This window comes from Methylacidimicrobium sp. B4, from assembly GCF_017310545.1.
Classification (GTDB): Bacteria; Verrucomicrobiota; Verrucomicrobiia; order Methylacidiphilales; family Methylacidiphilaceae; genus Methylacidimicrobium.
The window spans coordinates 115343-337771 of record NZ_CP066203.1; the positions used below are offsets into that span (position 1 = coordinate 115343).

General features: G+C 63.7%; 221 protein-coding genes, 6 tRNA genes, 5 pseudogenes and 2 riboswitches (2 of these 234 only partly in view). Of the genes and pseudogenes, 130 read left to right on the forward strand and 102 right to left on the reverse strand.

The annotated features are described in order from the left end of the window. Positions 1–786, reverse strand: partial view of a transposase gene (locus tag MacB4_RS00475; protein ID WP_242529258.1) — the 5' portion only. The gene continues 642 nt to the left of window position 1, outside the view; only the first 786 of its 1428 coding nucleotides appear in the window; it begins with the start codon at positions 784–786; the stop codon falls past the left edge of the window. 22 nt (positions 787–808) lie between these two features. Here MacB4_RS00475 and tnpA point away from each other — a divergent pair, with 22 nt between their 5' ends. From tnpA to MacB4_RS11115, 5 genes are all read left to right on the forward strand, one after another. Further along, entirely contained in the window at positions 809–1222 is a 414-nt protein-coding gene (tnpA, locus tag MacB4_RS00480; RefSeq protein ID WP_206864880.1) for an IS200/IS605 family transposase, read from the forward strand. 232 nt (positions 1223–1454) lie between these two features. Next, positions 1455–2288 carry a type IV toxin-antitoxin system AbiEi family antitoxin gene (locus MacB4_RS00485; protein ID WP_206863954.1) on the forward strand — a complete coding sequence of 278 codons (834 nt, stop codon included), beginning with the start codon at positions 1455–1457 and terminating at the stop codon, positions 2286–2288. A 3-nt stretch (positions 2289–2291) separates the two neighbouring features. Continuing rightward, on the forward strand, positions 2292–3131 hold the full coding sequence (locus tag MacB4_RS00490; RefSeq protein WP_206863955.1) for a nucleotidyl transferase AbiEii/AbiGii toxin family protein: 840 nt from the start codon (positions 2292–2294) through the stop codon (positions 3129–3131). A 567-nt stretch (positions 3132–3698) separates the two neighbouring features. Then, a complete protein-coding gene (locus MacB4_RS11110; protein ID WP_242529389.1) occupies positions 3699–4022 on the forward strand; it encodes a hypothetical protein in 324 nt (107 codons plus the stop codon). Beyond that, positions 3919–4143 carry a transposase gene (locus tag MacB4_RS11115; protein ID WP_242529259.1) on the forward strand — a complete coding sequence of 75 codons (225 nt, stop codon included), beginning with the start codon at positions 3919–3921 and terminating at the stop codon, positions 4141–4143. Before MacB4_RS11110 ends, MacB4_RS11115 begins: the two co-directional genes overlap by 104 nt. An 84-nt stretch (positions 4144–4227) precedes the next feature. On the opposite strand, the gene MacB4_RS00500 is transcribed toward MacB4_RS11115, so the two are convergent. The 5 genes and pseudogenes from MacB4_RS00500 to MacB4_RS00520 all read right to left on the reverse strand — a co-directional run bounded on the left by MacB4_RS00500 (position 4228) and on the right by MacB4_RS00520 (position 7851). After that, entirely contained in the window at positions 4228–4842 is a 615-nt protein-coding gene (locus MacB4_RS00500; RefSeq protein ID WP_206863956.1) for a hypothetical protein, read from the reverse strand. Beyond that, positions 4839–6048: pseudogene (locus MacB4_RS00505) on the reverse strand (ISL3 family transposase). Before MacB4_RS00505 ends, MacB4_RS00500 begins: the two are co-directional and overlap by 4 nt. Positions 6049–6214: 166 nt before the next feature. Continuing rightward, a complete protein-coding gene (locus tag MacB4_RS00510) occupies positions 6215–6400 on the reverse strand; it encodes a type II toxin-antitoxin system YafQ family toxin (protein ID WP_156926801.1) in 186 nt (61 codons plus the stop codon). Continuing rightward, on the reverse strand, positions 6387–6641 hold the full coding sequence (locus MacB4_RS00515; protein ID WP_206863957.1) for a type II toxin-antitoxin system RelB/DinJ family antitoxin: 255 nt from the start codon (positions 6639–6641) through the stop codon (positions 6387–6389). Before MacB4_RS00515 ends, MacB4_RS00510 begins: the two co-directional genes overlap by 14 nt. 44 nt (positions 6642–6685) lie before the next feature. Next, a pseudogene (locus tag MacB4_RS00520) lies at positions 6686–7851 on the reverse strand (IS256 family transposase). 110 nt (positions 7852–7961) lie between these two features. Here MacB4_RS00520 and MacB4_RS00525 point away from each other — a divergent pair. Further along, positions 7962–8846: a prenyltransferase/squalene oxidase repeat-containing protein gene (locus MacB4_RS00525; protein WP_206863958.1), complete on the forward strand. Its 885-nt coding sequence runs from the start codon at positions 7962–7964 to the stop codon at positions 8844–8846. Between the two features lie 32 nt (positions 8847–8878). After that, entirely contained in the window at positions 8879–9112 is a 234-nt protein-coding gene (locus MacB4_RS00530; RefSeq protein WP_206863959.1) for a hypothetical protein, read from the forward strand. Between the two features lie 15 nt (positions 9113–9127). On the opposite strand, the gene MacB4_RS00535 is transcribed toward MacB4_RS00530, so the two are convergent. Together MacB4_RS00535 and MacB4_RS00540 are read right to left on the reverse strand one after the other, a co-directional pair. Continuing rightward, the gene (locus MacB4_RS00535; RefSeq protein WP_206863960.1) at positions 9128–9427 is read right to left on the reverse strand and encodes a hypothetical protein; all 300 of its coding nucleotides are present in this window, start codon (positions 9425–9427) and stop codon (positions 9128–9130) included. A 143-nt stretch (positions 9428–9570) separates the two neighbouring features. Continuing rightward, positions 9571–10737: an IS256 family transposase gene (locus tag MacB4_RS00540; RefSeq protein WP_206863961.1), complete on the reverse strand. Its 1167-nt coding sequence runs from the start codon at positions 10735–10737 to the stop codon at positions 9571–9573. A 567-nt stretch (positions 10738–11304) separates the two neighbouring features. On the opposite strand from MacB4_RS00540, the gene MacB4_RS00545 reads away from it, so the two are divergent. Together MacB4_RS00545 and MacB4_RS00550 are read left to right on the forward strand one after the other, a co-directional pair. After that, complete coding sequence (locus MacB4_RS00545; RefSeq protein ID WP_255551658.1) at positions 11305–11841, forward strand: tetratricopeptide repeat protein; 537 nt, start codon at positions 11305–11307, stop codon at positions 11839–11841. 374 nt (positions 11842–12215) lie between these two features. Further along, on the forward strand, positions 12216–13961 hold the full coding sequence (locus MacB4_RS00550) for an SEL1-like repeat protein (RefSeq protein ID WP_242529260.1): 1746 nt from the start codon (positions 12216–12218) through the stop codon (positions 13959–13961). A 507-nt stretch (positions 13962–14468) separates the two neighbouring features. On the opposite strand, the gene MacB4_RS00555 is transcribed toward MacB4_RS00550, so the two are convergent. Next, a complete protein-coding gene (locus tag MacB4_RS00555) occupies positions 14469–15281 on the reverse strand; it encodes an alpha/beta fold hydrolase (protein WP_206863963.1) in 813 nt (270 codons plus the stop codon). Positions 15282–15385: 104 nt separating this feature from the next. On the opposite strand from MacB4_RS00555, the gene MacB4_RS00560 reads away from it, so the two are divergent. From MacB4_RS00560 to MacB4_RS00570, 3 genes are all read left to right on the forward strand, one after another. Beyond that, a complete protein-coding gene (locus MacB4_RS00560; protein ID WP_206863964.1) occupies positions 15386–18499 on the forward strand; it encodes a DUF748 domain-containing protein in 3114 nt (1037 codons plus the stop codon). A gap of 144 nt (positions 18500–18643) precedes the next feature. Next, positions 18644–19033 (forward strand): hypothetical protein, encoded by a 390-nt coding sequence (locus MacB4_RS00565; protein WP_206863965.1) that lies wholly within the window; start codon positions 18644–18646, stop codon positions 19031–19033. A gap of 592 nt (positions 19034–19625) precedes the next feature. Further along, positions 19626–20465: a methane monooxygenase/ammonia monooxygenase subunit C gene (locus MacB4_RS00570; RefSeq protein ID WP_206863966.1), complete on the forward strand. Its 840-nt coding sequence runs from the start codon at positions 19626–19628 to the stop codon at positions 20463–20465. Positions 20466–20490: 25 nt separating this feature from the next. On the opposite strand, the gene MacB4_RS00575 is transcribed toward MacB4_RS00570, so the two are convergent. The 3 genes from MacB4_RS00575 to MacB4_RS00585 form a co-directional block, all read right to left on the reverse strand. Continuing rightward, on the reverse strand, positions 20491–21528 hold the full coding sequence (locus MacB4_RS00575) for an aminoglycoside phosphotransferase family protein (protein ID WP_206863967.1): 1038 nt from the start codon (positions 21526–21528) through the stop codon (positions 20491–20493). Between the two features lie 3 nt (positions 21529–21531). Beyond that, on the reverse strand, positions 21532–22485 hold the full coding sequence (locus MacB4_RS00580) for a sugar phosphate nucleotidyltransferase (RefSeq protein WP_206863968.1): 954 nt from the start codon (positions 22483–22485) through the stop codon (positions 21532–21534). Between the two features lie 217 nt (positions 22486–22702). Further along, positions 22703–22775, reverse strand: a tRNA-Arg gene (locus tag MacB4_RS00585). A 164-nt stretch (positions 22776–22939) separates the two neighbouring features. Here MacB4_RS00585 and MacB4_RS00590 point away from each other — a divergent pair. Then, positions 22940–24277, forward strand: coding sequence for a hypothetical protein (locus MacB4_RS00590; protein WP_206863969.1), 1338 nt, complete (start codon positions 22940–22942; stop codon positions 24275–24277). 101 nt (positions 24278–24378) lie between these two features. Here the strand turns inward: MacB4_RS00590 and MacB4_RS00595 are convergent, their stop codons facing one another. Beyond that, positions 24379–25110, reverse strand: coding sequence for a methyltransferase domain-containing protein (locus tag MacB4_RS00595; protein WP_206863970.1), 732 nt, complete (start codon positions 25108–25110; stop codon positions 24379–24381). After that, entirely contained in the window at positions 25107–26261 is a 1155-nt protein-coding gene (locus MacB4_RS00600; RefSeq protein WP_206863971.1) for a hypothetical protein, read from the reverse strand. Before MacB4_RS00600 ends, MacB4_RS00595 begins: the two co-directional genes overlap by 4 nt. A gap of 126 nt (positions 26262–26387) precedes the next feature. On the opposite strand from MacB4_RS00600, the gene MacB4_RS00605 reads away from it, so the two are divergent. After that, positions 26388–27458 (forward strand): hypothetical protein, encoded by a 1071-nt coding sequence (locus MacB4_RS00605; RefSeq protein WP_242529261.1) that lies wholly within the window; start codon positions 26388–26390, stop codon positions 27456–27458. A gap of 25 nt (positions 27459–27483) precedes the next feature. Here MacB4_RS00605 and MacB4_RS00610 read toward each other — a convergent pair whose 3' ends face one another. Genes MacB4_RS00610 through MacB4_RS00620 form a run of 3 tightly spaced genes read right to left on the reverse strand, consistent with a single transcriptional unit; the run spans position 27484 to position 29579 of the window. Next, the gene (locus tag MacB4_RS00610; RefSeq protein ID WP_206863972.1) at positions 27484–28032 is read right to left on the reverse strand and encodes a TPM domain-containing protein; all 549 of its coding nucleotides are present in this window, start codon (positions 28030–28032) and stop codon (positions 27484–27486) included. Continuing rightward, positions 28033–28950 carry a YgcG family protein gene (locus MacB4_RS00615; protein ID WP_206863973.1) on the reverse strand — a complete coding sequence of 306 codons (918 nt, stop codon included), beginning with the start codon at positions 28948–28950 and terminating at the stop codon, positions 28033–28035. Beyond that, complete coding sequence (locus MacB4_RS00620; protein WP_206864883.1) at positions 28950–29579, reverse strand: LemA family protein; 630 nt, start codon at positions 29577–29579, stop codon at positions 28950–28952. Before MacB4_RS00620 ends, MacB4_RS00615 begins: the two co-directional genes overlap by 1 nt. A gap of 310 nt (positions 29580–29889) precedes the next feature. Between MacB4_RS00620 and MacB4_RS00625 the strand changes: the two genes are divergently transcribed. Together MacB4_RS00625 and MacB4_RS00630 are read left to right on the forward strand one after the other, a co-directional pair. Then, entirely contained in the window at positions 29890–30957 is a 1068-nt protein-coding gene (locus MacB4_RS00625) for a class 1 fructose-bisphosphatase (RefSeq protein ID WP_206863974.1), read from the forward strand. A gap of 15 nt (positions 30958–30972) precedes the next feature. Beyond that, positions 30973–31848, forward strand: coding sequence for a phosphoribulokinase (locus tag MacB4_RS00630; protein ID WP_206863975.1), 876 nt, complete (start codon positions 30973–30975; stop codon positions 31846–31848). 67 nt (positions 31849–31915) lie between these two features. On the opposite strand, the gene acpA is transcribed toward MacB4_RS00630, so the two are convergent. Beyond that, entirely contained in the window at positions 31916–33316 is a 1401-nt protein-coding gene (acpA, locus tag MacB4_RS00635; RefSeq protein WP_242529262.1) for an acid phosphatase, read from the reverse strand. Positions 33317–33353: 37 nt separating this feature from the next. Next, the gene (locus MacB4_RS00640; RefSeq protein WP_206863976.1) at positions 33354–35678 is read right to left on the reverse strand and encodes a TonB-dependent receptor domain-containing protein; all 2325 of its coding nucleotides are present in this window, start codon (positions 35676–35678) and stop codon (positions 33354–33356) included. A 1210-nt stretch (positions 35679–36888) separates the two neighbouring features. Here MacB4_RS00640 and MacB4_RS00645 point away from each other — a divergent pair. The 9 genes from MacB4_RS00645 to MacB4_RS00685 all read left to right on the forward strand — a co-directional run bounded on the left by MacB4_RS00645 (position 36889) and on the right by MacB4_RS00685 (position 45659). Continuing rightward, a complete protein-coding gene (locus tag MacB4_RS00645) occupies positions 36889–37281 on the forward strand; it encodes a DUF302 domain-containing protein (protein WP_206863977.1) in 393 nt (130 codons plus the stop codon). A gap of 275 nt (positions 37282–37556) precedes the next feature. Continuing rightward, positions 37557–37627: riboswitch (Fluoride riboswitch) on the forward strand. A gap of 117 nt (positions 37628–37744) precedes the next feature. Then, entirely contained in the window at positions 37745–39346 is a 1602-nt protein-coding gene (locus tag MacB4_RS00650; RefSeq protein ID WP_206863978.1) for an MFS transporter, read from the forward strand. Beyond that, positions 39343–40710, forward strand: a complete 1368-nt coding sequence (locus tag MacB4_RS00655) for an HlyD family efflux transporter periplasmic adaptor subunit (RefSeq protein ID WP_242529263.1) — start codon at positions 39343–39345, stop codon at positions 40708–40710. Before MacB4_RS00650 ends, MacB4_RS00655 begins: the two co-directional genes overlap by 4 nt. Positions 40711–40788: 78 nt before the next feature. After that, positions 40789–41208, forward strand: coding sequence for a universal stress protein (locus MacB4_RS00660; RefSeq protein WP_206863979.1), 420 nt, complete (start codon positions 40789–40791; stop codon positions 41206–41208). Between the two features lie 38 nt (positions 41209–41246). Continuing rightward, positions 41247–42767, forward strand: a complete 1521-nt coding sequence (locus MacB4_RS00665) for an efflux transporter outer membrane subunit (RefSeq protein ID WP_206863980.1) — start codon at positions 41247–41249, stop codon at positions 42765–42767. An 89-nt stretch (positions 42768–42856) separates the two neighbouring features. Continuing rightward, positions 42857–42917: riboswitch (Fluoride riboswitch) on the forward strand. A 108-nt stretch (positions 42918–43025) separates the two neighbouring features. Continuing rightward, complete coding sequence (locus tag MacB4_RS00670) at positions 43026–44246, forward strand: cation:proton antiporter (RefSeq protein WP_206863981.1); 1221 nt, start codon at positions 43026–43028, stop codon at positions 44244–44246. Positions 44247–44261: 15 nt separating this feature from the next. After that, complete coding sequence (locus tag MacB4_RS00675) at positions 44262–44681, forward strand: universal stress protein (protein WP_242529364.1); 420 nt, start codon at positions 44262–44264, stop codon at positions 44679–44681. 182 nt (positions 44682–44863) lie between these two features. Continuing rightward, on the forward strand, positions 44864–45061 hold the full coding sequence (locus MacB4_RS00680; protein ID WP_206863983.1) for a hypothetical protein: 198 nt from the start codon (positions 44864–44866) through the stop codon (positions 45059–45061). A gap of 124 nt (positions 45062–45185) precedes the next feature. Then, positions 45186–45659, forward strand: a complete 474-nt coding sequence (locus MacB4_RS00685) for a cupin domain-containing protein (protein ID WP_206863984.1) — start codon at positions 45186–45188, stop codon at positions 45657–45659. Here MacB4_RS00685 and MacB4_RS00690 read toward each other — a convergent pair. After that, complete coding sequence (locus tag MacB4_RS00690) at positions 45641–46573, reverse strand: carbohydrate kinase family protein (protein WP_206863985.1); 933 nt, start codon at positions 46571–46573, stop codon at positions 45641–45643. The two genes, MacB4_RS00685 and MacB4_RS00690, sit on opposite strands and share 19 nt — an antisense overlap. 470 nt (positions 46574–47043) lie before the next feature. Then, positions 47044–47415, reverse strand: a complete 372-nt coding sequence (locus MacB4_RS11120) for a hypothetical protein (protein ID WP_242529264.1) — start codon at positions 47413–47415, stop codon at positions 47044–47046. 373 nt (positions 47416–47788) lie between these two features. On the opposite strand from MacB4_RS11120, the gene MacB4_RS00705 reads away from it, so the two are divergent. Then, a complete protein-coding gene (locus MacB4_RS00705; RefSeq protein ID WP_206863988.1) occupies positions 47789–48247 on the forward strand; it encodes an aminoacyl-tRNA deacylase in 459 nt (152 codons plus the stop codon). A gap of 249 nt (positions 48248–48496) precedes the next feature. Continuing rightward, positions 48497–48709 carry an AbrB/MazE/SpoVT family DNA-binding domain-containing protein gene (locus tag MacB4_RS00710; protein ID WP_206863989.1) on the forward strand — a complete coding sequence of 71 codons (213 nt, stop codon included), beginning with the start codon at positions 48497–48499 and terminating at the stop codon, positions 48707–48709. A gap of 135 nt (positions 48710–48844) precedes the next feature. On the opposite strand, the gene MacB4_RS00715 is transcribed toward MacB4_RS00710, so the two are convergent. Continuing rightward, a complete protein-coding gene (locus MacB4_RS00715) occupies positions 48845–49096 on the reverse strand; it encodes an AbrB/MazE/SpoVT family DNA-binding domain-containing protein (RefSeq protein ID WP_206863990.1) in 252 nt (83 codons plus the stop codon). Positions 49097–49445: 349 nt separating this feature from the next. Between MacB4_RS00715 and MacB4_RS00720 the strand changes: the two genes are divergently transcribed. Genes MacB4_RS00720 through MacB4_RS00730 form a run of 3 tightly spaced genes read left to right on the forward strand, consistent with a single transcriptional unit; the run spans position 49446 to position 51599 of the window. Continuing rightward, positions 49446–50024 (forward strand): TMEM175 family protein, encoded by a 579-nt coding sequence (locus MacB4_RS00720; protein WP_206863991.1) that lies wholly within the window; start codon positions 49446–49448, stop codon positions 50022–50024. Positions 50025–50037: 13 nt separating this feature from the next. Further along, positions 50038–50835, forward strand: coding sequence for a class I SAM-dependent methyltransferase (locus MacB4_RS00725; RefSeq protein ID WP_206863992.1), 798 nt, complete (start codon positions 50038–50040; stop codon positions 50833–50835). A 47-nt stretch (positions 50836–50882) separates the two neighbouring features. Continuing rightward, positions 50883–51599, forward strand: a complete 717-nt coding sequence (locus tag MacB4_RS00730; RefSeq protein WP_206863993.1) for a dienelactone hydrolase family protein — start codon at positions 50883–50885, stop codon at positions 51597–51599. On the opposite strand, the gene MacB4_RS00735 is transcribed toward MacB4_RS00730, so the two are convergent. Both MacB4_RS00735 and MacB4_RS00740 read right to left on the reverse strand, forming a co-directional pair. Continuing rightward, on the reverse strand, positions 51596–54112 hold the full coding sequence (locus tag MacB4_RS00735) for a TonB-dependent siderophore receptor (protein WP_206863994.1): 2517 nt from the start codon (positions 54110–54112) through the stop codon (positions 51596–51598). The genes MacB4_RS00730 and MacB4_RS00735 overlap by 4 nt on opposite strands. Positions 54113–54141: 29 nt before the next feature. Then, entirely contained in the window at positions 54142–55137 is a 996-nt protein-coding gene (locus MacB4_RS00740; RefSeq protein ID WP_206863995.1) for a class I SAM-dependent methyltransferase, read from the reverse strand. A 243-nt stretch (positions 55138–55380) separates the two neighbouring features. On the opposite strand from MacB4_RS00740, the gene MacB4_RS00745 reads away from it, so the two are divergent. Both MacB4_RS00745 and MacB4_RS00750 read left to right on the forward strand, forming a co-directional pair. Beyond that, positions 55381–56367 (forward strand): PDZ domain-containing protein, encoded by a 987-nt coding sequence (locus tag MacB4_RS00745; RefSeq protein WP_206863996.1) that lies wholly within the window; start codon positions 55381–55383, stop codon positions 56365–56367. 253 nt (positions 56368–56620) lie between these two features. Next, positions 56621–57529 carry a hypothetical protein gene (locus MacB4_RS00750; protein WP_206863997.1) on the forward strand — a complete coding sequence of 303 codons (909 nt, stop codon included), beginning with the start codon at positions 56621–56623 and terminating at the stop codon, positions 57527–57529. Positions 57530–57572: 43 nt separating this feature from the next. On the opposite strand, the gene MacB4_RS00755 is transcribed toward MacB4_RS00750, so the two are convergent. After that, positions 57573–57995: a cupin domain-containing protein gene (locus tag MacB4_RS00755; RefSeq protein ID WP_206863998.1), complete on the reverse strand. Its 423-nt coding sequence runs from the start codon at positions 57993–57995 to the stop codon at positions 57573–57575. A gap of 284 nt (positions 57996–58279) precedes the next feature. On the opposite strand from MacB4_RS00755, the gene MacB4_RS00760 reads away from it, so the two are divergent. Further along, entirely contained in the window at positions 58280–59359 is a 1080-nt protein-coding gene (locus tag MacB4_RS00760) for a hypothetical protein (RefSeq protein WP_242529265.1), read from the forward strand. Between the two features lie 26 nt (positions 59360–59385). On the opposite strand, the gene MacB4_RS00765 is transcribed toward MacB4_RS00760, so the two are convergent. From MacB4_RS00765 to MacB4_RS00805, 9 genes are all read right to left on the reverse strand, one after another. Then, positions 59386–59766, reverse strand: a complete 381-nt coding sequence (locus MacB4_RS00765; protein WP_206863999.1) for a hypothetical protein — start codon at positions 59764–59766, stop codon at positions 59386–59388. Between the two features lie 118 nt (positions 59767–59884). Next, positions 59885–60337 carry a glyoxalase/bleomycin resistance/extradiol dioxygenase family protein gene (locus MacB4_RS00770; protein ID WP_206864000.1) on the reverse strand — a complete coding sequence of 151 codons (453 nt, stop codon included), beginning with the start codon at positions 60335–60337 and terminating at the stop codon, positions 59885–59887. Positions 60338–60446: 109 nt separating this feature from the next. Further along, positions 60447–61835, reverse strand: coding sequence for a dihydrolipoyl dehydrogenase (locus tag MacB4_RS00775; protein WP_206864001.1), 1389 nt, complete (start codon positions 61833–61835; stop codon positions 60447–60449). Positions 61836–62201: 366 nt separating this feature from the next. Further along, positions 62202–62278, reverse strand: a tRNA-Met gene (locus tag MacB4_RS00780). Between the two features lie 65 nt (positions 62279–62343). Next, complete coding sequence (trxA, locus tag MacB4_RS00785; protein ID WP_206864002.1) at positions 62344–62670, reverse strand: thioredoxin; 327 nt, start codon at positions 62668–62670, stop codon at positions 62344–62346. 1267 nt (positions 62671–63937) lie between these two features. Continuing rightward, positions 63938–65869 (reverse strand): ATP-dependent zinc metalloprotease FtsH, encoded by a 1932-nt coding sequence (gene ftsH, locus MacB4_RS00790; protein WP_206864003.1) that lies wholly within the window; start codon positions 65867–65869, stop codon positions 63938–63940. Between the two features lie 94 nt (positions 65870–65963). Next, complete coding sequence (locus MacB4_RS11125) at positions 65964–66857, reverse strand: uracil-DNA glycosylase family protein (protein ID WP_206864004.1); 894 nt, start codon at positions 66855–66857, stop codon at positions 65964–65966. After that, the gene (locus MacB4_RS00800) at positions 66841–67827 is read right to left on the reverse strand and encodes an RluA family pseudouridine synthase (protein WP_206864005.1); all 987 of its coding nucleotides are present in this window, start codon (positions 67825–67827) and stop codon (positions 66841–66843) included. Before MacB4_RS00800 ends, MacB4_RS11125 begins: the two co-directional genes overlap by 17 nt. Before the next feature lie 85 nt (positions 67828–67912). Beyond that, a complete protein-coding gene (locus MacB4_RS00805; protein WP_206864006.1) occupies positions 67913–68188 on the reverse strand; it encodes a ferredoxin in 276 nt (91 codons plus the stop codon). Between the two features lie 89 nt (positions 68189–68277). Here MacB4_RS00805 and bioD point away from each other — a divergent pair, with 89 nt between their 5' ends. Then, a complete protein-coding gene (gene bioD, locus MacB4_RS00810) occupies positions 68278–68982 on the forward strand; it encodes a dethiobiotin synthase (protein WP_206864007.1) in 705 nt (234 codons plus the stop codon). A 14-nt stretch (positions 68983–68996) separates the two neighbouring features. On the opposite strand, the gene MacB4_RS00815 is transcribed toward bioD, so the two are convergent. Together MacB4_RS00815 and MacB4_RS00820 are read right to left on the reverse strand one after the other, a co-directional pair. Then, positions 68997–70064, reverse strand: a complete 1068-nt coding sequence (locus MacB4_RS00815) for an N-acetylmuramoyl-L-alanine amidase-like domain-containing protein (protein WP_206864008.1) — start codon at positions 70062–70064, stop codon at positions 68997–68999. A gap of 66 nt (positions 70065–70130) precedes the next feature. After that, a complete protein-coding gene (locus tag MacB4_RS00820) occupies positions 70131–71591 on the reverse strand; it encodes a TonB-dependent receptor (protein ID WP_206864009.1) in 1461 nt (486 codons plus the stop codon). A 116-nt stretch (positions 71592–71707) separates the two neighbouring features. Between MacB4_RS00820 and pdxH the strand changes: the two genes are divergently transcribed. Continuing rightward, positions 71708–72352 (forward strand): pyridoxamine 5'-phosphate oxidase, encoded by a 645-nt coding sequence (pdxH, locus tag MacB4_RS00825; protein WP_206864886.1) that lies wholly within the window; start codon positions 71708–71710, stop codon positions 72350–72352. 96 nt (positions 72353–72448) lie between these two features. Beyond that, positions 72449–72976 carry a cytochrome c gene (locus MacB4_RS00830; protein ID WP_206864010.1) on the forward strand — a complete coding sequence of 176 codons (528 nt, stop codon included), beginning with the start codon at positions 72449–72451 and terminating at the stop codon, positions 72974–72976. 86 nt (positions 72977–73062) lie between these two features. Here MacB4_RS00830 and MacB4_RS00835 read toward each other — a convergent pair whose 3' ends face one another. The 4 genes from MacB4_RS00835 to MacB4_RS00850 form a co-directional block, all read right to left on the reverse strand. Next, a complete protein-coding gene (locus tag MacB4_RS00835) occupies positions 73063–73275 on the reverse strand; it encodes a DUF2905 domain-containing protein (RefSeq protein WP_206864011.1) in 213 nt (70 codons plus the stop codon). A gap of 17 nt (positions 73276–73292) precedes the next feature. Further along, on the reverse strand, positions 73293–76037 hold the full coding sequence (alaS, locus tag MacB4_RS00840; RefSeq protein ID WP_206864012.1) for an alanine--tRNA ligase: 2745 nt from the start codon (positions 76035–76037) through the stop codon (positions 73293–73295). A gap of 7 nt (positions 76038–76044) precedes the next feature. Next, positions 76045–76812: a YebC/PmpR family DNA-binding transcriptional regulator gene (locus MacB4_RS00845; RefSeq protein ID WP_206864013.1), complete on the reverse strand. Its 768-nt coding sequence runs from the start codon at positions 76810–76812 to the stop codon at positions 76045–76047. A gap of 125 nt (positions 76813–76937) precedes the next feature. Then, positions 76938–78083, reverse strand: a complete 1146-nt coding sequence (locus MacB4_RS00850; protein ID WP_206864014.1) for a ribonuclease D — start codon at positions 78081–78083, stop codon at positions 76938–76940. Between the two features lie 102 nt (positions 78084–78185). Here MacB4_RS00850 and moeB point away from each other — a divergent pair, with 102 nt between their 5' ends. The 7 genes from moeB (at position 78186) to MacB4_RS00885 (ending at position 85843) form a co-directional block, all read left to right on the forward strand. Next, on the forward strand, positions 78186–79361 hold the full coding sequence (gene moeB / locus MacB4_RS00855) for a molybdopterin-synthase adenylyltransferase MoeB (RefSeq protein ID WP_206864015.1): 1176 nt from the start codon (positions 78186–78188) through the stop codon (positions 79359–79361). 59 nt (positions 79362–79420) lie between these two features. Continuing rightward, a complete protein-coding gene (clpS, locus tag MacB4_RS00860; protein ID WP_370569376.1) occupies positions 79421–79798 on the forward strand; it encodes an ATP-dependent Clp protease adapter ClpS in 378 nt (125 codons plus the stop codon). After that, entirely contained in the window at positions 79795–80313 is a 519-nt protein-coding gene (locus MacB4_RS00865; RefSeq protein WP_206864016.1) for a DUF2017 family protein, read from the forward strand. Before clpS ends, MacB4_RS00865 begins: the two co-directional genes overlap by 4 nt. A 76-nt stretch (positions 80314–80389) precedes the next feature. Next, positions 80390–81127, forward strand: coding sequence for an alpha/beta hydrolase (locus MacB4_RS00870; RefSeq protein ID WP_206864017.1), 738 nt, complete (start codon positions 80390–80392; stop codon positions 81125–81127). A gap of 264 nt (positions 81128–81391) precedes the next feature. Further along, positions 81392–83014, forward strand: coding sequence for an efflux transporter outer membrane subunit (locus MacB4_RS00875; RefSeq protein WP_206864018.1), 1623 nt, complete (start codon positions 81392–81394; stop codon positions 83012–83014). Beyond that, on the forward strand, positions 83011–84306 hold the full coding sequence (locus MacB4_RS00880; protein ID WP_206864019.1) for an HlyD family secretion protein: 1296 nt from the start codon (positions 83011–83013) through the stop codon (positions 84304–84306). The genes MacB4_RS00875 and MacB4_RS00880 overlap by 4 nt, the downstream gene beginning before the upstream one ends. 13 nt (positions 84307–84319) lie before the next feature. After that, positions 84320–85843: an MFS transporter gene (locus tag MacB4_RS00885; protein WP_206864020.1), complete on the forward strand. Its 1524-nt coding sequence runs from the start codon at positions 84320–84322 to the stop codon at positions 85841–85843. Here the strand turns inward: MacB4_RS00885 and MacB4_RS00890 are convergent. Then, positions 85840–88296, reverse strand: a complete 2457-nt coding sequence (locus MacB4_RS00890) for a glycogen/starch/alpha-glucan phosphorylase (protein WP_206864021.1) — start codon at positions 88294–88296, stop codon at positions 85840–85842. The two genes, MacB4_RS00885 and MacB4_RS00890, sit on opposite strands and share 4 nt — an antisense overlap. 390 nt (positions 88297–88686) lie before the next feature. Here MacB4_RS00890 and MacB4_RS00895 point away from each other — a divergent pair. Together MacB4_RS00895 and MacB4_RS00900 are read left to right on the forward strand one after the other, a co-directional pair. After that, positions 88687–88770, forward strand: a tRNA-Leu gene (locus tag MacB4_RS00895). A gap of 884 nt (positions 88771–89654) precedes the next feature. Further along, on the forward strand, positions 89655–91922 hold the full coding sequence (locus MacB4_RS00900; protein ID WP_242529266.1) for a CDC48 family AAA ATPase: 2268 nt from the start codon (positions 89655–89657) through the stop codon (positions 91920–91922). Between the two features lie 30 nt (positions 91923–91952). Here MacB4_RS00900 and MacB4_RS00905 read toward each other — a convergent pair whose 3' ends face one another. Next, positions 91953–92237, reverse strand: a complete 285-nt coding sequence (locus MacB4_RS00905; protein ID WP_206864022.1) for a hypothetical protein — start codon at positions 92235–92237, stop codon at positions 91953–91955. 70 nt (positions 92238–92307) lie between these two features. Here MacB4_RS00905 and MacB4_RS00910 point away from each other — a divergent pair, with 70 nt between their 5' ends. The 15 genes from MacB4_RS00910 to MacB4_RS00980 all read left to right on the forward strand — a co-directional run bounded on the left by MacB4_RS00910 (position 92308) and on the right by MacB4_RS00980 (position 111848). Continuing rightward, the gene (locus MacB4_RS00910) at positions 92308–92532 is read left to right on the forward strand and encodes a transposase (RefSeq protein ID WP_242529267.1); all 225 of its coding nucleotides are present in this window, start codon (positions 92308–92310) and stop codon (positions 92530–92532) included. A 235-nt stretch (positions 92533–92767) separates the two neighbouring features. Continuing rightward, on the forward strand, positions 92768–95359 hold the full coding sequence (locus MacB4_RS00915) for a site-specific DNA-methyltransferase (protein WP_206864023.1): 2592 nt from the start codon (positions 92768–92770) through the stop codon (positions 95357–95359). A gap of 5 nt (positions 95360–95364) precedes the next feature. Beyond that, positions 95365–96975 (forward strand): hypothetical protein, encoded by a 1611-nt coding sequence (locus MacB4_RS00920; protein WP_206864024.1) that lies wholly within the window; start codon positions 95365–95367, stop codon positions 96973–96975. A 74-nt stretch (positions 96976–97049) separates the two neighbouring features. After that, positions 97050–97856, forward strand: a complete 807-nt coding sequence (locus MacB4_RS00925) for a hypothetical protein (RefSeq protein WP_242529268.1) — start codon at positions 97050–97052, stop codon at positions 97854–97856. Positions 97857–97888: 32 nt separating this feature from the next. Continuing rightward, positions 97889–98746, forward strand: a complete 858-nt coding sequence (locus tag MacB4_RS00930; protein ID WP_206864025.1) for a hypothetical protein — start codon at positions 97889–97891, stop codon at positions 98744–98746. 126 nt (positions 98747–98872) lie between these two features. Continuing rightward, complete coding sequence (locus MacB4_RS11340) at positions 98873–100846, forward strand: FecR domain-containing protein (RefSeq protein ID WP_206864026.1); 1974 nt, start codon at positions 98873–98875, stop codon at positions 100844–100846. Between the two features lie 72 nt (positions 100847–100918). Further along, complete coding sequence (locus MacB4_RS00940; protein ID WP_206864027.1) at positions 100919–103009, forward strand: NAD(+) synthase; 2091 nt, start codon at positions 100919–100921, stop codon at positions 103007–103009. Between the two features lie 151 nt (positions 103010–103160). After that, positions 103161–105926, forward strand: coding sequence for a magnesium-translocating P-type ATPase (gene mgtA, locus MacB4_RS00945; RefSeq protein WP_206864028.1), 2766 nt, complete (start codon positions 103161–103163; stop codon positions 105924–105926). 54 nt (positions 105927–105980) lie between these two features. Then, a complete protein-coding gene (locus MacB4_RS00950; protein WP_206864029.1) occupies positions 105981–106952 on the forward strand; it encodes an SIS domain-containing protein in 972 nt (323 codons plus the stop codon). A 16-nt stretch (positions 106953–106968) separates the two neighbouring features. Next, complete coding sequence (efp, locus tag MacB4_RS00955) at positions 106969–107526, forward strand: elongation factor P (protein WP_206864030.1); 558 nt, start codon at positions 106969–106971, stop codon at positions 107524–107526. 71 nt (positions 107527–107597) lie between these two features. After that, the gene (locus MacB4_RS00960; protein ID WP_206864031.1) at positions 107598–108425 is read left to right on the forward strand and encodes a hypothetical protein; all 828 of its coding nucleotides are present in this window, start codon (positions 107598–107600) and stop codon (positions 108423–108425) included. Between the two features lie 94 nt (positions 108426–108519). After that, complete coding sequence (locus tag MacB4_RS00965) at positions 108520–109491, forward strand: ribose-phosphate pyrophosphokinase (protein ID WP_206864032.1); 972 nt, start codon at positions 108520–108522, stop codon at positions 109489–109491. Continuing rightward, positions 109488–109988 (forward strand): Lrp/AsnC family transcriptional regulator, encoded by a 501-nt coding sequence (locus MacB4_RS00970; RefSeq protein WP_206864033.1) that lies wholly within the window; start codon positions 109488–109490, stop codon positions 109986–109988. The genes MacB4_RS00965 and MacB4_RS00970 overlap by 4 nt, the downstream gene beginning before the upstream one ends. 8 nt (positions 109989–109996) lie before the next feature. Then, positions 109997–111244 carry an aminotransferase class I/II-fold pyridoxal phosphate-dependent enzyme gene (locus MacB4_RS00975; RefSeq protein WP_370569377.1) on the forward strand — a complete coding sequence of 416 codons (1248 nt, stop codon included), beginning with the start codon at positions 109997–109999 and terminating at the stop codon, positions 111242–111244. A gap of 142 nt (positions 111245–111386) precedes the next feature. Continuing rightward, positions 111387–111848: an acetolactate synthase gene (locus MacB4_RS00980; protein ID WP_206864034.1), complete on the forward strand. Its 462-nt coding sequence runs from the start codon at positions 111387–111389 to the stop codon at positions 111846–111848. A 169-nt stretch (positions 111849–112017) separates the two neighbouring features. On the opposite strand, the gene MacB4_RS00985 is transcribed toward MacB4_RS00980, so the two are convergent. After that, complete coding sequence (locus MacB4_RS00985) at positions 112018–113049, reverse strand: metalloregulator ArsR/SmtB family transcription factor (RefSeq protein ID WP_206864035.1); 1032 nt, start codon at positions 113047–113049, stop codon at positions 112018–112020. A gap of 50 nt (positions 113050–113099) precedes the next feature. On the opposite strand from MacB4_RS00985, the gene metK reads away from it, so the two are divergent. Further along, positions 113100–114275: a methionine adenosyltransferase gene (gene metK, locus MacB4_RS00990; RefSeq protein ID WP_242529366.1), complete on the forward strand. Its 1176-nt coding sequence runs from the start codon at positions 113100–113102 to the stop codon at positions 114273–114275. 45 nt (positions 114276–114320) lie between these two features. Beyond that, positions 114321–115667: an adenosylhomocysteinase gene (gene ahcY / locus MacB4_RS00995; protein ID WP_206864037.1), complete on the forward strand. Its 1347-nt coding sequence runs from the start codon at positions 114321–114323 to the stop codon at positions 115665–115667. A 71-nt stretch (positions 115668–115738) separates the two neighbouring features. Here ahcY and MacB4_RS01000 read toward each other — a convergent pair whose 3' ends face one another. The 4 genes from MacB4_RS01000 to MacB4_RS01015 form a co-directional block, all read right to left on the reverse strand. Next, positions 115739–116200: a cytochrome C gene (locus MacB4_RS01000; protein WP_206864038.1), complete on the reverse strand. Its 462-nt coding sequence runs from the start codon at positions 116198–116200 to the stop codon at positions 115739–115741. Next, positions 116197–117507, reverse strand: coding sequence for a molybdopterin-dependent oxidoreductase (locus MacB4_RS01005; RefSeq protein ID WP_206864039.1), 1311 nt, complete (start codon positions 117505–117507; stop codon positions 116197–116199). The genes MacB4_RS01000 and MacB4_RS01005 overlap by 4 nt, the downstream gene beginning before the upstream one ends. Before the next feature lie 557 nt (positions 117508–118064). Continuing rightward, the gene (locus tag MacB4_RS01010) at positions 118065–118613 is read right to left on the reverse strand and encodes an RsmD family RNA methyltransferase (protein WP_206864040.1); all 549 of its coding nucleotides are present in this window, start codon (positions 118611–118613) and stop codon (positions 118065–118067) included. A 28-nt stretch (positions 118614–118641) separates the two neighbouring features. Then, positions 118642–119985: an AsmA-like C-terminal region-containing protein gene (locus tag MacB4_RS01015; RefSeq protein ID WP_206864041.1), complete on the reverse strand. Its 1344-nt coding sequence runs from the start codon at positions 119983–119985 to the stop codon at positions 118642–118644. A 41-nt stretch (positions 119986–120026) separates the two neighbouring features. Between MacB4_RS01015 and MacB4_RS01020 the strand changes: the two genes are divergently transcribed. The 25 genes from MacB4_RS01020 to secY all read left to right on the forward strand — a co-directional run bounded on the left by MacB4_RS01020 (position 120027) and on the right by secY (position 135425). Next, the gene (locus MacB4_RS01020; RefSeq protein WP_206864042.1) at positions 120027–120884 is read left to right on the forward strand and encodes a diacylglycerol kinase family protein; all 858 of its coding nucleotides are present in this window, start codon (positions 120027–120029) and stop codon (positions 120882–120884) included. Positions 120885–121249: 365 nt separating this feature from the next. Next, a complete protein-coding gene (rpsL, locus tag MacB4_RS01025) occupies positions 121250–121672 on the forward strand; it encodes a 30S ribosomal protein S12 (RefSeq protein ID WP_206864043.1) in 423 nt (140 codons plus the stop codon). 17 nt (positions 121673–121689) lie between these two features. Continuing rightward, positions 121690–122154 (forward strand): 30S ribosomal protein S7, encoded by a 465-nt coding sequence (gene rpsG, locus MacB4_RS01030; protein WP_206864044.1) that lies wholly within the window; start codon positions 121690–121692, stop codon positions 122152–122154. A gap of 147 nt (positions 122155–122301) precedes the next feature. Next, a complete protein-coding gene (gene fusA, locus MacB4_RS01035) occupies positions 122302–124470 on the forward strand; it encodes an elongation factor G (protein WP_206864045.1) in 2169 nt (722 codons plus the stop codon). Between the two features lie 14 nt (positions 124471–124484). Continuing rightward, on the forward strand, positions 124485–124793 hold the full coding sequence (gene rpsJ, locus MacB4_RS01040; RefSeq protein WP_206864046.1) for a 30S ribosomal protein S10: 309 nt from the start codon (positions 124485–124487) through the stop codon (positions 124791–124793). 37 nt (positions 124794–124830) lie between these two features. Next, positions 124831–125526 carry a 50S ribosomal protein L3 gene (gene rplC, locus MacB4_RS01045; protein ID WP_370569378.1) on the forward strand — a complete coding sequence of 232 codons (696 nt, stop codon included), beginning with the start codon at positions 124831–124833 and terminating at the stop codon, positions 125524–125526. Positions 125527–125550: 24 nt separating this feature from the next. Further along, positions 125551–126174, forward strand: a complete 624-nt coding sequence (gene rplD, locus MacB4_RS01050) for a 50S ribosomal protein L4 (protein ID WP_206864048.1) — start codon at positions 125551–125553, stop codon at positions 126172–126174. After that, entirely contained in the window at positions 126171–126458 is a 288-nt protein-coding gene (gene rplW / locus MacB4_RS01055) for a 50S ribosomal protein L23 (protein WP_206864049.1), read from the forward strand. The genes rplD and rplW overlap by 4 nt, the downstream gene beginning before the upstream one ends. A gap of 40 nt (positions 126459–126498) precedes the next feature. Next, positions 126499–127347, forward strand: a complete 849-nt coding sequence (gene rplB, locus MacB4_RS01060) for a 50S ribosomal protein L2 (protein ID WP_206864050.1) — start codon at positions 126499–126501, stop codon at positions 127345–127347. Between the two features lie 12 nt (positions 127348–127359). Then, the gene (gene rpsS, locus MacB4_RS01065; protein ID WP_206864051.1) at positions 127360–127641 is read left to right on the forward strand and encodes a 30S ribosomal protein S19; all 282 of its coding nucleotides are present in this window, start codon (positions 127360–127362) and stop codon (positions 127639–127641) included. A gap of 33 nt (positions 127642–127674) precedes the next feature. Then, positions 127675–128016 carry a 50S ribosomal protein L22 gene (gene rplV / locus MacB4_RS01070; protein ID WP_206864052.1) on the forward strand — a complete coding sequence of 114 codons (342 nt, stop codon included), beginning with the start codon at positions 127675–127677 and terminating at the stop codon, positions 128014–128016. Between the two features lie 9 nt (positions 128017–128025). Continuing rightward, entirely contained in the window at positions 128026–128673 is a 648-nt protein-coding gene (rpsC, locus tag MacB4_RS01075) for a 30S ribosomal protein S3 (protein ID WP_206864053.1), read from the forward strand. A 15-nt stretch (positions 128674–128688) separates the two neighbouring features. Next, complete coding sequence (gene rplP, locus MacB4_RS01080; RefSeq protein WP_024807168.1) at positions 128689–129114, forward strand: 50S ribosomal protein L16; 426 nt, start codon at positions 128689–128691, stop codon at positions 129112–129114. After that, positions 129111–129362 (forward strand): 50S ribosomal protein L29, encoded by a 252-nt coding sequence (gene rpmC, locus MacB4_RS01085; RefSeq protein ID WP_206864054.1) that lies wholly within the window; start codon positions 129111–129113, stop codon positions 129360–129362. Before rplP ends, rpmC begins: the two co-directional genes overlap by 4 nt. Further along, complete coding sequence (gene rpsQ, locus MacB4_RS11135) at positions 129359–129742, forward strand: 30S ribosomal protein S17 (RefSeq protein ID WP_242529269.1); 384 nt, start codon at positions 129359–129361, stop codon at positions 129740–129742. Before rpmC ends, rpsQ begins: the two co-directional genes overlap by 4 nt. Then, positions 129739–130104, forward strand: coding sequence for a 50S ribosomal protein L14 (gene rplN, locus MacB4_RS01095; protein WP_206864055.1), 366 nt, complete (start codon positions 129739–129741; stop codon positions 130102–130104). Before rpsQ ends, rplN begins: the two co-directional genes overlap by 4 nt. Beyond that, positions 130101–130427 carry a 50S ribosomal protein L24 gene (rplX, locus tag MacB4_RS01100; protein ID WP_206864056.1) on the forward strand — a complete coding sequence of 109 codons (327 nt, stop codon included), beginning with the start codon at positions 130101–130103 and terminating at the stop codon, positions 130425–130427. Before rplN ends, rplX begins: the two co-directional genes overlap by 4 nt. Further along, positions 130424–131005, forward strand: coding sequence for a 50S ribosomal protein L5 (gene rplE / locus MacB4_RS01105; RefSeq protein ID WP_206864057.1), 582 nt, complete (start codon positions 130424–130426; stop codon positions 131003–131005). Before rplX ends, rplE begins: the two co-directional genes overlap by 4 nt. Before the next feature lie 13 nt (positions 131006–131018). Continuing rightward, positions 131019–131204, forward strand: a complete 186-nt coding sequence (locus MacB4_RS01110) for a type Z 30S ribosomal protein S14 (protein ID WP_206864058.1) — start codon at positions 131019–131021, stop codon at positions 131202–131204. A gap of 14 nt (positions 131205–131218) precedes the next feature. Next, positions 131219–131605, forward strand: a complete 387-nt coding sequence (locus tag MacB4_RS01115) for a 30S ribosomal protein S8 (protein ID WP_206864059.1) — start codon at positions 131219–131221, stop codon at positions 131603–131605. 53 nt (positions 131606–131658) lie between these two features. Next, positions 131659–132201: a 50S ribosomal protein L6 gene (rplF, locus tag MacB4_RS01120; RefSeq protein ID WP_206864060.1), complete on the forward strand. Its 543-nt coding sequence runs from the start codon at positions 131659–131661 to the stop codon at positions 132199–132201. A 52-nt stretch (positions 132202–132253) separates the two neighbouring features. Beyond that, a complete protein-coding gene (rplR, locus tag MacB4_RS01125; protein ID WP_370569379.1) occupies positions 132254–132586 on the forward strand; it encodes a 50S ribosomal protein L18 in 333 nt (110 codons plus the stop codon). Between the two features lie 41 nt (positions 132587–132627). Continuing rightward, positions 132628–133362: a 30S ribosomal protein S5 gene (rpsE, locus tag MacB4_RS01130; protein WP_370569380.1), complete on the forward strand. Its 735-nt coding sequence runs from the start codon at positions 132628–132630 to the stop codon at positions 133360–133362. A gap of 8 nt (positions 133363–133370) precedes the next feature. Then, on the forward strand, positions 133371–133814 hold the full coding sequence (gene rplO, locus MacB4_RS01135; protein WP_206864062.1) for a 50S ribosomal protein L15: 444 nt from the start codon (positions 133371–133373) through the stop codon (positions 133812–133814). A gap of 114 nt (positions 133815–133928) precedes the next feature. Next, positions 133929–135425, forward strand: coding sequence for a preprotein translocase subunit SecY (secY, locus tag MacB4_RS01140; RefSeq protein WP_206864063.1), 1497 nt, complete (start codon positions 133929–133931; stop codon positions 135423–135425). A gap of 50 nt (positions 135426–135475) precedes the next feature. Here secY and lipA read toward each other — a convergent pair whose 3' ends face one another. After that, positions 135476–136348 carry a lipoyl synthase gene (gene lipA / locus MacB4_RS01145; protein ID WP_206864064.1) on the reverse strand — a complete coding sequence of 291 codons (873 nt, stop codon included), beginning with the start codon at positions 136346–136348 and terminating at the stop codon, positions 135476–135478. Positions 136349–136412: 64 nt separating this feature from the next. On the opposite strand from lipA, the gene MacB4_RS01150 reads away from it, so the two are divergent. Continuing rightward, complete coding sequence (locus MacB4_RS01150) at positions 136413–137081, forward strand: phosphopantothenoylcysteine decarboxylase (RefSeq protein WP_206864065.1); 669 nt, start codon at positions 136413–136415, stop codon at positions 137079–137081. Between the two features lie 6 nt (positions 137082–137087). Here MacB4_RS01150 and MacB4_RS01155 read toward each other — a convergent pair whose 3' ends face one another. Then, complete coding sequence (locus MacB4_RS01155) at positions 137088–138548, reverse strand: cellulose synthase family protein (protein ID WP_206864066.1); 1461 nt, start codon at positions 138546–138548, stop codon at positions 137088–137090. Positions 138549–138834: 286 nt separating this feature from the next. On the opposite strand from MacB4_RS01155, the gene MacB4_RS01160 reads away from it, so the two are divergent. From MacB4_RS01160 to pgm, 3 genes are all read left to right on the forward strand, one after another. Next, positions 138835–140511: a Na/Pi cotransporter family protein gene (locus MacB4_RS01160; RefSeq protein WP_206864067.1), complete on the forward strand. Its 1677-nt coding sequence runs from the start codon at positions 138835–138837 to the stop codon at positions 140509–140511. A gap of 108 nt (positions 140512–140619) precedes the next feature. Beyond that, on the forward strand, positions 140620–141474 hold the full coding sequence (purU, locus tag MacB4_RS01165) for a formyltetrahydrofolate deformylase (RefSeq protein ID WP_206864068.1): 855 nt from the start codon (positions 140620–140622) through the stop codon (positions 141472–141474). Positions 141475–141582: 108 nt separating this feature from the next. Beyond that, positions 141583–143226, forward strand: coding sequence for a phosphoglucomutase (alpha-D-glucose-1,6-bisphosphate-dependent) (gene pgm, locus MacB4_RS01170; RefSeq protein ID WP_206864069.1), 1644 nt, complete (start codon positions 141583–141585; stop codon positions 143224–143226). Between the two features lie 10 nt (positions 143227–143236). Here the strand turns inward: pgm and MacB4_RS01175 are convergent, their stop codons facing one another. After that, positions 143237–144832: a DEAD/DEAH box helicase gene (locus tag MacB4_RS01175; protein ID WP_206864070.1), complete on the reverse strand. Its 1596-nt coding sequence runs from the start codon at positions 144830–144832 to the stop codon at positions 143237–143239. Positions 144833–145001: 169 nt separating this feature from the next. Here MacB4_RS01175 and MacB4_RS01180 point away from each other — a divergent pair, with 169 nt between their 5' ends. Further along, positions 145002–146132 carry a DUF763 domain-containing protein gene (locus MacB4_RS01180; RefSeq protein WP_206864071.1) on the forward strand — a complete coding sequence of 377 codons (1131 nt, stop codon included), beginning with the start codon at positions 145002–145004 and terminating at the stop codon, positions 146130–146132. 25 nt (positions 146133–146157) lie between these two features. Here MacB4_RS01180 and MacB4_RS01185 read toward each other — a convergent pair whose 3' ends face one another. Together MacB4_RS01185 and MacB4_RS01190 are read right to left on the reverse strand one after the other, a co-directional pair. Then, the gene (locus tag MacB4_RS01185) at positions 146158–146994 is read right to left on the reverse strand and encodes a hydrogenase expression/formation C-terminal domain-containing protein (RefSeq protein ID WP_206864072.1); all 837 of its coding nucleotides are present in this window, start codon (positions 146992–146994) and stop codon (positions 146158–146160) included. Beyond that, positions 146981–147124, reverse strand: coding sequence for a hypothetical protein (locus MacB4_RS01190; RefSeq protein WP_206864073.1), 144 nt, complete (start codon positions 147122–147124; stop codon positions 146981–146983). The genes MacB4_RS01185 and MacB4_RS01190 overlap by 14 nt, the downstream gene beginning before the upstream one ends. 278 nt (positions 147125–147402) lie before the next feature. Here MacB4_RS01190 and MacB4_RS01195 point away from each other — a divergent pair. The 8 genes and pseudogenes from MacB4_RS01195 to MacB4_RS01230 all read left to right on the forward strand — a co-directional run bounded on the left by MacB4_RS01195 (position 147403) and on the right by MacB4_RS01230 (position 152356). After that, positions 147403–147487 (forward strand) — tRNA-Ser (locus MacB4_RS01195). A gap of 43 nt (positions 147488–147530) precedes the next feature. Next, a complete protein-coding gene (locus MacB4_RS01200; protein WP_206864074.1) occupies positions 147531–147719 on the forward strand; it encodes a DUF1697 domain-containing protein in 189 nt (62 codons plus the stop codon). A 32-nt stretch (positions 147720–147751) separates the two neighbouring features. Next, positions 147752–148180, forward strand: a pseudogene (locus MacB4_RS01205) (hypothetical protein); the annotation flags it as partial. Then, positions 148147–148806: an HNH endonuclease gene (locus tag MacB4_RS11140; protein ID WP_242529270.1), complete on the forward strand. Its 660-nt coding sequence runs from the start codon at positions 148147–148149 to the stop codon at positions 148804–148806. The pseudogene MacB4_RS01205 and the gene MacB4_RS11140, both read left to right, overlap by 34 nt. Before the next feature lie 24 nt (positions 148807–148830). Next, positions 148831–149124: a hypothetical protein gene (locus MacB4_RS01215; protein WP_206864076.1), complete on the forward strand. Its 294-nt coding sequence runs from the start codon at positions 148831–148833 to the stop codon at positions 149122–149124. A gap of 67 nt (positions 149125–149191) precedes the next feature. After that, positions 149192–149262, forward strand: a tRNA-Gly gene (locus MacB4_RS01220). Positions 149263–149943: 681 nt separating this feature from the next. After that, complete coding sequence (locus tag MacB4_RS01225) at positions 149944–151203, forward strand: RNA-guided endonuclease TnpB family protein (protein ID WP_206864893.1); 1260 nt, start codon at positions 149944–149946, stop codon at positions 151201–151203. A gap of 367 nt (positions 151204–151570) precedes the next feature. Beyond that, positions 151571–152356 (forward strand): hypothetical protein, encoded by a 786-nt coding sequence (locus MacB4_RS01230; RefSeq protein WP_242529271.1) that lies wholly within the window; start codon positions 151571–151573, stop codon positions 152354–152356. A gap of 36 nt (positions 152357–152392) precedes the next feature. On the opposite strand, the gene MacB4_RS01235 is transcribed toward MacB4_RS01230, so the two are convergent. Then, entirely contained in the window at positions 152393–153442 is a 1050-nt protein-coding gene (locus tag MacB4_RS01235; protein WP_206864077.1) for a GlxA family transcriptional regulator, read from the reverse strand. Between the two features lie 203 nt (positions 153443–153645). Between MacB4_RS01235 and MacB4_RS01240 the strand changes: the two genes are divergently transcribed. The 5 genes from MacB4_RS01240 to MacB4_RS01260 all read left to right on the forward strand — a co-directional run bounded on the left by MacB4_RS01240 (position 153646) and on the right by MacB4_RS01260 (position 158050). Then, the gene (locus MacB4_RS01240; protein WP_206864078.1) at positions 153646–153957 is read left to right on the forward strand and encodes a hypothetical protein; all 312 of its coding nucleotides are present in this window, start codon (positions 153646–153648) and stop codon (positions 153955–153957) included. A gap of 207 nt (positions 153958–154164) precedes the next feature. Beyond that, entirely contained in the window at positions 154165–155163 is a 999-nt protein-coding gene (locus MacB4_RS01245; protein WP_206864079.1) for an NADP-dependent oxidoreductase, read from the forward strand. Positions 155164–155171: 8 nt separating this feature from the next. Beyond that, positions 155172–156671 carry a glycerol kinase GlpK gene (locus tag MacB4_RS01250; RefSeq protein ID WP_206864080.1) on the forward strand — a complete coding sequence of 500 codons (1500 nt, stop codon included), beginning with the start codon at positions 155172–155174 and terminating at the stop codon, positions 156669–156671. Positions 156672–156818: 147 nt separating this feature from the next. Next, positions 156819–157379 carry an IS607 family transposase gene (locus MacB4_RS01255; protein WP_206864081.1) on the forward strand — a complete coding sequence of 187 codons (561 nt, stop codon included), beginning with the start codon at positions 156819–156821 and terminating at the stop codon, positions 157377–157379. Between the two features lie 68 nt (positions 157380–157447). Further along, positions 157448–158050: a hypothetical protein gene (locus MacB4_RS01260; RefSeq protein ID WP_206864082.1), complete on the forward strand. Its 603-nt coding sequence runs from the start codon at positions 157448–157450 to the stop codon at positions 158048–158050. Positions 158051–158104: 54 nt separating this feature from the next. Here MacB4_RS01260 and MacB4_RS01265 read toward each other — a convergent pair whose 3' ends face one another. The 10 genes and pseudogenes from MacB4_RS01265 to MacB4_RS01310 all read right to left on the reverse strand — a co-directional run bounded on the left by MacB4_RS01265 (position 158105) and on the right by MacB4_RS01310 (position 164185). Continuing rightward, positions 158105–158437 carry a hypothetical protein gene (locus tag MacB4_RS01265; protein ID WP_206864083.1) on the reverse strand — a complete coding sequence of 111 codons (333 nt, stop codon included), beginning with the start codon at positions 158435–158437 and terminating at the stop codon, positions 158105–158107. Positions 158438–158569: 132 nt separating this feature from the next. Then, a complete protein-coding gene (modC, locus tag MacB4_RS01270) occupies positions 158570–159637 on the reverse strand; it encodes a molybdenum ABC transporter ATP-binding protein (RefSeq protein ID WP_206864084.1) in 1068 nt (355 codons plus the stop codon). Position 159638: 1 nt separating this feature from the next. Next, positions 159639–160316 (reverse strand): molybdate ABC transporter permease subunit, encoded by a 678-nt coding sequence (gene modB, locus MacB4_RS01275; protein WP_206864085.1) that lies wholly within the window; start codon positions 160314–160316, stop codon positions 159639–159641. After that, positions 160310–160450, reverse strand: a complete 141-nt coding sequence (locus MacB4_RS01280) for a hypothetical protein (RefSeq protein WP_206864086.1) — start codon at positions 160448–160450, stop codon at positions 160310–160312. Before MacB4_RS01280 ends, modB begins: the two co-directional genes overlap by 7 nt. Positions 160451–160465: 15 nt before the next feature. Beyond that, positions 160466–161236 (reverse strand): molybdate ABC transporter substrate-binding protein, encoded by a 771-nt coding sequence (gene modA, locus MacB4_RS01285; protein WP_206864087.1) that lies wholly within the window; start codon positions 161234–161236, stop codon positions 160466–160468. A gap of 17 nt (positions 161237–161253) precedes the next feature. Continuing rightward, entirely contained in the window at positions 161254–161982 is a 729-nt protein-coding gene (modA, locus tag MacB4_RS01290; protein WP_242529272.1) for a molybdate ABC transporter substrate-binding protein, read from the reverse strand. 449 nt (positions 161983–162431) lie between these two features. Next, positions 162432–163016, reverse strand: a pseudogene (locus tag MacB4_RS01295) (methylated-DNA--[protein]-cysteine S-methyltransferase); the annotation flags it as partial. After that, a complete protein-coding gene (locus MacB4_RS01300) occupies positions 162962–163177 on the reverse strand; it encodes a hypothetical protein (RefSeq protein ID WP_206864090.1) in 216 nt (71 codons plus the stop codon). The pseudogene MacB4_RS01295 and the gene MacB4_RS01300, both read right to left, overlap by 55 nt. Next, on the reverse strand, positions 163149–163661 hold the full coding sequence (locus tag MacB4_RS01305) for a GNAT family N-acetyltransferase (RefSeq protein WP_206864091.1): 513 nt from the start codon (positions 163659–163661) through the stop codon (positions 163149–163151). Before MacB4_RS01305 ends, MacB4_RS01300 begins: the two co-directional genes overlap by 29 nt. Positions 163662–163687: 26 nt before the next feature. Continuing rightward, the gene (locus MacB4_RS01310; protein WP_206864092.1) at positions 163688–164185 is read right to left on the reverse strand and encodes a rhodanese-like domain-containing protein; all 498 of its coding nucleotides are present in this window, start codon (positions 164183–164185) and stop codon (positions 163688–163690) included. Positions 164186–164523: 338 nt separating this feature from the next. Here MacB4_RS01310 and MacB4_RS01315 point away from each other — a divergent pair, with 338 nt between their 5' ends. After that, complete coding sequence (locus MacB4_RS01315; RefSeq protein WP_206864093.1) at positions 164524–165000, forward strand: hypothetical protein; 477 nt, start codon at positions 164524–164526, stop codon at positions 164998–165000. Positions 165001–165005: 5 nt separating this feature from the next. Here the strand turns inward: MacB4_RS01315 and MacB4_RS01320 are convergent, their stop codons facing one another. The 3 genes from MacB4_RS01320 to MacB4_RS01330 form a co-directional block, all read right to left on the reverse strand. Next, positions 165006–165455, reverse strand: a complete 450-nt coding sequence (locus tag MacB4_RS01320; protein WP_206864094.1) for a hypothetical protein — start codon at positions 165453–165455, stop codon at positions 165006–165008. Then, complete coding sequence (locus tag MacB4_RS01325) at positions 165456–165869, reverse strand: VOC family protein (RefSeq protein ID WP_206864095.1); 414 nt, start codon at positions 165867–165869, stop codon at positions 165456–165458. It abuts the gene before it with no gap. Positions 165870–165950: 81 nt separating this feature from the next. Next, positions 165951–167285, reverse strand: a complete 1335-nt coding sequence (locus MacB4_RS01330) for a M20/M25/M40 family metallo-hydrolase (RefSeq protein WP_206864096.1) — start codon at positions 167283–167285, stop codon at positions 165951–165953. Between the two features lie 125 nt (positions 167286–167410). Between MacB4_RS01330 and MacB4_RS01335 the strand changes: the two genes are divergently transcribed. Further along, entirely contained in the window at positions 167411–168103 is a 693-nt protein-coding gene (locus MacB4_RS01335) for a hypothetical protein (protein ID WP_206864097.1), read from the forward strand. A gap of 49 nt (positions 168104–168152) precedes the next feature. On the opposite strand, the gene MacB4_RS01340 is transcribed toward MacB4_RS01335, so the two are convergent. From MacB4_RS01340 to MacB4_RS01350, 3 genes are read right to left on the reverse strand one after another with little or no spacing between them, the layout of a single operon-like run. After that, the gene (locus MacB4_RS01340; RefSeq protein ID WP_206864098.1) at positions 168153–168800 is read right to left on the reverse strand and encodes an HAD family hydrolase; all 648 of its coding nucleotides are present in this window, start codon (positions 168798–168800) and stop codon (positions 168153–168155) included. After that, positions 168797–169318 carry a L,D-transpeptidase gene (locus tag MacB4_RS01345; RefSeq protein WP_206864099.1) on the reverse strand — a complete coding sequence of 174 codons (522 nt, stop codon included), beginning with the start codon at positions 169316–169318 and terminating at the stop codon, positions 168797–168799. Before MacB4_RS01345 ends, MacB4_RS01340 begins: the two co-directional genes overlap by 4 nt. After that, positions 169308–170351: an LOG family protein gene (locus MacB4_RS01350; protein WP_206864100.1), complete on the reverse strand. Its 1044-nt coding sequence runs from the start codon at positions 170349–170351 to the stop codon at positions 169308–169310. The genes MacB4_RS01345 and MacB4_RS01350 overlap by 11 nt, the downstream gene beginning before the upstream one ends. A gap of 30 nt (positions 170352–170381) precedes the next feature. Between MacB4_RS01350 and MacB4_RS01355 the strand changes: the two genes are divergently transcribed. The 5 genes from MacB4_RS01355 (at position 170382) to MacB4_RS01375 (ending at position 175054) form a co-directional block, all read left to right on the forward strand. After that, positions 170382–172208 (forward strand): bifunctional homocysteine S-methyltransferase/methylenetetrahydrofolate reductase, encoded by a 1827-nt coding sequence (locus MacB4_RS01355; RefSeq protein WP_206864101.1) that lies wholly within the window; start codon positions 170382–170384, stop codon positions 172206–172208. Next, positions 172205–172429: a hypothetical protein gene (locus MacB4_RS01360; protein WP_206864102.1), complete on the forward strand. Its 225-nt coding sequence runs from the start codon at positions 172205–172207 to the stop codon at positions 172427–172429. The genes MacB4_RS01355 and MacB4_RS01360 overlap by 4 nt, the downstream gene beginning before the upstream one ends. Continuing rightward, positions 172426–173049 (forward strand): hypothetical protein, encoded by a 624-nt coding sequence (locus MacB4_RS01365; RefSeq protein WP_206864103.1) that lies wholly within the window; start codon positions 172426–172428, stop codon positions 173047–173049. The genes MacB4_RS01360 and MacB4_RS01365 overlap by 4 nt, the downstream gene beginning before the upstream one ends. A 117-nt stretch (positions 173050–173166) precedes the next feature. Beyond that, positions 173167–173688 carry a hypothetical protein gene (locus MacB4_RS01370; protein ID WP_206864104.1) on the forward strand — a complete coding sequence of 174 codons (522 nt, stop codon included), beginning with the start codon at positions 173167–173169 and terminating at the stop codon, positions 173686–173688. Continuing rightward, complete coding sequence (locus MacB4_RS01375; protein ID WP_206864105.1) at positions 173678–175054, forward strand: hypothetical protein; 1377 nt, start codon at positions 173678–173680, stop codon at positions 175052–175054. Before MacB4_RS01370 ends, MacB4_RS01375 begins: the two co-directional genes overlap by 11 nt. On the opposite strand, the gene MacB4_RS01380 is transcribed toward MacB4_RS01375, so the two are convergent. Beyond that, positions 174975–175565 (reverse strand): response regulator transcription factor, encoded by a 591-nt coding sequence (locus tag MacB4_RS01380; protein ID WP_206864106.1) that lies wholly within the window; start codon positions 175563–175565, stop codon positions 174975–174977. The genes MacB4_RS01375 and MacB4_RS01380 overlap by 80 nt on opposite strands. Before the next feature lie 102 nt (positions 175566–175667). On the opposite strand from MacB4_RS01380, the gene MacB4_RS01385 reads away from it, so the two are divergent. Next, on the forward strand, positions 175668–176585 hold the full coding sequence (locus tag MacB4_RS01385) for a hypothetical protein (protein ID WP_242529273.1): 918 nt from the start codon (positions 175668–175670) through the stop codon (positions 176583–176585). Here the strand turns inward: MacB4_RS01385 and MacB4_RS01390 are convergent. From MacB4_RS01390 to putA, 4 genes are all read right to left on the reverse strand, one after another. Beyond that, positions 176582–177691 (reverse strand): lipocalin-like domain-containing protein, encoded by a 1110-nt coding sequence (locus MacB4_RS01390; protein WP_206864107.1) that lies wholly within the window; start codon positions 177689–177691, stop codon positions 176582–176584. The two genes, MacB4_RS01385 and MacB4_RS01390, sit on opposite strands and share 4 nt — an antisense overlap. Positions 177692–177704: 13 nt before the next feature. Beyond that, positions 177705–180251 carry an FtsX-like permease family protein gene (locus tag MacB4_RS01395; protein WP_206864108.1) on the reverse strand — a complete coding sequence of 849 codons (2547 nt, stop codon included), beginning with the start codon at positions 180249–180251 and terminating at the stop codon, positions 177705–177707. A gap of 10 nt (positions 180252–180261) precedes the next feature. Next, the gene (locus MacB4_RS01400; protein ID WP_206864109.1) at positions 180262–180966 is read right to left on the reverse strand and encodes an ABC transporter ATP-binding protein; all 705 of its coding nucleotides are present in this window, start codon (positions 180964–180966) and stop codon (positions 180262–180264) included. 98 nt (positions 180967–181064) lie between these two features. Beyond that, positions 181065–184199, reverse strand: coding sequence for a bifunctional proline dehydrogenase/L-glutamate gamma-semialdehyde dehydrogenase PutA (gene putA, locus MacB4_RS01405; RefSeq protein ID WP_206864110.1), 3135 nt, complete (start codon positions 184197–184199; stop codon positions 181065–181067). 363 nt (positions 184200–184562) lie between these two features. Here putA and MacB4_RS01410 point away from each other — a divergent pair, with 363 nt between their 5' ends. After that, on the forward strand, positions 184563–185129 hold the full coding sequence (locus MacB4_RS01410; RefSeq protein WP_206864896.1) for a DUF488 family protein: 567 nt from the start codon (positions 184563–184565) through the stop codon (positions 185127–185129). A gap of 305 nt (positions 185130–185434) precedes the next feature. Here the strand turns inward: MacB4_RS01410 and MacB4_RS01415 are convergent. After that, positions 185435–185525: transfer RNA gene (locus tag MacB4_RS01415), tRNA-Ser, on the reverse strand. Positions 185526–185660: 135 nt separating this feature from the next. Between MacB4_RS01415 and MacB4_RS01420 the strand changes: the two genes are divergently transcribed. Further along, positions 185661–186608 carry an HlyD family secretion protein gene (locus MacB4_RS01420; RefSeq protein ID WP_206864111.1) on the forward strand — a complete coding sequence of 316 codons (948 nt, stop codon included), beginning with the start codon at positions 185661–185663 and terminating at the stop codon, positions 186606–186608. A gap of 5 nt (positions 186609–186613) precedes the next feature. On the opposite strand, the gene MacB4_RS01425 is transcribed toward MacB4_RS01420, so the two are convergent. The 4 genes from MacB4_RS01425 to MacB4_RS01440 form a co-directional block, all read right to left on the reverse strand. Beyond that, positions 186614–187282 carry a ribulose-phosphate 3-epimerase gene (locus MacB4_RS01425; RefSeq protein ID WP_206864112.1) on the reverse strand — a complete coding sequence of 223 codons (669 nt, stop codon included), beginning with the start codon at positions 187280–187282 and terminating at the stop codon, positions 186614–186616. A 12-nt stretch (positions 187283–187294) separates the two neighbouring features. Next, complete coding sequence (locus MacB4_RS01430; protein ID WP_206864113.1) at positions 187295–187681, reverse strand: VOC family protein; 387 nt, start codon at positions 187679–187681, stop codon at positions 187295–187297. A gap of 112 nt (positions 187682–187793) precedes the next feature. After that, positions 187794–188798 carry a M20/M25/M40 family metallo-hydrolase gene (locus MacB4_RS01435; RefSeq protein ID WP_242529274.1) on the reverse strand — a complete coding sequence of 335 codons (1005 nt, stop codon included), beginning with the start codon at positions 188796–188798 and terminating at the stop codon, positions 187794–187796. A gap of 108 nt (positions 188799–188906) precedes the next feature. Then, the gene (locus MacB4_RS01440) at positions 188907–189503 is read right to left on the reverse strand and encodes a VTT domain-containing protein (protein ID WP_242529275.1); all 597 of its coding nucleotides are present in this window, start codon (positions 189501–189503) and stop codon (positions 188907–188909) included. A gap of 178 nt (positions 189504–189681) precedes the next feature. Between MacB4_RS01440 and MacB4_RS01445 the strand changes: the two genes are divergently transcribed. From MacB4_RS01445 to MacB4_RS01455, 3 genes are all read left to right on the forward strand, one after another. Next, on the forward strand, positions 189682–190155 hold the full coding sequence (locus tag MacB4_RS01445; protein WP_206864116.1) for an Hsp20/alpha crystallin family protein: 474 nt from the start codon (positions 189682–189684) through the stop codon (positions 190153–190155). Positions 190156–190333: 178 nt separating this feature from the next. Then, the gene (locus tag MacB4_RS01450; protein WP_206864117.1) at positions 190334–191242 is read left to right on the forward strand and encodes an outer membrane protein; all 909 of its coding nucleotides are present in this window, start codon (positions 190334–190336) and stop codon (positions 191240–191242) included. After that, positions 191242–191541 carry a hypothetical protein gene (locus MacB4_RS01455; protein WP_206864118.1) on the forward strand — a complete coding sequence of 100 codons (300 nt, stop codon included), beginning with the start codon at positions 191242–191244 and terminating at the stop codon, positions 191539–191541. Before MacB4_RS01450 ends, MacB4_RS01455 begins: the two co-directional genes overlap by 1 nt. On the opposite strand, the gene MacB4_RS01460 is transcribed toward MacB4_RS01455, so the two are convergent. Next, positions 191538–193100, reverse strand: coding sequence for a lipase maturation factor family protein (locus MacB4_RS01460; RefSeq protein ID WP_206864119.1), 1563 nt, complete (start codon positions 193098–193100; stop codon positions 191538–191540). The genes MacB4_RS01455 and MacB4_RS01460 overlap by 4 nt on opposite strands. Beyond that, the gene (locus MacB4_RS01465) at positions 193082–193627 is read right to left on the reverse strand and encodes a peroxiredoxin (protein ID WP_206864120.1); all 546 of its coding nucleotides are present in this window, start codon (positions 193625–193627) and stop codon (positions 193082–193084) included. The genes MacB4_RS01460 and MacB4_RS01465 overlap by 19 nt, the downstream gene beginning before the upstream one ends. A 50-nt stretch (positions 193628–193677) precedes the next feature. Here MacB4_RS01465 and MacB4_RS01470 point away from each other — a divergent pair, with 50 nt between their 5' ends. The 4 genes and pseudogenes from MacB4_RS01470 to MacB4_RS11350 all read left to right on the forward strand — a co-directional run. After that, positions 193678–195111: an FAD-binding oxidoreductase gene (locus tag MacB4_RS01470; protein WP_242529276.1), complete on the forward strand. Its 1434-nt coding sequence runs from the start codon at positions 193678–193680 to the stop codon at positions 195109–195111. Positions 195112–195187: 76 nt separating this feature from the next. Further along, positions 195188–195712 (forward strand): hypothetical protein, encoded by a 525-nt coding sequence (locus MacB4_RS01475; protein WP_206864121.1) that lies wholly within the window; start codon positions 195188–195190, stop codon positions 195710–195712. 72 nt (positions 195713–195784) lie between these two features. After that, positions 195785–196414, forward strand: coding sequence for an IS607 family transposase (locus MacB4_RS01480; RefSeq protein ID WP_206864898.1), 630 nt, complete (start codon positions 195785–195787; stop codon positions 196412–196414). Continuing rightward, positions 196408–196503, forward strand: a pseudogene (locus MacB4_RS11350) (helix-turn-helix domain-containing protein); the annotation flags it as partial. The gene MacB4_RS01480 and the pseudogene MacB4_RS11350, both read left to right, overlap by 7 nt. 16 nt (positions 196504–196519) lie before the next feature. Here the strand turns inward: MacB4_RS11350 and MacB4_RS01490 are convergent. From MacB4_RS01490 to MacB4_RS01510, 5 genes are all read right to left on the reverse strand, one after another. Next, entirely contained in the window at positions 196520–197464 is a 945-nt protein-coding gene (locus MacB4_RS01490; protein ID WP_206864122.1) for a hypothetical protein, read from the reverse strand. A 14-nt stretch (positions 197465–197478) separates the two neighbouring features. Then, a complete protein-coding gene (locus MacB4_RS01495) occupies positions 197479–197946 on the reverse strand; it encodes a hypothetical protein (protein ID WP_206864123.1) in 468 nt (155 codons plus the stop codon). Between the two features lie 95 nt (positions 197947–198041). Continuing rightward, a complete protein-coding gene (locus MacB4_RS01500) occupies positions 198042–198986 on the reverse strand; it encodes a hypothetical protein (RefSeq protein WP_206864124.1) in 945 nt (314 codons plus the stop codon). 14 nt (positions 198987–199000) lie between these two features. Next, positions 199001–200254 (reverse strand): hypothetical protein, encoded by a 1254-nt coding sequence (locus MacB4_RS01505; RefSeq protein WP_206864125.1) that lies wholly within the window; start codon positions 200252–200254, stop codon positions 199001–199003. 727 nt (positions 200255–200981) lie between these two features. Beyond that, positions 200982–201302 (reverse strand): histidine phosphatase family protein, encoded by a 321-nt coding sequence (locus MacB4_RS01510; RefSeq protein WP_206864126.1) that lies wholly within the window; start codon positions 201300–201302, stop codon positions 200982–200984. Between the two features lie 738 nt (positions 201303–202040). Between MacB4_RS01510 and MacB4_RS01515 the strand changes: the two genes are divergently transcribed. The 3 genes from MacB4_RS01515 to MacB4_RS01525 are packed head-to-tail and all read left to right on the forward strand — an operon-like array spanning position 202041 to position 205348. After that, positions 202041–202805: a 16S rRNA (uracil(1498)-N(3))-methyltransferase gene (locus MacB4_RS01515; protein WP_206864127.1), complete on the forward strand. Its 765-nt coding sequence runs from the start codon at positions 202041–202043 to the stop codon at positions 202803–202805. After that, positions 202787–203743, forward strand: a complete 957-nt coding sequence (locus MacB4_RS01520; protein ID WP_206864128.1) for an NAD-dependent epimerase/dehydratase family protein — start codon at positions 202787–202789, stop codon at positions 203741–203743. The genes MacB4_RS01515 and MacB4_RS01520 overlap by 19 nt, the downstream gene beginning before the upstream one ends. Before the next feature lie 39 nt (positions 203744–203782). Further along, positions 203783–205348 (forward strand): AAA family ATPase, encoded by a 1566-nt coding sequence (locus MacB4_RS01525; RefSeq protein ID WP_242529278.1) that lies wholly within the window; start codon positions 203783–203785, stop codon positions 205346–205348. Here the strand turns inward: MacB4_RS01525 and MacB4_RS01530 are convergent. The 4 genes from MacB4_RS01530 to MacB4_RS01545 all read right to left on the reverse strand — a co-directional run bounded on the left by MacB4_RS01530 (position 205318) and on the right by MacB4_RS01545 (position 208357). Next, positions 205318–206493 carry an FIST N-terminal domain-containing protein gene (locus MacB4_RS01530; RefSeq protein WP_206864129.1) on the reverse strand — a complete coding sequence of 392 codons (1176 nt, stop codon included), beginning with the start codon at positions 206491–206493 and terminating at the stop codon, positions 205318–205320. The two genes, MacB4_RS01525 and MacB4_RS01530, sit on opposite strands and share 31 nt — an antisense overlap. A 31-nt stretch (positions 206494–206524) precedes the next feature. Further along, complete coding sequence (locus MacB4_RS01535) at positions 206525–207565, reverse strand: alpha/beta hydrolase (RefSeq protein WP_206864130.1); 1041 nt, start codon at positions 207563–207565, stop codon at positions 206525–206527. A 76-nt stretch (positions 207566–207641) separates the two neighbouring features. Next, positions 207642–207962, reverse strand: coding sequence for an NIPSNAP family protein (locus MacB4_RS01540; protein ID WP_206864131.1), 321 nt, complete (start codon positions 207960–207962; stop codon positions 207642–207644). A gap of 74 nt (positions 207963–208036) precedes the next feature. Continuing rightward, the gene (locus MacB4_RS01545) at positions 208037–208357 is read right to left on the reverse strand and encodes an NIPSNAP family protein (protein WP_206864132.1); all 321 of its coding nucleotides are present in this window, start codon (positions 208355–208357) and stop codon (positions 208037–208039) included. A gap of 111 nt (positions 208358–208468) precedes the next feature. On the opposite strand from MacB4_RS01545, the gene MacB4_RS01550 reads away from it, so the two are divergent. The 4 genes from MacB4_RS01550 (at position 208469) to MacB4_RS01565 (ending at position 211142) form a co-directional block, all read left to right on the forward strand. Continuing rightward, entirely contained in the window at positions 208469–208771 is a 303-nt protein-coding gene (locus MacB4_RS01550) for a hypothetical protein (protein WP_206864133.1), read from the forward strand. A gap of 503 nt (positions 208772–209274) precedes the next feature. After that, on the forward strand, positions 209275–209811 hold the full coding sequence (locus tag MacB4_RS01555) for a hypothetical protein (protein WP_206864134.1): 537 nt from the start codon (positions 209275–209277) through the stop codon (positions 209809–209811). A 37-nt stretch (positions 209812–209848) separates the two neighbouring features. Further along, positions 209849–210364 (forward strand): hypothetical protein, encoded by a 516-nt coding sequence (locus MacB4_RS01560; protein ID WP_206864135.1) that lies wholly within the window; start codon positions 209849–209851, stop codon positions 210362–210364. 130 nt (positions 210365–210494) lie between these two features. Further along, positions 210495–211142 carry a DUF2380 domain-containing protein gene (locus MacB4_RS01565; RefSeq protein ID WP_206864136.1) on the forward strand — a complete coding sequence of 216 codons (648 nt, stop codon included), beginning with the start codon at positions 210495–210497 and terminating at the stop codon, positions 211140–211142. Positions 211143–211280: 138 nt separating this feature from the next. Here MacB4_RS01565 and MacB4_RS01570 read toward each other — a convergent pair whose 3' ends face one another. Both MacB4_RS01570 and MacB4_RS01575 read right to left on the reverse strand, forming a co-directional pair. Further along, on the reverse strand, positions 211281–212192 hold the full coding sequence (locus MacB4_RS01570) for a LysR family transcriptional regulator (RefSeq protein WP_206864137.1): 912 nt from the start codon (positions 212190–212192) through the stop codon (positions 211281–211283). A gap of 137 nt (positions 212193–212329) precedes the next feature. Next, positions 212330–213106 (reverse strand): MBL fold metallo-hydrolase, encoded by a 777-nt coding sequence (locus tag MacB4_RS01575; protein ID WP_206864138.1) that lies wholly within the window; start codon positions 213104–213106, stop codon positions 212330–212332. Positions 213107–213227: 121 nt separating this feature from the next. On the opposite strand from MacB4_RS01575, the gene rpoN reads away from it, so the two are divergent. Beyond that, a complete protein-coding gene (gene rpoN, locus MacB4_RS01580; protein ID WP_206864139.1) occupies positions 213228–214616 on the forward strand; it encodes an RNA polymerase factor sigma-54 in 1389 nt (462 codons plus the stop codon). Positions 214617–214710: 94 nt separating this feature from the next. Here the strand turns inward: rpoN and MacB4_RS01585 are convergent, their stop codons facing one another. The 10 genes from MacB4_RS01585 to MacB4_RS01630 all read right to left on the reverse strand — a co-directional run. Continuing rightward, on the reverse strand, positions 214711–215178 hold the full coding sequence (locus tag MacB4_RS01585) for a hypothetical protein (protein WP_206864140.1): 468 nt from the start codon (positions 215176–215178) through the stop codon (positions 214711–214713). 258 nt (positions 215179–215436) lie between these two features. Then, complete coding sequence (locus MacB4_RS01590) at positions 215437–216645, reverse strand: ISL3 family transposase (protein ID WP_206864141.1); 1209 nt, start codon at positions 216643–216645, stop codon at positions 215437–215439. A gap of 197 nt (positions 216646–216842) precedes the next feature. Beyond that, complete coding sequence (locus MacB4_RS01595) at positions 216843–217316, reverse strand: hypothetical protein (protein WP_206864142.1); 474 nt, start codon at positions 217314–217316, stop codon at positions 216843–216845. Between the two features lie 244 nt (positions 217317–217560). Next, complete coding sequence (locus MacB4_RS01600; RefSeq protein ID WP_206864143.1) at positions 217561–218028, reverse strand: hypothetical protein; 468 nt, start codon at positions 218026–218028, stop codon at positions 217561–217563. A gap of 244 nt (positions 218029–218272) precedes the next feature. Continuing rightward, positions 218273–218740, reverse strand: a complete 468-nt coding sequence (locus tag MacB4_RS01605) for a hypothetical protein (protein WP_206864144.1) — start codon at positions 218738–218740, stop codon at positions 218273–218275. A gap of 244 nt (positions 218741–218984) precedes the next feature. Continuing rightward, positions 218985–219458 carry a hypothetical protein gene (locus MacB4_RS01610; protein ID WP_206864145.1) on the reverse strand — a complete coding sequence of 158 codons (474 nt, stop codon included), beginning with the start codon at positions 219456–219458 and terminating at the stop codon, positions 218985–218987. 244 nt (positions 219459–219702) lie between these two features. Next, positions 219703–220176, reverse strand: coding sequence for a hypothetical protein (locus MacB4_RS01615; protein ID WP_206864146.1), 474 nt, complete (start codon positions 220174–220176; stop codon positions 219703–219705). A 197-nt stretch (positions 220177–220373) separates the two neighbouring features. Next, a complete protein-coding gene (locus MacB4_RS01620) occupies positions 220374–221498 on the reverse strand; it encodes a hypothetical protein (RefSeq protein WP_206864147.1) in 1125 nt (374 codons plus the stop codon). A gap of 57 nt (positions 221499–221555) precedes the next feature. Next, positions 221556–222416 carry a hypothetical protein gene (locus tag MacB4_RS01625; RefSeq protein WP_206864148.1) on the reverse strand — a complete coding sequence of 287 codons (861 nt, stop codon included), beginning with the start codon at positions 222414–222416 and terminating at the stop codon, positions 221556–221558. Continuing rightward, positions 222413–222429: the end of a hypothetical protein gene (locus MacB4_RS01630; RefSeq protein WP_206864149.1), read on the reverse strand. 550 nt of this gene lie beyond the right edge of the window; 17 of the gene's 567 nt are visible here — the last part of the coding sequence; its start codon lies off the right edge, out of view; it ends in the stop codon at positions 222413–222415. Before MacB4_RS01630 ends, MacB4_RS01625 begins: the two co-directional genes overlap by 4 nt.

The following is a 222429-nucleotide window of genomic DNA, read 5'->3' on the forward strand; positions in this document are numbered from 1 at the left end:
GGTCGTGACTTTGTGCAGGTAGTCGCGGCGGGCATTGCCGATGCGGGAATGAATCTTCTGGATTCGGGCCTTGGCCTTCTTCCAGTTGTTGCTGAACTTGACCTTGCGGCTCATGGCCTGCTGCGCCTTGCACAGGGCGGTTTCATGCCGCTTGAAGCTGTTGAGCGGCGCATAGAACGTGCCATCCGAAAGCGTGGCAAACCGTGCCACACCCATGTCGATGCCGACCGCGCCGCCCTTCGGGATGGGTTGCCCGACTTCGCGCTCGGTCTGGATGCTCACGTACCACTTGCCGCAGGACTGGCTGACGGTGACGCTCCTCACTTCTCCCAACACGTCCCGGCTGAGGCGATAGCGCAGCCAGCCGAGCTTGGGCAGGAAGAGGCGGCCATTCGCCTGGTCGAGCTTGATCTGCTTCGGGTCGGGGTAACGGAAGCCATCCGACTGGCCCTTCCTCTTGAAGCGCGGGAAGTCGGCCCGCTTGGCAAAAAAGTTACTGTAGGCCCGCTCCAAGTCCTTGAGCGCCTGTTGCAAGGGATGAACGGGCGCATCGGCCAGCCAAGGCGCGACACGCCCGGAAGGCATGGGATCGCCGTTACGCCATTTCGTAAGTTCCTTGCACAGCCCGGCGTAACTGAGCTTTTTCTCTCCGGCATCGTAACGCGCCATCTGCAAGCTCAACGCCTCGTTGAACACAACCCGGCACGAGCCAGCGAAGCGGCGCATTTGCCTCTCTTGCTGGCCGTCTGGCCGCAGTTGGTACTTGAAGGCTTGAAGTCGTTGCATGCCTCAATCACACTCTTGGTCTATTAGCAATGACAATGATATTCGACACGGGCGGCATTGCGTTTTCAAGATGCACGTTCATTTGGTCTTCGTGGCGAAATACCGCCGCAGAGTGTTCGATGGCGATGCCATCGAGCGGCTTCGCCCCATCTTCGCCAAGACCTGCGCCGATTTCGAGGCACAACTGATTGAGATGGACGGCGAGGACGATCATGTTCACCTGCTTGTGGAGTATCCGCCAAAGGTGGCTGTCTCCAATCTCGTGAACAGCCTTAAGGGCGTTTCCAGCCGCCTGTTGCGCAAGGAACGGCCAGACATCCAGAAATGCTACTGGAGGGGCGTGCTGTGGTCGCCGTCCTACTTTGCCTCTAGTTGCGGCGGTGCGCCGATTTCCATTATCCGCCAGTACATCGAACAGCAACAGACGCCTCACTGAAAACGAGCCGGGCGAGTTTCGGCGAAGCCAAACCCAAGGACGGCTACACCGTCCGCGCTATCCTTCCCCGCCCTGAACGGCGAGGCTTGTCGCGCACCCGGTCAATCCTGGTTCGACGATGATACTGGTGATGCAAAACGTGCCTTCTGCGGGCACGGATAGGCATCAAAAAGCAACTTTTGGCTTGATATGTTCTATTGTATGAGCAGAACGTGCCTTGGTAAGGCACGAAATGCTGACGAACAGTACATCCCTCAAGACCCTGGGCCCCCAGGCGGCCAAGCTGGTGACGACGCTCCACGAGCAGAGCCGTTCCGTCTTCCGCCTCGAGGACGTCCGCGACATCACGGGCCTCTCGGAGACCTCCGCGAGGAGCTTCGTCCGCAAGCTCGTGGACCGGGGCGTGGCGGCCCGCCTGAAGCCCGGTCTCTACGTCCTGGTCCCCTTCGAGTTGGGCAGGGAGTGCCAGTACGCGGGCAACCCGCTCGTCGTCGCCCGCGAGATCATGCATGGCGAGGAGTACTACCTCTCCCACTCCACCGCCATGGAGATCCACGGCATGACGACCCAACCCCAGCTGGTCGTCATCGTCAGCACGCCCGAGCCTCGGCGGCCCGTGACGACGCTGGGCGTGGAGTTCCGGTTCGTCCGCTGCCGGCGCAAGCACCTTTTCGGACTCACCGAACACTGGGTGACCAAGCAGGAGAAGGTGTGCGTGAGCGACCTGGAACGGACAATCATCGACGGGCTCAAACAGCCCCAGCACTGCGGCGGTCTGACCGAGGTCGCCAAGGGCCTCTGGATGCGGCGCCAGGACGTGAACGCCGACCGGCTCGTCGAGTACGCCAAGCGGATCGGGGTCGGAGCGGTCGTGCGCCGGCTGGGGTTCCTGTTGGAGACCTACGAGCTGGCGGCGCCGCCGGACCTCGACCGCCTTCGCGAGGGTCTCACGGCGACCTACGTCCGCCTGGACCCGGTGTTGCCGGCTGAGGGAAAGCGCCTGCGCCGCTGGCGGCTTCAGCTCAACGTCGAACCCGAAGAACTCCGGGCCGTCGCGAGGACTTGACCCATGATTCCCCAGCGGGACCTCTCGCTTCTTTCCAACCGCCTCGTCGAGCGGGGAGGCCGGCGCATCCCGGAGACCGTTCTGGAGCGCGACTACTGCCTCTCGTGGCTCCTGGTGGGATTGTCCCGCAGCCCGCTCCGGGACCGCCTCGCGTTCAAGGGAGGGACCGCGCTCAAGAAGTGCTACTTTGCGGACTACCGGTTCTCCGAGGACCTGGACTTCACGTTGGTGGAAGAGACGCCGTGGGATGAGATCGAACGGTGTCTCGACGCAGCCTTCGAGGAGACGCGGAGGGCTTCCGGCGTGGAGATCCGTCTCGACCGTCTGGACCATCATTCCCACGAGAACAGCCACACGTTCTACCTGGCCTATGAGGGCCCTCTCCCGTCGGCGCGCGGGAAGACCGTCAAGACGGACATTACGATCCGCGAGCGTTTAGTCCTGCCCCTTGAGGACCGCCCGGTGCTGCGCGGCTACGAGGAATACCGCGACTTTCCCGAGGATGCCCGGATCCGCGTCTACTCCCTCGACGAGGTGGCGGTCGAGAAGACGGTCGCACTCTTGGACCGGGCCCGAAACGAGCCGCGTGACCTGTACGACCTCTGGTTCCTCACGGCGGGCGGCCACGTGCACCTCTCCGACCTCACCGATCCCGTGGCTCGTAAACTGGAGTTCCGAGGGCTGACGCTGGCGCAGGTGTGCAAGGAGTTCACCGCCAAGGAGGCGCGCTACAAGAAACTCTGGCAGGTCCGCCTCGCGGCTCAGATGGCCGACCTCCCGGAGTTCGGCGCGGTCTACCGCGAGGTCCGGCGCGCCCTCCGGCAGGGAGGTTTCAGCGGATAGCCAAGTCGCTCGCCGGCAGGGCCGTTAGCCGCCGCAGTCAACCTTCGTGAGAAATGGCGGCTAGCCCAGCGTTGGGTGGCGGGGCGCATCCCGAACCACCTGAACGAGAGCACAAATCGTGGCTTAACCCAATTTTCCGCTCTCAGAACCTGACCAAAAAAGATAGTTGAACGATTTCAGCGGCTTCTGATTCAGTTCGTTTGGAAGGACAAACGGAAAGACGATGGCCTGGACAGAAATTGCTTGGCAACGACTTTGCAGGCCGGGTTGTTCTGCGCAAGCAACATCATCAATGCCGGCTGCTCGCTGAATGGAGTGGGTAAGAGGGGAGCGGATTTCGGTTAAGCGATGGCAAGAAGCGAGATTCTTGCCCTCCGTCTTCGATGGATTTTTGGGGAGAGCGGAAGCCGTCAAGGACACTTCGACCTCGCCGATGCTCCTTGAGCACGGATTGCCCGGGCCGCTTGGTGGATGCTTGCGGGATGGACGCAAACAAGCTTTTCGCTAGGGCGCTGCCACTGGGTCCGGAAGGGAAGGCGAGCCGGAGTGAGCTCTTTGCGAAGGAGCATGCTCAGGAGAACTGGCTTGGGTTTGGAGCAAGGTCATCGGTTCCCCTGTCCGGAATGTCGAAGAGCTTCCCCCGTACACGACACGGTGGAGAAGCTGCGGAGGCAGATGAACTTCGGGCAGTACCGGACCGAGTGGATCGCTCGGGTTCCTGCGATCGACTCTCCGGAGCAGGGAGCTCGGCTGGTGGAGCTTCCTTGGGCCAGGGCGGGAGGCATGTTTGCCCCCTTCCGGAGACTCTCCAAAACCATCCAAGAGCACTTGGGGGGGAATCATCGTCTTCCTCCAGAGCTGGATTCACAACGGAACCATCGAAGCGATTAGCGGCCTGATCCAGCTTGCCGAAAGGATGGCCAGAGGCTTTCGGTGCTTCCGCTACCGGAGCATTGGCGCGTTCCTCAAAGCCGGAAAGTTGCGGCTCGATCTTCCCGCTCTACCCACTTGAAACAGCGAAGAGGCCGAAGCGAACATTCCGTGTCGATGATCCCATGAGAGTACCTCGACCCAAAATAGAGGCCGCACAGTTGTCCTAGATGATATTGAAGTCCTTGGCAGACCATAGAGAAAACGAGCGGTGAATGTACCTATTATCCTGGCAGATGCGTTGCCTGGAAGGATTATCCATGAAGCTGACATCGTCCCTTTTCTTCAACCAGTCCCGTTTGCCCCAGTTGCACCAGGCTAGAACTTGGTGGGTAGCCGTCAAGTAGCGCCGAAGAAGATCTGCACGGACATATAAAAGTCTATATCGATTCCCTGGGCAACCATTCCCTGACTCACGATAGAGAGTGCCGGGTCGTCTTTCATCCATAGTTTCATAAAAATCGATTTCGCGGTTTTTGCTCGCCAGCCCAAGGCGCTGAATCAAGCTGGGAGATGGAAGAGTGAATTCTGAGAACTCATTGAGCGCGGAACCTTCAGCCTGCCAACGAAAGTGAATGAAGGGAAGCTCTATGCGCACGTCTCGGACCGCATCTACGATTTGTTGGCGGTACCAGCCGTTCGGCTGGCAGAGGTCCTGCGCATAGTTTCGACGCCGCCCGGCCTCTCCCGCATAAAGATAATCTTCTTTGGCCGCGTCGGGAATCGCATTATTGTCGGGGTGCTCCCATGCAAGAAACCTTTCGCCTCTTCGCTGTTTCAAGTGGGTAGGGCGGGAAGATCGAGCCGCAACTTTCCGGCTTTGAGGAACGCGGCAATTCTCAGGTAGCGGAAGCTCCGAAAGCCTCTGGCCATCCTTTTGGCCAACTGGATCAGCCCGTTGATCGCTTCGATGGTTCCGTTGGTGATCCGGCTCTGGAGAAAGGCGATGATTCCCCCCAGATGCTCTTTGATGGTTTTGGAGAGTCTTCGGAAGGGGGCAAGCCGACTGCGATCCGCCCACCGGAACCACCAGCGGAGCTCTTGGGGATCCTCCTGGGAGAGGATCTCTTGGAGAGCTTCCCGCAACCCAATGGCTCTTCCCAATCGAGGATAGGCGGCGCAAAGGAAACTCCGCAGACCATTCTGCTCCTCGCTTCGCGTCCATTCGTTGCCTCGGAGCGCCCAGAGGCTTCCTTTTGGCAGCAACCCTTGACGCCCGAACTCCTTGCGCACCTGGTCGACCGCCTCTCCCGCCATCTGCATGACATGAAAATGATCGAAAATCCTCTCCGCCTTCGGAAAAAACTCCCGGGCTCCAGAGATGTAGGAGGGGCTCATATCCATGCAGATCGCTTCGATCTGCCCCGGATCGGCATTATGTTCCTTCATCTCCCTGGCGAAGGCCTCCAGAGCCTCCTTTCCTCTCCCCTCGGCAAGGAAGAGCAGCTTCCGGCTCTCCGCATCGGTAACGACCGTCACGTAACGGTGGCCCCGCTTGCTACTGGTCTCATCCACCAGGATCTTCTTGACCTCGCTCCAATCCTCGCGTCGGTAGGCCTTTTCCACGTAGTGCCCCAAGACCCGCCAGAGCCGGGTATCTTGCTCCTTGAGCATCTCCGCCATCGCGGAAACCGACATCTCCCGGGAAAGCATCCAAATGACCGCCTCCCTCATGAGAGTAAACCCGCTCCCCGCCCTGGCCCAAGGAACCTCCACCAGCCGAACTCCCTGCTCCGGACAGTCGATCCGAGGAACCCGAGCGAGCCACTCGGTCCGGTACGCCCAGAAGTTCCTGTGCCTCCACCGCTTCTCCCCCGTGTCGTGTACGGGGGAAGCTCTTCGACATTCCGGAGAGGCGAACCGATGACCTTGCTCAAAACCCGAGCCAGATCTTCAGAGCATGCTCCTTCGCGGAAAGCTCACTCCGGCTCACCTTCCCTTCCGAACCCAGTGGCAGCGCCGCAGCAAAAAGCTTGTTCGCGTCCATCCCGCAAGCATCAACCAGGCAGCCCGGTCTGGCAATCCGCCGTCAAGGAGGATCGACGAAGTCGAAGTGTCCTTGACGGCTTCCTCTCTCCCCAAAAATCTGTCGAAGACCGATGGCAAGAACCCCGCTTCTTGCCATCCCGTAACGGAAAATCCGCTCCCCCCCGTTACCCACTCAATTCAGCGAGGAGCCCGGAAAGGTCATGGTCCCGATGGCGTGGATCCAATGGCTTGTCACTCGCTAGCGCGGCCAGTATTAGCTTGAGCACGTCGTCAAGCGTTCTGCGGTCTCGCCCCTTGGCCTCCCCCTTGTAATCCCGCTTGAAGGCGGCCGGACGTTCAATCGTCCGCATGCAGGTCAGCCATTAATTCGTCAACAGCGATGAACTTCTTGCCTTTGCCGACCTCCGGCTCGGCGATAGCCTCCCTTGTTGTCGCGTTCGGCACCTTTACCTCAAAGGGCAAGCGGCGTTCCTTGGCAACGCGCAGAAGAAGGACACGCATGGCGTCCGAGATCGATAATCGCATCGCCTTAAGCGCACTGGCCGCGTGCTCCTTGGTGGCGGTGTCGATCCGGGCGCGGAGATTGTGCAACCCCTTTTCTGTAAATTTCGGTGTCGGCGCTCATCCGCGTAGGGCTACGGGTTGAGGGTGAGGTAAACCTTGCTGGTCATCCAGTCGTCGTCGAGTTCGGCAAGGAGAGCCGAGACGAGCCGTAGGCAGGATTCGGGATTGGGGAAGATGCTGGCCACACGGGTGCGGCGTCTCAGTTCCCGGTTGATACGCTCCAAGCCGTTGGTGGTGCGCAGCCGCAGGTGGTGCTCGGGCGGGAAGTCGAAGACCGTCAGACCCTCAGCAATGGCCCCCTCGGCCCAGCGTGCGAGCTTGGGGTGTTCCTTGTGCCAAAGCGCAAGGGTGATCTTCAACAGCCGCTCGGCTTGGGCCCGGTCGGGGGCATTGAAGATGGCGCGCAACTGAGCGGCAACCGTCTTTCTCGCCTCGACGCGGGTGACGAACTGACGAGCGTTTTGTTGCAGGTGGAACTGGCAGCGTTGCCAGGGAACCGCAGGCAACACCGCTCGGCGGGCGGCCTTGAGCCCCGCGTGGTCGTCGGCAACGATGAGCCTCACCCCCTTGAGCCCTCGACGCATGAGGCCCTCCAGACAGTGCCGCCAATTGATCTCGGCTTCCGAAGTGGCCACCTCACAGCCCAGCACCCGGCGCTTGCCCAAAGCCTCGACGCCGACCGCGACCAAGACGGCGCAATCGACGATTCTTCCCTCCAGGCGGACTTTCTCGTAGCGGGCATCGAGAAAGAGGTAGGGCACTTCGCCCAAGGGACGCTCACGCCAGGCGGAAAGCCCCTCATCGAGCTTGGCGGCGGCGCGACTGACCTGGGCCGAAGAAAGCTTGATTTCTGGCCCCAAGAGCCGCTGCAACACATCGATCACGCGCCGGGTCGATACACCCTGGACATACATCTCGGCCAGAGCGAGATGGGCGGCTTGATCGGTGCGCGTGCCCTTTTCCAGAGCGGAGGGATAAAAGTCACCCGAGCGCACTTGCGGTACCTCGAAGGTAATCTCGCCCAGCTTGGTCAGAACCGTCTTGGGTTTGAAGCCGTTGGCATCATCGCGCCGGTTTGCGCTGCGCTCGTAGGGCAGGGCCCCAGAAAGTGCGAACGCTCCATCCTGGCGGCCTCGTTGACGAGGATGCGCAAGGCCTCGCCAGCGCCCTCCAGGCCGTGCTCCAGCAGTACCGCATAGGCTGCCTCCAGTGGATTGGGTTCGATTCGCATTGCCATGAGGGCATACTCCTTTCTCAAAGCCTTGGCACCATGACCGCTGCCCGGCGAGCTTTCAGCCTACTGCTGAAAAGGAATTTACAGAAAGAACGATACGCAACTAGTTGCCGATGAAAACGACTCCACGAATTCCAGCGCACGCGATGCTCGACGTTGATACGGCAATCCGCTACATTCTCAGTCGGGAGTGCAAACAAGGCGGATATTCCTTTTATCGCACTCCGGAATGGGGGGTGGAAGAGCCCAATGCACGCGACACCTTGGCAGCGCTCGATTCCCTGCTCCGTCTCGGCGTCACTCCTCCGCAGCCAGAGCGCACTCTCTCCTGGTTGCAGACCCTGCAATACGAAAACGGCGGATGGGCGACGATTACGATAGCGTGGGCGGCCTGCAGGGCATTGGCTTTGTTCGGCATGCAGCCGAAACACGATCCGTCCGCATGGATCCAGGAGATCTGGGAATCCCGCGTCGCGACCGTGGAGAACGGCGCCGATCGGGACTGGCGCGGGACGATCATCGAACTCTATCAGTTGATGCAGCTGACCCGGCTTCACGCGTCCGATATTTCAAGCAAACTTCATCGCGATCTTGCACGGTTCCTCAATGCCTCCCGAACGCGGGATGGCGTATGGGCAAAGCCCGGAGCCGACCTGGAAACCACCGGTTTCGCCATCGAGACGGCAAGACTCGGAGGACTCGAACTCGCGGATGCCTCCGTCGCCGCCTGGTGGCGCCGGTGCGAGGACCCGATACTTGGGCTGCGGCTTACGCCGTCGGCCGGAATAACGTCCACGGTCGCGCTTTGGGCCGGACTGGAACTCGGTGCCCGGTTGGGTATCGCCGCGCGATACCCGGCGGCCATCGCCACTCAGCTCAGGCTGTTGCAGCATCCCTCCGGCGGATTCAGCTACCGACACAAGGCGCTGCCGACTCTCTGGGATACCTGGTACGGCATAAAGGCCGCGTGCCTGCTCGACGGCGGACCGCCGGATTGAGGCCGCGCGCAACCGGCGAAGGAGCTTGCCACATGATCGACATCGACATTCCCGGCCACGGCGAACTGCACCTCGCGCATCTGGTGTGCGACTACAAAGGAACCGTGGCCGCAGGCGGCCATCTCTTGCCCGGCGTGGAAGAGCGGCTGCGGACACTCGCCGACCGTTTCGACGTTCATGACGTCACCGCAAACACTTTCGGCGAGGCGGGCAGCGCCTTGGCCGGACTACCGCTGCGCTTAGAATTCCGTGAACAGTATACCTAGTCCTCCCTGAAAAATTCACAATCTCCCAAGAGCAGCCCAACTTGCAGACGCTGAGGTTTTTGAGCGGCTCTGCAGTGCCCCGCTGGTGTTCAGCTGGGTGCCGTACCACTTGGAGAGTGCCGTCCAAAGGCGCAAAAAACGCCCCAAGAAGAGCACACCCTTCTTGGCGATCATGTGCAGCAGCCACATGATGTTGTTGCCGGCTGCGCACGGCGCCGGGTGGTCGATGATGGGGTGGGTCGCCTGGCGCCGTTTGAGCAGCTTTCTCTCCTGCTGTGTGATCCGCTTGGCCTTGCCCCGGTGCGCGATGCACACATCGGGGTTGTCCGCATCCGTGCCGCGGTAGCTTCAGGGGTGACTAATTCAGCCAAGCCTCACGCGAAAAGCAAACAGACAGCAAAGCAGATGGTGCAACTCCTTTTCTGTAAATTTCCGCGCAGCAGATCATGATGCCTGGGTTACGGGTTGGGGTTGAGATAGACCTTGCCGGTCATCCACTCGTCGTCGAGTTCGGCCAGCAGGGCGGAAATGAGCCGCAGGCACGATTCGGGATTGGGGAAGATGCTTGCCACCCGGGTGCGGCGTCTGAGTTCCCGGTTGATGCGCTCCAGGCCGTTGGTGGTGCGCAGCCGCACGCGGTGCTCGACAGGGAAGTCGAAGACGGTCAGGCTTTCTGGTATGGCTTCCTCAGCCCACTCCCCGAGCTTGGGATGCTCCGTGCGCCATTGCGCAAGCGCCTCCCGTAACAGCCGCTGGGCCTCGCTTCGATCCGGCGCATTGAAGATCGTGCGCAGCTGCCGGGCAACGGTCTTCTTCGCTTCTTGGCGCGTGACAAACTGACCGGCGTTTTGCTGCAGGTGGAACTGGCAGCGCTGCCAGGGCACGGAAGGCAACACTGCACGGCGCGCGGCCTTCAGTCCCGCGTGGTCGTCGGCAACGATGAGCTTGACCCCCTTCAATCCACGGGCAAGGAGGCTTTCCAGGAAGCGGCACCAGTTGATCTCCGCTTCCGATGTAGCCACCTCGCAGCCCAGCACCCGGCGCTTGCCCGGTGCCTCGATACCCACTGCAATCAGTACCGCGCAATCGACGATCCGTCCTTCCAGGCGCACCTTCTCATAGCGGGCGTCCAGAAAGAGATAAGGCACCTCGCCCAACGGGCGTTCCCGCCAGGCCTTGAGCCCTTCATCGAGTCTGGCGGCAGCGCGACTGACCTGGGCTGAAGAAAGCTTGATCTCCGGCCCCAAGAGCCGCTGCAACACGTCGATCACCCGCCGGGTGGAGACGCCCTGGACGTACATCTCGGCCAAGGCCAGATTCACCGCCTGATCGGTGCGGGTGCCTTTCTCGAGCGCAGAAGGATAGAAGTCGCCAGAACGCACTTGCGGTACCTCGAAGGTGAGCTCGCCCAGCTTGGTCAGCACCGTCTTGGGCTTATAACCGTTGGCCCAGTCGCGCCGGGCTGCGGTGCGCTCGTAGGGCCTGGCGCCGAGAAACTCGACCCGTTCAATTTTGGCCGCTTCATTCACCAAAATGCGCAAGGCTTCGCCTGCGCCATCCAGCCCATGCTCGAGTAGCACCGCATAGGCTGCTTCCAAAGGGTTTGTTTCGACTCGCATTACCATGATCGTTACGCTCCTTTGTCAAAGTCATGGCATCATGATTGCGCTGGGCAAACCAGCCAGCCAGCGGCTGGAAGAGAATTTACAGAAAGGACGATACACAACTGGCGCGGACTAAGTATCGGCGGTGCTCATGTGCCTTGCTGTAGTCACATTGTGACTATCTCGCAAGGCCCAAGATTCACGCCGACAACATCCGGGGGCTGCTGGTGATGACGGCCCTGTACAGCCAACGCGGCATCTCGATCTCCACTGAGTCGATCGGCCCAGAACTAGGGCGTTGCATCTATTCTTGGACGGATGGATAGTTCCTCGGCCACTCGGATCAAGAGCTGCTGGGAATCGCAGGGGCTCTCCCGTTGAGCAGCGCCTCGACAAAGCAATCGCGTGCTGGACCCCAAGGAGACCGTGCCGCCCAGCACATCGGTGAACCGGCATGGGGAAGATTGCCCTGCGCGGATCTGGAGCGGAACCGGTGCTCAACGGTGAGCCCTGAGTAGGTTAAAAACCCCTTGAGAGGTTTGATGAAAAAGTCGTATCTTCGCGCCGCAACGATTGCACGGCAGATACATGAGCAACACTCCGGTTGAGTTCACCAGCTTTGCGGAATTGGAGCAAGCCGCCAAGAATGGGGATGCTAAGGCGCAATTCATGCTAGGTAAGGCCTACTACGAAGGCCAACACGTACCGCAGAAGACTGCGGAAGCTTTCTCCTGGTGGAAAAGGGCTGCCGAGCAGGGCTTGGCCGAGGCGAAATTGGCCCTCGGCGTTGCCTACTACTACGGCTTGGGAGTGCGGCAGAATTGTGACCTGGCGGCGCATTGGTTGCAGGAAGCGGCCGGGCAGGGGATTGCCGAGGCGCAATGCAACCTGGGCATCGTCTATTCCAGAGGTCACGGACTTCCGCAGGATGACACTCAGGCGATGCTTTGGTTTCGCAAAGCGGCCGAGCAAGGGTTTCCCCAGGCGCAACGCATCCTGGGTGATGCCTATCGAGACGGTAGAAGCGTCCCGCAGGATTTTACCCAGGCGGAGTCTTGGTATCGGATAGCGGCCGAGCAGGGGGATGCCGATGCGAAGGAAAGCCTTGCTGCCCTCAAAGGTTGATGAAAATAGACCGAATAGGGCGGTTTTTGCTCAAGTACAACACCCGCAAGCAACTCTCCGAAGTTGGTATGCCATGAGGCCGGTGGGCATCCGGAACCCCAAGCATTTCCTTCGCTCCATAAGCAGTTCCTCGGCCACTCGGATCAAGCGCTGCTGGGAATACGTGGGCCCTCTTCATGGGCAGCGCCTCGGCAAAACAGCGGTATGGCCCGATCCCAAGGAGACCGTGCCGCCCCAGCGCATCGTGAACCGGCATGAGGAAGATTGCCCTGTGCCAGCTCGGAGCTAAACTAAGATTTGAGGGTTAGCTCTCAGGAGATGAGAACCCCTTGGGAGGTCTTGTGAAAAAGCCATCTCTTCTTGCCGCAGCCATCTTGTGCTTAACTTTAGCCAGCCTGCCAGCAGAGGCCAGCAGCTTGGCGGAATTGGTGCAAGCGGCCAAGAAGGGGGATGCCGAGGCGCAGTGCAAGCTGGGCCTTGCCTATTACCAAGGCCAAGGAGTTTCCCGGGATTATGCACAGGCGGTCTATTGGTATCGAAAATCGGCAGAGCAGGGGAATGCCCTGGCGGAATTCAGCCTGGCTGTTGCCTATGAGCGGGGTCGAGGCGTTCCGCAGGATTACGCTCAGGCGGTGTATTGGTATCGGAGAGCCGCCGAGCAGGGGGATGCCGATGCACAATTCAACCTAGGTGTTGCCTATGAGCGGGGTCGAGGCGTTCCGCAGGATTCCACGCAGGCGGTGAATTGGTTTCGGAAAGCAGCCGAGCAGGGGGATGCCAAGGCGCAATGCAATCTGGGCGTTGCCTACCACAAAGGGGAAGGCGTTCCGCAGGATTACGCTCAGGCGGTGTATTGGTCCCGGAAAGCCGCTGAGCAGGGGGATGCCGATGCACAATTCAACCTAGGTGTTGCCTATGAGCGGGGTCGAGGCGTTCCGCAGGATTCCACGCAGGCGGTGAATTGGTTTCGGAAAGCAGCCGAGCAGGGGGATGCCAAGGCGCAATGCAATCTGGGCGTTGCCTACCACAAAGGGGAAGGCGTTCCGCAGGATTACGCTCAGGCGGTGTATTGGTATCGGAGAGCCGCCGAGCAGGGGGATGCCCAGGCGCAATTCAGCCTGGGTGCTGCTTACCGCGAAGGGGAAGGCGTTCCGCAGGATTCTACCCAGGCGGTGAGTTGGTTTCGGAAGGCGGCCGAACAGGGGGACGCCGCCGCGCAATTCAGCCTGGGTGCTGCCTACCACGAAGGGAAGGGCGTTCCGCAGGATTATGCTCAGGCGGTGAATTGGTATCGGAAGGCGGCCGAACAGGGGCTTGCTCAGGCGCAACGCATCCTGGGCGTTGCCTACGACGAAGGGGAAGGCGTTCCGCAGGATTCCACCCAGGCGGTCAGTTGGTTTTACATGGCCGCCGAGCAGGGGGATGCCCAGGCGCAATTTAGCCTGGGCGCTGCTTATGACCGGGGCCGGGGTGTACCGCAGGATTATGCTCAGGCGGTGTATTGGTATCGGAGGGCCGCCGAGCAGGGGGATGCCCAGGCGCAATGCAACCTGGGCGTTGCCTGTGACCAGGGCCGGGGTGTGCCGCAGGATTCTACCCAGGCGGTCAATTGGTTTCGTAAAGCAGCCGAGCAGGGGCTTGCCCAAGCACAATTCAACCTAGCCTTTGCCTACCACAAAGGCCGAGGTGTGCTGCAGGATTCCACGCAGGCAGTGAATTGGTATCGGAAGGCGGCCGAGCAGGGGCTTGCCCAGGCGCAATGCAAGCTGGGCTTTGCCTATTTGCTTGGCCAAGGCGTTCCGCAGGATTCTACCCAGGCGGTCAATTGGTTTTACAAGGCTGCCGAGCAGGGGGATGCCCAGGCGCAATTTAGCCTGGGCGCTGCTTATGACCGGGGCCGGGGTGTACCGCAGGATTATGCTCAGGCGGTGTATTGGTATCGGAGAGCCGCCGAGCAGGGGGATGCTGGGGCACAAACCTCGCTGGGCTTTGCCTACGAGCTTGGCCAAGGCGTTCCGCAGGATTATGCTCAGGCGGTGTATTGGTATCAGAAAGCCGCCGAGCAGGGGGAAGCCGAGGCGAAGAAGCGTCTGGCCGTCCTCGAAGGCGGAGGAAAATAGACCGAATAGGGCGGTTTTTGCTGAAATGCAACGCCCCGAGCCAACTCTCCGAAGCTGGTATGCCATGACGCCGGTGGGCATCCGGAACCCCAAGCACTTCCTTAGCCCCATAAGCAGTTTTTCGGCCACTCGGATCAAGGGCTACTGGGAATGCGTGGGCTCTCCTCATCGGCAGCGCCTCGGCAAAACAGCGATATGGCCCGATCCCAAGGAGACCGTGCCGCCCAGCACATCGGTGAACCGGCATGGGGAAGATTGCCCTGTGCGGATCTGGAGCGGAACCGGTGCTTGAGGGTCGAGCCTCACGAGAAAAAAAGCACCTGGGAGATCTTGTAAAAAAGCCGCATCTTCTCGTCGGAGCGGCTCCACTCTGACCATAGCGAGCACTCCGGTTGGGGCCGCCGGCTCGGCGCGATGGGAGCCATTCGCCCAACGGGAAATGCCCAGGCTCAAGGCAACCTGGGCCTTGCCTGCTCCGAAGGCTCGAAGCGTTCGGCAGGCTTATGCTCAAGCGGTGGATTGGTTCTGATCGAGCCAACGTTCCAGGATGCCCGCGACGCGCTCCGGCTGCTCGAAGGGGGCAAAGTGCCCCGCATCGGGAATCTCGGTATACTCCACGGTTCCCCCGCCCTGGCGAATCTCCGTCGCCAAACGGCGCATGTCGGTGGGTGGGCTGGAGATGTCTTCCCCGCCCGCTAAGACGCAGCAGGGGACGCCGATCGTGCGGGCTGTGGCGACCGAGTCGGGTCGGGCCGCCAGCCCTTCCTGGACGGCGATGAGGGCCTCGGGGGGGACGCTTCGCATCATCTCCCGAGCCGCTTCGACGAGTTGGGGGGACCGCTGGCGGGCCGTGGGGCCGATGAGCGCGTTCAATTGCGCCTCGATGAAGGCCGCCCTCTCCCCCGCCTGGATCTTGGCGATGGTCTCCCGTCGTCGGGAGAGGACCGCGTCGTCATCCGCCTGCGGACGGGAGCAGCAGAAGGCGAGCCCGCGGACGCGACTGGGGATTTGCCGCCAGATCTCAAAAAGAGTGTAGCCGCCGATCGAGCATCCCCCGAAGAAGGCGTTGCCAATGCCCAGGTGGTCCAAGAGTGCGGCGGCATCCTCGGCGAGCCTTTCGACCGTGATCGGCCCAGCACCTGCTTCCGACCGGCCATGGCCGCGCAGATCGGGGAGGATCACGCGGCAACGGGAGGAGAGGATCTGGGCGACCGGCAGCCAGAAGCGGTGGTCGACCGGGGTGGGGTGGAGCAGCATCAGCGCCGGTCCTTCGCCAATGGCGGTGAAAAAGAGTGCCGAACCCTGCGAATGGAAGGTCATCGATGAAGGTCAGGAGCGATTGCTCATGCGTAGTTGGGGTGCTGGCCGATGGTCAATCCGATTCGTCTTCTTTACAGAGAGGTATCCAAACACAATCTTAACACATGAGATCGTGGCCAATGCGATTCCATGCCCTTGCCCGGTACCGTCTCCCCCTGCTGGTCCTGATCGCGGGGATGATCGCGGCACCTCTCCTTCTGGTCTCCGTTCTCTCCCACTTCATTAGCAGCGAAACCCTCCGCGCGTACTTGGAACGGCAGATGAACAGCCGGCTCAAGGAGTACACGGTCCGCGTCGGCCGGGCCTATCTGCATCCTTTTTCCTTTTCTCTCGATGTGGACGAGCTGCTCCTGATGCAGAATAGCCATCCGTATCCCCCAGTCGCCCATCTCCGGCGGATCCATGCGAGCGTCCACTGGTATGAGCTCTGGAGAGGGAAGCTCGTGGCGAATTTCCGTTTCGAGCATCCGGCCATCCACATCGATGTGAACAACATCGAGGAGGAGAGGCGCAGCAAGGTCCCTTTCGGAAAGAAGGGGTGGCAGGATGCGATCCAGTCGATCTATCCCCTCAAGATCAACTTGCTCACGATCCGGGAGGGCGAGATCACCTACGTGAACGTCAAGCCTTACCCGCCACTGCACGCCTATGGGATCAACCTCTCGGCCAGCAACATCCGGAACCTTGAGGATGCGGCCCAGCTCTATCCCTCTCCGGTGCATGGCGAAGGCCTCATCTTCGATCATGGAAAATTCTCCGTGGATGGCCGGGTCAATTTCCTGCAGCAGCCCTTTGCCGGCTTTCAAGGCCGCTTCGCGCTCACGAACATCGACCTGGTCTATTTCAACCCCTTGCTGATCGACCAGAATCTCGTGGTTCGGAAGAACGGCTTCCTCTATGCCAAGGGAACCTGGGAGAACGCGCCCCGGAAGACGAACCTCGACATCGAGGAGCTTCTGCTCCAGCGGATCGGGATCGACTATCTCAACCTGCCCGAAAGGGTCGTCGTGGAGCGGGAGAGGGTCAAACGGGCGATGAGCACGGCTGCCCGATTGCGGAACAAGGCGGAAACCCAGATCCGGGTGCGCAAGGTCGAAATCGAGGATGCTGCCTTCGGATACGAGGACAAGGCCTTCCAGCCGACTGTCCGTCTCTACGTCGAGCATGCGCGCCTCTTGCTCCGCAACCTCAGCAATCAGTATGGAGATCCCCCCGGCTCCTTCGTCTTCGATGGCAAGTTCATGGGTCAGGCCGGGATCTCCGTTCACGGCGACTACGGGTTGGAAAGCAACCGGCTGAAGGGGGAGATCGACCTCCAGAGGGTCTCCTTGTCCCACTTCCTCCCCTACCTGGCAAAGGAGCGGAATCTCCGGATTCACGGAGGAGTTGTCTCCCTTGCCGGGAATCTCGATTCTGCGCCGCGCTCTTCCCTTTTCGACGTCAAGCAGGCAGAGATCGACGACCTCAATGTCGAATATCTCCACCTTCCGGAGACGGCCCAACGGGAGAAGGAGGAGGTCGACCGGGTGCGGCAGAGCTCCAGGAACCTCACCAACAACTCGAAGAAGAAGATCAGGATCGAATCGGCGAATATCCGGGGTGCCCGCTTTGCCTATGAGGACAGGGTAGCCAAGCCGGGCTTCCGCTTCTTCATCGATCAGGCGAATCTTTCCTTGAAAAACGTCAGCAACCAGTTCGCAGACGGTCCCGGCTCCTTCGGGCTCGACGGGAAGCTCATGGGCGAGGCGGGGATCGCGATCCACGGGGACTACTGGATGGAAACGAGCCGTGTGACGGGCGGAATCCGCCTGGAGGGCGTCTCGCTTTCCTATTTCACGCCTTTTTTGGAAAAGGAGCAGAACTTCCAGGTGCGCAGCGGGGTCGTCTCCCTGGCCGGGAAGCTGGACTACTCCCCGCGCTTTTCCGATCTCGACATCCAGCAGGCCGAGATCGCCGGGCTTAAGATCGACTATGTCCACCGGCGGGAAACCGCGAAGGAGGAAAGGGAGAAGGCGGAGAAGGCGCTGAAAAGCTCCAAAAGCCTGGTCAATCATCCCGCGAAGAAGGTGAAGATCGAATCTGCGGAGATCAAGGACGCCTGCTTTGGCTACGAAGACAAGGAGGCGCGTCCGAGCTTCCGGCTCTCCCTTGACCATGCGAGCCTTTCCCTCCGGAACATCAGCAACCAGTTCGCGGACGGCCCCGGTGCCGTCCGGCTGGACGGAACGTTCCTGGGCACCGGAAAGATCAATCTCGAAGGATCGTACCGGCTGGAAAAGAGCCTGCTGCGGTCGAAGTTCGCGCTCGAGGAGATTTCGCTAATCCCCCTGACCCCGCTCCTCGCGCGCGATCCGAATCTCCAGGTGCGGAAAGGGATCGTTTCGGCCAGAGGCAGCCTCGACTGCTCCGCTCGCAAGAGCGACCTGGTGGTCCATCTCGCGGAAATCCAGGGTCTGCGCGTCGACTATGTGCACGCCCCCTCCACGGCCATAAAGGAGAAGGAGAAGTTCCGCAAGGCCGTCCGATCGGCGCAGCGGGAGAGCAACCGCTCGGACCAGAAGCTCAAGATCGATCTCCTGAAGCTGGACGATTGCGTCTTCGCTTACACCAACCGGACGACCGATCCTCCCTACGAGCTCTTCCTTTCCGGCGCGCACGGGGCGCTCGTCAATCTCAGCAACCAGCGGGCCGATGGATTCTCCCACCTCGATCTCCAGGGGCAGTTCATGGGCACTGGAGAAACCGACATCCACGGCACCTTCCTCTCGGAGACGCACCGCCCCGATCTCGATCTGCGGATCGCCATCGAGCGGACGCAGATGGCGGCGATGAGCGATCTTTTCAAGAGCTACGGGAAGTTCGACGTGAAATCGGGCCTCTTCTCCTTCTACTCAGAGCTGAAGATCCGGGGCACGGAAATGGAAGGATATGCCAAGCCATTCTTGAAGGATATGGAGGTTTACGAAAAGGACCCGGCGAAGCGGCGTGATCTCGGCCACTGGATTTACATCCAGGCGGTGAGCGGCGTCAGCAAGGTGTTGAAAAACAGGCACAGGGAGGTAGCCACCAGAACGCGCATCTCTGGATCCTTGTCGAATCCAGAGGTCGATCTCATGGAGGTGATCGGAAACCTGATCCGAAATGCGCTGATCGAAGCGATCGCCCCGGGATTCGAGGGGAGGGAAGGGGGGAGCCGGGTGGCTTCTTCCGGCAGGTAAGGCTCCCTCGCTCGTCAAGGGCGGGCGCGGTTGCCAGAGCCCGCCCGAGCATTCTCCCGACGATCGAATGGGATCACTTCGCGGCCGTGATCCTGTGGATTCCGAGCTTGACCTCCAACGGCTTTCTCTTTTCCATAAGCCAGGATGCAACCCAGGCTCGGCCATGCGATTGCGATCGCGGTGATCTGGCTCTCCCTCTCCGCGTCCGCATGGGCTTCCAAAGCCTACTGGTACGAGATCCGCGTGACCCAGGCTCAGAACAAGGGTCCGGTCGTCAAGCGGATCGGCCCCGAGTACGACGAGGAGGCCGGCATCCCGATCTACCTGCGAGGCACGCCCGCTCGCTACCATATCCTGGGAGCCATCTACATCGACGAGACCCGGCTCATTGATTCGACCTGGCGTCCCGTCGAAAGAGTGGCCGTCAAGCATGGGGCCCGCGGGGTGATTCTCTTCACCAAGCAAGAGAAGAAGCGCTATTCCCGCGTATCGGGAGACCTCTCCGACCAACTCTGGGTCTGGTGCTATCGATAAGGCCCGGCCTTCCCATATTCCCAACAGGAAGGCGATCCGCACCGTGCAGGCTCCTTTTGCAGCTATGCGGGTCCAATTCCTTTTGGCCTTCTTTCCTCCATTCCATAACGGGTGCGCGGGAAACGACCCGGCTTTCCATCGGAGCGGCATGAGGAGATTCGGCGAGGAGCCAAAAGCGAGCGAGCGCGAGGCAGCAAGGTCGATGGAGAACGCAGCAGGAGAAAGCCTTCGACAAATGACAGCTCGGAAGAATGAGGGTATCATTCCATTCTGAGTGCAACGACTGCTCCGAATGCTAACGCTTCTCTCACTTTCTGCACGCCCGCAGATGCGTATCTTGTGAGTTATCGAAAATAGCATCTGTCTCTGTATCACGTACTTGTAGTGTAGCTCCCGCAACGAACGTTCCCGGAGCGGCAAAACTTTCCCGTTGTTCGCTCGCTGCTCGGCCGTTACGGTTACTGTCGAAAACCCGATCGGCGAATGCCGGACGGTCTTTCAGCCGACATCCCGGCAGGATGACGGCTTTGTATGAGAATTCAGGCATGTGAGGAATGAGAACGTGCAGTGAGATGAGGGAGGAATCACCGATATGGAAGAAACTCAAGTAACGACCGCGGCGGTCGCGCGCCCGCCCGCCTCCGCCTTTTCCTGGAAACGTGCGGGGATCGCCATCGGGGCGCTGATCGCCTTTGATCTGTTGATCAATGTCTATGAAAGGCTCTACGCCTTCTCGAAGGGTCTGGATTACTCCTCTCCGGAATATGGCTCCTACTGGATGGCCATGCTCCTCGCGGAGCTGGTCCTCGAGATGATCACCGCGGGGGCGCTCTGGGGCTGGCTCTGGAAGAGCCGGGACCGCGCGCTCGACCGGCTCACCCCGGCAGAGGAGCTCAAGAGGTATTGGGCATTGGGGCTCTTCTTGCTGACCTATGCCTGCGCGGCCTATGCGGGCGGGAGCTACTTCACCGAGCAGGGCGCTGCCTGGCACCAGACGGTGATCCGGGATACCGACTTCACGCCGACGAACATCGTCGCGTTCTACCTCAGCTATCCGATCTACATCCTCTTCGGAGTCGGCTCGCTGATCTACGCCATGACCCGGTTGCCTCAGTTTGCCACGGCAATGTCCTTGCCCTTGACAGTGCTGGTGGGGAGCCCGCTCATGAACTTCCCGAACGTGGCCATGAATGAGTTCGGCCATACCCGCTGGTTCGTGGAGGAGCTCTTCGTGGCCCCGCAGCATTGGGGATTTGTCGTCTTCGGCTGGGGCACGCTGGCGATCCTCGGGACCTGGCTGCAGATCTGCCCGCGGCTCATGGCGCTGATCCAGCATCTCTACTCTGGAAAGCCGCTTCCGAGCGCGGCCGAGACGATGAAGGACCCACAAGGCTCCGTCCATCCCATTGCGCGGGCGGCTCGAACGATCTGATCCGAAAAAGGAGAGAGCGCCACGGTCAAGCGGGGCGAGAAGCCTCTCGTCCCCGCTTCCGCGTCTCCTGCCGCAATGCGGCGAGGGAAAGCTCGACCTGCGCCAAGAGCGGCTCCAGCCCGGGGATTCTCTGGAGCACCTCGGCGAGCAGTCGCAAGGCCACGGGAATGTAGCGGAGAAACTTCTCCTTTTTCTTGACCAGTCCAAGATAGCCATAGGCCCCCAGGGCCTGCATCAGCCGCTGGAGGGCTGCCCAATCGAATGCCTCTCCGAGATCTTCTGGGGGAGTCAGGGAGGCCTCCCGCCACAGAGACCCATAATAGCTCCGGAGCTCCTCTCTCTGCTCCGCGTGGAGAGCGACATAGGGGTCGTAGAGGAGGGAAGCCAAATCGTAGGAAGCCAGCCCGAGGCGCATTCCCTGGAAATCGATGAGATAGGCTTGCCCAGCCCGGATCAAAACGTTCTGCGACTGGAAATCGCGATGGATCAGATGGCGAGGGAACGCAGCGAGGCGCTCGGCGATCCAGGTGAGCCGCGGAAGGGCTGAGAGGCGAGCCAGCGGACTGGCCTCCAGGTGGAGGAAGCGCCCCAGGCAGTTCGCAAAGAAGTAGCCCTGTTCCCAAGCGTAGAGATCCCGGGTGAATGGGGGCTCCGTCCGGAGCCCTCCGAGGCCCCCGTCGCCCCGGGCGTGGAGCGCAAAGATCTCCCGCAAGGCCGAGCGATAAAGGGGGCCCAGCTCCTGCCAAGGCGCGTTGCGATAGCTCCAGAGATCCGCGTCCCCCAGATCCTCGATCCAGAGAAGACCGCGAAGCGGATCCTGCCCGTAAATCCGGGGAGAGCGAACTCCGAGGGAGTGGAGAAAATTCCCCAGGGGACCGTACCGGGCGTTTTCGGGTCGGCTCTCTCCATAGCGGACGAGAATGAGCGACCAGTCCGGCTCCATCCGAATCCGGTAAAAGCTCCGATCCGACCCCCCCTTTTCGAGCTTCGTGATCGAGGTTTGGCCCAGCTCGTACTGCGGAAAGCGGCGGGCGGTTTCCGCCAGAAGCTGATCGAGAAGCATGGGCTAAAGATCTGCGTCCGCCAGGTTCCCCTTGGCAAGACGGGAGTTGCGGATGACGCAGCGTTCGAGCACGCTGCCCGGAGCGACCTCCGCGTCTTCCCAAAGAATTGAGTCGCGCAGGAGCGCCCCGCTCCCGATGCGGCATCGCGGTCCGATCGCCGTCGCTCCTTCGAGGACCGCATCGGGCGCCACCCGAGCTGTCGGGTCGATCCAGCAGAGGGGCTTCCACCCTCCCGGGTTCCGGTGCAATTCACCGTGAGCCGAGAGATAGGCCTCGCGCGTTCCGAGGTCGAACCAGCGCCCTTGGTCGAGGAGGATTCCTCCGATCCTGCCGGATTGGCGAATCACCTCGAGGAGAACGGGAATCAGCGAGACCGGGCCGCCTCGAGGAATCCAGGGGAGAAAGGAGGGGGAGAGGACCGCGATCCCCGTGTAAAGGCAAAGGGGCACATCCTCCCTGCCGCATCGCCCGTGGATGTCGACCACCTTCCGTTTCACTGGATCGTAGCCGACGTGCAGGGCGGGACCGGCGGAACGGAGGACGAGCGTGGCCAGGTCGTCGCCCGCCAGATGCTGCTCGACCGCCTTCTCGATCGGCAGGTCGGTGAGAACGTCTCCGTTATGGATCAGGAAGGGCCGATCGCCAAAGAGCTCGCCTACGTTCCGGACCCCCCCGCCCGTGTCGAGCAAGATGGGCTCATGGCTCCATCGGATGCGTCGTCCCCGGTAGGCTCCCTCGGGGAAGGCCTTCGCGTAGCTCTCGGGCCGGTGATGGGTGTTGACGACGAATCCCCCGATCCCCACCTCGATCAGACGATCGAAGGCGAAGGTGAGCAGCGGCTTGTTTGCGATCGGGATCAGCGGCTTGGGGCGCTCGTCGCTGAGAGGTCGCAGCCGCGTGCCGAGCCCGGCCCCCAGCACGAAGGCATCGGCCGCAAGACGAGGAAACGAGGACATGACAGAGCGCTCACCGGCCCCTTTGGGGGCAGGGCGATCTTCCCGAGATCGCTTGCGGGCAAACCCTACCCGACTGGCCGCGGAGCCTCAATCCGAATCGCCCGGGATCCTATCCCGCACTTGCCATTGCGGCTGCGCGTTCGCGGGAAGGTTCTTGGAGCATGAGCTCCCCGCACTCGGGTGGGGAAGGAAAGTCGCGGCCGGGGCAGCCGGTGATCGCACCCGGCAGGATTCGAACCTGCGACCAACGGATTAGAAATCCGCTGCTCTATCCCCTGAGCTACGGGTGCCGGTGGAGGGGGCCGCTGGCACGGACCTCCGCGCAAGAAGAGAAGGGATTTTTTCGGTCTTGGCAAGAACGGCCACGTTTTTTGTAAAGAAGGAGCAAAAAAGCATCGGGCCGAAGCGGCGGGTTGGCTATGCTTCCCAACGGAAGGCAATCCGACGGAGCCGTATGGGCATCTCCCAAGAGCGCTGGTTGCGATGGCTCCGGATCACGGGCCTGGTTCTCCTTGCCGCTCTCCTGGCTGGGGCGGGGGCGGGTGTTTTCTGGGCAAACCGGTTCGTACGGGGCAGGGGATTCGCCGATTATGCGGCCAAGCTCATGGAGAGGGCGACCGGCTGCCAGGGAACCTTCGAGCCTTTTTCCTTCTCCGGCTTCGGGCTCACGACCAAGGGGTACGAAGGAAAGGGCGGGCCGGGTTCCCGCTTCGCCTCGATCGAGGCCAAGAGCATCGGGATCGGGATCGACCCCTTTTCTCTGCTGCACCTTTCCTTGGAAGTGCGCCGAGTTTCGATCGTGAGGCTCAAGGTGATGGTGCAGAAGGCCTCGAGCCAGGGTGCGGCGACGACGGCCAGCTTGCCGATTCCGGGTGGAGGGGAGGGACGGAGCCCGCTGCCCCGCCGGTTTCGGATTTCCCTGCTCAGCGTTGGATGGTCGGTGGAGCTCGGGGGCGGCGGAATCGTGGAGGGGATTGATCTCCGTGGAGAGGAGAGCGAGGAAGGCTGGGGCCTCCGGGCCCGGGGCGGGCGCGTTCGGGTGTCGGGGCTTCCGGACCTGGCACTTTCGGAAGCGCACGGACTTCTGGAGGGAAAGACGCTTCGCCTGGAAGCGGCGGAGTTGCACCCCAAGAATGCGCCCGCCGCGCTGGTCGCGGGGACGGGAAAGGTGGGGCTCTCCCCTTCGGAGCCGACCGATCTATCCTGGCAGGTCCGGGCTCTGCCCACCCAGATCGTTCTTCCCAGCCCGTGGAAGCAGCGGGTGGGTGGGGAGATTCGCGGCTTTGGCAAGGTCCTGGCCAAAGACGGAGAGGCGTATGAGGTGAAAGGGGATCTCTTCCTCGATCCGGGTTCCCTTCACGACATTCCCTTTCTCTTGGCGCTCGACGCCGTCTTGCGGGTGCGGACGCTGCGGGATTTGCCCTTGAACCGCGCGCAGTGCCATGTCGAGGGGAAGGGCGATTGGATGCGCATTTCCGACATCGACATTCAATCAGGGGATACGATGACAATGAACGGCTGGGCCGAGGTTGAGGGGAAGCGGGTGTCTGGTGCGTTGAACGTAGGGCTCCGCTCCGATCTGGCTCGACTGATTCCCCAGGTCAATGCCGGGCTCTTTCAACTGGGCGCGGGGGGCTATTTCTGGACGACGGTGCGGCTGTCGGGGACCACCGACCACATCCAGGAGGATCTGACGCCCAGGATCGATTGGGCTCTCAGGAAGAGCTTGCCGATGCAGATCGAGCGAAAGGGGCAGCAGCTCCTCCGGGGCGTGGTGCCCAGGGTTCCTTAAGCGGAAGCATCCGGCGCGGCACGCGCCGCTCCAGAGCTTTCGGTCGGCTTCCTTTGCGGCAGGGGAAGGGAAGAAGAGGAAGATCGAACAATCCCGGCGGCCTATGCCTTCTTGCGCCAGAGGGTGGCCTCGGGGAGGCACCACTGGAACTTTCGGGGATGCTCGCGGAGGACGAGCGGCAGATCCCATCGGCGCAAGAGGGTAAAATAGGGTTCGAGAAGAGCGGCGACCCGTTCGGAGCCCGGAAGGAGCCAATGCGGGCGCGGCGTGTATTCCGGGAGCCAGGTGAAGGGAGAGGTGAGGAGGAATTGTCCGCCGGGACGGACGAGGGAAGAGCACCGTCGGAGGAGGGCCGCGGGATCGGGAACCCGATCGAGGAGGTTGGCGGCCAGGAGGAGATCGACGGGATCGCCACAAGGGGCCGAAAGGGCGTCGCCGACCTCAAAGGCGATGCGCTCCGGGCGGACCCCGGGCGGACGGGAGAAGAGCCATTCTTCGGTCCGGTCGCCTTCGAGGGGAACCGCAGAGCGGAGGAAGCCGTCCGTTTGCAGGAGGCGGGCGGCTTGGATGAAGGCTTCGGAGCGGTCGAGCCCGACGACGCGGCGGCAGCGCCGGGAGAGCTCGAAGCAGGACCGCCCGACGGAGCAGCCGAGCTCCAGCGCATGGGGATCGGGGGGAAGTTCTTCCCACCGGAAGCCTTCCCGGACGCAACGGACGGGGAAGTCGGCCAGCACCTGGAAGGCCTCGCTTGGCAACTGCCAGCCCGGCGGGCCGTAGTGGAGGACCAGGTACTGGGCCAGGGCCGGCCCCGTCTCGTAGAAGGCCACGCTCATCCCGTGCGGCCCAGCAGCTCGCGGAAGTAGGGGCCCAGCCGGTACTCCTCGAGGAGGATCTGGGTCTCTCCGTCTCGTTCCATCCGCACCTGGGGAACTTCAATGTCTGGAGTCCTGAAGGGAGCGAAGAGGATGTCGTCGTGGGTCGCATTCCGGGGATGGCGGAAGCCCGAGGGTCCCAACGGGCCCCCGAGGTGGTCGGAGCGTCCGGTTGCGATGTGAAAGGTGCCGAGGATCTTCTCGTCCTGGATGTCGGGTCCCGCGGGCGGAAGCTCCTGGGTGCCGAAGCCGAGCTCCCCCACCTCTCCCGTAGCGGGGTCCTCGGCTAGGCGACGGTTGTAGAGGTCGACCCGGATGGGATCGCCGCGGAGGAGTTGCGCCTCCCGGGCTCGTCCGCCACTGACTTGGACGATCGCCGTGGTCCCATCCTCCCAGCGATGGGGGAACGCACCTTCGGCGCCGGTAGGGACAAAGTAGACCTCCCCCGCCGGCAGGTTGACGATATCGGGCTTCTCCCCACGGCAGAGCCCGTGGCTCTTCTGTGCCTCGACCCCGCGGGTTTCCAGGGCTAGCGAGAGGGGAGCGCCCTCGATCCGGAAGTCGATGCGGATCCGATCGGCGCCCGAGAGACCGGAACGGAGGATCTCCGCCTGTCGGCTCACCTCCTCGTAGTCGACCGAAAGGCCGCTGGCCACAATCGTCCGGTTGAGCCCGTGCAGGGTCGCCCCGCGGAAGCCGAATGCCTTCGCCTTGGCGGTGAGCGGGGCGGTTGCCGAGAAGCGGGAGAAGCAGAGGAAGAGGTCGAAGCGGGGATAGAGGTCTCGGTCGAAGAGGAGCCGATTCCCGAAGGGATCGAAGGCTTCGGAGGGGAGATCCAGGTTGCTTCCGCCAGTCTCCCCATAGGCGAAGAGGTCCCCTCCGACCAGCCCGAGCTCGTCCCGGACGCCCCTCTGGAGCCCTTCGAAAAAGACCTCGTAGGCGAGCCGTTGCACCGAAGCGCTCGGGTCGTTCCGGAAGGCGTAGCCCCGAACCCTGCGAGGGTCCGGAAGGTCGATGAGAAGGGCGATCCGCTCCCCCCGGCGTGGGGCAAAGACGGTCCGAAGGAGGCGCGAGAGGTCGAAGGGGGGGAAAGGCGGCAGATCCGAGTGCATGGCTCCAGTAAAGGACAGCAGCGGGTCTCCCGGCAAGAAGAGGTTTCTCCAGGGAAGAAGGGAGCGGAAGGGAGCGAGAAGCTGGAAGAAGCCGGGCGGAGTGTTAAGATGGGGAGGAGCAGGCCAATGAAAGCGCAGGTGTTTCTTCTGATCCCCTTCGACATGGGGCTCGAGCTCGACTTCCGGGAGCCGGAGACCAAGGGTCTCATGAAGCAGTTCGCCCGGCCGCGGACCGAGCCCGTCTCCTTTCGGGGGACGCCTCTGGCCGAAGGCGATGCGGTGGCCCGGATCTACAACTTCGGGGTGGGCATCCTCCAGCTCTCCTTCTTTGTCCAGGGTGACTTGAATTTCTACGCGAGCCTGGCTTCCCGGATCGACCTGCTCCGGCTCGGGGCGGCTCCGATCGCCGATTGGGCGCGAACGACCGTGGGCGAGGTGCTCGCGGAGGCGAAGCAGTTTGCCACCTACCAGTATGAGTTCCGCCTGGACGAGATCCAGGTGTTCCCGGTCCTCTCCCTGGAGCCGGGAGTGGTCGGCGATGCGGAAGCCTTTCTCCGGGAGAACCTCAAGACCTTGTACGGGATGGTTTCGGGGGAGCCGAGCTATGACATCCTCTCCTCGTTCGTTCTCGACCAGGAGAAGCTGGTCAACTTCGGCTACTACGAGAACGAGCTCATCCTCATCAAGCGGTTTGGAGCCGTTGTCTCTTCCCTGGAGGCGGGAACGATCCTCGATATGATCCGGCTCGCCTATGCGCTCTACTGGAACCTCCGATCATACAACTCCCTCCTCGACCGGGAGATCGGGCGCGCCCGGGCGCTGGTCGCCCATCTCCCCCCTTGGCACAAGTTCTGGGTGATGCCCCGCTGGTATGAGCGCTTCTCGAGCGAGGCGATGGACTTCGTTCGCGACAAGCTGGCGATCGTCGAGTCGATCTATCAGGTGTTCGGCAATGTCCTGCGGATCGACTCGGATTGGCATCTGCGGACGATCCACCGCTATGTGGAGCAGGTCTTCGACATCGGCGATCTTTCGAAGGCGGTCAATGCGAAGCTCGACCGGATCGAGCAGTGCTACAGCTCGGCGCAGGATTTCATCTCCACCAACTTCTTCATCGCCGTGGAGATCCTCCTCATGCTCTCGTTCGCCTGGATGGTTCTCGACACGGCCTTGCTCTTCGTGATCGCTCACAAGTGAGCGAGGCGGTGCCGGAGATCCCGCGTCAGCTTCCCCCTTCACCCTCAGAAACGGGATTGCCCCGGTCGAGGACGGTTGGCGAATCCGGAAGCTCGCTCCTCTTTCCTTCTCGGGCGGGAAAGTGGCGGCTCAGGTGGTTCCCTACCAGCTGAATGGCCTCGAGGCTTCCTTCGAGGAAGCGGCCCTTCCCGAACTCCGCTTGCATGCGGGAGCAGATCGTCTTCCACTCTGCCTCTCCGACGGCCTGGTGGATCGCCCGATCGGCTACGATCTCAATGCTCCGGTCAGGCACCAGGACGTAGAGGAGAACCCCATTGTTCCGTTCCGTGTCCCAGACGCCGAGCTGCGCGAAGAGCTCGCAGGCCCGCTCGCGGGCGGTCATCCCACGGAGAAGCCGGCGCCAATCGAGCGCATGCTCGATCACGAAGCAGATCTCGCCATCATAGCGCCGTTCCGCTTGGGCGATGGCCGCCTCGATGCGCTCAAGCGTCCCCGGGGGGAAAGGCCGGGCGGCAAAGCGTGAGCCCGCGCGCCAGTGGCGGAAGAAACGGCGGGCGGCTTCGGATCCGTTCATCTACCACCTCCCGGAGGCGCCACCGCCTCCGAATTGCCCGCCCTGGCCTCCACGGAAGCCGCCCGAATCACCGCCGAATCCTCCCCAACCACCCCAGCCCGAGAAATTCCGACCCTCGCGCCAGGCGACCGGGCCGCCGCGGCCGGAAAGGAATCCGGCAAGGAAGAGCGCAGCTCCGGCGGCGAGCAGTCCGACGAGGAGTCCGATCCAGAACCCTCCCAGGAGCGCCCATCCCGTCAGGAGCCCGAGGCCGCCCGCAAGTGCAGCACCGAGGAAGGGGCCGAAGAGGCTGCTGACGACCATCACGAGCACAAAGAGCCCGCCGAGAATGGGGCCGCGATCGGCGCCCTCGGCCGATTTGGGTGCTGCCTTGGGAATCGCCTTGAGCGGCGGAAGGGGCTCTCCTGAGATCTTGGCGAGGACGGCGTCAAGCCCGACCGAGATCCCGGAAAAGAAGAGGCCTTTCTTGAAGAAGGGCAGGATCCGGTCCTCGATGATCCGTTTGGCTGCCGCATCGGGGATCACTCCTTCCAATCCATAGCCGACTTCCAGGCGGACCACCCGCTCCTCGGTCACGATCAGGAGGAGAACCCCATCGTCGATTCCCTTGCGGCCGAGCTTCCACTGTTCCACGACCCGGATGCCGTAGCTCTCGGCCGATTCGGGCCGGGTCGTCGGGACGATAAGCACGGCCACCTGGCTCCCCTTCTGCTGAGCGAAAAGGCGCAGCTTCCGGTCGAGGGAGGCTCGCTCCCGGCCGGAGAGGAGGCGGGCCTGGTCGACGACGTAGCTCTGGAACGGGGGAATCGCCGCCGCTTCGGGCTCCTCGGTTTCCACCTGGGCCCACAGCAGGCTGCCGCCCAACCAGAGAAGGGCAAACAGCGGCCAGCGAATCGACCCGAAGGGAAACGCTCTCATCACGGAGAGGAAGCGCCCGGAGAGGGCCCCGGGAAATGGATGGGAGGGGGTTCGGAGATCTGCGCTTCGTTTTCGACCGAGAAGGTCGGCTTGACGGGATAGTGGAAGAGCAGAGCGGTCAGGCTCGTGGGAAAGGTGCGGATCAGCGTGTTATAGGCTTGGACCGCCTGGATGTAGCGGCGGCGCGCCACGGCAATCCGGTTCTCGGTGCCTTCGAGCTGGGCCTGCAGGTCGCGGAAGAGGGTATCGGCCTTCAGCTGCGGATAGTTTTCGGCCACCGCCAGGAGGCGGCCCAAAGCCGAGCCGAGCTCGCCTTGCGCGGCGGCAAAGTGCTGCATCGCCTCCTCGTTTTGCAAGAGCTCCGGCGTTACCGCAAGCGAGCCCACGCGGGAACGAGCCTCGGTGACCCGAGTGAGCACCTCCTTTTCGTGGACGGCGTATCCCTCGACGACCGAAACCAGGTTGGGAACGAGGTCAGCCCTCCGCTTGTACTGGTTGACGACTTCCGCCCAAGCCGCCTTGACCTTCTCGTCCTCCGACTGAACCTGGTTGTATCCGCAGCCGGTCAGGAGGAGGGGAAGGGCAAGAAGAAGCCAGGCGAGCTGGCGAGTCCCGAACGTCGCCCTCATCAAGGAGGCCGCCGCACCGAGCGGAAGCGAAAGCCATTGCCCGAAGTTCATGATGCCGCTAGTCGTAATCCGAGCGGGGGGGGAGAAGCAAGCCATCCGGACGCGCCGCCAGGGGTTGGAGTGGGGTCTCGAGAGCGTCTCGCCCCCGGGCGAGAAAGGCGCTTGTCCAGAGAAGCAAAAGCCTGCTTACTCAGCGCAGAGCGTTTTCTCGGAAAGTGAAGGTAGTAAAGCTTGCGTCTGTGGGGAGAATGCGATTTACGATGGAAACGATTGCCGCCCATCGGGGGCGGCACGGAAGGAAGGAGAAGCGATGCCCTATCATCGGGCCACATTGAGTACGTTCTTAATCGACGAGCGGCGAAGAACACCGAGCTTCGATCCGGAGCTCGCGGGGTTGATCAAGGATGTGGAGGTCGCCTGCAAATATATTGCCTCGGCGGTCTCGCGCGGCAGGCTGGTTGAGGAGAAGGCCAGCACGAAGGTCAATATCCAGGGCGAGGAGCAGAAGCCCCTCGACGTGATCGCCAACGAGATGGTCCTCCAGACCTGCGACTCGACCGAGCAGCTCCTGGGCGTGGTCTCCGAGGAGATGGAGAACCCTTACCCGATCCAAAGGGGCCGCAACGGACGCTATCTGCTGGTCTACGACCCTTTGGACGGCTCGTCCAATCTCGATTTGAATGTGACCGTCGGCTCGATCTTCTCAGTCTTGCGCGCTCCGGAAGGAGCCCAGGAGCTCAAGCCCGAGCATTTCCTGCAACCGGGGATCTCCCAGGTTGCGGCGGGCTTCACTCTCTACGGTCCGAGCGTCATGCTGGTCCTGACCCTGGGACGGGGTGTTCATGGATTTACGCTCGATCGAGAGGTTGGAACCTTCATCCTGACGCATCCCGACATGCGGATTCCGGAGGAGACGCGGGAGTTTGCGATCAATGCCTCCAACGAGCGCTTCTGGGAAGCTCCGGTCCGCCATTACGTGGAGGAGTGCAAGCAAGGCAAGAGCGGACCGCGCGGCGTGGATTTTAACATGCGCTGGATCGCTTCCATGGTGGCCGAGGTCTACCGGATCCTGATTCGTGGCGGGCTCTTCATGTATCCCCGCGACACCAAGGATCCAAGCAAGGGGGGCCGGCTGCGGCTCTTGTACGAGGCCAATCCGATGAGCCTGATCGTCGAGCAGGCCGGAGGGGCTTCGTGGACGGGGCGGGAGAGGATCCTCGAGGTCAAGCCGACCGCGCTCCACCAGCGGATCCCGGTGATTCTGGGATCGCGCAGCGAAGTGGAACGCCTCGTGAGCTACCACCATGCCTACGACCAGGGCGAGGAGCTCTCGTTCAAGTCCCCGCTCTTTGCCAATCGGTCGATCTTTCACAGCTAACCGAGGATTCATCGCATGTCCGCAAAGCATCCTGTCGTCGCCGTCACGGGTTCGTCGGGGGCCGGCACCACGACCGTCAAGACCGCCTTTCAGCACATCTTCCGCCGGGAAGGGATCAACGCCTGGGTGGTCGAGGGGGACGCCTTTCATCGCTACAACCGTGTCGAGATGAAGGCCCGGATGGAGGAGATGGAGAAGAAGGGCAACCGCCATTTCAGCCATTTCGGACCGGAGGCCAACCTCTTCGAAGAGCTGGAAAAGCTCTTTCAGAGCTACGGGGAGACCGGCAGCGGCAAGGTGCGCAGGTACCTGCACAACGAGGAGGAAGCCGCCCCCTACCACCTCGAGCCGGGCACCTTTACGCCGTGGGAGGAGATTCCGGAAGGGACGGATCTCCTCTTTTACGAGGGGCTTCATGGCGCCGTCGTCACCGACAAGGTCGACGTGGCGCGGTATGCCGACCTCCTGATTGGCGTCGTGCCGATCATCAACCTCGAATGGATCCAGAAAATTCACCGGGACAAGAAGGAGAGGGGCTACTCTCAGGAAGCGATCGTCCATACGATCCTTCGGCGCATGCCAGATTACGTCCACTACATCTGCCCGCAGTTCTCTCACACCCATGTCAACTTCCAGCGGGTGCCGACGGTGGATACCTCGAACCCGTTCATTGCGCGGGATATCCCTTCTCCCGATGAGAGCATTCTGGTGATCCGCTTCCGGAATCCGAAGGAGATCGACTTCTCCTATCTCCTTTCGATGCTCCACGGCTCGTTCATGTCCCGACCGAACACGATCGCCTGCCCCGGGGGGAAGATGCCCTTGGCGATGCAGTTGATCTTTACCCCGATGATCTGGAAGCTGATGCACCGCAAGAAGCAGACGCACTAAAGGCGTTCCCGGGGAGGAACGGGCGGAAAACTCGATCCGTCCGGTTGCCGCTGCGGAGCGCGTCGGGCTACCTCTTCGTCCAGTCGAGCGCTTCGGCCAGGTTGGCCGCCGCCGCGTCCCGATCGGAGAGCGGCTTGAGCTGGAAGCGCCATTCGAGCAGGCGAAGGAACGAGAGCGTTTCGTAGGTCTGGTGGTCGACCGCCCCTTTCCGTGCGTAGGGGGAGATCAGGATCGCCGGTACCCGGGGCCCCGGACCCCACCGGTCTCCCGCCGGTGGGGCGACATGGTCCCAGAAGCCGCCATATTCGTCGTAGGTCAGGAGAATCACGCACCGGGACCAGTAGCGGGAGTCCTGGATCGCCCGAATGAGTGAAAGCACGTGGCGCTCTCCCTCTTCCACATTGGAATACCCCGGGTGCTCGTTCTCTTTCCCCAGGGGCTTTACGAAGCAGACCGAGGGAAGGGTGCCCTTTTTTAAATCACCGAGCAGATCGGCTTCGTCCTTGAGATGAAGCTTCCCCTCCGGGCTCTCCGGGCTGTATCGGGCGAAATAGGCGAAAGGCTGATGGTGGAAGCGAAAGGAGGGTGCGGGGTGTCCTGCGACCGCGTCCCGCCACCCCCCCGAATACCAGGCCCAGGAGACACCGGCTTCGGTGAGCCTCTCTCCGATGGTCGGTGCGGTGAGGGGTGGGAGAAGATGGTCCTGGGGGGTCTTGACGCTATGAGGCGCTTGGGCTCCTTGGACCGACCCCACGATATAGCCATCGGGTGTCAGCTTGCCGTCCTTGTGTAGCTCCACCAGGCGGCCCGATCCGTCCAAGACCGGATCGGCGACCCATTCACTGGGAGGGTTGCCGGGCCAGCGGGGCGTCTGGCAGGAGACCAGCCAGATGTGATTGAGAAAGGAGGAGCCGAAGGCGCTCTGGAAGAAATGGTCGAGCACCGTGTACTCCCGGGCGAGGGGAAAGAGGGGGAGCCGGCGGGTCTCATAATAGCCCATGGGAAGCGCTCCGGTGGCTCCCCAGGCGACATACTGGTTGCTTGCTCCTCCCGCGATCTGGAGCTGGCAGGGATAGAACGAATGGGTCGGGTCCGGGGTGAGCTCGCGCAGCGAAACGTAGGAGAGGAGCGGGAAGGGGCGGTTGGGAAGGTTCTGCGGGAATCGCGGGTCGGGATGCTTCTCCTTGTCGTCGCGGACCGGAGGGAGCTGCTTGTAGGGGACCCCCGACCGATCGAGCTGGACCGCCGCCTCCCCAGCCTGGGTGATGCCATCAGCACCGGGAAACCCTCCCAGGAGGTTGTCGAAGCTATGGTTTTCCTGAAAGATGAGGAGGATGTGATCGATCGGTGCCTTGGAGGGAGGCGGCAGGGCGGCCCCGGCGGCCATGCCGTGGAGAAGCGGAAGGGCCATGCCCAGGGCGAGAAGGCCGCGGGAGAAGAAGCGCACACCGAGCTTTGGGGAGATCACGGGTCTATTTCGCTCCTTGCTAGGAATTTCGGCTGCTTTAGAAGCTTGCCCCGATGCTTCCATAGATCGTGAAGGGAGCTCCGGGATAGCCGAGCAGGTAGCCCGCTTGATAGGCGGTGGGGACGTTGGGGTTGCCCGCCGTCCCGTAATAGCCGCCGCTGGTGATATATTCGTAGCCGTTGTAGCGGAGGTCGGTGATGTTCAGGAGGGTGAGGTTGAAGTTGAGCACCCGTTCCCGCTCGAAGAGGCGCATCGGAACGGCCGCGTTGATCGAGGCGTTGAGGGTGTAGTATTGGGGCATCGTCTGGTTGCTGGGCGCCCCTGTGTTGTTATTGAAGACATACTGCTCCCCGTTGAAGATGAACCAGAGGCTTGTGCGGATCGCGACCTTGCCGACCTGCTGGGTCTGGTAGATTCCGCCCGAGAGCATGACGCTCGGCACGTAGGGGACGTGGCGGCCGTCATAGGAAACCTGCTGCGGGGTCCCGGGGCTGACAACGTAGCTTTCATAGACCGCGTTTTCTACGGCACCGTTCACAAAGAGGTGAAAGGTGTCGATCGGGTTATCGTCCAGGAAGAAGTCTGCCCCCTGGTAGATGGAGGTGCCCAGGCCGGTGATCGAATTGCCGACGAAGTTGACCGTGTTGATCGCCTGCTCGGCGAAGCGTAGCCAGAAGTAGTTGGCGCCGAAAAGGAGGTTGTTGAGCCCGGGCAGCTTTTCGAAGTGGGTCTTCGCTCCTGCGATGCCATACTGGGCGAGCGAAAGGCCGTAATAGGAGGCCGGAATCGCCTGAAAGAGTCCCCCTCCGCCTCCGACGGTATCGGTTTCGTAGGTTTCTGAGTAGCTGCCGTAAAGGGCGAGCCAGCGGGTGACCTCCAGGTTGAGCAGGATGGAGGGCTCGATGCCGCCAAGGTTCCGCGTGGCGTTTGGCAACTTGCCCTGATTTTGTCCCGGGTTGAATTGATACGCCAAGGGGAACTGCTCCTGGGCGTTCATCGAGTAGGCGGTGTGGAAGACGTCGTAGCGGATGCTCGGGACGATCTGGAGCGCCTTGATCGGCTCAATCGTGTCCTGGAGATAGACCGCGATATCGGTCTGATCCCAGTAGTCGTTCCGGTATTTGCTGTTCGGAGTGAGCTCTCCGCCTGGAATCGACGTCCCGGGCAGGAAGTAGTTCGGATTGTAGAACGCGTTGCGGCTGTTGTAGGTGGACGAGATGTAGTAGCCGCCGACATCGACCGTGTTGTAGGGAAGGATCTTGGTCAATCCGATCTGGTCGCCAAAGTCCCCTTCGGACGGATTATTGTATTCGTAGGCATTGTTGACATTCTCAAAGAAGTTGTAATAACGACTATGAATACGCTGAGAGGCATTATAGAATAACATGTTGTGGAGCGTGGTCTTCTTGTCGTCGTCGAGATAGATGTTCTGCTTGGCATACGCGATCTGCGTCGACTGGCTGTCGTTTTTGCGCCAGGTATCGTAACCGAGGTTGCTGTAGTAGCCGCTGGTCGCCTGGCTGTAGGGGGTGCCGGGGATCGGCACGCCCGTGGCACTCTGTCCGTTGAGCGTCACGTAGGGGTTGGCGTTAACCGGGAGAATGGTGGGTCGGTAGCCGCCCGCGTCGGCATACCAGGCTCCGAAGCTGATGTCGCCGTGGTCGAAGTTCTTGATGGTCTTTCCGTAGACGGCATACTGGTAGCTGGGGCTGCGGAATCCATCGGGCGACATCCGGAAGTTGTTTCCGTCGCCCACCCCGCCCGAGATCACCGTCGACCAGCCATGGATGTCTCCGGTCCGGTAGTCGGCGGTGAGGAGCTTCTGGTTGAAGCTTCCGTAGGTCATGTTGATATCGGCCCCCGCATGCTCGGTCGGCTGGATCGGCGTGAATTCGACCTGTCCGCCGACGTTGTCATACCAGCGGCCGGCCGCCGTTCCCGGGCCGTAGGTGACCGCGGTGCTCGAGATCATCGCCATGATCGGGACCGACGGCGACTGCCAGAGGCCCGTGGAGACGTTGTTCATCGGCACCCCGTCGAGGGTCATCATGATCGAGGCCCCACCCGTGTACCCCCCGAAGCCGCCCCAGCCGTTCCCGATGCCGTTGATCGAGACGGTGTACTTGGTGGCACCCGTGTTTCCGTAGCCATTGACGTTGACACCCGGAGAGAACTGGAGCACCTGAGCCGCGCCCGCGACCGGCCCGGCGGCGGCGGCCATGTTCTTGTCGATCACCCGGGTCGTCGTCCCTGAGCGGAAGATCTCCTCCTGGGTCGGAGCCTGAGTGGCTCCCGGAACCAGGTCGGTAGGAGGAGAGAGGAGGGGGTTGTCGGGATCGGCCATCACGTTGGTCGTCGGCATCTGGATGGCCCCGTCCTTGCTGCTTGGGATCGTTGCTGCGGGGTCATCCCCGGCGTTGGCGCTCGCCCTAGGCGAGTTGGAGGCGAGGAGGGGTTGGACATCGGCAAGATCGGATCCGGAAGCGCGAGAGCCGTATACGGACGAGGGCCCGGAGGCGGGCTCTTCGGACGAGGCTGCATCCCAGGACGAGGGTCCTCCGGCCAAGGCGCTCGATCCGGAAGCCCCGTCCGCCAGGGGGTCGGCCACTGGTGGGATTTCGGATGCGCAAACCCCGATCTGCGGCAGGCTGACCAGTACGCTAAATAGCAGAAGGCGAGAAATGAGGGAAGAAAGCCGATGTCGAAAACCGACCGGCCGAATCAGTAAGCAACGGCTAAGATATGACATGCTTCTCTCCTCTGCATAGATCTCTACACGGTCCTATCAACCCCGAGCCTCATCGTGGAAATGACTAAAGTGGCCGCGACGATAGCTAGCGAAGTGGATGCGGCCAACAAAAAACTATGTTACAATTAGGTGACAATCATGTGCCAACTAGATGGCAGGTATATTACGCTTGTGCGACAACTATGCGTCATTTGTGTGGCGATTGTGTGTACGAGCTGTTACAGAATTGTGACATGACCTGCCAGAGGTCGTGTGATCACTCGGCACAAGAATGCGGCGACGCCGGAGATCGGCGCAGCGATCCTGGTGGCCTTCGGAAGGCGACCGTCGCTTCCTTCACGCGCTAGCGAAGCCGGCGGTCGTGAAGCTTCCCTCCATCCCCGCTCCGGACGGCGAGGAGCTCACCGATCGCCTCTTTTGCCAAGAAGCGGAGGGTGCTCGATTCGCCCGGCGAAGCATCGATTCCCGTCCGTATCTCTTTGCGAATTGAGCGGGAAAGCGGAGAGATCGGACCTGTCGGACCTGGAATGCTCAAATCCCGGTTCGAGCATGGCGAACGTGCTGGATGGCGTCCCTCACTGCCAGCCAGGACGCTGCACGCTCTGGTTGAAGCCAGCTTCCGACGGGGGAAGAGGCGATTGCGCCGCAAAAGCCAATCGGAAGTCTTGCCAACAGGAAGGGGAATGCGCACGAGGCTCGCCAGGATCGGTCTTGCGCTTGCTTCCGAAAGCGGGGAGGATACTGTCATAACAAGCGGGTCGCGGGGCCGATGGCCCCTCTGGTGAAGTGGGGATCGGCGTGGACCAACACAAGGAGCGATGGGATGAAGAACAGTTATGGCTTCGGCAAGGAAGTGTCTAGCACGTTTGAAGAGACGGTGCCCAAGGTCGTGGAGGCGCTGAGCCGGGAGGGCTTCGGAATCCTGAGCGACATCGATGTGGCCGCCACGTTGAAGAAACGCCTCGGAAAGGAGATGCCGCCCTACCGGATTCTGGGAGCCTGTAATCCCGCCCTGGCGCACCAAGTGCTCGAGATGGAGCCGACCGTGGGGCTGCTCATGCCATGCAATGCGGTCGTCCGGCAAGATAGCGCGGGCAAGGTCCATGTCGAGTTGATGGATCCCGAAGTCATGTCGATGATGTTGCCTCAGCCGGAAGTCAAGCCTCTGGCTGCGGATGCCAAGGCGCGGCTGCAGCGGGTGCTCGACTCCCTCTAGCCTGCGCATTTCCCGCAAAGTTCGCATCGCAGACGGAAGCTTGGAGAACTGCAGGACGGCCTGCGCTTGGAGGCGGGGAGCTTCAGGTAGTTCCAGGCCCGGAGTCGGCGGATCGGGGAAGGCGTCGGCTTTTTGCCCTCGGGAAACCGCTCCTCCTCCGCTGCGGGAATGGGGAGGCTGCTCTGCCGTAACCCTGCGCTCGCAGCGGATTTCCACGCCATTTCGATAAACTTTTGGGAAAGCCTTGACATCGCCCCAGGAGTATCGCTATGTGCGTTCCGCCGGGCGATGGGGCTCGCCCAGATAAGACCGCTCGCAGACCCGAGCTGATAGCTCCTACGTTTGGTTCCAGAAGGCGATAGCCTTTTTGGAGAGGGAACGGGAGCATGGCGGGAAACGATGCGCGGTCGGTAGAGGGGCGGTCGCTCCAACAGGTGGGGCGGGGGAGCCGCGGAGGCTTCCCGTGAGCCCCGCCGATGGCTCCCCGTTCGGGAATCCGCCCGGGCGATTCGGCCGGCTTCACCTCGTGCTCGTCGGTGCCAGCCTCTTTTCCCTGCTCAACACCGGGGCCTTCACCGGGATCATTCCCTATTGCGTGGCCGAGCTGGGCCAGCACCAGAGCCATGGGGCCTGGATGAACGGGGAGTTCTTCGCGGCCCAGGCGCTCGGGATGCTGCTGGCAAATCCGTTGGCGCAGCGGATTGGCACCCTCCGGCTCTTCCTCTGGGCGGGCTGGGCCGCGGCGATGGGGGCCTTTCTCTGCGCTGCAGCACCCGGCTTCGTCCTCTTCCTGCTGGCCAGGATCGTGCTCGGGGCGGGAGGAGGAGTGCTGATCCTTCTCGCTCAGGTGCTCCTCCTGGAAGAGTACCGACCCAGCCTTCGGCCTCTCGCCCCGGTGCTCTGGGCCGTAGTTGCCATCGTCCCCTTTGTGCTCGGCCCGCTCCTCGGTGGCTGGCTCGAGGAGGGTTGGGGGAGGGAAGGGGTCGGCTGGCGTCTCTGGTTCCTGCTCGACGGACTGGTCCTCCTGCTCTGCCCCTTAGGGGCCCGGAAGCTGCTGGCTCCCCGGCCGCCCGATCGCTTGGGAAGCCCGTTCGACTGGGTCGGCTTCGGCCTGCTGGCGATCGCGCTCTTCGCATTTCAGACCGCCATCGACATGGGCGACGACTACGACTGGTACAACTCATCCCTCCTGGATGGCCTGATGGGGCTCGCATTCTTGAGCTTGCTTGCGTTTCTCGGCTGGGAGCTCCATGTCCGGGAGCCGCTGGTGCGCATCACCCTCTTCCTGCGGCCGGCGTTCGCCGTGGGCATGATCTGCCTCTGCGGAGGCTTCCTGCTCTTTTACGGGCTCTGGAGCCTGCTTCTGGTGCGCCTCCAATCGGTGTGGGGGTATAGCGCATGGCTCGGCGGCCTGGTCATGCTCTCTCTTGCGGTGGGGGCCCTCCCGTTCTCGCTCCTGAGCGCCCGCGTCGTTGCCTGGGGCCGGAATCGGCTGCTGCTCTTCGGAAGCCTCTTGCTCTTTGCGGGGTTTGCGCTCTGGACGAGCTACTATGAGATCCACCGCAAACGGAACCTCTGGCTCGAATTCGTGGGGCCGCAACTGATCGAGGGGATCGGCCTGGGGCTTTTCCTGGCGCCGGCGACGAATTTTCTCTGTCGCGGCCTTTCTCCCAAAAACCAGGCGATGGCGATCGAGCTCGCGGGGAGCTTCCGCGTCGCGGCCCAGGGGTGGGCGAGCCTGCTCCTGGGAACGATCCTCTACCGCCAAGCCGCCTTTCACAAGAGGCGGCTGGTCGAGTGGATGCCCTCCTCGCATCCGCTCCTCGACCAACTGCGCGTTCGCCTGCGGGACGAGGGGATCGGGTGGGATCTCGGCCTGCGGCTTCTCGACCGGGAAGCCTTGGCGCACGCTCAGGTCCTCGCGTTCGAGGATCTCTTCCGGGTCGCCGCTTGGGGGTTCTTCATTCTGGCGGTCCTGGCTCTCCTCTGCCCGAGCCCTCCCTCTGCCCAGGGAGCTGGTCTCGGTCCGGATGAGCGCCCGAGGGGTGGGAGGGAAGGCCCGTGAGAAACGAGGAGTGGGAAGGGCGGGTTCCTGAGCCCGAAGCGGATTACAGAGATGGTTCCTCGGAGCCCCGGGATCTGCGCGCCCGGGCTCCGCGGGCGCTGCGGCTGGGGCGGAAAATCTGGGGGCGCCTGGTCCGTTCGCTCGGGGGCGGGAGCAGGGCGGAAGGGGGAGCGCCCTCCTGGAGAGGAGTGGGCCGACGTTTCGCCTTTGGGCTGATTCTCTTCGCCCTGCTCTTCTGGGTGGTTTTCCTCCGGGGCTGGGTCGTGACCAACGACGCCTACGTGACCGGGAACGTGGCCCCCGTGAAGTCCCAGGTTTCCGGCACGGTGGTCGAGGTCTGCGTCGAGAGCACGGAACGGGTGGAAAAAGGGCAGACGCTGGTCCGGCTCGACGGCCTCAAGGCCTGGGTGGCCCTGCGCAAGGCGGAGGCCGACCTCGCGGCTGCGGTGCGCCGGGTCGAGAACCTCTTTAGCCAGGTCAGCCGGTTGCGGCACCGGATCGAGGAGGAGAAGGCGGCGCTGGGTCGCAACCGCTACGACTTGGGTCTCTACCGGGGCGGAACCGCCTCCGGTGTGATCGCCGAGCAGCAGTCGGTCGACGCGCAGTGGAAGGTGCGGGAGTCGGAGCAGACGATCGCGGCGCTCGAAGCGGAGCTGCGCGGGAGCGAGGCGCTCGTCCAGGGGACGACCGTGGAGACTAACCCGATCGTCCTCCAGGCGGCGCAGGCTGTCCGTGACGCCTGGCTCGACTGGTACCGCCGCAATATTCCCTCTCCGGTCGCCGGATACGTGGCGCGGCGGACCGTCCAGCCGGGCGACCAGATCACTCCCGAAAAGCTGCTCATGACCGTCGTGCCGCTCGACTACTTCTGGGTGGTCGCCAACTTCCGGGAAAGGGAGCTCGGGCGGATGCGTCCCGGCCAGCCGGTCGTGCTCAAGTCCGATCTCTACGGGTGGGGCGTGCGGTATCATGGAGTCGTCGAGGGGCTCGAGCCGGGATCGGGCAGCGTCTTTTCCCTGCTCCCGCCCGACAACGCGACCGGCAACTATGTCCATATCGTCGAGCGCGTTCCTGTCCGCATTCGGCTCGATCCGAAGGAGCTCGAGCGCCATCCACTGGTTCTCGGTCTCTCCATGGTGACCTATGTCCGTCTCACCAGCGAAGACCGGTCGATCCGGTCGCCGATCACCCAGATCCCCGTGAAGGCCTGGGAGGCCGACTATCGCTCGCGGATCTATCTTCGGGAGCTCGCCGCGATTCAAGGGAGGATCCGGAAGATCGTTGAGGAAAACCGGAACCGGAGCGGAGACGCTCCGGAGGCTCTGCGGAGCCCGCCCTCGGCCGGAAGGAGGGGTTCGCCGTGAGAAGCGCGGAGGGAGAACGACTGGATTCGGGCTTGTGGAGGCTTCGGTTTCCTCTAGGATGGAAGAGGAGGGGAGCGGATGCCGGGGTTTCAGAAGATCCTCGTCGGTTTCGATGGCTCGAAGGGGGCGGAAGCGGCCTTCGAGCTGGCCCTCGAGATCGCTGGGCGCTTCGGCGCGTCCCTGGAGGTGTTGGCGATCCTTCCCTCGCCGATGACCGATTGGGATCCCGCCTCCCCGGAGGAGCGGGAGCTCCTTCGGGCTCCGCTGGAGCGGTGCGCGGCCCGCGCCCGGGAGAAGAAGGTGCCGTTCACCGAGCGGATCCAGACCGGCGACGCGGCTCGGCGGCTTCTCGAAGCGGCGCGCCACGGGCAATACGATTTGCTGGTGATCGGGCGGCGGAGGCTTGCCCGTGCGGCCTATTGGATCCTCGGTTCGGTCTCGGAGCAGGTGATCCGCCATTCGCCCTGTCCGGTCCTCGTAGTCGAGCCCTCGCCATAGCGGCAAAGCTCTGGTCCCTCCGCTGGCTTCTGGCGGTCTTGCTGCCCTTGCTCTCCGGCTGCCTCACCCCCACCTTCGAGCGGCCCCAAGTGCCGACCGCGCAGCACTACAAGTGGGCTCCGCCGGCCAAGCCCGTGCATGCTCCGCCTGGGCCCACGTGGAAGGTGGCCGAGCCCAGGGAAAACCTGCTCGGGAAGGGGGACTGGTGGAGGATCTACCGGGATGCGGAGCTCGACCAGCTCGAGGCGGCAGCGCTGGCCGCCAACCCGACGCTGGCGGAAGCCTTTGCCCGGATGATGCAGGCGCGCGCCGAGGTCCTGGGAGTGAAGGCGATGTTCTACCCGACGCTCGATTTCACCCCGTGGCTCAAGTCGGTCTCCAATGCGGCGCAAGGCCAGTGGCCGGTCCCGCCCTTCCCCCGTCAGCTCGATCCCTGGGCCGCGGTGGGCGATACGAGCTACGAGTTTTCGCTCTGGCGCCAGCTTCCCCAGCTCCGGGCCGCCAAGGAGCAGGCGAAGGCGGTCCAGGCGGCCTTCGAGGCGATCCGACTCTCGCTGACCTCGGAAGTCGCCCAAAACTACTACCTCTTGCGGCAGATCGACCTGGAGCTTTCGATCCTCGACCACATCATCGCGGTCTTCGAGACCGATCTCCATCTCACGCAGGAACGGACCAGGCTCGGCATCGGCCAGCAGCTCGACGTGCAGCGGGCCCGAAGCCAGCTCGAGCAGGTCCAGGGCGAACGGGAGGGGATCCGGTGGAGCCGGGCCAAGGTCGAGAACGGCTTGGCCGCGCTCACCGGCAGGTCGGCGTCGACCTTCCATCTCCGCCCGCGTCCCCTCGCGGGCGAGCCGCCGGCGGTGCCCGCAGGAGTCCCCTCGGAGCTGCTGGAGAGGAGGCCGGATGTCGCGCGGGCCGAGCGGCTCATGGCGGCCGCCAACGAGCAGGTCGGGGTCGCCCGCGCCGCGTTTTACCCTTCCTTCTATCTCGCCGGATTCGGCGGCTTCCAGAGCCTCTTCTTCAACACCTTGCTGACCCTGCACAATGCATACTGGGCCGCAGGCCCGCTGCTCGACGTGCCGATCTTCGAGGGGGGACGCCTCATCGCCGGCTTGAATGCGGCCAAGGCGAGCTACTGGGTGACGGTCCAGGAGTACCGGAAGGAGGTCCTCGCCGCCTTCCAGGAGGTCGAGGACTATCTCTCCGGGATCCGGATCCTGGCGGAGCAGCAGCGACGCTTCGGCGGCGCGGTGGCGGCCTCGAGCCGGCAAGTCGATATGACGATGGACCGCTATCGGCGGGGGCTGGCCAACTACTTTGAGATCGTCCAGGCCAACAAGGAGTGGCTCACCAGCCAGCGGGACGATGCGCAGACCTTGGGCAAGCGCTTTGTGCTGACCGCGTTGCTCGTCAAGGGGCTCGGAGGCGGATGGGAGGATTCTTCCTTCCGCCCCGCTTCTCCCCAGGCACCGGCGCTCGGCGCTGCGGCCGCCCCGGCCGGCCGTGCGCCGAATCCGACTCCGGCGCCCCCGGCCGGCAACCCCTCGGCCGGGCCCTGAGAGGAAGATGAGCCCGGCTGCCGGGCGCTTGTGCGCCCATGGAGGAGCTTCTCCCATTGACAGCCATCGACTCGTTTCCCCATTATGGTCCATCCCAAGGGGATGGAGTTCCCCAAAACCGCCGCCTCGGCTGATAACTCCTACCGACGAGCATCTGAAAGGAGGAGGCATGGCTTTGCGGGGGTGGGTGGTTTCTTTCACATCGGGCGTAGGGCGAGTGGCGCCAAGGCGGCCTTCCCTTGCTGGGCGAGGTCGGCCGTGACCCAGGTTTGGGCGCTTGCATCTCTCTGGTTTGGCCTGGCTCTGGTTGCGAGCCTTGCCTCGAATTGGCTCCGCATTTCGACGGCACTCTCCGAAATCATCGTCGGGATGATCGCCTCTACGGTCTTCGCGGCCACGATCGGCCCCGATCTGCTCGGGACGAACGAGCCGTGGGTCAAGGTCTTCGCCGGAGTCGGCGCCATCCTGCTCACTTTTCTTGCGGGGGCAGAGCTCGACCCTCAGGTATTCCGACGGAAATGGAAAGAGGCCGTGGCGGTGGGCGCGGCGAGCTTCCTGCTCCCTTCGCTCGGCTGCGCGGCAGCCGCTCACTATCTTCTCGGCTGGAAGGTCATGCCGAGCATCCTGGCCGGCATCGCCCTCGCGGCGACTTCGGTCGCGGTCGTCTATACGGTGATGATGGAGTTTGGGTTCAATCGCACCGAGTTTGGGAAGACGATCCTGGCCGCTTGCTTCGTCACCGATCTCGGTACGGTCGTCACGCTCGGCCTGGTGTTTGCCCCCTTCACCGGGAAGACCCTGATCTTTGCGGTTGCCCTGGTGGCGGTCTTCGTCGGGCTGCCCTGGCTCACCCGGCAGCTCTTCCGGCGATATGGGGAGCGCCCGTCCGAGCTCGAAACGAAGTTCTTGCTTCTCTGCCTGCTCGGAATGGGGGCGCTTGCCACGTGGGCCGGTAGCGAAGCGGTCTTGCCGGCCTATTTGATCGGGATGACGCTCGCCGGAAGCGTTGGACGAGATCATTCCCTCATCCGGCGCCTGCGTACCGTCACGATCGGGCTCCTGACGCCATTTTACTTTACACGGGCGGGCTATCTCGTCTCGATCCCCGCCGTGATTGCCGCGCCAATGGGCGTGCTTTTCTTCTTCCTCGCGGAAACCTTCACCAAGATCGTCAGTGTCTACCCGGTCGCAAAATCGTACGGATCGACTCATAAGGAAGCGATGTACACCACTCTGTTGATGTCCTCGGGCCTCACCTTCGGGACGATCGCCTCGCTCTTCGGCCTCTCGCACGGGATTATCGACAAGAGCCAATATTCAACCCTGGTGGCGGCGATCATCGGGACCGCCATCATTCCCACGGTGATCGCCAATGCCTTCTTCCTTCCGCGCCATCTGCTGCCGAAGGCGGACCCACCGGCTTCGGCCGGCGGGAAGGGGGGAGAGCGGGTGTCGGCCCCGCGCGAGCAACCGGATTAGCCTTTGGAGGTGCTGATGTTCGAGAAGATCCTGGTAGCCAATGACGGATCGGACCCCGCCTTCCGTGCGCTTTCCGCGGCGCTCGCCCTCGCCCGGCAGAACCACTCCGAGCTTCACATGGTCTGCGTGGAGGAGGTTCCCTATCTGCCCGAACTGCTCGAGGAGGTGCGCGAGGCGGCCGGAACCGAGGCGCGCCGCTTGCACCATGTTGTGGAGCGCTCGAAAGCGATGGCTGCGGCAGAGGCAATCCCGCTCGCAACCCACCTGATCCCGGGCCACCCGGTGCGCGACATCGTGAAGCTCGCTGCGGACCTTGGCGCCTCCTTGCTCGTCATTGGGGCGCGAGGCCACTCGGCCTTCTACGAGCGCATGATCGGCAGCCGCGCGGACCGGATCGTGCAGCTCGCACCCTGTCCGGTGCTGATCCTGAAGTAGAGCGCGCCACGACGCCTTCTGTGGCCTGCGCTCGCCGCTGCCGTATCCGCGCGGGCCTGGCTTTTCGGGAATCTCCCGGCGGCACCGGCTCTGGGCGCCATATTTCGAAGCCCGCACAACCGGATCGGACCGTTCATGAAAAATCGGCTGGCCTTGGGGAGCGGGTGGGCTATGCTAGGTGCATGACCATCAAGAAGCTTGCCCTCTGTTGTCTCTTGTTCGCTGCCGGCCTCTCCTATTCGCTGCCCGCCGGGGCCGCGCCCGCCTGCTCGGGCCAGAAGTGCTCGGAGCTCTCGGGCAAAGGCAAGTGTGGCAAGAAGAAGGGCTCCTGCGAGAAGGGGAGCTCGAGCGAGAAGGGGAGCAGCGATCACTCTTCCTAGCCTTCCCTAGGGAGGATCCGCCTTTCTGTCCTCTCCGACGGCTACCGTCCGGAGATGGCTCGCTTTTTGCACGGCTCATCGTCGCGATTCCCGGCATGCGGGCGAGGGCGGGAACGGGGATGTCATGAAGGTGAACCTCGCGGAAGTTCCTTGGGAGGAGCGCCGATCGCCCAAGGGGCGCTATCATCTCTTTCAAAAAGCGATCAGCTTCGCCCTGGGAGGCAAGAAGGATATCGGGACCTGGGCCGGAGGACATCCCTTCGACGCTACCCTGGTTCGAATTCCGGCGGGCGCAGTCGATTGGCCGCTCCATGCTCATGCCGCCCAATGGGAGCTCTACGGGGTCGAAGAAGGCAACGGGTGGGTTCGGATGGGCGAGCGGCGGATCGATGTCGGGCCGGGGGACTGGTTCCTGGCAAAGCCGCAGGAGGCTCACCAGATCGAAAATCCGGGTCCAGGCGATCTTGTGCTGCTCGTGATCGCCAACAACCCCGAGGCGGACGTGGTTTCCTACGCCCAGTCGGGCAAGTTTTTCATCAAACCCGAGCGAAAGATCGTTAGCGAGAGCCCGCTCTCCTACTACGACGGGGAGGAGTAGCCGGAGGAGAGTGCTTGGGGGTGCCGGGCCGCTCGCCCGAGGAGCTCGGCAACCTCGTCGGCCGAGGGCAACCCTTGCCTCGCCCCGAGGCGAGTGCAGGCAAGGGCGCCTGCGGCGGAAGCAAAGCGGAGGAGATCCTCCCAATCCATCCGGCGTGCCACGCCGAGTGCGAAGGCTCCGTGAAAGGCATCGCCCGCTCCGGTGGAATCGACGCAAGGGACGGGATAGGCGGCAAGCCTGCCCCGCTTCCCCTTCGAGGACCAGATGAGCCCCCGTTCTCCGAGTGTCACGACGACGCAGGGGTGGGGCGCAGCAAGCCGACTCAAGGCTTCCTCCGGGTCGGTCGAGCCCGTGGCTTGTGCGGCGAAGCGTTCCGAAGCGACCAGGTAGTCGACAACCTCGGCGAGCGTCCGGGTTCCCTCGTGGAAGGAGCCAGCGTCCAGGACGGTCGGGACGCCACGGCGCCGGGCTTCGTCCGCTATGGGCGGGGAAAGCTGCGGCTCGTGGCCGTCGAAGAGGATGGCCCGCGCCGCAGGCCAGGGCCAATCGGGGAGGGCCGCTTCCAGCTTCGGGGTTGCGGAACTGTGGTTGACCACGGTGCGCGAGCCATCCGGCTTCACCAGGCTGAGCGCGAGGGGGGTGGGGGCATGGCCGCGGACCAGGAGCGAAGTCTCGACGCCCTCTTCCGCCAGCTCCTGAGCGTGGCGCTCGCCAAAAGGGTCGCTGCCGAGATAGCCGAGGAAGGCAGCCGATCCTCCGAGCCGGCGGATCGCGACGGCAGCATTCGCGGCGGGGCCGCCGCCAGCGAGGGCGAGTCGTTCGGAAAAGAGCTTTTCATCGGGACCGGGATGGTGCGAAACGCAGAAGGCGAGGTCATAGCACGCATGGCCCACGCAGAGCACGTCTACTTCCATCCCCGTCTCTTTTACCGCAGCGGAGGACGGAGGTCGATGGTCGGCCGCAGGCCCGGATCGTGCCTTCGGCCCGTGGCGGGAGCGCCTCGCTCCTCGCCTCCGTTCCCTGCCGCGCCTTCTGTCTCATGGGAGACCAGAGAAAGGGAACGGCCAGGCCACGGAAGACCGCCCGCTCACAAGGAGGAAGGTCGTCTGTGCCCGGCGCTCCCAGGACGAAACGATGCTTCCGGCTGGCTGATCTTGCGTGTCGGAGCATGGTTTCCTCGACCGCTGCCAGGAGACGCCCCGGATTTACGGATTCGCTGGGAACCGGAACGAGCCGGTCCTCTCCACGAGCTTCGACAAGGTCGTGCGCACTCCGCTCCTGCGCGGCTTCGCCCGGGATCTGCCCAGGATTGGTCGGGCATGGGCGATGGGAAGGGAAAAGGCGAGACCGGCCGCAATCGGCGTCGGGCGCGTCTCCGTCGAGATCAGCGGCCCTCGGGCTGGATCTCCAGTTGTCTCTCCACGACCGCCCAAGACGTTGTCGCGGAGCGCAGCCTCTCGGGCGTCACTGGCGATGTCCTCTCCCATCCAACGGGCAGGGTGGAAATGGGCGAGGATTGGGCAGTTTCGCGCATTGCCTGGGCCAGAATGGACGATCTCTTGAACGCGCATCCGACGTCAACTCGGCCAATCGTGCAGGAAGCCTCAAGCGCAAGATCCAACCCCCTGACCCGCCTGGCATCCATCGGGAACACGTTGTGCGAGGCCTTGGCCAGAATCCCGTCGATCTCGCCGTTCTCCCCCTCGGATAGAGTCTCGGCGAGCTTTCCAACGTATCCCTTGGGATTGAATGCCATCTGCGTCTCGAGCAATTTGCCTTTGACCGCAGCGATCTGGTTGTCGTTCCACAGGGGCCGAGAAGCAGGCCTCTTCCCTCCAGGTCTTGGCCGTTGCAGCAAAGGGGAGGGAGGCGAGCAGCCTCTTTGCGGTGGGAGCCGCTTGGAGCAGGCCTGGCAAGCTTCCGGCTTCCCACAAGATGCGAATCGGGTGAGGCGAACTTTTCATAGGGCGAGCTTGCGCCTTGCGGACGCATTCCCCTGGCGCTGGCCCGAGGACCGTCAGCGAGGTGCTTGCGAGAGCTACTTTCCGGATTGATCCCGTAGGAAATCGGGAGTTTCCTTGGGACCGAGCGCGATTAGAGGACCAACGGAGAGAAGGACCCGCATGGCGATGGTTCCGAGACTGCAGCACTACTTGGAGGAGAACCGGGTTCCCTACCAGACGAGCCACCACCCGGCGGCTTTCACCTCCCAGGAGGTGGCGGAGGTGAGCCACACCCCAGGGAGACACTTGGCCAAGGTCGTCATGGTGAAGAGTCGTGATGGGCTGGTGATGGCAGTGGTTCCCTCCACCCGCCATGTCAACCTCCGCAAGCTGGAGGTGCTGATGCACCTTCCGGACCTCGCGCTCGCCAAGGAGGAGGAATTTGCCCCGCGTGTCGCCGACTGCCGCCCGGGCACGATGCCGCCCTTTGGTAACCTTTATGGCCTCAAGGTCTACGTGGATAACGAGATCGCCCGGCAGCCCGAGCTGGTCTTTCAGGCCGGGACCCACGAGGATATCGCGAGCCTGGCCTACCTCCACTTTGCGCGGCTGGTGCGGCCGGTAGTGGGAGAGATTTCCGACTAGCGCGGCGGCGGTTTCGGGGGCCTCCGTCTTTGGCGAGGGGATCTCTTCGAAAAAGGGGATGCGGTGGGCTTGGGCCGAGTGGGGATGCGGTCTGGAGCCGCTGCCGACACGAAGGAGCCTTGACTCGCCGCTGGAGATCGGTTTTGTTAAGCCAATATTACGGGCCGCCGGCTCGTCATATCAGGGTAATTGTTTATGTCCATCATGCCTATATCCGGGGGAAATTCTCACTCTGCGAAGACCTCGCCGGTGCCCGACGCCCCTCGGAAGAGAGCCATTTTGAAGAAGACCGAGGCGGAATCGACGGCAACAGAAGCGGGGCCAAGCTTTTGGACGACCCACCTTTCCACGAAGGGGCAGGTCGTGATTCCGGAGCAGATCCGGAAGGACTTCGGCTTACGGCCGGGAGATGAGTTCGTGGTGGTTGCGCTAAACGACTTGGTCTTCTTGAAACGAGTCTAAACGGGCCGACCGTTCGGATCGTTCCGGCGCAGCGGCGCGATCTCCGCGCTGCTGCGCGGGGGGTGCGATCATTCCCTTTTCCGCCGAACCACGGAACCTCTGCCAGGGAGTTTTTTGGCGTTGGGCCAAGCAAGGTCAGCCGGCTGCGGCCGTCTGTTGGGTTCCCGCTGCCAGCAGGTTCGCTAGCTCCCGGAGCTGGGACCACTCACGGCTCGAGGGCGGATGGAGCAGACGGAGGCAAATCGTGTCCTTGTCGGCGAGGACGAGAAATTGATCCCCTCGCTTGAGACCGACCCGTTGGCAAACGGCCTCGGGAATCACAACCTGCCCCTTGATGCTCAAGCGCGTGGTGCCGGAAGTCCGTTGGCGTCGCTTCGTCGAGGGCATCCGCCTCTCCGCTTCTGTGCCGGACCTGACCTTCGCGGGCTTGTTGTGCAACATGGCGGTCATTTCGAGCAACTACTATGCCGACATTGCTTCGTCAATGTCTTTGTCACGCAATTGTAACCAAACCGGGAGCAGGCAAGGTTGCAGAAGCAGTTGTTGCCCGCAAGCTTCGAGGACGGAAACTCCTTCCTCTGGTGCGTGCGGTGCGGGCGGGGCGGGGGAGAACGGGCCAGGAGCGAGCAAATTCTCTCCCTGGATGGGCGCGGAGTCTGGGCGCACCGCACAAGCAGCCCGGGCGACATTGACGAAAGCTCTCACGACCCCTAGCATCCCGAGCGGCAACATTCCCATGGAAAAGGGCCGGCTCGAAGCCTTCAGCGACGGCGTCTTCGCCATCCTCATCACGATCACCGTGCTCGAGCTGAAGGCCCCAGATGGGGTGAGCCTCGCCGCGCTTGCTTCGGTTCTTCCGCTCTTTTTGAACTATCTGCTCAGCTACGTCTACCTCGGGATCTACTGGAACAATCACCACCATCTGCTCAAGGCTTGTGGAAGGATCAACGGAGCGATCATGTGGGCCAATCTCCATCTGCTATTCTGGCTTTCGCTCTTCCCCTTCGTCACCAGCTGGGCCGGAGACCACCATTCGGCGACGCTACCGACGGCCGTCTACGGGGTCATCCTGCTCGCGGCCGCGATCGCCTATTTCGTCCTCCAGCATCTGATCATCCACGAGCAGGGCTGCGATTCGCGGCTGGCCGCCGCGATCGGCCGGGATCAGAAGGGCAGGCTTTCGGTGATCCTCTATGCGTCGGCGATCGGCCTCTCGTTTCTTCAGGCGTCGATCGCGCAAGCGATCTACGCGCTGGTCGCCATGCTCTGGCTCGTTCCCGACCGCCGGCTGGCGCGCGCGCTGGAGCAGGGGTAAGCTGCCCCTCGCTATGACTCAATTGAATCTGGATACCCGGGAGCTGGCAGAGAGCTACGACCGGTTGAGCGATTCGCAATTCCTCTTTGGGAAGCTCTTGATCGAGCGGATGGGGGTGCGAGCGGGAGAACGGGTCCTGGATGTCGGCTGCGGCACGGGCCGTCTTGCGGAATACATCTCCCAGGTCGTCGGGCCCACCGGCACAGTCTTGGGCATCGATCCCCTGCCGCACCGGATCGAGATCGCCCTGCGCCGGGCCAAGCCGGGCCTCGCCTTTGCGCCGGGGGGAAGCGACGACCTCGGCCGCTTCGGGGATGGTGCTTGGGACCAGGTCTGTCTCAATAGCGTCTTCCACTGGATCGAAAGGAAGGCGGTAGCCTTGGAGGAGATCCACCGGATTCTCCGGCCGGGCGGAAAGCTCGGAATCGGCACGGGCGAAAAGGACCAGCCCAACCCTTTTCGGAAGATCGTCGAGGGAGCCATCATTTCGGTGATGGGCACGGTTCCGGAGGGGACTCGGCTCTCCCCCTTTCTGCTTTCGGCGGAAGAATGGCGCAATCTCGTTACGGCGGCAGGGTTTTCGGTGCGCCTTGTGGAGAGCCAGCTGTACACCGACTTTGTCGAGAAGGCCGAGGATCTGATCGATTTTCTGCGCTCGAGCAGCTTCGGCAATTTTCTCGCCGGGGTTCCCGAGGAGCATCAACCGGCAATCCTGGAGCAGATTCGAGAGGGGTTGGAGCGGCTGCGGACCGTCCGCGGGATCGAGCGGAAGTTCCAACGCCTGCTCGTCGTCGCCGAGCGGAAGGCGTGAGCGCCGCCTCCGGAGCCTACATTTTCGCTCAGAGCGAGGAGAAATCAATGCAAAGAGAGGTGCGTTCGCAGTGGATCGATCTGGAATCCGCCGCCGGAAGCCGGTTCTCGGGCTTCCTGGCCCAGCCCTCCGCTCCCGGATCCTATCCGGGAATCCTCGTCTTCATGGAGGCGTTCGGGGTCAACCGACATATTCGGAACGTCGCCGAGCGGCTCGCCCAGCAAGGCTATCGGGCACTCGCCCCGGATCTCTACCACCGGAGCGCCTCTCGCTGGGAGGGGAGCTATGAGGATTTCACGCAGGCGCTCACCCATCTTCGGCAGGTCACGATCGAGGGACTTTCGGCCGACGTGCAAGGCGGCTACCGGTGGCTGAGTACGGGCGGCTGCGGGGCGGCCGTGGGGGCGATTGGCTTCTGCTTCGGGGGCCGGGTGGCCTTCCTCGGCAGTACTGTGGCTCCGCTTCGCGCGGCCGCTTCCTTTTACGGCGGGGGGATCGCACCGGATCTCCTGGATCGAGCGAAGGAGGTGAAGGCCCCGCTTTTGCTCTTCTGGGGAGGACGCGACCAGCACGTGCCGCCGGAAAAGGCGCGGGCGACCGCCGACGCCCTTCGAGCTGCGGGCAAGGCGTTCATCGAGGTGAGCTTTTCGGAGGCGGGCCACGGCTTCTTTTGCGAGGAGCGGGGCAGCTATGACCCCGAAGCGGCGCGGATCTCCTGGCTGCTCGTCCAAGACTTTTTCGGCCACCACCTTCGGCCGAGCTAAAACGAAACCTGGATCATCGCCTGCATCCAGAAGGGCATCTGGAGGGCGGCATATTCGAGGTTGGCGGTGCGCGCGGGGGTAAAGCCGGGCGCTCCCGCAATCCAGTAGCGGTTGTCGGTGAAGTTGTAGAACCAGATCCGCGCCTCCCAGTGCCTGGCGGCGTAAAAGAGGCTCGCGTTCAAGGTATACCAGGCCGGCGCCCGGACGGCGTAGTCATAGGAGAGGAATTGGCCGCCCTGCTCGATCGCCCAAAAGGAGGCGCCGAAGCCCGAGTCGGTCTTGTAGGTGAGCATCAGGTTGCCATACTCCTTGGGAAAGCCGATGAAGGGATAGATGCCCGGGGCGAGGGAGACGATCTGGCTGACGGGCAGGCCGTACTGGGCGGCGACGTTTGCGGGGTAGGGGGTAAAGGTGGTCGGGCCGACGCCGTCGGTGTTCGTCCAGTTCTCATACCCTTGCATGTAGTTGAATCCGAAGTTCGCCCAAAAATGGCGGTCCGGCCGGTAGCTCCCCTGGAGTTGCACCCCTTGGACATCGGCGGAAACGGTCGGGGTTGTGCCCCCCGGAAGGACGAAGGCGGGAATGAATCCAGACTGGGCGTAGGCGGAAAGCCCGAGAAAGAGCGTATCGCGGAGGAGAGAGAGCTTGAGGCCCGTCTCGTAGAGGGTCTGGGTCTGGTGGTAGTAGGTGCTGGTGAACTCCGGGGCGAAGGAGCCGAAGATCGATTGGGCGGTCGTCTGCCCGAAGTAGTAGGTCGCATACCAGGAAAGCCAAGGGAAGATCCGGTAGGTGGGGCTGGCGGTGACCTGCGGCAGAAGGGCGCTTGTCGAGGTCGCGTCGTAGCTCGGGCCGATGAGCTGTGCCGGGGTGCCGGAGGGCGGTTGGGCGTTCACGAAGTAGGCATCGACACGGGCGCCGAGGAAGAGGCTCGCCTTTTCTCCGAAGTGGAGGATGTCCTGGACGAAGGGGGAGATCTCCCAGAAGTTGCATTGGGTCGAGGCGAAGTTGTCGACGTTGTAATACTCTCCCGGATAGCCCGGAATCGGAATGTCCGTAAGAAACGGATTGGCATAGGCGGGGCTGGTCGCGAGCGCATAGGGGACGATCGTGGAGGCGGAGGCGGGCGTAATCGGCTTGCTCATATCGGCCTGGTTGCTCGTCGGATGCCAGCTCCCCGAATACTCCTCGTCGCTCAGGAAGCGGAAGGCGAGGCCGCTATCGATGCTCTGCCAAAAGCTTTTGCTCTGCTTCTCCGGCTCCCAGCGGATTTCGAGCCGATCGGCGACATCGACCCCGTAGGGCAGGACGACCCAGGTCGGATCCGGGATCGGCTGGGCGGCATTCGCCTGGAAATACTCGAAGAGCGTGTTGTTGACGAGGGTGAGCTCGTCGCTCAGTCGGATCGTGGCGATCGCCTGGCTCACCGCGTAGAGCTGATGCGAGGAGTCGAGCGGGGTATTGAAGAGGTTGGCCCGGCCACTGATCGGGACTTGGGGTCCCCAGTCGATCGCATATCCGGAGCCCGGCGGCGGCGTCCCTTGACCCGGATGGAACTGGCCGAAGGGCTGTGCCGCGGTAGCCGGCGGGGTGTAATACCCGATCCAGGAGCCGCTCTGGTAGAGTCCGGAGTCGATGAGGGACTGAGTCGGTCGGGTGACGCCGGCGTACGGCAGAAAGGAGTTCTGATTGAACTCCCCATTCCAGTCGACGCGAACCTCCTCCGTGGGCTTCCAAGAAAGGGCGAGATAGGCGCACTCCCGATTCAGGTAGGAGCCATCATAGTAGTTGTAGGGCGCGTAGCCCTCCTGCCCGAAGTAGTCGAGCCGGTAGGCGAGCTTCTTTTCCTTGCCGATCGGGCCGCCGATGTCGATGTTCCACAGGTTGGTGTCATACATGCCCAAGGTGTAGTAGGCGTTCCCCCGGAAGCGGTCGAAGAAGGGCTGCTTGGTTACCTCGTCGACATATCCCCCAGCGAACTCCTGAGGCCCATAGACGATGCTCACCGGCCCCGTGAGGACATCGAGCGAATCGTCCGCGTTGAAGTTGAGCAGGGGGCCCCAGTTTCCGCCGCTGGAGAAGCCGACGAGCATCCCGTTCCGGAAGGCGGTCGCGGGAAGCCCGCGGACGACGGGCTCGCTCACGACGTTCCCGGTCGCTTGGGTCGGATTGACCGAGGGGCTGAAGGCGACCAGGTCGTTGACCTGCTGGGCCATCACCGTATCGAGCTCTTCCCGGGAGACGGGCAGGACATCGCGGGGGGTATCCAGGACCGACAAGTCGGGTCCGTAGACCGAGGTGACTTCCTGGGCGGGAGGAGTCGGCCGCTCCTCTTCGGCGGTCACAACGATCTCGGGAAGCTGAGGGGAAGCAGCGGCCGCCGGAGGTGCGCTCGGCTCCGCCTTGACGCTTGCAAGAGGGTCCGGCGGATCGGTCCTTTGGGATTCCTGGGCCCTCACAGAGGCCAGGAGGGCGAGGCAAGCGAAACAGGCGGCGGAGTACTTTCTAGCCCTCATTCCCGATCGACATGCCTGGGAAGGGTAGCTCACTGGCCCGCTTGGCCGCTAACGGGGGCTTGCCAATTTTTAGCGGGCGCTTGCCTTCTTTTCAGGTGATGGGAAGGGCCGCTTGTTGGTCGGCTCGCTTCCCGCTCCGCCACGAGCAGAAGGGTTTCGCCCGAAATCCGGATGTCGGAACCGGAGCGCGCCACCAGCCGTTCGATGATGCGGCGCTCGATCCGTTGCCGCTGCCCCGGCGAGACGCCCGAGAGAAACCTCCCCGCGCTGCTGGCCCGCCAAAAGTCGAGCAGCTCCGCGGGCGTCTTGGCTCGATCCTCCGACTCGACGACCTTCACCTTGAGAACCCGGAATCCATTCTGCCGGAGCATTTCCTTGAGCTGCGCGAGGCCGAGGGGTGCTGTGGCGAGGAAGAGCGCGGGGGGAAGCGTTCCCAGAACCTCCTTTGCCGATCGCTCGATGATCTCGTCGATCTCCGAAGGTCGGCTGGTATCCTCGAAGCTGATCCCAAGCTTGCCCCCGGGCTTGAGGATCCGGCGGATCTCTCGGAGGGCTTGCCGCCGGTCATCGATCCAGTGGAGGACGTAATTGAGATAAACGACATCGAATGAGCCGGAAGGGAAAGCGGGAAGATCGCGAGAGCCGGCAACGGCAAAGGCGAGTCCCCTCCTCGCCCTCCGCTCGGCAAGCGCGATTCGGTAGGGGGAGGGATCGATCCCCAGGACCTTTCCTTTGGGTCCAGCGATTCGGGAGGCCCAGGAGGCGATCTGTCCCGTACCGCATCCCAGGTCGAGGACCGAGCTTCCCGGGGAGATGCCGAGAAGGGAGAGGAGCTCCCTGCCGATCTCGTACTGAGCGGCGCTCTTCCGGTCGTACTCCTCGGCGAGGCGGGGGGAGTCGAAGAGCGCCGGCCTGCCGAACCCGATAGCGGTCGCGAGCAGGAGAAGGGAGAGGGAAATGGCTGGAGGAGAGTGGCACCATCGAAAGAGGAGATTCTCCGGATCGATCTTCCCCTGCGCACGCATCGATTCGCGATCAAGTCTCCTCTTGGGAACTTGCGCAAGAAGATCTTTGGGCTAGCTGGGAGACGTGCCGGAAAAGGCGGCAACTACCCTTCGATCTCCCAGGAGACGAAAACGGCCTTCCTCGCCGGGGAAGCGGAGGTACCGAAGGCCGCTTCTCTCTTTTTTCGCAACAAATCGCGGTTGCGGAAGTTTACTCTCAGGGTGAGAAGTGTCGCTCGGGCAGGAGGATCTTCCTTTCGAGGAATGGGTCTCCGCGGAGAAGGCGAGCGTCCTTCTGCGGCCCCCGATCCCCCGGGGTCAGCCGATCCTCCGCATCGCTCTGGATGGGCCTGGGCCGGCTGGAGAGTTGTCATTGCTGCTCTTCTGTCCGTCGTCTGTGCTCTCCCCCTGTATGGGCAGGAGGCAAAGCCGCTGGCCACGACCCCGCCAATCGCGGAAGCCTTTCCGCTGGTCCAGCAAGGTACGGAGGTCCATGCCGGCTGTCCCCTGGCGCTCAACGAATACGTGATTCTTTCGCCCCGGGAGGTTCTCCGCTGCTTTTACGTGAAAGCCCAGCGCCCAGCGGCAAGCGCGGAGAAAGGGGAATCCTCGGAGGGAGGCGCCCCTTCGGGCAGGCACCATGGAGGAGGGATGGGTGGCATGGGCGGGATGGGAGGAGGCGGGATGGGCATGGGGGGAGGCGGCATGAGGGGCAGGCATGGCGGAATGAGCGGCGGGGGAGGCGGAACTGAGGGAAGGGGTGGCCAAGAGGCGAACCGGAAGGCTCTTTGGACTTCGGTCGATGCATTTCGGGAGGCGCTCGCGGGCCTGGACGGATCCGACGTGCGGCTGGTCTTTGCCCCGCCTCCCGCGGCCCCCTCCGCCCAGACAGCCAAACCGGACGGGGCCGAACACCCCAAGACGGACTCCGCGCACGGACGAGTCCGAGACGAGCCCCTGGTTCTGCCATTGGGCCTGCTGCTGGGCGAGCTGGAAGCGGGACCGACCGTGCTCGCGGTCGAAGCCAGGAGCGCGGGAGCCGAAGCGGGTCTTCGCTCGGGGGACCGGATCGTCTCCCTCGACGGCCGGTCCTGCGCCAAGCGTCTGTCCGCCTTGTTGGATCTCTATCGCGAGGCAAAATCGCGGGGAGGTTCGTCGGTCTCCGTCGAGGCGGAGCGGGGAGAGGCGCGGCTTACGCTTGTCGTGCCTCTGCCGCCCCGGCTCGGGGGAAGCATCCTCGACGCACCCTAGCGCCTATGGGCGTCCGGGCGTCTGCGCGCGGGGCCGGGAGAAACGGGGGAGCCCCGCTTGCTCTTCAAATTCGCAGCGAATCGAATTATTTTTTGGTTGTCGGGGAATTTCGGGGGCGGCAACGGTCGCACGACTCGGGACGGGAGCGGTGCTTCGCGGAGCGTATCCCTGAAGAGTGGGAGTGGGCGGTGTGAGGACTCTTGCGCAAAGAGGAGCGGATCGCACGGATCTGCGGAGAGAGCGGGCGAGGGCGGTGTCTCGCAGAGGCGGGTTGTTCCGACTCTGCTCCAGCCTGCTGCTCTTTTCTCTTGGCGCTCTCGCCACGGGCTCCCTTTCCGCCGAGGAGGCGGATGGGCTCAGGACCACCCCGCCGCTCTCCGTCGCCTTTCCGCTCGTGCAACAGGGAAGAGAGGTTCGCCTGACGTATCCCATAGCGATCAACGAACGGACGGTCGTTCGTCCAGACGCCCGGCTCCATTGCCTTTATGCGAAGCCGAAGATAGGGAGGGCTTCGGGTGAAGAAGGGGAGCTGGAAAGGGCTTTGCGCAGAAGGGTCATGCCGCTCGACGGCTTGGGGCTCGGTAGCATGCGCATCGGCACGACCGTTGAGACGCTGCCGGGAACGAACCCGAATGGGAGCCAGGACGGCAATCTGCGCCATGGGGTCGATGGTACCACGGTCTGGACCTCCACGGACGCGTTTCGAAAGGCCCTGTCCGGCCTGGGCGGCTCCGATCTGCAACTGGTCTTTTCCCTGCCCGCGCCGATCGTCCAAGAGGTGGAACCGGCGGGGGAGGGGGAGGAGAAACCCGGCGCAAAGCCGCATTGGCGGCCAAGGCGGGTCTGGGATGAACCCTTGGTCCTTCCCCTCGGCCTGCTGCTGGCGCAGCGCAAAGGGGCCCCGACCGTGCTCGCGATCGAGGAAGGGAGCGAGGCCGAGCGAGCGGGCCTGCGCGTGAAGGACCGAATCGTCTCTCTGGACGGGAGGCGCTTTCCCAAGAGCCTCTCGGGCTTTCTCGCGCTCTATCGCCAGGAGAAAAGCCGTGGGCTCAAGGCGCTGCGGTTGGTCGTCGAGCGCGCCGGGCATCTCTCCCCGGTCTCCCTGACCGTGCCCCTTCCGCCCCGATCGGATGGGAGCATCGTTGACGCGCCGGGGGGGTAGGGCAAGGAGGGCATGATCGGGCCGCCAGACTGAATGGGAATCCTCAGCCGGAGCGGTTGGGGGTGCCGAGGAGATGAGTGCGCGGGGGAAGCATGAGGTCGTCGAAGCGTTGCGTAAACATCGCCGCCGCAAAAAAAGCGACCGCCCGTAAGGTGCTTTGCCCCGTATTGGCCAGGTCGTGGCGCACGTCGGTCGGGATGACGAATACGCTGCCGGGGCCAAGGGGATAGACGCCCGACTCCATGCGCAGCTCCCCGGAGCCCGAGAGGATGTATTGGGTCTCTTCGGTAGCATCCGTATGCCAGCCCAGCCGTCCCCCGGGCTCGATCTCGTACACGATCGTCGAGGACTGGGTGGCGCCGCGGCCGCCGCACGATGCGAACGCGCCGGCCCAACGCACAGAGGCATCGTTCTCGCCGCGAACGGCGATGCGTTCCAACTCCGCACTCTCGACGACAGGGTTCATGGAACTCTCCTTGGTTTCCCGGCAGGCCGGATTGGATCCGACACTAGCGGTTTCGCATGGCCGGAACAAGGGACCTACGTGTTTTTTTTGTTGCGTACGAACGCATTCGGGTCTAGCCGGCCTCATCGGGACCAGGCTCTCCCTCCTCGCAGCCTGTCTCCCCGCAGCTTCCCGGGGGAAACCGGCGCCCCTCCGCGCATCCTTGCCTGGGTAGAGGGCAACTGCCCGAAAAATGAATGCGTTCCTAGCGAAATCTTGCTAAGACCATTGCCCTGCAGGCTTGGATGGACAGCGCGAGAAGAGGTTCCAGCGATGGGCGCAGAGCTGGCGCCTCCCTGGGGTTGAGCGAGCGGGTGCGAGCGGCTTCTCTGGCTTGGCTTCTTTCCGCGCTCCTGAGCTGGGCGATCCTTTCCGGCACCTGTGCCTACGGGGCCAAGAGCGTCGTCCTGCCGTTCGCTGACCTTCACCGCAAGGTTGCAGCACTTGGCACCCGACCGCGCAATCTTTGGACCTACGGCGAATTTACCGCCTGGGGCCCCGTTCGAGAGGGGGTGTTTGCTGCGGGCTTTCCTCGGCTCGTGAGTTACACGGTTCTGCAAAAGCTCGCTCCGTTCTCGGTTTTACCGACCGAACCCATTGTCCAAATCGCGATTTGCGAAACCAAGTTTCCCATTGCAGGGCTGCGGGAAGGAAGGCGGTTCGAAATCTCTAGGGAAGCACCGGCCGAGGTGCTGGAGATGTTGCAAGGGAACGGCTTTTATGCGCGGATCCGGCTTTTGGGGGTTCCCAGGCCGCTCTGGAAGAGCGACAGCAAAGAGGCTCGAGCGGCCTCCACCGCAAAAAACCGGGGCGAGGTTTCGCCCGCCGAGGAGGCAGACCGGGAGAGGAGGGGGGAAAGCCATCGAGGAAAAGCGGAAGCCGTTTCCGCAGGTCCCCCGATGCTTCTCCATTTCGCCGACATCGCCCGCGTATGGACGCAACGGGGGACCCGTCCAGCCCGGACATGGGTTTATGGACGGTTCTTCGTCGATACCGACGCGCAAAACGGCCTCTTTATCGCGCATGAAGCGGGCTTGCCGACACGCAGGGTGGTCGAAGGATTGCTCGCGAGTGCGGCGATCTTTCCTTTCGGCGAGCGGTTCGATACCGCCATCTTCTCGTCGCATCTCCCGGGATTTCGGCCAAAACGGAAGGCCGTGATCGAAATCGAGAAGGAGCATCCGGCTCTCGTGAGGGAGATCGTTCCGGCCGGAGGGTTGCTGGTGCGGCTCGATCTGGAGGAGGAGCCGGAGGTCGAAAGTTCCGGGGGGGGCCACGGCGCCAGAGATTTCTTTTCTCCCGTGGTACGGCTCTTTTCCCCGTAAGTTAACCTTTCCCCCGCTGGCGTCGGTTATCGGGGCGGGGTGGTCCACCGGATTGCGAGATAGTCGCAATGGGACAAAAGGCCGATCAGCCCAATCGAGTTGGCTTCGGCATGGGTCTCCGCCTGGGTCCAGAGGATCGCATCGGCTCCGTGCTCCCGGGCGACCTCGACCGCCCGGGTGCGCGGAGAGCCCCAGAGCCCTCCAGTGGCACGGATGCTGCCGATGATGACGTAAGGCCGGCCGGGGGGAGTGGCGTAGCGGCGCATGTTCCAGACCATCGAATACTCTCCCGTTCCGAGCGGGCCATGTGAGTAGGGTGGGTTTGCGGGAACCCACTGGGTCAGGATCGCATGCGAGGGGATCGCGGAGAGGATCAGCAGGAAGAGGGCAAATGGGATTCGGTTCATCCGAGCCAGCTCCCCATAGAATATGGCTCCAAGGATAGGGGTCAACGCTCAAGCGCAACCGCGGCATCCCGCATCAGCGGTGGAGCGGGCGGCTGGAGCGTCTTGCTCGACGGCCCGGTCACTCGAGTCCTCCGCGTGTCACTCCCGGAGGCAGTTGCCAGCGATCCGCGGCTCGATCACGGCCGCGCTGCGACATTTCCCATTGATGTCCTTCATGGTCCAACACGCGGTAGATTCGACCGCCCCAAAATCCATCTTCGGGTTCAGAGACGATGCGCGCGCCTTCTGCCTTCGCGTGCGCAAAATGCTGGTCGACGTCTGCGACATACACCTTCACCACCAAACCCGGAGTTTCTGGTGTTTGGCGCCAGGCGATGTCCGGAGTCGCAATGGCGAAGAGGCTCTTCCCCACCTCGAACCAGCTCATACCCCCGCCCAGCCAATTCAGGCGGGCCTCGGTACGCTCGCGAAAACCGAAGACCCGTTGCAGCCATTCGATGGCGCGAGGTAGGTCGGAATAAGTGATCGTAGGAACGATGTCGGGCGCATCCCACATCTGCCTTGTTGCCATTTGTGTCTCCCCTGCTTAGCGTGGCCCCCCAGCAGCAAAAGCAATGCTCGGGACCATGCCCGACGGAAACCCCGTGGCAAGGCTTTGATGCGCTCTCCAGAGGGTCCCGTCAAAGACCGACGGCACGGGCGGCGTGGTTGATCCCTTCGCTGATCATCGGGTGCGGGAAGGCCATGTAGCTGAGGGTCCCTGCGGTCGTGCCCGCGCGGACGGCGAGGGCCAAGGGGGCGATCAGCTGCGCGGCTTCGATCCCGGCGATCTGCGCACCAATCAGACGTCCGGTCTTCTTTTCGAAGACCAGCTCGATCAAGCCGTCCTCGTCAAAGATCTGGGCCCGCGAGTCCGTTCGGTACGAGTAGGTCGATGCGACGGTCGGCACATTCTCTTGGGCGGCCTCGGCCTCGGTCTGCCCCACCCAGGCGACCTCGGGCTCGGTGAAGACGGTGAAGGGGACCGACTGGAAGTCCACCGTCTTGTTGCCCCGCCCTTCGCTCAGGATGTCGTCGGCGACAACGAGGCTCTGGTAGACCGCGGAGTGAAAGAGCATGCTCCGTCCGTTGATATCGCCGGGAGCATAGATCTGTGGCTGCATCGTGCGCAGCCGGTCATCCACCGCAATCGTTCCCTTGGGCGGAAAGCCGAGCATCGGGAGTCCTTCGGGAAGGACGGGTTCGCGTCCCGTTGCCATCAGGACGCAGTCGGCCTCGATCGACTTTGCCTCTCCCGCCTGCTCGTAATGGACGAGCCGATCGCCCGCCACTCCCCGCTCGATCGCCGTCACCCTCGCATCGAGGAGGATGCGGAGTCGCGGGGCGAGAGCCGAGTGGAGGAAGCGGGCGATTTTGGGATCGACCCCGGGGAGGATCTGCCCTGTGACCTCGAGTACCGTAGCTTCGGCGCCGAGATTCTGGAGCATCGACGCCGTTTCGAGGCCGATGTAGCCCCCTCCGATCGCCACCAGCCGGCGAGGGAAGGGGAGATCGGCGCCGAGCCGGAAAAAGTCGTGGGAGGTGTGCGCGAGCTCGGCACCCGGGATCGGCAGGATACGGGGCCGAGAGCCCGTCGCAACGATCAGGTGCTTGGCATGGTAGCGGTAGAGTTCCCCGCCCTCGGTAGTCACCTCGACCGTCCGCTCGTCGACGATGCGTCCCCTTCCCTTGTGGAAAACGACCGAAGACTCCTCGATCTGCGCGCGGTGTTGGGCGTAACGGAGCGCTTGAACCCGGTCCTTGTGGGCGAGAACGGCGCGCCAGTCGACATCCGGCTTCGTTCCTCGCAGGCCGAAGAGGGGATACTTGTCCGGCCAGGTGCGGGCGAGGGAGGCTTCCCGAACGGCCTTGGAGGGGACGCAGCCCTCCGCCAGGCAGTCGCCGCCGAGATTCCCGATCGGGTCGGCCATGACCACGGATTTGCCGTTTCGGGCGAGACGAAAGGCGGCCGGATATCCGCCTCCCCCAGCCCCGAGAATCATCACGTCGATGTTGGATTCGGTCACCATGTCACAGCCGCCTGCGCCGTCGCTGTCCGCAGTGTTGCAAGATCATCCGGCACACACACATAGAATTACAAGCAGGAAAGAAGGAGAGTCGCTTGTCCCAGGCTCTCCGTCTGTTTTCTCCAGTCGAATTGGTCTTGGTTGAGTGGTGCAAAATGGGCGACTCTTCGGACAACGGCCTCGTCCGCGCGATCTTTGCGCCGGCCAGGTGTTACAGGCAGATCTTGGGTCGCGGCTCCAGCCCCATCGTGCATGGATGGCGAAAGATCGCCTTTATCCGGGGGGGTACATTTCGACGGTGGATCAAGACCCGCCTCACGGACTGTCACGAGGGTGGGTTCCGTGCGTTCTATCGAGCGATCACAAAAGTGGTGGCGGGGGGAGGATTTGAACCTCCGACCTTCAGGTTATGAGCCTGACGAGCTACCGGGCTGCTCCACCCCGCGATCTTGAGTGCAAAATAGTTTGTGCAAGGAATGGGCTCCCGGCAAGCGGAAAAAGTCGGCGTCCGCTACTGGGACTGCTGAATCTTCGCAAGGATATGGCTCTTCGAAGCCGCACCCACTTGGCGGCCTTTGACCTCGCCGTCCTTGACGATCAGGAGGGTCGGAATCGACTGGATCGAGAAGCGGTAGGCGAGCTCTTGCTCCTGGTCGACGTTGACCTTGCCGAACTTCACTTTTCCCGCAAGCTCGCCGGCGAGCTCGTCGATGACCGGTGCGACCATGCGACAAGGCCCGCACCATTCCGCCCAGAAGTCGAGTACCACCGGGATGGGGGATTGGGTCACTTCCTGATCAAAATTGGCGTTGGTGATTTCGTGGACGGGACCAGCCATGAAAACCTCCTGAATCGGGTTCGCTGCCGCTCGCGGTGGCAAGCTGCTCTTAAAACACCTCGAAGTAGACCAGAGCAAGATAAATTGCGGTGAGCGTGCTGACCAGAGCGGCGGTCAAGGCGAGCGCTACGACACCGGATCGCCCTGTCGAGTCGCTGCTGGAATCTTCACGAGCCTTCGGCTTTGTCGCGGGCTTGGTAGCCTCTCGAGCCTTGCCCGATCGCTCCCCCGTTCGAGCCGGCGGACGCACCGCGTAGGGAGGTGGCTGCTGTTCCGAACCCTTTGCCGATGTCCCGGGGTGCCGCGACGCCGTCCGCGTTCCGTTGAAATGGGTCGCGGGTGGCTCCTGCGTGGGAGCGGAGCAAGAATCTTGTGGAGCAGCGCCGGGCGCCTGGTGGGCGTGCTGGGGAGGCGGCTGCGGGGTCCAAGCCGGGTGGTTTTGGGCCGGCGCTGGGGCCGGAGCCGGGGCAGGACGGTAGCTCTGCGGGGGGGGAGCCGGAGCCTGCCGGGGGGGCTGCGGAGTGGAGCGTTGGGGAGCTGGAGGAGGGTTGTAGGCGCCAGGCTGAGGAGTCCCGTTCGCAGAATGCGCGGGGGCCGGTGGAGAAGCGGGCTGCGGGGTCCAAGCCGGGTGGTTTTGGGCCGGCGCTGGGGCCGGAGCCGGGGCAGGACGGTAGCTCTGCGGGGGGGGAGCCGGAGCCTGCCGGGGGGGCTGCGGAGTGGAGCGTTGGGGAGCTGGAGGAGGGTTGTAGGCGCCAGGCTGAGGAGTCCCGTTCGCAGAATGCGCGGGGGCCGGTGGAGAAGCGGGCTGCGGGGTCCAAGCCGGGTGCCGCCAGGATTGGGCGGGTCCTTGCGCTGGAGGAATGGGAGGCGTCCATGGGGCCGGACCGCCATTGCCCGGGGATTGGGGCGGAGAGGACGTGTTGCCCGGAGCGGCGGGATGCTGCGGATAGAAGAAGGAGCCGTATCCGCCCTGCGGAGGGGGAGCCGACTGCGGATGGGCTGCTTCGGGAGCCGCAGCATTCGGTTGGGGAAAGAACGGCGGAGGCCAATGCGCACCGTGCGGCGTTGCCGATGGGGGAGGAGGCTGGGGTTGGGCCTCCTCGTGCGGAAGCTCTTCAGCCTCCATGGCAGGCCACGCCTGCAGGTTTTCGTCGGAAGGGGGGAAATGTCCAGCGTCGTGCCCTGGAGGAAGGGAGCTCATCTGGGGGAAGAAAATAAGGTTAGGGGCGCAAGCGGTCAATCGGAAATAAAAATGCTTATTAAGCTGCTATGGCGGAGTAGCTAACGGTTTCTTTATGGAGTCGGGAAGGAGGGCGAAGAACTGCTCGGCGCCCAGCGTTTCCTTCTTGAGGAGCTCGGCGGTGACCTCCTCCAGCGTCTTGCGCTCGTCTTGGAGGATGGTCTTGGCTTCCCGGTATGCGGTCTCGAGGAGGCGCTGCACTTCCTGGTCGACCAGCCGCGCGGTCTCTCCGCTGTATTCGACATGGCCGTTGACCCCGGGAACCTCGGCCATTCCGGGTCGGCTCGAAACAAGGTGTGCCAAGCCGACCGACTCGCTCATGCCGTAGAGGCAGACCATCTGCCGGGCGAGGGTGGTCGCCACCTCCAGATCGTTTTCGGCCCCGGTGCTCACCTCGCGGAAGACCACCTCCTCGGCGGCCCTTCCCCCCATTGCGCACCGGATCTTGGCGAGCAGCTGGGTGCGCGTGAGCAGGTATTGCTGGGCCGGAGGGAGCTGGAGCGTGTAGCCCAAGGCCGCTCGGCCGCGAGGAATGATGCTGATCTTTCGGACCGGATCTGCGCCGGGAGTGACCGCGGCGATCAGCGCATGGCCTACCTCATGGTAGGCGACCCGGTGCTTTTCTTCCTCGGCGAGCTGCAGGCTGCGGCGCTCGGGCCCGGCGATCACCTTCTCCAAGGCCTCGAGGAGATCGGCCTGCTCGATCTGATGCGCCTGCCGGCGCGCGGCCAGGAGAGCCGCCTCGTTCATCAGGTTGGCGAGATCGGCACCGGAAAAGCCGGAGGTGGCCTGGGCAATCTCCTGGAGATTGGTCGCGGGCGCCAAGGGCTTCCCGCGACTGTGGACTGCAAGGATCGACTCGCGGCCTTGGGCATCCGGGAGGTCGACGACGACGTGCCGATCGAAGCGTCCCGGGCGAAGCAGCGCCCGGTCGAGGATGTCGGGTCGGTTGGTTGCCGCGAGGAGGATGATCCCCTCGTTGGGGTCGAAGCCGTCCATCTCTACGAGCAACTGGTTGAGGGTCTGCTCCTGTTCGTCGTGCCCCATCGCGATCCTTACCCCCCGCTGACGTCCGATGGCATCGAGCTCATCGATGAAGATGATGCAGGGGGCACGGCCCTTCGCCTGCACAAAGAGGTCGCGTACACGCGAGGCGCCGACCCCGACGAACATCTCGACGAACTCGCTTCCGCTCAGGGAGAAGAAGGCGACATGGGCTTCTCCCGCGACCGCGCGGGCCAAAAGCGTCTTCCCCGTGCCCGGAGGGCCGATCAAGAGAACCCCCTTCGGGATCTTGGCTCCGAGCGCCCGGTACCGGCCGGGGCTCTTGAGAAAATCGACGACCTCCTGCAGCTCGATCTTCGCTTCCTGGCAGCCCGCGACATCCTCGAAGCTGACTCCGGTGCCCTCCTCGGCGACGAGGCGGGCTCGGCTCTTTCCTACATTGAGCAGGGAGTAACCCGCTCCACGCGTCATCCAGCGGCTCAGCCCAACCCAGATGAGAAAAAAGATTCCAATGGGAAGGATCCACGAAAAGATGAGCTGAGAGAGAAGGCTCGGCCGCACACTGGCGTAGGAGGCGTGCGCGCTCTGGAGCTCGGCGACGAGGTTGGGATCCTCGACCCGGACGGTCCGAAAGAGGGCGGCCTTGGGCTCCGGCTTGCCTTCCCCTTCCTTCTTCGTCGGAGGGGGGGCTGCCATCTTCCCCAGGATCTCGTCGGGCGTGATCGTGCACTCGAGGATCTCTTTCTTGGCGAGCTTGTCGAGAAAGGTACTGTAGGGAATCGTCGTGACCGTTGCGCGTTGCACGCTCTCCTGCCAGAGCCAGACGAGCAAAAGAGCGACCAGGACCTGGAGGAGGAGCTGCCAAGGAGCGTCGAAAAAGCCGCCCGGCCGTTTCTTGTCCTGCCCACTCTTTTGCGGAGAGAACGGGTTTCCCGCCGGGGGAGGAGTCCTCATGGAAAGAAGCTTTTCGCGCCAGGCGCTGATTGTCGAAGAAAAAGATGCGCGGATTGCCGCGCGGCGTCGACCTGGGAGGGCTTTTCGCGGGGGGTCAGGGTTGGCTCTTGGCCAGGAAGAAGCCGCGCTGGCGAGCGCTGATCGGGAGATGGAGCCGCTCCATCACCAGAAGCAGATCCTCCCAGACCTGTCGTTTCAGCTTCAGGCTGGGATTGTGGAGCAGGTAGCTCGGATGGAATGTCGGAAGCAGCGGAATCCCCTGAAAATTGAGAAAGCTTCCCCGCAGGGTGCTGATGCCCTTGCGCAGCCCCGTCAATCCTTCCAGGGCGGTCGCTCCCAAGGCGACGATCGCTTCGGGCTCGATGATGGTGATCTGCTCCCGCAGATAGGGCAGGCAGGTCCCCATCTCTTCTGGAGTGGGCTTCCGATTACCCGGGGTGCCGGGTGGTAAATCGGGCCGGCACTTGAGGACGTTGGCGATATAGACATCCTCTCTTTCGAGCCCCATCGCCTGGATCATGCGCGTCAACAGCTTCCCCGCGGGCCCGACGAAGGGTTCGCCCAGCCGGTCCTCCTCCGCCCCCGGGGCTTCGCCGGCAAAGAGAAGCCGGGCATGGGGGTTTCCTATGCCGAAGACCACCTGGGAGCGGAAGGAAGCCAGATGCGGGCAGCGGCGGCACCCGGATGTCTTTTCCCGGAGCTCTCGGAGCCGCGCAGCCCTCTCTTCGCCGTCGGCCGCTCCTTCGGCCTGGGTCGGCGGAGTCGGCGAAGGGGAAGCGATGGGCTGCCGGGATGGCAAGCTTGCCAGAGCCGAAGGAGGAGGAGCTACGGGAGGCATCTGGGAAGCGGCTTCTGGCAGGAAAGGGGAATCCGGGCGCAGCCCCTGTTGCCAACCGGGTGCCAGGCGGATCGAGCGGCGGCCCGTACGCCGCAGTACCTCGACATAGGCGAGCAGAGCTGTGCGCAATGGTTCAGGATCGGTCTGCATCGTTCCTTGTCAACCAGGTGAGAAATTCTTTGGGAAGCGGGCTCTCGAAGCAGACCCGTGCGCCCGAGCCGGGATGGACAAAGCTCAGGCCGCGCGCATGGAGGAGAAGGCGCGGGCTCTCGGATCGTCGCGCCCCGCCATAGAGCGGATCGCCGACGATCGGATGGCCGAGTGAGGAGAGATGAACTCTCAGCTGGTGCATCCGTCCGGTCCGCGGGCGACATTCGATCCGAGCAGCCCCGCGGTGCTGGTCGATCAGGCGAAATTCGGTAAGTGCCGTTCGTCCACCCGCGCGGAGAACCGTCATCCTCCGGCGGTTTCGCGGATCGCGACCGACATTCTCGGCGCAGCAGACCGGACCCCGGGGAAAGGTGCCCCAAACGACCGCCTCGTACCGTTTGTCGACTGTCCGAGAGGCGAACTGGTCGAGCAAGCTCCTGCGCGCCGCTTCGGTCTTCGCTACGACCAGCAGGCCGCTCGTCTCCCGGTCGAGCCGATGGACGATGCCTGGCCGGATCGTCTCGGCTCCCGGCAGCCTGGGCAGGCGGTCGAGGAGCGCATTCACGAGCGTTCCCGCCTGGTGGCCGCAGGCAGGGTGGACGACGAGCCCCCAGGGCTTGTCGATCAGGAGAAGATCGTCGTCCTCGTAGACCACCTCCAGCGGGATCGGCTCCGCCGCAGGAAGAGGGGTTTCGAGGGCGGGCATCCGAGCGGAAAGATCGATTTCGATCTCTTCGCCTCCCCGAAGACGATAGGAAGCGGATGGGAGCGTGGAAGCCCCCTTGATGCGGACGGCCGCCGATCGGAGCCGCTGCTGCACGGTCGTGCGCGATATGCCCAGGGAGGCAGCGAGGTAGCGGTCGAGCCGCTCGCCAGGTTGGCTCGGACGGAGAATCCTCCGCTCCTCCGGAGAACGCGGAGCGTCTGGGAGGACTTCCTGCGGGTCCCTTGGGCTTCGGGTTTCTCCCATGGAAGCGATGCAACGGCCGCAGCCAGCCGGAATCGGTCGACTCTGGCGCCGTCCGGTCAAACGTCGGGAGCGGTGCGGAGAATCGTCAGCCTTGGGAGGCTTCGACCGCCTGCGCCGCTACCTCGGCGGGCACTGCATCATCCCCGATCGCTTCCACGGGGCAGCCCTCCTTGGCCTCGCGGCACTGCTCTTCTTCCTCCGGGGTCTCGGGCTGCTTGTAGACATACGAATGGCCGCCGTCGTCATTCCGCTTGAAGTTCGAAGGGGCGGTCTCCCGGCATAGGTCGCAGTCGATGCACTGGGAGTCTACGTAGTACTTTCCGGCAACATTGTCGGGATATCGATTGGTGAGATCAGCCATATTTGCTTGCGTTTCGGTTTGCTTTCCAGAAGGATCCCATTCCGCAGCCTTCCGGAGGGATCGAGTAAGCTTACGGAGCGCCTCGACATTTGCAACCGGAAAAACGACACCACCTTTTTATCACCGGCACCGACACCCACGTCGGCAAGACCTATTGTAGCGCGGCGCTACTTTCCCTTTGGCGTCGCCTGGGGCTGCGGCCCGTCGGCCTCAAGCCCATTGCGACTGGCTCCCGGGATGACGCTCTCTGCCTGCAGGAAGCGGCGGGTACCAGGATTCCCCTCTCGGAAATCACTCCCTTCTTCTTTCGCTCTCCAGCGGCGCCCGCGATCGCTGCTGAGGCGGAGGGTCAGAAGCTGACTCTGCCGGAAGTCGAAGCCCGCGTGCGACCGCTCTTGGCGCGATTTTCTTATGCAGTCGTCGAAGGGGTGGGGGGGTGGAAGACACCGTTGACCTCGACCGAGACGGTCTGTGACCTTGCCGTTCGCTTGCAGCTGCCGGTGGTCATCGTCGCCCTTTGCCGGCTCGGGGTCTTGAATCATACGCTGCTCACGGTGGAAAGCATCCGGGCCGCCGGCCTGCCCTCCGTCGGAATTCTTCTCAACGGATTTTCCGAGCCGTCGGAGAAGACGCTTGCGGAGACGGCCGCCTCTCTGCTCCGCCATGCGGAGCTGCCGGTGGTGAGCTTGCGCGAGGCAAGCGGGCTCGTTTCGCGTCCGCCGGACTGGCTCTTGCGAGCCGTCCTCCCTCCCGACGGAGGAGGAAACGGGGCAAGCGGGCGTCTTTCATCCTGAAAGAGGGGGGATCTCTATCTCTCTTCGCCGCAACCCGTGGGTCCTGCTCCCGATTGGACCGGACGGGGAGTCGGCCTCCCCGGGGAGGAGGCGACCGGCGGCACTTCCATGGCAGCGGCCGATCTTTCCGCAGCCTTGGCCGGCTGCGGGGCGCCCGATCGGGGAAGATCGAGCGGGCGGGCAACCAGGATGCCTGCCGCCTTGGGGTGGGCGAAGAGGTAGTCGCTGAGCCTGGGTCCGATCACGACGCGGCGCTCGGCTTGGATCGAGGTGGCATGGAGGAAGTGGAGCACGCCCTTGGGATCGCGGTAGGCCAGGCCGACGTGGGAGGTAAAGGTCTCGGGCCAGGAGCTGGCGATGCAGATCACATCCCCGTTCTGGAGGCGGGCCTCAATCGCAGGCACATGCCCCTTGGGGATGTAGTAGACGGGTTGGGAGGAGATCCGTTTTTCCAGCTCCTGAAAGCGCGGGATGAGATCGGGATTGTGGCGGAGATAGCGGAACTCCTGCCAGTGCTCGCCCATGTAGTGGAGGGAATGGCCGGTCATGGGAATCCCGCCGAGTGATCGCGTCAGATCGAGCACCAAGCCGCGACGGGCATTGTCGCGAATCCAATCCTCCAGGTGGTGGAGGCGGGAGTAGTAGGTTCCGTCGCAATGCCCGGCCCGGTAGCGATCGAGCTCGATCATCCGGAGGAGGTCCTCGGGTTCGTAGCCCGCTGGCTTTTCCCGCAGCATGCGGGCAAACCCGAGGGAGATCTCAAAGAAGGTCCAGCAATCCATCTCGTCGAGGTCGACCGAAGGGGCCTCGATATGGTCGTCGATCTCGAGCGTCCAGTTCTTGTAGGGCGTCCCCACCAGGGCCAGGCCGACACGAACCGTGCGCTGCCCGATCGGGAGCGCCCGCCAGTCTTCCCGTTCCGCTTCGGACACCAGGCGCGTAAAAATCCCTTCTCCGCGGAAAACGACCGAGCGAGGCAGCGGGCTCGAGCCGGTGGGTCGGGGGTCGTTCCGGGCGGGGTCGGCGGAAGAGGAGAAAGCCGCTGAGAGGAGGAAGAGGAGAAGGGCGGATCGTCTCGCCATGCCAAGCGAGAATAGGTTATCGCCGGACGAGAGAAAAGAGGATAACGCTCCCCCGTCGCTTTTCCGTCAGGAGACGACCGCCGGCCGCTCTCCCGGCGCGACCGGGTCCCCCGCAGCCGGTGCAGCCTCGCTATAGCCAAAGAACCGCTTTTCCCGAATCAACTGGGCCGCCCGAACCGGGACGTAGCTCTCCCAACTGGGGTCGCCCGAGCGAATGAGGGCGCCGACTTGCCTCGGGGAGAAGCTCACGTCGGGTGGGATGCGGGGCGAGAGGGCCTCGATCCTCCCCGTTTCCTTCAAGTAGGCATAGAGATGGCCGAGCGGCCCTTCCAAGGCGAGTTGCTCGACCGTCCGAAGCTCTCCGTCCGAAACCTTCCGGGTGGGGTAGACGTAGAGCTTGACGTTCTTCTTGAAGAGGCGGCCCATGGCTTCCAGGATTCCTCCTTCCACATAGGAGTAGTAGCGCTCGCTGAAGATCTGCTCCAAGAGGGGGATGCCGAGCACGATCCCGACCAGCCCTTCCGCATAGCGGGCCAGATAGGCGCTGATCTCGTAGAATTCAGCATAGTTGGAGATCAGGACATGGTGACCGATCGCGCAGAGCAGATCGACGCGCTCGAGGAAATCGCGCGAGTCGACCTTGCCGTCGGGCAAGAGAAGGTTCTTGGTGGTAATCTCCAGGAGCTCGATCTTGGCGAAGCGCTCGATCGCCGGATCCTGGAGAAACTTCTCGCGGGCGAGCTGGAGCATGTCCAGATGCATTCGCGTGACCGGAGCAAATTCTCCGCGTTCGATCAGCACCGATTTGCGATGAAGGAGCTCGCCCGGATGACGCGGATGGCCTGTCGGATCGAAGAGGATGACCCGTGCCAAGCCGAGCACGATCAAGTGCAGATTGAGGAGTCGATGATCGCAATCGACGAACGCGGGGCCACGTGCCAGAACCAGATCGATCTCCAGCCGCTCGGAGTCGAGATTATCCAATAGGGATTCGAGAAGCCGATAAGGTTCGGCCCATAAATAGCAAATGCTATAAAGTAAATTTACACCGACGACTCCTAAGGCCTCCTGCTGGCGAACCCGCTCGCGATCCCGGAGGCGGATATGAAGGATGACCTCGCTCGGCTTGGCCGAGAGCTCATGCTGAAAGCGCACCCCAAGCCATCCGTGGCATTCACTCCGGGGCTGAAAGCCCCGGATGGCGACGGTGTCGGCAAAGACGAAGAAACGGGTTTCTTCTCCCCTTTTTTGACTGAGCCGCTCCTGAAGAAGGTCGTATTCATGGTCGAGCATCGCCAGAAGCCGCTCACGCGAGACATAGCGTTGGGTCGGACCATAGATGGCGTCACTGAAGGTCATGTCATAGGCCGACATCGATTTGGCCACGGTCCCCGCGGCCCCTCCCACCGTGAAGAACCAGCGAGCGACCTCCTGCCCGCCACCGATCTCCGCGATCGTGCCGTAGATCTTTTGATCTAGGTTGATCTCCAACGCCTTCTCATGGGAAGTTAGAATGCGGCGACTCATGAAGGTAGTAAATCAGCCTGTCATTCGACCCACAACCCTTTCTTGCTAACCTGGGGATCGTCGGCTAGGCTCGGTCGCCTTTGGCATTCAAGCAGCAGGAGCAGGCGGAAGTGGCGATGATCTATCTCGAGGGATCCGGAAAGGATTTTGCCGGGCCACCGCTTGCGCGCGAAGATCTGAGCAGCGACCCGCTGAGGCAGTTTGTTTCCTGGTATCAGGAGGCGCTGCGGGTAGAGGCCGGCGATCCCTCGGCAGCCGCACTAGCCACTTCCTCCCGGGAGGGGAGGGTGCGTAGCCGGATGGTGCTGCTCAAGGCGATCGACGAGAGGGGCTTTCTCTTCTTTACCAATTACCGGAGCCGCAAGGGAAGAGACCTCGAGGAAAATCCGCAGGGAGCCTTTTCCTGCTTTTGGCCGGCTTCCCTCCGGCAAGTCTGTGCCCGCGGAGGCGTGGAAAAGGTCTCCCCAGAGGAGTCCCTTCGCTATTTTCAAAGTCGACCGCTGCTGAGCCGTCTCTCCGCCTGGGCATCCCCGCAAAGCGAGCCGATTCCGATCGAGCGCGCTTTTCTGGAAGGCCGCCTGCGGGAGATGCGGGAACGGTTTGCCTCGGGCGAGGTTCCTCTGCCTCCCCATTGGGGCGGATACCGCCTGGTGCCCGATGAGATCGAGTTTTGGCAGGGCCGGAGCAGCCGCCTCCACGATCGCTTCCTCTATGAGCGCACGTCTGAAGGGGGATGGAGGGTGGAGCGGCTGGCGCCGTAGAATCCGGGAAGGGGAGACGCGGGAGCGGCGGAAAGAAGACCAATGCCGCTTTAGGATTGACAAAAGGCGTAAGGAACCGATCTTGAGTGGGTTACGATGAAGACATCCTTGCGCGACTGGATCGGTTCTCGTTCCCCATTTCTTTCTCGTGAAGCAGCCCGCAGCCACCGCTGGGCGGTAATCGTGGGCGGAGCGATCTGGCTGGCCCCGCTGGCGGCATTTTCCCTGGATCTGAAACAGGGCGAGCAGCTCTACACGATGAACTGCGCCGCCTGCCATCAGCCAACCGGCACCGGGATTCCGGCGGTCTATCCTCCCCTGGCCGGCTCCCCCATGATGACGGGAGGGTCCAAGCGGACGGTCGCGATCGTCCTCAACGGGCTACAGGGTCCGATCACCGTCAATGGAATGCAGTACAACGGCCCGATGCAGCCGTGGAAGGCCATCTTGTCCGACGACAAGATCGCCGCGATCCTGACCTACCTCCGGCAGGCATGGGGCAATAAGGGAACTCCAGTGACCGCGGAACAGGTGAAGGCGGCCCGCGCGGAGTATGCCCAGCGGACCTCCCCCTTGACCGAAGCCGATCTCAACGCGATCCCAGACGAAGACGTCAAGCCGTAACCGACGCTCTCATCAGCATCTGCTTTCGGCGGGCCATGCCGACGATGGTGCATGGCCCATGCATGAGGCAGAAGCGCATCTCCGAGTCAGCGCCGGAAGAGCCAGAGGATCGCGCTCAGGAGCAGGCTGCCGAGCAGGCACGTAGTGATTGGAAAGAAGAAGCGCACGTTGCCCTTCTCGATCCGGATATCGCCCGGAAGCCTCCCCATCCACTTGACGCCGATCCCGAGGCTGATCAGCAAGCCGATCCCCGCGAGCAGAAGTCCCGTAATGAGCAGAAGGCGACCGATCGGTTGCATAGAGAAAGCTTTCTAGCCTAGGTGGCACTGGGCCCGCCGATCGCGCGAAGAAGCTCCCGCGCATGAGCCAGAGCCGCCGGGATGCTCTCCAGCCGCCCACTGCTTCCCTGGGCGAGCTCCGGGCGGCCTCCGCCTTTGCCCGCGATGGGCGAGAGAATCTCCCGGAGGAGCCGGGCGGCGTCGGCATCCGGCAATCGCGAGGGGGAAACCCCCACCAAAAAGGCGGCGCGCCCTTGGTCGCGGCAGGCGAGGACCGCTATCCCTTCCCATTGGCCTTGGACGGCCTGCCAGAGCAGAGGAAGGTAACCTGCCGGAGCAGAGCCGCAGTCGGACAGGAGAACGGGGAGAGAGCCGCAACGCTCCGCGGCTCCCCGAGCCGCCTCCGCTTCTTGGCGGGCGCGCGCCCGCAGGGCATCTTCGGCCCTCTTGGCCGCTTGCTTTTCTGCTTCGCGAATCCTCCGTTCGAGTAGCTGGAGAGCATCGCGGCGTTCCGCGACGCGCTCGGCCACCAAGGCGGGGTCGGCTTCGGAAGGGAAGGGAGCAAGCGGAGGGATGGCGGGATCTTTCTGGTGCAGTCCTTGCCACGCCTTCTCCTGAGCGCTCGCTTGCTCGCGAAGCATATCGAGAAGGGCCGCTCCCCCGGCGGCCTCGATTCGGCGGATGCCCGCAGCGACCCCGGTCTCGGTGAGAATCTTCCAGAATCCGATCTCGCCCGTGTGGCGGATATGGGTTCCTCCGCAGAGCTCCCGGGAGCACTCTCCGACGGAGACGACCCGGACGCGCTCGCCATACTTTTCTCCAAAGAACTGGAGAATGCGCGGATCGTTCCTGACCTCGGCATAGGAACGCTCTTCCCAGCTCACTGGCTCATCCTCGGCGATGCGCTCCTGCACGAGCCGCTCCACCCGGGCGATCTGCTCGGGGGAGAGTGGGCCCGTATGGGAAAAGTCGAAGCGGAGCCGATCAGGACCGACGTAGCTCCCCCGCTGGACCGTTTGAGGACCGAGCACTTCGCGGAGGGCCCAGTGCAGAAGATGGGTTGCGGTGTGGTGGATGGCGATCCTCTGCCGCCGCTCCCGGTCGACGCGGAGGAGCACCCGGGTGCCGGGCTCGAGGCGATCGAGTCCCTCCAAGCGGTGGAGATGGGCGCCGCTGGCCGAACGGACGGTGTCGAGCACCCTAAGGTGGCGGCCCTCATGCTCCACCGTGCCAGCGTCGCCGATCTGTCCGCCCATCTCGGCGTAAAACGGGGTCCGATCGAAGACGGCGCGATTCCCTGCCAGAAGGAGGACGACCTCTCCTTCGGCCTCGAGCTCCTCATAGCCGACGAAATCGCTCTGCGCCGCAACGCTCAAAAGATCGTCTTCCCGCGCCGCCGCGGAACGGCTCCGCTGTTTTTCCATGCTTTCCGAGAAGCCCTGCGTATCGACGCGAAGGCCGCGCTCGCGGGCCATGAGCTCGGTCAGATCGAGCGGGAAGCCGTAGGTGTCGTAAAGAAGGAAGGCCTCCTCGCCAGCGATCTCCCGGTTCTTCCGCCCCGAAGCCTCCCGGGCGAGATCCTCAAAGAGCGAGAGGCCCCGCTCCAAGGTCCGGGCGAAGAGGCTCTCCTCCGCAGCGAGGACGGTGGCGATCTGCGACTCGTGCTCGATCAGCTCGGGAAAAGCTTCGCCCATCGCGGAAATCAGGCCGGGGAGCAGTGCGGGGAGGAAGGGGGCCTGCAGCCCCAGGGTGCGGCCGAAGCGGCTCGCACGCCGGAGGATGCGGCGCAGGACGTAGCCCCGCCCGATATTGCTGGGAAGAATGCCGTCGGCGATCGCGAAGGCGAGCGCCCGGAAATGGTCGACGATGACGCGGAAAGCGACATCAGTCGACTCCCCCTGCCCGCCCGGCTCGGGGACCCCGCCCCGGTACGGCTGTCCAGCGAGCCTTTCCAGAATCTGAAGGAGCGGGCGGAAGAGGTCGGTATCGTAGTTGGAGATCCTTTGGGGAAAGTTGCGGAATTCGCTCGTCCCCTGGAGGATCGAGGCGATCCGTTCAAGCCCCATTCCCGTGTCGACGTGGCGGGCGGGCAGCAGGGAGAGGGAGCGGTCTCCCCGCGCATCGTATTGGATGAAGACGAGGTTCCAGATCTCGAGGCAGCGCGGGTCGCCTTGATTGAGAAGCCGGCCGCGGCTCGTTCCTTCCGGGGTAAGATCGACGTGGATCTCGGAACAGGGACCGCAGGGGCCGGTTTCGCCCATCATCCAGAAATTGTCGCGCTCGCCGAACGTGACGACGTGGACTGCCGGATCGTAGCCGGCGCCCGCAAAGAGAGCGGACCACGCCTCGTGCGCTTCGGCGTCGAATTCGCCCGGCTCGCCGGGAGCCGGTTCGTAGACGGTCGCGTAGAGCCGGTGCGGCGGGAAATGCCACCAGCCGGTGAGCAGCTCCCAGGCCCACGCGATAGCTTCCTTCTTGAAATAGTCTCCGAAGGACCAATTGCCCAGCATCTCGAAGAAGGTGTGATGGTAGGTGTCGAATCCCACCTCTTCGAGATCGTTGTGCTTTCCGCCAGCCCGGATGCACTTCTGGGTGTCGGCAGCGCGGGGCGGAGAATACGGGCAGGGGCTCCGACCCAGGAAGATGGGTACGAACTGGTTCATCCCGGCGTTGGTGAAGAGCAGGTTGGGAGAGTCGGGCAGGAGCGGTGCCGAGGGGACCAGCGTGTGGGCGCGCTCCCGAAAGAAACGGAGAAAGCTCTCGCGAATTTCCGACGAGGTCATGAATTTCCTACTTGCCCGCAACCGCGGCCTCCGCCTGCGCCATCATCTCCGGCGCCATCTCGAAGTTGGCGAAGACATGCTGGACATCGTCGTGTTCCTCCAGGGCATCGAGCAGCCGGAGGAGGGAGCGGGCGCTCTCCTCGTCCTTGATCGGGACGACGTTCTGAGGGAGATAGGCGAGGGAAGCCGACCCGATGGGGATCTTCGCCGCTTCCAGGCTTTTGATGATCCCCTCCAGTCGGTCGGGCGATGAGATGACCTCGGTCGATCCATCCGCAGGCTGCACGTCCTCGGCCGAAGCCTCCAGCGCGGCCTCGAAGACGCGATCGAACGGAACCTCGGACGCATCGACGCGGATGATGCCTTTCCGGTGGAAGAGCCAAGAGACGCTGCCCGATCCGGCCAGGTTTCCTCCATGGCGGGTAAAGAGGCTGCGGATCTCGGCCGCCGTCCGGTTCCGATTATCGGTCGCCGCTTCGACCAGGACCGCGACCCCTCCCGGAGCATACCCCTCGTAAAGGATCTCCTCGTAAGCCGCGCCGGCGAGCTCGCCTGTTCCGCGCTGAATGGCCCGCGTAATGCTCTCGGAAGCAACTCCTTCGCTCTTCGCAGATTCGACCGCTCGCCTCAGGCGTGGATTGAAGCCGGGATCCCCGCCGCCGAGCTTTGCGGCGAGCGCGATCTCCCGGACCAGCTTGCTGAAGAGCTTCCCTTTCCGCGCATCGGTCACCCCTTTCTGGTGACGTACCTTTGCCCAGTGGCTATGTCCCGCCATTCTCGCTCCCTTTTCGTAACAATTGGAGGTGGCGCCTGAGGAAAGTCAACCATTTGCGCTCATGCCGGAAGGCCTTCTTCCCCCCCCGCGGGGCGGCCAATTCGGGTCCGCTTGCGATCCGGCAATCAAGCGCTGGCGAAAAGGTCCCGCTGCCAGCGGCACCAGCGCCCTTCCTCCAGCAGGCGTTCGGGCGCCCCTTGCGGATCTTGCGCCAGCTCCAGGAGGATGGGCTTCGGAGCGAGCACGCCCGGGTCAATGCCCAGGAGTGCTGAGAGGCGGCTGCGTCTCGCGTTGAGCTCCTCCAGGCGCTGAGTCGCTGCGGAGGTCAGCCTGAGCCGTGGTCCGACGGGTGGGAAGAGCTCCTCCGGCAATCCCTTCGGGTTGGCGAGCGCCTTTGCCAGCCGGGAGAGCTCTGCCTCTCCGAGGTGGCGTGGAAGCCATTTCGGCGGGATCGGCTCCTTGTGTGCGGCCGCCCAGATCGCCATGCGGAGCAGCAGATCCGGGGGAACCAGCCGAAAGGGAGCCAGGTCGCGGCGAGCGGCCTCCTCCTCCCGCCACTCCCAGAGCGCGCGGAGGAAGGGGAGGGCCTTGGGCGGGAGCTCGCGCCAGCCGCGAATCCTCCAGGCACCAGACTTTTCCGGCGTGGGTTCCCCCGTTTTGCGGAGGAGCCGCGCGCAGCTCTCCCGGTGCCAGTCGAGCCGTCCCAGCCGAAGGAGCTCATCTGAGAGCCGTTCCTGGAGGGGCCCGAGGTAGCGGACATCTTGCGCCGCATAGTCGAGCATGGTCGGCGAGAGCGGGCGCCTGGCCCAGTCGGCCTTCTGACTCTCCTTGGCAAGTACGATGCCAAAGAACCGTTCGACCAGGGCCGCGTAGCCGATCGCCGGCAGGCCGCAAAGCTGCGCGGCGATCATCGTGTCGAAGATCGAGGGAGGATCGGACGCGCCAGCTTCTCGCAGGAGCCGCCGATCGAAGTCCATCCCGTGAAGGATCCAGGGCGATCCTGCCAGCGGCGCCCATAGGGGGGAGGGGTCGAGGCCCAGGGTGTCGATGACGGCCGCCGTCTCTCCCTGCTGGATCGAGAGGACGCAGAGCCGGGCCTGATAGTGGTGAAAGGACGCCGATTCGGTGTCGAGCGAGACGGGCTGGCCCGGCCGGAGCTGTATCAGAAGGGAGGCGAGCCCTCGATCGGAGTCGATCCAGGGCGCGGCCTGCGGTAGGGTAGGCTTGGTCGCCGTTTTGGGCTTTCCAAGGCGAAGCTTGCGAAGAATCATCGGATGCAGTAGATAAGTAAACTTTTTCTTTCGCAAGCCTGGGAGGGGCACAAGCTTGAAAAGGGGCGGGTGGGAAAGGCGAAAGAGTAGGAGAGAGATGCCATGAGTTATTTGCCGCGAGTAAACAAGGTTTTTCCCGCTGCGGGCTTTTCGCACGAAGAGATCCGGCGCTATGGCCGGCACTTGATCATGCCGGAGGTCACGCTCGAAGGGCAGAAAAAGCTCAAGGCTGCGCGGGTGCTCGCCGTGGGGACCGGAGGCCTCGGCTCGCCTCTGCTCCTCTATCTTGCGGCCGCGGGCGTGGGCCGGCTTGGCATCGTCGATTTCGACACGGTCGACGACTCGAACCTGCAGCGGCAGGTGCTTCACAAGACCCGCAACGTCGGCAAGCCAAAGATCGAGTCGGCCATCGAGGCGATCCGTGAGCTCAATCCCAACGTGGAGGTCGTCCCCTACCCGACGGCTCTCCGTTCCGAGAATGCGATCGAGATCCTTCAGGACTACGACGTCGTCGTTGATGGCACCGACAATTTTCCCACCCGTTACCTGGTCAACGATGCCTGCGTGCTCCTGGGAAAACCCAACGTCTACGGGAGCATCTTCCGTTTCGAGGGGCAGGCGACGGTCTTCTGGGCTGAAAAGGGACCTTGCTATCGCTGCCTCTATCCGGAGCCTCCTGATCCCGGCATGGTACCGAGCTGTGCGGAGGGGGGAGTGCTTGGCGTCCTGCCCGGACTGATCGGGATGGTGCAGGCCATCGAGACGGTGAAGCTCATTCTCGGTCTGGGCGACCCCATGATCGGTCGGCTGCTCCTTTTTGACGCCCTGGGCATGGAGTTCCGGGAGTTTCGGCTGCGGAAAGATCCTGCCTGTCCGATCTGCGGTACCGAGCGGACGATCCGCGAGCTGGTCGATTACGAGACCTTTTGCGGCATCGTGGCGCCCGTCGTCACCGACGACCTGCCGGAGTTGACGGTGCAGGAGCTCAAGCGGAGGCTCGACGAGCGGGCGGACTTCGATCTGATCGATGTGCGCGAGCATCACGAATATCAGATTGCGCGGATTCCCGGGGCGAAGGTGATCCCTCTCTCGGAGTTCCATCAGCGCATCCACGAGCTCGATCCGGCCCGGGAGATCGTGATCCACTGCAAGGCGGGGGTCCGATCCGCCAAGGCCTGCCGACTGCTCTTCGACGCAGGGTTCCGGAAGGTGCAGAACGTCGCGGGGGGGATCGACGCCTGGAGCCTGGAGATCGATCCATCCGTGCCGCGTTACTAAAGAACTTCTTGGAAAACTTTCCCGCCCGGCAGGCAAAAAAAGCTTCTGCTTGTGTTCTTGTGAGTCGCGCGAGCGGCGTTATAATTCATCTTTCGATTGGCAAGCTCAACCTGGAAATGTGGGAAGCGGCGGAAGCGATGGAGCAGATAGCGTTCCCGGAGACCATCCACGAAGAGGTTGTTGACGAAAAGGTGCGCGACGCCTTCGAGCGTCGCTGGGGCGTGATCGTCTGGAACGATCCAGTGAACCTCATGAGCTATGTGGTCTATGTCTTCCAGCGTGTGCTCAAGATGAGCAAGCAGGAAGCCACCCGCCACATGATGGAGGTTCACAACAAAGGGAAGAGCCTTGTCGCGCAGGAAACGCGAGAGCGGGCCGAGTTCCTCGTGCATCAACTGCAACGGTTCGGGTTGCAAGCAACCATGGAGCTCGGGTGAAGATCGAGCGTCATCCGGACGCGGCCGTTTTCCACTTCGAACCGGGAGAGCGGGAGATCTTGGTCTCCTCGCTCCTCGAGCTCCGCAAGCACTACCAGACCGATTTGTCCCAGATGTCGGAAGCGATGCAGAGCCATTGGCGCGGTGTCCTGACGCGAGGTGAGGGCTTCGAGGAGGACGAGGAGATTCCGGGTGGGGCCGAGGAGCTCGAGGCCGAGCGGCTGAGCTGGCGTCCGGAGCGGGTGGAGCTTCTCAACCGGTGGCTTGCGCCAGAAAGCCCGTTGCAACACGCTGTGCAGCCGTCCTTACGTCTCAGCCAAGGAGAGGTCGACGAATTCCTGGCGATGCTCAACGACCGGCGGATCACGCTCGCGGTTGCCCAAGGGATCACCGATGAGCAGATGGAGTGGAATCCACTGACCGTCAAAGCGCGCGATCTCCAGCGAGCGCTCTGGGAAATCCATTTCCTTGCCTATCTTCAGGAAGGCTGCGTCTCCGCGTTCCTGGAGGAATAGCCCGATTGCGGGCTTCGCCCGGAAATCGAAAAGCCCGGTGGTTGCGGTCTTCCTTCCAACCATGGTAAACGGGGGCATGAAACGATCCATTCCGAACGAAATTCGCAATGCCCAAGGGGAACGACTCGACTTCGCCTACCAGGGAGGATCGCCCGATAATCCGACTCTGGTCGTGATCGGCCACGGCATTACCGCCCACAAGGATAGGCCGATGCTGATCGAGCTCTCCAACGTGCTTTCCCGCAATGGGATTCATTCCCTCCGCTTTTCCTTCTCCGGCAACGGCGCTTCGGAAGGGAAGTTCGAGGAGTTCACTCCCAGCAAGGAGGTAGCGGACCTGGGCTCGGTTCTCGACGCCCTTGGGGACTGGCATGTGGGCTATGCGGGGCATAGCCTCGGGGCGCTTGTGGGGGTCTTGCGGGCGAACGAGGATTCGCGCATCCATTTCCTGATCTCGATCGCCGGGATGGCCCATTCGGCCGCCTTCGCCAAGCGCGAGTTCGGCGAGGTGACACCGGGAGCGGGCTGCATGTGGGACATGCCGCAGTTCCCCCTATCCCGGGCGCTGATCGACGACATGAACCGGATTGGCAGCGTGGTGGAGACTGCGCGGAAGATCCGGCTGCCCTGGCTCTTCGTCCATGGCCTCGCCGATGATGTCGTGCCTCCCCAGGACTCGAAGGATCTCTTTGCGGTGGCTTCCGGACCGAAGCGGCTCGTTGAGATTCCCGGGTCGGATCATCTCTTTCCCGACGCTCATGCCACGACCATGGCGAACGCCGTCGCCTCGTGGCTCAAGGAGCTGAAGCCCTAAGAGGAGTTCTCTTCTTGGGACGGCCTCGGGAGGCGCTGCGCCCGAGGCTGTCCCGGCGAGCCGGAAAGGCCCCCCATCGCTTTCTGCGGAGGCGCGGCATCGGCTTGACTTTTGCGCCTTTTCTCCGAGATTGCGTTACCACGCAGCGCGGCGATGTCAGGGTGGAAGAGGGGGGAGCTGGATCGTGAAACCGGCCAAGGCGGAGACGGCGGCTTCACGAGGCGAGGTAAGTGCTTACGCTCGGTAAGCTCTTATTGCGGAAGAATGCTGGTTGCTGCCCTGCTCACGTTGTCTCGACCGGTGCCTTCCCTTCTGCGAGCTTCCTTCGAGCCTTGGGGAAAGCCGGGGAGAGCGACCTGGGGACGATCGCGACGCCGAAGCTGCCGGAACCACCCGCGTGGAAGGGGGGGCCTCGTCCTTCCCAGTGCCTGGATCGGGGTCGCTTCCCTCTTGCTGGCTGGCTGCGCCTACCTGCCCAAGGATAGCAAGCCCGCGACTCCGCTCGCCCCCCCCGCGATGGCGGCGACCGTCGCCTCGCTCCCAGCGGAGACGGTCTCGGTTGCCGACCAGTGGCCCCAGAACTTCTGGTGGCGGAGCCTCGATTGCCGGGAGCTCGACCGGATCATGCACCTGGCGCTCACGAGCAACCCGGACCTCCGGGCGACGGTCGACCGCGTCCACCAGGCATGGGCGATGGCCGCCGGGGCCCGCGGGCGCTACCTCCCCTCGGTCGGACTGCGCCCGTGGCTGGCCAGCTCGACCTTTGGTGTCTGGGGCTTTCCGGGCTCGAGCTTCTTTGGCCCGTTTGGAGGCAACTCGTTTTTCTTTGCGGATATCATCCCTCTCTTTACGAGCTACCATGTCGATCTCTGGGGCGAAGATCGCGCCCGGGTTCGTGCGGCCGTAGGGGAGGCGCGCGCGGAGGAGTCCGAAGTCGCTGTTGCCCGGCTGCTGCTGGGTGCCACCGTGGCTCGGCGGTATGTGCGGCTGGCCGCAGCGGAAGAGGAGCTCCGCCTGGCGCGGCGGAGAGAGGATCTCGCCCGCGAGCTGCTCTCCCTTTCCCGGGTGCGGGTCGGCCAAGGGGTCGACAGCCTCTTTCCGGTGCATACGGCCGAGGAACGCCTGGAGCAGGCGCGTCAGGAGGTGGCCGGGCTCGAGCGGGAGAGCCAGAGCCTGAGGAATGAAATTGCCCGGCTTTCCGGGCAGGGACCGGACTGGGGTCGGACCCTGGTCGTCTCCGAGACGAGCTTCCCCCGGCGCTTCCCTCTGCCCGAGCGGATCGCCTTCGACCTCCTGGGCCACCGGCCGGATGTTGCCGTAGCGCGCTGGAGGGCGCAAGCCGCTGCCAACCAGGTAAAGGTGGCGAAAACCGCATTCTATCCGAATCTCAACCTGGTTGCCTGGCTCGGCTTTCAAACCCTCAACTTTTCGACCCTCTTTCTCTCTCCCGGCGTTCCCCTCATGTACATCTTGGGACCCGCCATCACCCTTCCGATCTTCCAAGGCGGACGGCTGACAGCCGAGCTCGAGGCCACCGCCGAGGAGTACCACATCGCGGTGGAACGATATAACAGCGTCCTGCTCTCGGCGTTGCAACAGGTCGCCGATGCGCTCGTCTACTGGCAGGAAGCGCTCAAGGATCTGGAGGCGCAGGAGAGGGCGGTGAAGGCTGCTTCGGCAAACGTCGAGCTTGCCCGACGCCTCTTCGCTTCCGGGCTCAACGTGCGCCAGGATCTGCTCGAGGCGCAATATCGCCTGGCGGAGGCGGAAAGCCGGCTCAGTGTGCGCCACGCCCAGCATGTGGATTCGGCGGTGGGCCTTTTGATCGCCCTGGGCGGCGGCTTCGAGCCCACGATGGAGCCCGAGTGGCCGCGCAAGGAGTCATGATTCGCGAGCTTTGGGAGCGGTGGCAAACGGAGCTTTCCCGCCAACTGCTTGCCCGGACTCCTCCGCGGCTTCGCCGACGAGTGATCCGGAACCGTCGGCTGCTCCTCTTCGCCGGGCTCGTCGCATGCGGCTCGGTAGTTTTGCTGCTCTGGTGGTGGCTCTTTTTCAGCCGCTGGGTGGTGACCAACGACGCCTACGTGACGGGAAATCTCGTTCCCGTGAAATCGCAGGTGAAGGGCACGGTCGTCGAGGTGCGCTACGAGAACACGCAGTTCGTTCGGCAGGGCGCGGTGCTCGTCCGACTCGACGGGCTCGATGCCCGCGTCGCCTTGGAAGGAGCGGAAGCAAAATTGGGCGAAACGGTCCGGCGCGTAGAAGCGCTCTTCAGCCAGGTAGCCCTCGATAAGCAGAAGATCTTGGCGGAGAAGGCGCGATTGGAGCGGCTCCGCCACGACCTGGCGCGCTACCGGGAAGTGGCGCCCTACGGAGCGATCCCGATGCAACTGGTCGATGACACCGAATGTCAGATCCGGGAGATCGAAGCGACCGTCCGGCAGGCGGAGGCTGACTGGCAGGCGGCGGAAGCCCAGATCCAGCGGACAACCGTAGAGCGCCATCCCGCAGTTCTTGACGCTGCGAGCGCTCTCAAGAGAGCCTATCTCGATTACATCCGCCGGGAGGTTCGCGCGCCCGTCGCCGGATTCGTCGCCAACCGTCGCGTCCAGCCCGGGGACGAGGTCCATCCGGAAACTCCGCTCATGGCCGTCGTTCCGCTCGACTACCTCTGGGTCGAAGCAAATTACCGGGAGCGAGAGCTCCGGCGGGTGCGTCCGGGCCAGGATGTGCACATCAGGATTGATCTCTACGGCCGCCATCTGCGCTATCATGGGCTGGTCGAGGGCCTCGTTGCGGGAACCGGCAGCGTCTTCGGGCTCCTTCCTCCGGAAAACGCCACGGGGAACTATATCCACATTGTCGAACGGGTGCCGGTCCGGATCCGGCTATCCGAGAAGGAGCTTCGTGCCAATCCGTTGCGTCCGGGGCTCTCCGCCGTCACGGCCATCCACGTGAGCGAGCAGGGGAGCTCGGTTCTCGACTCGCTCGCCCGTTTCCCGAAGGAGAAGTACGAAGCGCCCTTTTACGAGAAGGAGCTGGCTGGTGCCGAGGAGATGATCGAGCGGATCATTACCGCCAACCGGAGGCTTTCCCGTTTTTCGGAAGGATCGCGGGAGGGGGGCAGAGCGCCTTCTGGCCCCCCAGTCCCCACAGCCCCTTCCCAAGGGGGCCCATGAGACGGCGGATCGGATGAAGCCCGAGATTGCCCTGCATGGATGGCGGTCCTGGGTGATCCAGATCGTCCTTCCGCTGGAGTTTCTCCTCGCGGTCTACGGCTCTTCCTCCTATGCGCCGATGGCGCTCTACGCGGTGGGCGCGCTGGGACAGAGCCCGAGCCATGCCTTCTGGAGCATGGCGATCTTCTTCAGCGGGCAGGGCATCGGGACGTTCCTGGCGACCTGGGCATCTCGCCGGTTCCGGCCGGTTCCTGCGCTCCTCGCCTCCTGTCTGGGCATGAGCGCCTTCTCCTTTCTTTGCGGCCTGATCCCCGATTTCTATCTCTTCCTCACCTTTCGGCTCCTGCTCGGCTTCTTTTCGGGAATGGGGATGATCCTCGCCCAGTTCATCATGCTCCGCTTCCATCCAATCGAACGCTGGCCCAACCTCATCACCGGCTTTGGCTTGCTCCTGATCAGCGGCTTTGCCTTTGGCCCGAGCGTGGGCGCCATGCTGGAAGAGGCGGTCGGCTGGCGTGCCTTTTTCTCCCTCACGGCTCTCCTCCATCTTTTCTTCTGCGGCCTCCTCTGGGCGCTCCTCTCCCGCCGCCAGGAAAAGCGCGTGCCCTTCCGGTTCGATTGGGTGGGTCTTGGCCTCGTGCTCTCTTTCACGCTCGCCTTTCAGACGATGGTCGTTCGCGGGCAGGACGAGGACTGGTACAACTCGACCTTCATCGTCGTCCTGGTCGTGGTCGGGGTGCTCTCCCTGATCGCTTTTGGGATCTGGGAGCTGGGCGAGAAAAAGCCGCTCGTCGGCGTCCGGCTCTTCCTCCAGCCGCATTACGCGATCGGGGTTCTGGCCAACTCGGTCCTCCTGCTGCTCGCCTTCGGGATGCTCGCCATCATCCTCATCCATCTCCAGACGCTGAGCGGCTATACGCCCGATCTGGCCGCCTGGGTCTTCTTGCCGCTGTTCCTGTTCATGCCCCTTGGCTGGATCTTGGCCACCTATCTCAATCGCCACGTCGATGCGCGTTGGTCCTCGGCTCTCTACCTGCTCGGCTTTGCCGGCTACGCCTACTGGGTGAGCGGCTATGACTACTTCCAACGACGATCGTGGTATACCTACTCGCTGGGATCCCAGCTCCTCGAGGGGGCCTGCCTGGGAGCGATCGCCACCCTGAGTGCCCTCACCCTGCGTGGGACTCCTCGTCACCGGGAAAGCGCGGCAGCCGAAACCCTGATTTTGGTGCGTACCTACGCGATGAGCTGGGGACCGGGTCTCTTGGAAACCCTTCTCATCCATCGGATGGCCTTCCAGCAGACGCGCCTGGTCGAAACCGCTCCCCGGGGCGCCCCGGCCTTTGCCCAGGCGGTCGACCGACTCTTGCAATCGGACGCTTCCCCGCTGCAAGCCATTCAGGTTCTAGGGCGCTACGCCTCAAACCACGCCGCGATCCTGGCCTTCGACGACGTCTTCCGGTTCTGCGCCTGGTGCTTTGTCGTCCTGGCGATCCTGGTCTCCACGCCGCTTGCCAAGAAGCGAGCGCCCTCTTAAGGGGCGAGCGGGGTGAGCCGCCAGATCCCGTCCGCATACTCCCGGATCGAGCGGTCGCTCGAAAACCGCCCGACCGAAGCGGTGTTCTCCAGGACCATGGGAAGCCAGCGGGACTTGTCCCGGTAGGCTTGTTCGGCTTGGCGCTGGGCGGCCAGGTAGGCCGCGAAGTCGGCCAGCACGAGGAAGGGGTCTCCCCCTTCCAAGAGGCTGGATCGGAGTGGGGCGAGCACCGAGGGCGGCTCCCCGGGGGTGAGGTCGCCCGAGCCGATCCAGTCGAGAATTGCCCGGATCTCTGGATCGGCCTCGTAGATCTCCCACGGGGTATAGCCGGACTCGATCCGATCGGTCACCTCTTGGGCGGTCAGGCCGAAGATGAAGATGTTCTCCGGGCCGACCGCCTCTCGGATCTCGACGTTGGCTCCATCCAAGGTGCCGATCGTGACCGCCCCGTTGAGGGCCAGCTTCATGTTGCCCGTGCCCGAGGCCTCCTTCCCGGCGGTCGAGATCTGCTCCGAGAGGTCGGCGGCGGGAATGATGCGCGAGGCTCGGGAGACACCATAGTTCGGGACGAAGGCGACTTGCAGCTTCCCGAAGGCTTGGGGATCGCCATTGATCCGGGAAGCCACCGCGTTGATCGCCTTGATGATGCACTTGGCCAGGTCGTATCCCGGTGCGGCCTTCCCGCCGAAGAGGAAGAGCCTGGGTGGGAACTCCTCCTGGGGGTGCTCGAGGATCCTCCGGTAGAGCCAGAGGATATGGAGGAGGTTCAGATGCTGCCGCTTGTATTCATGGATGCGCTTGATCTGCACATCGAAGAGCGCATCTGGATCTGCGCTGATCCCGCACCACTCCCGCAGGCAGTCCGCGAGCCGGACCTTGTTCGTCCGCTTGATCGCGGCATAGCGCTCCCGGAAGGAGGCATCGTCAAAGAACTTCCGAAGCTCTCCAAGGCGCGAAAGATCGGTGATCCAGGCTTCGCCCAGAGCCTCGGTCAAGAGAGAGGCGAGCTGCGGGTTGGCTCCCAGGAGCCAGACCCGGGGGGTGATCCCGTTGGTCACGTTCCGGAACTTTCCGGGAAAGAGCGCCGCGAAGTCGGGAAAGAGGCGGCTCTGGAGGAGCTCTGAGTGAAGAGCCGAGACCCCGTTGACCGAAAAGCTCCCGACCACGGCCAGGTGGGCCATGCGGACCGCCTTGGTCTGGTTCTCCTCGATCAGCGAAATGGCTCGGCGCCGGGCCTGGGCCGCCTCGTCGGTGGCGGGAACCGTTTCGAGGAGCCGCCGATTGATCTCGTAGAGGATCTCCAGATGCCGGGGAAGCACTCGGTGGAAGAGGGGGACCGACCAGGTTTCGAGCGCTTCCGGGAGGAGGGTGTGGTTGGTGTAGGCGAAGATCCGGGTGACCCAGGTCCATGCCACTTCCCACTCCATCCGCCGCTCGTCGATCAGGATCCGCATCAGCTCGACGATCGCGATGGCCGGGTGGGTGTCGTTCAGGTGGATGACGACCTTTTCCGGAAAGAGCTCCCAGTCGTGATGCTCCGCCTCGAAGCGGCGAAGGATGTCCCGGAGGGAGCAGGCGACGAAGAAGTATTGCTGGACTAGGCGCAGCTCCTTGCCGCTCTCGGTCTTGTCGTTGGGATAGAGGACCTTCGTGATGGATTCACAGAAGCTCTTTTCTCCGACCGCCTCGAAGTAGCCTCCGCGGTTGAATGCGTCGAGGTCGAACTCTCGAGTCGACTTGGCGCTCCAAAGGCGGAGCAGGTTGACCGTGTTGCCCCCGAAGCCCGCGACCGGGATGTCGAAGGGAAGGCCGAGGACGTCGCGGCAGCCGGTCCAGCAGCAGCCGCCCTCCCGGTGGTCGATCCTCCCGTAGAGATGGACCGTCTGGGAGATCTCGGGATGGAGGATCTCCCAGGGGCTGCCGAACCGGTGCCAATCATCCGGGCGTTCGATCTGGTATCCCCGGGAAAAGTCCTGCTGAAAGAGGCCGAACTCATAATGGATCCCGTAGCCGATCGCCGGCAGCTGCAGGGTAGCCAGCGACTCGAGGAAGCAGGCGGCGAGCCGGCCCAAGCCCCCGTTTCCGAGGCCCATCTCCCCTTCTTCCTGGCAGATCTCCTCCAGATCGATGTCGATCTGTCGCAGCGCCTCTCCGGTGAGATCCCAGAGGCCAAGGTTGAGGAGGTTCTGGCGCAGCAGGCGGCCCAGGAAGTATTCGAGCGAAAGGTAGTAGAGCCGACGAACGCCGCTGTTCTTATGCTCCTCCTGCGTCGCGAGGAGGCGCTCGACCAGGAAATCCCGCGTCATGAGCGAGGTGGCAAGCCACCAGTCCCGCGGGGTCGCGCTCTTTGGGACGCGGGCCAGGCTGAAGCGAAGGTGGGCGCCGATGCATTCCCGGATCGCACTCGGCGTGGCTTCCTTGGTAAAGCGAAAGGCTCCGAGAAAGGCGTTCATGAAAGGAGGAATCTCCGGTGAGGGGGTCGGGCGGTCAAGCCCCAAACCGTGGCGGCTCACCCGATTCCTCTCCATCTCGTCTGCTCTCTTCGCCGGATCGGCCTCGCTGCGGGGAGCTCCATGATCTTGGGAAGACGTAGCAGGAGTCATGCCAGAATCGGCTGCGGCAAAGCTTCCGCTTGCCCTCCTTCTTGGGCGGGAGCGAAAATCGGGCTTCAGAGGCTTTCCGGCTCCGCGAACGACCACGAGCCTCCGGCTCCCGAAACGCGCCAAGCGTTCCTCCATTGCTGGTCAGTGGCACTCCTCCCGCGAAGAGAGCCGCCGGGTTCCGAGAAGCCCCGAGAAAGGTTTGACGGAGGCTCTCTTTCGCGCCACCCTTTGTGTTGCTTCGCGCTCGTGGCGGAACGGCAGACGCGCTAGATTCAGGTTCTAGTGGGGCAACCCGTGGAGGTTCAAATCCTCTCGAGCGCACCAGAGCAAAGAATCCGCCGGATCGGCTTCTTCGTTACCAGAAGAGAAGAGCATCTTCCTGTGGAATCCTGCATGCGAAGACCCGGAAGGCGGCCCGATTGGCCTGGTCGAAGAAGGCAACTTGCGAAGCGAGCCGTTTTGATTTTGTCGGTCGCATGTGGCCTGCTTGCAGCAGGGACGCCCGGAGCCATGGCTATGGGAGCGGTTTGGCAACCGTTCGAACGCCCTTCGGTGGGCAACGAGGGTACTGGCGTCCATAGCGTGGTCAAAGGGATGGCGATTTATACGACCCCTCCCGCCAGGCCTTACGTGATCCTCGGATTGATTGGCGCCCGCAGCGGTGCTTTCGGCTCGCCGAGAACGCGAGCCGTAGCTCTGGCCAAAAAAGTCGGCGCGGATGCGTTGATCTTGCTCAGCTCGGATCAATTCACAACGGGAACGACCGAGAACTTGTTCAGAACAGAGGAGCGGGACACTTCGGGCAATAGCAGCTACGACGCCTTTGGAGGGAATCCCTCTTCCCGGGTACGCTATAGCGGCGGCGCTTACTACGCGGCGATCCAGTGGTCTCGTGCCGCCCCACATTCCCCATCGAAGGGCACTGCCGGAGAGCGGGCCTCAGAGCGCGTGGCTCGCGCACTCCCCGCGCAAGCCCCATCTCCCTAGGCGATCGGGGACTCGCCTTCGTTTGGCTCGTTCCCGGACCCGACGGCCTGCCGACTCTGCGAAGGCCGGGGTCCCGCCGCTTCATGGTTTCGCTCTCCTCGGCCGCAGCGATTTTGCAAGCGGCAAGCCGAGGGAAGATGCGGGCGCCCATGCCATGCAACGCGGAGGGGCGTGCCTGTCATTACAGGGCATCCCAGGATGAGAGACTGGGGAGTTCCCCGATGGCGGGAAGATCGACCGTTACCCACAATGAGAGGGCGCTCATGAATCGATTGCTGAGGCTGACCGGGATGCGCTGGCGAAGCGGCGGGACAAATCGCACCCTGCGGGTGGCGGAAGCGGGTCCCGGGGATGAGGGGCGGGGGATTTGCCGCCTGGCGAAGGAGGATATGAACTCCTTGAACCTTCGTTCGGGAGAGATCGTGGCGATCGAAGGGAAAAGAAAAACGGTTGGAATTGCTACCGTAAAAAAGGCGGACGAAGGCACAAGGCCAGGAACCGTGCTGCTCGATCCGATCCTCCGAGGGAACGCCGGAATCGGATTGGGGGAAAAGGTCTCCCTTTCCCAGACCCAAGCCATTCCAGCTCGACGGGTGATTCTCGCCTCGCTCTCCTCGGCCTGGGCTCCCCTCAAGGAGCGGGAGAGGAAGGAGATCTTGTGTCGGATGGAAGGGCGGCCCCTGGTGGTAGGGGATCGCGTGCGGATCGCCGCTTCCGGAAAGATGACGGATTGCCTCGTTTCGCTGACCGAGCCCGACGGGCTGGTGGTGGTCGCACCATCGACCGAGTTGCGCATCGATCGATGGAGCAGCCGGGAGTCTGGCGCCCGCGCAATCGGTTACGAAGATGTCGGTGGTCTCCATCGTGAGATGCAGCGGGTCCGGGAGATGGTCGAGCTGCCGCTCCGTCACCCAGAGCTCTTCGAGCGCTTCGGGATCGGTGCGCCCAAGGGAGTGCTGCTCCATGGACCACCGGGCTCGGGGAAGACCCTGATCGCCCGGGTGGTCGCAAGCAAGACGGAGGCGAGCTTCTTCCCGGTCAGCGGCCCGGAGATCCTCGACAAGCATTACGGGGAGGCCGAGGCCCGACTGCGACGGATCTTCGAGGAGGCGGAGAAGAAGGCGCCCAGCATCATCTTCTTCGATGAGATCGACGCACTCGCCCCGAAGCGCGATGCGGTCGTCGGCGAGATGGAAAAGCGCGTCGTGGGTCAACTCCTCTCCCTGATGGATGGCCTTCGGACGCGGGGCCAAGTGGTCGTGCTCGGAGCGACCAACCTGCCCAACCTGCTCGATCCGGCGCTTCGGCGGCCGGGCCGCTTCGATCGGGAGATCACGATCGGCATTCCCGACCGGCAGGGAAGAGTGGAAATCCTTCAGATTCATAGCCGCCGGATGCCACTGGCGGAAGACGTGGACCTCGAGGAGCTTGCGGAGCGCACTCATGGCTACCTGGGAGCCGATCTTGAGCTCCTCTGCCGAGAGGCGGCAATGGCTTCGCTCCGGGAGTTCCTTACCCACAGCTCCCCGGAGGGAGAAGCCAGGGCTCGCGGGAACGGCCCTCGGGATCCGGAAGTCGCGCGGATCCATTTCCGAGAGGCCCTCTGCCAAGTCGAGCCCTCCGCGCTGCGGGAGGTCATGGCCGAGGTGCCCGACGTCCATTGGACGGACATCGGAGGCCTCGAGGAAGCCAAACGAGAGCTGCGGGAGGCGCTCGAATGGCCGCTGCGCCATGCGCAGCTTTTCCACCATGCCGGGGCGAGGCCCGCCAAGGGGATCCTGCTGCACGGACCGCCCGGCACCGGGAAGACCCTGCTGGCCAAGGCGGCTGCGACGGAGAGCAACGCCAACTTCATTGGCGTCAAGGGACCCGCGCTCATATCGAAGTGGGTCGGCGAATCGGAGCGGGGCGTCCGGGAGATCTTCCGCCGGGCTCGCGGCGCCGCGCCTTGCGTCGTCTTCCTCGACGAGATCGACGCGCTTGCGCCGGCCCGCGGGTCGGGCGGGGACAGCCGGGTGATGGAACGGGTGGTGGGGGCGCTCCTGACCGAGATCGACGGGATGGAGGAGCTGCACGGGGTCGTGGTGCTCGGGGCGACCAACCGGATCGATATCATCGACCCGGCCATTCTGCGACCGGGACGCTTCGACCTGATCATCCCCCTCATGCTCCCGGACGTGCGGGAACGGCAGGAGATCCTTCGCGTCCACCTGCGCGGCAAGCCGGTTGCTCCCGACATCGACTTGGGATCCCTGGCGGCGCAGACCGAAGGATGCTCAGGTGCCCAGATCGAAGCGGTCTGCCGAAAGGGAACGATGATCGCCATCCGGGAATACCTGGAGGAGAGCAAAACGGAAGCGGAGGATCCCACTTTCCGCCGCTACCGGCTGAGGATGGCCCACTTGGAGGAAGCGGTCCGCTGGGTAGCCCGAAGTCATTCCCTTGCTCCCTCTCCCGGGGAAGCACGAACCTTTCCCCCTTCGCCTTGAAGGCGGGTCGGTCGCTGCCCAGAAGATGCGCTAGGTGATCGAAACGACTAGCACGATGGTTTCGCCCACGGTGAAGGCCAAGCCGACAAGAAAGAGCCCGTCGGCCACTCGTTCCCAGAAGTTGGCCCGTCTCTCCGAACGCAAAGCCAGGTAGGCGAAAACCGTTGCGCCCAGGAAGAAGATCACGCTGAATCCGACGAGATCTTCCATGAGCGCGCGCGCTGGAGTGGCTTTCCAGAATCCTTGGATCAGCCCCAGCGTGACGAAGGAAAAGCCGAGCATTCGAGAAGACGAGGAGAGGATATGCTGTGCCATAGTCCAAGCTATAGCCAAATGAGAAGGATTGTCCTAGCAGGCGCGCAAGGCGTTCGGGCTCCAACGGCTGATGCCGAAGAGAGACCTGGGGCGATGGCAGACAAACGAATGGACACGTAGCAAGAAACCAGGAGGGCCTGCGTCGATCACCCACGGAATCATCGAAGCGAGCCACGGGCGGATCCAGCTTGCCAAAGGGATGGCCAGAGGCTTTCGGAGCTTCCGCTACCTGAGGATTGCCGCGTTCCTCAAAGCCGGAAAGTTGCGGCTCGATCTTCCCGCTCTACCCACTTGAAACAGCGAAGAGGCCGAAAAACAGACGGCCCCCATGGAATGGATGTGCCCTTCTTGGGGAGCTCGTGGCAGGATGGGCGTGGAGGCAAGAGCGCTCAGCCAGTCGGGAAGCTCGCAACCATCCTGAAGCGGGCGCGGGGATCGCCGAGGAAGTTTGTCTAGGGCTTGATTCCCGTGTGGTGCGGTGCAGGCTTTGGCCCGCCTCCACGGGAATGGGAAGCGAGCCGATGGGAAGGATGGCGAATCAACCACGGATGCCGGAACGCTTCGGGGAGGGGTCCGGGCCCGAGCAGCTCTTGCGCGAATGGCTCTTGGCCCGAATCGCCGAGGCGGCAGCGCTTCCCCCACCGCACCGGTTTCCGCGACCGCAAGAGCTTGTGAAGGAGGGACGACCGCCCGTGCGCGTCGAAGGGCTCTCCGATGCGGTTGAGCGGCTCTGCCGGCTTGCCCGGCCTGGGCGACGCACTGAGGAGGCCGGTTTTCGTTCCGCCGGTGCTCCTCCCCCTCTCTTTTGCCGGGAGCGGATCTCCGCGGAGAGGATCGTGAGAACGATGCTCGGAAAGGAGGATGAGCGGGAACTCCCGCCGCTCCTGGGCAGCTACGGGTTCCCTGGCGGATGGGAGAATCGGCTCATCTGGGGGGATTCCTTGCTCGTCCTGAAGTCTCTTCTTTTTCGGGAAGGTCGGGAAGGCGAGGTTCAGACGGTCTACTTCGACCCTCCCTATGGAGTCAACTTTCCCTCCTGCTTCGAGCCGTTTGCCCGGAGGAGGGGAGAAGCAGCCCCTGGGTTCGTCCGGGTCAAGGCGTACCGGGATGCCTGGGAGCAGGGGCTTCCCTCCTACTTGGCCCATCTGCGGGAGCGGCTCCTTCTCTGCCGCGCGCTGCTCCACCCGACGGGAAGCCTCTTCCTGCAGATCGGAGAGGAGAATCTCCACCACGTGCGCATCCTGCTGGACGAGGTCTTCGGCGAAAGGAACTTCGTAAGCCTCATCTCGTTTCGGAAGACCTCGGCCTTCCCGGGCAAGCTCCTGCGAGGGGTGTCGGACTACCTTCTCTGGTATGCGAGGCAAAAGGAGCGGGTCAAATATCACCCCCTTTACCAGAGAAAGCGGCCGGGAGCCGAAGGGGCCTCCAACTACCGCTGGGTCGAGCTCCCGGACGGAAAGTGCCGTGCGCTTTCTCCCTCCGAGGAGGCGAATCCCGATCGGGTGCCTCCAGGAGCCCGGATCTTTGCCTTGGGCGACCTGAGGAGTGCCGGGGCGAGCGAACGGGGGAGCTTTGCCTTCCCCTTTGCCGGGCGGACCTTTCGGCCGTATGCGAATAGCCATTGGAAGACGACGCGGGAGGGGATGGAGCGGCTGGCCGAAATGGGAAGGCTCGTCGTGAGCGGCCGGACGCTCATGTACAAGCGGTATCTCTCCGATTTTCCGGTGGTGGGCCTGACCAACCACTGGTCGGATGTCCGGCCGAGCTTTCAACGGAACCGGCGCTACGTCGTGGAGACGGTCGAGAAGGTGGTGGAGCGGTGCCTGCTCATGACGACCGATCCCGGAGATCTCGTGCTCGATCCGACCTGCGGCAGCGGAACGACGGCCGCCGTTGCCGAGCGTTGGGGACGGCGGTGGATCTGCATCGACGCCGCTCCAGTGCCGCTCGCGCTGACCCGGATGCGGCTCTTGACATCCGTCTATCCTTACCACGCTCTTCGCGATCCCGTGGAGGGACCCGCCGGGGGCTTCCTCTATGCGAGGCGGCAGAACGGCGCGGGGGAGGAAGTGGGCGGGATTGTGCCCCACTTGACCTTGGAAGCAATCGCCAAGGACCAGCCCGCGGAAGAGGAAGTTCTGGTCGACTGTCCGGAGCTGGCAACGGGCCGGACCCGGCTCTCGGGCCCCTTCTTGGTGGAAGGGCTCATGCCCGTGAACGCCGAGGGAAAAAGCTCCGCCGAGGAAGGCCGCTCGTTTGCGGAGAGGATGCGCGAGGCGCTCGGCCTCTCGCCAGTCTTTGCGGGAGCTGGCCGCAAAAGGATTCCCCTGGAAAAGATCCGGGCACCGGATTGGCCCTCCGTTTTGGGCGCAGAAGGCGTAGTGGCGGGTAAACGGGTGGGAATCGTCTTCGGGCTCGAGACGGAGCCGATTGGGGAGGACCTGGTGCGGAAAGCCGCCCGGGAAGCAAGCCGAAAAGGATATCGGGATCTCTACCTCGTGGGGTTTTCGATCGACGCCGGAGGTCTGGAGCGGCTCCGTAAGCTTGGTCGCGGGAACCGGCGCCTCCACTACGTCCAGGCGAGCCTCGATCTGCTCATGGGGGGCCTGCTCAAATGGACGCGCTCGAGCCAGATCTTCTGGCTGAGCGGTCTCCCCCAGGTCCGGGTCCGGCGGAAGCCGGGAGGCGAGGAGGAACGATGGCAGGTCGAGATCGTCGGCATGGCGTTCTTCGACCCATTGACCAGGACTCTCGAGCAGCGAAGGACCGAGGAGCTGCCCGCATGGTTCCTGGACACCGACTACGATGGGAGCTGCTTTCTGCCGCGAGAGGCGTTTTTCCCGCGAACGGAAGCGTGGGAAGCGGTGGGGCGCGCACTGGGGGCAACGAGAGAGCGAGGGGATCCGGAAGGAAGGAGGAGCTCTCTTTTCAGGCCGGGCAAGCATCGGCGGATCGCGGTCAAGACGATCGACGAGCGGGGAACGGAGCTCTTGGTGGTGCGAACCCTGCCAAGGGAGCGCGTAAAGCGGCCAGGAGTGGCCCTCGATTTGGATTTCCGACAAAAAAATGGAGCATCCGATGCGGCCGGGCGTGGCCAGAAACGCGGCGGCGGGCTAATGTAGGGGGCATGGGGGTGCGCGAAACCAGCGGGAGCGATTCTCCAGCGGGGGGCTGGCTGCAGCGCCTGGGCGTCCTATGGATCCTCGGCTCCGCACTGCTCTCCCCACTGCGGGCGACCCAGGCGGCGGTCGCCAGCTCGCCGCAAGATCGCTTTTTACAAGTCTACGTGGAAATCCAGGATGCGGACCGGGCGGCCGGACAGGGCTTCTATACCAAGGCGGCCGGGCAGTACCGGGAGGCGCAATCGGCTCTGGAGGAGCTCCACCGCGCGAATCCCCAATGGGAAAGGCAGATCGTCGAGTACCGCTTGGGCTACGTGCGCAAGCAGCTCGCCGAGATGGACAAGCGCATGGTGGGCCTTCCGACGGCGCCAACGCCCGCACCCGCCTCGCCCGTGGAGGGGCGCCTTCAGGAGGTGGAGGACAAGCTGGCCAAGCTCGAAGCCAGCCGGGAGAGCAACGCGGACAAGGCCGTGGTGAACCGACAGATGATGGAGCTGCGCGATCTGCTGGGAAATCTGCAGGGGGAGCTTTCCGAGCTCAAGGCGGCGCGCACCAAGGAGATGGCAGAGGAAGCGGCCACCCAGGCGGAGATTGCGAAGATCGGCACCCTTTCGGCGGAGGTCGATTCGCTCAATGCCCAGGTAGGCAAGCTCAAGAAGAGCCGGAAGAATGAGGAAGAGCGCAGCCGCTTGCAAAAACGGCTCCAGGATCTGCAAGCACAGCTCGCGCATGCCAAGGGGGTGCAGGAGAAGGCGAAGGAGCGGCAGGCGGTCCAGGAGAAGATGAAGGAGCTGAGCGGGCAAGTCATTGCTTTGCAAGATGAGCTTTCCCGGGTCAAGGCCGCGCAGGTGACGGCGGCACAGGCGGCGGGAGGGCAGGAAGAGGGTGCGGCGCGCGTCGTTCAGCTCGAGGGGACCGTCCAGCAGCTGGAAAACCAGTTGGCGCAGGCTCAGAAAGAGCAGCAGCGGCTCCAGACGGAAAGTCCGGTTGCGGCTCAGGCTCAGGAGGTGGTGCAGCTGCGCGCTCAGATGGAGCGCATTCAAGCGGAGGTCGCGCGGATGGAAGGGAGGAAGGAGATCCGCCGCCTGGAGACGACGACCACGGCCAACAGCTCGGAGGTGGCCGCACTCAAGGATCGGGTCCGGAAGCTGGAGGACGAGCTGGTGCGCACAAGACAGCAGCAGGAGCGTCTGTTGACCTCGGTAGCCGGACAGAGGAATAGCCTTCAAACCCGGGTGGAGGAGCTTCAGGCCGAGCTCGACCGGGTAGAATCCTCGCAGGCATCTCCTCCCGCTTCGGGGACCGGTGGCGGCAAGGCCGGGACCCGAGAGGAGGCGGTTCCGCCGCCGCACACCCCGACTCCCTGGAGTGCTTCCACCGGTCATCGGCAAGCAGCGGCAGAGGCGCCGAGCGAAACAGGCGAGGAGGTCTCCGAAGGACAGGCCGCCGAGGAGCCGCGGCGGACGGCGCAGAAGAAGGAGACCGAGAGCAAGAAGACCGCCGAAGCCAGGAGGAAGCCGGTCCATCACCGGCGAAGCGGCTCGTCCGTCGAGGAGGAGGTCGTTCGTGGACTCAATCGGGTGCGGCGGCAGATCGCGAATTTGATCGGGGGCTAAATCTGGGTCGCTGCTCTCTTGCCGAAAGGGCCCTTTCGGCGGCTATCTTGCGCACGCTCCCGAAGGCGGAGGCGATGAGGCCAATCCGAGGTCCCGGTGATCGCGATGGGAAGCGGTTGTCGCGGGGCACCGCCCTCTTGCTCTGGGCTCTTCTGCTCTTCTGCCCGGTGGCGGGGCTTGATTCAGCCGATGCCGCAGGGCGGAAGGAGCCTGCCGGGGGTTCCTCGGCTTATCCGTGGCATCGAGGGATCGTCTCCACCGTCTTCTGGATCGGAACGGACTGGGCGCCGCAGAGCCCCTCGGGAAACCTCCGAAGCTCCTGGGATGCGCACTGGGTGCGGCATTACGGAGGGGAGGATAGCCCGGTGGCGCGTGCGGGACTCCTTCCGGGTACGCATGCCGCCACATTGAATCCTTTTTACGTCGCGCTTCCCTTCAACGACTTGGCTCATCCGGGGCTGGCCAGGAAGTGGATCCCCTGGGACGGCTCCGAAGCCGCCGACGGCCGATCGCGCTGTGAAGGGCATTGGGTCGAAATCGAGGGAGCGAGCGGAAAGCGCGTCTATGCGCAGTGGATGGACGCCGGACCGTTTGTCTCGGACGATGCGGCCTATGTCTTTGGAGCGCATCGGCCGCGGGCTTCGGCAGGGATCGACGTTTCCCCGGCGGTCAAGGAGTATCTCGGCTTGGGTGGAAGGGATCGAGTCAACTGGCGTTTCGTCGAGCGGCGGGATGTCCCGCCCGGACCCTGGATCACCTACCTGGAGGAGGCCATCCTCTATCAAGCCATCAAGGAGAAGGATGGCGGGGCGGGCAGAGCGGAGGGCTCTTCTTCCGAGCCCTCCCGCAGGAAGAAAGGGCAGCGGACAGGCTCCCGCTAGGGGGAGATGCAGGGGGAAGCCCCACCACTGCTATGGAAGGACGCAAGCGAAAGGGCGCTCGGCCAGAGACGATCGGTCGGAAGGAGTTGCGCGTCGGCCTGCTCTTGATCGGCTTCTTCTGGCCGCTCAACTGGTTTCTTCCCGGCACACGGACGGCCTGGCTCTTTTTCCCACTCTGGCTGGGCTACATCCTCGCAATGGATGGGATGGTCTCCCATAGGACCGGCAGCTCTCTGCTGAATCGAGACCGGAGGTGGTTTGCCGCGCTCTTTCCCCTTTCTTCCGCCATCTGGTGGCTCTTCGAGCTCTTCAATCTCCGCGGCCAGAATTGGGCCTATGTGGGGCTGGAACGGTTCCCCGCGTGGCTCTATTTCTTGTGCTCGTCGATGAGTTTCTCGACCGTGCTTCCGTCCGTTCTCGTGACTGCGGAGTGGATCGGAAGCTTTGCCTGGCTTTCGCGCTTCCGGGGCGGGGTGGGCTGGCTCAGGGTCGAGCGGTGGCTTCCCGCCGTCTTTCTCGCGGGTGTCGGGATGCTCGGCCTCTTTCTTCTCTTTCCAAGGATCTTCTTTCCCTTCCTCTGGACATCACTGGTCTGCCTGACCGATCCGCTCAACGCCCGGAGAGGAAGACCTTCGCTCTTGGCAGCGATCGGAAGGGGGGACTGGCGGCCGATCGTGGCCTTCGGGCTTGCGGCACTCCTCTGTGGCTTCTTCTGGGAGCTTTGGAACAGCCGATCCAATCCCTATTGGGTCTACCATATTCCCTTCTTCGGCTTCTGGCATCTCTTCGCCATGCCGCTGCCGGGTTATCTGGGATACCCGCCGTTCGGGTGGGAGCTCTTCGGCCTCACCCATCTGGTCTGGAGGAGGACGCCTCTCCGGATTGGGTGATCGTCGCCATCAGCGGGCGAAATCGGGAGTGCGGGAACGAGGCGCATCTGCCTTCCCCGGCAAAGGCGGAATTCTCTTTGCAATCGACCGGATCCGGATAAGCTATTGCCTTAGAAGGAGGGTGCTATGAAGCGCCTGCCGCTGGTTGGCATGATCTTGGCCTGCTCGGCCCTTTCTCTCATCGGTGCGCCCGCTTCGGATACCGCGCAGCTCTCGGCCTACCAGGGGTCGGTATCGGTGCAGAAGGCGGGGTCGGACCGCTGGGAACCAGGTTCTCCCCGCGAAGTGCTCCATCCCGGAGACCGAATCCAGACCGGACCGCAGTCGCGGGCGGAGGTGCGCATCGACTCCAACAATTTCCTCCGGCTCGGGGAGGAGGGCGAAGCCCAGATCAGCGATCTGACGCCTTCCGCCATCAAGGCGGAAGTCATCCGCGGAACCGCGACCTATGCGGCGTTTGCGGGCAACCATCGGGACATCGCCATCGGAACGCCCGGGGTGAGCATTCAACCGGTTCAGGAAGGCGACTACCGGGTCAAGGTGGAGGGCGAGACCGCGACGGCGATCGTGCGCAAAGGGGACGCTCGGGTCGTCTCCCCGCAGGGTTCGGAAGATCTGCCAGCGGGGAAGATGATGATCATTCAGGGCACGACCAACCCGGAATATCAGATCGCCGATGCGCCGGCCACCGACGCATGGGACCAGTGGAACCAGAAGCGTGACTCGGTCGAGATGGCGGCCGCGAAGTCGGCGACCGCTCCCTCCGCCCTGTGGGACGACTCTCCGGCCTATCACAGCTATTCCGATGACACGGGCCGGAACGTGACCAACATCTTTGTCGGAGCCACCGTTCCCCCTTGGTCGTACGGGTATGCGGGCTGGCCGGGCGCCGGATTGGGTTACTACGCGGCCGCCCCGTTCATGCCCTACAACCCCTTTTGGGGCCCTTGGGGCTGGGGGGGTTGGGGATATCCGTGGGGTTTCGGCATGGGATGGGGGTTCGGCTTTGGCTGGCCCGGTATCGGGATCGGTTTCGGCTTTGGCTGGCCGATGTTCGGCATGGGGTTTGGCTTTGGTTGGCCGATGATGGGATGGGGCTTCGGTTGGCCGATGTTCGGCATGGGATTAGGATTCGGCTTTGGCTGGCCCATGTTTGGCATGGGATGGGGCTTGGGTGGCTGGGGATGGGGCGGGATGGGCGTCTACAACCGGACGAACATTACAAACATCAATAACATCCGTAACGTCAGCAACACGCGGAACGTCACCAACGTCAACAGGGCGGGGACGGCGGGACACGCGGCCGGCATGCATGGTGGGGCTGCGGCCGGAGCTCATGGAGGCATGGCTGCGGGAGGCGAGCGGGGGATGTCCCATTTTGGCGCCAACACGGCGGCCGGAAGCCGCGCCGGAGGAGGGGCCTCGGGCGGGTGGAGCCACTTTGGCGGGCAGGGAGCTGCGGCCGGAGCTCATGGAGGCATGGCCGCGGGAGGCGAGCGAGGGATGTCCCATTTTGGTGCCAACACGGCGGCCGGAGGCCGCGCCGGAGGAGGGGCCTCGGGCGGATGGAGCCACTTCGGTGGACAGGGAGCCGGGGCGGGGGGATCGCGCTCATTCGGAGGGGCCACCCACGCCGGAAGCTCGGGCTATAGCCATTTTGGGAGTGGGAGCAGCGGAATGGGAGGCCGGGGTGCCGGCGGGAGTTTTGCGGGAGCGCGAGCGGGTTCCTGGAGCGGCTATGGGGGCGGCGCCTTCCGAGGCGGAACGGGCTCTTGGCGTGGCGCAACGGGAGCGGGAGGGGTTTCCCATTTCAACAGTGCGGCGGGGCGCGGGTTTTCCCGAGCGGGTTCTTCCGGTTGGCGCGGGGCCGCAGGAGGCTATGCGGGAGGGATGCGGAGTGGAACTGGCGCGTTCCGCGGCGCTTCGATGGGAAGCCGCGGCTTCGGGGGATCCAGCGGCGGATTCCGGGGAGGCATGGGGGGCGGCTACCGTGGAATGGGCGGAGGCTTTGGCGGATATCGTGGCGGGGGTGGTTTCCGTGGGGGAGGTGGATTTCATGGAGGGGGCGGCTTCCACGGCGGTGGAGGGGGTCATCGGTAGGCTCGTCCCGAGTCGAAGCGGGAGGGTGACCCTTTCGGGAAAAACCGCTTTCGTCCTGTTCTTCCCTCTGCGATGCTTCCCGGATCTGGGAGGCGGGTGGAATTTTTTAATTTCTGTAATCATGGGTTTATCCGCGTTGCCATCGGGATTCCGGTGGTGCGGATCGCGGACCCGGCGGCAAATGCGGAGCGAACCATCGCTCTGCTGAGAGAGGCCGCCGAGCGACAAGCGGCGCTGGCCGTCTTCCCGGAGCTCGGCCTTTCCGGCTACTCCTGCGAGGATCTCTTTGCGCAGTCGGCTCTCCTTGAAGCCTCTCGGGAAGCTCTCTTGCGGGTTCGGGAAGCCTCGGGGGGCTTGCCTGTCGTCGCCGTCGTCGGTCTGCCCCTGGAACTCCAGGGGGCGCTCTACAATTGCGCCGCGGTGGTGCATCGCGGCCGGATCCTGGGCATCATTCCCAAGACCTACCTTCCCAACTATCGGGAATTCTACGAGCTTCGCCAGTTTGCCCCGGGGGCCTACGCGCAGGAACGGGAGATCTCCTTAGGCGGGGAAGCGGTTCCTTTCGGGACCGACTTCGTCTTTGCCGCATCGGATGAGCCGCTCTTTGTGTTCTCGGTGGAGATCTGCGAGGATCTCTGGGTTCCGATTCCGCCTTCTTCCTACGCCGCGCTTGCCGGGGCGACCGTGCTGATCAACCTCTCGGCGTCGAACGTCACGATCGGGAAGGATGACTACCGCCGCGAGCTCGTGAGCAATCAGTCGGCTCGCTGTCTTGCCGCCTACCTGTACACTGCGGCGGGCTGGGGCGAATCGACTACCGACCTCGCTTGGGATGGGCACGGGATGATTTATGAGAATGGGAGCCGCTTGGTCGAAACCGAGCGTTTCCTCGATCGGGATCAACTCGTCACTGCCGAGATCGACCTGGAGAGGCTAGCGGCCGATCGCCGCCGCCAAGGGAGCTTTGCCCAGAGCCGCTTTCAGCATCGCCACCGGATTGAAGGGTTTCGTCAGATCCCCTTCCGGGCGGAACTTCCTCGAGAAGGGGTCCTCCTGCTCGAGCGCGCCTACGACCGCTTCCCTTACGTGTCGAGTGACGTGCGAAAAACCGAGACGCGCTGCCGGGAGATTTACCAGATCCAGGTCCAGGGGCTGGCCACGCGCCTGCAAGCGGCCGGGCTCCAGAGGGTCATTCTCGGGATTTCCGGCGGGCTCGATTCGGCGCAGGCGCTCTTGGTCGCCTGCCGCGCCATGGACCGACTCGGCCTGCCGAGAGGCAACGTCCTCGCCTACACGATGCCCGCCTTCGGGACGAGCGAACGCACCTTGGCGCAGGCGGTTCGCCTTATGGCCGCCCTGGGTTGCACGGCGCACCGGATCGACATCCGTCCGAGCTGCGAGCAGATGCTCCGGGATATCGGCCATCCGGCGGCCCAGGGAAAGGCGGTCTATGATACGACCTTCGAGAATGTCCAGGCGGGAGAGAGAGCGAGTCACCTCTTCCGGTTAGCCAATGCCCACAGCGCCCTGGTGGTGGGAACGAGCGACCTGAGCGAGCTCGCTCTCGGCTGGTGCACCTATGGCGTAGGCGACCAGATGGCTCACTATCATGTCAACGCGAGCGTTCCCAAGACCCTGATCCGGCATCTGATCGCCTCGGAAGCGGAGCGCGAGGCGCTGGGAGAGGAGACGAGCGCGCTGCTTCGGGAGATCCTGGCGACCGAGATCAGCCCCGAGTTGATTCCCGGGAGTGGAGGCCAGCCGGAGCAGCGGACCGAGGAGATGGTGGGACCCTATTCCCTGCAAGATTTTCATCTCTATTACATCCTCCGATTCGGGTACAGCCCGACCAAGGTCGCCTTTCTGGCTTGGACTGCCTGGCACGACCGAAGCCAAGGGGCCTGGCCGAGCGGGGAGCCGGAACCACGGCCGGAATGGTCGATTGCGGAAATCAAAGGGTGGCTGCGCCTCTTTTTGCGGCGCTTTTTCGCAGAGAGCCAGTTCAAGCGGAGTTGCATTGCCAATGCACCCAAGGTCGGCTCCGGTGGCTCCCTTTCTCCGCGTGGAGACTATCGAGCGCCGAGCGACAGCCCGGCAACCGTTTGGCTAGCGGCTTGTGACGCCATCCCGGAGGAGGAGCCGGCCGCTTCTCGCCCGAATTAGTCCGGGTAGAAGAAGACTTTTGCTTTTCTCTCGGAAAGGGTTTGGGTAAGAGGGGAGGCCCCGGCCGCCGTCCCCCCTCGCCCTATCGATGGCAGAATGGGTCGCCGAATTGCCAACGGTCCGCGGCCACCGGGGGAACGAAATCGAATCCATGAGCAGAGCCCCAGCCAATCCGACCGAGTCGCTCTACCGCCGGTTCGTCGGTCTGCCCCTGGTGCTTTGGCGCTGGATCCTCGAACGGAAAAAAAGCAAGGAGCGTGCCAGGGAATCGGCTCTGCGAGAGACGGAAAAGGCGATCGCCCGTCATCTCTGGAATTTGAGCCGGCTTCCGATCCCCGATCTCTTGCGGGAGCTCGGCACCTCTGAGGTCGGCCTCGAAGAGGAGGAGGCGGAGAAGCGGCTCGACGAGAGCGGGTATAACGAGGTCCATTCCGAGAAGCCGCCGAACTGGGCGCAGATGCTTCTCTGGAGCTACCTCAACCCTTTCGCCGTCCTTCTTTCGGTCATGGCCGTGATGGCGGGCTGGCTCGGAGAGTGGTACGGAGTCTTCATCATGTCGGTGATGATCGGGGTGAGCGTTCTCCTCCGGTTCTTCCAGGAGTTTGAGTCGAGCCGGGCCGTCGAAAAGCTCAAGGCGATGGTCCGCACGACCGCGATGGTCCGGCGCCGCTGGGCGGAGTCCGAGGAGGGGCTTCCCGCTCCGGAGATGGCCCGAGGCCGGGAGATCCCTCTTCGGCTGATCGTTCCCGGCGATATCATCCACCTCTCCGCCGGCGACATGATTCCCGCCGACGTACGACTGCTCTCCACTCGGGATCTTTTCGTGAGCCAGGCGGCTCTCTCCGGAGAGTCTTTCCCGGTGGAAAAGTTTGACTCCCCCCTGGCACCCGGGGGAGGAGTGGAGCGTCCCGTCGATGTCTTCGGCTTGCCAAACATCGCTTTCCTGGGGACCAACGTGATCTCCGGCACGGCGACGGCCGTCGCCTTGAGAACCGGTCCTTCAAGCTATTTTGGTGCCCTGGCCAAGGGGATTCGCGGTTATCGGGCGACGACGAGCTTCGATCAGAGCGTGAGCCGGGTGAGCTGGCTTCTCGTAAAGGTGATCGGGACGATGATCCCGATCGTTCTTCTGCTCAACGGCTTCACGAAGGGGAACTGGACGGAGGCCTTTCTTTTCGCCTTGGCCATTGGCGTAGGTCTGACCCCGGCGATGCTGCCGATGATCGTCACCGGGGCTTTGGCCAAAGGAGCGATCAGCCTCTCCCGCCGAAAAGTGATCACCAAGCGGCTCAATGCGATTCAAAACATCGGCGCGATCGACGTGCTCTGCACGGATAAGACCGGCACCTTGACTCATGACAAGATTATCCTGGAGCGATTCCTCGACGTGGAGGGAGAGGAAAGCCCGGAGGTGCTCGAGTATGCCTACCTGAACAGCTACTACCAGAGCGGCCTTCGCAACCTGCTCGATGCGGCGGTGCTCGAGCAGCGCGAGATCGGGATGCGCCTCATCTCGCAATTTCAGAAGGTCGACGAGATCCCGTTCGATTTCGAGCGGCGCCGCATGTCGGTCGTAGCGCGCCGGACCTCGAGCGGACGGGACTTGTTGATCACCAAGGGGGCGGTGGAGGAGATGATCCGCATCTGCAGCCAAGTAAAGAAAGGGCAGGAGATCCTTCCGCTTTCCAGGGAGATGAAGCGTCATGCCCTGACCTTGCGCGACGAGCTCAATAGCGATGGGATGCGGGTGGTCGCGGTCGCTTATAAGGAGCTGCCGGTGCAGGCCGGATCGATGGTCACGGCGGCCGACGAGAATGAGCTTACCTTCTGCGGCTTCATCGCCTTTCTCGATCCGCCGAAACACGACGCGGGACCCGCGATTGAGGCCCTGCAAAAGTCGGGGGTCGAGGTGAAGGTGATCACCGGTGACAACGAGATCGTCACCTCTCGGATCTGCGACTGGGTCGGTCTGGAGATCAAAGGGATCCTGCGCGGTTTCGAGATCGAGAAGCTTTCCGACGAGGAGCTGATTGCCGCGTCGGAAAGGACGACCGCCTTCGTGAAGATGGCTCCGCTCCAGAAGGCTCGCGTGATTCGTGCGCTGCGGGCGGGTGGACATGCCGTCGGCTTTCTCGGGGATGGGATCAACGATGCTCCGGCCCTCCGGGAGGCCGACGTTGGCATCTCCGTCGACACCGCCGTGGATATCGCCAAGGAGTCAGCCGACGTCATCCTCCTGGAGAAGAATCTCATGATTCTCGAAGAGGCGGTGATCGAGGGTCGCCGGATGTTCGGCAACATTGTCAAGTACATCAAGATGGCGACGAGCTCAAACTTCGGGAACGTCTTCAGCGTTCTCGGATCCGGCGCGCTGCTTCCGTTCCTCCCGATGAAACCGCTGCAGCTTCTCATCATCAACCTGATCTACGATCTGTCGCAGACGCTCATTCCCTGGGACCGGATGGATGACGAGTTCGTCTCCAAGCCCCGAAAGTGGGAAGCGGAAAGCATCGGCCGCTTCATGGCGTTCATCGGCCCGATCAGCTCGATCTTCGACTACGTGACCTTTGCGGTGCTCTGGTTCGTCTTCCAGGCGAACACCCCGGCCCATCAAGCCCTCTTTCAATCGGGCTGGTTCGTCGAGAGCCTTCTCTCCCAAAGCCTCATTGTCCACATGATTCGAACCCGGAAGATTCCGTTCTTCCAGAGTGTGGCGGCATGGCCGCTGGTCGTGGCGACGATCCTTGTCTTCGTCCTCGGGCAGCTGATCCTCGCTACTCCTTTCGGTGCGGCGGCCGGCCTGGTCCCTCTGCCGATGAACTTCTACTTTTGGCTCTGGGGCATTCTTCTGTCCTACTGCGTCCTTACCCAGCTGGTGAAGAACTGGTATGTGCGACGGTTCGGCGAATGGCTGTGAGCGGAAATTGCCCGTTGTCTTTCTTGCGTCCAGCTCGTAGCATCGAACCTCTTCATGAACCTGCTGGCAATGGGCCGGAGGGTATTCGAGATCGAGATCGATTCCCTTCGGCTGGTGGAAAAGAAGTTGGGACCCTCCTTCGAGGAGGCCGTGCAACGCCTTTCCGACGCCGTTGCGGCAAACCGCAAGGTGATCGTCGTGGGAGTCGGCAAGTCGGGCCACATTGGTCAGAAGATCGCGGCGACCTTAGCCAGCACGGGGGCGCCGAGCGTGGTGCTCAACGCGGTGGACGCCTTTCACGGGGACCTGGGAATCGCCTGCGAGGGAGATGCAGCCCTGGCCCTCAGCTACAGTGGAGAGACCGAGGAGCTCGTCCGCCTGCTGCCCTACCTCAAGAGGATGAAGGTTTCCGTGATCGCGATGACCGGCAACCTCAAGTCTACCCTGGCGCAAAACGCGGACTCTGTCCTTGACGTCGGGGTCGAGAAGGAAGCCTGTCCGCACAACCTGGCGCCCACCTCGAGCACCACGGCGATGCTCGCACTTGGGGATGCGCTGGCGATGGTCCTTCTCGAGAAGCGGGGATTCCAAAAAGAGGACTTTGCTCGCCTTCATCCGGGCGGGACTTTGGGGCGCAATCTCTTGCTTCGAGTCGGCGACATCATGCGGCCTCGAGAGGAGATCGTCGTCCTCCCGGGGGGAGCCTCGGTCAAGGAGGCGCTCCGCCAGTGGAATCGAAAGAGGGCCGGGGCCGTTGTCGTCGTCGACGGAGGTGGGGCGGTCGAGGGGATCTTCACGCACGGAGACTTCGTGCGACGGTATGAACGGGATCCTCAAGTCGGAGAGCTCCCTCTTTCCGCGGTGATTACGCCAAGTCCTGTCACGGTGCGAGTTGACAAGCTTGCGGTGGAGGTGCTCAATCTCTTTGAAATCCATCGAATTGACGATCTCATCGTGGTCGATGGGGAGAATCGGCCCGTCGGAATGGTCGACTCGAGAGATCTCACCATGCATAAGTTGATGTAGAGAAGATGATGTATCTATGACGAACGCGAGCGATATCAGCAAAGGCCAGGCGATCCGCCATCATGGTGCCGTCTGCCTCGTCTTGGAGACCCAACACAGAACGCCGGGGAATCTGCGCGCCTTCGTCCAGATGACACTGCGCAACCTGAAGACAGGCAGGTCTTCGGTGGAACGCTTCAGCTCATCGGACAAGGTTGAGCTGGTCAGCGTGACTCGGAAGAAGTGCGAATTCAGCTACCGCGAAGGCAAGGACTATGTCTTCATGGATCCGGACAGCTATGAGAGCATCCCGGTTCCGGAAGAGCTGGTCGGCAAGGCGAAGGACTATCTCACCGAAAACCAGATCGTCGATCTTCTGTTCACCGACGAGATGGTGGCCGCAGTCGAGCTGCCGCCTACCGTCACCTTGAAGGTCGTCAGCTCTCCGGAAGGGATCCGTGGCGATTCGGCAACAAACGTGATGAAGATTGCCGAGGTCGAGACGGGCTTGAACGTCCAGGTGCCGCTCTTCATCAAGGAGGGAGAGAAGATCAAGGTGAGTACGGCGGAGGGCAAGTATTTGAGCCGTGCATAGGGCCGCTCCGAAAGAGGGTCCAAGAGGTCAAGCCCGCTGGAAAGGGCGGGCGCTGAATAATTCAAGAGCCTATGCCGGAATGGGTCAAGATCCTCCAGGCTGCCCAGATCGGCATGGGGTGGACGGATGAGGGGCTGGCGGAACGTTCCGACACGTCTCTGCGAAAGCTGCAGGAGTTGAAGGCGGGGCATCTCGAGCCCGCTGCGCTTCGCTCCGTGGCGCGCGTCTTGCAGTTGGGGGCTGACGCGCTGCTCGCCCTGGCACGGGAAGGCAGCCGGACCCCAGTCTTTCCGACGCCGAGAACCCTCCGAAGCATCGAGACCGAATCGGGACGAGGGTATCTGCTCTGGGATTCGCCGTCGCGGCTCGCATCCCTGCTCGATATCGGGGAAACGAGCCGGCCAGCAGTACATGTCCTGGAAAGCGAATTCCTGGTGCCGCGCTATCTCTTCTTCACCGAATGGCATCGCCCTGCAGACCCCGCTTGGATCCGTTTCCTGGAGGAGCGGGGCGCTCTGCCTCTTCGGACGGAGGAGGAAGCCGCGGACGCGACCTTCTCTCTAGGAACCCTTCAGGTGGACCGTCGCCTCGTGGCCGCCCAAGGAGGAGCTGGCCACCTCCTTTACGTCGTCCGCGGCATGGAGGTGCCGCTTGCTTTCATTGGCCGGTTGCTGCTGCCTCCGACTCGCGCAGCCCTGGAAGAGAATGCCCGTATTTACGCGACATGGCTGGATGAGGTCCGTTCGCATCTTTTTACGCTGAGCGACGAGACCCTTCTCTGTCCTTCGAGCGGGCCCATGACCTCGGTCGGCTTTGAAAAAGCCCATAACCCGTTCTTTCCCGAATTCGAGCATTTTTCGCCCTTTGCGAGCTTAACCGAGGAAAATCGCAATCCGTGAACGCCAGTCGTTCTTCATCGCGCCGGGGCGTTGCCCGTCGGCTCTCGGCGCAGCGCTCCAGATGCGGCCTCGGAACAAAGAGGAATGGTTATCGATGAACGGAGAGAAATCCCATCCGCTTCTTGTCTTCTCGGGGAGCGCCAACCGGCCGCTGGCGGAACGAATCGTCGAGGCGATCGGCATCCCGTTGGGCGCGGCTACGATCTCCTCATTTCCCGACGGGGAGACCTTCGTGAAGATCGACGAGAACATCCGGGGACGCGACGTCTTCCTCGTTCAACCGACCTGCCCGCCGAGCAATCACAACATCATGGAGCTGCTGATCATGATCGATGCCGCCCGGCGGGCCAGCGCGGCCCGGGTCACAGCGGTGATCCCGTTTTATGGCTATGCCCGGCAGGACCGTAAGGATCGTCCGCGCGTGGCGATTACCGCCAAGCTGGTTGCCAATCTCCTGGTCGCTGCCGGCGTCAACCGCGTGCTGACGGTCGATCTCCACGCCCAGCAGATTCAAGGCTTCTTCGACATTCCGGTCGATCATCTTTACGCTGCACCCGTGCTCTATCGGTACTTGGCGACCAAAGATCTCTCCAACCTGGTCGTCGTCTCGCCGGATGTCGGAGGGATCAAGCTGGCCTCGAGCTACGCGCAGTTGCTGGGGGCCGGGCTTGCGCTGGTGGTGAAGCGCCGCGTCGATGCGGAGCATACCGAAGCTCAATTCGTGGTGGGGGAAGTCGATGGCCGGGATGTTCTGATCGTGGACGACCTGACGGAAACAGCCGGGACGGTGACCTCGGCGGCGCGGATCCTTAAGGATCGAGGAGCACGGCGGATCTTCGCCGGCATCTCCCATGCCGTGCTCAATCCCTTGGGGATCAAGCGGCTGCAAGAATCCTGCCTGGAGGAGCTTATCACGACGAATACGGTGCCTCTCCATCCGGTGGACGGAGTGAAGGTAACGGTCCTCGATGTCGCTCCCCTGTTGGGAGAGGCGATCAAGCGGATTCATAACGGCCAATCGGTTTCTTCCCTCTTCCGCGTGGACGGAAAGATGGTTCTCCTATGAGCAGAGAGGCTTCCTTTTCCGATGAATTGCTCCGCCTGCTGGAGGAAAACCCCCTGCGCTCCCCGGAGACCCTGGCCAAGCTCCTGGGATGCGAGGTGGCCTCCGTTGGAGAGGAGATCGCCCGCTTGGAAAAGGAAAAGGTGATTCTCGCCTACAAGGCGATTGTCGACGACGAGAAGGCGCAGCGCCGGACGGTCAAGGCGGTGATCGAGGTAAAGCTTCTCCCCGAGCGAGGGGGAGGGTTCGATCGCCTGGCTCGGAGGATCGCCCGGTATCCCGAGGTGACTTCCTGCTTTCTCATGAGCGGGGGATACGACCTCCTGGTCTTTCTGGAAGGCTCTACCTTGCAGGAGGTCGCTCTCTTCGTCTCCGAGAAGCTGGCGACTCTTCGGGGAGTGACCTCCACGGCGACTCATTTCATGTTGCGGACCTACAAGGAGCAAGGGGTCCTCGTTGGAGACGCGGTTGAGCCGGAACGGCTCCCGATCAGCCCGTGAAGCAAGACGTGATACGACCGGCCTCCGATCCTCACGAGGGGAAAATTCTTCCCTTCCTCTCCAGTGCTGAGCCCTGGGTGGCGCGCCACGTACGCGATCTTCCCCGGTCGGGAATCCGCGACTTCTTCGATCTGGTGCAGTCGATGGAGGGGATCGTCTCCCTTGGAATCGGAGAGCCGGGGGAATCGACGCCTTGGAACATCCGCGAGCAGGCGATCTTTACGCTGGAATCCGGGAAGACTGGCTATACCTCTAACCTCGGCCTCCTCCGCCTGCGTCGAGCCATCAGCGCCTACATGGAACGGTTGACCGGGGTGCGATACGACCCCGAAGAGCAAATCCTGGTGACCGTCGGGGTCTCCGAAGCGCTCGACTGCGCCTTGCGCGCGATCGTCAACCCGGGAGAGCAGATTCTCTATGCTGAGCCGAGCTATGTCGCCTACGCCCCTGGCATCGTGCTCGCGCATGGAGTTCCCATCGGCATCCCGACGCGATTCGAGGACGAGTTCCGACTCTGGGCCAAAGCGGTGGAGGAAAAGGCAAAGCCCGGCGTCAAGGCCTTGTTGCTCAACTCCCCGGCGAATCCCACCGGATCGATCGTCGGAGCGGGTGAGCTCGAGAAGATCGCCGCGATTGCCCAGAAGGAGAATTGGGTGGTTCTTTCCGATGAGATTTACGCCGAGCTAACGTACGGGGAGCGCCACCGTTCCATAGCGAGCCTACCGGGAATGAAGGAACGGACGATCGTGTTCAACGGCTTGTCGAAGGCGTTCGCGATGACCGGGTTCCGCCTCGGCTGGGCTTGTGGGCCAGCCCCCGTGATCGCTGCGATGGTCAAGATCCATCAATATTCGATGCTCTGTGCCTCGATCGTGAGCCAGGAGGCGGGGATCGAGGCGCTGGAGCATGGAAGCGCGGAAGTCGAGGCCATGCAGCGGAGCTACCAGCGAAAGAGAAACTTCCTCTGGCGCAGCCTGACCGCCTTGGACTTTCCCTGCCACGCGCCCCAGGGGGCATTTTATCTCTTTCCGTCCATCGTTCCCTTTGGCCTCTCTTCCCAGGAGTTTGCCCTTCGCCTCCTGCGCGAGGCACGAGTCGCCGTGGTTCCGGGGACAGCCTTTGGGGCTTCCGGAGAGGGCTATCTCCGGTGCAGCTTCAGCCCCCGGATGGCGGATCTGGAGGAGGCCGTCCGGAGAATGAGCCGATGGATGCGAGCGAACTTCCCTGGGAAACGCACACGCGTGACCGGGCGTTGAGCAGACGGATGAAGAGGCTCTTCTTGCGTTGGTGGTCAATGTCTTGCATACTATTGTCGATAAGCGTGACATCCGCCGCAGCCTTTTGTGCAGCAGGGAGAACGGCCTAGGCTCGGAAGAGTGGCAACGGAGAGGAGCGGCTGTGGGATTGCAAACGGCTCGGGAAGAAGAGATGGACAAGATCATCCAGTTTTCCGTTTACATGGAAAACAAGGCGGGCCGGTTGCTCGATCTGGTGCGCATCCTGACCGGAGGCGGAGTGGATATCGTCGGCTTCACGATCCTCGATTCGGTCGACGCCGCAGTGGTCCGGCTGGTGGTCGACGATCCTTCGAATGCGCGCGCCCTCCTTCACGAACAGAACATCGCCTTCAACGAATCGACCCTGGTTGCGGTCGAGCTTCCTCAGAGCGCGGACGACTTGCGGAAGCTGCTGGCGATTCTCCTTCAGGCCGAGATCAATATCTACTTCAGCTACCCCCTCATGACGCGCCCCTACGGGAAAGCCGTCCTTGCCCTGCGGGTGGAGGATGACGAGTTGGCTGGCTCGGTTCTGATCCGCAATCAGTTCCGAGTGCTCACGCAAAAGGATATCAGCCGCTGACCGGCTCCAACCTCACCGGAATCTCTCGGGAGCTTTCCCCGGTGGCGAGCCCATCCGGCATGGCCGGCAATCGCCATGCAAGCCTCTGGCTTTCACTACGATAGCCTCAGAGAGAAGGGAGGGGCATCCCGCAGAGGGAGGGACAGCCGCGGAGAGCGAGGTTCGTCGCTCAATCGGAGAGGCGATGGGGAGTGGCTGTGCCTGCAGTGGTGCGACCCGGTCTTTCTGCACTCACCAGGAGAGCGCGAAGGTGCGGAGGATCGGGGTCGGGATCGAGGGGTTGGATGCGGATTCCGTCGAATCCCGCCGAGCGCAGCCACGTTTCGAGGTCGCTCTCCGCGAAGCCGAGCCAGTAGTCTCCGTAGAGCGTGCGGGCTTCTTCGAAGGAGTGCTCGCACAGGTCGAGAACGACGAGAGCTCCCCCGGGGCGCAAGATCCGGAACGCGGCCGCAAGGGCCTCATCGGGGCTCGGAGCATGGTGAAGCGCCTGGCTCAGGACAGCCACATCGATGCTTGAGGGCGGGATGGGAGGGTTTTGGAGATCCCCGAGGCGGAATTCGAGATTCGCGAAGCTTCTCCTCTTGGCTTCCCGGGTGGCGAAAGCCACCATCTTGGGAGAGATGTCGACGGCGATCACGCGCTCGGCCCGTTCGGCAAGCAACTGGGAAAGCCATCCCTCTCCGCATCCCAGGTCGGCGATGACAACCGGCGGGAGCAGGCGGGCGAGAAGGGGACCGACGGCGGGCCATCCTCTTCCGGGGCAGGCGGCTCCTCCCAGGCGGCCCGCCATTCGGTTGAAGTGCGCGCGGGTTTCGCGCTTGCGTCTTTCGATGACCTTGTGCAGGCGCTCAGGGTCGCGATCCGCCTCGACCGACTCCTCCAGCAGAAGAAGAGCCGTGGCCGAGAGGCGGGCTTCCGCCTCTTTCCGCTCGGGAGGGAGGGAGTAGAAGGTCTTTCGGCCTTGCTTGCGGGCGCGGACGAGACCCTCGGTGCGCAGCAGGGCGAGATGACCCGACACGGCCGGCTGGCTGGCTTGAAGAATTTCGCAGAGCTCGGCGACGGAAAGCTCCTGCTTCTGCAAGAGGGCGAGAATGCGCAGTCGCGTGAGATCCCCGAGCATCGACCAGAGTCGGCGCAGACGATCTCCGCGACGGGAAGGCGCGGGAACGGATTTCTCATGCATCAATCCATACTTATCCATTCATAAATCAGTTGCCAACCCTCGATTTTCTCCGTATCAATGGCGACGTGATCCCCAGAAAACATGTATTTGCTTCGGAATCGGTGACGGAAGGGCATCCGGACAAGGTCTGCGACGCCGTTTCGGATTCAGTTCTCGACGCCTGCCTGGAACAAGATCCTCACAGCCGGGTGGCGTGCGAGACGCTCGTCAAGAGCAATCTCCTGGTGCTCGCCGGAGAGATCACCACGCGGGCGAAGCTCGATTACGTCCGGATCGCCCGGGAGCGCGTTCGGGAGATCGGGTACGACGAGCCGACGGAGATCTTCCACGCCGACAAGCTGCAGATCATCTATGCGCTCTCGCAGCAGAGCCCGGACATCGCGCAGGGGGTCGATGGAACCCATACCGCGACTCCCGGCGTTCAAGGGGCGGGGGATCAAGGCATGATGTTCGGCTTTGCCTGCCGGGAGACGCCCGAGCTGATGCCCGCTCCCGTCACGTTCGCCCATCGGCTCTGTCGCCGGCTCTCGGAGCTCCGTCACAGCAAAGAGGTGCCCTGGCTTCGCCCCGACGGGAAGGCCCAGGTATCGCTCTTCTACGAAGGGCATCGGCCAGTCCGCGTTGAGGCGGTCGTCGTTTCGACGCAGCACGCGCCGGAGGTCGAACAGGAGACGATCCGGGAGGTCATTCGCTCCGAGGTCATCGCCAAGGCGATCCCATCGGAGCTTCTCGATCGCTCGACCCGGTATTTCATCAATCCGACTGGGCGGTTCGTTGTCGGCGGTCCGGAAGCCGATAGCGGGTTGACGGGACGGAAGATTATCGTGGATACCTATGGGGGAATGGGCCGCCATGGCGGCGGTGCCTTCAGCGGGAAGGATCCGTCGAAAGTTGACCGCAGTGCGGCCTACATGGCGCGATACGTCGCCAAGAACGTGGTGGCGGCCGGCGCGGCCGACCGCGCCGAGGTGCAGCTCGCCTATGCGATCGGCTATCCCGACCCCGTCTCGGTCGCCGTCGACACGTTCGGGACTGGGAAGGTGGAGGAGGAGAAGATCGTGGGGGCGGTCCGCCAGGTGTTCCGGCTCAAGCCCGCGGAGATCATCGAGGAACTTTCGCTGCTCCGGCCGATCTATCGGCGGACGACCAACTACGGCCACTTCGGGCGGGTGGACCAGCTGGATAGCTTCACCTGGGAGCGGACCGACCGCGCCGTTCTGCTCCAGAAGCTGCTCGGCCTCTAACGGCCTCGAAGAACGAGACCCCAAAATCAGAAGGAAGGATTTGCGATGACGACCACTGTGGAAACGAAAGAAGAGCAGGCCTCTACCGCGAAGGATTTCCGAGTCAAGGAGATCGGCCTCGCCGAATTCGGACGGAGAGAGATCGAGGTGGCGGAGGCGGAGATGCCGGGACTGATGGCTCTCCGCAAGGAGTTCGGGCCGACACAACCGTTGCGTGGCGCGCGCATCGCCGGCTGTCTCCATATGACCGTGGAGACCGCGGTTCTCGTCGAAACCTTGATCTCCCTTGGGGCGGAGGTGCGGTGGAGCTCCTGCAATATCTTCTCGACGCAGGATCACGCGGCGGCTGCGCTCGCCGCCCGCGGCATCCCGGTCTTTGCCTGGAAAGGGGAGACCGAGGAGGAGTACCTCTGGTGCATCGAACAGACGCTCCGCTGGCCGAACGGCTCTCCTCTCAACATGATCCTCGATGACGGGGGCGATCTGACCGAGCTCGTGCACGAGAAGCATCCCGAGCTCCTGCCGGGCATTTGCGGCATCTCCGAAGAGACCACGACCGGAGTCCATCGCCTGGCGCGGCGCGCGGCCAAGGGAACCTTGGGAACGGCGGCCTTCAACGTGAATGACTCTTGCACCAAGAGCAAGTTCGATAACCTCTACGGCTGCCGGGAGTCGTTCCTCGACGGGGTCAAGAGGGCGACCGACGTCATGGTGGCGGGCAAGACGGTCGTCGTCTGTGGATTTGGAGACGTCGGAAAAGGGTGCGCCCGCTCCGCCCGGGGGATGGGCGCGCGCGTGGTGGTGACCGAGGTCGACCCGATCAACGCTCTTCAGGCGGCGATGGAGGGGTACGAGGTGACCGTGCTCGAGGAGATTGCGCCGACCGGGGATATCTTCGTCACCACGACCGGCTGCATTCATGTGATTCGGCGGGAGCACATGGACCAGATGAAAAGCGGGGCGATCGTCTGCAACATCGGCCACTTCGACAGCGAGATCGACGTGGCGACCCTCTACAACGATGCGAGCCTCCGCCGAGTCGAGATCAAGCCTCAGGTGGACCTTTTCGTCTGGCCGAAGGGCAAGCGGCTTTTCGTCCTTGCCGAAGGGCGACTCGTAAACCTTGGTTGTGCCACGGGGCATCCGAGCTTTGTGATGAGCGCCAGCTTCACCAACCAGGTGTTGGCCCAGATCGAGCTGTGGAGGGAGCGGGAGACTGGGCGCTATGCTCGCGGCCATCTCTACGTCCTTCCGAAGATCCTCGACGAGCGGGTAGCCCGGCTCCATCTGGAGCACTTGGGAGTCAAGCTCACCCGATTGACCCAGGAGCAGGCGGAATACCTGGGCGTCCCGGTCGATGGGCCCTACAAGCCGGAACTCTACCGGTACTGATCGAAGGCTAGCCTGGAGAGCCGTCCCGGCGCGCTTCGCAAGGGCGAAGCGCCGGACGGCTTCTGGCTTTTCTATGGGCTCGGCTTGGGTCCCGGCTCGGGAGCGGAAGGCTGCATCTTGACAGGACTGTAGTGCTTCTGGAGATAATCGACGATCTGTCCCGCCAGATCCGTGGGAATCGGAGCGCCAAGGTGGATCATCTTGTCCACCTCCTTCTTCCAGAGCTCGGGCGGGAAGGGAGGCTGGGCGCCGATCAGGGTCACGCTGTGGCAGATCGAGCAGTAGCTTTCGACGAGCTCTTGCCCGGTTCCTCGCGCGAGGGGAGTGGGAGCCAGCGGATAGGCTCCCACGGAATAGGCTGAGCTCGTGTTCCCCGGGTAAGGGGAAGTTGGCAAGAGCAATCCGCTCGAATCGAGAGCGTAAACCCCGGCTTCAGAGAGCCCATCGGGGTCTGCCAGCGCGGAGCCAGTGCTCCCAGACAGGCTCCAGAGGAGCAGGGCTGAGGCAGCGGCCATGAACCGGTACGGGTTCACGCCGACTCCCCGACGAAGACGGTCTGCGTTTCGACCTGATTCCATGCATATCCTCCGGGATTCCAGATCGGCTCCGTCGGCTGGGCGTTGCCTTTTCCATCGGTCGCCCGGCAGCGAAGCTCGTACACCCCCGGCCGCTGCGGGGTCCAAGGAAGCCTCCAGCCGCGGAAGGAATAGGGGCCCAGGTCCGGATCGAGACGGGCGACTCGCCAGCTCCGGCCTCCGTCAGTGGAAACCTCGACCTGCCGAATGCCCCCCGACCCGCTGAACGCAATGCCCTTCACCTCGATGGGGAGACGAGCGACCAGCTTGGACGAGCCGTCGGGCCGGACGAAAAAGGAGCGGACCGGCATCGGCACGCTGCTGGCTGCGATGGTGGCGAGCTTCCCGGCGGCGACCTCGGCCGGGGTCACCGAGTGGCGCGGGTTGTCCGGAAGGCGGTAGGCCCCGAGCATCCAGTGGCTCTGATCGGGCTCGGAAAGCGCCTCGATCCAGCTCAAGTGCTTGACCCAGCAGGTGGAGAAGCGACCGGGCACGACCAGGCGGACGGGGAAGCCGTTGAGCATGGGCAGAGGCTCTCCATTCATCGCGTAGGCGACAATGCACTCCTCGAGGATCGGGTCTGCCGCATCGAGTGACTTGGCATAGGAGTGGGCCGGGGTTCCTTCGGCACTCCGACCGGAATCGAGCCCTTGGAAGCGGAGCGCCACAGTACCGGGCCGCAGGCCCGCCTGATGGAGGAGATCGCTGAGCCGGACTCCGGTCCAGCGGGCATTTCCCATCCCTTCGTTGCCCCATTGGGTTCCCGGGACACGGGGCGAGAAGCGGCTTCGCGAGTTCCCCGTGCACTGATTGACGGCGACCACGGAGACCGTCTCGAAGCGGGAGAGGAGCTTCTCGAAGGAGAGCTCGAGCGGCTTGGCCACGTTGCCGCGCACCATGAGCCGCCAGTGGGAAAGATCGATCGCATTGGGGATGACATCGAGATGGTAGCGGACGAAAAAGGCGGCATTCGGTGTCAGGAGGGACTCAAAAAAGGGGCGGGGGGTTCCCAAAACGATCGGCCGATCGCTGAACCGAATGAGCGGAAGCTTCTGGGGCACCTGGGCCATCGGCAGAGCGGCATTCCAGTGCGTATCGGGAAGGGAAAGAGCGGAGGAGCCAGTGCCGTCCTCGGCGTGGACCGCCCGCGGCAGCGGAATGGCGGTCCCGAGCAGGCCCGTCAAAATCTGGAGGGCCCTTCTCCGGGAATAGGACGGAGCGGAAGGTCCGCCCGGATGAGGAAGATCTCCCTGTTGATATGACATCTTGGCTAAGGCTAGCCGAGGCGGGTCCGGAGAGTCAAGGCGACGGATCGGAAAGCGAACGGCAGGGGAAAAGCATTCTTGCTGCGCCAAGGCACCGTTTCCGCACGCATGGATGGCGATTCAGAACGGCTCGATCGCGCTTGCGCGGCGTGTTTGAACAGTTGATTAATTCGGAACGGTTTGTGGCGAGACCCAATGCATTCCGACCCTCGAATTGACGGTGGTCAGGGCCTGGATCGCCCGCGAGTAGACTCGATCTCAGCAGAAGCCGGAAGGAGTGGGCCTCGCCATCCGCACGCCGCCTGCCTCACTCGACGTAGCGGCGAAATGGACGCGGCCAGATCGCCCCAGAGCGCTTGGCGATTGCCATTCTTCGGAGCGTTCTGGTCGCCGTGGGAGCCGGCGGGCTTTTCTGGTCGCGGGGTTTTTCGTTTTCGAGGTCTTCGGTAAGCTCTTCTTTCACCGAGTCTTCAGAAAAGCAGATTGCATGCCAGCGGAGCCGAGTTTTCCTCCGCTCCGATGCGGAGAGGTGAGGGCCTTCGGGGAGCAGGTTCTGCCTATCTTCCGAGCTCCATCATGACGACGACCGTTTCCCCCGCCCGTCGCTGCCACCGGATGTTCCAAGGACCGGGACGCTCGAGCCGGTTGCGACGGAAAAACTCCCAGAGGAAAAGCCCATGGGGAGCCAGTCGCGGGGCGACCAAGGAGAGCAGCGGATGGTCGTCGATGAGGATCTCCCGCTTCTCGTAGGGCGGAGAGGCGAAGACAAGGTCATAGCGATGGGGGTCCCTCGAGAGAAAGCGAAGCGCATCCACTTCGATCACCCGCCCCGAGAAGCCGGTCTTGGCGAGGTTGTTCCGGATCGCCCGGCAGCACGCGGCGGCCAAGTCGACGAAGGTCGCTTCGCTTGCGCCTCGGCTCAAGGATTCGATGCCGAGCGAGCCCGTGCCGGCGTAGAGGTCGAGCACCCGCTTGCCGATGATCCACTCCCCGAGCGAGGAGAAGATCGCCCCCTTCACGCGATCGAGCGCCGGTCGGATTTCGACACCCCGGGGAACATCGAGGCGAAGACCGCCGGCGGTGCCGGAGATCACCCGCAGCGCCATGGAAGGAACTCCTCTCCCGCTCCGGGACTCATGGAACGACGATCGGGGGGAAACGGCCTGGATCGTTCGATCGGAGCGCCAAGTTTTCCAGCAGGTGCGCTTCCGGATTCTGAATCGTTCCCTTCATGGTGAGGATGATCGCCTGCGAGCGGTCCTGCAAAAAGCGAAGCTGGCGCGCGATCAACTCCGGAAGCCGATGCAGGAGGGAGTCTTGCAGATGGACACGGAGAACGAGTCGCAAGGAGGAGTCGAAAGCCACCGAGCCCTCTCCCGAAAGGGAGAAGCTCGGGGAGCGGAAGAGGAGGTTGGAGAAGGTCACAGCCCCCTCTTGAATGCGGAACTGCCCGCTGCATTCGGAGAAGACGGGCTGGGCGAGGCTGCTTTCCCGAAAGGTCGTCGCCAGGGCCGAAAAAAGGGAGATGTTCTCGACGTGCCCGTCCCTCACGCAGAACGATCCTCGTCCGGCAAAGGTTTTCGGAGAGAGCGGCTGACCGCGGGAATCGAGCTCGACGGAGAGTCGGCCCTGGGCGGACTGCTCGTTGTACCGGAGCGCTGCCAGGAATTCCCGGAGGTTGAGATCGGCCCCTTTGAGGTGAAATCCGAAGTCTCCCGCAGGGGAATCCGAAGGAAGCTGCGTCAGGGAGGTTTCGATGCGCCCCCCGAGGGAGGCCGCTTGGAGCCGGGAAAGGATCAGACGCGAAGCATCGATCGAATACTGTGCCAGGAGTTGACTGCAGGAAAAGCGTCCGAGAACCCGCATCCATCCAGCGGTGACAGTTCCCTTTCCGGAGACCAAGCCCCTCTTTTCCTGGAGCGGACCGTTGGTGAACATCTGCCCGATCTCCACGAGAGGGGATCGATCCGGGAGAAGGAGAACCGCGCTCCCGTTGGCGATATCGAGCGAGCCCACGCGCCAGGGAACGAGCCGGGCACGCGAGAGAATCAGCGGAGAGCCCGGCCTGGTCGGATCCTCGTCGATCAGCGGAAGCAAAAGCCGGCCTTCCTTGTCCAGCTGGAAGGAGAAGGTCGGCGCTTCCAGCCGGGCGCGGCGAAGATAAAACCCCTTGGTGAGAAGGCTAGGAAGAGAATACTCGAAGCGCGCCTCTTTGGCGGCGATGACTGCGGGGGCGATCTCACTTGCCGGATTGTCGATTCGAAGATCGTGCAGCGTAATTTCGGCGGGCGCCTTCCACCCCGCCGAAGAGAACCGCACAGAGCTGCCCAGCGCCTCTCCCAGAGCCCATTCCAAATAGGCGGCGGCCCGGCGGCCCGATACCCACTGCTTGAGGGCCTCCTCCGCCAGGAAAAAAAAGACGATTGCGGCCAAGACGAGGCCGATCGCAAACTCTCCGAGATGTCGCAACAGGCGCACCGCTCGTAATTAGGCAAGACTTCGTAAGGATTTTCCAGCAAATGAATCGCGTCTGTATCATTTTTAATCCAGCGGCACGCGGAGAGAAGGCCCGGAGGATCTTGGACCGGCTTCGCAGGGCGGCCGGGGACGCTGTGATCCGCGTCACCCAGTTTCCCGGAGACGCGGAAGCGCAGACGGAGCGGGCTCTGGATCAGGGGTATCGGACCGTGGTAGCCGCTGGGGGAGACGGGACCGTGAACGAAGTCGTCAATGGCCTCAACGGGACACCGGCGACTCTGGGGATCCTGCCGCTTGGCACGATCAATGTCTTTGCCATGGAGCTGGGCATCCCCGTCCATCTCGAGAGCGCGTGGGAAATCATCCAAGGAGGAAAGACCCGGAAGGTCGACCTCCCCCGTGTCGGGGAGCAACGCTTCGTGCAGCTGGCGGGTGTGGGCCTGGATGCCGAGATCCTCGCCCGGACCAGCTGGTGGACCCGGAAGACCTTCGGTCCGCTCAGCTACTTGCTTGCCGCGGTGGACATTGTCGGACGCTCCGCCCCGCCGCTGACGGTGACAATCGATGAGAAGGAGGAGCAACAAGGACGCTTCCTGCTGGTCGGAAACGGGCGCTTTTACGGTGGCCGCTTTGCCGTCTTTCCCGATGCCAGGCTGGACGACGGCCTCCTCGACGGCTGCCTCTTCGCGGAGCTCAATGCGGTCGCCGTCGCCCGTTATGTGCAAGGTGTGCTTTCCCGCCGCCATACGCGCTTTTCCGATGTCTTCTATTTCCAGGCAAGGACCCTGACCGTCCAATCCGATCGCCCCGTACCCGTGGAAGTCGATGGAGAGCTCTATGGCCACACTCCCTGCTCCTTCTCGATCGCTCCGGCCGAGCTGGAAGTCATCGTCCCATGAACCTGAGGGGAGAAGCTCTGGCAGGACGTATCCCTTGCTGGTGGCTTCGCCGGACCCTCACCGCGCGCACTTCCCCTTCCTTTTCAAGGAGCGAAGCGGAAACCACCGCGAGAGCGCATGAGGGGAATCGAGCGCTCTGGTCTTCCTCCGTTCAGGGGCGCCCCGGGCAGGATCGACCACGGGGATTGCTTCGGCGCACCTTTCCGTTTTGGACCCGGACGCGCCCGAAGATTCGCGTTGCCTTGGAGGGAAGCGGGCTCAGGGGCTCAAAAAAAGCTGCCGAAAGCTCGTGAAAAGGGCTTGTCAGAATAGCCCCGCTTCGCAATAGTTGATGCCTTTCACTCGGTTTGGTAACGAGATAAGCGATGCCGACGATCAATCAGTTGGTCCGAAAAGGACGAGAAGAGCTGCTGCGAAAAACCAAGGCTCCCGCCTTGGATTGTTGCCCGCAGCGCCGGGGAGTATGCATTCAGGTGATGACGCGGACCCCGAAGAAGCCGAATTCCGCTTTGCGCAAGGTTGCCAAGGTTCGGCTCACGAACGGGAAAGAGGTGATCGCGTACATTCCGGGAGAAGGACATTCTCTCCAGGAGCATTCGATCGTGTTGATCCGAGGCGGCCGGGTAAAGGACTTGCCGGGCGTGCGGTATCATATCGTTCGCGGCATTCTTGATGCGGCAGGAGCGGTGGGACCCAGCAATACCAACAAGCTGAATCGAAACGTCTCCCGGAGTAAGTATGGGGTCAAGCGGCCGAAGGAAGGGGCCGCCAAGCCTGCCAAGAAGTAGCGGCAAAGGGCAAGGGTATGCGAAGAAGAAGAGCGGAAAAGCGGCGGACTCCGCCGGATCCGAAGTATGGATCGGTTCTCGTGCAGCGGTTGATCAGCGTAATCCTCTCCCGCGGCAAGAAGGCGCGGGCCGAGCAGATCGTCTACGGAGCGATCGAGGGAACGGAGCCCAAGGCCGGCGACCCGGTGGAGACGTTGCAGAAAGCGATCGAAAACGTGAAGCCCCGCCTCGAAGTCAAGTCCCGGCGCGTGGGCGGAGCGACCTACCAGGTGCCGGTGGAGGTTTCTCCGGATCGCCAGGTTTCTCTGGCTCTTCGCTGGATTTTGCGAGCCGCCCGCTCCCGAAAGGGGGTTCCGATGAAGGTTGCGCTCCAGAACGAACTGCGGGACGCGGCGACTGGCCAGGGCTCGGCAGTAAGGAAGAGGGACGAGGTGCATAAGATGGCGCAGGCGAACCGCGCCTTTGCTCATTTGCGGTATTAGAGATTTTTCGGTAAATAGTAAGAGCGCGAGGCTGTGACCGACGGTCGTGTTACGGCTTGTCGGGAGTAGACGAGGAGTCCGGCCGTTTTTCAGGACGGGCTTCTGCGGTGGCGATCAGACCGATTAACGGATAAGGAAGTTTTATCTATGGCGACAACGACGTCCCCGGGCGCTTCGGCGGCCCGCAACTCTTCCCATCGACCGTACACCTTGGAGAGGACCCGAAACATCGGAATCGCCGCTCACATCGATGCGGGGAAGACGACGCTGACCGAGCGGATTCTCTTTTACACCGGCACGATCCACAAGATGGGAGAGGTGCACGAGGGCACCACCGTAACCGACTGGATGGAGCAGGAGCGGGAACGGGGGATTACGATCACCTCTGCGGCCACGACCTGCTTCTGGCCGGTCCGGAAAGAGGAGGGGATCGTCAAGTTGTTCCCGGGGGAGAAGTTTCGGATCAACATCATCGACACCCCGGGCCATGTCGATTTTACGGCTGAGGTCGAGCGCTCTCTCCGAGTCCTCGACGGTGTGATTGCGGTCTTTTGCGGGGTCGCCGGCGTGCAGCCGCAATCGGAGACCGTCTGGCGGCAGGCGACGCGGTACCGCGTTCCCCGGATCGCCTTCATCAACAAGATGGACCGGGTCGGGGCCGACTTCGACAATGCGGTGCACGAGATCCGGGAGAAGCTGGGGGCTAACGCATGGCCGATCCTGCTTCCGCTAGGCAAGGAAGACAAATTTCAGGGCCAGGTCGATGTGATCAATCGACGGGCGGTCGTCTACTCGGATAGCGACCGGCTGGGTTCGACCTACGAGGTCCTCGAGATCCCGGAGGAGTACCGGGAAGCGGCCGAGGCGGCGCGACGGAATTTGATCGAGGCTCTTGCCGATAAGGACGAGGAGATGGCCGAGATCTTCCTCGCGGAAAGGGAGCCCACTGTCGAGCAGATCAAGCAGGCGATCCGGCGCACGGTCATCGCCAATGAATTTGTCCCGGTCATTGCGGGCTCGGCCTTCCGCAACAAGGGAGTGCAATTTCTCGTCGATGCGGTGATCGATTACTTGCCCAGCCCGGTCGACATCGAGGCTGCCAAGGGCCAGCATCCAGTCACTGGAGAGGAAATCATCGTCGAGCCGCACGACGGCTCTCCATTCTGCTCCCTGGCGTTCAAGCTCTGGTCCGATCCCTTTGTAGGCAAGCTGGTCTTCTTCCGGGTCTATGCCGGAACGCTGCAAAAGGGGATGACCGTCTACAACCCCCGCACCCGCAAGCGCGAAAGAATCAGCCGGATCGTGCAGGTGCAGGCCGACGAGCGCAAGGATATCCAAGAGGTGCACTCGGGGGACATCGCGGCGCTGGTCGGCATTCGGGACGTGGCGACCGGGGACACTCTCGTGGCCGAGGACTTTGAGGTGATCCTCGAGCCACCGATCTTTCCGGAACCCGTCATCTCGATGGCGGTCGAGCCCAAGACCAAGGCGGATCGCGAGAAGATGAGCCTGGCTCTCCAGCGCCTCATGGAGGAAGATCCGACATTCCGCGTCAGCACCAATGAGGAGACGGGCCAGACGATCATCGCTGGAATGGGCGAGCTCCACCTGGAAATCATTGGCGACCGGCTCCGCCGGGAGTTCGGAGTCGGCACGAATGCTGGCGCCCCGCAGATCGCCTACCGGGAAACCATCACTCGCGCGGCGGAGGGAGAGGGTAAGCTGATCAAGCAGAGCGGCGGACGGGGCCAATATGGGCACGTCATCCTGGAAATCCTCCCCCTGGAGCGGGGCAAGGGAACCGAGGTCGCGAGCAAGGTGGTCGGAGGAAACATTCCCAAGGAATATATTCCGGCCTGCTTCAAAGGGGTCCAGGAAGCCCTCACCGCCGGCATCATCCATGGCAGCCCCGTGATCGATGTCGAGATCCATATTCTCGACGGGAGCTACCACGAGGTCGATTCGAACGAGCTCGCCTTCAAGATGGCCGCCATCTTCGCGATGAAGGACGCGATCAAGAAGGCGAACCCGATCCTCCTGGAGCCGATCATGAAGGTCGAGGTCTCCACGCCCGACGAGTATCAGGGCGACATCCTGGCCGACCTGACGCGCCGCCGTGGAAAGATCCTTAATGTGGACACCAAGGGGAAGACCGCGAACGTGCGCGCAGAGGTGCCTCTGGCCGAAATGTTCGGGTATGTGAATGATATTCGCTCGATGTCCAAGGGGCGGGCTGCCTATTCGATGGAGCCTTCCCACTTCGAGCAGGTGCCGGCGCAAATCGTCGCTCAGATTGTGGAACAGAAGCGGAAGTAGGACTACGGAACGGTATGGCAGCGAGCAAAATTCGCATTCGTTTGAAATCCTTTGATTATCGGCTCCTGGATCGAGCGGCCTCAGAGATCTCGGAGACGGCGCGCCGCACCGGTTCCGCGGTCTCCGGACCGATTCCTCTGCCGACGAGGATTGAGCGCCTCACGGTGAACCGCTCGCCCCACGTGGACAAGAAGAGCATGGACCAGTTCGAGCTCCGGACGCACAAGCGCCTCGTGGAAATCATGGAGCCGACGGCGAAAACCGTCGACGAGCTCAAGAAGCTCAACCTGCCTGCGGGCGTGGACATCACGATCCGCATCTGAACCGGATGGGTTTTCGACGGAAAAGGAGATGAGCAAGATGAGCATGGGGTTGCTGGGCAGGAAGCTGGGGATGACCCAGGTGTACGACGACAACGGGAACCTGGTTCCCGTGACCGTGGTCGGCGCGGAGCCCAACGTCGTCGTTCGCTTTCAGGAACATGCAAGCGGGAAGAAGAGCGTCCAGATGGGCTTCGAGACCGTCCGGGAGAAGAGCCTTTCCAAGCCCGTGCGCGGGCATTTCGCGAAGGCAGGAGTCGCCCCGAGGCGTTTTTTGCGGGAGTTCTCGATCGGCGCATCCGAGGAGTGGAAGCCCGGCCAGGAAGTGGGAGTCACCCTGTTTCACCCCGGACAGCGGGTCGACGTCATCGGGGTCAGCAAGGGCAAGGGGTTTCAAGGAGTGATGAAGAAGCACAACTTCTCCGGCCAAGGGGCTGCGCACGGCTCGAAGATGCACCGGCGCAACGGCGCGGTCGGTTGCCGTTCCACCCCGGGGCGCATCTTCCGGAACCAGGGCATGCCGGGCCATCTGGGCCATGCGAGGGCGACTGTTCAGGATCTGGCGGTAGTCGCGGTGCGCGCGGAGGACCGGGCCCTGCTCATTCGGGGCAGTGTTCCCGGAGCGCGCGGGGGGTTAGTGCTCGTCCGGACTGCGATCAAGGGGCAGCCGAAGCCGCAGGCAAAGCCGCAACCGAAGGGCGGAAAACCGGCGGCTGGAAAACCGGGCAAGAAGTAGGAGCGCACAAGCGAGGGATCCACGATGAAGGTTTTGACCGCCGAAGGGGCAGCGCAGCAGCTCAAGACGCCTCTTCTTGTGAATGGACGAGGAAGCCAAGCGCTTCATGACGCCGTCGTTGCCTACCGCGCGAATCGACGCAGCGGGACCCGCGCGACCAAGACCAAGGGCACGGTCCGCGGCTCCGGGAAAAAACCGTGGGCTCAGAAGGGGACAGGCCGGGCTCGGGCGGGCTATGCCTCGTCTCCGATCTGGCGCGGAGGCGGGGTCGTCTTTGGACCTCAACCGAGAGACTTCTCTAAGAAGCTGCCCAAGAAGGTGAAGCGGCTCGCCCTGCGGAAGGCATTGAGCGGACGAATCGTCGAAGGAGCTGTTCTTGTCTCGGAGACCATCGATCTGCCACAGCCCAAGACGAAGGAGCTGGTGCGCCGGCTCGACTCCTGGGACCGGAAGGAGACCCTTCTGGTCGTCGTCGAAGGGCACGAGTCACCGGTGTGGCTCGCCGCGCGGAATCACCCGCTGATCGCCGTCGTCACCGCCGCCGAGGTCAACGCCGAGGACCTCCTCTGGCCGGATCGGATCGTGCTGGAGGAGCCGACGCTCCCGATCCTTGATCAGCGGTTGGCCGTGGGAGGGAAGCAGTCGTGAGAGACCATCGGAGGATTTTGCGCCGCATCTGGATGACCGAGAAGGCGACCATCCTCGGGGAGAAGGGCAACCAGTATCTCTTCGAGGTCGCGCGCGACGCGACGAAGCTCGAGATCCGGAAGGCGGTGGAGACGGCCTTCTCCAAGAAGGTCGTTGCGGTGAACACCTTGCGCTCCCCGGGGAAGATCCGTCGCGGCCGAGTGGGCAGGGCGGGGAAGAGCTCGGCGCGAAAGAAGGCGATCGTGACTCTCGCTCCGGGCGAGAAGCTCGATTTCACGGCATAAGCTGGGCATAAGACCATACGGTTAGGGAGAAGAAACGTCCATGGGCCTAAAAGAATTTCGTCCGCTCACGCCGACGCTGCGCTACACGCAGCTCGACTCGTTTTCGGACATCACCAAGTCGGAGCCGGAGCGTTCGCTGACCGTACCCCTCCAGAAAAAAGGAGGCAGGAACTCCTACGGGCGAGTCACGGCGCGTCACCGCGGGGGCGGCCATAAGAGGCGGTACCGCCTCATCGACTTCCGCCGGCAGCGCCACGGAGTCAAGGCGACGGTGGAGGGGATCGAATACGACCCGAATCGCACGAGCCGGATTGCTCTCCTCCGTTACAGCGATGGGGAAAAGAGCTACATCGTCGCTCCGCTTGAGCTCAAGGCAGGCGATACGGTAATGAGTGGGCCGGAGGCTCCGCCCAGGCCCGGGAATGCCCTGCCCTTGGAGAAGATTCCGGCTGCGACCTCCATTTACAACATTGAGCTGACCCCCGGACGGGGAGGACAGCTCGTCCGCGCCGCCGGCTCGAGTGCGCGGCTCATGGGCGTCGATCAGGGATATGCCGTCGTTCGGCTTCCTTCCGGGGAAGTGCGGCGCATCGCGGCCAGCTGCTACGCCACGATCGGCCAGGTGAGCAACGCCGACCACTTTAATGTCTCGCTCGGGAAGGCTGGACGCTCCCGTTGGCTTGGATGGCGCCCGCATGTTCGCGGCGTTGCCATGAACCCGGTTGACCACCCGAATGGGGGGGGGCAAGGGAAGAGCAAAGGGGGCGGAGGCAGGCAGCAGCTCAAGTCTCCTTGGGGCAAGCTCGCCAAGGGAAAGAAAACCCGGCGGCACAACAAGCAGTCGAATCGATTCATTCTCGAACGGCAGGCGCGGAAGCGGAAGAAATAGGGAGAGAAGTTCATGGGGCGTAGCTTAAAAAAGGGGCCGTTTGTCGATGATCATCTTCTTCGGAAGGTGAGCGCCACCCTCAAATCAGCATCGAAGAAGCCGATCAAGACCTGGTCGCGCCGATCGATGATCATCCCGGACTTTGTCGGGATCACGTTCCTGGTGCACAACGGAAAGACCTTCCAGGCCGTCTACGTCACCGAAAATATGGTTGGACACCGGCTCGGCGAGTTTTCCCCCACCCGGCTCTTCAAGCGGCATGGATCGCATACGGAGAAGGCGACAGCGAAATAGGAAGGGCCCCCAATCAGCAGCGAGGACTGTTTTATGCAGGTTAAGGCGATCAACCGTTTCGTACGCATGTCGGCTTTCAAGCTTCGCGACGTGGCACGGAGCATCCAAGGCATGCCGGCTGAGGAGGCGCTAGCCGTGCTCGCCCACTACCCGAAGGAGGGCGCGCGCCACATCCGGAGGACACTCGCTTCCGCCTTGGCGAACGCGGAGAACAATCACAGCCTGCACCGGGGTGACCTTTTCGTGAAGGAAGCCTTGATCGGGGAGGCGGCGACGATCAAGCGCTTCCAACCCAAGGCGCGGGGGAGCGCCGGTCCGATCCACAAGCGGACCAGTCACATCCGGATCGTCTTGGAACAGAAGGAAGAGAAATAGGGCACGGATATGGGTCAAAAAGTCAATCCCGTCTGCTTTCGGCTCCCGGTCAACCGCCAGTGGCGCTCGATCTGGTATGCCGACAAACGGTCGTTCCCGGAGTTCCTCGCCGAGGATTTTCAGATTCGTCGTCTCATCAAGAAGAAGCTGGCAACCGCAGCGATCGCCAAGGTGGTCATCGAGCGGGCCGGCAACCGGGTGCGAGTCAACATCCACACTGGCCGGCCGGGACTCGTGATCGGACGGAAGGCGGCGGAGCTCGACAAGCTGCGTGAGGAGATCCAGCGGCTGGTGCAGAAGGATCGCGAGGTCTTGGTCGACGTGAAGGAAGTGAAGCGGCCCGAGCTCGATGCCCAGCTCGTGGCCGAGAACATCGCGCTTCAGATCGAGCGGCGGATTTCCCACCGACGAGCGATGAAAAAGGCGATGCAAATGGCGAGGGAAGCCGGCGCCTTGGGCATCCGCGTTCGCTGCGCCGGGCGGCTCGGCGGCTCGGAAATCGCCCGGGTCGAAGGCTATCGGGAAGGAAAGGTCCCTCTCCATACCCTCCGGGCCGACATCGATTACGGCTTTGCCGAAGCGCGCACGATCGCCGGAAAGATCGGCGTCAAGGTCTGGCTCTCCCGCAAGGAAGAGGTGACCGGGGTGGGATTCTAGGAGCGACGGCAGATCATGGCTCTTCTACCAAAACGTGTAAAATATCGGAAGACGCAGCGGGGCAGCCGTGCCGGCAACGCGAGCCGGGGGATCTCCCTGGCCTTCGGTGTTTACGGCCTGCAGACCCTGGAGCGCGCCTGGATCACCAACACCCAGATCGAAGCCGCGCGCGTGGCGATCACCCGCCATGCGAAACGGAAAGGAAAGCTCTGGATACGGATTTTTCCCGACAAGCCCGTAACCTCGCGCCCGCCGGAGACCCGAATGGGTAAGGGGAAGGGGCAGCCCGAGTTTTGGGTCGCCGTCGTGCGTCCAGGGAACGTGCTCTTCGAGCTGGACGGCTTGACGGAGGAGACCGCGCGGGAGTCGTTTCGGCTCGCGGCGGCCAAGCTACCCGTGAACACCCGCTTCATTAGCCGGGAAAGGACGCTGCGAGCATGAAAGTGAATCAACTCCGGGCCCTTCCGAAGGACGAGCTGATCGCCAAGGGTGCCGATGCCCGGGAGGAGATCTTCCGTCTTCGCCTGCAGCAATCGAGCGGCTCCTTGGAGAAGCCGAGCCGGCTGCCCGAATTGCGGAAGCTGGTCGCCCGTGTGGAGACGCTACTGCGCGAAGCAGAGCTCGGAATCGAGGTGGCGGCCAAGAAGATCGTCGAGGAGCGCAGCAAGGGGAAGAAGGAGAAAGCGTGAAGACTCAACGTCGCAAGAAGACGGGCACTTCGGAGAAGAGAAAGCCCGCCAGCGGAGCCCCGGCCCCGGCCGCCGTTGCAGCGGGACAGCCCCGCGCGGTGGCGCATCCGGAGCCCTCGCAAAAGGGAAGGATGCGTATGGGACAGGTCGTCTCCGCAAGGATGGAGAAGACGATCGTCGTCAGTGTGGAGCAGCGTGTCGCTCATCCGCTGTACCGAAAAATCGTCCGCAGGCATAAGAAGCTCTACGCCCACGATGAGGGGAGGGTGGCCAAGGCAGGCGATTGGGTGAAAATTCAAGAGACCCGGCCGTTGAGCCATCTCAAATCTTGGCGGTTAGTGGAAATTCTGCGGTCGGCTCCGGAGGAACGAGCGCTATGATCCAAATCCGTTCCTGGGTGGAAGTGGCGGACAATACGGGGGCGCGCCGTGCCACGATGATCGGGGTCATCGGGCGCAAGAGCCTTAGTGCGCGTGTCGGGGATCTCATCACGGCGACCGTCAAGGAGGCGGCTCCGGATGGGACGGTGAAGAAGAGCGAGGTCGTGCGCGCGGTTGTGGTGAGGACCAAGCACCCGATTCGGCGGCCGGACGGCTCCTATCTCCGATTCGACACGAACGCCGTGGTCATCGTCGACAAGGACCTGAACCCGCGCGGGACACGCGTCTTCGGGCCCGTAGCGCGCGAGCTGCGCGACAAGAACTTCATCAAGATCGTCTCCCTCGCACCGGAGGTCGTATGAAGCCATTCGGGAGTAGAAAGCCATCGGCGCCGCAGAGCTCCTTTCACGTCAAGCGGGGTGACGAGGTGGCCATTCTGAGCGGAACCCAGAAGGGAAAGACGGGCAAGGTGCTCCGTGTCCTCCGTAAGCAGAATCGCGTCCTGGTCGAGGGAATCAACCTGACGAAGAAGGCGACCCGCCCGAGCCAGGAGAACCCGCAAGGAGGCTTCGCGGAGCGCGAGGCTCCCATCGCCCTTTCGAAGGTGATGCTGCTGACGAAATACCAGGAGAGCGGTCGCCAGGGTGCCACGGCGTCGTCGACCAAGGAGGGCTCGCACTCATGAGCGAACTGTCGGTTTTTGCCAAGACGTATCGGGAGACGATCCTGCCGCAGATGCGGGAGGCGAGGGGTTATGCCAATGTCAGCGAGGTGCCCCGTCTTGAGAAAGTCGTCATCAACTGCTGCGTTGGCTCCTCTCCCGAGCTCAAGACCGCGCTTGAGGAGGCGATCCACGACCTGGCGGCCATCACGGGACAGCGCCCGGTCAAGACGAAGGCCAAGAAGAGCATCTCGAACTTCAAGCTGCGCCAGGGGCAGGAGATCGGCTGCAAGGTGACGCTTCGAGGCAGGCGGATGTACGAGTTCGTCGAGCGGTTGATCTGGGCGGCCTTGCCGCGCGTCCGGGACTTTCGTGGCCTGTCGCCCCGGGGGTTCGACAAGAGGGGCAACTATACCTTCGGTATCCGGGATCATAGCGTCTTCCCGGAAATCGAGCTCGAAAACGTGAAGCGCACGTTTGGTTTTGATGTCACATTCGTGACGACCGCTCGCTCTGCGGACGAAGCGCGGGATCTCCTGACCCGTATCGGGCTCCCGTTCATCGGAGCACGACGGGAGCAGGCTGCGGCGGTGACGGCGTAACAAGGAAGACGATATGGCGACAAAAGCGTGGATAGCAAAGCAGAAGCGGACACCGAAATTCCGCACCCGGCGATACAACCGCTGTCGGCTTTCGGGCCGTCGGCGCGCGTATCTGCGCAAGTTCGGAGTGAGCCGCATCATGTTTCGGGAGCTCGCATCCTGGGGAGAGATCCCGGGAGTCACCAAGGCCAGCTGGTAGGGGCATCGATTGACGTGCAAACAGATCCGTTAGCTGATTTTTGCTCCGCGCTGCAAAACGCCAAGAGGGCGAACAAGCCGGAGGTGGTCCTGCCCCATTCCCGCCTCAAGGAGGCGGTCGCTCGCGTCCTCGTCGAGGAGGGATATCTGGAAAAAATCGACGTCGTGCCGATCCGCCAAGGGGTGCGGCAGCTCCACCTGACGCTGCGCGAGGCGACCCCCTTTCACAAGACGCGCCGGATCAGCCGGCCCGGCTGTCGGTGCTACGTCGGAGCCAAGGAGGTGCCTCGGATTCTGGGGGGGCTGGGCATCTGCGTGCTTTCGACCCCCAAGGGAATTCTTGCCGGGCATCGGGCCAAGCGGGCCAACGTGGGAGGCGAGCTGCTGCTCTCGGTCGAATAGGAGCGCCGCCGCAAAGGAAGTTTTTGCCAAGGAAGAAAGGAGACGCCCCGATCATGTCACGAGTCGGAAGAAAGCCGATCCCGGTACCCGCCGGAGTCAAGGTCGCCATCCAGGAGCAGGCGGTCGCCATCGAAGGACCGAAGGGAAAGACCTCGCATCAGCTGCCAGAGTGTTTGGCCGCTGCGGTTGCCGGCAGCACGCTCACAGTCGAGAACCGTAGCGGGGAGCGGCAGAGCCGCGCACTCCACGGCCTCCATCGAACCCTGCTCTTCAACGCGGTGACCGGAGTGCACACGGGCTTCCGCAAGGATCTGGAGATCCACGGGGTAGGATTCCGCGCCGCCGTGCAAGGGAAGGATCTCACCCTGAGCCTTGGCTTCTCTCATCCGGTGGTCTATCCCATTCCCGATGGGATCCGGATCGCGGTGAACGAAAACACCAAGTTGTCGATCGAAGGCATTGACAAGTTCCTGGTCGGTCAGGTGGCGGCCGAAATTCGCCGCTTCTACCCGCCCGAACCGTACAAGGGAAAAGGGGTCCGCTACGCGGGTGAGGCGATCCGACGGAAGGCGGGCAAGACCGCGCAGGGCAAGTAGGCTAAGAAAAGAGCGGGACGGAGAAGAATTTATGCGTCTGGGAAGAAGGGAGATGAGGGAGAGGCGCCACCTGCGCACGCGCCGGAAGGTCGTGGGATCGGAGGCAAGGCCGAGGCTTTCGGTGCACTTCAGCGGACAGCACATCTACGCGCAAGTGATCGACGACCACGAGGGCAAGACATTGGCGTTCGCGTCCACGCGGCAAAAGGCGTTCGCCGGCCTCCGCGCCAACGTTGCGGGCGCATCGCAAATGGGAGCCCGGCTGGCCGAGGAGGCGAAGCAGAAGGGGATCCGAAAGGTCGTCTTCGATCGCGGCGGCTTTCTCTATCATGGCAAGGTCAAGGCCTTGGCCGATGCGGCCCGGGAAGCGGGATTGGAATTTTGAGGGCTCACTCGAATCAGTAACCGGATCGGATCAGAGAAAGCATGGAAACATCACAAACGCGGACGAGCGACGAAAAGAAGCACGGGAGCGGCCCGCAGAATCAACCCAGCGTGGCGCCGCCGCCCCTCGCCGCCTCTCCCACCGTAGCTCGCGAAGCGGAAGAGGCGCCTGCCGCCAACCCAACGTCAGAGCGGCCCGCGCCGCGCGGCAGGCGCCGGCCGCGTCGCGGCGGTCCGGATGGCCAGCGTCGGGAATCGGTCGCCGGGGAGCTCATGGACCGTGTCGTCTATGTCAACCGGTGTGCCAAGGTGGTCAAAGGCGGGCGCCGCTATAGCTTTGGAGCGCTGGTCGTCGTAGGAGACCGGCAAGGAAAGGTCGGTGTCGGCTTTGGCAAGGCGAACGAAGTCGCCGACGCCGTCAAGAAGGCGACCGAGAGCGCGCGAAAGCGGATGGACCCTGTCGTATTGCGGGGGCAGACCATTCCCCATGAGGCGATCGGGGAGTTCGACGGCGGCAGGGTGCTGATCAAGCCCGCCTCTCCGGGAACGGGCGTGATTGCCGGGCTGACGGTGCGTGCCGTTCTCGAAGCAGCCGGAGTGAGGGATGTCTTGACGAAGTCTTTCGGTTCGAGCAATCCGTACAACGTTGCCAAGGCGACCTTGTTTGCGCTGCGGCAGCTCCGTTCGCCCGACGAAGTTCTCCACTTGCGCGGGAAGCGGATCGGCAGGAATGGCCAGGAAAGTGCTCAGGAACCGGCGGGAGCAGCCAAAGCGTAGGAGTCCGAATGAGATTGCATGATTTACACCCGAGGCCTGGTGCGCGTCACAGAAGGAAGAGGCTCGGTTGCGGGGAGAGCTCGGGACACGGAAAGACGAGCGGCAAAGGCAACAAGGGCCAGAAGGCCCGGTCCGGGGGCAGCATCCGGATCGGGTTCGAAGGGGGGCAGATGCCTCTCATTCGCCGGGTGCCCCGCAGGGGCTTCAACAACGCCGCCTTCTCCACGGACTACGCCCCGGTCAATCTCCGGGATCTCGAGAAGATCCCGGGCGATCGCATCGACGAGCAGGCCCTCCGGGCAGCGGGAATCGTCAAGGGCCGTTGGGCGGGTGTCAAGCTGCTGGCCGACGGCGAGATCCACCGATCCGTCACCCTTGTCGTCCACGCCGCCAGCGCCACCGCGCGGGCGAAGGTGGAAGCGGCCGGAGGAAAGATCGAGCTCCTTTCCTGAGCCGCTTTCGCGGCAGGACAGTGGAGAAGGCGGACTTCGGTCGGGAGAAGCTTCGACTGGGAGATCGCCGGAGGAGAAGACGCGTCAGACGAGCTTGCGAAAGAGAAGAACACGATGGTTTCTGCGTTTGTCAATTGCTTCAAGATCCCCGAACTGCGCCAGAGAATTCTGTTCACGCTTGCGGTGATTGTCGTCGTCCGCCTGGGCTCGGCCGTGCCCTGCCCCGGCGTGAATCCCAACGTCCTGAGCGAGTACTTTCGCACGGTCATCGACCAGCAGGCGCAAGGCTCGGTGGTCGGGATGCTCAATCTCTTCAGCGGCGGGGCGCTCGAGAACTGCGCGCTCTTCTCGCTGAGTGTCATGCCCTACATCAGCGCGAGCATCATGATCCAGTTGCTGACGACCGTCATCCCCAGCCTCGGCAAGCTGGCCCGGGAGGAAGGAGGAAGGGAGAAGCTGACGCAATATGCCCGGGTGCTGACGGGGCTGCTCTGCCTCTTCCAAGGCTATCTGCTCGCGGTCGGCTTCGAAAATCCGGAAAGCATCCCCCTCCTGCACGGGATCACCTCGGTGATCGAGCGGCTAGGCGTCCCCCTTGTGCCCGATCCGGGCTGGGCCTTCCGGCTGGTGACCGTGCTCAGCTTGACGACCGGAACGATGCTCTTGATGTGGCTCGGAGAGCAGATCACCGACAAGGGGATCGGCAACGGAGTCTCTCTGATCATTACAATCGGCATCCTGGCGCGGCTACCCGCCGCACTTCTGCAGGGATGGTCGAAGCTCGTCTCCCCTTCGAGCCTTTCGGCATCGAGCCCCTTGCTCGTCGCGCTCCTTCTGGTGTTCCTCTTCGGGGTTGTCGCTGCCACCGTCGCCATGACCCAGGGAGTGCGCAAGATCGTCGTCCACTACGCGAAGCAGGTACGCGGCAACAAGGTCTACGGAGGCCAGAGCACCTTCTTGCCGCTCAAGGTCAATTACGCGGGAGTGATGCCGCTCATCTTCGCGCAGGCGCTTCTTCTCTTTCCCTCGACGATCATCGGCTTCCTCTTCCCGAACTCTCCGACCGCCGCCCGGTTCGCGACCTCTCTCTCCGCTGGAGGGCTCTACTACGGCATCACGGTGCTCCTGGTCTTCTTCTTCTCCTATTTTTGGGTGGCGACCCAGTTCAACCCGGTGCAGATCGCCGATGATCTGAAGAAGCATGGGGGCTTTCTTCCCGGGATCCGTCCCGGGCAGCCCACAGCCGAGTTCCTCGACTTCTCGATGACCCGTCTCACCCTCGCGGGAGCAGCCTTCCTTTCCGGCCTGGCGGTCCTTCCGATGCTCGTGCAGAGCCTGCTGGGGATCCCAGCCATCACCGCGCAGTTCTTCGGCGGGACGAGCCTTCTGATCGTCGTCGGGGTCATGCTCGACACGATGCGGCAGACCGAGACCTACCTGCTCCAGCGCCGCTATGACGGCTTCCTGAAGCGGGGAAAGATCCGCGGGCGCTCTGCCTTCGGTCCCGCGGGCCGTACAGGCCCGGTCCAAGAGGGAACCCTGGTCTGGCTCTACGCCCTGATCGGGCTCCTGGTGATCGCCGGGGTGACGATCTCCCTGGCCAAGCACTAACGGAGCGAAGGCGCCGATCGGCAAAAGCCGGAGAGCGTTTGCGCCTTCTTTTACAGCAGCTGCTCTTCGGCGTGGTAGGAGCTGCGGACGAGCGGCCCCGATTCAACGAAGCGGAAGCCGAGGCCGAGAGCAAACTCTCTCCAGCTGGTGAATTCCTCCGGTGTCACCCAGCGATCGATCGGCAGGTGATGGACCGAGGGCCGCAGGTATTGACCGAGGGTGAGGATGTCGACGCCGATGGCGGCGAGGTCGCGCAAGGTGGAAGCAATCTCCTCCTCCCGCTCACCGATGCCGAGCATCAAGCCGGTCTTGGTCGGGAAGCCTTCCTGCTTCGCTCGGCGCAGCAGCTCCACGGAGCGTTCGTAGCGGGCCTGCGGGCGGATCAGCCGCTGCAGTCGGGGAACCGTTTCGATGTTGTGATTAACGATATCGGGCGCGGCGGCAAGGACCCGGAGGAGGTCCTCGTCCTTTCCGCGAAAGTCGGGAATCAGGACTTCGATGCGCGTGGAGGGGTTGCGTTCCCGTACCGCCCGGATCGTCGCCGCCCAGACCGCCGATCCGCCATCCGGGAGCTCATCGCGCGCCACGGAGGTGAGCACCGCGTGGTGCAGCCCCATCGCAGCGACCGCTTCCGCCGCTCGGCGGGGTTCGTCCCAGTCGAGCTCTTTCGGGCGCCCGGTCTGTACCGCGCAAAACCGGCAACTGCGCGTACAGATCTCTCCCAGAATCATGAGGGTGGCGGTACCCCTCGACCAGCACTCCCCGAGATTGGGGCAGTGGGCGCTTTCGCAGACGGTGTGGAGCCGCTTGTCAGCGACGAGCTTTCGAACGGCCTCATACCGAGCGCCCGAAGGGATCTTCGCCCGGAGCCAAGGCGGCTTCCGGTCGGTCGGCCAGGCCTGGGGGGTGGGGAGGCACTTCATCCCTCCCTAGATGAAGAACAATTGCCCTTGGCGCAAGCCCGCATTCCTCGCGTAGGATCAGTTCATGCGGATCGTCGTCACCTGCGGGCCTTCCGCCGAACCCGTGGACCAGGTCCGCTGCCTGACGAATCGCTCGACGGGTTCCCTCGGGCTCTTTCTCTCCTCAGCCTTTGCCTGCGCAGGCCATGAGGTCTGCTGCTTCCGCGGATCGGGAGCGACGGCCCAGCACAAGGGCAGTGCATCTTTTTCGATCGTTCCCTTTACCACCACGGACGATCTGGCGCGGGAGCTGGAGGCGCTCGCGCAGGAGCAGTCGGTCGACGCACTCTTTCACGCGGCCGCCTTGTCGGACTTTCGCGTCGGCTCCATCGAGGACGAAGCGGGGAGGACCGTTTCCGCGGGCAAGCTTGCGAGTGATGCGCCCTACCGGCTCATCCTCGTTCCCGCGCCAAAGCTGCTGCTCCGCTTGCGCACACTCTTCCCCCGCGCCTTCCTGGCCGGCTGGAAATTCGAGGTGGAGGGCGACCGCACCACCGCAGTGGTCCGCGGGGAGCGGCAGATCCTTGCGGCACGGAGCGACCTTTGCGTGGTCAACGGCCCAGCCTATGGGAAGGGTTTTGGCCTTCTGCCGCGGGGGGCGAGCTTCGTTCCGGTCGCCGACCGGGAAAGCCTGGCGGGGCTGCTCCTGGAGCAGCTTGGCCGCTGGGAGAAGGCGCTGCGGCCGCCCGCGTGAGGCCGTTCAGGCGAGGGCCACCGCGGCGCTCTGCCGCCGCTCCTTGGCGATCGCGGTCAGGGTGCCGACGCCGACGAAGCCGAAGCCAAAGAGGTGGAGCAGGCAGCCCGGCAGCGCGAACCACCATCCTTGGCGGATCGCGACTACGAGCGCCCAGAGAAAAGCCGCGGCGACCGAAGTTTCGAGGAGCGGCAATCCCCAGCCCTGCCGCGCCAAGTAGAGAAGCCCAAGCGATCGGCCTCCCGCATCTCCCCGTTTCGGCGTGCGGACAAAGCTGCTGGGGACGTTGAGCGCCCCCTCGATCACCGAGCGGGTGTTGGCAAAGCTCATTCCGAGCGAAAGGGCCAGGGAAACCGGCAGCAGCAGCCAGCCACTCCGGTCGATCTTGCCCTTGTGCAGGCGCTGCACGGCCAGGAGGTAGAGGAGAAAGGAGACGGAAAGTCCCGTAAAAAAGCAGGAGACGACCGGCTGCAGCGTGGAGGCGGGGCAGGGAGCGAGAAGGACCGCCAGATTGAGAAGCGCTAACGCCGCGACCAGCGGATGGATCGTATGGGCGAGAAGGTGGAAGCCGCCTTCTACCTTGTGGCGCCAGGGGAAGGCGCCGCGGAAAAGGGCGGGAAGATGACGCCGGGCGGTCTGGATGGCGCCTTTGGCCCAACGATGCTGCTGGGTCCGGAACGCGGTGATGGGAGCGGGGAGCTCGCTTGGCACGACGATTTCGGGAGCATAGACAAACCGCCAACCGCGGAACTGCGCCCGATAGCTGAGATCGAGATCTTCCGTGAGCGTCTCCCCGTCCCATCCCCCCGCATCCTCGATGCAGGATTTGCGCCAGAGGCCCGCGGTTCCGTTGAAGTTGAAGAAGAGGCCTCCTTTCGAGCGCACCGCCTGCTCCAGGAGAAAATGGCCGTCGAGAAAGAGAGCCTCGCAGCGGGTGAGGAGATTTTCCTCTCGATTGAGGAACCCCCAGCGAGCCTGCACCATTCCTACGCGAGGGTCGGAAAAATAGGGGACCGCCTTCCGAAGGAAGTCGGCGGGCGGGACGAAATCGGCATCGAGGATCGCGATGAGCTCTCCGCGGGCCCGTTCCAGTCCGTGCTGGAGCGCCCCGGCCTTGAACCCGGCTCGCGTTGGACGTCGGATATGCTCGATCGAGACTCCCGATCGGAGCAGCTCCTCGACGATGCGTCGGACCTCCAGGCTTGTGGCGTCGGTTGAATCGTCGAGCACCTGAATCTCGAGCCGGTCGCGGGGATAATCGAGGGCCGCGACCGAACGGAGTAGCCGCTCGACGACGAAACGCTCGTTATAGATCGGAAGCTGGATCGTGACCTTGGGGCTCTCCTCGCTGGCCGAGCAAGGGGAGGGTTGGTCTCGAAGACGATGGAGGCGGATGAGAAGCGAGAGGCGGTGCGCGGCGTGAGGCGCCAAGGCGAGCGCAAGAACCAACAAGATGACCCAAATCATACGCTCCTTGTCGCTCTTCCGGTGCCAGATGGCCCGCTTACCGCGGCTCGCCGAGGGTCGGGCTCGGAACGTCCCGGCCGCGCCGGGCCGACCCAGGCAGCGGGAAGGCGCCGAATCATTTCCGATCGAACTACGGGGATCAAGAGAAACCTTCCTCCCTCCAAGAGCGCATTTTTACGCTGCCGAAAGCCGATCGGCAGCAAAATGGAGTTGCGACCTCCTCTCCCCCTGGTTCATAGAGCAGCGTGGGTCTGGACGTGAAGCGGATTCCACGGGTGCTCTCTCTATGCGACTCGGCCTCGCCCTCATCGATCTCGCCGGTCTGGCCGCCCTGCTGCTCTGGGGGGTGCGAATGGTGCGCACGGGCCTGCAGCGCGCGTTCGGGCCGCGGCTGCGCCTGCTCATGGGGAGCGCGCTCGGCAGCCGCTGGCGCTCGTTTTTGGCCGGGATCCTGATCACCGCCCTGCTGCAGAGCAGTACCGCCACCGCCCTCATGGCGACCGGCTTCGTCGCCAAGAAGGTGGTCGGCCTGGTTCCCGCCCTGGCGATCATGCTGGGAGCCAACGTGGGAACCACGCTGATCGTACAGATTCTCTCCTTTCCGGTCTTTGCCGCCGCGCCCGCCGCGATCCTCACGGGCTATCTTCTCTTCGGCTCGCGCAATACGACGGCGCACGACCTGGGCCGGGTCTTCATCGGGATCGGCCTGATCCTCTCCGCTCTCCATCAGATGGTGCGACTCGCCGACTCCTATGCCGACTCCCCGGCCCTGAAAGCGTTTCTGGAGACCGTCTCCCGGCAGCCGCTGCTCGAAGCGCTCTGCGCGGCCGCCTTCGCCTGGGCGGCCCACTCGAGCGCAGCGGCCATTCTCCTGGTGGCATCCTTCGCGGCGAAGGGGGTGGTATCACTTCCCGCGGCACTCGCCCTGACCCTTGGCGCCAATCTGGGCGCGGCGATCAACCCGATCTTCGAAAGCACGACCGGGAGCGACCCGGCCTTTCGCCGGCTGCCGATGGGGAACCTGCTCAACCGGCTGGTCGGCTTCGCGGGCGGCCTCTTCCTCCTGCCGCTCCTCTCCTCCCGGTTGGAATCCTGGGAGCCCAACCCGGCGCGGGCGGTCGCCGACTTCCATACCTTTCTCAACCTGGCCCTTGCGCTCCTTTTCTTTCCATGGCTTTCCGCTTATGGCCGCTGGTTGACCACCTGGCTCCCGGACCGCAAAGAGAAGGAGGCCCTCGGTCAGCCGCTCTACCTGGATCCGGCCATCCTGGGAACACCGGCCGTCGCCTTGGGAAGTGCGGCCCGAGAGGCCCTTCGCCTGACCGATCTGCTCAAGGGCATGCTCGAAAAGTTTCGGGAGATCTTCGTCCGGGGAGACCGCTTGAAGCTGACCCCCATCCAGCGCGCGGGAGAGGCCGTCGATAAGATCCATCAGGCGATCCGGAGTTATCTCAGTGCCTTGGATCGCGACCTCATGAGCGAGTCGGAGCGGAGGAGGCTCGAGGACATTCTCGCCTTTTCGGCAAGCCTGGAGCAGGCGGCGGGAGTTGCCGAGAAGGAGCTGTTGGCCCTCGCCACCCAGCGGATCGAGAAGAACCTCGTCCTCCCTGCGACCGCCCAGGCTGAGCTCTCCTTGATCTTCGAGCGCATTCTCGCCAATCTGCAACGGGCCTGCTCGCTCTTCGTCACTCCGGATCTGCGCGTTGCCCGGACGCTCGCCGAGGAGAAGGATGCCTTCCGCGGCCTGGAAGCCAGGGCTTCGGCCGCGCACTTCGAAAGGATGCGGGCGAATCCCGCGGATCAGGATCCTGCGGGCGCTCTCGAGGTGAAGGTCGTGAGGCAGCTCAAGCGGATCAACGGCCTGGTGGTCGCGTCGGCGGCCTATCCGATCCTCGAACGGGAAGGAGAGCTTTTGCCGAGCCGGCTCCGTTCGGCGAGCGCGGAGGAAGCGGCGAAGGAGTAGGAGGCGGAGAAGCAGGAATTTTGCTTTGCGGCCTCCGCGCGGTTGCCGCAAAAAAGGAGAGGGGGCCGGAGCCCCCTCCTGCGTCAGCCTGAGAAGGAAGCACCAGCGATGTCGAAGAGTGCGGTACTCTTGATTACCTGCCCCGATCAAAAGGGCCTGGTCTCCACGATCGCCAACTTCCTTTTCGAGCATGGGGGCAACATCCTCCACGCCGATCAGCACCAGGATGCCGAGCTTGGCCTCTTCCTGATGCGCGTCGAGTGGGATCTCGAGGGGTTTGCTCTCGATCTTTCGGAGATCCCCTCCCGTTTTGGCCCGATCGCCCGGCGTCTCGGGATGGAGTGGCGGCTCGCCTCTTCCTCCCAGCGACCGCGGATTGCCCTTTTTGTCTCGCGCCAGACCCACTGCCTGGTCGACCTGCTCCACCGCTACCGGGCGGGCGAGCTCGCCTGCGAGATTCCCCTGGTCGTGAGCAACCATTCCGAGGGCCGCTGGATCAGCGCCGGCTGCGACATTCCCTACCATCGGATCGAGCTTCCGCCCGGAGGCAAGGAAGAAGCCGAGTCCCGCCAGCTTGCGCTTCTGGAGGAACATCGCATCGACCTGGTGGTGCTCGCCCGCTACATGCAGATCCTCTCTCCGACCATGGTGGCTCGCTTCCCCAACCGGATCATCAATATCCACCACTCCTTCCTGCCCGCGTTCTCGGGTGCCAGACCCTACCACCAGGCGTATGAACGGGGAGTGAAGCTGATCGGGGCCACGAGCCATTACGTCACCGAAATCCTCGACGACGGTCCGATCATCGAGCAGGACGTCGCTCGCATCTCGCACCGAGATGAGGTTTCGGACCTGGTCCGGAAGGGGCAGGATCTCGAGAAGGTCGTCCTCTCTCGGGCGGTCCGTTGGCACGTGGAGAACCGGATCCTGGTCTATGGCCGGAAGACGGTCGTCTTTTCGTAGCCTTGCGGGCCGGGCCATCCGCCTTGACCGAAGGCCAGCGAGAAGATAGAGAGAACCGGAGCCTCGGTTTCCCGAAAAGGCCCATTCCCCGGACGAAAGGAGAGTCTTATGGAGGTCAGCCCTTTGGCCGGCAAGCTGCCGCCCCTGTCGCTTCTCGCCGACCTGGCGAAGCTTACCTCGGCTTATTACGAGCTTTCGCCCGACCCCAAGGACGGAGACCAGCGAGTCAAGTTCGGGACCTCGGGTCATCGCGGGTCGAGCCTTCGCGGCTCCTTCAACCAGGGTCACATCCTTGCGATCAGCCAGGCGATCTGCGACTACCGCCGCGATCAGGGGATCTCGGGGCCGCTCTTCCTGGGCAAGGATACGCACGCACTTTCCGAACCCGCATTCGCGACGGCTCTCGAGGTCCTCGCAGCCAACGGGGTCGAAGTCCGCATCGATCCCGAGCTTGGCTATACACCGACCCCAGTCATCTCGCACGCCATCCTGACCCACAATCGAGATTCCGGGGCGGGACAGGCCGACGGGATCGTGATCACCCCTTCCCACAACCCCCCGACCGACGGGGGCTTCAAATACAATCCTCCCCATGGGGGGCCGGCCGACACGGCCCTCACCCGGTTGCTCGAGGAGAGGGCCAACGCCCTCTTGCCGGGAGACGGCTCGGAGGTGCGCCGCATGCCCTACGAGCGCGCCCTTTGCTCCGCCCAGGTCCAGCGCCATGACTACCTCGAGAGCTACAGCCGCGACCTGATCTCGGTGGTCGATTGCGATCTGCTCCGTTCTTCCTCGATCCGAATCGGCATCGATCCGCTGGGAGGTGCCGGCGTCCACTATTGGAAGCCGATCGCCGATCGGTACGGGTGGAACCTCACCCTCTTGAACGAGACGGTCGACGCCACGTTTCGCTTCCTCACCGTCGATTGGGATGGACAGATTCGAATGGACTGCTCCTCGCCCTATGCGATGGCGGGCCTGATCGGTCGGGCCCGGCAGTTCGACATCGCCTTTGGCTGCGACACCGATCACGACCGCCACGGAATCGTCGCTCCGAGCTGCGGCCTCCTCAATCCGAACCACTTCCTGGCGGTCGCCGCCTCCTACCTCTTCGGGGGCGCACGCCCTGGATGGAGTCCCGAAGCCGCCCTGGGGAAGACCGTGGTCAGCTCGGCCATCCTCGACCGGGTGGCAGAGGATGCCAAGCGGCCGCTCTTTGAAGTGCCGGTGGGCTTCAAGTGGTTCGTCGAAGGGCTTCTCTCCCGGACGCTCGGATTCGCGGGAGAGGAGAGCGCTGGAGCCACGCTCTTGCGGAAGGACGGCAGGACATGGACGACGGACAAGGACGGCATGGTCCTGGGGCTCCTGGCGGCGGAGATCACTGCGCGGACGGGCAAGGACCCGGGGGTGCTCTACCAGGAGCTCACCGGAAGGCTCGGCAATCCCTTCTACGAGCGGATCGACGCGCCCGCCAGCCACGAGCAGAAGAAGAAGCTGCTGGCCCTCTCGCCTGAGGAGATCGCGATGCCGACCCTCGCGGGCGATCCCGTGACGGCCATCCTCAATCGCGCCCCTTCCGGAGGCGACATCGGCGGGATCAAGGTCATTACCTCAAGTGGCTGGTTTGCGGCCCGCCCATCGGGAACCGAGGAGGTCTACAAGCTCTATGCGGAGAGCTTCCGGAACGTCCTCCATCTCCGCCAGATTCAGCAAGAAGCCAGGGCGACCCTCGCCAAGCTCTTCGCCCGATAGCGACGGGAGGTTACGCCTGGAGCCGCGAGGCTTCGAGCGCCTCCGGATGGAGCACGAACTCGTCGAGGCTGACGATTGCCTGCTCCACGGCGTCGGCCCCCAGCGTCTCCTCGGGATCGAGCGAATGGAGGAACCGCCGGAATTGAAGAAGCGCCTTCAAGGCCTCTCCCTCGCTCCGGACCCGTTCCCGGATTCGCCCAATCTCCTGGCGCGCGTCGATCCTTCCTTCCAGGACGAGCGTCTTCGCCAAGCTGAGATTCTCGGCGACGGTAAACTCATCGAAGTAGATCCGCCGCAGGACCTCGAGCAGCCGCTCGCCCGCTCTCGCGCGCCTTTGCAGCAGCCGACAGCTCCGGTCGATCTCCTCCATCGAGATCTCGACCATCCGCTGGAAGGTCAGAAGCTCCTGGGGGTGGAGGGCCGGGAAGGAGAGGGCGGCCAACTGCCGGAGCTCCTCCTCGATCGGCGTCCGATTGAGGATCCGCTTGATCGAGGGGAGCGGGCGGACGCGCAGCGGCTCGAGCGGCTTCTTCTTGAGCGAGCGGAAGAGCCGCTCGGTATCGAAGCCCCGCGCCTCGAAGCGCGTCTCCAGAAAGCCGACATACCCGGCTTCCTGGAGGTTGGGGCGTCCCGCCCGCCCGGCCATCTGGAGAAACTCCATCTTGGCGATCGGTCCAGTGACGTAGCGCGCCAGCTGGGCGAAGAGGACCGTCTTCACCGGCAGGTTGATGCCCAGGGAAAGCGCATCGGTGGCCGCGACAGCCAGGAGCAGGTTTTCCCGCGCGAGCCGCTCGACGAAGAGCTTCTCCTTGTAGAGTAGCGTGCCATGGTAGATGGCCACTCCCCCGGTCGCCATCCGGAGAAGGTCGGGCCGATCGACCCGGTAGCGCTTCGCCAGCTCTCGAACCCGTTCCCGCTGCGGTGCCCGCATCCTCCCCTGGGCGGCCGAGCAGAGCTCCCCTGCCAGCCCCATCACCCCCTTGTACGAGAAGGCAAAGACGAGCACGGGCGAGAGCTCCTCCCAGAGCTTTCGCGCCGAAGGCTCGCGATCCAGGTAATGGATCGGAACGGGGCGGCGGGCCTGCTCGATCAGCTCGATCGGCCGTGCCGCCAGCCGCGAGAGATAGGAGAGGAATCGACGGGCATCGACCGTCGCCGAAAGGAAAAGAAGATCGCTTTCCGGATGCGTGCCGGCGATTCCTTCGGCATAGGCTCGGGCACGTTCGGGATTGTGGACCATGTAGTGGATCTCGTCGACGATCACGCGCTGCCGCGGAAGGCCGCAAAAGCGGTTGGCATAGACCTCCTGGGTCATGCAGAGGATCGGAGCCTCGGAGTTGCGCTTCACATCCCCCGTGAGGATCCCGACTCCCTCCCCGAAGAGAGCCCGAAGCTCGAGATACCGCTCATTGGAGAGAGCCTTGATCGGGGCTGTGAAGATCACCCGGCGGCCTGGCTCCTCCCAGAGCTTCGCCCAGCGGTAGGCAACCACCGTCTTCCCGCTGCCCGTTGGGGCGGCGATCAGCGCGCTCTTGTTGCGCACCTGCTCCAGCGCCTCGGCCTGCCACGGATAGAGATCGATCCGTTTTCCGTAGAGATTGCGCATCGGAAGGCTAGGTGGACCTGCGGCGCAAGGACCGCTCGGCAACCGGTAAGGTCGGCACGGACAACGTTCCGCTCTTTTCCTTCCTTGCTCAAGGGAATAAATGAGGAGAGAAAGGATCGACCGACCCGTGGATCGAAGGCGAATCGGGCGGCTTTCCTGGTGACTTTCGATGAAACGGGCTTTGGCTGAGCTGCCGCTGCACGGCGGGAAGGCGCCCGCCGCCCTCTTCGACCGGATGGTCCGTCTCGCCGGAGCGGTGGTGATGGCGATCGTCGACGAGCATGGTTCGGAGGAGATGCTCCGCCGTCTCGCCGATCCCTGGTGGTTTCAGGCCTTCGGCTGCCTGCTGGGCTTCGACTGGCACTCCTCCGGCCTGACCACCGTGACCTGCGGCGCGCTCAAGGAGGCTTACCGGGCCTACGGCAGCGAGCTGGGAGTCGTGGTGGCCGGAGGGAAGGGGGCGACGAGCCGAAAGGCGCCGGAGGAGATCGCGCGCGCCGCCGATCGTCTTGGGATCTCCCAGGGGGAGCGCCTCGCCTATGCCTCGCGGATGAGCGCCAAGGTCGATTCGGCTGCCGTTCAGGACGGCTACGCGCTCTACCATCACAGCTTCTTCTTTACTCCCCGGGGCGGCTGGTGCGTGGTCCAGCAAGGGATGAACGAAGGATACGGGAGGGCCCGCCGCTACCATTGGATGGGCGAATCGGTCGCCGACTTCGTCTGCGAGCCTCATGCCGCGATTGGCGATCTTTTTACCCCCGCCAAGGAGGCTCCGCGCTCAGCCCCGGGCGACCTTCTCAACATGATCGCCGCCGAAGCGGGTCCCAACCGCGTGGCGAGCGCCGCCCTCATCCGGGACGATCCGGAGCGATTCCTGGAAACCCTGCGAGCCGCAGTCGAAGGACCGACCCTTTTTGCGCCGACGCGACACGCGCTGCTTCCGATCGATGTCGACCTCGCGAGGCTCGGACGCATCGTCGCCGCCGCACACCGGATCGCCCCGAAAGATTTCGAGGCCCTGCTCGGGACGCCGCAAATCGGTCCCAAGGCGATCCGAAGCCTGGCACTCACGGCTGAGATCATCTACGGGGCTCCCGTCTCCCACCGGGATCCTGCCCACTCCAAGCGATGGGCCGACTATGCCTACGCGCACGGCGGGAAGGACGGACACCCCTTTCCGGTCGACCGGCGTCTCTACGAGCAGGATATCGCTGTCGTCACCGATGCGGTCCGTAACGCACGTCTTGGCCATACCGAAAAGACCGAAGCGCTGCGGCGGCTCGCACGGCTGGGCGGCTAACCGATCGGCGGATCGCCGCGGCCCCTTACTCCACGTAGAGCTGGAGGAGGCGTCGCACGCGCCGGGCGCCGACCACGAAAGCGGACGGTGGAAAGCTGACCGCAGCCGGATACCGGCCGATCTCCAGGAGAGAAGCTTCCTGCTTCCCCGCCGAGGTCCGCACCTCAACCCGCCAGACGTCGCGCCACTGGGTCGCGAAAAGCCACCACCGGCAGCGTCCCTCCATCCAGACGATGATGGGTGCCTGACCGAGAAAGGCCGCGAGCCTTTCGTAATCAGACCGAAGAAGCGGGTGCAGCCGCAGGTTGATCTCCCGAGGCACGCGCTCCCGTTCCCAGGCGTGCGCCTTCTCCACCAGCTCCCGGAGAACCGCCGAAGCGGCGACCGATTCGGCGGCAAGAGAAGAGGGAGGGGGCGCAACTGCGGGAAGAGCGTCTGTCGCCTCGCACACGAACCTCGGAAGCACTCCGACGTCGATCGCATGGGAGACCTCTTCGGCACCGATCTGCTTTGCGGTGAACCAGACCCCGCTCAGCATGGTCGCCATCGCCGTTTGTGCGTCTCTCCCCGGAGCCTCCACGATGGCCGTTCCTTCCCCGAGGATCCCCAAGAGCAATTCCTGCTCCTCCGGAGCGAGACCCGTGAGCGGGATTTGCGTGGGCCGCTCCCACAAACGCTGGCTCAGAAGCGCCCGCTCCAGTGTCGAGAGCGCTTCCTCGATGCGCGGTGCATAGTCGAGGAACGGCTTGTCCGACTTCAAAACGGCGGCTTTCTTCTTTGCCTTCTGGATCTTTTCAAACGATGAGGGGAACTTGCCCTTGCCGACCGAAAGCGGGATCAACGATTTCCTAGAGGAGAGCATAGGAGGTCTCGATCCATGACCCGAAGGGGGTCGCTCTCGGTTTCGGGATAACGGTGAGCCTGGCGGCTTCCCATCCATAGGCTGCCGGAGCCATCGCACCGCGGGCGACAACAGAGACGTCGACGCTCATGTTTCCATAAAGCCCGGTTAGCTATTCTTAAGGAACAGGCCGGTCTTCGCAAGCCGAAAGGTCAAGCGAACATACCCTGTATTGACATACGGCATTTTCCCGGTAGCGGATCCTCCTGCTGCCTTGACCAATTCAACGGAAGCGCCTCAAGAGGTGCGGCGCCCCTGGCGGCGGCAGATGGCACGAAATCCTCGTTGTCCTTCCGCTCCTCCAAACGTACCCTCTTGCTGTCCACTGTCTAGGGAAGATTGCCTCTCCCGAGATCGTAGACCGAAGAGGGACAGGTGGCAGAGCGGTTGAATGCGGCGGTCTTGAAAACCGCTAGCTCGCAAGGGCTCGTGGGTTCGAATCCCACCCTGTCCGGCCTGCCGGCGGGCCCCGCATGCGGCTGTAATGTCCAGGCCCGATGAGCAAGACCGCAACCTGGATCGCACGGCTCCGAGGCGTGAACGTCGGCGGCAGGAACCGGCTGCCGATGGCCTCGCTCGTTCCGGAGCTCGAGAAGATCGGGCGATCGCCGATGCAGAGCTACCTCCAGAGCGGGAGTCTGCTGTTTGCGGCCCCGGTTTCCCAGCACTGCTTCTCTCCACGGTGATCGTCTGATTCCTCCGCCTTCGCCACCGCCTCGAGATCCGCGTCCTTGTGCTCAGCGAGGCGGAGTTTCTGGCGACGGCCGCCAATCCCTTTCCGGATGCCGAGGACGAAGCCGAGGGGAAGGAACTCCATCTCTTCTTTCTGGAGGCGACGCCCGCGTCGATCGATGCGAAGCGCTCAAACACCCTCCAGTCGACCACCGAATCCTGGCGGCAGGTCGGCCGGGTCTTTTCCCTCGATGCGCCCGGCGGGTTTGACGCCTTGAAGCTCGCCGCCGGGGCCGAACGGATCCTCGGCGTCCCCGCAACGGGGCGGAACTGGCGGACGGTCTCCCAGATCCGCGGCCTTGCGCGTGGGCTTTCAGAACCCATTCGCATCCCGCACCCAGGCGGTTGCGGAGAAAAGGTCAACTCGCGTAGGATCCCTCGATGCGTTCCGCATTTCTTGCTTTTGCCTTCCTGATCGCCCTCGGCTGCGAAGCCATGGCCGACCCGCCGATCCTTCCCGATCCCAAGCTCACTCCCGGTGACACCTTTCCCGTCAGCCGAGCCGACCTATGCGTCCCGGGCTACGCAAAGAAGGTTCGGGACGTTCCGTGGGCAGAAAAGCGCGAGCTGCTCCGCCGCTACGGAGTCCCGCTCGCGGACCGGAGCAGCTATGAGATCGACCACTTGATCCCGCTCTCCCTGGGCGGCTCCAACTCGATCCGGAACTTGTGGCCGCAGTCCCGGAGGACGCAGCCTTGGAATGCGGGGAAGAAGGACTTCTTGGAGGACCGTCTCCACCAGCTCGTCTGCTCGGGAAAGGTCGATTTGGCCGAAGCCCAGAAGGCGATTTCCACCAACTGGATCGACGCTTACCAGAAATACATCGGGCAGGGGGGAGGAAGGCGGAAGGAGCGGTCGCGGGTGGGCGAGCCACCCGGGGCGCGGGCCGGCCAGGGCTCTCTTGTCTGGGTCAACACGAGCTCCGGAGCCTACTGGAAGCCCGGATCTTCCTTTTACGGAAAGACCAGGCGGGGGCAATATATGAGCGAGGAGGAGGCTAAGGCCAAGGGCTTCCATCCCGCGCACGGCACGGGAGAATGACGCAAGAGGACGAAGGAAGGGACGATGGCACTCAATCGAAAGCTGAGCCCGATCCTGCACGGAAGGCGGATCGCGAAGTGCGAAGCCGCTCCGGATCAACTCTCTGTGTCTTTTTCGGATGGCTCCGTTTTGGTCGTGCGGTTGGCGGCGGCCCCTTCCCATCTTCCCGCCTCCGGCGGAGTCGAGAAGGTGCTCGAAGCGGGCAACCGCTTCGTGCTCGTCCTCGAGGGCGACTCGCAAGTCGAGCTCACGCTCGCCGATCCGGGTTCTTCGATCTCTCTCCGCGACGGGCGGGGGCAGGTCGAGTATCTTGGATAGATCGGCCGAAGCCGCCGGAATGCTTTTGACAATTTGGCCAATCGAAGGGAGCATTGCCCACTGCTACGCGGGTGTAGTTCAGTGGTAGAACACGGGCTTCCCAAGCCTGTAGCGAGGGTTCGATTCCCTTCACCCGCTCTCCCGTTGACGGTCCGCCCGGGACGCCAGAGAACGACGCGGGCGGTTGCTTCTTGACCCAGGACCTTCGTTGCCTCAAGGCCGCCTGCCTTCCGGGCAGGAAAGCCATCCTCGCCGCGCTCGGCTTTCCCGCGCTGCCCTTGGTTAGCTTCGGGCGGGGGCTCTTCCCCGATCGATCGTCCAAGGACGCGGTCCTCGGAGAGGAAAAGGCATGCACCCCGGGTGGAGCACGGTCAGGAGCTGCCCGGGCCGGATAGGCCTTGGTGCTGCAGGAAGCGCTCTGCACGCCATCCCGGTGCAGGAGTCGGAGGGGATGCTGGAAGGAATGCCGGAGGGGTGGCCATGGGGAGAAAAGCCCGCCGATGACGAGAGCAAGGAGGCGCCCGCCGAGGAGGGTGGGGAGGAGGCGCCTCCGCCACAGGAAGAAGCCCCATAGGCCTGGTCTTGGCAAGGCTCGAGGGTGTCGTAACGCTCTGATTCCATCCTTTCTCCTACCCACCCGCGCAAGCGGCTGAGCCTGACCTGGAGCGCGACAAGCCTCGCCGTTCAGGGCGGGGAAGGATAGCGGGGGAGGCGTTAGCTTTGGCTGAGTGTCCGTTGCTGGATGGACTCGTCACTGGACATTTCACGGAGACCAGGGAACGTTTGCATCCATCATGATACGCCCGTATGATTGAGCGCATGCGGCGGCTGCAAGCCTTCAGGTTTCAACTGCGGCCAGACGGCCAGCAAGAGCGGCAAATGCGCCGCTTCGCTGGCTCGTGTCGGGTTGTGTTCAACGAGGCGTTGAACTTGCAGATGGCGCGTTACGATGCCGGAGAGAAGAGGCTCGGTTACGCCGGGCTGTGCAAGGAGCTTACGAAATGGCGTAACGGCGATCCCATGCCTTCCGGGCGTGTCGCGCCTTGGCTGGCCGATGCGCCCGTTCATCCCTTGCCACAGGCGCTCAAGGACTTGGAGCGGGCCTACAGTAACTTTTTTGCCCAGCGGGCCGACTTCCCGCGCTTCAAGAGGAAGGGCCAGTCGGATCGCTTCCGTTACCCCGACCCGAAGCAGATCAAGCTCGACCAGGCGAATGGCCGCCTGTTCCTGCCCAAGCTCGGCTGGCTGCGCTATCGCCTCAGCCGGGACGTGTTGGGAGAAGTGAGGAGCGTCACCGTCAGCCAGTCCTGCGGCAAGTGGCACGCGAGCATCCTGGCCGAGCGCGAAGTCGAGCAACCCATCCCGAAGGGCGGCGCGGTCGGCATCGACATGGGCGTGGCGCGGTTCGCCACGCTTTCGGATGGCACGTTCTATGCGCCGCTCAACAGCTTCAAGCGGCATGAAACCGCCCTGCGCAAGGCGCAGCAGGCCATGAGCCGCAAGGTCAAGTTCAGCAACAACTGGAAGAAGGCCAAGGCCCGAATCCAGAAGATTCATTCCCGCATCGGCAATGCCCGCCGCGACTCCCTGCACAAAGTCACGACCACGATCAGCAAAAACCACGCGATGGCGTGCATTGAGGACTTGCAGGTGCGGAACATGTCCAAGTCGGCTTCGGGCACGGCGGATGCACCGGGAAGAAACGTTCGGGCCAAGTCTGGACTGAACAAGTCCATCCTCGACCAAGGCTGGTTCGAGTTCCGGCGGCAGCTGGAGTACAAGATGGAGTGGAGAGGCGGCCGCCTTCTGGTCGTGCCGCCGCGGAACACGAGCCGGGCTTGTCCGTGTTGCGGCCACGTGTCGGCGGACAACCGTCGGACGCAAGCCCGGTTCGAGTGCGTGGAGTGCGGTTTTGAGGAAAACGCCGATTTGGTCGGCGCGATCCATGTTTTAAGGGCGGGACACGCCCGGATCGCCTGTGAAGTGAGCGGCATCGAGCCGCCAGCAGCAGGAACCCACCGAAGCGGCTCATTCCGGTTTAAGCCCGGATTGAGCGCCGTAGGAATCTCCGAACTTTAGGCCGGAGAGGATGTCAACTCCCTCCCATCGGATGGTTCGCCGGCTAGCTGCGAAAGTCTCTCCCGAGGCCCGTAAGAACCGAGTCGCTGCGGGCCCAGGGTGGCCCCTCCTCCGGGGCGGAGATTCGACCCGTACGGCGGCCTGCGCGGATTCCAAACTGAACAAAAGCCGTCGCGGGAACGTCGAATTAGTCGGACGGATCGACTCTTTCCTCGGCCGAGGAGGCCGGGAGCGGGCGGCCCCCGTCCGCGTGCGTCAGGTTCCGGGTCCGATCGGCTCGTCGTGCCTCCCGGATTCCGCCGGGGCGAGAGGTCCGATCCTCGATGAACGCCCGTCGGAAAGGAGAGAATCGTTCCGGCATACTACTATGCTGAAAAGACCGCTCGATCTAGTGCCGCTGGTCGCGACGGCCGCGTTGGCCGCTTCCTTGCTCGACCGCCTATCGACCAGCGATCCATCCCGGCAGGAACCGGGCTTCCACTCCTCCCCCTGCCTCCCCGGGCTCACGGAGGGCGGGAACCAACCCGTGGAAGGGAGCCAGAAGATGCGCATCCGCTCCATTTCCCCTGCCGCGATCGGGCTGACGTGGTGCTGCCCCAACGACCGCTACGCCCGGGAATTGGGAGAGATCGCCCTCCGACAGCTTCAAGGGAGATACTGGATTGGAGCCAACGGGCATCTCTATGTGAACGGGGCTAACTATGCACATCGAGCCCTGCTCTTGCGGAGTTTCCCAGGATCGACCGGCCTACCGGAAAGCTGGTCGTGGCTCGCGGAAATGGCCAACTTCCATGGTCCCGAGGTCTGGTCCTCCTCTCGCGAGATCTCCCCTGCGGAAAGGCGCCAAGGGGTAGAGTGGAGGGGCGGCTTCCTGCTCGCGCGAAGGGTTCTCGATCCGGTCACCTTCCAGCCGAGAACGGCGTTCCGGCTCTTTTCCTACTCCGACCGATCCTGGGAGAGGTGGCGCGAGGGGATCGTGGTGGTGAGCGCCAATGCGACCCGGAAAAACGGTCGATGGAACATTCAGTGGCGGCTGGAGGCGGATGGGGACCGTTTCCTGCTCGGCAACGACCCGGGCGTCCATCCCGAGCATGCGGCCCTCTTTGGCGAGCCCTTCTTCCTCCTGCCGATCGGCGCAAGCGACATTCCCTAGCGCTTCCGAGGACGACGGGGCCGCCCGCTTCCTCCGCTACGTCGCCGTCGGGCAGGAGCAGGACTCCGAGGCCGCTTCCTCCTTCTCCGGATCGGCACAGAAAACCGTGAACTTGCGCCGGTAGCGCTTGGGTGAGATGCCGACCTGCTTGAGGAAGAGGCGGCGAAAGGAGCGGGAATCATCGTAGCCGACCTCGGCGACGATCTCCTCCACCGTCCGATCGGTGTTGGCCAGGAGCTGCTTGGCCCGCTCGATCCGCAGCCCCTGCCGATACTCCCCCGGGCTCTCTCCTAAGGCGGTCCGAAACCGGCGAAGGAGGGTCCGGGGACTGACCCCGCAGGAGGCGGCGAGCTCGGGGAGCGAAAGGGGCTTTTCGGGAGCCTCGGAGAGGAACTCCTGGGCTCGCCGGACGACGCTGTCCCCATGCGGCTGCTGGTTCAATCGAACCATGTAGGGAAGCTGAGAGTTGCGCTCCGGGTCGACCAGCGTAAACCGAGCCACCGCGAGGGCCTGCTCCCGGCCGAGGAACCTTTCGGCGAGCTGGATCATCAGGTTGAGATAGGCGGTCGCACCGCCCGCGGTGATGACTCGACCGTCCTCGACGACGAGCCGGGAGATCTGCCACCGGACCTCGGGATAACGCTTCCGGAAGTAGTCCGCATGGCACCAGTGGGTCGTCGCTCGGCGTCCGTGGAGAAGGCCCGCTTCGGCGAGGAAGAGCGCTCCCGAGCAGGAGGTCGCCACGGTGGCACCCCGGGCGTAGCTGGTGCGGATCCAGTCGAGATAAGGGCGATTGCGCTCGAGCGCCTGCTCAAAATCGGCTTCCGGACCCGGGACATAGATCAGGTCGGGAGCGGGCATCTCGCCGAGCGCACCGTCGGACCGGATCCGCATCGACTCGAGCTCGACCGGCCTTCCGTCGACCGAGAGCAGATGGACGCGGAAGCGCCCCGGGCCGCAGGGCCGGCAGGGGCCTGCGAAACCCGAGCCGATCTTTCCCAGAAGGTGAGCGGGTCCCACGACCGACACCGGAATGACTCCCCAGAGGAGCGGGATTGCTGTCGTGATCGAGAAGGGGGGTTCCATCTTAGGAGAACCATAGAGCCGGAGACGCCGACCCTCCAAGGCAGAAAGAGCGGTTGGCGCTTCTGACCCGAAGTTTGTCTTTGGGCACCCTGGAAGAAGATCCCCCATTCCGGCAGAGTAGCCCGCGGATCGTCCGGAGCGTAGGCTTGAGTGGAGCCGCACGTTCCTGAGCGATCCAGGGAACACCCAAGGAGAGCAAGACCATGAGCGAGTGCGAAGAGAAGAGCTGCTGCGAGGAGACGAGCTGCCACGAGAAGGAAGAGCAGAAGTGTCCTGAAGAGGGATGCCTCGTGGAGCATATCACGAAGATGTGGGAATCGGCCGGCTGCCGGGCCTGGCGGGAAGTCGTGGACGAAATCCTCAAGGAGAAGATCCGGGCGCGATGGGGCGCGGAGCTCGAGAAGGGCGCGGAAGCCTTCGTCGCGGCCATGGAAGCGGGCTGGCAGGCCAAGGTCTCCAGCGCCAAGGCGAAAGCCGAGTTCCGGAAAGCGGTGGAGAAGGGCCTTCTGGGCTAACGGACGGTGGTAGGGTCGCGCTCTCGGCGACCAGGAATGGCTGCTCTCTTACCGGGGCAGCCATTCTTTTTTGCCTTCGCACGGGCAAGCCTTCCTAAATCGCTCGGTTTCGTCCGCTGATCCAACCCATCCCCCAGGCGCATTTCTCTTCCTTCATTGGTAAAAATCTGTTGAAGGGCGGACAGCCACGCCGGAGGATCGGAGGAGGTGAGCCTCCCCAATCGACAGCTGCTCCTGGTCCGCCGACCGGAGGGAGCTTTCCGGAACGAGGATTTCTTGCTCGCCACGACGGAGCTCCCGGAGGATTTGGCCCCTGGGGAGATCCTGGTCCGGAATCTCTTCGTGTCGATCGACCCCTACCTGCGGCTCCTGGCCGGCGGCGGGGAGACCTTCACCCGATCGCTCACGCTCGGGCAACCGATGGCGAGCTGGGCGGCGGGAGAGGTCGCGGCTTCGCGGGATCCCGGGATCGCATCGGGGGACAAGGTGGTGACCTACCTCGGCTGGCAGCTTTTCGGCATCTGCCGCGGGGCGGAGGCGCGGAAGGTGAGCGGTCGCTTGCCCTTGCCGGCCTACCTCGGCGTCGCGGGCATGCCGGGAGTGACCGCCTATCTGGGCATCTTTGACATTGGTCGTCCCAAGGCGGGGGAGACCGTCGTCGTCTCGGCCGCGGCGGGAGCGGTCGGAGGCATTGCGGGCCAGCTCGCCCGGATGCACGGCTGCCGCGTGGTCGGCATCGCCGGTGGCCCCATCAAGTGTCGGCATGTCGTCGAGGATTTGGGCTTTGGTGCCTCCGTCGACTACAAGGCGGCCGATTTCCCAGGCGACCTTGGCCGCGCGGCTCCAGAAGGGATCGACCTCTATTTCGACAGCGTGGGAGGTCCGGTCCTGGAAGCGGTGCTGCCGCTCCTCAACCCTTTTGCCCGGATCGTCCTCTGCGGCCACATCTCGACCTACAACCGCCCGGAAACCCCCGTCCCGAAGGGATGGGAGTTCCTCCTCTCGCGCCGGGTCCGCCTCCAGGGATTTATCGTCGGCGACCGGCTCGACCGCTGGCCCGAGGCCTTGGCACGCCTCGAGCGTTGGGCGGCGGAAGGAAAGCTCCGCTACGAGGAGACGATCGTCCGAGGTCTTGAGCACGCTCCGGAAGCCCTTCGGGATCTTTTTCAAGGGAAATCCCTCGGCAAGCTGGTGGTCGCTCTCTAGCGAGGCGCATGGAGTATATTCTCGCCCTCGATCAAGGAACGACGAGCTCCCGGGCTCTGCTCCTCGATCGCAAGGGAGAGATCGCCTCGCAGGCGCGGCGGCCCATTTCGATCCTCACCCCAAGGCCCGAATGGGTGGAGCAGAGCCCCGAGCTGCTCTGGAGCTCGCTCGAGGAAGCGGCGCGTGAGGCTCTTGAGCGCGTGGGAGTCAAGCCGCGGCAGGTTGTTGCCATCGGCATTGCCAACCAGCGAGAGACCTTCCTTCTCTGGGACCGACGAAGCCTTGAGCCGCTCGGAAACGCCATCGTCTGGCAGGACCGCCGGTCGGCGGCGCTCTGCGACCGGTTGCGGAAGGAGGGTTGGGAAGAGGCGATCCGGGCAAGGACCGGCCTCCGGCTCAACCCCTACTTCTCGGGGAGCAAGCTTCTCTGGCTGTGGGAACACGTTCCGGTGCTCCGGAGCCGTCTCGACCGCCTCTGCTTTGGAACCGTCGATAGCTGGCTGCTCTCCCAGCTGACCGGGGGGAAAGCCCACGCCACCGAGGAGTCGAATGCTTCCCGGACGCTGTTCTTCAATATCTATGAACGCCGGTGGGACCAAGAGCTCCTCAGCCTCTTTCAAATTCCCCCGGCGATCCTGCCACGGCTGCTCCCCTCGGCCGGCCTCTTCGGGAAAGGGGTGGGCTTCTGGGAGGGGATTCCGATTCTCGCGGTCCTGGGCGACCAGCAGGCTTCGCTCTTCGGCCAGCTCTGCTGGGGAGCGGGCAGCTTCAAGACGACCTACGGGACCGGAGCCTTCTCGCTCATGAACCTGGGGAACCGGCCCCTTGCGGCCACTGAAGGCTTGCTCGTCTCCTCCGGCTGGAATCGAGGGAAGAAGACCGACTACGTGCTTGAAGGCAGCGTCTTTATCGCCGGGGCCGCCTTCCAGTGGCTGGTGGAGGGTTTGCGTCTCGCCCCGAGCATCGGTCAGGTCGAGGCGTTGGCGCGACAGGCTCCCGAGGCGGAAGGGCTAGTCTTCGTCCCGGCTCTCACCGGATTGGGAAGCCCCTACTGGGACTGCTCGGCCGAGGGCCTCTTGATCGGGATGACCCGGAAAACCCGGCCTTCCCACATTGCACGGGCCGCGTTCGAAGGCGTCGCGCATCAGGTCTGCGACGTGATCGAGGCGATGGGCCGGGCGACGGGAGGTTCGCTTCACGAAATGAAGGTGGACGGGGGGGCGGCCCAGAGCGATCTCCTCCTCCAGATCCAAGCCAACCTGCTCGGGCTCTCGGTCGCGCGCTCCCGCTCTCCTGAGGCGACAGCGCTTGGCGTGGGCCTCCTGGCGGGCCGGGAGACCGGGTTCTTCACGAATCTGGAAGGGAGCTCCTTCGGGCAGATCGAGCGGATCTTCTCGCCCCTTCTCGATTCCCGGGAGCGGCTCCGCAAGCGGGAGGAGTGGAAGAGCGCGGTCGAGCGGGCCCAGGGATGGAGAGGGGAAGGATCCGCAGATCTCTCATCAGGTTAGGCTACTGGTTTCTCGCCTAGGAGAGCAGACGTGCTGATCTTCGATCCCGATCAGCCGGTGCTGGAGTTCTGGCGCACGGCGTCTGGAGGGTTGCTAATGGTTGACTAATCAATAGACATAACTCACGTTGTATCGCATTACTTTCCCATGAAGCTGAGCGTCTGGGCAAAGCGGCAGGGGATTGGCTACAAGACGGCTTGGCGGATGTGGAAGGACGGGAAGCTGCCCGTGCCGGCCGAGCAGCTGCCGACCGGGACGGTGATCGTGCATGCGGAGGAGAGGCAGCCCAGGGGCGTGGCCCTCTATGCCCGCGTCTCCAGCGCCGACCAGAAGGCGGATCTCGATCGGCAGCTGGCGCGGTTGACGGAGTGGGCGATCGCCAAGCGGTTGACGATCGTCGATGCGGTCAAGGAGGTGGGCTCGGGAATGGACGACCAGCGCAAGGGGCTCTTGCGGCTTTTGCGCGATCCCAAGATCGGTACCATTCTCGTCGAGCATCGGGACCGGTTGATGCGCTTGGGATGCGAGCCTCTGGAGGCGGCCTTGGCTGCACATGGCCGATCGGTGCGAGTTGTCGATCCGGAGGAGAGGACCGACGACAGGATCCGCGATCTAGAGGAGGTCATCCTCTCCCTGGCTGCGGGGCTCTACGGCAAGCGGTCCGCCAGGAACCGCGCGAGGAAGGCGCTGGAGGCTCTTCATCAGTGACCCTGCGCCCTTCCTCGATCAGAAGCGCTTGAGGCTCGCGGCAGCGCAGGCCGCAGCGCTCGACGCCTATGCGGATCTCTACGGGTGAGCCCAAGCGGGTCCTCTTCGCCCGGATGCGGGCGGGGATTCCGATGGGCGATCTCCAGTGCGAGTTCCTGCGGCGCTTCGGGATCCCCGCCCGGCAGTTCCACGCGATCCGGGTGGGTCTCGAGGGCAAGATCGCCTCGATCCGGGAGCGGCTCCCCGAGTCGATCGCCGAGACCGAATCCCGCATGCGGAGGGCCGAAAGCGCCGTCCCCATTCCCGGGGTGCGGTTCGCCGATGGCCGGGAGGAGATCCTTCGGGCGCTTGCCGCGAGCCCGATCCTCTCCTCGCAAACCAAGACGGGCCATCCCCCGTCCGGCAGCGGGAGGGGGGTAGCCGTGAGCCACCGCTTTCTCCGGGGACCAGAAGGGCTGGCGGGTCTGCGCGAGCGTCCCGGCCAGGCCCGTTCCCATTGCGACAACCCGTCTGGCGGGGGCGATTGGGATCGACATCGACCACGACCCTCTGGCCGTGGCGGAGAGGGGCCGATTCGGCAACCTGTTACAGTCCCTGAGGATCGACCTGAACTTTCCGGACACGAACACCCCACCAGGCGAAGGCGGTCCTCGGAGAGGCGGCAGGGATGATTGTGGAGATGGCCCGGGAGCGTGGGCTTCCCCCGAGCTCTTGAGCGCCTGGATCTAAAAGAAAGGAAGGCTGAGCTTGAGGTGGCGAGTCGATCCTCCGCCCGGAAGATCTCTTGGTTTGGCTACTCCCAGACCATCGCCCTGCTCAAGGTGGGGTGCTTTCGAGCCGGAGCCCAGGGGATCGAAGTCGATCCGGCCTACACTTCCGTGATCGGTGCCATGAACCACGCGCGTCGTCACGGGATCAGCGCTCACCAGGGCGCGGCCCATGCCATCGCCCGGAGAGGCTTGGGCCTCTCCCGCGCGTCCGGCCGTGCGGGAGGCCGTCGCGCCGGCCCGGAGGCTTGCGAGAGCCGCCCGCGCCTTGGCTCCCGGAAAGGCGGGCATGGGGTGCGACCTGGGCGTTGCCGGCGCAATCCCGGCAGGCGAACCGCCGGGAGCATCCCTCGGCCGACGTCGTCGACGACCTCCCTTTTGTATCCGTCCAAGCTAGGCCTCGAGCGGACATCGGCGGGACGCTCACTCCAGCAATGCGACCGACTTCACCTGTACCCAGAGCACTCGACCGGAAGTGACGCCGAGGGATGCGGCGGCTCGTCTGGTCAGCCGTGCGAGCAGCACCGATTCACCGACACGGAGGCGCACGAGCGCCAGGCCGGGATGCTCGTCAGCGCCGATGGCATCGACCTGCCCGCGCAGCACGTTCTGGATGCTGCTGGTCCCCGGCTCTTCGGCAAGGCTGACATCGCGAGCCAGCACCCGCACCCGGATGCGGCGGCCGACCGTCAGGCCCGGATCGGGTGCCCACAGGCTGCCGCCATCGAAATCCATGCGCGCCAGGCGCCACTCCTTGTCGACCGCGCCCACGGTGGCATCGAGCACGGCACCGGCATCCTCGCCGAGCCGGAAGGGCAGGTCGAGGCGAGCCAGGGTTTCGGTCAAGGGGCCAGCAGCCAGCACCTTGCCGCCCTCCATCGCCACCAAGTGGTCGGCCAGCCGCGCCACCTCGTCAGGCGAGTGGCTGACGTAGAGAATCGGAATCTCCAATTCGTCGTGTAGCCGCTCCAGATAGGGCAGGATTTCCCGCTTGCGCTTCCAGTCGAGCGCGGCCAGCGGCTCGTCCAGCAGCAGCAGGCGTGGGCTGACGGCCAAGGCGCGGGCGATGCCGACCCGCTGGCGTTCTCCGCCCGAGAGGCGATCCGGTCTGCGGTCGAGCAGATGGCCGATGCCCAGCAGCTCGATGGCCTGATCGAGGCTTACCCGCCGCGCATCCCGGACGCGCTTCCTGCCATAGCGCAGATTGCCCAGTACCGAGAGATGAGGAAACAGGCTGGCCTCCTGGAATACGAAGCCGATGGGCCTCCTGTGCGTCGGCAGCCATCGGTCGGCGTCTTGCCACACCTCGCCATCGACGGAGAGCCATCCTTGCGGCGCGTGCTCCAGTCCTGCGATGCAGCGCAGCAGCGTGGTTTTGCCGGAGCCGGAATGGCCGAAGAGAGCGGTGACGCCCCGACCAGGAAGGGTGAGATCCACGTCGAGGGAGAAGCTCGGCCAGTCGAGCCGGAAACGCGCATCGATGCCCGCCATCTCAAGCGCCTTTCTTCGGATTGGGACGCCAGGAGTAGAGGGCTAGCAGCACGAGGAAGGAAAAGAGCAGCAGCACCGCCGCGAGGCGGTGCGCCTGCAGGTATTCCAGCGCCTCCACGTGATCATAGATTTGCACGGAGGCGACACGGGTGATGCCCGGCAGGTTGCCGCCGATCATCAGCACCACGCCGAACTCGCCCACCGTGTGGGCGAAGGTCAGGATCGCGGCGGTCAGGAAGCCGGGGGCGGCCAGCGGCACGGCCACGGTGAAGAAGGCATCGAGCGGCGAGGCGCGCAGCGTGGCCGCCACCTCCAGCGGCCGGTCGCCCACGGCCTCGAAGGCCGTTTGCAGCGGCTGCACCATGAACGGCAGGGAATAGAAGACCGAAGCGACGACCAAGCCCCAGAAGGTAAAAGGCAAGAGCCCGAAGCCCAGCGCATGGGTGAGTTGCCCCACCGGCCCGTTCGGCCCCATCGCCAGCAGCAAGTAGAACCCGAGCACCGAGGGCGGCAGCACCAAGGGCAAGGCGACCACCGCGCCAATCGGCCCCTTCCACCAGGTCCTGGCGCGGGCGAGCCACCAGGCGATGGGTGTGCCGACCAAGAGCAGGATTACGGTGACGGTGCTAGCCAGGCGCACGGTCAGCCAGAGGGCCTGTAGGTCGCTATTGTTCAGCATGAGATCCCTCGCTGCACGTGCGGGAAGGTCTGGATGGCCGAGACCCGCAGTCTGCCGAAGCCGATCCATCCGCCCAGGGTACCGATCGGCGAGCCGGAGACGAAGCCTTGGCCGTTGCGCTCCCGGGTGCTCATGGCTGCGTGCTCGTGCTACTTGCTGACCACTTCGCCCGGGAGGACGAAGCCATACTTGGTCATGATGGCTCGCGCCGGTTTGCCGCCCATGTAGTCGGCAAAGCGGCGAGCCAGGTCGTTGCCTTCGGCTCGCTTGGTCAGGATGAAGCCTTGCTCCAGGGGTTCGTACAGGTGATCGGGGATCAGCCAGTAGCCACCCTTGCTCGCCAGCTCGGGATTGACCGCCAGAGCCAGCGCGATGACGCCGACCTGGGCGTTACCCGTCTGCACCAGCTCGGCGGTCCGGGCGATGTTCTCTCCATAGACGAGCTTCGGTTCGACCTTCTCCCAGAGCCCGGAAGCGCGCAGGGCCTCCTCGGCGCGCTTGCCGTAGGGTGCGTGCTTCGGGTTGGCGATGGCAATGCGGGTAATGTTGGCATCGGTCAGGTTGGCGAGCGTCATTTTGCGGGCGTCCAGCTTTGCGCTCCAGAGCACGATGCGGCCGAAGGCGTAGAGCCTCGGCTCGGAGGCGGCCAAGCCCGCCTTGGCTAGCTCGTGCGGAAAAGCGACATCGGCCGAGAAATAGAGGTCGTAGGGTGCCCCCTGCTGAATCTGGGTATAGAACTTCCCGGAGGAGCCATAAACCACGTCCACCTCGGCGCTGGCGTTGGCCTGCTGGAAGCTGGTGACGATCTCATCCATCGCAAACTTGAGATCGGCCGCCGCTGCGATGGTAATTTTTTCGGCATGGGCGGATGCCGCGCACCAGAATAGACAGGCGAATAGCAGGGACTGGACCAGTTTCACAGGAGTTCTCCTTGGAGTCAGAATTCGTAGCCGTAGGCGCGGATCACTTTCCTGGCCATCTCACTTTTGAGGTAGGCAAGCAACGCATCGGCCGCCGGATTGCCTTGGCCGTGGCTGAGCAGCACCGCGTCTTGCTTGAGGGTTGAATAGAGGCGGGCCGGCACGATCCAATGGGAGCCGGGGGCGAATTGAGCGTCCTGGTAAACCTGCGAGAGCGCCACGAAACCGAGCTCGGCATTTCCCGTGGCGACGAACTGATAGGCCTGGGTAATGTTTTCGCCAAGGACGAGCTTGCTTTCGAGCGGCGCGTAAACATGGAGCCTGGTCATCACCTCGACCGCCGCAGCGCCGTACACCGCAAGCTTCGGGTTGGCGAGGGCCAGATGCCGGAAATTGCCCTGCTTGAGTACCTCGCCCTTGTCATCCACCAGGCCCGGCTTGGCACTCCAGAGCACGAGCTTGCCAATGGCATACGTTATCTGGCTCCCCGGTATCGCCAGGCCGTCCCGTTGGAGGCGCATTGGGGTCTGGTCATCGGAGGAGACCAGCACGTCGAAGGGTGCCCTGTTCTTGATCTCTGCGTAGAACTTGCCCACTGACCCGTAGGCGACGATCGCTTTGTGGCCGGTCGCCTTCTCAAACTCTGGGGCGATTCGTTCCATTGGACCGGTGAAGTTGGCGGCAACTGCCACATGGACGCTTTCGGCATGGGCGAAGGTGCCCAAGAAGAGCGAGCAGGAAAGCATCAAAGGGCGCAGGAGCCTTTTCATGGGCAGCTTCCTTTTCCTCGGATCATGTCGCCAGAGAACCCACCGCATTGCGCTTGTCCGGTTCGCTACATCGTTCCGTGGAAAAAAACATAACGACGAGCCTATAGCATCGGGTGTACCAGAACAGAGCGAAGATCGGGAAGGGGCGGTCGGTGAACGTGCGGAGTGCCCCCGTTCCCGCCTGTCGCGCTGTCCACAACCGGCCTTCCGAGCCCTCGATTCAGAGAGTCGATCCGCAGCCACGCGCGTCTGCAGGGGACGCCGAGCGAGCGGGCCGCCCCGACAGCCCGGAGCTGGTCGATCTTGCCGGGGCCGATGGAGGTGCGCGCTCGCACCCGGAAACATGCCGAGGGAGGAGGATGCGCGGAGGCCTTCGGAGCCGATGGGGGGATGGGTTGGCACCGAGCGCGGCCGACGAGCCACGCTCATCGCCCACTCTCCCGCCGCAAGAGCGCTTCCTTCCGCTCGATTCCCCACCGGTAGCCCGACCGGTGGCCATCGACCCTCCCGACACGATGGCAAGGGATCGCGACGGCCAGGGGATTGGCGGCACAGGCACGGGCCACGGCGCGAGCCGCCTTTGGCGCGCCGATCCGCCGGGCGATCTCGCCATAGCTCACCTGCCTGCCTGGCGGAATTTCCTTTAGGGCTCGCCAGACTCGGCATTGGAAGGGGGTGCCGAGGATGTCCAAGGGCAGGCCCAGGCCTTGGGCCGGGGCTTCGATGAAACCGACCACCTCGACGAGGAGCGGCTCGAGTGCCGAGTCCCCGCCGATCCGCCAGGCTTTAGGAAGGCGCTCCCGCAGATCGCGGAGCAGGGCTTCTGGATCATCGCCCAGGGAGATGGCGCAGACCCCGCGAGGACTCACCGCCACCAGGATCGATCCCAGCGAGCAGATGCCAAAAGCATAGCGAATTTCGCTGCCGATGCCCGCGGCCGGGAAGCAGGAAGGTGTCATGCCGAGAATCCTCTGGCGTTCATCGTGGGTCCGGCAGGATAGCCGGCGTCCCTTGACGCAGCGGCGCAGCAGGGGCTCTCTTCCGCAAGGGTGACCCGTTCGGCGAGGGTCGGAATCTCGTCCGCAGACTCGCTCTGCCGGGAGACAGCGCCCTGCCCGATCTCCCCGGAACCGGAGGCCGCATCAGCGGACCAGCGCGTAGAGAGCTTCATCGATGCATTCGCCGTCCTTGTAGACGCTCTTGCGGAGGATCCCTTCGCGCACAAAGCCCGCCTTTTGGAGCACGCGCATCGAGGCCGGGTTCCACGCAAAGACATAGGACTGAAGACGCACCAGGCCAAAGTGGTCCAAGGCGTACTCCGAGACCGCGCGGACGGCGGCTGTCATGATGCCGCGGCCCCAATAGGGCTCCCCAAGCCAGTAGCCGAGGTGGCCGGATTTGGCGAAGACGCCTTCTCCCCGATCGACTCCGATCCCACCGGCGGCCACGCCTTCCACTTCGATCGCCCAGTGGGTCGGCTCAGGCGTCGCTGCCAAAGAGGCCAGCCACTCTCGTGCATGATTCTGGGTGTAGGGATGGGGAAACCGGTGGGTCAGATTGCGCCAGACCTTCCGGTTGTTGGCCGCAGCGATCAGCGCCGTCTCGTCGTCCAGACGCCAATCCCGAACCGTGCACAAGCCGCATTCTAGACGCATCGATGCCTAGGGTCCCTCCGAAGGTTTCACCAACCTTTTTCGGTTGGATATCCCTTGTGGGTCCAGTCCTGCACAAAGTCGTGGGGCAGGTAGAGGACCTTCGCATCGGAGAATCCCAGCTCCTTCGCAGCCTGGAACGCCGGCCGGATGTTGGGGCAGACATCCAGAGGACAGCAGCCGCAGTAGAGAAGGATCTTCTGATCCTTAGGGAGTGAGGAGAGCGCGTCCTTGAGCGCCTGGATGCCTTCGGGGTCCTTTCCCGCGCCGATATAGATCGCGCCGTGGATATGGCCCGCCTTGTAGAGGAAGGGAAAGCCGACCTGAAAGATCCGGTAGGAAGGGCTTCCCGGCTTCTGCAGCGCCAAGAAATCCTTCGGCAGGAGGATGTCGCTTCTGGTCCAAGGGTCACCCGGAGCGATCGGAATCGAAGGCTCTTCACCCCGGAGAGGGACGGCGCCCCATAGCGCGAGGAGGAGGAGAAATCCCAGGGCCAGTCGGAACGAGGGGAGGAGGGAAGAAATCATGCGGACGATTCTCCCCATCTTTGGCCCGGATCCGCAATCCGGAAGCTTGCCCGAGGTTCGATCGGGCCCTTGGTTTCCCCTCGATCCGCAGCGACCCTCAGGAGGGTAGCGCCCACGGAGCCGAGGCACCCCGACCGGAGATCGATCGGTGTGGACCGCGAGCCCGCGGGCGGATGGGAATAGCTTCATCCTGCACTTCCTGGAAAAGAATATACAGCGCATTTCCTTTCGGTCGACCGCTCGAGGGGCCAGAAGCGGCCAAGGTCTCGCCTCTGTCTTCCCCGGCTTGCCTTTCGGAGAGGCGGAACCATAGGATCGAGGCGAACTCACCCTCGTTCGTGAAAAAGTTCCTGATCCTGCTCTTTGCCGTGTCTTTCTTTCTCCCGCTCAGAGCCCATGCCGATGTGCTCCTCGCTCGGTGGATGCCGGCGGAAAGGCCCGAATCCGGCCCCCTGGGAACGGGGACCGGGACGCTGGTTTGTGGGATGATGGAGTATCGGACGCTGCCCAACCGGCACTACATCATCCTTGGCTATGTCCGCGCGTGCAACGGGTTGTTCGGGAGCGCGCGCTCCCGGGCGGTCACACTGGCAAGGGAGCACGGAGCGGACGCGATCCTCGCGCTGAGCCGTGCGACCCGATCACCGGGTCATTTTCTGCTCCATGGGAAACCGGTCGAATCTTCCCTTTTCGTGGGTGCCTATGCGGCAATCCGCTTTCTCCAGCGCAAGAAGGAAAAGCCCGCTTGGGGCATTGCCGAAGCCCTGCTCCCGCTCTCCTCTCCCGCAGCCGTGTTGCCGGGCGAACGGGGATAGCCGGCCTACGGGGCCTTCGCTGCTTGCCGCTCCAGACGAATCGGCTTTCCGTTCACCAAGTGGCTCGGATCGAGAAGGGCATGGCCCTGCCGCTGGAAGACCGCGTAGACCTTCCCCTCGGAGCCGATCAGGATCCGATCGCCCCCGACTCGGTATTCGGATTCCCACGAATCGGCTTCGGTCTGGCCATCCGGCCAGCGTACGATCCGCTGCATCACCGCCTTACCCCCCGGCGCAAGGGAGAGGGTCACCCGGACCGTCGACTGGTCCGCCTCGGTCCAGCTGCCTCCGTATTGGCCCTCGGGGGACGAGGAGCCGGAACGGCAATCCAAAAGGAGAAGCGAAAGGAGGAAGAGCAGGAGGGGCGGCGGAGCCGCTCGGAGCCCATGCGCCCCCCTCCTGGCCTGCCGGAGGGGGGCTCCCCTCGCTTCGGATCGGCCATGGCCGCCACCCATCTAAAGATCGAGCCTTTCCGCGTTGATCTCGATCAAGTTCCGATCGGGGTCGAGCAGATACATCTGGGGAAATCCGGCTACCGAATGGGGATCGACCTTGATCCGGCGCAGCTCGTCGTCCGCGTCGGGCGTATAGCCTTTTTGCGCAAGCTCCTCAAGCGCTTCCCGGTAGCTGGCGACCCGCAGGGCGAAGTGTCCGTCCCGGGAGTCGATCCCCTTGCCCGTGCGCAGGGTCTGGCCAGGGGAGACAATCAGGTGGATCCGCTGGCCGCCCGGAAGAGCAAACCAGGCTCCGGGGAAAGGGAAGGGGGCTCGGAAAACTTCCTCCAGCCCCAGGATCTCGCGATAGAAGGTTTTCGATCGTTCCAGGTCGGTGACCGGCAGCGCGGCATGATGCAGAAGAAGGATTTTCATGGAAAGGTTCTTATGTCCTGGCGATTGGGAAAGGAAGAGCGGAGGCGACTTCCGGAATCGGCTACGGATCCAATCGTGCGCCTAGAACTCCTCCTGCAACAGGTCGAAGAGCACCCGGATGCCCCGCTGGAACTCGGCAACGGGTATCCGCTCCGAGTCGGAATGAGCGCTCCAGGCGGTTTCGGGATCGAGGACCATCGGCATGAACCCGTAGGCCACGGCCCCTTTCTGGCGCAGGTAGCGCGAGTCGGTGAAGCCCGAGCTGAGCAGCGGGCTCACGACCGCTTCCGGATAGTGGCGCCCGACCGTCCGCTCAATGGCCGCGAAGAAAGGGGTGTCCCAGCGACTCGGGGGCGCGGGGTCGGCGACCTCGTTCGCCAGCTCGATCGATACCGGGAGATCGGCCACCAGGGATCGGATCGAGGAAAGGAACCCCTGGGGATCGACCCCGGGGAGGAGGCGGCAGTCCAAGGTCGCCTCGGCGAGCGAGGGGATCACGTTGATCTTGGGGGGGGTCCCCACCCCCGCCGAGAGGCTGGTGAGAGCGACCGAGTTGCGCCGGATCGAGTCGGTGAAGGGATGGGGAGCGAGCGGCGCCCCCACCCGGGCGACCATCGCGTCTACGACCTCGGGAGGCCGGTCGACCTCCTTCCGTTCGAGGATCCGGGCGATCGCGCGCAAGAGGACCGCCGGGGCGTCGTCCGGCGTCGGGATTGAGCCGTGACCCGGGCGGCCGGTTGCCCGCAGCCGGAGCCAGACCGGCTGCTTGTCCCCCACTTGGATCACAAAGACGAGCCTGGGCGAAGCAAAGAGATCGCGGGTACCGAACCCCGACTCGTCGAGCACATACTCAGGCCCAAGATCCTTCCAGTGATTTTCGATCATCCAGCGGATGCCGTATTGGCCCCCGCTCTCCTCGTCTGCGGTGGCCAGGAAGAGGATGGTCCGCGGCGGCACGATCCCGGCCCTCTGGAGCGCCAGGAAGGCCATGAGCTGCTGGATCCCGAGCCCCTTCATGTCGAGCGTGCCCCGACCCCAAAGGAAGCCCCCTTGGACCGTCGCGGCGAAGGGAGGAAGCTTCCATCGGGAGGCATCCGCCGGGACCACATCCATGTGGTTGAGCAGGAGGAGGGGCTTGCGCGCCGGATCGCGCCCTGGCAGGCGGGCGAGGACGTTGCGCTGCGTGGGACCGCTCGCATAGACCCGGGGGGAAAATCCGCTCTCCTCCAGGAGCCGTCGCAGGAAATCCGCGGTCTCTGTCGTATCGGCCGGCGGGTTGACCGAAGGAATGCGAACATATGCCTGGAGGATCTCGAGCGCCTCCTTGCCCAGGCGGTTCCAGTCGAGGGGGGAAGAACCGGTCGTCGGCACGTTGACCCGGTTTTGGCGGATCGCAAGGGTCTTGTCAAAGACCAAAGTGGACGATGCCCGCTCCTCCGGCGCATGCAACCGAGGGCGCCCCCAAGGAGGTTGCCGCGCTTTGCGCGATCGACGCACAGGCCAGGAAAAGAAGCAACAACCCTCAAACCGGAGAAACAGAGATGGCTTCCCTTCAAGTCCACCTGACCGTAGGCCAGCACGCTTCGACGCCCCACATGCCCTGCACGCTCGATCCGCAGATGCGCGTCTTCTTTCAGCGGAATCTCGACCCGTTCGACGGCTCTTTGAGCATGACCGACTTCCTTCGGGCGACGGGCAATCTGCTGAGCGTGGTCCGCTCGAGCCTTTCCTGGGCAAGTCAGCTCTTGGCCGCTCCCTCCTCTCCGCAGCCCGATCGGAGGAGATCGAAGGCGGGGAAGGAGAACGGGGAGGAAAACGCGCCGTCGCCCGCGGCGGAGGAACGGGGAACTGATTGCGCGTCGAAGTCGCGCTCCGGACCGGAACCCAAAGCGGCAGCGTCGGCTCGAGAAGATTCCCCGACCGAGGAGCGCGTGCGCCGGACGCAGGAGGCCGGCCGCGCGGCGACCGCCGAGGCAAAGGAGAGGCTCCGGCGAGCCCGGAAGGAGAAAGGAGCCGAGCCGGCGGCGGCTTCCGAACTTCCGTGCGGCTCCAGGCCCCATGGGCTCCATCTGGCGATCGAGCTTTCGGTCCACGGGGAGCGGGAGGAAGGAGCGGGGACAAATTCGAGCGGGTCAGGACCGAATTGTCCGCCTTCGTTCCGGGGCTCGCTGAGCGTCCACTTCCCTCCGTCCCCATCCGGAGCCTCACGGAGAGGCGGCAGGGAGGGGAGGTGAGGGATCAGGGGAAACCGGCGTCAGGGAAAAGGCCGACTCGCGATCCGGCTCAAGCGGGACTCTTCCGGTTCTCCTCGAGGAAGCTTCGCGCTTCAGCCAGGTCGGCGAAGAGAAAGCTCGGGCGAGCCGCCTCGAGCTTGGCGCGGGTGTCGTAGCCGGTCAGGAGCGCTCCAGAAAGGATGCCGGCCGCATGAGCCGCTTCAATGTCATGGACCATGTCGCCCAAGAAGATCGCGTCCCGCGGCGTGAACCCCCGCTCTTCCCGCAGCTGGGAGAGGGTCACGCGCTTGTCGACGACCTCCGTATGGATCTCGGCGAAGTAGTCGAGGATTCCGTGCCGTCCGGCCTGATCCAGGAAGTGGTCCTTTTGAATCGTGCTCAGGAGGATCATCCGCAAGCCCCGGGTGCGGCAGAACTCAAGGAAGTCGGCAGCGTGGGGTAAGAGGGGGATCCGCGGACGGAAGAAGCGGAAGGCGGCATGGTAAAAGCGATCGAGGGTCTCCAAGGGAACTTCCGGAAGGATCGTCTGGTAGAAATCGCGCAGCGGAAGAAAAAAACGCTCCCGGAACTCTTCGATAGTCATGGTCGGCTTCCGGTAGAGGGTGAGCACCTGGTTGGCCGCCCGATGGACGAAGGGCAGGTCGTCGGCCAGGGTTCCGGACCAGTCGAGCAGGATCGTGCCAATGGGCTGGCTCACCAGCGGTTGCCTCCTTCCTCGATCAAGACCCGCGTCCCGACCGAGACATGCTCGAAGAGCTCGACCATCTCCTCGTTCCGCAGGCAGATGCAGCCCTTGCTCATGGGTTTTCCGATCGCGTCCTCGCGGTTGGTGCCGTGGAAATAGACGAAGCGCTCGCGGGTGGTCAGGTTGTGCGGCTCCATTCCCGCCAGCCAGAGGATACGGGTGAGGATCAGGCTCTGCTCGAAAAAGGGAGCGTCGGGGGTCCAGAGGAATCCGGTCGGCCGTCGTCCGCGAAACTCGGTGCCCAGCGGGAAGCCCTCTCCGATCTTTTCGCAGACGAAGTGCCATCCGCGAGGCGTCTGGTGGCTCTCCGGCTCCTCTCCGCAGCCGAGAAGGGCGGTGCTCACCGGAGCTTCCCAGACCGGCTCCTTGCCGCGCAGGACGCGCACCTTCTGCTCCCAGACCGAGACATGCAGCCAGATCCCTTCCGGTGCGGAGGAAGGGGTGGATCGGTCCCCGAGTTCAAAATGCATTGAGCCGGTCGATCAGTTGCCGCAGCCGCCCATAGGATCTGCGGTCGAAGGGAAAGCAGAGCCGCGGGAGGGAGAGCAGCTCCGGTTCGTTGGCCTCAGGCGGCAGGGCTCCGGTCCTCGAAAAGGAGCCGGGCCTGGCCACGATGTCCTCGAAATCCCGCTCGATCGCCGCAAGCGTCGAGTCGTCGGGCGCGCGATGGATGCGCAGGGCCAGGAGGTCCCCCACGAACCGGTAGGAGTGGAAGTTGTAGTAGAACCGCTCGATCTCCCGGGTCGCCTCCTCCAGCTCATCGGTGAAGGTAAAGAGGTGAAAGTCCTGCTCGGCAATCAGCCCGCGGGAGAGCAGCTCCTTACGCAGGAACTCCTGGAAGGCGCTCCAATAGGAGCCACCCGGGTAGTCGATGAAGACCACCGGGACGATGGGGGCCTTGCCCGTCTGCATGAGTGTAAGGGCCTCGAAGCATTCATCCATCGTTCCGAAGCCGCCGGGGAAGAGGGCGATGGCGTGGGATTCTTTGACGAAGTGGAGCTTCCGAGTAAAGAAGTAGCGAAAGAAGATCAGCTTCCGGTCGCCTTCGATCACCTCGTTCGGACGCTGCTCGCAGGGAAGGCGGATGTTGAGCCCGAAGCTCATCTCCTTTCCGGCTCCAAGCTGGGCCGCACCCATGATCCCATCGCCGCCCCCCGTCAAGACCATGAAGCCCGCCTTGGCGATCTGCTCGGCGAAGCTCCGGGCCATCCGCCAGTCTGGGGTGTCAGGAGCGAGGCGGGCCGAGCCAAAGATCGTCACCTTCTTGACTCCCCGGTAGGGTTGGAAGACGGCGTCGGCATACCGGATCTCCTTGAAGGCCTGGTTGATCATCCGGATGTCGCCGGGTGTGGTACCCTGGCGGGCGAAGCGGATCGCCGTCGCCACCATCTCGAAATACTCTCTCTGGCCGCTGCGGATGCCTGCCGCTTCGAGCAGCTCGGCGATCTTCTGATCCAGCGCGGGCTCGCCCGTGGAATAGCTCGCGCTTTTTTTTTCCGTCATCCCGACTCTATAATGCGTCCGCTTCCCATCATGGCAAATTTATTAGAACGGCTCTCCCAGCGGCTCCTTCTGGGCGACGGCGCTCTCGGAACCTACCTCTATTCGCTCGGGCTGCCTCGCCGCTACTGCCTCGAAGAGGCGAACTTGAGTCGTCCGGATCTGGTGCGGCGCGCCCACGCCGACTACCGGGAGGCAGGGTCGGGACTCCTCCGGACCAACACGACAGGGGCCAACCGCGCGAGCCTGGGCCGGTTCGGCCTCGAGGAGAGGGTGGGCGAGATCAACCGGAGAGGGGTCGAGCTCGCCCGAGAGGCTGCCGGCCAAGGGGAGTGCTTCCTTGCCGGAAGTGTTGGCCCGGTCTGGCTCCGCGCCTGGGAGGGAAACCTCTCTCCGGAGGAGCGGCGCTCCCTTTATCGGGAGCAGATCACGGCACTGCTGGAGGCGGGTTGCGACGTCATTCTTCTGGAGACCTTCACCGAGCTTCTCGAAGCAACGCTTGCGCTCTCGGTCGCCCAGGAGGTTGGGGCTCCGCTCGTCGCGGTCTCGCTCGCGGTCTTCGAGGAGGGCCGGCTCGGCAACGGCGACACCCTCGCCTCGGGCATCGCCTCGCTCCGCCAATCGAGCGCCCGGATTGTCGGCATCGGGGCAAGCTGCGGGATCTTGGCCTCGCTCCATCTGCTCGAGGGGATCGAGCTGCATGCGGGGGAGTTTCTCTGTGCGTTCCCCAATGCGGGAAAGCCCGAGTTCTACGAAGGACGACTCACCTATTCGGCGAGCCCCGAATATTTCGCCGCGAGCGTCGAGCGCTTCGTCGAGGAGGGGGTCCATCTGCTGGGAGGGGATTATGGGACGAGCCCGCGGCACATCGCGGCGATGGCGCCCGAGCTCGCTCGCCTTCGGCCCCGCCGCGAGAAGCCGCGGCGGCTCCGCCTTCCCGTGGTCGAGGTGGCCAGGGAGGCAGAGCCTCCCAAGATCGAAGAGGAGAGCCTTGTGGACCGGTGCAAGCGGAAGCCGGTCGCCATGGTCGAGCTCGATTCGCCTCGAACGCTTTCCATGGACAAGTTCCTCGAAGGGGTTCGTGCCCTGGAGAAGGCGGGGGCCGACGCGCTCACGCTGGCCGACAACTCGCTGGCCATCCTCCGCGTCAGCAATCTCGCGGCGGCCGTGGCGGCCCAGCGCTGCGCCCGGCTCCAGACGGTCCTCCACCTCGCCTGCCGCGATCGGAACCTGCTCGGCCTCCAGTCGGAGCTCATGGGGTTGTCGGTGCTCGGCTTCCGCCACGTGCTCGCCCTGACCGGAGATCCTGCCAAGGCGGGTGACCATCCTGGTGCAACCTCGGTCTACGACCTTAACTCTCTGGGGCTAATCAAGTTAATTGCGAAGCTCAACGCAGGGGTCTCCGCCGCAGGGCGCGACCTCAAGGCGAAGACCAACTTCGTGGTCGGCTGCGCCTTCAACCCCAACTCGGTGCAGTTCGATTCACAGGTACGCAAGCTCGAGTCGAAGATCGCCGCCGGCGCGCAATACACCATGACCCAGCCGGTCTTCGACGCGGAGCTGGTCCGCAAGAGTGCGGAGCGTCTCAAGCCATTGGGCATCCCGGTCTTCGTCGGGATCATGCCGGTGCTCAACTTCCGCAACGCCGAGTTCCTGCACAACGAGGTGCCGGGGATTTCGATCCCCGAAGGGCTGCGGGAGCGGCTACGGTATCTCGACGGGCCAAAGGCCACGGAGGTGGGGCTGGAAGCCGCGCGCGCGCTCGCGGAGGCGGTGCTCGAGCGGTTCGGCGGGATCTATCTGATTACCCCGTTCACACGCTACGACCTCTCCGTCCGGCTCCTCGAGGAGCTTTTTTGAGCAAAGGAAGCGTCGGTGCCGCAGGGGACGGTTCCTCCTTCCCAGGCTCCATCGATTCCAAGAACAAGCTTGCGTCTGGGGTCGCCCGGGCCAAATCCTGGCAGCGGGAGGCGCGCACGGTGCACGTCTATTTCGACATCACGGCGGGCGGGGCGGAGGGGGACAACGCACCCGGCTTCCTGACCCGGCTTCCGGCCAAAGGAAGCGAGGGTTCCCGGTGAGATCCCGGCTCCTCCTCTGCCTCCTCGCCTTCTTCCTCATGGTCGGAGAGGCTTCTCCTTCCCCCTCGAACCCTGGCGCTGCCGACCCTTCCTCTCCACACAAGAAGGCGCTCAAGAGGGAGCCCACAATCTTTGCCGTCGTCGAATATGGACCCCGCATCTCGCCCGAAGTGCAGTCCGAGAAGGACCGCTACCTCGCGGAGCTCTCCGAGGCCTTCGAAGCCAAGGTTCAGCAGGAAGCGGCCCGGAGGCGGCTTTCCCTAGCGGGACTCGCGATGACGCCGACCCACGGCTTCGTGGCCGTTGCCTTTTTCCTGAACGCCGCCGGCGTGATCACCGAAAAGACCGTGCTCCGCACCGAGGGAGAAGCCGCCGGCCTGGTCGAGCGCACGACCCTCGATGCGCTTCGCGCGCTGACTCTCTACATTCCTCCACCGGCCGGGGTCCGGGCCGAACTGGGGGAGGGGGCGTGGAAGTTCTTCTGCTGCTGGTGGCCTCCGGGATTTGGCGCCCTCAACGACGACCTCGAGACCGCGTCCCGGTCGATCAACAAGTTTGCTGCGTTCCTCGACGCCAAGGCCACGTCGAGCCGTCCTTTGGAAATCCGGCGGGGGCACTGAGGACGGCGCCCCTTCCGCCCGCTCCCGGGAACAATTTTCTTGCCTGGGAAAGGTGGCGGTTGCCTACTGGCTCCCGGATCGCTAAAAGGGAGTGTTTTACCCCCAAAAGAGAACCTGGTGAAGCTCGAAAGCCTGAAGCAGATCACCGCGGCGCTCAATGCCGCAGGAGCCCGGTTTCTGGTTGTCGGGGGCCTGGCGGTGGTCGCCCATGGCTACGGGAGATCGACCATGGACATGGACCTGGTCGTCGACTTTTCCCGCAAGAACCTCGCGTCGGTCTTTTCGGCCTTGGCGCAATTGGGCTATCGACCGGTACCGCCGGTCGATCCCATGGATCTCGCCGATCCTTCCGCCCGCAAGCGCTGGGTGGAGGAAAAGGGGATGCGCGTGCTTCCCCTCCAGAGCGAGGCCCATTGGGAGACCCCGGTCGACATCTTTGTCGTCGAGTCGTTCTCCTTCGAGCGCGAGTACGAGCACGCCCTGCAGGAGCGCCTGCCGGGCGGGGAGCCGATCCGATTCGTTCGCGTCGAGACCCTGATCGCCATGAAGCAGGGTGCGGGTCGTCATCAGGACCTCGCCGACATCGCGGAATTGAAGCTTTCGATCGAGCAAGAAAGAGGAGAGAAGAATGGAAGCTGAAACCGATCCGAACTACAAGCAGTGGGACATTCCCCGGAACGCCCAGCGGAAGCTGTTTCGCGCCCTTCCGCTGGGGAGGAAGCTGGCGATTGCGGCCGACCTGGCCGACTTGGTCCGCCTCTTCCAGCGGAAGGCACCCGCATCGGCGATCCTCTCGCCGGGTGCTTGGGCGCAAGTCCCGACTCTTCCGCGGGAAGCGATCGCCGCCGGGGTCGTCGCGGAAGAGGGGGGGAAAATGCATCGGGCCCCCTTCCGTCCGGCGGGTCATGGCTCCCTCGGTGGCCACCTCCGCTCCGCCTGCTTGGCGGCCCTCCTCGCGGCGTCTCCGTCGGCCCTCCTGTGGGCCGCCTCGGACGCGAAGCCCAGCAGCCCGGCTCCGACGGCCTCCGCCCGCGTGGTCAAGTTCGTGCATGTGCCGGAGATCCTCGAAGAGCAGGGGCCTCGTCCGAAGAACGTCTGGGTCTATGGCCGGTTCACCGCCCGCGGCCCGGTCTCCGACGGACTCTTCGTCGCCTCAGTCAATGAGGGGATCAACTGGCCCGATTGGGAGGAGCATTTCAATCTGATCGACAACCCCGGGAACTACGTCTTTCGGCGGGTCGTCTTCTCGACCAAGTCACCCCTGCCGGAGATGCGGAAGGGGACCAAGTTCATGATCCCGAAGGAGCATCCGGCCAGGCTCGTGGAGATCGACCAGGTGGATGGCACGATCGCGCGCATGGTGCTCGAATCGCCGCCCGTGATCGAGTCGCAGGTTGGAGCCGGTCAACCGGTCAAGCCGGGAACCGGCGCCGCTGGGAAGGCCTCCGTCGGCGAGCGGCCGCGAAGGCTGGTCTACTTCAAGCAGCTCGGTTCGATCGCGAAGGTCGAGGGATCGCATCCAGCAAACCTCTGGACTTGGGGAAATTTCAGCGCCCGTTCAGACCTCCGGGACGGCATCTTTACCGCCACCCCGGCCGGAGTCGAGAGCCGTCGGGTGATCGAATGGATCGCCGGAGCGGTGTTGATCTATCCGATCGTCGAGATCCCCAGCAGGGTCATCTTCTACACCCATCGACCGAGGAAGATCCGAAACGGAGACCGGATCGAGATCACCGCGAAGCACCCGGCTCAGGTGAGACGGCTCTTCGAGTCCGGGGGGGTCCTGGTCTGGCTCGATCTTGATCCTCCGCAAACCTCCGGGATTTCCGTGCGGCTGGGATCGAGCGGAGGCGAGCCCGCTCTTTCCCCACCGGCTCCCTCGACTCCGGCTCCGAACCCGGCTCCGGGGGCCGCGGCCCCGATCGCTACGCCCTCCGCGGGCTCCCAGGGGGCCACTCCAACAGAAGCCCCTTCCCCCGAACGGGTCGCAGCAGAATCCCCGTAACGGAGTGGCTCAGCTTCCTTCGCAGGTTGGCCAAGTGGGCGTGCAGGAGGCGCGGCGACGCTGCTTTTCCCGGGCGTCGGCGACGCAGCTGCGCGGCCAGCTCCTCGATGAGGACGATGCGCCCGGCATGTCGGAAGAGGTAGCTGGCGATCGCAAACTCGGTAGGGGTGAGGACCACTGCTCGCTCTCCCCTCCGCAAGAGCCGCTTCTGGCGATCCAAAACCAAAGGGAGCGAGTCGACGGCCACCGCCGAGCTCCGCCCACACCGGCGCCCGAGGCTTTTCAGGATCGCCCGGAGCTCCTCCTCGGAGCCTCGGAGGGACAGGAGGAAATCTGCTCCCCTCTCCAGCGCCTCCCTTCGCGCCTCGGGCTCGTCCCTTTCCGCCAACGCCACGATCGGAACCCACCAGGGCAGCCTGCGCAGGCGGGAGAGGAGGGCCGTTTCCTGTCGCGTCTCTGTCGGCCACCGGAGCAGGACGACCGGAAGAGGGGACTGATGGACGAGCTCCATCGTTTTTGCGGGGGTTGGCACGCTTTCGTACGGAATTTCCGCGCCTTGCAGAAAAAGGGCGAGATCGCTCACCCCCCGCTCAGAAAAACCGACAAGGAGCACATGGAGCCGTTTTTTGGGTGCTTTCCACGGCTCTCGCGCCGATGGGCCTGCCATCATGCCCTCGGGGTGGGTCGATCCCCTTCGTCGCCGCAACCGAATCTCCGGCCACGACGGAGGGCGGGAGCCTCCGCCGGCGCGCAGCTCTGGATCTTGGTCGGCTGGCTTGGCCTTCTGGCGGCTCAGGCTTCTGCGTCGGGGTCCTCGCTCTCCCCCGCGGAGGCCGAGTCGATCGGCCGCCGCCTCTGGCAGAACGAGTCGGGGGGGACCCGCTCGGGACTCACCGCCTGGAATGCCGGGGAAGAGTTCGCTTCGCTCGGCATCGGCCACTTCATCTGGTATCCGGCCGGAGTCCGTGGCCCTTTCGAGGAGAGCTTTCCGCAGCTGCTCCGGTTTCTCGAGCGGCGAGGGATCTCGCTTCCGGAATGGCTCAGGCACGCCTCCGCCTGTCCTTGGCCGAACCGGCGGGCCTTCCTGGCCGCGGCGGCGAGCAGGCCGATGAACGAGCTCCGCTCCCTTCTGGCCGACACGGTCGGCGAGCAGACCCGATTCGCGATCGACCGATTGGAAGGGTCTCTCCCAAAGATGCTCGCCTCCCTGCCGGAAGGGGAGCGAGGGCGGATCGAAACGAGCTTCCATGCCCTCGAAACCACTCCCGGTGGGCTCTTTGCGCTCGTCGACTACGTCAACTTCAAGGGGGAGGGGACCTTTCCGACGGAGCGCTATCAGGGGGAAGGGTGGGGGCTGCTGAACGTCCTCCAGGCGATGGAGCCGGGACCGGCCCTTCCGTCCTTCCGACGGGCGGCCCGGATCGTGCTCGAGAGAAGGGTGCGCAACGCGCCTCCAGCGCGGCACGAGGAGCGCTGGCTCCGCGGCTGGCTCAACCGGGTCGACGGCTACCGCGAGGGGGGTGCCGGTTAGTGGAGCGGCGCGCCCGCGTAGCCGGTGAGCTCCATGTAGCCAACCCCGTGGAGCGGCTGTGCCCCGCGGGTACCGGAAACCCGGACCGCTCCCTCCCAGTAGGCGATCTCCCCGAGCGCATGGAGATCGAGCTCCTGATCGGCCATGCGGGGGCGGACTTCGACCTCCAACCCGAGCGAAGGCACCCGGATCCGCCACCCCGCCGGATAGCGCGCCCCGGTGTGGGGGCTCTTCCAGAGCCCAAGCCGCTCGAGCGTAAACTCCCCGTAGCGGAGCCCCCTCCGGGTTCCGTCCGGTTCGATCCAGCTCCCACCGGCGGTCGTGTCGATCGAGCCGTCCTTCTTCCGGAGACCGTAGAGCATCAGCTCCTCGCCTGAATCGAGCTGGAGCGCGAACCAGTCCCATCCAACCTGGTCCTTGCCCAGGGTGCTCGAGCTGAACTCATGATCAAACCAGCTCGTGCCACGGAGCGAGAGGGTCTTTTTCCCCTCCTCGATCGTCCCCTGGGTCTCGAGCCGGGTGAAGGAGTAGTAGTAGGAGGCGGCTCCCGGCTCGTCGGCCTTCCGGCTCAGGCCTCGCTCTCCGTGGAGCACCGGAGGCTTGCGGGGGAGGAGCGAAAGATCGAGCTTCTTGCCCCTCTCCGCGGCATGGACCCGGAGCGAGCCTTCGGGCCGCTGCTCGATTCGCCAGTCTCCGACCCAGACCTCCATCTTCCCCTCAGCACTCCCCGCCTCCCCGAGCGCCCCCCGGTCGGCCCGCTCCGCAAAGAAGAACTCATTGGCCCCCAGGTCGCTGATTGCGAAATGGCCGAAGAAGAGATCCCGGATCTTCCACCGGCTCGCGCCTTGCGGTGGCTCTCGGAAGAGGCCGCGCCGAAAGAGGGTGAGCTCGAAGCCGTAAGCCGCCCCGGTGGGAGAGGAGAGATTGCCGGTCAGGTACCACCACTCGATCTGAAAGTCGGAATGGTTGCCATGATCCCGGGGGAAGCTCCAGCTCCACGGATGCTCCGCAAAGGCCCAGCCCTCGGCCACAGCGGCTCGCCCAGAGCCCGCGTCCCAAAGGAGGGCCAGCAGGAGGAGGGCGTTTGCCGCAAGGCGGGAGCGCATGGGGTGGGCGAGCTTACTCCATCCGCATCGCTTCGGCGATCGGAATGCGGGCGCACTTCCGCGCGGGCCAGTAGGCCGAAAGGACCGCGGCCAGGATGACGGCGGGAGGGAGCTCCCAGAGGAGCTTCCAGGGCATCGTCCAGCGGACGGTCCAGCCGAAGAAGGAGGGATTGATCACGTAGGTGAGCACCAGCGAGAGCCCCGTTCCGGCCAGGAGCCCGAGCAGGGAGGCGATGGCGCCGAGAAGAGCCCCTTCCCCGACCAGCATCGCTTCGACCCCGGAGCGCCCGACTCCGATCGAGCGCAAGACCCCGATCTCCCGGCGGCGTTCGACGCTCAAGATCAGGAAGTTGAGGAAGATCCCGCTGGCACAGACGATGAGCGTGATCCCCTTGAGCAGCTCGGTCACCGTAAAGGTCTGGTCGAAGACCCGGAAGACTTCCTTGCGCACCTCCCGGTTGGAGAAGACGACCCAATCGCCGATCGGCGCGACCTGCCGCTGGAGGCCCTTCCGGACCTCTTCGGGATCCGATCCCGGCCGGAGGTAGAGCCCCAGGGTCTGGCAGCGATCCTCGTCCCAATAGCGCCGATAGGCCCCCCAGTCGATGAGGAAGAGCCCGAACTCGGTCGTGTAGTCATAGAACACCCCCGCGACCGTGAAGAGCCGCTCGCCCCGGGGAGTCGGGATCTCGATCCGGTCGCCCTCCTGGACATGGAATCGCTTGGCGAAGCTCTCGTTGACGACGATCCGGTCCAGTCCTGTCGATTCGGCCAGGATCCGCCGCGCGTCGCCCTGCCGCAGGGAAAGGCCGCTATATTGGGCGGCGATCGGAAAGCGAAGGGTGGCGCACTTGACCGTCTCTCCCCGAAAGATGATCCGCTGCTCCCGGTAGCGTTCGTAGGCGGCGACCGAGGGGAGGGAGGAGACCGCCGCCTCGATCTCCGGAGGGAGGGCCTGCTGGGTCCCCGCCCGCACGTTGATCGCGGGGGCAACAAAGAGGTCGGCCGTCACGGTCCGATGGAGCCAGTCGTCGACCGTCCTCCGGAAGCTGTAGATCATGACGGTGACGCTCACATACATCGCGAGCGCGGCCAGCAGAGCGGCGACGGTGATCGCGTTGTGGTGGAGCGAACGGGCAAAATGGGCCATCGCCAGCCGCGGCAGGACCGAACGGAAGCGGAAGCGGCGCGCGACCTCCCGGCAGACCAGCGGGACGAGCAGCGTGAACCCGAGGAGCGCAAAGAGGGCCGAGCCAAAGCTGAGCGCGGCCGGTCCGGTGACCAGCGCGAGCGCGGCCAAGCCTCCCGAGAGCGCCCAGCAGAGGATCGCGGCGACCGCCCACCCGGGTCCAGCTCGATGACTCTTCTCCGCCAGCGTTCCCAAGGAAAAGGCCTCCACCGGCTCGACGCTCGAGGCTTCCCGGGCGGGAAACCAGGCCGCCGCCGCCACCGCAGCGAGCCCAGCGAATGAGGCGATCCCGATCGCTCCGCTCGAAACCGAGATCCGCTCGATGTGGAGGAGGGCATAGATCGCGGTGACGCTCTCGGAGATCACGCCAAGCAAGCTCCGCGCCAGGAACAGGCCAAAGGGCAGGCCAAGCAGGACGCCGATGCCTCCCACCGCGAGCGCCTCCCCCAGGAAGAGCATCTGGACGCGAGACCGCGGAAGCCCGAGGCTGCGCAAGAGCCCGATCTCCCCGCGCCGGCGGACGACCGAAGCCTCCACCGCGTTGTAGATCATGTACATCGCAACGAAGAGGGAGACCAGGGAGAGGGCGGTCAGGTTGAGCTCGAAGGCCCCGAGCATCTTCTCGACCCGCCGGCTCCGCCCTTCCGGCGTCTGGACGATCACCGAAGGGGGCAGCCGCTCCCGGAGCTGGGAGGCGACCCACCCGGCGTCGACTCCTTCCGCGAGGAGGCAGCTGATCCGGGAAAGCTTTCCGACGCTCCCGAAGCTCTCCTGGGCGCCCGCGATGTCGAGGAGGGCCAGATGCTCATCGGCGCCGACCGCTTTCCCCTGGAACTCGACCAGGGAGCGGAGCACGAATGGGACCGGCCCCGTCTCCGTCCGGACGGTGATCCGGTCTCCGAGCCGCAGTCCCAGCTTCCGGGCGAGCGTCGCGGTGAGCGCAATCGCCCGGGGATCCCGGAAGAACTCGAGCAGGTCGCTCTCCGAGCTCCCGCCTGCCTCGAGCGTGAAGGCCCGGAAGGGGACGTTGGAGAAGAGGTCGATCCCTTCGAGCTGGAGATATTCCCCGGAGTGGTCGGCGACCAGGCAGACCTGCTCGACCAGCGGGGTGGCCGCCGCGATCCCCGGAGTGCTCCGGACCGTCCGGAGGAGCTCCTCGTCCATCGGCACTCCATCGCCCGATACCTCCAGGTTGGCCTTGCCGGCCGTGGCGTCGACCGAGGCCCGGAACGCGGCCAAGGCGCTCCGGTTGAGGACCAAGACTCCGACGAAGAGGGCGACGCCCAGAGCTACCGAGAGCACCGTGACGGCCGACATCGCCGGATGGCGGAGGATCTGGCGTCCACAGTGGCGAAGGAAAAGGGCGAGCATGGCGGCGGGGCTAGGGTTCCGGAGGGCTTAGCGAGTCGTCTCCGAGGATCCGTCCATCCCGCATCCGGACGACACGGGAGCTCGCCGCCGCGACCTCCTGGCTGTGTGTGGCGAGCACGAGCGTCGCTCCATGCCGCCTCCCGAGATCCCGGAAGAGCTCGATCACGATCCGGCTCGCCTCCGAATCGAGGTTCCCGGTCGGCTCGTCCGCCAGCACCAGCCCGGGTTCGAGCAGGAGCGCCCGCGCGATCGCAACCCGCTGCATCTCCCCCCCGGACATCTGCTCGGGTCGGTGGTGGCTCCGGTGGGCGAGCCCCACCTCCTCCAGGAGAGCCCGCGCCTTCCGCCGCGCCTCCTTGGACGCCATGCCCCGGAGGAGACCCGGAAGCTCGACATTCTCCTCGGCGGTCAACGTTGGCAGCAAGTTGAAGAACTGGAAGACGATCCCGATCTTCCCCAGCCGCATCTGGGTGAGCTTCCGGTCCTCGAGCTCCGCCAGCGATTCGCCCAGGACGACGATCCTTCCTTGGCTCGGCCGGTCGATCCCCGCAAGCAGGTGGAGCAGCGAGCTCTTGCCGCAGCCGCTCGGACCCACGAGCGCCACGAACTCGCCCTCCTCGATCTCGAGGCTGACCGAGCGGAGGGCACAGGTGGCACCCTCCCCTGAGCCATAATGCTTGGAAACCCGATCGAGCCGGGCGATCACGCGTCTCAAAGAACTTCCTCCGCGCTCCGATCTCTGACGACTCGACGCTCCATGGTGGCCCGCTGCGCCCAAACTTGACCATCTTTGCTGACGAATTGCAACCAGTGCTAGGGCGAAGCGTCCTCCTTGGGACGCTCGTCTCCCTCGGCCAAGAGAAGAAGATCGGGATCGCCCGTTACCGCGAGATTTTGCGAACAGACCCGCTCGACGCCAAACGCCTCCAAGTAGCGAGAACCGCCCGACTTGGGCCCCGTGCCGGAGAGCCCCTCTCCGCCGAAGGGCTGGAAGGCGACCGCCGCCCCGATCATCGACCGGTTGACGTAGAGGTTGCCAACCCGCGCCCGCTCCCGAACCGAGCGAACGCGCCCGGAAAGGCGCGTCTCGAGCCCCATGGTCAGCCCGAAGCCTTTCCCGGCAATCTCCTCGAGGAGGGAGCCGAGCGCCTCGATAGGGAAGCGCACCACCGGCAGCAGCGGGCCGAAGATCTCCCGCTCGACCAGCGCATGCGAAGGGATCTCGATGAGCTGCGGGCGGAAATAGTAGCCCGCGGCCGCCGCGGTCGAGGCCAAGGAAGCCTTGGACAAAAGCTTGCCTGCGCGAGAGAGCCGCCAAGCCTGACCTTCGAGATCGAGCAGCGCCTTCCGCTCGATCAGCGGCCCTACGTCGGTCGCCAGATCCCGCGGGTCTCCGACCACGAGCTCCTCGACCGCTCCGCCAAGCAGAGCGAGCAGGCGCGGAGCCGCCTCTTCCTGGACGAGGAGGAGGCGGAGCGAGGAGCAGCGCTGGCCGGCGCTCCGAAAGGCCGAAACCAGGATGTCGTCAACGACCTGCTCGGCGGCCGCCGTCGCGTCGACCACCATGACGTTGACCCCGCCGGTCTCGGCGATCAGCGGAGCCAAGGCGCCTCCCCGGCCCGCCAGGAGCTGGGCGATTCGGGAGGCGACCTCGCTTGACCCGGTAAAGGCGACTCCGGAGATCCGGGGGTCGCGGACAAGGGCCTCCCCGACGCGCCCGCCGCCGGGGAGCAGGTGGAGGACTTCCGGGGGGATGCCCGAGGCAAGCGCGAGCCGGACCGCCTCGGCCGCGACAAGCGGCGTCTGCTCGGCCGGCTTGGCGACCACCGCGTTCCCCGCCACCAGGGCCGCCACAACCTGCCCCAGAAAGATCGAAAGCGGAAAGTTCCAAGGGCTGATGCAGGCAAAGAGCCCTCGTCCCCGCCAGAGCACCTCGTTGAGCTCCCCCGCGGGACCTCCCAGCCGCCGGGGCGCCCCGAAGAGCCGCCTGGCCTCCGCCGCATAATACCGGCAGAAGTCGATCGCCTCCCGCAGCTCCGTCAGCGCATCGGGAAGGGTCTTTCCCGCCTCCTCCCGGAGGAGGAAGAGGAGCCTCCCCCGATCCCGCCAGAGCCGGTCGGCGAGCGCCTCCAGAGCCTTGGCCCGTTCCCGGGCAGGGACCCGTTCCCACCTTTGCGCCCAATCGAAGCCGATCCGAAGTGCTTCGGCGATCTCTCCTTCCCCCGCCCAGACCACCGTTCCCACCCGTCGGGAGGGGTCGGCCGGAGAAAGCACCGGCTCCTCCTTCCCCCCGGCGGCTCTTCCGGCCACCAGCGGCTCGGCATGGCCAGGGCTGGCTGCCGCTGCGACTTCCCCGAGAAGCGCTTCCACCGCTCCGGGATCGCCCCAGTCGATTCCTTCGGCCCGCCTCCAGGCCGGAGCCGAAAGGTCGGCTGGCTTGGGGATCCCTGGATGAGCCGCGGGCTGGAGTCGTGCTGTCCGGCTCACGGAAAGGGGAGGGGCCTCCCCGTTCCCGGAGCCGAGGAAACCCGCCTGTCCGACGCCATTTTCGAGCAGGCGCCGGGCAAGATACCCAAAGAGCTCCGTGCGCGTCCCGAACGGGAGGTAGAGCCGGACCGGATGACCCAGCTCCCGCACCACCGCATAGAGGGGTTCGGCGACCCCGTAGAGCCGCTGGAACTCCCATCCGCCCCTCCCGCCTTCCGCGAGGCAGAGAATGGCCGCCACCGTCCTCGGGTCGTGGGTCGCGAACTGGGGAAAGAGCCGGTCGGTGCCTTCGAGCAGCCGCTTCGCACAGGCCAAGTAGGAAAGATCGGTCAGCGCCTTCCGCGTGAAGACGGGATAGCCGGGCAGCCCCAGCGCCTGCGCCCGCCGGATCTCGGCATCCCAATAGGCTCCCTTGACCAGGCGTAGGGCGAAGCGCGCTTGCTCTTCCGCAGCGGCTTCCCCCAGAAGCTCCACCGCCGCCCACGCGCGCTTCTGGTAGGCCTGGACAACGATCCCCAAGCCGCTCTCCCCGTCGATCTCGACCTCCGCCAACAGACGAAGAAAGAGGTCGAGAAGGGGCCAAAACCGGTCGGACTCCTCCGCGTCAAAGACCAGCCGGATCCCCGCCTTCCGGGCCTCACGCCAGAGCTCCCGGACCGAAGCGTAGATCTCCTCCCCGATCCGCTCCTCCTGAAGGGGCTCCCATCGGGGATGGAGGACCGAAAGCTTGAGCGAAAGCTCGGCCGCCTCCTCCTCAGCGGCTCCCGCTCGCCCGAAGAAGGTGATCGCCCGGCCATACCGTTGGCGGGCGTCGTCCGCCGTCCTCCGGGATCTCGCCGCCTCCCCAAGCATATCCCAGCAGAACCGGTAGCCTTGGGCGTGAAGCCGTTCGACCTGCTGCCTCCCCCCGCGCACGTCTTCCGCGAGGACGAAGCGCCCGACGATGGCACCGACGATCTTCCGAGCCGATTCCCGGACGGCCGCCCGCACTCCCCGGCGGAACCAGCCGGGCAGGGGGGCATCGCTCTCCCAACGGGCCAGGGCCCGTAGCCCGCTCAATCCCCAGGAAGCGGCTCGCCCGATCGGCTCTCGGGCCTCGTGCTCCCCGGAGCACCACTCCCCTTCGATCAGCTTCTCGGCGAGCAGGGCATCCGCCGTCTGGTCATCCGGAATCCGCGGCAGGGCTTCGGCGAGCTGGAGGAGCAGCCGTCCTTCCTTGTGCGAAAGGGGATAGCGGGCCAGGATCCGGTCGACCCAGCGCGGCCGTTCCTCCCCCCGCATCCGCTCGTGCAGCCATCGGGTCTTTTCCTCGATCTGCCGGTCGAGGGCTTCGGAAGGGGAGAAGAGGGCGCAAAGCCGTTCCCGGCAGAGATCGTCGTCTTCTCTCTGCACCGCGAGCAGCCGCTCCCGGAGCGCGGGGAGCCCTCCCTTCCGGTCCTCTTTTCGTTGCCCGCCTTCCATCTTCCCTCCAGCCGCAAAGCGCCGCCACGGTTATACACCGCCGACGCTTCTTGGGGAAAGGGACGGAAAAGGCGGATCGGCTCCCGTCGGCTTTCCGACGCCTGATGGCATCCGGGAGAACCAGAGCGTTCCCGTGAGCTCGGGTTCCTCCATAGCTCCGGATGAGCCCTATCCATCACCGTTCCTTCCTTACAAGGAGTGGCTCCTAACGCTCCTGAGTCACGCCGCGGAGTGCGGCCTCAAGATATGCGGCGGCACGTGTCACAAGATCGCGACGAGGGGCCAGAGCACGAGCAACGGACGCTTTTGCTATCAAGAACATGCATGTATGATCCGAGGCAATACGGTTCGGATGGATGATCGCTGTTCCTCGACAGAGCCAGTACGAGCACCTTTTTCACCATCGGCCATTCAACCCGGACGATCGTTGAATTCGTCGATCTGCTCCGGGCGTCGAGCATCGACCTGGTCATCGACGTGAGGTCGGTGCCGCGATCGCGTGCGAATCCACAGTTCAATGCCGAAAGCCTTCCCGAAACGCTGGCACCGTGGCACATCGGCTATGAGCCTATCGTCGAGCTGGGTGGTTTCCGCGGAAAGAGGCGTAGCGTGATCCCTTCGCCCAACCGGTATTGGCAGATGAGCAGTTTTCGTAATTATGCGGACTACGCGCTGACACCGCCGTTCGCAGCGGGTCTGGCGCGGCTCCGAGACCGAGGCAGCCGGCACCGATGCGCCATTATGTGCGCCGAGGCGGTCTGGTGGCGCTGCCATCGGCGTATCATCACCGACTACCTCCTCGCCGCAGGCGAACGCGTACTGCACATCCTCGGGGTGTCGCATATTGAGGAAGCCCATCTGACGCCCGGCGCTGTGGTTCGCGACGACGGGACGGTAATCTACCCCAGCGAGGATCTGTCGCGGAAATGACATGACAATGGTGCCGTTGTTGCCGTTCGCCTCGGCGGTGCGAGTGTTTCTGCCAAGAAACCGTCCGGCGTCGGCAGCAGTGGGACGAATTAGCAGGTTTTCTGGCTCTCCGCTGAACTGAGCGGGTGTGGAGAGCGGATGTGGGGTTGAGGGAGGGAGGCTCGCCAGTCCTTCGCCAAGGAGGTGAGGGAGCGTGCTGCCCATTCGGAGCAGATCGAAGGGATCTGGATCGACAGAAGGCCCGACTGCTTCAGGCGCAAGGGAAGGGCCGTGGCGCAAACGCCCTGCCCACTCGCGACCAGCAGTGGCGGAGCCGGAGGGATTCGAACCCTCGGTACCCTTTTGGGGTACAACGGTTTAGCAAACCGTCCCTTTCGGCCACTCAGGCACAGCTCCAGGAGATAGCTCACTTCTGCGCCCGGGCCGCGCTCTTGTCAAGGCCACAGGCGGCTTCCCGCTTGACGGCCTTCGCCCACCTTGTCAGCCTGAGCCTGCGCGGGAAGCGGGTCGACCGGGCAGTGGAAAAGGGCGATGGAAGAGCAAGGACAGGGCGAAGGCGGGCGGGCGAGGAAGCCGCTCTGGACCCGGATCGCTTGGAGCGCCGGCGCGGGCCTGCTGGTCTATGCCGCGGCTCGCTTTCTTCTGGGAGGAGAGGGGCGCTTCGCCTCCACGGAGGATTCGATCGTAAGCGCCCACGCGGTGCGGATCTCGCCCCGGGTCTCCGGATACCTGGAGAGGCTCCTCATCGACGACAACACGCGGGTAAGGCCAGGGCAGCTGTTGGCGCTGATCGATCCGAGGGACTACCAGGCGCGGGTTGCGGTTGCGGATTCCGCGCGGCTCTTAGCCGGGACCGAGTGGATTCGGATGCATCGGCTGGTCACCACGCATGCAACGCCCGAGCTCAACCTCGATGCGGCGGTCGCCGTGAACACCACCACCGAGGCTGCGCTCCGCTTGGAGAGCTTGGCCCTCGGCTATAGCGAGATCCGGGCACCGGTTGCCGGGAAGATCTCGGGACGCCGGGTCGACCAGGGAAACTTGGTGTCTCCGGGGCAGTTTCTCTTCTCGATCGTGCCTGAAGGGGTCTGGGTGAAGGCCAACTTCCGGGAAAGGGAGCTCCGCCACATTCGTCCGGGAATGGCGGCGGAAATCCGGATCTGGGCGCAGCCGGGCCGCGTCTACCGGGGGCACGTCGAGAGCATCCAGCGCGGGGCCACTTCGGCCTTCAGCCCGTATCCGCGGCTCGACATGCGGCTCAATTATGTCAAGCCGGAGCAGCGGATTCCGGTGAAGATCCTCTTCGATGAGCCGCCTGCGGCGCTCACCGAGCTCGGCCCATGGATGACCGCGGCGGTGAGGATCCCCACGAAGGCGGCAGAGGCGGCCTTCGATTGGGCGCTCCTCCTGGGGGTGGGCGCGGCGATGGCCCTCTTCGCCTTCGGTACGGTTCCCCGCGGACGACGGTCCGGCGGGTGAGGCGATCAGCCACCCATGTTGGCTTCTTCGGCGGCGGCGCGCAGCTCGCGGAGGGGATCCTCCTCCCTTTCGCCGAGGAGCCGGCTTTCCAAAATGATCCGGTCCGTCCCGTGGACGACCACCGAGGGGAGGCTCTCCCGAGTCACCCCGCCTTCCACCGCGATCTCGTAGGCAAGGTTGCCCGCTTCCCGATGGGCCTTGGCCTGCGCCACTTTCCGGAGCGTCTCCGGCAAAAGCGGCTGCCGTGAGCCGGGGTTGGCGGTGAGGCAGAGAAGGAAGTGGATGTGGGGAAGGTATTTGAAGGCCTTCTCCAAGAGGGTGATCGGGTTGAGCGCGAGCCCGCAGCGGCAGCCCATCGAACGGATGAGGTCGATCGTCTTTTGCACGTCGTGGCGGGCTTCCAGATGAACCGTCACGATGTCGGCCCCGGCTTCAACGAAGGCGCGGGCGTAGCGGTCGGGCTGCTCGATCCGGAGATGGACCTCGATGGGCAGCTCGGTCGTCGTGCGGAGCGCGGCAACGAACCGAGGACCGACCCCCAGATCGGGCACGAAGTGGCCGTCCATCACCTCCACGTGGAGAAGGTCGATCCCAGCCGCTTCCAGCTCGCGCACCTCGCTCTCCACCTGACAGGGCTTGGCCCCGATCACGGCAGCAAACCGTACTCGCCTCATGCAAAACGACTCCTACGCTCGTTTGCGTTCGATCAGCTCGATCTCGTACCCTTCCGGTCCGTCGAGGAACGCAAAGCGCGTTCCGGAGCGGCTCGTCGTCGGGCCATCGGAAAAGGGATGCCCCTTTTTGACGGCCTCGCGGCCGAAGGCTTCCAGGTCATCGACCTCGAAGGCCAGATGGGTCAGATCGGGCGGCACGACCACCGGTCCCGACGCCGGATAGTGGCAGAGCTCGAGCAGCTCCTCGCTTTCGGGGGCTTTGAGAAAGACCAGGGTGGAGCCGCGAGGGGAGGTCGATCGGCTCACTTCCTGGAGACCGAGCAGCTCGGTAAAAAAGGAGACGATCTTCTCCAGATCGTTCACGCGATAGCGCGTGTGCAAGAGCCGGCGCACCTTCACCGTGGTTCCCCCGTCTCTTGCGTAAAATCCAGAGGCGCCTTGGGGCGGCGTCCCCGGGGCGGACGGCGGCCACCGGAGGCACAGGAGCGAGTCGAGGCCGGATTCCCCATGGCTACCCCTGCCGCCGGAAGCGTTCGTCCCGCGGGAGATCCGCCAAGAACAGGCTGAGCCATTCCGCAAGCGTTTCGAGGTCCTGGAGATGGACAACCTCGACCGGGCTGTGCATGTACCGGTTGGGAATGCCAAGGGCTGCGGTGGGAATGCCTCCGCGCTGCAGGAAGATCGCGTCCGCGTCGGTGCCCGACCGGCGGGGGTCGATCCCCTGCTGGTAGGCAATCCCGTGCGCGTGGGCGACCTCCGCCAGCCGGCGGACCAGGAGAGGGTGGTTGACGCTTCCCCGGCTCAGGATCGGTCCCTTGCCGAGCTGCACATCCCCCTGGCGCTTCTTGTCGGCGATCGGAATGTCGGTCGCGTGGCCGACGTCGACCACCAGCGCCGCGTCGGGATGCGTCGAGTAGCCAACCATCGCGGCACCAAAGAGGCCGTTTTCCTCCTGGATGGTCGATGCCGCGACTACACTGGCCTGCAGCTTCTCCCGCTGCAGGGCGGCTTTCCGGAACGCCTCGGCCACGACGAAGGCCCCGACACGGTCATCGCAAGCCCTGCCCACCCAGAGATCTCCGTGGAGGGGCGCAAATCCCGAGTCGTAGGTGATGAGATCGCCGACGGAGACGCGCTCCAGGGCCTCCTGTTGGCTCTGGGCCCCGATGTCGATGAAGAGCTCGTGCCACTTGGGCGGATCCTGCTTTCCCTCGCGCTCCTGCAGGTGGATGGCGAGGGAGCCGATCACGCCCAGGACAGCCTCCCCCTCGTGATGAATCCGCACCCGCTGGCCGCGCGCCAGCAGAGGATCGGATCCTCCGACGGTGGTGAAATAGACAAATCCGCGCTCGTCGACATACTGGACCTGGAAGCCGATCTCGTCGATGTGCGCTGCCAGGAGGATCTTGGGGGATCCCTCCGGATGGAGCAGGGCGATCGCGTTGCCATAGGCATCGGTCTCGACGCGGTCGGCGTAGGGCTTGAGGTAATCGATCCAGGTTTGTTGGGCCACCATCTCCCCGCTCGAGGGACTGGGAGTCTCGATCAGGGACCTCAGGAAATCTAGCTGTTCTTGCTGCACAGGAGAGACACCGTAGCCAAAGTTTTCTTCCCCCGCAACCGCCTACTTGCCCGCAATCGGCTTCGCCCGGGCTGCGCGCGCGAGCAGGAGCTCCCGGGCGACCGGAAGCAGGGAGAGGGCGATGATCAGTAAAAGAAAGAGATGGAGGTGGCTCTGGACCGCCGGAGCGCTTCCCAGGAAAAAGCCCGCGAGGAGGAAGAGAGCCACCCAGGAGATGCCCCCCGCGGCGTTCCAGAGGAAAAAGCGGGAATAGGTCATCGTCCCGACACCGGCGACGAAGGGGGCGAAGGTTCGCAGCACCGGGATGAAGCGGGCGAGGACGATCGCCCGGGCGCCATACCGGCGGCAGAGGGCCCGGGCGCGGATGAGATGGCGCCGGTTGAGCCAGCGGGACTCGGGGTCGTGAAAGATCGCCGGTCCCACCCGCCAGCCGATCCAGTAGTTCATCGAGTCCCCGAGCACCGCGGCAAGGATGAGGCTCAGCAGGAGGGTGGGCAGATGGAGCCAACCTTGGCCGGCAAAGGCCCCCAGGAGAAAGAGCAGGCTATCCCCCGGAAGGAAGGGGGTGACGACCAGGCCCGTCTCGCAAAAGACGATCGCGAAGAGCAGGGGGTAGGCCCAGAACCCATGCTCCTTCACGACTGATCGGAGAAGATCTTCCCAGCCAGCTACTAGTGCTACCCAATCCACGCTTGTTGCCTTCCTCGACTAGCTTGACATTTCGGCTCCGCCGTCTTAGCTTGTCAGTACCAATGGGCTGCTGCGCAACAGGTCGCGCAGCGGCGAACGTAGGAAACTCACACGAAAGGAGAAGGCAATGAATGGCTTGGTACGACGAGGTCCGGCAGGGCTGGGTGTTTGGGATCCTTTCCGCGAGTTGGAGGAGATGCGGAAGCGGATGGCGTCGCTTTGGGACCGGCCGTTGGAGCTTCTGGAGGCGCCGAGCGAGCGGCTTGAGCTCGCCGAATGGCGACCCCTGGCCGACATCACCGAGGATGACAAAGAGTATCTGGTGAAGCTCGAGCTTCCCGGCATGAAGCGGGAGGAAGTCAGGGTATCCATGGAGTCGGGCGTGCTCACGATATCCGGCGAACGGAAGCTCGAAAAGGAGGAAAAGAACAAGAAGTATCATCGGGTCGAGCGGGCCTACGGCTCCTTTTCCCGATCGTTCGTGATTCCTGACGACGTGGTCGCAGAGAAGATCGACGCGCAGTTCAAGGAGGGAGTCCTCCAGGTGCATCTCCCGAAGGGGGAGCACGCAAAGCCCAAGACGATCGAGGTCAAAGGCTGAAGGGTTGTGCACGCCGCTTCGAGAGAGAGGCCCTTCCCGTGGGGGAAGGGCCTTTCGGTTTCCCCGCCGTGCGCCAGCATGGGAATTGCGATTGACAGAAGGCAACGACGGGGGCAAAAGAGGCTAATTCTCTGTCACTTATCGCGCGGATCTTGTATCTTGTAGGAAGGAGGAGGAGTTGCATAAGGGATTCTGGGTTGGGGTCGTGCTCTGCGCCATCACGGGCGGGTCGGTTTGGTCCTCCCCGGCCTCCTCCGCAGGTTCCGATCTCGCCGAGCAGGCCCTCCAAGGCCCTTTGCTTGCGGGAACGGATCCCGAAGACGGCGTTGCGACCCAGGCTCCGCAGGGAGGGGGGAAGGAAGCGCCGCCCCTGGAAAATCCCTTTACGGTCCAATCGGGACTCTATGCGGGCATCTTTGGCGGAGGCGCCTTTTCCAACCCGGAGTATGGTTATTCGGCCTATCCCGCTCCGGTGGGCCTTTCGGGCTTCACCGAGAGAGGAGGCATCGTCAACGGGGTCGGGGGGCTGCTCTTCGGCTACGAGTTCGCTGGCAATAAGATTGGGGACAGCTGGGACTTCTACTGGAGGCCCGCCGTCCAGCTCGACGCCTTCTATCTCGGCTTGACCGCCGCCTCCTCCGGGCCGGGCTATGGCGCACCCGCGGTTCCCGGTGCGATCGATAGCAAGCAGAACTTCAATGCCGGGGTGATCACGGTCGATGGCCTCCTCAACTTGTATACCCCGCTCCTGACGGTCCATTTCGGAATTGGAGTGGGTGGTGCCTACATCAGCAACTCGTCGGCCTCGGCGGTGCCGAACGGAGGGCCGGCTAGCGGGCAGAACCTGCTCGGCGCTGGAATCAACACGAGCGCCGGCGCGTTCGCGGTCGAAGGGATCGCGGGCATCGACCGGTGGATCAACAAGCGCTGGTCGGTCTTCGTCGAATATCGCTATCTCCTGCTCACCGGAACCAACTTTAGCTATAGCGGCAATCCGGCGGTCTTTGGCCCAGGGCAGGTGGTCAACCAGCACTTCGACCAGTTCACCGCCAACCTGGTGCTGGCGGGACTCCGCTACAAGTTCTGATGAAGCAACCCTCGCTTCTTCCCGCGGTCGTCCTGGCGGTCGGACTCTGCGGCCTCTTCTTCCGATCCTCTGCGTGGGCCGGCTGGGAATTCGAACCACCCATTCCCAACTTTCCCTACGGCCCCACCGATCCCTTGGGCACCCCCTATTGTGTCGCGGCGACCGATCTGATCTACAGCCCGACGCCGCCCTACGTGCGTGCCTCGTCAGAAGCGGCGAAGCTCGAGAAGTCGAAGCGCGCCTCGCACCGCCCGGTCAAGAGGAACGCCGAGTCTTTCGACGCGAAGGGAAGACCCTAGCGGTTGAGCGAGAGATTCCCACGGGATTCGAGCGCGGGCACTAGCCGCTCCGCTTCCTCTCCTGGCGTGGGCCGGCGCAGTGCCGTGGGAGGGAGATAGACGCCAATCAGCTCCCTCTGCCACCACTCCCCGGTGTGCTGGAGGGCTCCCCACGAGCTGAACCGGTATTCGTAGAGGAGGGCACGGACATAGGTCGGGGGAGCCTCGGCAAAGGGGTTGGAGGCGAAGAGCGCGGCCACTTCGGGGCTTCCCTCCAGGAGCCGCTGGGCGAGCCGTGGAAACCAGGGGGTGCGGGCCGGTCCATTCAAAGCAGCAAACCACATCTGCCAATCGAGCCGCGGCTGGTAGGGGGCGACGAACGCGGGCATCTTGCGCAACTCCCCGGGCTTCCAGCGAAAGGGGTAGACCCTCCAGCTCTTGCCGTCTTGGCTCCCCTCAATCTCGATCTCGAGCCGCCGGGTCGTCATGACCGCAAAGGCTCCATAGTCGTTGACACTGCGAAACGGGCTGATCGCGGCGAGAACGGAGGCCACGGGCCGGGGAGGCCGGACTCCCAGGACTGCCAGGAAGAGTGGCAGGCTCAGCAGAAAGAGGAGCCCTCCCAGGACCGGGCTCCATCGACGCTGGAGGGGAGAAGCGGGGCGGGGATCGCACGGGAGGCGGGGAAAAAACCGGCGGAGAAGAGAATCGTCCAGGAGGGCGAAGCAGAGGACCAAGGTGAGCCCGTTGTAGAAGGCATGGTTTCCCGTGAGCAGGATAAAGAGCTGCAAGAGGACCGATGCCGCAAATCCGAAGAGACGGCCGAGGCGGCCCGTAAAAAAGAGGAAGGGGACCACAAGCTCGGTCGCGAGGACCAAGAAGGTCGTCCCCTCGTGAAAGCCGAGCGGGAGATGGAAGCAAAACCAGGAAAGGGGGGAAGGGAGCGGTTGGGTTTCGTAGTGGTATTGGAGGGCCGTCAGCGCACGCCAGGCGGTGTCTCCGCTCGCCAGCTTGACGACACCGGAGAGAAAGAGGACGCGGAAGAGAAGCCACCGCAGCCAGAACGCAGCGAGCGGCGGGGGAGCGGGGGCACCCCCCCAGTCCGGCCGCAGCCGCCATGGGGCGATCAGGACGGCCAGAAGGCCGGCTTCGAGGAGGAGGCTGTCCCACTGGAAGAAAAAGAAGTCTCGCCCCAGAGAGACGAAGGAGAGGTAGAGCGCCCAGAGCGCAAAGGCGATCCAGGCGGGGGCAAGATCGCAAAAAAGAAGGAGCGCAAGCAGCACCCCGGTCCAGGCAAGGACCCGCAGGAGGAGGTCGCTCCCCCCGGTCCACCAGAAGAGGGAGGGTGCCAGGAGATAGCGGGAAGCGCCCAGGTTCGCCCGCCCCACGACGAGCGCTTCGGCGACCGGCAGGATGCCGCGCGATCCCAAAAGCCCCGGAAGCTGGATCGCCAGCGCGAGGAAAGCGACCGCGTAAATGGCAGAGATTCCCCGGAGAAAGAGCCAGATCCCCAGTCGGTCCGTGTGGCGGTGCGCGCCCAGCGCCAGGGGAAGGAAGAGGGCTAGCCGTCGGTAGGCCATGGTCCAGGGGGGCAGTCGGGCTGCTGCTGCGGTTCCCCGACTCCCGGCGGGTCCTCGGCTCCGGGCAGCGGCATCCGCGGCCGCGCTTCCAACATGCGGAGCAGGTCTTGGGCGTGAGCGCCGACGCGCGGATGAAGGTCTCTCCAGACGATCACACCCTCCTCGGTCAAGAAGGAGGCCCGCTTCACGAACCCCAGAAAGGAGGGCAGCCCGAAGGCTCGGGCGGCCTCGCCCGATCGGTCCGAGAGAAGGAGGAAGGGCAGGTCGTGCCGCCGCTGGAAGGAAGCGAGCCGCCTTGGGGAGTCGCTGCTGATCCCGATGACCCGCACCTCCCCACGAGCCAGCTCCTCTCCATGGTCGCGAAGGTTGCAGGCCTGCCGCGTGCAGAAGGGGGTGTGAGCGCGTGGATAGAAGTAGAGCAGAATCCTGCCGGAGGCGAGGAGATCCCCCAGGACGACCCTCCTCCCCTCGGGATCGAGGAGGATGGCCGAAGGCGCGCGGCTACCGACCGGGAGGGCTCGACGCATGGGCTTGTCTTGTCAGGGCGGCCGGGTCATGCTGCCGCTCGAACGGCAGTATGAGAAAGGACGAGGACAAGGTCAAAGCCGCTCTCGGCTCGGAAAGCAACCGGGAGGGAGCTGGTGCCCCGAAGGAGAACTGGGTTTCCGCGCTTCTGGCCGAGTTCCCCGAGATGGCGACCGCGGCCCCCGAAGCGCTCGCCCAGAACGCGGGGGATGCCTGGCTTGCGGCCCACGCTCCCCAAGCGGTCTTCTATCCGGAAAGCGCCGAATCGGTTGTCCGCTTGGCGCGATGGGCCTCCGAGGCGGGCGTTCCGATCACCCCGCGAGGGGCGGGAAGAGGCTATGTGGGAGGGTGCGTTCCGGTCCATGGGGGGATCGTCGTCAACTTCTCCCGGATGAACCGCATCCGCGAAATCGATCCGCAGGACGGGGTCGCGGTCGTCGAGCCCGGAGTCGTCACGGCTCATCTCCAGGAGGCGGTCGCCAAGCTCGGCTGGTTTTACCCGCCCGATCCCGCGAGTGCTGCCGAAAGCAGCCTGGGAGGCAATGTCGCGACCAATGCGGGAGGGCCGCGCTGCCTCAAGTACGGGGTCACCCGCCACTACGTGCTCGGGCTCGAGGTGGTCCTGGCCGACGGGACGCGGATCCGCGTCGGAGGCCGCACCCACAAGAACAAGGTCGGGTTCGACCTGGTCGGCCTCTTCGTGGGCTCCGAGGGGCTTTTGGGGCTGGTGACGGAGGCGACGCTCCGGCTGATCCCGCGCCCGCCCTATCGGATCGCCGCAGCGGCCGTCTTCCCCTCGATCGAGGCGGCGGCGGGGGCGGTCGAGCAGATCTTCGCGGCCGGCTTCCTCCCCTCGGCCCTCGAGATCGCCGACCGGTTCACCCTGGAGCGTGCCCGCGAATTTTGCCCGGAGCCGCTTCCACCCGGCGAAGCCCATCTCCTGGTCGAGTGCGACGGTCAGCCGGCGGGGGTCGACGCGGAGATCGACAGCCTATTGCCGATCCTCCGGCGGTCGGGAGCGGGAGAGCTCCTGATCGGCCGCGGAGAGGAGGGCTGCGAGCGGCTCTGGCGGACCCGGCGCTCCTTCTCGATGGCGCTCAAGGCGAGCAACCTCACCAAGCTCAACGAGGACGTCGTCGTCCCGAGGAGGAGGCTCGTCGACCTCGTGCGCCTGGGAAGCGAGATCGAGGGGCGCTACGGCTTTCCCGTCGCCTGCTTCGGCCATGCGGGGGACGGCAACATCCACGTCAACCTGATGATCGACCGGAGCCGGCCCGGGGCGGACGGGCGCGCGGAGGAAGCGCTCGACCTTCTCTTCCGCCAGATCGTCGCCTGGGGAGGATCGATCACGGGGGAGCACGGAATCGGCATCGCCAAGGAGCGCTGGTGGCCCCTGGCGGTCTCTCCGGAGGTCCGGTCCCTTCACGAACGAGTGAAGAGCGCCTTCGATCCCAAGGGCTTGCTCAATCCGGGAAAATTCGTTTGATTCTCTTGGCTCAACCGATCAATCTGCCCAATCCGGGCCAGATCTCTCGTTGGGACAATCGGGTCCGAGGACGCCTATGTCATTCGAGGATACCTTTTCCTACTCGCTTGAATCGAGCCGCGTGATCCTGCTGCCCCGCACCCGGGTCGCGACCTTCCGGACCTCCCTGATCCACTACACGCTCATGACCGAAGCGATGGATCGCGTCGGCACGACCTTCGTCCGCGAAGGGAACCTCCAGGCGGAGCGGCCGCAGATCCTCCTGCCGAAGGCCATGGCACAGCTGCTTCTCGAAGGCTTCGGCCCAAGAGCCCACGCCTACGCGGAATGGCTCGGCCGGCAGCCCGGATCCCTCGCGTTCTTGCGCTACGGCTTTCAATTCCGCAAGGAGGAGCTGCGGTTCCGGCAGGTGGAGGCTCCGATCGAATCGGTGACCGAGTCCGTGACCCGCGCTGTCGAGGAGCGGGAAGATCCGTTCGCCGCGGTCCTCGTCGGTGTCGAGGACGGCTGGGAGGTCTCGCTCCTCCGCTTTTTCCTTGAATGGATGCAAAAATCCCTTCCGCGCAACATCCACGATTTGCGCCAGGAGGGGTTCCTCTAGGAACGGTGGGAAAGGGCTTGAACAGTGAATTTAATTATTGCTTATTCCTGCGCTTTTGTGAATATTTGACATATCAATCGCAAGCTGGTCAGCATCCACGAAGCTGCCGAGTTCCTTGGTGTCTGTGCCCAAACGCTGCGGCGTTGGGAACGGGAAGGCAAGCTCATTCCCGATGAGCGCACCACTGGTCGGCGGCGACGCTATGACCTTGCCAGGTTGCGGCCTGAGCAATTCCATTCAGCCGAATCGGAACGGCAGACCATCGCCTACGCGAGAGTGTCCCGTCCTGACCAAAAGGATGATCTGGAGAGGCAGAAGCAGGTTTTGGAACTCTCCTGCGCCCGGCAAGGATGGAGGTTCGAGGTCATCTCGGACCTGGGTTCGGGCATGAACGATCACAAGAAGGGACTGAAGAAGCTGCTCGATGCCGTCCTCGACGGAAAAGTCGGCAGGTTGGTTATCACGCACAAGGACCGGCTGCTGCGCTTTGGGGCGGAGCTTGTGTTTGCCATTTGCGAGGCCAAGGGCGTCGAGGTCGTGATCCTCAACCAAGGCGAAGACACGACCTTCGAGGAAGACCTGGCGGAGGACGTGCTCGAGATCATCACGGTCTTCAGCGCCCGGCTCTATGGCAGCCGCTCGCGCAAGAGCCAGAAGCTGCTCGAAGGGATCAGGGCCGCCGTGGAGGCTGCACAATGCTGATCGCGCACCGCATCGCCCTCGATCCGAACAACGCGCAGGCCACCCATCTGGCCCGTGCAGCAGGCACGGCACGCTTCGCTGACGAGTGGAACGAGGAGGTCGGTCTTAATGGTCAGCCTCTTTTTTTGCTGCTGCAAAGTCGGCATCCACCCGTGCGCTGACTTCGCGGACCGCACGGCTCATCTGCTCATCTTTCATGGCACGGGCGAGGAAGACCAGGGCCTCATAGGCACCAAAGAAGCTGCTGCCCGGCAGCCTTGAGCTCATGGCCATCAGGGAAAAGGTGGGATAGGCGTTGGGTCCTTCCGCAAACTCGGCGATCTCTTGCCAAAACCAGCTCGGCATCCGGGAGAGCTTCCAGTCGCCTCCCTCACCGAAAAAGATCTCCGCCAGAGCCTTGAGGAACTCGGCCGCCGACCAGCGGGCTTGGAGGACCTGGTGGAGCTTTTCGGGCCCCCACTGGGTGAAGAACGCGTAGTGCTCCTTGAGGATTCCAGCGAGTCCTGGATGACGGTTATGAATAGCGGTGCCAAGATCATGGAGCTCGTAGACGGCTTCCCGCTGGACTGGGGTGAGCCGCTCAAGGAAAGCCCCCGATCGGAAGGCATTCTGAGTGGAGAGCACTTGCTGTTCCTCGTCCTCGGGTAAATCTAGCTCTGGGCACACTACCTTGACTCTCCAATAGGCGAGGGGATCGAGGATCGCCCGGGGAAGTTGGGCAAACTCGCGGGAGAGCTTTTCCCGGTACTGAAACATCTCCCGCTTTCCCGCATCGGTGGAGAGGTCGGGGAAAGGGACCGACCAGCGGGAGGCGAGGTCCATAGCCCATCGCCCTTCGGGCGTCTTCAGCGCTTGGGCAAAGACCTTGGGGTCGACCCGCTTGAGGAAGGAGAACGTTTCGGGAATCCGGAGGCTTTTGAGCTCTTCGATCACGGCTTGGACCTCCGCAGAGGGTGGAGAAGAGGTTGGTTTCTCCTGGGCCATCGCACTGCTGGCCAACCCGAGGAGGAGGGTGAGGCGAAAGAAGCGATTGTAAAAGATCCTTTGCATCGGTATTTCCTTTTTTACTCGCGTTTCTTCTCTTGCGATGGTGGTTGTGTATCCTTTCGCCACTGCTGCCTCCGTCTTACGGCATCGGGCAGGCTTTCTTCGGCCGGTCGATCTGGACGGATCGGAGCTCGATATGGGTCTTGGGCGGTTGCCGCGGCCTCTTGCTGGTTCTTCTCGGTTAGGCTGACCCCTTGCTTGCTATAGAGGGGGACAGCAGATTGGGCGAGGTATCCCTGGGGGCTGATCTGGTTTTGGGCAAGCGCGATCGAAGGCAGGTGGTACTTGGTTTCGAAGAGGTAGTTGAGTCCCGGATAGGTCTCGTCTGGAGGGGCTTCCAGGAAGTGCTCATTGGGAAGGAAACCGCTGTGGTCGCGGCCGACGAACACCAGCACTCGGCCATGCGCGGCATAGGGAGCGGCCGTGGCGCTGATCGACTGGTTGCGCCTGGTCATTCCACCTGCGCTGTACGTATAGGCCGCCACCTGCTCGGAGGTGGGATTCCGCGCAATGAGCTAGCCCGACTCTCTGTCCCTGGCACCGGTTGCCTCAAGAGCCGTGGCCTCGTCGCCCGTGGCGCCTAATGGCGCACTGCCTTTTGCAATTCGGGGTGGTCGGCATCGAACTGGGCGTTGACCGCATCGATCCCTTTCATCATCCGATCGTCCTTGAGGGCGCGGGCGAGGAAGACGAGCGCATCGTGCGCAGTCCAGAAAGGGCTGGCCGGTGTGATCGAGCTCATTGCCATCAGGGAAAAAGTGGGATACGCATTAGGCCCTTCGGTAAACTCAACGATCTCTTGCCAAAACCAGCTCGGCATCGCCGAAAGCTTCCACTGTTGCTTTTCCAAGACGAAAAGTATTCCAAAGGCCTTGAGGAACTCCGCTGCGGACCAGGGAGCTTCTAAGACCTGATGGAGTTTTTCCGGTCCCCATTGGGTGAAGAGCGCGTAGGATTCCCTTATGGATGCGGCCAAGCCCGGGCGGCGTTTGAAATCTGAGTTTGCTAGGTCCTGGAGCTCATAGACGGCCTCCCGCTGCACCGGGGTGAGCCGCTCAAGGAAAAACCCCGATCGGAAGGCATCCTCAGTATTAACAATCTCGTGCCTCTCCTCGTCGGAAAGATTGAGAAACTCCGGGGACCAGCTCATCCGCCAATAGGCGAGGGGATCAAGGATCGCCCGGGGAAGTTGGGCAAACTCGCGGGAGAGTTTTTCCCGGTACTGAAAGAGCTCCCACTCTCCCGCATCGGTGGAGAGGTCGGGGAAAGGGACCGACCAGCGGGAGGCGAGGTCCATGGCCCATCGCCCTTCGGGCGTCTTCAGCGCTTGGGCAAAGACCTTGGGGTCGACTCGCTTGAGGAAGGAGAACGTTTCGGGAATCCGGAAGTTTTTGAGCTGTTCGATCACGGCTTGGACCTCCGCAGACGGTGGAGGAGAGGTTGGTTTCTCCTGGGCCATCGCACTGCTGGCCAACCCGAAGAGGAAGATGAGCCGAAAGAAGAGGTTGTAAAAGATCCTTTGCATTGAAGTTTCCTTTCTTACTCGCGTCTTTTCTCCTGCGCTGGTGGTTGTGTATCCTTTAGCCACTGCTGCCTCCGTCTTACGGCATCGGGCAGGCTTTCTTCGGCCGGTCGATCGGGACGGATCGGAGCTCGATATGGGTCTTGGGCGGTTGCCGCGGCCTGCCGCTCGTTTGCCTGCTGGAAGCTCAAATGTGCAGCGCTATAGCCGGGGACAGCAGATTGGGCGAGGTATCCCTGGGGGCTGATCTGGTTTTGGGCAAGGGCGATCGAAGGCAGGTGGTACTTGGTTTCGAAGACGTAGTTGAGTCCAGGATAGGTCTTGTCTGGAGCGGCTTCCGGCAAGTGCTCATTGGGAAGGAAACCGCTGTGGTCGCGCCCGGTAAACACCAGCACTCGGCCATACGCGACATAGGGAGCGGCCGTGGCGCTGATTGACTCGTTGCGGTCATTTATTCCCTTCGGACTGTACGTATAGGCCAGGAGCTCTTCTGGGGTGGGATTCTGGGTGATGAGCTTTCCGGTCTTCTTATCCAGCCCAACGGCGTAAGGGAGGTCTCCCGCCTTTACTGTAAAGCCGTTGCGATACGCGAAAAGCCAGAAATGCGCCATCTGTGCAAATCCTTGAAACACGGCGAGATCGGCATCGGTGAGGTGATGGGCTTTTTGCGCTTCTCTTGGGCTTCCGTCTACCGCCTCAAGCACTTGGCCCAAGTAGGCCACTATTTCCGCTCTTTTCTCTGGCTCCAAGGCAACCGATTCCGGCCAGCTCGCAAAGAGCGCAGCGGCCATATTCGCATAGCTAGGATCGTGGAGGTAGCGGTCAAGCACTGCCTGCTTGTCCTTGGGATACTCGACCACCACGGTGCGGGCCCCATGTCCATAGGCCGAGAGAAGGAAGTTCTGCTCGTTCTTCATCATCACGGAATCCAGATGGAGCTCTCCAAAGACCATGACCCGGATTCCCGCCTGATCGAGCCAGTTCCAGGCTTGCTTATCTTCCGCATCCGCGGGAGAGGGGGCTTGCGGAGGCGCAAACCAGGGAGCTTTGCGGACATTTGCTGCTGCATCGGCCTCTGCTGGCGTCGCATCCGCCGCTGGCGCGCTCGCGGATCCGGGTCCCGATCCGGCTGGGGAGCTGGGGTTGCCGGAAGCTGTCGGCGGCGATGCGCCACTGGCGCCGGACGAAGGAAGCGGCGGACAAGCGTTGCAGGGCTCGGCCGCGGCAGAGGTGGGTTGATCGGCCGAGCCACCCGGCAGAAGCGAGTTCATCAAGCCCGACCCGCTTGGAGCCGGTGGCGCGTCTGCTTGGGGAGCCGATCCGCCTGATTCCGGAACGATGCTTTGGCCACGGCTCGAGGGAATCGGCGCGTGGAGAAGGATAAGGAAGAGGAGGCAAAGGACAGCTGCGGTCCGGGCGAAGAGCTGGGAAGGCTTCGGCGCGTTGGGCTTCCTTTGCACGAGGGTCCATCTTCTTTGTTAGGACATCGGGCTTGTGCGCGCGGCCCCGGCCTCCGAAAAGAAGCTGCCGGTCGGGTCGATTGCGCGCGTTCGTGGCGCATCGCCAGTGCTGCTGGAAGAGGGATGCTGGTCAGGCAGGATGAGGCCCGGTTGGAACCGGCTGCAGGGGAGGGTGGATCAGAGGAGCCGCCGGGCAGTGCCGAGCTCATAGAGGCCGCACCGCTCTGCGCCGGGGCAGCGTCGCCTGGGGCGTTGCCGGTAGGACCTCGGCACGCAATCCTCGGCAAGGCTCTGCTGCTGAGGTGGTCGGCGACGTTTTTCCTGGCAGGGAAAGAGCGGTCGATGGTCTTCCGGGGCGGCAGAGCGGGATGCCCTATCTGGCAATCAGCGCCAAGGAGAGCGCTTGCTGCGGCAACCGGTCCCGACGAGGCACCGCCCGTCCTTTGTGCGGATAGGGGGATGAAGCCGGAAAAGAGAGGAAGCCCTGGCGGGCAATCTGTTTTCTGTTCTGCTCGATCGCCGCGGGGGATCGGATCCCTCAGGCGATCTGCTCGAGCTGCTCGTTGCGCAGACGGGAGCGGAGCACGGCTTTCCCCAGCCGGATCTCATCGAGGAGAAGGACGGCAAGGCCTCCCTTATCCATCGGAAAGTTCTCGGGACTGGTTGCCCCGAGCAGGGCGGCGAGTTGCTCGGAAAGGCTTGGCATATGGCCGACGAGGACGATCTCGGAATCCTGTGGCAGGGGTTTGAGCAGAGCGAGGAGCTCTGCGGTCGGCGTCCCGTTCTCGAGCTCCCTCTGGATTTCAAGGGAGGGGGAGTGGGCAAGGGCTTTCGCGGCGATTTCTGCGGTCTCGCGCACGGAGCAAGAGACTCGACCAGAAGGAATTTGGGCGCGCGCCGAGCCGATGGAGCCCTTTTCCCGCCACCCAGGCCTCGTGGCGGCCTGCCTTGGTGAGCGTGCGCTCGGCATCGGTTGCCGCTTCCCGGGAAGCCGTGGCGTGACGGAGAAAGTAGAGCATCATGAGCCATGCATATCCGCGCGCTCGGCTAAGCGAAAGGGCTGGCCGTTTGCGTTTTGTACGGAAAGGAGGCGGAGGGGCTTGCGGGTGAGGGGCGCAGGGTGCACATCGAGGGAGTCGGACAGAGCATACCGCTCCTGCCATGCAGGGTGAGCAAAATTCAGCCTTTGGATGAACGGGCTGGGAGAAAACGAGGCAGGCCGCTTGCCGCGGTACCCTTCCTCCGGAGCTTGGAGCTCCTTCCTGGTGCTGATCTCGATCCTCTTTGCTGTTTCCCGTGGGTAGAGCGGGAAGATCGAGCCGCAACTTTCCGGCTGTGAGCAACGATGACAGAGCCAGCAGCCAAGGAGGGAAGGGGGGCACCGCTCCGCCGATCGATAAAGCTTCCCATCGCGTGGCTCGGCCTGGTCGTGGTGGAGTCACGGCACGATCGCACGGGGATTCCGGAATCCACCGAAGCAATCCCCTTGTGGTAGAGTGGCTCCGTGCAGGTGCCCAAAGACGGGATCAGGGGCGCGTCCGGCTTCGTCCGCTCCCCCACCCGCCGAGACGATCAGAGGAAGGAAGGCCGCCCGGCCATGGAGCGCTATTATTGGCCAAAGCCCGAGGAAGATCTCCTGGGCATCCGCGAGTCGGATCACGCCCTGCGGGTGATGCGCCACCGGGAGGGGGACCGAATCGTGCTCTTCGATGGGGTTGGCCGGGAGTGGATTGCAGAGGTGACGGGCCGAAGGGGCCGTCAGCTTGCCTTCCGCCGGATCGCGGAACGAAGGGTCGCTCCTCCCCCGTGGAGAATCGCGATCGCCCAGGCGATCTTGAAGGCGAAGGCGATGGATCTCTTCTTCCAGAAAGCCATCGAGCTTGGGGTGACGGAAATCTTCCCGGTGCTTTGCGCCCGCTCGATCGAGCCGGAGGAGAGGGTGGGGCAGAAGCAGGCCCGCTGGACCGAGATCGCGATCGCCGCCGCCAAGCAGAGCGGGCGAGCGTGGCTTCCGACGATCCACGCACCGATCGGCCTCGGCGCGCTGGGCCGGGAGTCCTCCTCCTATCCCTTGCGGCTCTTTGGATCGCTTTACGAGGGGGCTCCGCCGCTGCGGTCGCTCTTTGCCGCTCACCGGAAGGAAGCGGAGCGCGGCGTTCTTTCCTTGATTGGACCGGAAGGAGACCTTACACCGGCAGAACGCACGTACCTGGAAGATGCGGGGTTTCTCCCGGTCTCCTTGAGTCCGACGGTCTTGCGGGCGGAGACCGCGGCGCTCTTTTGCGCTGCAGCCTTCCTTTACGAGCTGGCGGACGAGGGATCGGGGAGGCGGGAGGAAGGAGTATGGCAAAAGAGATTGTGATCACGGGGGGAGCCGGCTTCATCGGCTCGAACCTCGCCCTGGAGCTCCAACGCCGGGAGCCGGGCGCGGAGATCTTGCTGGTCGATGATTTTCGGAGCGGCTCCTTTCCCAACCTTGCCGGGTTCCGCGGAGACCTGGTCACAGCCGACGTGGGCCTTCTCGACTGGCCCCGCCTCCTCGGCAACCGGACTCCTGAGCTGATCTTCCATCTGGCCTCGATCACCGATACGACCGTGACCGATACGGCCACCCAGATGCGCGCCAATGTCGAGGGATGGCGCCACCTCCTCTCGTGTTTCGCTGGGAAGTCGGTCCGGCTGGTCTACGCCTCTTCCGCCGCCGTCTACGGCATCTGCACCTCCGTGCGAAACCGGGTCGGGGATCCGGAACGGCCCGCCAATGCCTACGGCTTTTCCAAGCTCCAGATGGAGCATCTGGCCCGGCGCTTCTCCCGGGAGAACCCGGGCATCCCCCTTTGCGGGCTGCGCTACTTCAATGTCTACGGGCCGCGCGAGACCCATAAGGGAAAGTCGGCGAGCATGATCGGCCAGCTGGCCACGCAGATCCGTGCCGGGAAGCGTCCGCGCCTCTTCATCGATGGAACCCAGAAGAGGGATTTTGTCTACGTCGCCGACGCGGTCGAGGCCACGCTCGCTGCGGCGCTCGCGGCCCTCGCCGCCAAGGCGCACGCGGTCTTCAACGTGGGCTCGGGCCAGGGCCGATCCTTCAACGAGGTGATCGGCTGCCTCAACGCTGCACTCGGGACCCAGGAGGAGCCCGAATACTTCCCCTGTCCCTATCGGTTTTTCCAGCCGCACACCGAGGCCGATCTTTCGGCCACCCGGGCCACCATCGGATATGCACCTCGGTTCCCCTTGGAAAAGGGGATCGAGGCCTATCGCGAATCGGGTTGGCTCGGGCGCGATCCCCTGGAGTAGAGCCTTGCTTCCTGCTTCACTCTCCCCCATCTTTTTTTTGTGAGCTCTCCGCAGTTTCCCCCCGATGGCGAGGAGTGGCAGCGCCGCTTCCAGGACATGTTTCGCGCGTTTTCGCCAGCAGGGGTCCTGACCGACAAGAAGGAGGAAGGAAAGAACCGGGAAGCCTTCGAGAAGCAGATCCGCTCCTTTTCCCTCACGCCGAAGGATCTCAAAGTCTACCTCGACCGATTCGTCATCCAGCAGGAGGAGGCGAAGCGGGTCCTCTCCGTCGCCGTCTGCGACCACTACAACCATGTTCGGGCCGCCCTCTCGGGCCAGGATCTCCCTCACTACGTCAAGCAGAACGTCCTCTTGGTCGGCCCGAGCGGCGTGGGAAAGACCTACCTGGTGCGCTGCCTGGCCGAGCGGATCGGGGTGCCGATGGTCCGGGGAGATGCGACGAAGTTTTCCGAGACGGGCTACGTGGGGGGCGATGTCGAGGACCTCGTCCGGGAACTGGTCCAGCAGGCGGGGGGCGATGTCTCCATCGCCCAGTACGGCATCGTCTATCTGGATGAGATCGACAAGCTGGCGGGGTTCAGCTCGATGGGTCGGGATGTGAGCGGGCGAGGGGTGCAGGCGAACCTGCTCAAGCTGCTCGAGGAGACCGAGGTTCCCGTGCGGGCTCCGTATGACCTGCAAGGCCAGATCCAGACGATGCTCGACTTCCAGCGGGGCGGACGGGAGAAGCGGACGGTCAACACCCGCCACATTCTCTTCCTGGTGAGCGGAGCCTTCACCCGCCTTCCCGAGATCGTCTCACGCCGGATGCGGCGTGGGCACATCGGGTTCCGCGCGGCGGGAGCGGAGGCCGACGGGGGCGAGGCGGCCAAGGAGGCCGTCACCGCCGACTTCATCGAGTATGGGCTCGAGCCCGAGTTCGTCGGGAGGCTACCGGTCCGGGTCTTCTTCGAGCCGCTCTCTGCGGATGATCTCTTCCGGATTCTGCAGGAATCGGAGGGCTCGATTCTCCGGCAGTATGTCGCCGCCTTCCAGGCCTATGGGATCTCGCTCCATTTCACCGACGGGGCCTTGCGCCGCATCGCCCAGCGCGCTGCCGAAGAGGAGACCGGAGCTCGTGGCCTCATGACGATCGGGGAGCGGGTGCTGCGTCCCTTCCGCTTCGAATGTCCCGGGACAGGCCTGCGCGAGATCGTGATCGACGAAGCGGCGGTGGAAAGCCCGGAAGAGGCGCTCGCCGCGACCCTCGCCCGATTCCGCGAAGGGGGAGGGGAGAGCGTCCAGGAGGTGGAGGCGTTCGTCGAGGAGTTTTTCCGCACCCATGAGCTCCGGCTCCGCTTCGACCCCGAGGCGGTAGAGGCGCTTCGCGCCGAAGCGGGTCCCCAGCCCGGTGCGGTGGCCGCGCTCTGCCGGATGAAATTCAAGGATTTTTCCTTCGGGCTCCGCCTGATCCGGGCCAACACCGGTCAAGACACCTTTACGCTCCCTGCGGAAGTGGTTCAGGATCCTGAAGCGGTCTTGAGCCGCTGGGTGCTCGCCTCCTACACCGACTCGACCAACGCGGCCTCCGAGAATCAGGAGAGGAAGAGCACCGAGGCCGAGTAGCCGTGGAGGTAGTTGACGTTTCCCACGGGCCCGATCTCCCCGCTCGCAAAGAACCCGGCGGCGGGCAGCCGGGGGAAGAGCTCCTGGATTAACCCCGCATCCCTCCCAGCCACGCCGAAGAGGCCCTTCCCCCTCCCGGCGCAGAGGCTGACCAGAGCGGCCAGCGGCTTGCCCGTGGGGAAATGCTCGATCTTTTCGGTCTGGAGCAGCTGCCGCAAGGACCGCTCGGCCGATTCGGGGTCGCGGAGCTGGTATTGGAGCGTCTGGCCGACGCGGACGAGCGCCCCGACGGCAACCGCACCTGAGGAGGGATCGGCTCCCAGGATGTTGCGCACGAGGAAGTCCCCCTGGTGGAACTCGTCCCGGTACTCGGAAACGGCGAGCCCGACGAAGATATGCCCATGCGCCTTCTCGCGCTCCCGCTCCGAAAGGGATTCGAAGGCGTTGGCCAAGGCCTGGTAGGCGCTTCCGGAGCCCAGGGTATAGAGGATATTTCGATCGGCCCCGGTCACAGTGTAGGGATCGCCAATCGGCCGACATCCTTGAGAGACGACGACATGAAAGCCGACCTCTCCCTGAAGGGCGATCGCGACTCCGCCTTCCACGGGCTTCCGGTCGAGAAAGACAGCGGTTTCCCCTTCGCGGGTCCCGCCCGCCAAGCCTCCCCAGACCGGGACCCCCGGGTAGGCGCGGTTCCAGATGCGCAAGAGCCGCTCCGCGGGAAGAACGTTCGGATTGGCCAAGAGGAGCCATCCCGCCACCTCCCCGGGCCCAAGCCCGGTTTTCTGATGCCAGGTTGCGGGCTCCTCCTCGGCTTCCAGCTCTTCGGGCAAGAGAGCGACCGGGGTGGTCCGCATCCCCGGATGGCGGAGGCCGAGGACCGAAAACCCCTCCTCGGCTTCGAACTCGGCCCCTTCGGCGAGGAAGCCCTGCCCGGTTACGGCAACCAGGAGCGGGGCATGGCCGTAGATGGTCAGCACTTCGCAAAGATCGGTCAAATAGGGCGCATACGAGGGGGAGGCGAAGACCACCGTGAGCGAAGGGTCGCCGCCGAGCTTTGCGCGCAGATCTTCGGCGAGGGCTCGGCTGGCAGGCTCGGAAAAGGAACCGGAATAAGCCACGGACACCGCACGAGGAGCATCCATAGAGAAAATCATCATTTTTTTTGGTTCTCTGTCAATGCCTTGGAAGGGCAAAATCCCTCGGCCAAATCTCTTGCGCGATCCGGAGGCTCTCCCGCATGAGCCTGTAGCCGACATGGCCCTGCGGAAAGGGGAAGAAGTGACAGCCCTGCCATGCGTCCCGGAACTCCTGCAGGAGGCGCAGCGGCACGACCCGGTCGTAGATCCCTCCCAATAGGAGGACCTCCTCGGGCTTGAGATGGGGGCGGGAGAGGCTCGGGCAGACCAGCCGGAGATGGGGCTCCGCGGTCTCCGGGGAAACCTCCAGCCGCTCGAGCGTCCGGCGGATGCCGCGCCCGCTCGGGGATTCCCACATCGCGTGCTCGATCCGGAAGATCGGCTCCAGGAGCATGAGCCGGTCGAAGACCCGTTCGACGCAGGCCGCCTGGGCGAGGACCCAGCCGCCGTAGCTGATCCCCCAGCCCCCCATGAGCCGGCTCCCCTGGGCTCGCAGCCAGTGGGCAAAGACACGCAGATCGAGCACCCCCTGGCGCAAGGTCTCGGCCGTGCGGACCAGGTCCGCCGTCACGCACATCTCCCCGGGAAAGAGCCCAAAGGGCCGCCGGGCATAATGGTAGGGGAGATGCATGAAGGCCGCGTTCCATCCCAAGGCGTTGAGCCGGCCAGCCCAGTACCGGTAGCCGAAGTCGCTCACCGACATGAGGCCGTGCGCGATGACCATGGTGGGCCCGCTCCAGCCCTCGGGTCCCAGCCAGAAATCGAATACGGCCGTCCGGTTGCGCCGCGCCGGTCCCGGCAACGGGCTCGGGAAGCGGATGCGGAGGGCCTTCCCACGCGGGGTGCAGCTCGGGGAAGGGGAAAAGCCAGGAGGAAGGGCGTAATATTCCTTGAGGGAGGCGCCTCGCCAGGAGTCGACGTAGGCCTCGAGCCGCTGGCGGAAGGTCCGTTCCGGCCGGTGCCGCGCCTGGAGCAAGGAGATCCAGGCAAAGCTCGCCTCGTCGACGAGCCCCGCCCAACGCCGGTGGAGCAGGGAAGGCCAGCGGGTTGCGCGGGCTGTCCCACCCTCCGCGTGCACGCCCGTTCCTCCTTTTGCGGATCGTGCCTCCCGGGTCACCAGACCTCCGTCTCGGACAACGGCATGCCCTCCCGGATCATTCCCGCCTCGACCCCGGGGTCGGCTCGAGCGGGGTGATTCGAGCGCCACTCCGCTCGGAAAGCGCGGCCGACCGGGGAAGGAGCCGCTGCTCCCACTCGGGGCTTTGATAGATGGCCTGGCAGACCCGCTCCCGCTCCTTCTCGTCGGCGAAGGCCCGGATCCAGACATAACGGCTGGGATCCCCCGGCACCGTAAAGGAGCCGAGCGCCCGCGCCCCGAGGCCGACCTGGAAAGGCACGAGCTCCTCGTCCATGAAACGGACAAACTCCTCCAGGCATCCCGGCTGGATCCGGTACTCGCGCAACTCGTAGATCATTGGAGGATGCTAAATGCTTCCTTCCCGGAAGGCAACGGAAGGAGACGCGGCGGCAGGGACATCCCGCCGACCAATCATCGCAGCTTCGATCCCGGGGTCGGCTTCAGGAGGGAGACCTGGAGCCCCTCGGCCTCCATGAGATCTCCACACCTGGGCCCAAAGCGCCCCTCCCACTCCGCACTCCCGTAGACCTCCTGGCAGACCCGCTCCCGCTCCTTCTCGTCGGCGAAGGCCCGGATCCAGACATAACGGCTGGGATCCCCCGGCACCGTGAAAGAGCCAACCACGGTTACCCCTTTGCCCGCTTGAAAGGGCAAAAGCTCCTCATCCATGAAACGGACAAACTCCTCCAGGCATCCCGGCTGGATCCGGTACTCACGCAGCTCGTAGATCATCCGGCGATGCTAAATGCTTCCTTCCCGGAAGGCAACGGGGCTGCTGCGATCCCGATCGTCCTTTCTCCTTGCCTTTCTCCGTCCGTGAGGGAGGCTTTCCGGAAAGCGACGATGCGCTACGAAGAGTTTCTCCAAACGCTCCGCGATCCACCGGAGGCCGCTCCTCCTGGCCTGCGTCCTCCTCTCGAGGCCCTCTGGCACGAGCGGGCGGGCGAGTGGGACCGGGCCCACCGGATCGTGCAGGTTCAGGAAGACGCCGCTTCCGCTTGGGTCCATGCCTACCTCCATCGCCGGGAAGGCGGCGCGAGCAACGCCCGCTACTGGTATGCCCGGGCGGGGAAGCGGGAGAGCACCGTTCCGCTCGACCGGGAGTGGGAGGAGATCGTCCGGGCGCTGCTGGACGAGCCGGCTTGAGCTGCCTCGGGGAACCCTGCCGGATGCTGTGCGAGCGGGCGGGAGCGGCCCGGGGGTTGGCTCCAAGACGGCTTGGCGGATGGAGAAGGACGGGAAGATGCCGGTGCCGGTCGAGCAGCTGCCGACCGGGACGGCGATCGTGCATGCGGAGGAGAAGCAGCCCGGCGGAGTCGCCCTCTATGCCCGCGTCTCTAGCGCCGACCAGAAGGCGGATCTCGATCGGCAGCTGGCGCGGCTTCCGGAGTGGATCGCCGAGGCCGAATCCCGCATCCAGAGAGCCGAAAGGGGAATCGGCATCCTCAAAGGGCGAGAGCCGGGCTCCAAGAAGCGTCGGCTTGGGAGCCTTCGCGCCAAGCTTGCGGCGCTGGTCGCCGACCGGGACTTGGGGGCGCATCCACCTCTGCTTCGGCGCCCGCCGCCTTTTCCGCCAGCAGCTTGCCTTGGAGGAGAACGGCTACGCCAGCCATGCGGAGTAGCAGGAGGAGCGGAGCGGCGAGTGCTTTGTGATCGGCTCGAAGGACGAGACCGCGCGCAACCAGTCCTGCCAGGCCTCGGTCGAGGACGACGGCGGCCTGACCCTGCGTCTGCGTCTTCCGGATGCGCTGGCCTCGGATGGCAAGCTTCTGGTCATTCCCGGGGTGCGGTTCACCGATGGCCAGGAGGAGATCCTTCGGGCGCTTGCCGCGAGCCGGGTTGTCTTCTCGCAACCCAAGACGGGCCATCCCGTCCGGAAGCGGGAGGGGGTGGCCGTGAGCTACCGCTTTCTCCGGGGACCAGAAGGGCTGGCGGCTCTTCGCGAGCGTCCCGACCAGGCCCGTTCCCATTGCGACGAGCCGTCTGGCGGGATCGCTGGGGATCGACATCTACCACGACCCTCTGGCCGTGGCGGAGACGGGCCGCTTCGGCACCGGTTGCGGGCCATGAGGATCGACCTGAACCTTCATGGCGCGAACACCCTACCAGGCGAAGGCCATCATCGGCGATGCGGCAAGGAGGATGGTGGAGATGGCCCGGGAGCGTGGGCTTCCCCAGGTCCTTGAGCGGCTCGATCTATAGAAAAGGAGGGCGGAGCTTGAGGTGGCGAGTCGATCGGCCGCCCGGAAGATCTCTTGCGTTCGCTACTCCCAGACCATCGCCCTGCTCAAGCTGGGCTGCTTTCGAGCCGGAGTCGAGGGGATCGAAGTCGATCCGGCCTACCCTTCCGGGATCGGCGGCGTGAACCACGCGCGTCGTCACGGCATCGCTTTTCACCAGGGCGCGGCCGCCATCGCTTGGGAGAGGATTGGGCCTCTTCCGAGCGTCCGGCCGTGCGGGAGGTGGTTGCGCCGGCTCGCAATGGCGGCCATCTCCCCTTCGCCCTACCCGCGAGGAATCGGGCGAAGCCTGTCTGGTCGTTCTGGTCGGAGGTTCGGAGCAGGCTCAACGCGGCGCAGGCAGCGCATGCCCGGTCGGGCGACTTGCGAAGAGCCACCCGCGCGTTTGCTCCCGGAAACGCGGGCATGGGGTGCGACCTGGGCATTGCTGGCGGAATCCCGGCATGCGAACCGCCGGGAGCACTCTTCGGCCGAGGTCGTCGACGACCTTCCCTGGTAGGGGAATGGTGGTCTCTGGTTTGAGGAACAACATCTTCCCCATGAGCTGCGGCAATTCAGAGGATGAAAACTCTTCATTGGCATTCCAGCGCGCTCAGAGCGCAGAATGGCAAAAGAGAAGGAGCCACAAAATGCGCCATTCCCGCCAACCCGAGAGCCGTGCTGGGAGTCACCGTCGTCCGGTCGCAAAACGGCTTCGCTGCTGCCGCAGCGGCTCGACCCGCTCAGCGACCCTCCGAGCCGTCCTCACCGCGCTTCTTTTCTGTTGCGGAGCGGCCTGCGCCGCCTCCCGCAGCGGTCCCTCTGCTTCTCCCTCTCCCGGCAAAGTCAAGATCGTGGTCTTTCCCTTCGAGCTCGAGGATAGCAGCGCCGCGGGCAGCATGGGATCGGCTCCCGATGCAGCGCCCTACCTGACCCGGGCGACCGAGGAGGCACGACGGGCGCTCCTCCAATCCGGACGCTACACCCTGATCGATCCCGCCGGCGCCGATCTCGGAGCGGAGGCGGGCCGCGGATTGCGCAATTGCAACGGCTGCGAGGCGGCGATCGCAAGGAAGCTTGGCGCCGATCAATCCCTGATCGGAGTGATCCTCCGGCCGGAAATGGTGGAATACGGTGCCAAGATTTGGATCACCGATGCCCGAGACGGCAGGATCCTTTCGACGTCCGCCCTGCGCTTGTCCCTGGGAGGGCCCGAGTCCTGGGTGAGCGGAGTCCGTCTGCTGATGCCGCGCCTAACCGCGCCGGCAAGACCGAGCGCCGGAACGAAGCAGCCTTAGCCTGCAGCTCTCCCTATGGCCCTTGGGCGACTGGCTCAAGCGACACGGACGCTCCGGTCTCGCTCGGTCCCCCTTCTTGCCGCCGTGCGGTCGCCCAGCTCGAGGGGAAAACCGGCGTGCCGCGCTCCTCCTCGGCCGCTACGCACTGGAAGAAGACCGGAACGCCCTCTGGTAGTCCTCCCCGCTTCCTGGCCCGGCCGCACCGGAGAATCGGAAGGATTGCAGGATCCTCTCGACCAGCCGATCTGCCGCCGGGGAGGGTTGCCGGCTGCGGCGTAGCACGAACTCAAAATCGGGCAGAGGCGGTAGGGACTCCGCCGCGCCAAGCGGCCTGAGAGTCGCAGGAAGATGATGCTCGGGAAGGATCGTCACCGCAAGGCCGGCGCCTACCGCTGCGAGGATTCCTGCGGTGCCCCCACTCTGGGCCACGATCGTCCACGACCGACCGGCCCGATCGAGGAGCTCCAGCGCCAGCTGCCGCCACCGGCAAAACGGGGGATATACCGCCAGCGGCACCGGCCGTTTTGAATCCAGCGCCATCTCCGAGCCCGCCACCCAGACGCGCCGCTCGCGGAAGAGAGCGACGCCTTCCCCCTCGCCGATCTCATGGCTGACCACGGCGAGCTCCAGCTCCCCCGCCTCGATCAGGGCTTCGATGTCGGGGCCGATGCCAAGCTCGATCTGTAGGCGGATCCCCGGGTAGGCCGCCCCGAATCGATCCAGCAACGGGGACAAGGCGCGGAGATCGAAATATTCCGGCATCCCGATCCGGATCGCAGGGAGGCGATCGAGCCCGAGACGATGCTCGGCTTCCCGAGAGAGCTCGAGCATGCGCCGCGCGTAGGATAGGAGAACTTCGCCGCATTGCGTCAGCTCGATCCCATGGGCACTGCGTCGGATGAGCCGCGATCCGACCTGCTCTTCCAGGCGCTTGATGTGAAGGCTCACGGCCGATTGGGTGAGATTGACTGCGCGAGCCGCCTTGGTGAAGCCGCCCAACTCGCAGACGGTGGAGAAGGTTCGCAAGAGAACGATGTCGTAAAGAATCATCCGGTCACTACGCCGAGCTTATCCCATCCGGACATTGGTGCCCAGAGAATCGACGTCTGCTCGCCCAGCCGATCGGCGGGGCGGGCTGCCCGGAGGCGGGAAAGAGGAATCCCGCACGCTACCCAAGCCCGGGAAATTCACTCCCAGCAGAGCGGAGGCGAGGGGGCATGCTCCGTCCAGACGTGGACGGCCAGAGGCGCAAGCTTCTCCCGCTCCAGGTGATCCCGGATCGCCCGCTCCACCAGCTCGGGCCGGTTGCAATCCTCGCTCAGGTGGCCCAAGACGACCGCCTCGAGCTTGCGTTGAGCCATCTCGGCCGCAATCTGCGCCGCACTCTCGTTGGAAAGGTGACCGTGCCGGGAGAGGATCCTCTGCTTGACCGACCAGGGCCGCCGGGAGTCGGCCTGGAGAAGGGCGAGATCGTGATTCGCCTCCAGGAGCAGGGCTCGGCAGAGCCCGATCTTCTCCAAGACCAGGCGCGTGGCGTAGCCCAAGTCGGTCAGCACCCCGATCGTTCCGGCGGAATGATGAAAGAGGAAGCCCACGGGGTCCGCCGCGTCGTGGGGGACGGGGAAGCTTTCGACTTCCAGGTCTTCGAGCTCCAATCGGGAGGCGGTTTCGAGTCGCCGCCAGTCGATCCTCTCTTCCTCGCCGAGGGCAAGCCAGGTCAACTCGTTGCAGTACAAGGGAAGAGAATGGCGCTGGAGGAAGACGCGCAAGCCGCGGGAGTGGTCGGCGTGCTCATGCGTCAGGAAGACGCCCGCAAGGCTGGCCGGCTCGACGCCGGTTGCCTGAAGGCGCTCCTCCAGGCGGCGAGCGCTGATCCCCGCATCGATCAGCCACCGGCCCCTTTCGGTTTCTAGCAAGGCCGCGTTCCCGCTGCTGCCGCTCGCCAAGATCGTGAGCCGGAGCATGAACCGGAGTTAGCCGAAAGCCGGAGCAGAGGCGAGCCCAAAGGGCGGCAGGGATGCTCCGAAGCCGGCGGAGGCCTCTTTTTCTCCTGGCGGGAGCGAGGTCGGGTGATTAGCATAGTCTGTGCCTTCTCTAGGGCTTTTCCAATCGGTCCGGCTCAACCAGTCCCTTTCGCCGCAGATGCAGCAGTCCCTGGCGCTGCTGCAGGCACCGGCGATCGAGCTGCGCTCGGCGATCGCGCAGGAGCTGCTGGCCAATCCCGTCCTGGAAGAGGAGCTTGAGCTGGACCCTCCCGACGAGGGGCGGGAGAGCTCCCTGGAGGCTCTCGCCGAGACCGAGGAGTCATGGCGGGAGTACTTGGGGCCTACCGAAGCGAGGGTTGGGATTGCGGAGGATTCCGACGAGAAGCGCCAGTACTTCTTCGACTCCCAGGCGGTTCCCGAGACGCTGCGCGACTTTCTGACCCGCCAGCTCACGGCCTCGACCGGGGATCCGGAGCTGCTCCGCACGGGAATCGAAGTGATCGGGAACCTGGACGACCGCGGCTACCTGCGCATCGATCTCGACGAGGTGGCGGCCGTCGCCGAGGTTCCCCTGGAAAGAGCCGAAGAGGCTCTCCAGATGGTCCAGGGCTTCGACCCGGCGGGGGTCGCCGCTCGCAGCCTGAAGGAGTGCCTGCTGATCCAGCTCCGCCGCCAAGGGAAAGGAGAGGAAGTGGAGGCAATGATCGTGGAGAACCACCTGGAGCTCCTCGCGCGACGGAAGTATCCGGAGCTCGTGAAGCTTCTCCATGTCTCCCTCCCCCGCATCGCGGCTGCCGCACGCCTCATCCGCACGCTCCAGCCCAATCCCGGAGGCAGCTTCCGTCGCACCGAGAGGGAGGCGGTCATCGAGGTCGATCTCCGAGTCGAAAGGGTCGACGGCAAGTGGACGGTTCTCGCCAACGAAGCGGCGATCCCCCGGCTGCGGATCAGTGGAGCCTACAAGGACCTCCTCCACGCCAACGGACAGGATCCGGGCCTCCGAAACTACCTCAAGGAGAAGATCCGATCCGGCCGATTCCTCCTCAAGTGCCTGCGCCTCCGTCAGCAGACGCTCTCCCAAGTCGCTTCGGCGGTCGTCGACTGCCAGACGGACTTCTTCGACCACGGGCTGAGCCGCCTCCGACCGCTCACCATGGGTGAGATCGCCCGCCGCGTGGGGATTCACGAGACCACCGTCAGCCGGGCGATCGCCAACAAATATATCGAGACCCCTCATGGGATTTTCGAGCTCAAGTACTTCTTCCGTCCCGGCTATCAGACGGCCAAGGGAGATCTCCTCTCCAATCAGACGATCAAGGCGGCCATCGAGGAGATGGTGCGCAAGGAGGACCCACGCAATCCGCTCTCCGACCAGGATCTCGTCGACGCCTTCCGGGAGAAGGGAATCGTGCTCGCCCGAAGGACGGTGGCCAAGTATCGAGCCGCTCTTAAGATCCTTCCTTCACATCTGCGAAAGTCGGCGGCCTGACTCGGTTCGCCCAAAGACGATCTCGACCGATGCGGGGTGAGCGTCCGCAGGATGCAACCAGCTCGCTCGCGGGATGTCGCCTGCTTGTGGCTTCCTACCTCGCGGGGACGTATCTTCTCCTCGAACCTTCCTCGATTGCCTTTCGCTCTTCGGGCGTATAGGGCGGGACATCGTCCTTTGGCAAAAGGCCCAATTGCTTGTAGGCTTCGATCCATTCTGGAAAATAGGCATCTAACCGCCCGACAATTGCGTATTCGGGTATCGGACGCGAGTTATAATAAGTTCTCCGAGTTAACCGCCTCACTTCCTCAATTCCCCGGATTTGGATCTGCTTCTCGATCCACAGCTTGGCCATCTCGGTTGCCTCGGGCAAGCTTAAGCCTAACTGCGTCCACGCGGGTTGACGATCGCCAAAGGGCTCAGACCACCATGGGACCGTAAGCTCATCCCTTTCTATCCGGACAAAAACGCGCTCTCTCCCAATGCCATGGCGTTCGGCGCGGGGATCCCACATGCAGATCTCGTACCAGCTCACCCCGTCTTTGGCGACGATGTGGCCCATGATCAGCTTCGGTTTTCGCCAAAACAAGTGGTCCCAAAAATCCTCAGGGATGTCGGAGGGCCTAGAGGAGGGGGAGAGGGGGCCCGCCAAGCAGACTGGCGCCATCGTAAACGAGAGGAGCACGGTGGCTGCGAGGGCTCCGCGCCAAAGCCAAGAACCACGTATTGATCCATGATGGCACATGGAGATCAGCGCCGGTGTTAGTAGGCTGAAACCCAAAAGCAGGTAGCGCATCCCCTGCTTCGCCTCTTCGCTGTTTCAAGTGGGTAGAGCGGGAAGATCGAGCCGCAGCTTTCCGGCTTTGAGGAACGCGGCAATTCTTAGGTAGCGGAAGCTCCGAAAGCCTCTGGCCATCCTTTTGGCAAGCTGGATCAGCCCGTTGATCGCTTCGATGGTTCCGTTGGTGATCCGGCTCTGGAGAAAGGCGATGATTCCCCCCAGATGCTCTTTGATGGTTTTGGAGAGTCTTCGGAAGGGGGCAAGCCGACTGCGATCCGCCCACCGGAACCACCAGCGGAGCTCTTGGGGATCCTCCTGGGAGAGGATCTCTTGGAGAGCCTCCCGCAACCCAATGGCTCTTCCCAATCGAGGATAGGCGGCGCAAAGGGAACTCCGCAGACCCTTCTGCTCCTCGCTTCGCGTCCATTCGTTGCCTCGAAGTGCCCAGAGGCTTCCTTTCGGCAGCAACCCTTGACGCCCGAACTCCTTGCGCACCTGGTCGACCGCCTCTCCCGCCATCTGCATGACAGGGAAATGATCAAAAATCCTCTCCGCCTTCGGAAAAAACTCCCGGGCTCCAGAGATGTAGGAGGGGCTCATATCCATGCAGATCGCTTCGATCTGCCCCGGATCGGCATTATGTTCCTTCATCTCCTTGGCGAAGGCCCCCAGAGCCTCCTTTCCTCTCCCCTCGGCAAGGAAGAGCAGCTTCCGGCTCTCCGCATCGGTAACGACCGTCACGTAACGGTGGCCCCGCTTGCTACTGGTCTCATCCACCAGGATCTTCTTGACCTCGCTCCAGTCCTCGCGTCGGTAGGCCTTTTCCACGTAGTGCCCCAAGACCCGCCAGAGCCGGGTATCTTGCTCCTTGAGCATCTCCGCCATCGCGGAAACCGACATCTCCCGGGAAAGCATCAAAATGACCGCCTCCATCATGAGAGTAAACCCGCTCCCCGCCCTGGCCCAAGGAACCTCCACCAGCCGAACTCCATGCTCCGGACAGTCGATCCGAGGAACCCGAGCGATCAACTCGGTCCGGTACTGCCAGAAGTTCATGTGCCTCCACCGCTTCTCCACCGTGTCGTGTACGGGGGAAGCTCTTCGACATTCCGGACAGGGAAACCGATGACCTTGCTGAAAATCGAGCCAGATCTTCAGAGTGTGCTCCTTCGCGGAGAGCTCACTCCGGCTCACCTTCCATTCCGAACCCAGTTGCAGCGCCGCAGCAAAAAGCTTGTTCGCATCCATCCCGCAAGCATCAACCAGGCAGCCCGGTCTGGCAATCCGCCGTCAAGGAGGATCGACGAAGTCGAAGTGTCCTTGACGGCTTCCTCTCTCCCCAAAAATCCGTCGAAGACGGATGGCAAGAGCCCCGCTTCTTGCCATCCCTTAACCGAAATCCGCTCCCCCCTTACCCACTCAATTCAGCGAGGAGCCCCTGCTTCTCATTCCCTCTCCGCAGGAACATATCTTCTCATTGCATTTTCCTGAAATCTCTTCCACTGCTCAGGTGGAAGAGGCGGGACATAGTCCTTTGGCAAAAGGCCGAGTTGCTTCCGAGCTTCAAGTTCTTCTGGAAAATAGGCAGCTAACCGCCCGACAATTGCGTATTTAGGTATCGGACGCTGGCTATAATAAGTTCTCCGAGTTAACCGCTTCACCTCTTCAATTCCCCACATTTGGATCTGCTTTTCGATCCACTGCTTGGCCATCTCGGTTGCCTCGGGCAGGGTTAATCCGAGCTGCGTCCATGCGGGTTCCCGATCGCCCAAGGGCGCAGACGACCAAGGAACCGTAAGGGCACCCTTTTCAATGCGGACAAGAGCGCGCACCCTTCCAGTGCCTTGGTAGTTAGGATCGGACTCCCACATGCAGATATCGTACCAGCTCACCCCATCTTTGGCGACGATGTGGCCCATGATGACCTTCGGATTTCCCCAAAATAGCTGATCCAAAAAAGCCTGAGGAATATCCGGTGGCTTTGAGGAGGGGGAGAGCGAATCCGCCAAGCAGACCGACGCCATCGTAAACGAGAGAAGCAGAACGGCGGCGAGGACCGCGCGCCCAAGCCAAGAACGACGTGTTGACCCATAAGAGCCCATGGAGATCGGAGCTGGCACAGGCACTTAGACTCGACGGTTAGATACCAATCTCATCTCTTTCCTATTGCAGTGGGACATATTTTCTTCTTGACTCTTCCTCGATTGCCTTTCGCTCTTCGGGCGTAAAGGGCGGGACATAGTCCTTTGGCAAAATGCCCAACTGCTTGTAGGCTTCGATCCTTTCTGGAAAATAGGCGTCGTAAGACCGGAAAAGCAAGCTTTTGAGTGACGGGTGCGCTTCGTAATAGGCTCTCCGAGTTAACCGTCTCACATCTTCACTTCCCCGGATTTGGATCTGCTTCTCGATCCACTGCTTGGCCATCTCGGTTGCTTCAGGCAGGGTTAATCCGAGCTGCGTCCAGGCTGGCTCATAATTGCCAAATGGAGCAAACCACCAAGGGACCGTAAGGGTATCCTTTTCAATCCGGACAAAAACCCGCTCCCATCCAATGCCATGGCGTTCGGGACTCGGATCCCACATGCAGATCTCGTACCAGCTCACCCCGTCTTTGGCGACGATGTGGCCCATGATCACCTTCGGATTTCCCCGAAATAGCTGATCCCAAAAGTCCTGAGGAATATCCGGTGGCTTTGAGGACGGGGAGAGGGAGTCCGCCAAGCAGACCGACGCCATCGTAAACGAGAGGAGCAGGGTGGCTGCGAGGGCACCGCGCCCAACCCAAGAACGACGTGTTGACCCATAAGAGCCCATGGAGATCGGAGCTGGCACAGGCACTTAGACTCGACGGTTAGATACAAATCTCATCTATTTCCTATTGCAATGGGACATATTTTCTCCTTGACTCTTCCTCGATTGCCTTCCGCTCTTCGGGCGTAAATGGTGAGACATAGTCCTTTGGCAAAAGGCCCAATTGCTTGCGAGCTTCAATTTCTTCTGGAAAATAGGCATCGTAAGACCGGAAAATCAATTTTGTGAGTGACGGGTGCGCTTCGTAATAGGTTCTCCTGGTGAACCTCTTCACCTCTTCAATGCCCCGGATTTGAATCTGCTTTTCGATCCACTGCCTGACCATCTCGGTTGCCTCGGGCAAGCTCAAGCCCAATTGCGTCCACGCGGGCTCATAATTACCGAATGGCGCAAACCACCAAGGGACCGTAAGGGCGCCCTTTTCAATCCGAACGAAAACCCGCTCTTTTCCAGTGCCTTGGTATTTGGGATCAGACTCCCACATGCAGATATCGTACCAGCTCACCCCGTCTTTGGCGACGATGTGGCCCATGATCACCTTCGGTTTTCCGCGAAATAGCTGATCCCAAAAATCCTCAGGGATGTCGGAGGGCCTAGAGGAGGGGGAGAGGGGGCCCGCCAAGCAGGCCGGCGCCATCGTAAACGAGAGGAGCAGGGTGGCGGCGAGGGCACCGCGCCCAAGCCAAGAACGACGTGTTGACCCATAAGAGCGCATGGAGTGCAGCGCCGGTGTTAGTAGGCTGAAACCCAGAAGCAGGTAGCGCAGCCCCTGCTTCTCATTCCCTCTCCGCAGGAACGTATCTTCTCCTGGAACCTTCCTCGATTGCCTTTCGCTCTTCGGGAGTAAAGGGCGGGACATAGTCCTTTGGCAAAAGGCCTAATTGCTTGCGAGCTTCAATTTCTTCTGGAAAATAGGCAGCTAACCGCCCGACAATTGCGTATTTGGGTATCGGACGCTGGCTATAATAAGTTCTCCGAGTTAACCGCTTCACCTCTTCAATTCCCCACATTTGGATCTGCTTCTCGATCCACTGCTTGGCCATCTCGGTTGCCTCGGGCAGGGTTAATCCGAGCTGCGTCCACGCGGGTTCCCGATCGCCAAAGGGCTCAGACCACCAAGGGACCGTAAGCTCACCTTTTTCTATCCGGACAAAAACGCGCTCCCATCCAATGCCTTGCTCTTCTGGACTCGGATCCCACATGCAGATATCGTACCAGCTCACCCCGTCTTTGGCGACGATGTGGCCCATGATCACCTTCGGATTTCCCCGAAATAGCTGATCCCAAAAGTCCTGAGGAATATCTGGTGGCTTTGAGGAGGGGGAGAGCGAACCCGCCAAGCAGACCGACGCCATCGTAAACGAGAGGAGCAGGGTGGCGGCGAGGGCTGGGCGCCTAAGCCAAGAGCGGCGTGTTGACCCATAAGAGCGCATGGAGTGCAGCGCCGGTGTTAGTAGGCTGAAGCCCACAAGCTGGTAGGGCATCCTCTGCTTTTCATTCCCACTCCGCAGGAACGTATCTTCTCATTGCATTTTCCTGAAATCTCTTCCACTGCTCAGGGGGAAGAGGTGGAACATAGTCCTTTGGCAAAAGGCCGAGTTGCTTCTTGGCTTCGATCCTTTCTGGAAAATAAGCAGCGCATGCCCCAGTGATCCCGTCTTCGGGTGATGGAGGCGAGTCATAATAGGTCCTCCTGGTTAACCGCTTCACCTCTTCAATTCCCCACATTTGGATCTGCTTCTCGATCCACTGCTTGGCCATCTCGGTTGCCTCCGGCAGGGTTAATCCGAGCTGCGTCCATGCGGGTTCCCGATCGCCCAAGGGCGCAGACGACCAAGGAACCGTAAGGGCACCCTTTTCAATGCGGACAAGAGCGCGCACCCTTCCAGTGCCTTGGTAGTTAGGATCGGACTCCCACATGCAGATATCGTACCAGCTCACCCCATCTTTGGCGACGATGTGGCCCATGATGACCTTCGGATTTCCCCAAAATAGCTGATCCCAAAAAGCCTGAGGAATATCGGGGGGCTTTGAGGAGTGGGAGAGCGAACCCGCCAAGCAGACGGATCCGATCATGAGTAAAAGGAAAAGAGGAGCGGCGAGGACCGCGCGCCCAAGCCAAGAGGGGAACATGGGATCCAAGGAGTCCAGGGGAGTGTTCGTCTTCATTTTAGTAGGGGGTTGGGATCTGGCCAAGGGCCGACATAGCGAAAGTAGCGAATATGCTTCTCCGAAGCGGTGCCTTGATAGCCTTGAACGCTCGAATACCACGATTCTACCCGGCTTAGTGGGATTCTTGTCCAGCCGGGATTTGGTGGAAGGTTTGCGCCAGGGGAAACATTGGTCGATACGGTGTCCAGTTGTCCACTCTCTCCCTTGTCGATCAGGCCGATGTGACCAATATGCAACCTTCTATCTGTGTCCACATACTCCGGTATCACGAAGGTATCCCCGGGCTGGACCGCCGATCGAGGGATTTCGACAAAGTTGGGGCTGAGCTTGGAGAGATCGCCGTCTGCCAACTGTTTGGACTCTTCGGGGAACCACGCTTCGGGGAATCCTGTCGAAAAGAGATCGCTGTATCCGGTTGTCGAGGAGAAGTGGATGTCAGGCATGACGGAGTTATAGACCAGGAGGTAGGGCTCTGGCACGACATGCGATGTCATCTGCATCCGAAACCAGCCGTTCAGGCAGACGACGGGTTTAGGTCCGGGGTTTTCCTCCGCCGCATGGAGGTTGGTGAGCAGGTCGGTCGTATAGGGCCCGTTGGTCGGCGGAGCAGGTGCCTGCTCCTCCATGGGTGGCATGAGTGGGGGAAGGTCTCCGGAAGGGAGACCCGACTGGCTCGTTTCCTCTGCGGGGATGGGGGGATCACCCATGGCGTTCACCCAGGCCGGGCGATTCGAGAAGTCGTTTCTAAAGTCGGGCGAGGCCGCCTTGAGTTGAGCGGCTTGGAGCTGCTGGAGCTCGCTTCGGGTCGGCCAGCGGGCCTTCTTGAGGTTCGGCGGGTCGGTGTCGTTCTGGCCGTGCGCATCGGAGGAGTCGGCGCCATTGGCGGAGCTGTTGGTGGCTGGCGGTTGCGGCGGAGCGGGTGGGGGTGGGGGATCAGGGCAGCAGGCCTGAGAGGGAGCGGGAGTGGCGCTGGAAGGATCACCGGGGTTAGGCTCGGCTACCTGGGCCGGCGCAGGAGTCAAGAGGATGAGCCAGAGGACGGTGGTCTGGAGCGGAAGCTGCGCAAAGGTCGTGCGGCGCAGGGAAGGAGCGCTTGGCATCGCGTGGCGGATCGGCATCTGAGGATCCCCCGTTTGGATCGGTGCGCTTGCGCCAAAGGCGCCAAGGAGAATCCCCTACTCGATGGCTTGGAGCCGCTGGGCCTCCTGAGCCGCCTTCTTGGCTCGAGCCAGTTGCTCCCGGAGCGCCTTCTCGGTCGCCTTCCGCTCTGCTTGGAGCGCGCGCTCTGCGTCACGAAGCCGGCGATGGAGTCGCTTCTCCTGCGCAAGGATCTCCTTCTGCTCTTCTTTCTGCCGGGCGAGCTTCTTCGCCAGGGCAACGAGCTTCCTGTCCTCGGCGGAGACAGAGGCTCTGGCCGTGAGTATTTTCTTGGGAGACCGTGGTCGATCCTCGGACGCAACGGATCGCTGCGGGGATGGCCGAGGATGGATCGCCTCTTGCAGCGGAGCCGCGGTGGACGGCTTCACGGGCTTTGTCGGGGGAGGGGGAGAGGGAAGCAGGGACGCCGAGCCGCTCTTTTTCTGGCGGAAGGCGCTGGGCGGAGCCTCGGCTTCCCCAGCGGACGAGAGCCGGTGCACGACGAAGACGCCATCCAAAGAGTCGAGCGTGTAGCCGTTGACTCGGGCGCCGGCCTTCGCCATCGACACCGGGTCGAGATCGTAGAAGACCGAGCTGACCGTCCCTTGCACCTCCGGGGTGGGGATGTAGTTGGCTCCGGCGCGTTGGGCCATGGCCTGAAGGAAGGCGTTCAGTGGCATTCCAAGAATGTGATAGGCCCTCGACGGCCCATCGTCATCCGGCCTCTTGAGGGAGCTCTCCCGGGAAAGGGACCCTGCGCCCTGTCCCGGGCGGAAATCGAGGTCGAACTGCTTGGAGGGCTCGGGAGGATTGCGCCATCGGCTGCCCTGTCCGGAAGCGGGAATGGGCAGGAGCGGCAGGGCACTGAACCAGAGCAGGAATGGGAGGAAGGATCTCATCGCTCGGAAGGAG

Coding starts and splice junctions, on each gene's coding strand:
- MacB4_RS00485 (WP_206863954.1), top strand. CDS start 1,455: ATGCTGACGAACAGTACATCCCTCAAGACCCTGGGCCCCCAGGCGGCC.
- MacB4_RS00490 (WP_206863955.1), top strand. CDS start 2,292: ATGATTCCCCAGCGGGACCTCTCGCTTCTTTCCAACCGCCTCGTCGAG.
- MacB4_RS11110 (WP_242529389.1), top strand. CDS start 3,699: ATGCTCAGGAGAACTGGCTTGGGTTTGGAGCAAGGTCATCGGTTCCCC.
- MacB4_RS00510 (WP_156926801.1), bottom strand. CDS start 6,400: ATGCGGACGATTGAACGTCCGGCCGCCTTCAAGCGGGATTACAAGGGG.
- MacB4_RS00525 (WP_206863958.1), top strand. CDS start 7,962: ATGAAAACGACTCCACGAATTCCAGCGCACGCGATGCTCGACGTTGAT.
- MacB4_RS00530 (WP_206863959.1), top strand. CDS start 8,879: ATGATCGACATCGACATTCCCGGCCACGGCGAACTGCACCTCGCGCAT.
- MacB4_RS00540 (WP_206863961.1), bottom strand. CDS start 10,737: ATGGTAATGCGAGTCGAAACAAACCCTTTGGAAGCAGCCTATGCGGTG.
- MacB4_RS00545 (WP_255551658.1), top strand. CDS start 11,305: ATGAGCAACACTCCGGTTGAGTTCACCAGCTTTGCGGAATTGGAGCAA.
- MacB4_RS00555 (WP_206863963.1), bottom strand. CDS start 15,281: ATGACCTTCCATTCGCAGGGTTCGGCACTCTTTTTCACCGCCATTGGC.
- MacB4_RS00560 (WP_206863964.1), top strand. CDS start 15,386: ATGAGATCGTGGCCAATGCGATTCCATGCCCTTGCCCGGTACCGTCTC.
- MacB4_RS00565 (WP_206863965.1), top strand. CDS start 18,644: ATGCAACCCAGGCTCGGCCATGCGATTGCGATCGCGGTGATCTGGCTC.
- MacB4_RS00570 (WP_206863966.1), top strand. CDS start 19,626: ATGGAAGAAACTCAAGTAACGACCGCGGCGGTCGCGCGCCCGCCCGCC.
- MacB4_RS00575 (WP_206863967.1), bottom strand. CDS start 21,528: ATGCTTCTCGATCAGCTTCTGGCGGAAACCGCCCGCCGCTTTCCGCAG.
- MacB4_RS00580 (WP_206863968.1), bottom strand. CDS start 22,485: ATGTCCTCGTTTCCTCGTCTTGCGGCCGATGCCTTCGTGCTGGGGGCC.
- MacB4_RS00590 (WP_206863969.1), top strand. CDS start 22,940: ATGGGCATCTCCCAAGAGCGCTGGTTGCGATGGCTCCGGATCACGGGC.
- MacB4_RS00595 (WP_206863970.1), bottom strand. CDS start 25,110: ATGAGCGTGGCCTTCTACGAGACGGGGCCGGCCCTGGCCCAGTACCTG.
- MacB4_RS00600 (WP_206863971.1), bottom strand. CDS start 26,261: ATGCACTCGGATCTGCCGCCTTTCCCCCCCTTCGACCTCTCGCGCCTC.
- MacB4_RS00605 (WP_242529261.1), top strand. CDS start 26,388: ATGAAAGCGCAGGTGTTTCTTCTGATCCCCTTCGACATGGGGCTCGAG.
- MacB4_RS00610 (WP_206863972.1), bottom strand. CDS start 28,032: ATGAACGGATCCGAAGCCGCCCGCCGTTTCTTCCGCCACTGGCGCGCG.
- MacB4_RS00615 (WP_206863973.1), bottom strand. CDS start 28,950: ATGAGAGCGTTTCCCTTCGGGTCGATTCGCTGGCCGCTGTTTGCCCTT.
- MacB4_RS00620 (WP_206864883.1), bottom strand. CDS start 29,579: ATGAGGGCGACGTTCGGGACTCGCCAGCTCGCCTGGCTTCTTCTTGCC.
- MacB4_RS00625 (WP_206863974.1), top strand. CDS start 29,890: ATGCCCTATCATCGGGCCACATTGAGTACGTTCTTAATCGACGAGCGG.
- MacB4_RS00630 (WP_206863975.1), top strand. CDS start 30,973: ATGTCCGCAAAGCATCCTGTCGTCGCCGTCACGGGTTCGTCGGGGGCC.
- MacB4_RS00640 (WP_206863976.1), bottom strand. CDS start 35,678: ATGCCGACGACCAACGTGATGGCCGATCCCGACAACCCCCTCCTCTCT.
- MacB4_RS00645 (WP_206863977.1), top strand. CDS start 36,889: ATGAAGAACAGTTATGGCTTCGGCAAGGAAGTGTCTAGCACGTTTGAA.
- MacB4_RS00660 (WP_206863979.1), top strand. CDS start 40,789: ATGCCGGGGTTTCAGAAGATCCTCGTCGGTTTCGATGGCTCGAAGGGG.
- MacB4_RS00675 (WP_242529364.1), top strand. CDS start 44,262: ATGTTCGAGAAGATCCTGGTAGCCAATGACGGATCGGACCCCGCCTTC.
- MacB4_RS00680 (WP_206863983.1), top strand. CDS start 44,864: ATGACCATCAAGAAGCTTGCCCTCTGTTGTCTCTTGTTCGCTGCCGGC.
- MacB4_RS00685 (WP_206863984.1), top strand. CDS start 45,186: ATGAAGGTGAACCTCGCGGAAGTTCCTTGGGAGGAGCGCCGATCGCCC.
- MacB4_RS00690 (WP_206863985.1), bottom strand. CDS start 46,573: ATGGAAGTAGACGTGCTCTGCGTGGGCCATGCGTGCTATGACCTCGCC.
- MacB4_RS11120 (WP_242529264.1), bottom strand. CDS start 47,415: ATGGCATTCAATCCCAAGGGATACGTTGGAAAGCTCGCCGAGACTCTA.
- MacB4_RS00705 (WP_206863988.1), top strand. CDS start 47,789: ATGGTTCCGAGACTGCAGCACTACTTGGAGGAGAACCGGGTTCCCTAC.
- MacB4_RS00715 (WP_206863990.1), bottom strand. CDS start 49,096: ATGCCCTCGACGAAGCGACGCCAACGGACTTCCGGCACCACGCGCTTG.
- MacB4_RS00720 (WP_206863991.1), top strand. CDS start 49,446: ATGGAAAAGGGCCGGCTCGAAGCCTTCAGCGACGGCGTCTTCGCCATC.
- MacB4_RS00725 (WP_206863992.1), top strand. CDS start 50,038: ATGACTCAATTGAATCTGGATACCCGGGAGCTGGCAGAGAGCTACGAC.
- MacB4_RS00730 (WP_206863993.1), top strand. CDS start 50,883: ATGCAAAGAGAGGTGCGTTCGCAGTGGATCGATCTGGAATCCGCCGCC.
- MacB4_RS00735 (WP_206863994.1), bottom strand. CDS start 54,112: ATGAGGGCTAGAAAGTACTCCGCCGCCTGTTTCGCTTGCCTCGCCCTC.
- MacB4_RS00740 (WP_206863995.1), bottom strand. CDS start 55,137: ATGCGTGCGCAGGGGAAGATCGATCCGGAGAATCTCCTCTTTCGATGG.
- MacB4_RS00745 (WP_206863996.1), top strand. CDS start 55,381: ATGGGTCTCCGCGGAGAAGGCGAGCGTCCTTCTGCGGCCCCCGATCCC.
- MacB4_RS00755 (WP_206863998.1), bottom strand. CDS start 57,995: ATGAACCCTGTCGTCGAGAGTGCGGAGTTGGAACGCATCGCCGTTCGC.
- MacB4_RS00760 (WP_242529265.1), top strand. CDS start 58,280: ATGGACAGCGCGAGAAGAGGTTCCAGCGATGGGCGCAGAGCTGGCGCC.
- MacB4_RS00765 (WP_206863999.1), bottom strand. CDS start 59,766: ATGAACCGAATCCCATTTGCCCTCTTCCTGCTGATCCTCTCCGCGATC.
- MacB4_RS00770 (WP_206864000.1), bottom strand. CDS start 60,337: ATGGCAACAAGGCAGATGTGGGATGCGCCCGACATCGTTCCTACGATC.
- MacB4_RS00775 (WP_206864001.1), bottom strand. CDS start 61,835: ATGGTGACCGAATCCAACATCGACGTGATGATTCTCGGGGCTGGGGGA.
- trxA (WP_206864002.1), bottom strand. CDS start 62,670: ATGGCTGGTCCCGTCCACGAAATCACCAACGCCAATTTTGATCAGGAA.
- ftsH (WP_206864003.1), bottom strand. CDS start 65,869: ATGAGGACTCCTCCCCCGGCGGGAAACCCGTTCTCTCCGCAAAAGAGT.
- MacB4_RS11125 (WP_206864004.1), bottom strand. CDS start 66,857: ATGCAGACCGATCCTGAACCATTGCGCACAGCTCTGCTCGCCTATGTC.
- MacB4_RS00800 (WP_206864005.1), bottom strand. CDS start 67,827: ATGGGAGAAACCCGAAGCCCAAGGGACCCGCAGGAAGTCCTCCCAGAC.
- MacB4_RS00805 (WP_206864006.1), bottom strand. CDS start 68,188: ATGGCTGATCTCACCAATCGATATCCCGACAATGTTGCCGGAAAGTAC.
- MacB4_RS00815 (WP_206864008.1), bottom strand. CDS start 70,064: ATGGCGAGACGATCCGCCCTTCTCCTCTTCCTCCTCTCAGCGGCTTTC.
- MacB4_RS00820 (WP_206864009.1), bottom strand. CDS start 71,591: ATGAGTCGCCGCATTCTAACTTCCCATGAGAAGGCGTTGGAGATCAAC.
- pdxH (WP_206864886.1), top strand. CDS start 71,708: ATGATCTATCTCGAGGGATCCGGAAAGGATTTTGCCGGGCCACCGCTT.
- MacB4_RS00830 (WP_206864010.1), top strand. CDS start 72,449: ATGAAGACATCCTTGCGCGACTGGATCGGTTCTCGTTCCCCATTTCTT.
- MacB4_RS00835 (WP_206864011.1), bottom strand. CDS start 73,275: ATGCAACCGATCGGTCGCCTTCTGCTCATTACGGGACTTCTGCTCGCG.
- alaS (WP_206864012.1), bottom strand. CDS start 76,037: ATGACCTCGTCGGAAATTCGCGAGAGCTTTCTCCGTTTCTTTCGGGAG.
- MacB4_RS00845 (WP_206864013.1), bottom strand. CDS start 76,812: ATGGCGGGACATAGCCACTGGGCAAAGGTACGTCACCAGAAAGGGGTG.
- MacB4_RS00850 (WP_206864014.1), bottom strand. CDS start 78,083: ATGATTCTTCGCAAGCTTCGCCTTGGAAAGCCCAAAACGGCGACCAAG.
- moeB (WP_206864015.1), top strand. CDS start 78,186: ATGAGTTATTTGCCGCGAGTAAACAAGGTTTTTCCCGCTGCGGGCTTT.
- MacB4_RS00870 (WP_206864017.1), top strand. CDS start 80,390: ATGAAACGATCCATTCCGAACGAAATTCGCAATGCCCAAGGGGAACGA.
- MacB4_RS00875 (WP_206864018.1), top strand. CDS start 81,392: ATGCTGGTTGCTGCCCTGCTCACGTTGTCTCGACCGGTGCCTTCCCTT.
- MacB4_RS00880 (WP_206864019.1), top strand. CDS start 83,011: ATGATTCGCGAGCTTTGGGAGCGGTGGCAAACGGAGCTTTCCCGCCAA.
- MacB4_RS00885 (WP_206864020.1), top strand. CDS start 84,320: ATGAAGCCCGAGATTGCCCTGCATGGATGGCGGTCCTGGGTGATCCAG.
- MacB4_RS00890 (WP_206864021.1), bottom strand. CDS start 88,296: ATGAACGCCTTTCTCGGAGCCTTTCGCTTTACCAAGGAAGCCACGCCG.
- MacB4_RS00900 (WP_242529266.1), top strand. CDS start 89,655: ATGGCGGGAAGATCGACCGTTACCCACAATGAGAGGGCGCTCATGAAT.
- MacB4_RS00905 (WP_206864022.1), bottom strand. CDS start 92,237: ATGGCACAGCATATCCTCTCCTCGTCTTCTCGAATGCTCGGCTTTTCC.
- MacB4_RS00910 (WP_242529267.1), top strand. CDS start 92,308: ATGCCGAAGAGAGACCTGGGGCGATGGCAGACAAACGAATGGACACGT.
- MacB4_RS00915 (WP_206864023.1), top strand. CDS start 92,768: ATGGCGAATCAACCACGGATGCCGGAACGCTTCGGGGAGGGGTCCGGG.
- MacB4_RS00920 (WP_206864024.1), top strand. CDS start 95,365: ATGGGGGTGCGCGAAACCAGCGGGAGCGATTCTCCAGCGGGGGGCTGG.
- MacB4_RS00925 (WP_242529268.1), top strand. CDS start 97,050: ATGAGGCCAATCCGAGGTCCCGGTGATCGCGATGGGAAGCGGTTGTCG.
- MacB4_RS00930 (WP_206864025.1), top strand. CDS start 97,889: ATGGAAGGACGCAAGCGAAAGGGCGCTCGGCCAGAGACGATCGGTCGG.
- MacB4_RS11340 (WP_206864026.1), top strand. CDS start 98,873: ATGAAGCGCCTGCCGCTGGTTGGCATGATCTTGGCCTGCTCGGCCCTT.
- MacB4_RS00940 (WP_206864027.1), top strand. CDS start 100,919: ATGCTTCCCGGATCTGGGAGGCGGGTGGAATTTTTTAATTTCTGTAAT.
- mgtA (WP_206864028.1), top strand. CDS start 103,161: ATGAGCAGAGCCCCAGCCAATCCGACCGAGTCGCTCTACCGCCGGTTC.
- MacB4_RS00950 (WP_206864029.1), top strand. CDS start 105,981: ATGAACCTGCTGGCAATGGGCCGGAGGGTATTCGAGATCGAGATCGAT.
- efp (WP_206864030.1), top strand. CDS start 106,969: ATGACGAACGCGAGCGATATCAGCAAAGGCCAGGCGATCCGCCATCAT.
- MacB4_RS00960 (WP_206864031.1), top strand. CDS start 107,598: ATGCCGGAATGGGTCAAGATCCTCCAGGCTGCCCAGATCGGCATGGGG.
- MacB4_RS00965 (WP_206864032.1), top strand. CDS start 108,520: ATGAACGGAGAGAAATCCCATCCGCTTCTTGTCTTCTCGGGGAGCGCC.
- MacB4_RS00970 (WP_206864033.1), top strand. CDS start 109,488: ATGAGCAGAGAGGCTTCCTTTTCCGATGAATTGCTCCGCCTGCTGGAG.
- MacB4_RS00985 (WP_206864035.1), bottom strand. CDS start 113,049: ATGGATAAGTATGGATTGATGCATGAGAAATCCGTTCCCGCGCCTTCC.
- ahcY (WP_206864037.1), top strand. CDS start 114,321: ATGACGACCACTGTGGAAACGAAAGAAGAGCAGGCCTCTACCGCGAAG.
- MacB4_RS01005 (WP_206864039.1), bottom strand. CDS start 117,507: ATGTCATATCAACAGGGAGATCTTCCTCATCCGGGCGGACCTTCCGCT.
- MacB4_RS01010 (WP_206864040.1), bottom strand. CDS start 118,613: ATGGCGCTGCGGGTGATCTCCGGCACCGCCGGCGGTCTTCGCCTCGAT.
- MacB4_RS01020 (WP_206864042.1), top strand. CDS start 120,027: ATGAATCGCGTCTGTATCATTTTTAATCCAGCGGCACGCGGAGAGAAG.
- rpsL (WP_206864043.1), top strand. CDS start 121,250: ATGCCGACGATCAATCAGTTGGTCCGAAAAGGACGAGAAGAGCTGCTG.
- rpsG (WP_206864044.1), top strand. CDS start 121,690: ATGCGAAGAAGAAGAGCGGAAAAGCGGCGGACTCCGCCGGATCCGAAG.
- fusA (WP_206864045.1), top strand. CDS start 122,302: ATGGCGACAACGACGTCCCCGGGCGCTTCGGCGGCCCGCAACTCTTCC.
- rpsJ (WP_206864046.1), top strand. CDS start 124,485: ATGGCAGCGAGCAAAATTCGCATTCGTTTGAAATCCTTTGATTATCGG.
- rplC (WP_370569378.1), top strand. CDS start 124,831: ATGAGCATGGGGTTGCTGGGCAGGAAGCTGGGGATGACCCAGGTGTAC.
- rplD (WP_206864048.1), top strand. CDS start 125,551: ATGAAGGTTTTGACCGCCGAAGGGGCAGCGCAGCAGCTCAAGACGCCT.
- rplB (WP_206864050.1), top strand. CDS start 126,499: ATGGGCCTAAAAGAATTTCGTCCGCTCACGCCGACGCTGCGCTACACG.
- rpsS (WP_206864051.1), top strand. CDS start 127,360: ATGGGGCGTAGCTTAAAAAAGGGGCCGTTTGTCGATGATCATCTTCTT.
- rplV (WP_206864052.1), top strand. CDS start 127,675: ATGCAGGTTAAGGCGATCAACCGTTTCGTACGCATGTCGGCTTTCAAG.
- rpsC (WP_206864053.1), top strand. CDS start 128,026: ATGGGTCAAAAAGTCAATCCCGTCTGCTTTCGGCTCCCGGTCAACCGC.
- rplP (WP_024807168.1), top strand. CDS start 128,689: ATGGCTCTTCTACCAAAACGTGTAAAATATCGGAAGACGCAGCGGGGC.
- rpmC (WP_206864054.1), top strand. CDS start 129,111: ATGAAAGTGAATCAACTCCGGGCCCTTCCGAAGGACGAGCTGATCGCC.
- rplN (WP_206864055.1), top strand. CDS start 129,739: ATGATCCAAATCCGTTCCTGGGTGGAAGTGGCGGACAATACGGGGGCG.
- rplX (WP_206864056.1), top strand. CDS start 130,101: ATGAAGCCATTCGGGAGTAGAAAGCCATCGGCGCCGCAGAGCTCCTTT.
- rplE (WP_206864057.1), top strand. CDS start 130,424: ATGAGCGAACTGTCGGTTTTTGCCAAGACGTATCGGGAGACGATCCTG.
- MacB4_RS01110 (WP_206864058.1), top strand. CDS start 131,019: ATGGCGACAAAAGCGTGGATAGCAAAGCAGAAGCGGACACCGAAATTC.
- rplF (WP_206864060.1), top strand. CDS start 131,659: ATGTCACGAGTCGGAAGAAAGCCGATCCCGGTACCCGCCGGAGTCAAG.
- rplR (WP_370569379.1), top strand. CDS start 132,254: ATGAGGGAGAGGCGCCACCTGCGCACGCGCCGGAAGGTCGTGGGATCG.
- rpsE (WP_370569380.1), top strand. CDS start 132,628: ATGGAAACATCACAAACGCGGACGAGCGACGAAAAGAAGCACGGGAGC.
- rplO (WP_206864062.1), top strand. CDS start 133,371: ATGAGATTGCATGATTTACACCCGAGGCCTGGTGCGCGTCACAGAAGG.
- secY (WP_206864063.1), top strand. CDS start 133,929: ATGGTTTCTGCGTTTGTCAATTGCTTCAAGATCCCCGAACTGCGCCAG.
- lipA (WP_206864064.1), bottom strand. CDS start 136,348: ATGAAGTGCCTCCCCACCCCCCAGGCCTGGCCGACCGACCGGAAGCCG.
- MacB4_RS01150 (WP_206864065.1), top strand. CDS start 136,413: ATGCGGATCGTCGTCACCTGCGGGCCTTCCGCCGAACCCGTGGACCAG.
- MacB4_RS01155 (WP_206864066.1), bottom strand. CDS start 138,548: ATGATTTGGGTCATCTTGTTGGTTCTTGCGCTCGCCTTGGCGCCTCAC.
- MacB4_RS01160 (WP_206864067.1), top strand. CDS start 138,835: ATGCGACTCGGCCTCGCCCTCATCGATCTCGCCGGTCTGGCCGCCCTG.
- purU (WP_206864068.1), top strand. CDS start 140,620: ATGTCGAAGAGTGCGGTACTCTTGATTACCTGCCCCGATCAAAAGGGC.
- pgm (WP_206864069.1), top strand. CDS start 141,583: ATGGAGGTCAGCCCTTTGGCCGGCAAGCTGCCGCCCCTGTCGCTTCTC.
- MacB4_RS01175 (WP_206864070.1), bottom strand. CDS start 144,832: ATGCGCAATCTCTACGGAAAACGGATCGATCTCTATCCGTGGCAGGCC.
- MacB4_RS01180 (WP_206864071.1), top strand. CDS start 145,002: ATGAAACGGGCTTTGGCTGAGCTGCCGCTGCACGGCGGGAAGGCGCCC.
- MacB4_RS01185 (WP_206864072.1), bottom strand. CDS start 146,994: ATGCTCTCCTCTAGGAAATCGTTGATCCCGCTTTCGGTCGGCAAGGGC.
- MacB4_RS01190 (WP_206864073.1), bottom strand. CDS start 147,124: ATGAGCGTCGACGTCTCTGTTGTCGCCCGCGGTGCGATGGCTCCGGCA.
- MacB4_RS01200 (WP_206864074.1), top strand. CDS start 147,531: ATGAGCAAGACCGCAACCTGGATCGCACGGCTCCGAGGCGTGAACGTC.
- MacB4_RS11140 (WP_242529270.1), top strand. CDS start 148,147: ATGCGTTCCGCATTTCTTGCTTTTGCCTTCCTGATCGCCCTCGGCTGC.
- MacB4_RS01215 (WP_206864076.1), top strand. CDS start 148,831: ATGGCACTCAATCGAAAGCTGAGCCCGATCCTGCACGGAAGGCGGATC.
- MacB4_RS01225 (WP_206864893.1), top strand. CDS start 149,944: ATGCGGCGGCTGCAAGCCTTCAGGTTTCAACTGCGGCCAGACGGCCAG.
- MacB4_RS01230 (WP_242529271.1), top strand. CDS start 151,571: ATGCTGAAAAGACCGCTCGATCTAGTGCCGCTGGTCGCGACGGCCGCG.
- MacB4_RS01235 (WP_206864077.1), bottom strand. CDS start 153,442: ATGGAACCCCCCTTCTCGATCACGACAGCAATCCCGCTCCTCTGGGGA.
- MacB4_RS01240 (WP_206864078.1), top strand. CDS start 153,646: ATGAGCGAGTGCGAAGAGAAGAGCTGCTGCGAGGAGACGAGCTGCCAC.
- MacB4_RS01250 (WP_206864080.1), top strand. CDS start 155,172: ATGGAGTATATTCTCGCCCTCGATCAAGGAACGACGAGCTCCCGGGCT.
- MacB4_RS01255 (WP_206864081.1), top strand. CDS start 156,819: ATGAAGCTGAGCGTCTGGGCAAAGCGGCAGGGGATTGGCTACAAGACG.
- MacB4_RS01260 (WP_206864082.1), top strand. CDS start 157,448: ATGCGGATCTCTACGGGTGAGCCCAAGCGGGTCCTCTTCGCCCGGATG.
- MacB4_RS01265 (WP_206864083.1), bottom strand. CDS start 158,437: ATGCCCGCCTTTCCGGGAGCCAAGGCGCGGGCGGCTCTCGCAAGCCTC.
- modC (WP_206864084.1), bottom strand. CDS start 159,637: ATGGCGGGCATCGATGCGCGTTTCCGGCTCGACTGGCCGAGCTTCTCC.
- modB (WP_206864085.1), bottom strand. CDS start 160,316: ATGCTGAACAATAGCGACCTACAGGCCCTCTGGCTGACCGTGCGCCTG.
- MacB4_RS01280 (WP_206864086.1), bottom strand. CDS start 160,450: ATGAGCACCCGGGAGCGCAACGGCCAAGGCTTCGTCTCCGGCTCGCCG.
- modA (WP_242529272.1), bottom strand. CDS start 161,982: ATGCTTTCCTGCTCGCTCTTCTTGGGCACCTTCGCCCATGCCGAAAGC.
- MacB4_RS01300 (WP_206864090.1), bottom strand. CDS start 163,177: ATGAAGCTCTCTACGCGCTGGTCCGCTGATGCGGCCTCCGGTTCCGGG.
- MacB4_RS01305 (WP_206864091.1), bottom strand. CDS start 163,661: ATGCGTCTAGAATGCGGCTTGTGCACGGTTCGGGATTGGCGTCTGGAC.
- MacB4_RS01310 (WP_206864092.1), bottom strand. CDS start 164,185: ATGATTTCTTCCCTCCTCCCCTCGTTCCGACTGGCCCTGGGATTTCTC.
- MacB4_RS01320 (WP_206864094.1), bottom strand. CDS start 165,455: ATGGGTGGCGGCCATGGCCGATCCGAAGCGAGGGGAGCCCCCCTCCGG.
- MacB4_RS01325 (WP_206864095.1), bottom strand. CDS start 165,869: ATGAAAATCCTTCTTCTGCATCATGCCGCGCTGCCGGTCACCGACCTG.
- MacB4_RS01335 (WP_206864097.1), top strand. CDS start 167,411: ATGGCTTCCCTTCAAGTCCACCTGACCGTAGGCCAGCACGCTTCGACG.
- MacB4_RS01345 (WP_206864099.1), bottom strand. CDS start 169,318: ATGCATTTTGAACTCGGGGACCGATCCACCCCTTCCTCCGCACCGGAA.
- MacB4_RS01350 (WP_206864100.1), bottom strand. CDS start 170,351: ATGACGGAAAAAAAAAGCGCGAGCTATTCCACGGGCGAGCCCGCGCTG.
- MacB4_RS01355 (WP_206864101.1), top strand. CDS start 170,382: ATGGCAAATTTATTAGAACGGCTCTCCCAGCGGCTCCTTCTGGGCGAC.
- MacB4_RS01375 (WP_206864105.1), top strand. CDS start 173,678: ATGGAAGCTGAAACCGATCCGAACTACAAGCAGTGGGACATTCCCCGG.
- MacB4_RS01380 (WP_206864106.1), bottom strand. CDS start 175,565: ATGGAGCTCGTCCATCAGTCCCCTCTTCCGGTCGTCCTGCTCCGGTGG.
- MacB4_RS01385 (WP_242529273.1), top strand. CDS start 175,668: ATGGAGCCGTTTTTTGGGTGCTTTCCACGGCTCTCGCGCCGATGGGCC.
- MacB4_RS01390 (WP_206864107.1), bottom strand. CDS start 177,691: ATGCGCTCCCGCCTTGCGGCAAACGCCCTCCTCCTGCTGGCCCTCCTT.
- MacB4_RS01395 (WP_206864108.1), bottom strand. CDS start 180,251: ATGCTCGCCCTTTTCCTTCGCCACTGTGGACGCCAGATCCTCCGCCAT.
- putA (WP_206864110.1), bottom strand. CDS start 184,199: ATGGAAGGCGGGCAACGAAAAGAGGACCGGAAGGGAGGGCTCCCCGCG.
- MacB4_RS01420 (WP_206864111.1), top strand. CDS start 185,661: ATGGAAGAGCAAGGACAGGGCGAAGGCGGGCGGGCGAGGAAGCCGCTC.
- MacB4_RS01425 (WP_206864112.1), bottom strand. CDS start 187,282: ATGAGGCGAGTACGGTTTGCTGCCGTGATCGGGGCCAAGCCCTGTCAG.
- MacB4_RS01435 (WP_242529274.1), bottom strand. CDS start 188,798: ATGGTGGCCCAACAAACCTGGATCGATTACCTCAAGCCCTACGCCGAC.
- MacB4_RS01445 (WP_206864116.1), top strand. CDS start 189,682: ATGAATGGCTTGGTACGACGAGGTCCGGCAGGGCTGGGTGTTTGGGAT.
- MacB4_RS01455 (WP_206864118.1), top strand. CDS start 191,242: ATGAAGCAACCCTCGCTTCTTCCCGCGGTCGTCCTGGCGGTCGGACTC.
- MacB4_RS01460 (WP_206864119.1), bottom strand. CDS start 193,100: ATGGCCTACCGACGGCTAGCCCTCTTCCTTCCCCTGGCGCTGGGCGCG.
- MacB4_RS01465 (WP_206864120.1), bottom strand. CDS start 193,627: ATGCGTCGAGCCCTCCCGGTCGGTAGCCGCGCGCCTTCGGCCATCCTC.
- MacB4_RS01470 (WP_242529276.1), top strand. CDS start 193,678: ATGAGAAAGGACGAGGACAAGGTCAAAGCCGCTCTCGGCTCGGAAAGC.
- MacB4_RS01475 (WP_206864121.1), top strand. CDS start 195,188: ATGTCATTCGAGGATACCTTTTCCTACTCGCTTGAATCGAGCCGCGTG.
- MacB4_RS01490 (WP_206864122.1), bottom strand. CDS start 197,464: ATGCAAAGGATCTTTTACAATCGCTTCTTTCGCCTCACCCTCCTCCTC.
- MacB4_RS01500 (WP_206864124.1), bottom strand. CDS start 198,986: ATGCAAAGGATCTTTTACAACCTCTTCTTTCGGCTCATCTTCCTCTTC.
- MacB4_RS01505 (WP_206864125.1), bottom strand. CDS start 200,254: ATGAACTCGCTTCTGCCGGGTGGCTCGGCCGATCAACCCACCTCTGCC.
- MacB4_RS01515 (WP_206864127.1), top strand. CDS start 202,041: ATGGAGCGCTATTATTGGCCAAAGCCCGAGGAAGATCTCCTGGGCATC.
- MacB4_RS01520 (WP_206864128.1), top strand. CDS start 202,787: ATGGCAAAAGAGATTGTGATCACGGGGGGAGCCGGCTTCATCGGCTCG.
- MacB4_RS01530 (WP_206864129.1), bottom strand. CDS start 206,493: ATGGATGCTCCTCGTGCGGTGTCCGTGGCTTATTCCGGTTCCTTTTCC.
- MacB4_RS01540 (WP_206864131.1), bottom strand. CDS start 207,962: ATGATCTACGAGTTGCGCGAGTACCGGATCCAGCCGGGATGCCTGGAG.
- MacB4_RS01545 (WP_206864132.1), bottom strand. CDS start 208,357: ATGATCTACGAGCTGCGTGAGTACCGGATCCAGCCGGGATGCCTGGAG.
- MacB4_RS01550 (WP_206864133.1), top strand. CDS start 208,469: ATGCGCTACGAAGAGTTTCTCCAAACGCTCCGCGATCCACCGGAGGCC.
- MacB4_RS01565 (WP_206864136.1), top strand. CDS start 210,495: ATGCGCCATTCCCGCCAACCCGAGAGCCGTGCTGGGAGTCACCGTCGT.
- MacB4_RS01570 (WP_206864137.1), bottom strand. CDS start 212,192: ATGATTCTTTACGACATCGTTCTCTTGCGAACCTTCTCCACCGTCTGC.
- MacB4_RS01575 (WP_206864138.1), bottom strand. CDS start 213,106: ATGCTCCGGCTCACGATCTTGGCGAGCGGCAGCAGCGGGAACGCGGCC.
- MacB4_RS01585 (WP_206864140.1), bottom strand. CDS start 215,178: ATGGGCCACATCGTCGCCAAAGACGGGGTGAGCTGGTACGAGATCTGC.
- MacB4_RS01590 (WP_206864141.1), bottom strand. CDS start 216,645: ATGGATGCGAACAAGCTTTTTGCTGCGGCGCTGCAACTGGGTTCGGAA.
- MacB4_RS01595 (WP_206864142.1), bottom strand. CDS start 217,316: ATGGGCCACATCGTCGCCAAAGATGGGGTGAGCTGGTACGATATCTGC.
- MacB4_RS01600 (WP_206864143.1), bottom strand. CDS start 218,028: ATGGGCCACATCGTCGCCAAAGACGGGGTGAGCTGGTACGAGATCTGC.
- MacB4_RS01605 (WP_206864144.1), bottom strand. CDS start 218,740: ATGGGCCACATCGTCGCCAAAGACGGGGTGAGCTGGTACGATATCTGC.
- MacB4_RS01610 (WP_206864145.1), bottom strand. CDS start 219,458: ATGGGCCACATCGTCGCCAAAGACGGGGTGAGCTGGTACGATATCTGC.
- MacB4_RS01615 (WP_206864146.1), bottom strand. CDS start 220,176: ATGGGCCACATCGTCGCCAAAGATGGGGTGAGCTGGTACGATATCTGC.
- MacB4_RS01620 (WP_206864147.1), bottom strand. CDS start 221,498: ATGCCGATCCGCCACGCGATGCCAAGCGCTCCTTCCCTGCGCCGCACG.
- MacB4_RS01625 (WP_206864148.1), bottom strand. CDS start 222,416: ATGAGATCCTTCCTCCCATTCCTGCTCTGGTTCAGTGCCCTGCCGCTC.